The sequence below is a fragment of the Aeromonas sp. sif2433 genome (genome assembly GCF_019218705.1).
Classification (GTDB): Bacteria; Pseudomonadota; Gammaproteobacteria; order Enterobacterales; family Aeromonadaceae; genus Aeromonas; species Aeromonas encheleia.
The window spans coordinates 115,343-346,028 of sequence record NZ_JAHUXD010000001.1; the positions used below are offsets into that span (position 1 = coordinate 115,343).

At 61.9% G+C, this 230,686-nt stretch carries 184 protein-coding genes, 4 tRNA genes and 3 pseudogenes (2 of these 191 cut by a window edge); 81 read left to right on the forward strand and 110 right to left on the reverse strand.

Translation table 11 applies throughout. The features are described from left to right. A protein-coding gene (locus tag KW825_RS00500; RefSeq protein WP_218327872.1) for a 6-phospho-beta-glucosidase crosses the window boundary here: on the forward strand, window positions 1-273 show its end. Its footprint begins 1,158 nt before the window's first position; the window shows 273 of its 1,431 coding nt (coding positions 1,159-1,431); the start codon falls outside the window, past its left edge; the stop codon is at window positions 271-273. Between the two features lie 80 nt (window positions 274-353). Here KW825_RS00500 and purF read toward each other — a convergent pair whose 3' ends face one another. The 7 genes from purF to lrp form a co-directional block, all read right to left on the reverse strand. After that, window positions 354-1,874 carry an amidophosphoribosyltransferase gene (gene purF, locus KW825_RS00505; protein ID WP_042653629.1) on the reverse strand — a complete coding sequence of 507 codons (1,521 nt, stop codon included), beginning with the start codon at window positions 1,872-1,874 and terminating at the stop codon, window positions 354-356. A gap of 18 nt (window positions 1,875-1,892) precedes the next feature. After that, window positions 1,893-2,384 (reverse strand): CvpA family protein, encoded by a 492-nt coding sequence (locus KW825_RS00510; RefSeq protein ID WP_042653628.1) that lies wholly within the window; start codon window positions 2,382-2,384, stop codon window positions 1,893-1,895. A gap of 188 nt (window positions 2,385-2,572) precedes the next feature. Then, the gene (gene serS, locus KW825_RS00515; RefSeq protein WP_218327873.1) at window positions 2,573-3,868 is read right to left on the reverse strand and encodes a serine--tRNA ligase; all 1,296 of its coding nucleotides are present in this window, start codon (window positions 3,866-3,868) and stop codon (window positions 2,573-2,575) included. A gap of 290 nt (window positions 3,869-4,158) precedes the next feature. Beyond that, the gene (locus KW825_RS00520) at window positions 4,159-5,496 is read right to left on the reverse strand and encodes a replication-associated recombination protein A (protein WP_218327874.1); all 1,338 of its coding nucleotides are present in this window, start codon (window positions 5,494-5,496) and stop codon (window positions 4,159-4,161) included. Window positions 5,497-5,649: 153 nt separating this feature from the next. Continuing rightward, window positions 5,650-6,258: an outer membrane lipoprotein chaperone LolA gene (gene lolA, locus KW825_RS00525; protein WP_042653625.1), complete on the reverse strand. Its 609-nt coding sequence runs from the start codon at window positions 6,256-6,258 to the stop codon at window positions 5,650-5,652. A gap of 72 nt (window positions 6,259-6,330) precedes the next feature. Next, the gene (locus tag KW825_RS00530; RefSeq protein ID WP_218292241.1) at window positions 6,331-8,832 is read right to left on the reverse strand and encodes a DNA translocase FtsK; all 2,502 of its coding nucleotides are present in this window, start codon (window positions 8,830-8,832) and stop codon (window positions 6,331-6,333) included. Window positions 8,833-9,030: 198 nt separating this feature from the next. Continuing rightward, window positions 9,031-9,522, reverse strand: coding sequence for a leucine-responsive transcriptional regulator Lrp (lrp, locus tag KW825_RS00535; RefSeq protein ID WP_005300047.1), 492 nt, complete (start codon window positions 9,520-9,522; stop codon window positions 9,031-9,033). 150 nt (window positions 9,523-9,672) lie between these two features. On the opposite strand from lrp, the gene ald reads away from it, so the two are divergent. From ald to KW825_RS00550, 3 genes are all read left to right on the forward strand, one after another. Further along, window positions 9,673-10,788: an alanine dehydrogenase gene (gene ald / locus KW825_RS00540; protein WP_042653623.1), complete on the forward strand. Its 1,116-nt coding sequence runs from the start codon at window positions 9,673-9,675 to the stop codon at window positions 10,786-10,788. Window positions 10,789-10,972: 184 nt separating this feature from the next. Beyond that, window positions 10,973-11,923, forward strand: coding sequence for a thioredoxin-disulfide reductase (gene trxB, locus KW825_RS00545; protein ID WP_218292240.1), 951 nt, complete (start codon window positions 10,973-10,975; stop codon window positions 11,921-11,923). Window positions 11,924-11,979: 56 nt separating this feature from the next. Then, window positions 11,980-13,221: a diguanylate cyclase gene (locus tag KW825_RS00550; RefSeq protein WP_042653621.1), complete on the forward strand. Its 1,242-nt coding sequence runs from the start codon at window positions 11,980-11,982 to the stop codon at window positions 13,219-13,221. A 99-nt stretch (window positions 13,222-13,320) separates the two neighbouring features. Here KW825_RS00550 and KW825_RS00555 read toward each other — a convergent pair whose 3' ends face one another. Continuing rightward, complete coding sequence (locus tag KW825_RS00555) at window positions 13,321-13,791, reverse strand: glycine zipper 2TM domain-containing protein (protein ID WP_218327875.1); 471 nt, start codon at window positions 13,789-13,791, stop codon at window positions 13,321-13,323. 17 nt (window positions 13,792-13,808) lie between these two features. Between KW825_RS00555 and aat the strand changes: the two genes are divergently transcribed. The 3 genes from aat (at window position 13,809) to infA (ending at window position 15,516) form a co-directional block, all read left to right on the forward strand. Beyond that, complete coding sequence (gene aat, locus KW825_RS00560; RefSeq protein WP_218327876.1) at window positions 13,809-14,516, forward strand: leucyl/phenylalanyl-tRNA--protein transferase; 708 nt, start codon at window positions 13,809-13,811, stop codon at window positions 14,514-14,516. Continuing rightward, entirely contained in the window at window positions 14,513-15,229 is a 717-nt protein-coding gene (locus tag KW825_RS00565) for an arginyltransferase (protein WP_042653618.1), read from the forward strand. Before aat ends, KW825_RS00565 begins: the two co-directional genes overlap by 4 nt. Before the next feature lie 68 nt (window positions 15,230-15,297). After that, the gene (gene infA / locus KW825_RS00570) at window positions 15,298-15,516 is read left to right on the forward strand and encodes a translation initiation factor IF-1 (RefSeq protein ID WP_005300033.1); all 219 of its coding nucleotides are present in this window, start codon (window positions 15,298-15,300) and stop codon (window positions 15,514-15,516) included. Between the two features lie 69 nt (window positions 15,517-15,585). On the opposite strand, the gene clpA is transcribed toward infA, so the two are convergent. Further along, window positions 15,586-17,838 carry an ATP-dependent Clp protease ATP-binding subunit ClpA gene (clpA, locus tag KW825_RS00575; RefSeq protein WP_218292236.1) on the reverse strand — a complete coding sequence of 751 codons (2,253 nt, stop codon included), beginning with the start codon at window positions 17,836-17,838 and terminating at the stop codon, window positions 15,586-15,588. A 60-nt stretch (window positions 17,839-17,898) separates the two neighbouring features. Further along, entirely contained in the window at window positions 17,899-18,216 is a 318-nt protein-coding gene (clpS, locus tag KW825_RS00580; protein ID WP_005310725.1) for an ATP-dependent Clp protease adapter ClpS, read from the reverse strand. Window positions 18,217-18,445: 229 nt separating this feature from the next. Between clpS and cspD the strand changes: the two genes are divergently transcribed. Next, window positions 18,446-18,664 (forward strand): cold shock-like protein CspD, encoded by a 219-nt coding sequence (gene cspD, locus KW825_RS00585; protein ID WP_042653616.1) that lies wholly within the window; start codon window positions 18,446-18,448, stop codon window positions 18,662-18,664. A gap of 116 nt (window positions 18,665-18,780) precedes the next feature. Here cspD and asd read toward each other — a convergent pair whose 3' ends face one another. Then, window positions 18,781-19,893 (reverse strand): aspartate-semialdehyde dehydrogenase, encoded by a 1,113-nt coding sequence (gene asd / locus KW825_RS00590; protein ID WP_042653615.1) that lies wholly within the window; start codon window positions 19,891-19,893, stop codon window positions 18,781-18,783. A 328-nt stretch (window positions 19,894-20,221) separates the two neighbouring features. Here asd and sugE point away from each other — a divergent pair, with 328 nt between their 5' ends. Then, a complete protein-coding gene (sugE, locus tag KW825_RS00595; RefSeq protein WP_025326753.1) occupies window positions 20,222-20,536 on the forward strand; it encodes a quaternary ammonium compound efflux SMR transporter SugE in 315 nt (104 codons plus the stop codon). Window positions 20,537-20,785: 249 nt separating this feature from the next. Here sugE and KW825_RS00600 read toward each other — a convergent pair whose 3' ends face one another. Then, window positions 20,786-21,484, reverse strand: a complete 699-nt coding sequence (locus KW825_RS00600) for a B3/4 domain-containing protein (protein WP_042653614.1) — start codon at window positions 21,482-21,484, stop codon at window positions 20,786-20,788. A 355-nt stretch (window positions 21,485-21,839) separates the two neighbouring features. Here KW825_RS00600 and ycaO point away from each other — a divergent pair, with 355 nt between their 5' ends. From ycaO to pflB, 3 genes are all read left to right on the forward strand, one after another. Further along, window positions 21,840-23,600: a 30S ribosomal protein S12 methylthiotransferase accessory factor YcaO gene (gene ycaO, locus KW825_RS00605; RefSeq protein ID WP_218327877.1), complete on the forward strand. Its 1,761-nt coding sequence runs from the start codon at window positions 21,840-21,842 to the stop codon at window positions 23,598-23,600. A gap of 382 nt (window positions 23,601-23,982) precedes the next feature. After that, a complete protein-coding gene (gene focA / locus KW825_RS00610) occupies window positions 23,983-24,831 on the forward strand; it encodes a formate transporter FocA (protein WP_042653611.1) in 849 nt (282 codons plus the stop codon). A 41-nt stretch (window positions 24,832-24,872) separates the two neighbouring features. Then, complete coding sequence (gene pflB, locus KW825_RS00615; RefSeq protein WP_305730727.1) at window positions 24,873-27,155, forward strand: formate C-acetyltransferase; 2,283 nt, start codon at window positions 24,873-24,875, stop codon at window positions 27,153-27,155. A gap of 508 nt (window positions 27,156-27,663) precedes the next feature. On the opposite strand, the gene KW825_RS00620 is transcribed toward pflB, so the two are convergent. The 10 genes from KW825_RS00620 to sdhC all read right to left on the reverse strand — a co-directional run bounded on the left by KW825_RS00620 (window position 27,664) and on the right by sdhC (window position 38,628). Then, window positions 27,664-28,101 (reverse strand): YcgN family cysteine cluster protein, encoded by a 438-nt coding sequence (locus KW825_RS00620; protein ID WP_218327879.1) that lies wholly within the window; start codon window positions 28,099-28,101, stop codon window positions 27,664-27,666. A 124-nt stretch (window positions 28,102-28,225) separates the two neighbouring features. Continuing rightward, the gene (locus KW825_RS00625; RefSeq protein WP_218327880.1) at window positions 28,226-28,705 is read right to left on the reverse strand and encodes a GNAT family N-acetyltransferase; all 480 of its coding nucleotides are present in this window, start codon (window positions 28,703-28,705) and stop codon (window positions 28,226-28,228) included. Window positions 28,706-28,931: 226 nt separating this feature from the next. Beyond that, entirely contained in the window at window positions 28,932-29,804 is an 873-nt protein-coding gene (gene sucD, locus KW825_RS00630; RefSeq protein ID WP_042653610.1) for a succinate--CoA ligase subunit alpha, read from the reverse strand. Then, a complete protein-coding gene (gene sucC, locus KW825_RS00635) occupies window positions 29,804-30,970 on the reverse strand; it encodes an ADP-forming succinate--CoA ligase subunit beta (RefSeq protein ID WP_042653609.1) in 1,167 nt (388 codons plus the stop codon). The genes sucD and sucC overlap by 1 nt, the downstream gene beginning before the upstream one ends. 156 nt (window positions 30,971-31,126) lie before the next feature. Then, entirely contained in the window at window positions 31,127-32,317 is a 1,191-nt protein-coding gene (odhB, locus tag KW825_RS00640; protein WP_218327881.1) for a 2-oxoglutarate dehydrogenase complex dihydrolipoyllysine-residue succinyltransferase, read from the reverse strand. 38 nt (window positions 32,318-32,355) lie between these two features. Next, window positions 32,356-35,163 carry a 2-oxoglutarate dehydrogenase E1 component gene (sucA, locus tag KW825_RS00645; RefSeq protein WP_042653607.1) on the reverse strand — a complete coding sequence of 936 codons (2,808 nt, stop codon included), beginning with the start codon at window positions 35,161-35,163 and terminating at the stop codon, window positions 32,356-32,358. A gap of 122 nt (window positions 35,164-35,285) precedes the next feature. Further along, entirely contained in the window at window positions 35,286-36,002 is a 717-nt protein-coding gene (locus KW825_RS00650; RefSeq protein ID WP_042653606.1) for a succinate dehydrogenase iron-sulfur subunit, read from the reverse strand. Window positions 36,003-36,132: 130 nt separating this feature from the next. Then, on the reverse strand, window positions 36,133-37,899 hold the full coding sequence (gene sdhA, locus KW825_RS00655; protein ID WP_042653605.1) for a succinate dehydrogenase flavoprotein subunit: 1,767 nt from the start codon (window positions 37,897-37,899) through the stop codon (window positions 36,133-36,135). Window position 37,900: 1 nt separating this feature from the next. Then, window positions 37,901-38,245, reverse strand: coding sequence for a succinate dehydrogenase, hydrophobic membrane anchor protein (gene sdhD, locus KW825_RS00660; RefSeq protein WP_042653604.1), 345 nt, complete (start codon window positions 38,243-38,245; stop codon window positions 37,901-37,903). Next, window positions 38,239-38,628 (reverse strand): succinate dehydrogenase cytochrome b556 subunit, encoded by a 390-nt coding sequence (gene sdhC / locus KW825_RS00665; protein WP_042653603.1) that lies wholly within the window; start codon window positions 38,626-38,628, stop codon window positions 38,239-38,241. The genes sdhD and sdhC overlap by 7 nt, the downstream gene beginning before the upstream one ends. A gap of 423 nt (window positions 38,629-39,051) precedes the next feature. Between sdhC and KW825_RS00670 the strand changes: the two genes are divergently transcribed. The 3 genes from KW825_RS00670 (at window position 39,052) to KW825_RS00680 (ending at window position 41,362) form a co-directional block, all read left to right on the forward strand. Then, window positions 39,052-40,338, forward strand: coding sequence for a citrate synthase (locus tag KW825_RS00670; protein WP_042653602.1), 1,287 nt, complete (start codon window positions 39,052-39,054; stop codon window positions 40,336-40,338). A gap of 96 nt (window positions 40,339-40,434) precedes the next feature. Next, entirely contained in the window at window positions 40,435-40,749 is a 315-nt protein-coding gene (locus tag KW825_RS00675) for a DUF4377 domain-containing protein (protein WP_218292232.1), read from the forward strand. Window positions 40,750-40,867: 118 nt separating this feature from the next. Continuing rightward, window positions 40,868-41,362, forward strand: coding sequence for a GNAT family N-acetyltransferase (locus KW825_RS00680; protein ID WP_218327882.1), 495 nt, complete (start codon window positions 40,868-40,870; stop codon window positions 41,360-41,362). 66 nt (window positions 41,363-41,428) lie between these two features. Here the strand turns inward: KW825_RS00680 and fabB are convergent, their stop codons facing one another. Next, window positions 41,429-42,640, reverse strand: a complete 1,212-nt coding sequence (gene fabB, locus KW825_RS00685) for a beta-ketoacyl-ACP synthase I (protein WP_042653599.1) — start codon at window positions 42,638-42,640, stop codon at window positions 41,429-41,431. Between the two features lie 90 nt (window positions 42,641-42,730). On the opposite strand from fabB, the gene mnmC reads away from it, so the two are divergent. Beyond that, window positions 42,731-44,749 (forward strand): bifunctional tRNA (5-methylaminomethyl-2-thiouridine)(34)-methyltransferase MnmD/FAD-dependent 5-carboxymethylaminomethyl-2-thiouridine(34) oxidoreductase MnmC, encoded by a 2,019-nt coding sequence (gene mnmC, locus KW825_RS00690; protein ID WP_218327883.1) that lies wholly within the window; start codon window positions 42,731-42,733, stop codon window positions 44,747-44,749. 107 nt (window positions 44,750-44,856) lie between these two features. On the opposite strand, the gene KW825_RS00695 is transcribed toward mnmC, so the two are convergent. Beyond that, the gene (locus KW825_RS00695; RefSeq protein ID WP_042653597.1) at window positions 44,857-45,462 is read right to left on the reverse strand and encodes a DUF922 domain-containing protein; all 606 of its coding nucleotides are present in this window, start codon (window positions 45,460-45,462) and stop codon (window positions 44,857-44,859) included. A gap of 327 nt (window positions 45,463-45,789) precedes the next feature. Between KW825_RS00695 and dcuC the strand changes: the two genes are divergently transcribed. The 5 genes from dcuC to KW825_RS00720 all read left to right on the forward strand — a co-directional run bounded on the left by dcuC (window position 45,790) and on the right by KW825_RS00720 (window position 52,203). Continuing rightward, a complete protein-coding gene (gene dcuC / locus KW825_RS00700) occupies window positions 45,790-47,142 on the forward strand; it encodes an anaerobic C4-dicarboxylate transporter DcuC (protein WP_218292230.1) in 1,353 nt (450 codons plus the stop codon). Window positions 47,143-47,229: 87 nt separating this feature from the next. Beyond that, a complete protein-coding gene (locus KW825_RS00705; protein WP_218327884.1) occupies window positions 47,230-48,891 on the forward strand; it encodes a bifunctional UDP-sugar hydrolase/5'-nucleotidase in 1,662 nt (553 codons plus the stop codon). A 162-nt stretch (window positions 48,892-49,053) separates the two neighbouring features. Continuing rightward, window positions 49,054-50,697, forward strand: coding sequence for a hypothetical protein (locus tag KW825_RS00710; protein ID WP_218327885.1), 1,644 nt, complete (start codon window positions 49,054-49,056; stop codon window positions 50,695-50,697). Window positions 50,698-50,852: 155 nt separating this feature from the next. Further along, on the forward strand, window positions 50,853-51,356 hold the full coding sequence (locus KW825_RS00715; RefSeq protein WP_042653593.1) for a M48 family metallopeptidase: 504 nt from the start codon (window positions 50,853-50,855) through the stop codon (window positions 51,354-51,356). 82 nt (window positions 51,357-51,438) lie between these two features. Further along, complete coding sequence (locus KW825_RS00720) at window positions 51,439-52,203, forward strand: DUF2927 domain-containing protein (protein ID WP_218328151.1); 765 nt, start codon at window positions 51,439-51,441, stop codon at window positions 52,201-52,203. Between the two features lie 184 nt (window positions 52,204-52,387). Here KW825_RS00720 and KW825_RS00725 read toward each other — a convergent pair whose 3' ends face one another. Next, window positions 52,388-52,642 (reverse strand): DinI family protein, encoded by a 255-nt coding sequence (locus tag KW825_RS00725; RefSeq protein ID WP_042653591.1) that lies wholly within the window; start codon window positions 52,640-52,642, stop codon window positions 52,388-52,390. A 255-nt stretch (window positions 52,643-52,897) separates the two neighbouring features. Here KW825_RS00725 and KW825_RS00730 point away from each other — a divergent pair, with 255 nt between their 5' ends. The 7 genes from KW825_RS00730 (at window position 52,898) to KW825_RS00760 (ending at window position 61,247) form a co-directional block, all read left to right on the forward strand. Continuing rightward, entirely contained in the window at window positions 52,898-53,167 is a 270-nt protein-coding gene (locus tag KW825_RS00730; RefSeq protein ID WP_042653590.1) for a type B 50S ribosomal protein L31, read from the forward strand. Further along, window positions 53,164-53,289 (forward strand): type B 50S ribosomal protein L36, encoded by a 126-nt coding sequence (ykgO, locus tag KW825_RS00735; RefSeq protein ID WP_042653589.1) that lies wholly within the window; start codon window positions 53,164-53,166, stop codon window positions 53,287-53,289. Before KW825_RS00730 ends, ykgO begins: the two co-directional genes overlap by 4 nt. A 459-nt stretch (window positions 53,290-53,748) precedes the next feature. After that, window positions 53,749-54,456, forward strand: a complete 708-nt coding sequence (locus tag KW825_RS00740; protein ID WP_042653588.1) for an oligogalacturonate-specific porin KdgM family protein — start codon at window positions 53,749-53,751, stop codon at window positions 54,454-54,456. 549 nt (window positions 54,457-55,005) lie between these two features. Beyond that, entirely contained in the window at window positions 55,006-57,468 is a 2,463-nt protein-coding gene (locus KW825_RS00745) for a hypothetical protein (RefSeq protein WP_218327886.1), read from the forward strand. Next, a complete protein-coding gene (locus KW825_RS00750) occupies window positions 57,465-58,538 on the forward strand; it encodes a glycoside hydrolase family 105 protein (RefSeq protein WP_218327887.1) in 1,074 nt (357 codons plus the stop codon). The genes KW825_RS00745 and KW825_RS00750 overlap by 4 nt, the downstream gene beginning before the upstream one ends. Before the next feature lie 35 nt (window positions 58,539-58,573). Beyond that, window positions 58,574-60,217 (forward strand): alpha-glucoside-specific PTS transporter subunit IIBC, encoded by a 1,644-nt coding sequence (locus KW825_RS00755; protein ID WP_252994447.1) that lies wholly within the window; start codon window positions 58,574-58,576, stop codon window positions 60,215-60,217. Window positions 60,218-60,413: 196 nt separating this feature from the next. After that, a complete protein-coding gene (locus KW825_RS00760; protein ID WP_218327888.1) occupies window positions 60,414-61,247 on the forward strand; it encodes a sugar phosphate isomerase/epimerase in 834 nt (277 codons plus the stop codon). Between the two features lie 154 nt (window positions 61,248-61,401). Here KW825_RS00760 and KW825_RS00765 read toward each other — a convergent pair whose 3' ends face one another. After that, a complete protein-coding gene (locus tag KW825_RS00765; protein ID WP_218292223.1) occupies window positions 61,402-61,701 on the reverse strand; it encodes a SemiSWEET family sugar transporter in 300 nt (99 codons plus the stop codon). A gap of 318 nt (window positions 61,702-62,019) precedes the next feature. On the opposite strand from KW825_RS00765, the gene kduI reads away from it, so the two are divergent. Together kduI and kduD are read left to right on the forward strand one after the other, a co-directional pair. Then, a complete protein-coding gene (gene kduI, locus KW825_RS00770) occupies window positions 62,020-62,856 on the forward strand; it encodes a 5-dehydro-4-deoxy-D-glucuronate isomerase (RefSeq protein WP_218327889.1) in 837 nt (278 codons plus the stop codon). An 84-nt stretch (window positions 62,857-62,940) separates the two neighbouring features. Then, window positions 62,941-63,702, forward strand: coding sequence for a 2-dehydro-3-deoxy-D-gluconate 5-dehydrogenase KduD (gene kduD / locus KW825_RS00775; RefSeq protein ID WP_042653582.1), 762 nt, complete (start codon window positions 62,941-62,943; stop codon window positions 63,700-63,702). Between the two features lie 134 nt (window positions 63,703-63,836). Here the strand turns inward: kduD and kdgR are convergent, their stop codons facing one another. Then, window positions 63,837-64,631: a DNA-binding transcriptional regulator KdgR gene (gene kdgR / locus KW825_RS00780; RefSeq protein WP_256353707.1), complete on the reverse strand. Its 795-nt coding sequence runs from the start codon at window positions 64,629-64,631 to the stop codon at window positions 63,837-63,839. A gap of 295 nt (window positions 64,632-64,926) precedes the next feature. On the opposite strand from kdgR, the gene KW825_RS00785 reads away from it, so the two are divergent. After that, a complete protein-coding gene (locus tag KW825_RS00785) occupies window positions 64,927-65,889 on the forward strand; it encodes a sugar kinase (protein WP_218327890.1) in 963 nt (320 codons plus the stop codon). After that, the gene (locus KW825_RS00790; RefSeq protein ID WP_218292219.1) at window positions 65,873-66,493 is read left to right on the forward strand and encodes a bifunctional 4-hydroxy-2-oxoglutarate aldolase/2-dehydro-3-deoxy-phosphogluconate aldolase; all 621 of its coding nucleotides are present in this window, start codon (window positions 65,873-65,875) and stop codon (window positions 66,491-66,493) included. The genes KW825_RS00785 and KW825_RS00790 overlap by 17 nt, the downstream gene beginning before the upstream one ends. A gap of 137 nt (window positions 66,494-66,630) precedes the next feature. Here the strand turns inward: KW825_RS00790 and KW825_RS00795 are convergent, their stop codons facing one another. The 3 genes from KW825_RS00795 to KW825_RS00805 all read right to left on the reverse strand — a co-directional run bounded on the left by KW825_RS00795 (window position 66,631) and on the right by KW825_RS00805 (window position 71,082). Next, the gene (locus KW825_RS00795) at window positions 66,631-67,335 is read right to left on the reverse strand and encodes a virulence factor (RefSeq protein WP_218327891.1); all 705 of its coding nucleotides are present in this window, start codon (window positions 67,333-67,335) and stop codon (window positions 66,631-66,633) included. Between the two features lie 104 nt (window positions 67,336-67,439). After that, window positions 67,440-69,989, reverse strand: coding sequence for a bifunctional lysylphosphatidylglycerol flippase/synthetase MprF (gene mprF, locus KW825_RS00800; protein WP_218327892.1), 2,550 nt, complete (start codon window positions 69,987-69,989; stop codon window positions 67,440-67,442). Between the two features lie 367 nt (window positions 69,990-70,356). Then, window positions 70,357-71,082 carry a ferredoxin--NADP reductase gene (locus tag KW825_RS00805; RefSeq protein ID WP_218292216.1) on the reverse strand — a complete coding sequence of 242 codons (726 nt, stop codon included), beginning with the start codon at window positions 71,080-71,082 and terminating at the stop codon, window positions 70,357-70,359. A gap of 259 nt (window positions 71,083-71,341) precedes the next feature. On the opposite strand from KW825_RS00805, the gene KW825_RS00810 reads away from it, so the two are divergent. The 4 genes from KW825_RS00810 (at window position 71,342) to KW825_RS00825 (ending at window position 74,570) form a co-directional block, all read left to right on the forward strand. After that, window positions 71,342-72,061, forward strand: coding sequence for a metallophosphoesterase (locus tag KW825_RS00810; protein WP_218327893.1), 720 nt, complete (start codon window positions 71,342-71,344; stop codon window positions 72,059-72,061). Between the two features lie 146 nt (window positions 72,062-72,207). Continuing rightward, on the forward strand, window positions 72,208-72,342 hold the full coding sequence (locus KW825_RS00815; protein ID WP_256353529.1) for a hypothetical protein: 135 nt from the start codon (window positions 72,208-72,210) through the stop codon (window positions 72,340-72,342). A 150-nt stretch (window positions 72,343-72,492) separates the two neighbouring features. Next, window positions 72,493-73,920, forward strand: coding sequence for an exodeoxyribonuclease I (sbcB, locus tag KW825_RS00820; RefSeq protein ID WP_218327894.1), 1,428 nt, complete (start codon window positions 72,493-72,495; stop codon window positions 73,918-73,920). Between the two features lie 143 nt (window positions 73,921-74,063). Continuing rightward, window positions 74,064-74,570 (forward strand): hypothetical protein, encoded by a 507-nt coding sequence (locus tag KW825_RS00825; protein WP_218292349.1) that lies wholly within the window; start codon window positions 74,064-74,066, stop codon window positions 74,568-74,570. A gap of 66 nt (window positions 74,571-74,636) precedes the next feature. Here the strand turns inward: KW825_RS00825 and KW825_RS00830 are convergent, their stop codons facing one another. Further along, a complete protein-coding gene (locus tag KW825_RS00830) occupies window positions 74,637-76,352 on the reverse strand; it encodes a glycoside hydrolase family 36 protein (RefSeq protein WP_218327895.1) in 1,716 nt (571 codons plus the stop codon). A gap of 141 nt (window positions 76,353-76,493) precedes the next feature. On the opposite strand from KW825_RS00830, the gene KW825_RS00835 reads away from it, so the two are divergent. The 3 genes from KW825_RS00835 (at window position 76,494) to cdd (ending at window position 78,725) form a co-directional block, all read left to right on the forward strand. After that, window positions 76,494-76,853, forward strand: a complete 360-nt coding sequence (locus KW825_RS00835; RefSeq protein ID WP_218327896.1) for a CidA/LrgA family protein — start codon at window positions 76,494-76,496, stop codon at window positions 76,851-76,853. A 58-nt stretch (window positions 76,854-76,911) separates the two neighbouring features. Further along, a complete protein-coding gene (locus tag KW825_RS00840; RefSeq protein WP_218327897.1) occupies window positions 76,912-77,598 on the forward strand; it encodes an LrgB family protein in 687 nt (228 codons plus the stop codon). 245 nt (window positions 77,599-77,843) lie between these two features. Then, window positions 77,844-78,725 (forward strand): cytidine deaminase, encoded by an 882-nt coding sequence (gene cdd / locus KW825_RS00845; RefSeq protein ID WP_218327898.1) that lies wholly within the window; start codon window positions 77,844-77,846, stop codon window positions 78,723-78,725. Window positions 78,726-78,805: 80 nt separating this feature from the next. Here cdd and KW825_RS00850 read toward each other — a convergent pair whose 3' ends face one another. The 3 genes from KW825_RS00850 to KW825_RS00860 all read right to left on the reverse strand — a co-directional run bounded on the left by KW825_RS00850 (window position 78,806) and on the right by KW825_RS00860 (window position 82,073). Continuing rightward, a complete protein-coding gene (locus tag KW825_RS00850) occupies window positions 78,806-80,470 on the reverse strand; it encodes an AMP-binding protein (RefSeq protein WP_218327899.1) in 1,665 nt (554 codons plus the stop codon). A 99-nt stretch (window positions 80,471-80,569) separates the two neighbouring features. Beyond that, window positions 80,570-80,848, reverse strand: coding sequence for a YfcL family protein (locus tag KW825_RS00855; protein WP_042653566.1), 279 nt, complete (start codon window positions 80,846-80,848; stop codon window positions 80,570-80,572). Between the two features lie 109 nt (window positions 80,849-80,957). Continuing rightward, window positions 80,958-82,073: an ATP-NAD kinase family protein gene (locus tag KW825_RS00860; RefSeq protein ID WP_218327900.1), complete on the reverse strand. Its 1,116-nt coding sequence runs from the start codon at window positions 82,071-82,073 to the stop codon at window positions 80,958-80,960. A gap of 106 nt (window positions 82,074-82,179) precedes the next feature. Between KW825_RS00860 and KW825_RS00865 the strand changes: the two genes are divergently transcribed. Further along, on the forward strand, window positions 82,180-82,902 hold the full coding sequence (locus tag KW825_RS00865; protein ID WP_042653564.1) for a TerC family protein: 723 nt from the start codon (window positions 82,180-82,182) through the stop codon (window positions 82,900-82,902). Between the two features lie 97 nt (window positions 82,903-82,999). Here KW825_RS00865 and aroG read toward each other — a convergent pair whose 3' ends face one another. From aroG to KW825_RS00890, 5 genes are all read right to left on the reverse strand, one after another. Continuing rightward, window positions 83,000-84,055 carry a 3-deoxy-7-phosphoheptulonate synthase AroG gene (gene aroG / locus KW825_RS00870; RefSeq protein WP_042653563.1) on the reverse strand — a complete coding sequence of 352 codons (1,056 nt, stop codon included), beginning with the start codon at window positions 84,053-84,055 and terminating at the stop codon, window positions 83,000-83,002. Window positions 84,056-84,237: 182 nt separating this feature from the next. After that, window positions 84,238-85,521 (reverse strand): 3-phosphoshikimate 1-carboxyvinyltransferase, encoded by a 1,284-nt coding sequence (gene aroA, locus KW825_RS00875; protein WP_042653562.1) that lies wholly within the window; start codon window positions 85,519-85,521, stop codon window positions 84,238-84,240. Window positions 85,522-85,838: 317 nt separating this feature from the next. Further along, a complete protein-coding gene (gene serC / locus KW825_RS00880; protein WP_218327901.1) occupies window positions 85,839-86,927 on the reverse strand; it encodes a 3-phosphoserine/phosphohydroxythreonine transaminase in 1,089 nt (362 codons plus the stop codon). 214 nt (window positions 86,928-87,141) lie between these two features. Continuing rightward, window positions 87,142-88,071, reverse strand: coding sequence for an electron transfer flavoprotein subunit alpha/FixB family protein (locus KW825_RS00885; protein ID WP_218327902.1), 930 nt, complete (start codon window positions 88,069-88,071; stop codon window positions 87,142-87,144). 94 nt (window positions 88,072-88,165) lie between these two features. After that, window positions 88,166-88,933: an electron transfer flavoprotein subunit beta/FixA family protein gene (locus KW825_RS00890; protein ID WP_218327903.1), complete on the reverse strand. Its 768-nt coding sequence runs from the start codon at window positions 88,931-88,933 to the stop codon at window positions 88,166-88,168. Window positions 88,934-89,203: 270 nt separating this feature from the next. Here KW825_RS00890 and KW825_RS00895 point away from each other — a divergent pair, with 270 nt between their 5' ends. From KW825_RS00895 to KW825_RS00905, 3 genes are all read left to right on the forward strand, one after another. Then, window positions 89,204-90,856 (forward strand): electron transfer flavoprotein-ubiquinone oxidoreductase, encoded by a 1,653-nt coding sequence (locus KW825_RS00895; protein WP_218327904.1) that lies wholly within the window; start codon window positions 89,204-89,206, stop codon window positions 90,854-90,856. Between the two features lie 388 nt (window positions 90,857-91,244). Further along, window positions 91,245-92,192: a magnesium/cobalt transporter CorA gene (corA, locus tag KW825_RS00900; protein WP_042653558.1), complete on the forward strand. Its 948-nt coding sequence runs from the start codon at window positions 91,245-91,247 to the stop codon at window positions 92,190-92,192. 149 nt (window positions 92,193-92,341) lie between these two features. Then, entirely contained in the window at window positions 92,342-92,812 is a 471-nt protein-coding gene (locus tag KW825_RS00905; RefSeq protein WP_218292340.1) for a DUF2919 domain-containing protein, read from the forward strand. 41 nt (window positions 92,813-92,853) lie between these two features. Here KW825_RS00905 and KW825_RS00910 read toward each other — a convergent pair whose 3' ends face one another. Continuing rightward, window positions 92,854-93,609, reverse strand: a complete 756-nt coding sequence (locus KW825_RS00910; protein WP_371315751.1) for a hypothetical protein — start codon at window positions 93,607-93,609, stop codon at window positions 92,854-92,856. Between the two features lie 261 nt (window positions 93,610-93,870). On the opposite strand from KW825_RS00910, the gene KW825_RS00915 reads away from it, so the two are divergent. The 5 genes from KW825_RS00915 to KW825_RS00935 all read left to right on the forward strand — a co-directional run bounded on the left by KW825_RS00915 (window position 93,871) and on the right by KW825_RS00935 (window position 100,183). Continuing rightward, window positions 93,871-95,109: an MFS transporter gene (locus KW825_RS00915; protein ID WP_218327906.1), complete on the forward strand. Its 1,239-nt coding sequence runs from the start codon at window positions 93,871-93,873 to the stop codon at window positions 95,107-95,109. A 59-nt stretch (window positions 95,110-95,168) separates the two neighbouring features. Further along, entirely contained in the window at window positions 95,169-97,142 is a 1,974-nt protein-coding gene (locus KW825_RS00920; protein ID WP_218327907.1) for a siderophore amonabactin TonB-dependent receptor, read from the forward strand. A 72-nt stretch (window positions 97,143-97,214) separates the two neighbouring features. Next, window positions 97,215-98,231, forward strand: a complete 1,017-nt coding sequence (locus tag KW825_RS00925; RefSeq protein WP_042653554.1) for an amonabactin ABC transporter permease subunit 2 — start codon at window positions 97,215-97,217, stop codon at window positions 98,229-98,231. Window positions 98,232-98,242: 11 nt separating this feature from the next. Beyond that, complete coding sequence (locus tag KW825_RS00930; RefSeq protein ID WP_218327908.1) at window positions 98,243-99,325, forward strand: amonabactin ABC transporter permease subunit 1; 1,083 nt, start codon at window positions 98,243-98,245, stop codon at window positions 99,323-99,325. A gap of 57 nt (window positions 99,326-99,382) precedes the next feature. Then, entirely contained in the window at window positions 99,383-100,183 is an 801-nt protein-coding gene (locus KW825_RS00935) for an ABC transporter ATP-binding protein (RefSeq protein WP_218292335.1), read from the forward strand. 51 nt (window positions 100,184-100,234) lie between these two features. Here the strand turns inward: KW825_RS00935 and KW825_RS00940 are convergent, their stop codons facing one another. Beyond that, window positions 100,235-100,978 (reverse strand): 4'-phosphopantetheinyl transferase, encoded by a 744-nt coding sequence (locus tag KW825_RS00940; RefSeq protein ID WP_218327909.1) that lies wholly within the window; start codon window positions 100,976-100,978, stop codon window positions 100,235-100,237. A gap of 252 nt (window positions 100,979-101,230) precedes the next feature. On the opposite strand from KW825_RS00940, the gene KW825_RS00945 reads away from it, so the two are divergent. Then, window positions 101,231-102,169 (forward strand): iron-siderophore ABC transporter substrate-binding protein, encoded by a 939-nt coding sequence (locus tag KW825_RS00945; protein WP_218327910.1) that lies wholly within the window; start codon window positions 101,231-101,233, stop codon window positions 102,167-102,169. A gap of 84 nt (window positions 102,170-102,253) precedes the next feature. Here KW825_RS00945 and KW825_RS00950 read toward each other — a convergent pair whose 3' ends face one another. From KW825_RS00950 to KW825_RS00980, 7 genes and pseudogenes are all read right to left on the reverse strand, one after another. Beyond that, entirely contained in the window at window positions 102,254-103,789 is a 1,536-nt protein-coding gene (locus KW825_RS00950) for an amino acid adenylation domain-containing protein (RefSeq protein WP_218327911.1), read from the reverse strand. Between the two features lie 314 nt (window positions 103,790-104,103). Next, a pseudogene (locus KW825_RS00955) lies at window positions 104,104-110,082 on the reverse strand (amino acid adenylation domain-containing protein); the annotation flags it as partial. A gap of 33 nt (window positions 110,083-110,115) precedes the next feature. After that, window positions 110,116-110,865 (reverse strand): 2,3-dihydro-2,3-dihydroxybenzoate dehydrogenase, encoded by a 750-nt coding sequence (gene dhbA / locus KW825_RS00960; RefSeq protein WP_371315767.1) that lies wholly within the window; start codon window positions 110,863-110,865, stop codon window positions 110,116-110,118. A 32-nt stretch (window positions 110,866-110,897) separates the two neighbouring features. Then, window positions 110,898-113,987: an amonabactin biosynthesis non-ribosomal peptide synthetase AmoF gene (gene amoF / locus KW825_RS00965; RefSeq protein ID WP_218327914.1), complete on the reverse strand. Its 3,090-nt coding sequence runs from the start codon at window positions 113,985-113,987 to the stop codon at window positions 110,898-110,900. After that, window positions 113,984-114,892 (reverse strand): isochorismatase family protein, encoded by a 909-nt coding sequence (locus KW825_RS00970; RefSeq protein WP_218327915.1) that lies wholly within the window; start codon window positions 114,890-114,892, stop codon window positions 113,984-113,986. Before KW825_RS00970 ends, amoF begins: the two co-directional genes overlap by 4 nt. Window positions 114,893-114,938: 46 nt before the next feature. Next, window positions 114,939-116,597, reverse strand: coding sequence for a (2,3-dihydroxybenzoyl)adenylate synthase (locus KW825_RS00975; protein ID WP_218327916.1), 1,659 nt, complete (start codon window positions 116,595-116,597; stop codon window positions 114,939-114,941). A gap of 76 nt (window positions 116,598-116,673) precedes the next feature. After that, window positions 116,674-117,822, reverse strand: coding sequence for an isochorismate synthase MenF (locus KW825_RS00980; RefSeq protein ID WP_256353739.1), 1,149 nt, complete (start codon window positions 117,820-117,822; stop codon window positions 116,674-116,676). A 337-nt stretch (window positions 117,823-118,159) separates the two neighbouring features. Here KW825_RS00980 and KW825_RS00985 point away from each other — a divergent pair, with 337 nt between their 5' ends. Continuing rightward, on the forward strand, window positions 118,160-118,711 hold the full coding sequence (locus tag KW825_RS00985; protein WP_042653543.1) for a lipoprotein: 552 nt from the start codon (window positions 118,160-118,162) through the stop codon (window positions 118,709-118,711). A gap of 133 nt (window positions 118,712-118,844) precedes the next feature. Next, window positions 118,845-120,842, forward strand: a complete 1,998-nt coding sequence (locus tag KW825_RS00990) for a hypothetical protein (RefSeq protein ID WP_218327918.1) — start codon at window positions 118,845-118,847, stop codon at window positions 120,840-120,842. 63 nt (window positions 120,843-120,905) lie between these two features. On the opposite strand, the gene glgC is transcribed toward KW825_RS00990, so the two are convergent. After that, entirely contained in the window at window positions 120,906-122,180 is a 1,275-nt protein-coding gene (gene glgC / locus KW825_RS00995; protein ID WP_218292324.1) for a glucose-1-phosphate adenylyltransferase, read from the reverse strand. Window positions 122,181-122,367: 187 nt separating this feature from the next. Here glgC and KW825_RS01000 point away from each other — a divergent pair, with 187 nt between their 5' ends. Next, window positions 122,368-124,005, forward strand: a complete 1,638-nt coding sequence (locus KW825_RS01000; RefSeq protein WP_218327919.1) for an EAL domain-containing protein — start codon at window positions 122,368-122,370, stop codon at window positions 124,003-124,005. On the opposite strand, the gene KW825_RS01005 is transcribed toward KW825_RS01000, so the two are convergent. The 14 genes from KW825_RS01005 to KW825_RS01070 all read right to left on the reverse strand — a co-directional run bounded on the left by KW825_RS01005 (window position 123,968) and on the right by KW825_RS01070 (window position 139,665). Beyond that, window positions 123,968-124,462 (reverse strand): hypothetical protein, encoded by a 495-nt coding sequence (locus KW825_RS01005; RefSeq protein ID WP_042653539.1) that lies wholly within the window; start codon window positions 124,460-124,462, stop codon window positions 123,968-123,970. The two genes, KW825_RS01000 and KW825_RS01005, sit on opposite strands and share 38 nt — an antisense overlap. Before the next feature lie 177 nt (window positions 124,463-124,639). Continuing rightward, window positions 124,640-125,002, reverse strand: a complete 363-nt coding sequence (locus KW825_RS01010) for a DUF2750 domain-containing protein (protein WP_042653538.1) — start codon at window positions 125,000-125,002, stop codon at window positions 124,640-124,642. A gap of 294 nt (window positions 125,003-125,296) precedes the next feature. Continuing rightward, window positions 125,297-126,601 (reverse strand): inosine/guanosine kinase, encoded by a 1,305-nt coding sequence (locus tag KW825_RS01015; protein ID WP_042653537.1) that lies wholly within the window; start codon window positions 126,599-126,601, stop codon window positions 125,297-125,299. A 186-nt stretch (window positions 126,602-126,787) separates the two neighbouring features. Continuing rightward, window positions 126,788-127,180 carry an MAPEG family protein gene (locus KW825_RS01020; RefSeq protein ID WP_033130257.1) on the reverse strand — a complete coding sequence of 131 codons (393 nt, stop codon included), beginning with the start codon at window positions 127,178-127,180 and terminating at the stop codon, window positions 126,788-126,790. Between the two features lie 103 nt (window positions 127,181-127,283). Continuing rightward, window positions 127,284-128,258, reverse strand: coding sequence for a ferrochelatase (gene hemH, locus KW825_RS01025; RefSeq protein WP_218327920.1), 975 nt, complete (start codon window positions 128,256-128,258; stop codon window positions 127,284-127,286). Window positions 128,259-128,363: 105 nt separating this feature from the next. After that, window positions 128,364-129,008, reverse strand: a complete 645-nt coding sequence (gene adk, locus KW825_RS01030; protein ID WP_042653535.1) for an adenylate kinase — start codon at window positions 129,006-129,008, stop codon at window positions 128,364-128,366. A gap of 257 nt (window positions 129,009-129,265) precedes the next feature. Continuing rightward, window positions 129,266-131,179 (reverse strand): molecular chaperone HtpG, encoded by a 1,914-nt coding sequence (gene htpG / locus KW825_RS01035; RefSeq protein WP_042653534.1) that lies wholly within the window; start codon window positions 131,177-131,179, stop codon window positions 129,266-129,268. A 146-nt stretch (window positions 131,180-131,325) separates the two neighbouring features. Continuing rightward, complete coding sequence (gene recR, locus KW825_RS01040) at window positions 131,326-131,928, reverse strand: recombination mediator RecR (RefSeq protein WP_042653533.1); 603 nt, start codon at window positions 131,926-131,928, stop codon at window positions 131,326-131,328. Window positions 131,929-132,101: 173 nt separating this feature from the next. Then, window positions 132,102-132,923, reverse strand: a complete 822-nt coding sequence (gene fdhD, locus KW825_RS01045; RefSeq protein ID WP_218327921.1) for a formate dehydrogenase accessory sulfurtransferase FdhD — start codon at window positions 132,921-132,923, stop codon at window positions 132,102-132,104. An 11-nt stretch (window positions 132,924-132,934) separates the two neighbouring features. Next, complete coding sequence (locus tag KW825_RS01050) at window positions 132,935-135,046, reverse strand: sigma 54-interacting transcriptional regulator (RefSeq protein ID WP_218327922.1); 2,112 nt, start codon at window positions 135,044-135,046, stop codon at window positions 132,935-132,937. Window positions 135,047-135,385: 339 nt separating this feature from the next. Further along, window positions 135,386-135,784, reverse strand: coding sequence for a hypothetical protein (locus KW825_RS01055; RefSeq protein WP_218327923.1), 399 nt, complete (start codon window positions 135,782-135,784; stop codon window positions 135,386-135,388). Between the two features lie 82 nt (window positions 135,785-135,866). Then, window positions 135,867-138,011, reverse strand: coding sequence for a formate dehydrogenase subunit alpha (gene fdhF / locus KW825_RS01060; protein ID WP_218327924.1), 2,145 nt, complete (start codon window positions 138,009-138,011; stop codon window positions 135,867-135,869). Window positions 138,012-138,084: 73 nt separating this feature from the next. Next, window positions 138,085-138,681 carry a 4Fe-4S dicluster domain-containing protein gene (locus KW825_RS01065; protein WP_218327925.1) on the reverse strand — a complete coding sequence of 199 codons (597 nt, stop codon included), beginning with the start codon at window positions 138,679-138,681 and terminating at the stop codon, window positions 138,085-138,087. 369 nt (window positions 138,682-139,050) lie between these two features. Further along, the gene (locus KW825_RS01070; protein WP_218327926.1) at window positions 139,051-139,665 is read right to left on the reverse strand and encodes a hypothetical protein; all 615 of its coding nucleotides are present in this window, start codon (window positions 139,663-139,665) and stop codon (window positions 139,051-139,053) included. Between the two features lie 231 nt (window positions 139,666-139,896). Between KW825_RS01070 and KW825_RS01075 the strand changes: the two genes are divergently transcribed. From KW825_RS01075 to hypA, 19 genes are all read left to right on the forward strand, one after another. Further along, the gene (locus KW825_RS01075) at window positions 139,897-140,310 is read left to right on the forward strand and encodes an ASCH domain-containing protein (protein WP_256353710.1); all 414 of its coding nucleotides are present in this window, start codon (window positions 139,897-139,899) and stop codon (window positions 140,308-140,310) included. 115 nt (window positions 140,311-140,425) lie between these two features. Further along, a complete protein-coding gene (locus tag KW825_RS01080) occupies window positions 140,426-140,947 on the forward strand; it encodes a hypothetical protein (protein ID WP_256353711.1) in 522 nt (173 codons plus the stop codon). Between the two features lie 874 nt (window positions 140,948-141,821). Then, the gene (kup, locus tag KW825_RS01085; protein ID WP_218327928.1) at window positions 141,822-143,690 is read left to right on the forward strand and encodes a low affinity potassium transporter Kup; all 1,869 of its coding nucleotides are present in this window, start codon (window positions 141,822-141,824) and stop codon (window positions 143,688-143,690) included. 525 nt (window positions 143,691-144,215) lie between these two features. Continuing rightward, complete coding sequence (locus KW825_RS01090; RefSeq protein WP_218327929.1) at window positions 144,216-144,878, forward strand: 4Fe-4S dicluster domain-containing protein; 663 nt, start codon at window positions 144,216-144,218, stop codon at window positions 144,876-144,878. Beyond that, window positions 144,878-146,767, forward strand: a complete 1,890-nt coding sequence (gene hyfB, locus KW825_RS01095) for a hydrogenase 4 subunit B (protein WP_218327930.1) — start codon at window positions 144,878-144,880, stop codon at window positions 146,765-146,767. Before KW825_RS01090 ends, hyfB begins: the two co-directional genes overlap by 1 nt. Next, entirely contained in the window at window positions 146,767-147,720 is a 954-nt protein-coding gene (locus tag KW825_RS01100) for a respiratory chain complex I subunit 1 family protein (RefSeq protein WP_033130243.1), read from the forward strand. Before hyfB ends, KW825_RS01100 begins: the two co-directional genes overlap by 1 nt. A 62-nt stretch (window positions 147,721-147,782) precedes the next feature. Next, a complete protein-coding gene (locus KW825_RS01105; protein ID WP_033130242.1) occupies window positions 147,783-149,501 on the forward strand; it encodes an NADH-quinone oxidoreductase subunit C in 1,719 nt (572 codons plus the stop codon). 9 nt (window positions 149,502-149,510) lie between these two features. Beyond that, window positions 149,511-150,050, forward strand: coding sequence for a formate hydrogenlyase complex iron-sulfur subunit (locus tag KW825_RS01110; protein WP_218327931.1), 540 nt, complete (start codon window positions 149,511-149,513; stop codon window positions 150,048-150,050). Then, window positions 150,050-150,865: an NADH-quinone oxidoreductase subunit B family protein gene (locus KW825_RS01115; RefSeq protein WP_033130241.1), complete on the forward strand. Its 816-nt coding sequence runs from the start codon at window positions 150,050-150,052 to the stop codon at window positions 150,863-150,865. Before KW825_RS01110 ends, KW825_RS01115 begins: the two co-directional genes overlap by 1 nt. Continuing rightward, window positions 150,858-151,271: a formate hydrogenlyase maturation HycH family protein gene (locus KW825_RS01120; RefSeq protein ID WP_218327932.1), complete on the forward strand. Its 414-nt coding sequence runs from the start codon at window positions 150,858-150,860 to the stop codon at window positions 151,269-151,271. Before KW825_RS01115 ends, KW825_RS01120 begins: the two co-directional genes overlap by 8 nt. Further along, window positions 151,271-151,765, forward strand: coding sequence for a hydrogenase maturation peptidase HycI (gene hycI / locus KW825_RS01125; protein WP_218327933.1), 495 nt, complete (start codon window positions 151,271-151,273; stop codon window positions 151,763-151,765). The genes KW825_RS01120 and hycI overlap by 1 nt, the downstream gene beginning before the upstream one ends. Before the next feature lie 188 nt (window positions 151,766-151,953). After that, window positions 151,954-152,045, forward strand: a tRNA-Sec gene (locus tag KW825_RS01130). Window positions 152,046-152,248: 203 nt separating this feature from the next. Then, window positions 152,249-153,643: an L-seryl-tRNA(Sec) selenium transferase gene (gene selA, locus KW825_RS01135; protein ID WP_218327934.1), complete on the forward strand. Its 1,395-nt coding sequence runs from the start codon at window positions 152,249-152,251 to the stop codon at window positions 153,641-153,643. A gap of 4 nt (window positions 153,644-153,647) precedes the next feature. Then, on the forward strand, window positions 153,648-155,588 hold the full coding sequence (locus KW825_RS01140) for a SelB C-terminal domain-containing protein (protein ID WP_218327935.1): 1,941 nt from the start codon (window positions 153,648-153,650) through the stop codon (window positions 155,586-155,588). Further along, window positions 155,585-157,984, forward strand: coding sequence for a carbamoyltransferase HypF (hypF, locus tag KW825_RS01145; RefSeq protein WP_218327936.1), 2,400 nt, complete (start codon window positions 155,585-155,587; stop codon window positions 157,982-157,984). Before KW825_RS01140 ends, hypF begins: the two co-directional genes overlap by 4 nt. A gap of 9 nt (window positions 157,985-157,993) precedes the next feature. Continuing rightward, window positions 157,994-158,245 carry a HypC/HybG/HupF family hydrogenase formation chaperone gene (locus tag KW825_RS01150; protein WP_033130236.1) on the forward strand — a complete coding sequence of 84 codons (252 nt, stop codon included), beginning with the start codon at window positions 157,994-157,996 and terminating at the stop codon, window positions 158,243-158,245. After that, the gene (hypD, locus tag KW825_RS01155) at window positions 158,239-159,351 is read left to right on the forward strand and encodes a hydrogenase formation protein HypD (RefSeq protein ID WP_218327937.1); all 1,113 of its coding nucleotides are present in this window, start codon (window positions 158,239-158,241) and stop codon (window positions 159,349-159,351) included. Before KW825_RS01150 ends, hypD begins: the two co-directional genes overlap by 7 nt. Before the next feature lie 91 nt (window positions 159,352-159,442). Continuing rightward, entirely contained in the window at window positions 159,443-160,447 is a 1,005-nt protein-coding gene (gene hypE / locus KW825_RS01160; RefSeq protein WP_218327938.1) for a hydrogenase expression/formation protein HypE, read from the forward strand. Window positions 160,448-160,472: 25 nt separating this feature from the next. Beyond that, entirely contained in the window at window positions 160,473-160,814 is a 342-nt protein-coding gene (hypA, locus tag KW825_RS01165; RefSeq protein WP_033130233.1) for a hydrogenase maturation nickel metallochaperone HypA, read from the forward strand. On the opposite strand, the gene KW825_RS20460 is transcribed toward hypA, so the two are convergent. Then, window positions 160,792-161,298, reverse strand: a complete 507-nt coding sequence (locus KW825_RS20460; protein ID WP_371315768.1) for a hypothetical protein — start codon at window positions 161,296-161,298, stop codon at window positions 160,792-160,794. The genes hypA and KW825_RS20460 overlap by 23 nt on opposite strands. On the opposite strand from KW825_RS20460, the pseudogene hypB reads away from it, so the two are divergent. Beyond that, window positions 161,230-161,997: pseudogene (hypB, locus tag KW825_RS20465) on the forward strand (hydrogenase nickel incorporation protein HypB); the annotation flags it as partial. The gene KW825_RS20460 and the pseudogene hypB sit on opposite strands and share 69 nt — an antisense overlap. A gap of 337 nt (window positions 161,998-162,334) precedes the next feature. Here hypB and KW825_RS01175 read toward each other — a convergent pair. The 37 genes from KW825_RS01175 to hcp1 all read right to left on the reverse strand — a co-directional run bounded on the left by KW825_RS01175 (window position 162,335) and on the right by hcp1 (window position 210,142). Continuing rightward, window positions 162,335-162,970, reverse strand: coding sequence for an ATP-binding cassette domain-containing protein (locus KW825_RS01175; protein WP_218327940.1), 636 nt, complete (start codon window positions 162,968-162,970; stop codon window positions 162,335-162,337). Between the two features lie 198 nt (window positions 162,971-163,168). Further along, window positions 163,169-163,960, reverse strand: coding sequence for an ATP-binding cassette domain-containing protein (locus tag KW825_RS01180; protein ID WP_139744833.1), 792 nt, complete (start codon window positions 163,958-163,960; stop codon window positions 163,169-163,171). Continuing rightward, complete coding sequence (locus KW825_RS01185) at window positions 163,954-164,769, reverse strand: ABC transporter permease (protein ID WP_218327941.1); 816 nt, start codon at window positions 164,767-164,769, stop codon at window positions 163,954-163,956. The genes KW825_RS01180 and KW825_RS01185 overlap by 7 nt, the downstream gene beginning before the upstream one ends. Further along, entirely contained in the window at window positions 164,759-165,769 is a 1,011-nt protein-coding gene (locus tag KW825_RS01190; RefSeq protein ID WP_218327942.1) for an ABC transporter permease, read from the reverse strand. Before KW825_RS01190 ends, KW825_RS01185 begins: the two co-directional genes overlap by 11 nt. Continuing rightward, a complete protein-coding gene (locus tag KW825_RS01195; RefSeq protein ID WP_218327943.1) occupies window positions 165,754-167,334 on the reverse strand; it encodes an ABC transporter substrate-binding protein in 1,581 nt (526 codons plus the stop codon). The genes KW825_RS01190 and KW825_RS01195 overlap by 16 nt, the downstream gene beginning before the upstream one ends. A 105-nt stretch (window positions 167,335-167,439) precedes the next feature. Continuing rightward, window positions 167,440-167,949, reverse strand: a complete 510-nt coding sequence (gene hybE, locus KW825_RS01200) for a hydrogenase-2 assembly chaperone (protein ID WP_218327944.1) — start codon at window positions 167,947-167,949, stop codon at window positions 167,440-167,442. After that, the gene (locus KW825_RS01205) at window positions 167,931-168,461 is read right to left on the reverse strand and encodes a HyaD/HybD family hydrogenase maturation endopeptidase (protein WP_218327945.1); all 531 of its coding nucleotides are present in this window, start codon (window positions 168,459-168,461) and stop codon (window positions 167,931-167,933) included. The genes hybE and KW825_RS01205 overlap by 19 nt, the downstream gene beginning before the upstream one ends. After that, window positions 168,461-170,164 carry a hydrogenase 2 large subunit gene (hybC, locus tag KW825_RS01210; protein WP_218327946.1) on the reverse strand — a complete coding sequence of 568 codons (1,704 nt, stop codon included), beginning with the start codon at window positions 170,162-170,164 and terminating at the stop codon, window positions 168,461-168,463. Before hybC ends, KW825_RS01205 begins: the two co-directional genes overlap by 1 nt. Next, complete coding sequence (gene hybB, locus KW825_RS01215) at window positions 170,161-171,348, reverse strand: Ni/Fe-hydrogenase cytochrome b subunit (protein ID WP_042653504.1); 1,188 nt, start codon at window positions 171,346-171,348, stop codon at window positions 170,161-170,163. The genes hybC and hybB overlap by 4 nt, the downstream gene beginning before the upstream one ends. Next, window positions 171,341-172,360 (reverse strand): hydrogenase 2 operon protein HybA, encoded by a 1,020-nt coding sequence (gene hybA / locus KW825_RS01220; protein ID WP_218327947.1) that lies wholly within the window; start codon window positions 172,358-172,360, stop codon window positions 171,341-171,343. The genes hybB and hybA overlap by 8 nt, the downstream gene beginning before the upstream one ends. Window positions 172,361-172,362: 2 nt before the next feature. Then, window positions 172,363-173,496 carry a hydrogenase 2 small subunit gene (hybO, locus tag KW825_RS01225; protein ID WP_218327948.1) on the reverse strand — a complete coding sequence of 378 codons (1,134 nt, stop codon included), beginning with the start codon at window positions 173,494-173,496 and terminating at the stop codon, window positions 172,363-172,365. Window positions 173,497-175,141: 1,645 nt separating this feature from the next. Further along, window positions 175,142-175,591: a hypothetical protein gene (locus KW825_RS01230; protein WP_218327949.1), complete on the reverse strand. Its 450-nt coding sequence runs from the start codon at window positions 175,589-175,591 to the stop codon at window positions 175,142-175,144. Between the two features lie 297 nt (window positions 175,592-175,888). Beyond that, on the reverse strand, window positions 175,889-176,383 hold the full coding sequence (locus KW825_RS01235) for a hypothetical protein (protein WP_218327950.1): 495 nt from the start codon (window positions 176,381-176,383) through the stop codon (window positions 175,889-175,891). After that, on the reverse strand, window positions 176,380-178,920 hold the full coding sequence (locus tag KW825_RS01240) for a hypothetical protein (protein ID WP_218327951.1): 2,541 nt from the start codon (window positions 178,918-178,920) through the stop codon (window positions 176,380-176,382). Before KW825_RS01240 ends, KW825_RS01235 begins: the two co-directional genes overlap by 4 nt. A gap of 9 nt (window positions 178,921-178,929) precedes the next feature. Continuing rightward, window positions 178,930-180,975, reverse strand: a complete 2,046-nt coding sequence (gene tssI, locus KW825_RS01245) for a type VI secretion system tip protein TssI/VgrG (RefSeq protein WP_218327952.1) — start codon at window positions 180,973-180,975, stop codon at window positions 178,930-178,932. A 10-nt stretch (window positions 180,976-180,985) separates the two neighbouring features. Continuing rightward, a complete protein-coding gene (locus KW825_RS01250) occupies window positions 180,986-181,273 on the reverse strand; it encodes a type VI secretion system PAAR protein (protein ID WP_218327953.1) in 288 nt (95 codons plus the stop codon). 297 nt (window positions 181,274-181,570) lie between these two features. Next, window positions 181,571-182,998: a VasL domain-containing protein gene (locus KW825_RS01255; RefSeq protein ID WP_218327954.1), complete on the reverse strand. Its 1,428-nt coding sequence runs from the start codon at window positions 182,996-182,998 to the stop codon at window positions 181,571-181,573. A 44-nt stretch (window positions 182,999-183,042) separates the two neighbouring features. Then, window positions 183,043-186,540 carry a type VI secretion system membrane subunit TssM gene (gene tssM, locus KW825_RS01260; protein WP_218328154.1) on the reverse strand — a complete coding sequence of 1,166 codons (3,498 nt, stop codon included), beginning with the start codon at window positions 186,538-186,540 and terminating at the stop codon, window positions 183,043-183,045. 30 nt (window positions 186,541-186,570) lie between these two features. Next, window positions 186,571-187,992, reverse strand: coding sequence for a type VI secretion system protein TssA (tssA, locus tag KW825_RS01265; protein WP_218327955.1), 1,422 nt, complete (start codon window positions 187,990-187,992; stop codon window positions 186,571-186,573). A gap of 8 nt (window positions 187,993-188,000) precedes the next feature. Continuing rightward, complete coding sequence (gene vasI, locus KW825_RS01270) at window positions 188,001-188,606, reverse strand: type VI secretion system-associated protein VasI (RefSeq protein WP_218327956.1); 606 nt, start codon at window positions 188,604-188,606, stop codon at window positions 188,001-188,003. Then, window positions 188,606-190,144 carry a sigma-54-dependent Fis family transcriptional regulator gene (locus tag KW825_RS01275; RefSeq protein WP_218327957.1) on the reverse strand — a complete coding sequence of 513 codons (1,539 nt, stop codon included), beginning with the start codon at window positions 190,142-190,144 and terminating at the stop codon, window positions 188,606-188,608. The genes vasI and KW825_RS01275 overlap by 1 nt, the downstream gene beginning before the upstream one ends. 2 nt (window positions 190,145-190,146) lie before the next feature. Further along, window positions 190,147-192,774, reverse strand: a complete 2,628-nt coding sequence (tssH, locus tag KW825_RS01280) for a type VI secretion system ATPase TssH (protein ID WP_218327958.1) — start codon at window positions 192,772-192,774, stop codon at window positions 190,147-190,149. Window positions 192,775-192,794: 20 nt separating this feature from the next. After that, window positions 192,795-193,574, reverse strand: coding sequence for a type IVB secretion system protein IcmH/DotU (gene icmH / locus KW825_RS01285; RefSeq protein WP_218327959.1), 780 nt, complete (start codon window positions 193,572-193,574; stop codon window positions 192,795-192,797). Window positions 193,575-193,597: 23 nt separating this feature from the next. Beyond that, complete coding sequence (gene tssK / locus KW825_RS01290) at window positions 193,598-194,932, reverse strand: type VI secretion system baseplate subunit TssK (protein ID WP_218327960.1); 1,335 nt, start codon at window positions 194,930-194,932, stop codon at window positions 193,598-193,600. A 2-nt stretch (window positions 194,933-194,934) separates the two neighbouring features. Then, the gene (gene tssJ, locus KW825_RS01295) at window positions 194,935-195,450 is read right to left on the reverse strand and encodes a type VI secretion system lipoprotein TssJ (RefSeq protein ID WP_163156594.1); all 516 of its coding nucleotides are present in this window, start codon (window positions 195,448-195,450) and stop codon (window positions 194,935-194,937) included. Beyond that, the gene (gene tagH, locus KW825_RS01300; RefSeq protein ID WP_042653490.1) at window positions 195,450-196,685 is read right to left on the reverse strand and encodes a type VI secretion system-associated FHA domain protein TagH; all 1,236 of its coding nucleotides are present in this window, start codon (window positions 196,683-196,685) and stop codon (window positions 195,450-195,452) included. Before tagH ends, tssJ begins: the two co-directional genes overlap by 1 nt. Window positions 196,686-196,687: 2 nt before the next feature. Continuing rightward, window positions 196,688-197,686 carry a type VI secretion system baseplate subunit TssG gene (tssG, locus tag KW825_RS01305; protein WP_218327961.1) on the reverse strand — a complete coding sequence of 333 codons (999 nt, stop codon included), beginning with the start codon at window positions 197,684-197,686 and terminating at the stop codon, window positions 196,688-196,690. After that, complete coding sequence (gene tssF / locus KW825_RS01310; protein WP_042653489.1) at window positions 197,650-199,416, reverse strand: type VI secretion system baseplate subunit TssF; 1,767 nt, start codon at window positions 199,414-199,416, stop codon at window positions 197,650-197,652. Before tssF ends, tssG begins: the two co-directional genes overlap by 37 nt. A gap of 3 nt (window positions 199,417-199,419) precedes the next feature. Next, window positions 199,420-199,851, reverse strand: a complete 432-nt coding sequence (tssE, locus tag KW825_RS01315; RefSeq protein WP_042653488.1) for a type VI secretion system baseplate subunit TssE — start codon at window positions 199,849-199,851, stop codon at window positions 199,420-199,422. Between the two features lie 6 nt (window positions 199,852-199,857). Beyond that, window positions 199,858-201,336, reverse strand: a complete 1,479-nt coding sequence (gene tssC / locus KW825_RS01320) for a type VI secretion system contractile sheath large subunit (protein ID WP_218327962.1) — start codon at window positions 201,334-201,336, stop codon at window positions 199,858-199,860. A gap of 36 nt (window positions 201,337-201,372) precedes the next feature. Next, entirely contained in the window at window positions 201,373-201,876 is a 504-nt protein-coding gene (gene tssB, locus KW825_RS01325) for a type VI secretion system contractile sheath small subunit (protein WP_025326628.1), read from the reverse strand. Between the two features lie 658 nt (window positions 201,877-202,534). After that, window positions 202,535-203,920, reverse strand: a complete 1,386-nt coding sequence (locus KW825_RS01330) for a tetratricopeptide repeat protein (protein ID WP_218327963.1) — start codon at window positions 203,918-203,920, stop codon at window positions 202,535-202,537. Window positions 203,921-204,058: 138 nt separating this feature from the next. Further along, the gene (locus KW825_RS01335) at window positions 204,059-204,664 is read right to left on the reverse strand and encodes a hypothetical protein (RefSeq protein WP_256353718.1); all 606 of its coding nucleotides are present in this window, start codon (window positions 204,662-204,664) and stop codon (window positions 204,059-204,061) included. An 87-nt stretch (window positions 204,665-204,751) separates the two neighbouring features. Further along, window positions 204,752-205,741 carry a type VI secretion system immunity protein gene (locus tag KW825_RS01340; protein WP_218327964.1) on the reverse strand — a complete coding sequence of 330 codons (990 nt, stop codon included), beginning with the start codon at window positions 205,739-205,741 and terminating at the stop codon, window positions 204,752-204,754. A gap of 9 nt (window positions 205,742-205,750) precedes the next feature. Further along, a complete protein-coding gene (locus KW825_RS01345; protein ID WP_218327965.1) occupies window positions 205,751-207,070 on the reverse strand; it encodes a type VI secretion system polymorphic nuclease effector in 1,320 nt (439 codons plus the stop codon). A gap of 1 nt (window position 207,071) precedes the next feature. Beyond that, entirely contained in the window at window positions 207,072-209,303 is a 2,232-nt protein-coding gene (gene tssI / locus KW825_RS01350; RefSeq protein ID WP_218327966.1) for a type VI secretion system tip protein TssI/VgrG, read from the reverse strand. Window positions 209,304-209,623: 320 nt separating this feature from the next. Next, a complete protein-coding gene (gene hcp1, locus KW825_RS01355) occupies window positions 209,624-210,142 on the reverse strand; it encodes a type VI secretion system effector Hcp1 (protein WP_010634822.1) in 519 nt (172 codons plus the stop codon). Between the two features lie 656 nt (window positions 210,143-210,798). Between hcp1 and KW825_RS01360 the strand changes: the two genes are divergently transcribed. Further along, window positions 210,799-212,013: a hypothetical protein gene (locus KW825_RS01360; protein WP_042653481.1), complete on the forward strand. Its 1,215-nt coding sequence runs from the start codon at window positions 210,799-210,801 to the stop codon at window positions 212,011-212,013. A 515-nt stretch (window positions 212,014-212,528) separates the two neighbouring features. On the opposite strand, the gene KW825_RS01365 is transcribed toward KW825_RS01360, so the two are convergent. After that, window positions 212,529-212,616 (reverse strand) — tRNA-Ser (locus KW825_RS01365). 182 nt (window positions 212,617-212,798) lie between these two features. Continuing rightward, window positions 212,799-214,535: a C4-dicarboxylic acid transporter DauA gene (gene dauA / locus KW825_RS01370; RefSeq protein WP_218327967.1), complete on the reverse strand. Its 1,737-nt coding sequence runs from the start codon at window positions 214,533-214,535 to the stop codon at window positions 212,799-212,801. A gap of 592 nt (window positions 214,536-215,127) precedes the next feature. Between dauA and KW825_RS01375 the strand changes: the two genes are divergently transcribed. Beyond that, window positions 215,128-215,203, forward strand: a tRNA-Asn gene (locus KW825_RS01375). A 4-nt stretch (window positions 215,204-215,207) separates the two neighbouring features. After that, window positions 215,208-215,283 (forward strand) — tRNA-Asn (locus tag KW825_RS01380). 344 nt (window positions 215,284-215,627) lie between these two features. Here KW825_RS01380 and KW825_RS01385 read toward each other — a convergent pair. Further along, window positions 215,628-217,226 (reverse strand): diguanylate cyclase domain-containing protein, encoded by a 1,599-nt coding sequence (locus KW825_RS01385; protein WP_218327968.1) that lies wholly within the window; start codon window positions 217,224-217,226, stop codon window positions 215,628-215,630. A gap of 330 nt (window positions 217,227-217,556) precedes the next feature. After that, window positions 217,557-219,098: a cyclic diguanylate phosphodiesterase gene (locus KW825_RS01390; RefSeq protein WP_218327969.1), complete on the reverse strand. Its 1,542-nt coding sequence runs from the start codon at window positions 219,096-219,098 to the stop codon at window positions 217,557-217,559. Between the two features lie 420 nt (window positions 219,099-219,518). Between KW825_RS01390 and KW825_RS20470 the strand changes: the two are divergent. Next, window positions 219,519-219,982, forward strand: a pseudogene (locus KW825_RS20470) (DDE-type integrase/transposase/recombinase); the annotation flags it as partial. Window positions 219,983-220,042: 60 nt separating this feature from the next. On the opposite strand, the gene KW825_RS01400 reads toward KW825_RS20470, so the two are convergent. From KW825_RS01400 to KW825_RS01420, 5 genes are all read right to left on the reverse strand, one after another. Beyond that, window positions 220,043-220,750 carry an ABC transporter ATP-binding protein gene (locus KW825_RS01400; protein ID WP_218290444.1) on the reverse strand — a complete coding sequence of 236 codons (708 nt, stop codon included), beginning with the start codon at window positions 220,748-220,750 and terminating at the stop codon, window positions 220,043-220,045. Between the two features lie 8 nt (window positions 220,751-220,758). Beyond that, window positions 220,759-221,649 (reverse strand): ABC transporter ATP-binding protein, encoded by an 891-nt coding sequence (locus KW825_RS01405; RefSeq protein ID WP_218327971.1) that lies wholly within the window; start codon window positions 221,647-221,649, stop codon window positions 220,759-220,761. Next, window positions 221,646-222,938 carry a high-affinity branched-chain amino acid ABC transporter permease LivM gene (gene livM / locus KW825_RS01410; RefSeq protein WP_218290408.1) on the reverse strand — a complete coding sequence of 431 codons (1,293 nt, stop codon included), beginning with the start codon at window positions 222,936-222,938 and terminating at the stop codon, window positions 221,646-221,648. Before livM ends, KW825_RS01405 begins: the two co-directional genes overlap by 4 nt. Before the next feature lie 11 nt (window positions 222,939-222,949). Further along, window positions 222,950-223,864, reverse strand: a complete 915-nt coding sequence (locus KW825_RS01415; RefSeq protein ID WP_305730730.1) for a branched-chain amino acid ABC transporter permease LivH — start codon at window positions 223,862-223,864, stop codon at window positions 222,950-222,952. 87 nt (window positions 223,865-223,951) lie between these two features. Continuing rightward, window positions 223,952-224,989, reverse strand: coding sequence for a branched-chain amino acid ABC transporter substrate-binding protein (locus tag KW825_RS01420; RefSeq protein ID WP_218290406.1), 1,038 nt, complete (start codon window positions 224,987-224,989; stop codon window positions 223,952-223,954). A gap of 552 nt (window positions 224,990-225,541) precedes the next feature. Between KW825_RS01420 and KW825_RS01425 the strand changes: the two genes are divergently transcribed. From KW825_RS01425 to KW825_RS01445, 5 genes are all read left to right on the forward strand, one after another. Next, complete coding sequence (locus KW825_RS01425) at window positions 225,542-226,027, forward strand: YqhA family protein (RefSeq protein WP_042653475.1); 486 nt, start codon at window positions 225,542-225,544, stop codon at window positions 226,025-226,027. Between the two features lie 121 nt (window positions 226,028-226,148). Then, on the forward strand, window positions 226,149-226,598 hold the full coding sequence (locus KW825_RS01430) for a hypothetical protein (protein ID WP_218327973.1): 450 nt from the start codon (window positions 226,149-226,151) through the stop codon (window positions 226,596-226,598). Window positions 226,599-226,601: 3 nt separating this feature from the next. Continuing rightward, complete coding sequence (locus tag KW825_RS01435; RefSeq protein WP_218327974.1) at window positions 226,602-229,595, forward strand: hypothetical protein; 2,994 nt, start codon at window positions 226,602-226,604, stop codon at window positions 229,593-229,595. After that, on the forward strand, window positions 229,595-230,428 hold the full coding sequence (locus tag KW825_RS01440) for an FTR1 family protein (RefSeq protein ID WP_218327975.1): 834 nt from the start codon (window positions 229,595-229,597) through the stop codon (window positions 230,426-230,428). The genes KW825_RS01435 and KW825_RS01440 overlap by 1 nt, the downstream gene beginning before the upstream one ends. 60 nt (window positions 230,429-230,488) lie before the next feature. Next, on the forward strand, window positions 230,489-230,686 hold the beginning of the coding sequence (locus KW825_RS01445) for an FAD-dependent oxidoreductase (protein ID WP_218327976.1). Its footprint extends 1,224 nt past the window's final position; only the first 198 of its 1,422 coding nucleotides appear in the window; its start codon is at window positions 230,489-230,491; its stop codon lies off the right edge, out of view.

The window sequence follows — 230,686 nt, forward strand, 5'->3', positions numbered from 1 at the left end:
GGCGAGATAGAGGACGACTACCGCATCGGCTATCTGCGCGAGCACATCAGCGCCATGGGGGACGCCATCGCCGACGGCGTGCCGCTCTTGGGCTACACCAGCTGGGGCTGCATCGATCTGGTGGCAGCCTCCACCGGGGAGATGAGCAAGCGCTACGGCTTCGTCTATGTGGACAGGGACGACGCCGGCAAGGGCACCCTGGCGCGCAGGCGCAAGAAGTCGTTCTGGTGGTACAAGAAGGTGATCGCCAGCCATGGGGAAGATCTGGCGTGAGATGAAGCACAGAGTACCGAGACAAAGATGGGGGCCAAGGCCCCCATCTTCATTTCCGGTCCAGACCAGCTGGAAAACGTTTAACTGCCTTCGTTAAAAATTTCCAGGTTGCTGGTGCCTTCCTGCCATTCGCGCACGGCCTTGTTGTCGTCGCAGCGCTGGGCATTGAGGTGGTCCAGATAGCCCTGATCCACGTCGGCGGTGACGTAGTGGCCGTTGAACACCGAGGTCTCGAAGTGGCGCAGCTCGGGGTTGATCTCCCGCACCGCCTCTTCCAGATCTTCCAGATCCTGGAAGATGAGGCCATCGGCACCGATCAGCTTGCACACCTCTTCCACTTCCCGGCCATGGGCGATCAGCTCGTTGGCGGTGGGCATGTCGATGCCGTAGACGTTGGGGAAACGGATCTCGGGGGCGGCGGAGGCAAAGTAGACCTTGGCCGCACCGGCTTCCCGCGCCATCTGGATGATCTGCTCGGAGGTGGTGCCACGGACGATGGAGTCATCCACCAGCAGCACCTTCTTGCCCTTGAACTCGGAGCCGATGGCATTGAGCTTGCGACGCACCGACTTCTTGCGCTGGGTCTGGCCCGGCATGATGAAGGTACGGCCGATGTAGCGGTTCTTCACGAAGCCCTGACGGTACGGCAGATCGAGGGTATGGGCTATCTCCAGCGCGACGTCACAGGAGGTCTCGGGGATGGGGATGACCACGTCCACGTCGAGATCTTCCCACTCGCGGGCGATCTTCTGGCCCAGCTTGCGACCCATGTTGAGGCGGGCGGCATAGACGGAGACCTTGTCGATGCAGGAGTCGGGACGGGCGAAGTAGACGTACTCGAAGATGCAGGAACTCATCTGCGGGTTCTCCGCACACTGCTCGGAGAACAGCTGGCCCTGCTCGGTGATGTAGATGGCCTCGCCCGGGGCGACGTCACGCACCGTCTCGAAGCCGATGGCGTCGAGCGCCACGCTCTCGGAGGCGAGCATGTACTCCACCTGGCCCTGCTCGTCGATCCGGCGACCCAGGATCAGCGGCCGAATGCCGTTGGGATCGCGGAAGCCGATGAGGCCGTGACCTATCACCAGGGAGACCACGGCATAGGCGCCGCGGATCTGCTGATGGGTCTTGCGCACCGCGGAGAAGATGTCCTCGGGACGCAGCTCCATCTTGTCGCAGAGATCCAGCTCATGCGCCAGCACGTTCAGCAGCACTTCCGAGTCGGAGGTGGTGTTGATGTGGCGGCGGGCGACCTTGAACTGCTGCTCCTTGAGCGCCTTGGCGTTGGTGAGGTTGCCGTTGTGGGCCAGCACCATGCCGTAGGGGGAGTTCACGTAAAAAGGTTGGGCTTCAGCGGCACTTGAGCTGCCTGCGGTGGGATATCTGACATGTCCTATGCCGATATGCCCCTTCAGTCGCTGCATGTGGCGCACTTCAAACACATCCTTCACCAGGCCGTTGGCCTTGCGTTGCCGGAAGTTTCCACTGTCTATGGTCACGATCCCGGCGGCATCCTGTCCCCTGTGCTGCAACACCGTCAAGGCGTCGTAGAGGGCCTGATTGACGGGGGTGGTGCCAACTATACCGACAATACCACACATGTCTTTGCTACCTCGAAGTCACTGTACCTGATTGAGAAAACTGGATGAGTTCAGCATGAACCCGAAGAACCACTGGATCACCGGTTTAAACTCGGGGACCAGCTTGGACGCCACCCACCAGTCGCTCTGGGAGAGACTGGTGAAGGTATCCATAAAAAACAGCAGGGCACTGACGATCAGTACCCCGCGAATGGCGCCAAAACAGACTCCCAGCACCCGATCGGTGCCGGACAGGCCGGTCTTTTCCACCAGCAGGCCCACCACATAGTTGACCACGCTCCCCAGGATCAGGGTCGCCACGAACAGGGCGGCGATGGCCAGGCCGTTGCGCACCATGGCATCGGTAAACGAGGTGAAGTAGACGGCGAGATCGGGATAGAAATGGCTGGCAATGAAAAAGGCGACGAACCAGGTGACGAGGGACATGGCTTCCTTGAGAAAGCCGCGCACCAGGCTGATGAGAGCGGAGAAACCGACGATGCCGATGATGGCGTAATCAATCCAGACCATAGAAAAAGATGTCCTGCGAAATTGCGGCGCAGTCTAACAAAAACGATTGCGCAATGCTTGATAAAATTGTGTTAAATATCCAATACGGCGCCGATAGAAGCCATGTTAGCCCCTGCCGAAACCATTGGCCGACGCCGGAATGCACAACGCCATGGCACTGCCATGGCGTTGTCGTCAGCACGAGCGGCTTACCCTATGTGGGTCAGGCCACCCATGTAGGACTGCAGCGCCGCCGGGATGGCGATGCGGCCGTCTTCCTGCTGGTAGTTCTCGATCACCGCCACCAGGGTGCGACCCACTGCCAGGCCGGAGCCGTTCAGGGTGTGCAGCAGCTGGGGCTTGCCATCGATGCGGACCCGGGCCTGCATGCGACGGGCCTGGAAGTCGGTGCAGTTGGAGACGGAGGAGATCTCGCGGTAGGTGTTCTGAGCCGGCAGCCAGACTTCCAGATCGTAGGTCTTGGCGGCGCAGAAGCCCATGTCGCCGGTGGCCAGCGCCATCACGCGATACGGCAGCTCCAGCAGTTGCAGCACCTTCTCGGCGTGACCGGCCATCTCTTCCAGCGCTTCCCAGGATTTCTCCGGGTGCACCAGCTGCACCATCTCGACCTTGTCGAACTGGTGCATGCGGATCAGACCGCGGGTATCACGGCCATAAGAACCGGCTTCGGAACGGAAGCAGGGACTGTGGGCGGTCATCTTGATGGGCAGTTCCTGCTCGTCGAAGATCTCGTCGCGGGCCATGTTGGTGAGCGGCACTTCGGAGGTCGGGATCAGGGAGAACTTGCGCAGCTTGCCCTCGTCATCCCCTTCCCCATTGATGCCGGTGTTGAACAGGTCTTCGGAGAACTTCGGCAGCTGACCGGTGCCGTACAGGCTGTCCGGGTTCACCAGATAGGGCACGTAGCACTCGGTGTAGCCGTGCTGCAGGGTGTGCAGGTCCAGCATGAACTGCGCCAGGGCGCGATGCAGGCGGGCAATCTGGCCCTTCATCACCACGAAGCGGGCACCGGCGAGCTTGACGCCGTTCTTGAAATCCACGCCCTTGGCCGCTTCACCGAGATCGATGTGATCGCGTACCGGGAAGTCGAACACGCGCGGGGTGCCCCAGCGGCGCACTTCCACGTTGTCGTTCTCGTCGCGGCCCACCGGGGTAGTCTCGCTCGGCAGGTTGGGGATGGCGTCGGAGATGGCCTTGATCTCGGTCAGCAGGGACTCGAGTTCGACCTTGCTGGTCTCCAGCTCGTCGTTGATCTTGGTCACCTCGGCCTTGAGCGGGGCCACATCTTCACCACGACGGGCAGCCTCACCGATGGACTTGGAGCGGGCGTTACGCTCGGCCTGCAGCTCCTGGGTACGGGACTGCAGATCCTTGCGTTTCTCTTCCAGAGCATTGACAGCCGCTACGTCCAGAACGTAGCCACGTGTCGCCAGACGAGCGGCAGCCTCTTCGATATCGCTGCGCAGATATTTGGGATCCAGCATGGTTTACCTACTTTTTTTAATGGGATCTGGGCCTGGGTCGTCGTGACCGGGCGAGAGAACAGATCCGGAAGTTAACATCGGTTGGCGCACCCCTATGTCTTCGGAATCGGGCCTTCGAAATCAAGAAGATGGTGCAAGGCCAAGACAAGCGGGGTCAGAGGGGCAGTGTAGCAGACCGCCCCCCCGCCCGAACAGGGACTATTGCTGTCGTTTTTGCCAAGTTTTCGGGCATCGGCAGCCTCTTCTTCGCCGATCCGGTCTTACGGCGTCCCGCATCCGGCACCGAGCCGCTACTTGTCTCTTTTGTGCGGGCTCTGCCGGTCCAGCTCACGCAGATAGTCGAGCTTCTGGGCAATCTGCTTCTCGAGGCCGCGATCGGTCGGCTGGTAGTAGTGTTTGCCGGCGAGCTCGGGCGGGAAGTAGCTCTCCCCCGCCGCATAGGCGCCGGGCTCGTCGTGGGCGTAGCGGTACTCGGCGCCATAGCCCAGATCGCTCATCAGCTTGGTCGGTGCGTTGCGCAGGTGCGGTGGCACCTCGAAGTCGGGCAGGTTCCTGGCATCGTTGAGCGCCGCCTTCCAGGCGGTGTAGACCGCATTGCTCTTGGGGGCGCAGGCGAGGTAGACGATGGCCTGGGCGATGGCCCGCTCCCCCTCCGCCGGGCCGATGCGATGGAAGCAGTCCCAGGCCGACAGCGCCACCTGCATGGCGCGCGGATCGGCGTTGCCGACATCTTCCGAGGCGATGGCCAGCAGCCGGCGGGCGATGTAGAGCGGATCGCAACCGGCGCTCACCATGCGGGCATACCAGTAGAGCGCCGCATCGGGGGCCGAGCCACGAATGGACTTGTGCACCGCCGAGATGAGGTCGTAGAAGTGATCGCCCCCCTTGTCGAAGCGCGCCACGTGCTCCCCCACCACGGCGGCCAGCAGGGCGCTGTCGATGATGCGCGGCCCTGCCCCGTTGGCCTCGGCCATGTCGGCCAACAGCTCCAGGTAGTTGAGGGACTTGCGCCCGTCGCCGTCCACCGCCTTGGCCAGCGCCTCCTTCACCCCGGGGGCGAAGGCCAGCGTCGGATCATTGAGGCCGCGCGGGTCGGTCAGGGCCTGATCGATCATGGCGAGGATGTCGTCCTCCTCCAGCCTCTTCAGCAGATAGACCCGGGCGCGGGAGAGCAGTGCGTTGTTGAGTTCGAAAGAGGGGTTTTCGGTGGTGGCGCCGATGAAGGTGATGGTGCCGTCTTCGATGTGGGGCAGGAACACATCCTGCTGGCTCTTGTTGAAGCGGTGCACCTCATCCACGAACAGGATAGTGCGCACCCCGCGCCAGCTGTTCTCCTTCGCCTTGTCGATGGCGGCGCGGATCTCCTTGATGCCGGAGGTCACGGCCGAGAGTCGCTCCACCTCGGCCTGACAATAGTGCGCCATCAGCTCGGCCAGGGTGGTTTTGCCGGTACCCGGGGGGCCCCACAGGATCATGGAGTGGCAGTGGCCGGCCAGTATGGCTTTGCGCAGGGGCTTGTCAGCCCCCAGGATATGCTGCTGACCTATGTACTGATCGAGATTCTGCGGCCGCATCCTGGCCGCCAGCGGGCGAAAGTCGGACGAGAAGTCCAGCGACAGGTTGCTCATCTGCGTTGACCGTCCTGCGCCACGTCGACCGCCAGTGGCAGACGGTCCGACGATAAATCCAAAGAGAGGTTGCTCATCGGCGTTGACCATCCTGCGTCACCCGGGCCGCCAGCAGGAGACGGCCCGAGCAGAGATCCAAAGAGAGACCGCGCATCAGCGCTGGTCGTCCAGTGCGACCCCCTTCGGGATCTTGAACTGGAACTCGCTGCCCTTGAGCACCGGTTTGCGGTTGAAGCCGCTGAGGGTGAACTCGCTCCACTGCCCCTGCGCCTCTTTCACGTCGAAGCGGCTGATGTTGTTCTGCCGATCGAAGGTGATGCGGAAGGAGGCGATCAGCTCGTCCTGATTGCGGCTGGTGACGGTGTAGACGTCCCCCTGCTGGGTCACGTCGTAGTTCTTCCAGAGCGCGTTGTCATTGCCGGCGATCAGCACGAAGGGGGTGTTGAGCACCGCATCCTTCAGCTTGAGGGCGGTGACCTGCTCGACGAAGGGATCATAGACCCAGACGTCCTTGCCATCCGCCACTATCAGGCTCTCATCCGGCGCTGTGGTGTGCCAGTTGAACCGGTTGGGGCGTTGCACCAGCAGATCGCCGCTCGCCTTTTGCAGCTCCTTGCCCTTGCTGTCATAGACGGTCTGGGCAAACTTGGCCGAGAACAGGCTCACATCGGACAGCTTCTGCTTGAGGTCGCTGGCGGCATCGGCCCACACCTGGCTGCTGGCCAGCAGCAGCACCGTACCCATCAAAAATTGTTTCTTCATCATGCTTCCCATTCGAAAGGGCTCGATAAGAGGCCATGTCTAGCGAGACATGGCCTGGATGATAGGGGGAACTCAGTCACGCACCGGCGGCGGTGCCAGCACGTCGCGCTGACCGTTGCCACCCGGGCTGCTGACGATGCCCTGGTTTTCCATCTGCTCGATGAGACGAGCCGCCCGGTTGTAACCGATCTTGAACTTGCGCTGCACGCTGGAGGTGGAGCCACGACGGGATTCCACCACGAAGGCCACCGCCTCGTCGAACAGGGGATCCAGCTCCTCGTCGCCGCTGCTGCCGTAGTCACCGCTGCCGCCTTCACTATCCGACTCGCCGGAGAGGATCTCCTCGATGTAGTTCGGCTCGCCGCGCAGCTTCCAGTCCGCCACCACCTTGTGTACCTCGTGGTCATCGACGAAGGCGCCGTGGACCCGGGTCGGATTGGAGGTACCGGCCGGCATGTAGAGCATGTCACCCATGCCGAGCAGGGATTCGGCACCGCCCTGATCCAGGATGGTACGGGAGTCGATCTTGCTCGAGACCTGGAACGAGATCCGGGTCGGGATGTTGGCCTTGATGAGACCCGTTATCACATCCACCGACGGACGCTGGGTCGCGAGGATGAGATGAATACCGGCGGCCCGCGCCTTCTGGGCGATACGGGCGATGAGCTCTTCCACCTTCTTGCCGACGATCATCATCATGTCGGCAAACTCGTCCACCACCACCACTATGTGGGGCAGCTTCTCGAGTTCCGGCGGCATCTGATCCATGGAGTCGCCGGGGCGCCACAGCGGATCCCGCAGCGGTTGTCCCTCGGCGGCCGCGGCCAGCACCTTGTCGTTGTAGCCCTTGAGGTTGCGCACCCCGACCGCCGACATCAGCTTGTAGCGGCGCTCCATCTCGCCCACGCACCAGCGCAGGGCGTTGGCGGCGTCCTTCATGTCGGTGACCACCTCGGTCAGCAGATGCGGGATCCCCTCGTAGACCGAGAGCTCCAGCATCTTGGGATCGATCATGATGAAGCGCAGATCCTCCGGCGACGACTTGTAGAGCATGGAGATGATCATGGTGTTGACCCCCACCGACTTACCGGAGCCGGTGGTACCGGCCACCAGCAGGTGTGGCATCTTGGCCAGGTTCACCACCACGGGCTCCCCTGCGATGTCCTGACCCAGACCCATGGTCAAGGGGTTGCGGCTGTCGCGGAAGTCGTCGCAGTCGAGGGTCTCGCGCAGGTAGACGGTCTGGCGTACCCGGTTCGGCAGCTCGATGCCGACGAAGGTCTTGCCCGGAATCACCTCCACCACCCGCACGCTGCTGGCGGAGAGGGAGCGCGCGAGATCGCGGGACAGGTTGGTGATCTTGCTCGCCTTCATGCCCGGCGCCAGATCCAGCTCGAAACGGGTGATGACCGGGCCAGGATAGACGCCGACCACCTTGGCCTGCACGTTGTAATCGGCCAGCTTGGCCTCCACCAGACGGCCCATGCGGTCCAGTTCGTCCTTGCTCATCATCTGAGTCTTGGCGGGCGGTCTGTCCAGCAGATCCAGTCCCGGCAAGGGGGCCATGCCCGGCTGCGGGCGGCGCTTGGCTTTGGGAGCGACCGCCACCGGCGCGGCCGGGGCCTCGTCGCCCTCCGCCCAGGGCAGATCGAGCTCGTCATCATCCGCAGCTGCCAGCACGGGTTGCGGGCGGGCATTGGCCGCGCGCTTCGGCTTGGCGACGGGCGTCGGCGCCTCGTCATCTTCGTCGTCAAACTGCGGCTCGAACTGGAAGGTATCGTCATCGAGTTCCGGCAGCCATTCGTCAGATTTTGTCTTCTGGGCCGCGCCCTTGGCCTTGGGATTGCGCGTCCAGCTGCCGTGAGGCTCGTCCTCCTCATCCAGATCGATGGCACCCACGCCCCCCTCCAGCAAGGGATCCGGTCCCTCGAAGCGGGGCTGGCGCCAGCCCCCGGTCAACCAGCGACCTAGCGTGGTGGGGAAGTGATAGATGGCGCTGACGGTGCCGGTGCAGCTGGCCCCGATCCGCTCGACTATGGTGAGCCAGGACCAGCCGGTGAACAGGGTGATGCCGGTGGCCACGAAGCAGAGCAGCATCAGGTTGGCGCCGACACCGCCGAACAGCGGCACCACGGCGGAGGCGATCACGTCCCCCACCAGGCCGCCGGCGGAAAAGTTCTGCATGTCGTTGAAGTTCATGCTGGCAATGGCCGACATGCCGAGCACGGTCAGCAGGAAGCCGACGATGCGCACCGACAGGGTCAGATAATCCACCTCCAGCAGCCGGCTCGGGCGCCAGAACAGGCTCCAGCCGAGCAGAACTGTCAGCGGCGGCACCAGATAGGAGAAGGCGCCGAAGGTGAACATGGTGATGTCGGCGAGCCAGGCACCGGCGCTGCCCGCCAGGTTCTTCACCTCCCCCTGCCAGGAGGTCTGGGACCAACCGGGATCGGCGGGATGGTAGGTCAAGAGGGCAAGCAAGAGATAGGCAGCCATCAGGGTGATGGCGATCAAGACGGCCTCGAAGATCCGTTGGGTACCTGACAAAGGAGTAAACAGCTTTTTATCGGCCAAACTCCGGCTCCTTTCTGAAAACATGTAATGCGGGGATAGGGGGCCTAGTATCCCTGAAAAGCCCACCGATTGTCAGCCTGTGCCTGAGGGCGGGGCCATCTTTACAACCAAGTTCATAAGAAGAAACGAGCGGACCGGCCGCTCGTTTCTGACTATCGTGACTCGTCATGGAACTTGCAAGTCACAGCATAACCCGGCTTAGCGGGTGCTGATCACCAGACGACTGCTCTGCTTGACCTCTTCCATCACCACGTAGGTGCGGGTGTCATTGACCCCGGGCAGACGCAAAAGGGTCTCCCCCAGCAGGCGGCGGTAAGCCGACATGTCGCTGACGCGGGTCTTGAGCAGATAGTCGAAATCACCGGAGACCAGATGGCACTCCTGGATCTCCTCGAGCACCTGAACAGCCTTGTTGAACTGTTCAAAAACGTCGGGTGCGCCGCGATTGAGGGTAATTTCCACGAACACCAGCAGAGACGCGTCCAGATAATGAGGGTTCAGAATAGCGGCATATCCTTCGATATAGCCTTGTCGCTCCAGGCGACGAACCCGTTCCAGACACGGTGTAGGACTCAGGCCAACTCGTTTGGACAACTCAACGTTCGAAATCCTGCCATCCTTTTGCAGTTCATTCAGAATGTTGCGGTCAATCCTGTCCAAATCCTTTAGCCGACTCTTAGCTTCCATCATTTAATTCCATCCTTTGGCTATTTTTTGGTAAGAATCACCAGTCATTTTATAATTATGGTCACAAATCCTGTCAATACCTGAATATACTAGGCGCAAATGTTGCTTAACATTGTGGCAACATAAACCACCAATCGATAGACGAGGGATAGCATGATTATCGGTGTACCTAAGGAAATAAAAAACCATGAATATCGCGTAGGCATGGTTCCGGCCAGTGTACGTGAACTAACAGCACGAAACCATACCGTTTTCGTCCAAAGCGGCGCAGGAACTGGCATTGGCTTCAGTGACGCAGATTATCTGGCTGCGGGGGCCGAAATTCTGGCCTCTGCTGACGATGTTTTCGCCAAGGCCGAGATGATCGTCAAGGTCAAGGAGCCCCAGGCAGTCGAGCGCGCCATGCTGCGTCCGGGCCAGACCCTGTTCACTTACCTGCATCTGGCGCCAGACCTGGCCCAGACCCGGGAATTGATCGACAGCGGCGCCGTCTGCATCGCCTACGAAACCGTCACCGATGCCCGTGGTGGACTGCCGCTGCTGGCCCCCATGTCGGAGGTGGCCGGACGCATGTCTATTCAGGCTGGCGCCCAGGCACTGGAGAAGTCCCGCGGCGGTAGCGGCGTGTTGCTCGGCGGCGTGCCCGGGGTCGAACCGGCCAAGGTGGTGATCATCGGTGGCGGCGTAGTAGGTTCCAATGCAGCCCGCATGGCCATAGGCCTGCGCGCCGATGTCACCATACTCGACAACAACATCGATACCCTGCGTCGCCTCGACAGCGAATTCCAAGGGGCGGCCAAGGTGGTCTACTCCAACCGCGAGACCCTGGAGCGCCACATCCTGGCGGCGGATCTGGTCATCGGCGGCGTGCTGGTGCCCGGCGCCACTGCGCCAAAACTTGTCAGCCGTGACCACATTGCGCGCATGAAGCCGGGCTCGGCCGTGGTCGACGTGGCCATCGATCAGGGCGGCTGTGTGGAAACCTCCCACGCCACCACCCACCAGGACCCGACCTTCATCGTCGATGAGGTGGTGCACTACTGCGTGGCCAACATGCCGGGCGCCGTGGCGCGAACCTCCACCGTCGCCCTCAACAACGCCACCCTGCCCTTCATCATCCGGCTGGCCGAGCAGGGCTATCGCAACGCGCTGCTGGGCGATCCCCACCTGTTGCACGGGCTGAACGTGATGGCAGGCAAGATCACCTGCCGGGAAGTGGCCGAGGCGCATCATCTGGCCTACACGGATCCCCTGACCCTGTTGAACTGATCCCGTCCCCGCAAGGGAGCGCCGATGAGTGAAAATCCGCCCGCGATGGGCGGTTTTTTTATGGCGCCACGATCGCCGCCAACCCCCTCCACAGGCGATTGCCACAATCGACGCGCTGGCCTTTGACCCTGGATCACGAATTACCTACAATCGCGCAAACTCATCACGTCTCGGAAATCACATCATGAGCCAAGTTACTCATAGCAAACTGCTGATCCTGGGTTCCGGCCCGGCGGGCTACACCGCGGCCGTCTATGCCGCCCGCGCCAACCTGAGCCCCCTGCTCATCACCGGCATGCAGCAAGGTGGTCAGCTGACCACCACCACCGAGGTGGAGAACTGGCCGGGTGATGCGGAAGGGCTGACCGGTCCGGCCCTGATGGAGCGCATGCAGGCCCATGCGGAAAAGTTCGATACCCGCATCCTGTTCGATCACATCAATGAAGTGGCGCTGACCGAGCGTCCGTTCCGCCTCAAGGGCGACAACGGCGAATACAGCTGCGATGCGCTGATCATCGCCACCGGTGCCTCCGCCAAGTATCTGGGGCTGCCCTCCGAAGAGGCGTTCAAGGGCCGCGGCGTCTCCGCCTGCGCCACCTGTGACGGCTTCTTCTACCGCAACCAGGAAGTGGCCGTGGTCGGCGGCGGCAACACCGCAGTGGAAGAGGCACTGTATCTGGCCAACATCGCCAAGAAGGTGCATCTGATCCACCGCCGCGACGAGTTCCGCGCCGAGAAGATCCTGATCAAGCGCCTCAATGACAAGGTCGAGAGTGGCAACATAGTGCTGCACACTCACCAGACTCTGGACGAGGTGCTGGGTGACAATATGGGCGTGACCGGCGTGCGCCTGCGCAGCACCCGTGACGAGTCCAGCTCCGAGCTGGCGCTGATGGGCGTGTTCATCGCCATCGGCCACCAGCCCAACACCCAGATCTTCGAGGGCCAGCTGGCGATGGAGAACGGCTACCTCAAGGTTCGTGGTGGCCTGGAAGGCTTCGCGACCCAGACCAGCATCCCAGGCGTGTTCGCCGCCGGCGACGTGGCCGACCATGTCTACCGCCAGGCGATCACCTCCGCCGGCACCGGCTGCATGGCGGCCCTCGATGCAGAGCGATATCTGGACGCACAATAAGCACAAGGTTATAAAGGGCATGCCGAAAGGCATGCCTTTTTCTTTTAAGGATCCGGATGAAACGGAAAATATTGATTGTCGAAGACAGCATGACGATCCGCCGCATGTTGATCCAGGCCATTGCGCAGCAAACCGGGCTGGAGATCGATGCGTTCGATACCCTAGAGGGAGCCCGTCATTGTCGGGGGGAGGAGTACGTGGTCGCCCTGGTGGATCTCACCCTGCCGGATGCCCCCAGCGGAGAAGCGGTCAAGGTGTTGCTGGAGCGGGGTTTGTCGGTGGTGATCCTCACCGCCGACATCAGCGAGGAGAAGCGGGAAGCCTGGCTGGAGGCCGGGGTGCTGGATTACGTGATGAAGGATTCACGCCACTCCCTGCAATACGCCGTCAGCCTGGTGCACCGCCTCTACCTCAACCAGACCATAGAGGTGCTGGTGGTCGACGACTCGCGCACCTCCCGCCACCGCACCGCGGCCCAGCTGCGCAAACAGTTGCTGCAGGTGCATGAGGCAAACTGCGCCCGCGACGCCCTGAGTGCCCTAGAGCAGAATCCCGCCATTCGGCTGATGCTGGTGGACTACTACATGCCGGAGATCGACGGCATCAGCCTGGTGCGGATGCTGCGGGAGCGCTACAGCAAGCAGCAGCTCGCCATCATCGGCATCTCGGTGTCGGACAAGCACGGCCTCTCCGCCCGCTACCTTAAGCAGGGGGCGAACGATTTTCTCAACCAGCCGTTCGAGCCGGAGGAGCTGCAATGTCGGGTCAGCCACAATCTGGAGGCGCTGGAGCAGTTCAACAGCATCCAGGAGTCGGCCAATCGCGACTACCTGACCGGGCTCTACAACAGGCGCTACTGGTTCAACGAGGGGCAGAGGTGGTTCGAGGAGCATCAGCGTCAGCAGGCGCCGCTCGCCCTGTGTGTGCTCGACGTGGATCATTTCAAGCAGGTCAACGATCACTGGGGCCATGCCATCGGCGATCAGCTGCTCTGTCACCTGACCCGTTTGCTCACCCAGTTCTTCCCGGATGCCATGATCGCCCGTTTCGGGGGGGAGGAGTTTGCCCTCATGGTGCCCCATAGCACTGTGCCCGTGCTGCTCAAGCGACTGGAGGGGCTGCGCCAGCAGATGCGCCAGCAGCCGCTGTCCCGGGAGATACCGCTGTTCGTGCGCGCCAGTTTTGGCGTCATCAACGTCGGGCGGCTCTCCATGGACGAGGCACTGAGCGAAGCGGATCGCCAGCTGTATCAGGCGAAGAACACCGGCCGCGACAAGATAGTGTCTCAGGACGCCTGAGCGAGTCTCAACACAGGTATCCCGTGTAGTACCGCCCGGCTAGCCGCCGGGTAATTCCCCTCCCCCTGCTTGCCCTCTCTTGCCGCTCATTGAGCGCGCTCAATAGGTCTTGTCGACCCGCACCCCATCGCTGAAATAGAGGATGCGCACCTTGTCGCCACTGGCGAACTGCATGGCCGGATCATAATCCTGAATCACGTTGATGAGCCCGCTCTGCTCGTTGCGGATCAGCAGTTCCACCAGCTTGTTCTCCACCACGCTGTCACCCGACTGGTAATATTGCACCGCAGCCGCCCCCGCCAAGGCGCCCACCGCGGTGGCGATCTCCCGGCCATGGCCACCGCCGAACTGATTGCCGAGCAAGCCTCCCAGCACGGCGCCCCCCAGCGTCTTCCAGCCGGTATGCTCGGACTCCACTATCTGGCGCTGGGTGATGTTGCGCACCGTGTCCACCTGGCCAAACACCACCTGATCCACGGGGCGCGCCGTGTTGCGATCGTAGGCCGCAGCCCAGGCGGGTGCAGTGACAAAGCCAAGCAAGCTGGATACTATCAGGATAATGGCCTTCATCTATGAACCTCTGTCTTATGTCTCGCTATCTTACCCAACTGGATGATGAGCTGTGCTGGTTTCCCGACCCCAGGCATGCGCTGGAAGAGCCCAACGGGCTGCTGGCGATCGGGGGGGATCTCTCCCCTGCCCGTCTGCTGGCAGCTTATCACAAGGGGATCTTCCCGTGGAACGAGCCCTACCAGCCGCCGCTGTGGTGGTCGCCGGACCCCAGAGGTGTGGTCGAACCCGAGCGACTGCACATAGGTCGCAGCCTGCAGAAGTTTATCCGCCGCACCTCATTCGATATTTCCATCGATCGCGCCTTTAATGAGGTGATAGTGGCCTGCGCCGCCCCCCGTCGCAGCGCCAGTGGAACCTGGATAAGCACGCCCATGATCGACGCCTATCAACAACTTCATCGCCTCGGCCACGCCCATTCCGTCGAGATCTGGCAGGAGGGTCAGCTACAAGCCGGCCTCTACGGCCTCTCCTTCGGGCGGGTCTTCTGTGGCGAGTCCATGTTCAGCCGTATCGATAACGGTGCCAAACTGGCCATGGTAGCCCTCTGCCGCCACTTCACCCGCCACGGCGGCGCCCTCATCGACTGCCAGATGCAAAATGACTTCCTTGCTACCCTGGGGATAGAGCAGTGGCCCAGGAGGCGCTTTCTGACGGAACTGGCCACCCTCACCCGGCAGCCGCTGACCGAGGGGTGCTGGCAGCCGGGGGACATCAGCCTATGACCGAAGAAGTGATCCTCAAGGTAGGGCTGACCCCCAGGCACCCGTGCAGCTATCTCGGCCATGAGCAGGAGCAGTTGCTGGTGCTGATGGATCACGAGCTGCTCAATGCCGCAGGCTATGAGCGGCTGTTGACGGCGGGATTTCGGCGCAGTGGCAACGACATCTATCGTCCCCACTGCCCGGCCTGCAGCGCCTGCCAGTCCCTGCGCATTCACAGCGAGCACTTCGTGCCGAGCCGTGGTCAGAAACGGATCCGTCAGCTGAACCGGGATCTGGAACTGGTGCTGAGCTATGACGACAAGCCGGAGTACTACCAGCTCTACGAGCGTTACATCCGCGAGCGCCACCACGATGGCAGCATGTATCCACCGAGCCGCACCCAGTACAAGGGCTTCCTGCATTGTGACTGGATGCCTCCTCTCTATCTTGAGATGCGCAAGGCGGGCCGGCTCATCGGGGTGGCCACCACGGATCTGCTGCCCCACGCCCTGAGCGCCATGTATACCTTCTTCGATCCGGACTATGCCGACCGCTCCCTCGGCACCTTTGCCATTCTGAGTCAGTTGGAACTGGCCAAGCGAACCGGCCGCAGCTGGCTGTATCTCGGCTATCTGGTGGAGGCCTGTCGCAAGATGAATTACAAGCGCCAGTACCTGCCCCACGAGCTGCTGGTGCAGGGAGAATGGAAAAAGATCGACACCAAGCCCGAGTAAACTTTACACATAGCCTTAAATCCGGCATGATCCAGCGGATTTTTGTTGTGGCTTATCAAGAGGATTCAATGGCTAAAGAAGACAGTATTGAGATGCAGGGCACTATTCTCGAGACCCTGCCCAATACCATGTTCCGTGTGGAACTGGAAAATGGTCACGTGGTTATCGCTCATATTTCCGGCAAGATGCGCAAAAACTACATCCGTATCCTGACTGGGGACAAAGTAACGGTGGCTCTGACTCCGTACGATCTCTCCAAGGGACGTATTGTTTTCCGCTCTCGCTAAGCCAGGAATTCAGCAAAAAACCCCAGCCTCTCGGTTGGGGTTTTTTGTCGTTTCTGGTCTCAATCACGCTTAGTGGGAAACAGCTTCGACATTGACCTGAAAATCAAAGCTGAGGCTGTTATTCACCAACTCCACTCTCACCACCCCACCATCGACCAGTGAACCAAACAGGATCTCATTGGCCAGGGGTTTTTTGAGATGCTCCTGGATGACCCGTCCCATGGGTCTGGCGCCCATGGCTCTGTCATAACCCTTCTCTGCCAACCAGTGGCGCACCTCTTCCGATACCTCGAGTGACACGCCTTTGGCATCCAGCTGCACCTGCAGTTCGACGATGAACTTGTCGACGACCTGGTGGATCACCGTCATGTCCAAGTGGTTGAACCAGATGGTGTGATCGAGCCGGTTTCTGAACTCCGGGCTGAAGGTCTTGTTGATCACCGCCATGGCATCGTGACTCATGTCCTGCTGCTGGAAGCCGATCGACTTGCGCTGGGTCTCCTGCACGCCGGCGTTGGTAGTCATCACCAGGATCACGTTGCGAAAATCGGCCTTGCGCCCGTTGTTATCCGTCAAAGTACCGTTGTCCATGACCTGCAGCAGCAGGTTGAACACATCCGGGTGCGCCTTCTCGATCTCATCCAGCAACACCACCGAATGAGGGTGTTTGAGCACAGAGTCGGTCAGCAACCCACCCTGCTCGAAGCCGACATAGCCGGGGGGCGCCCCGATCAGACGGGAGACGGTGTGGCGCTCCATGTACTCGGACATGTCAAAGCGCAGTACCTCGACCCCCAGCGCCTTGCCGAGCTGCTGGGTGACTTCGGTCTTGCCCACCCCGGTCGGGCCGGCAAACAGGAAGCAGCCAACCGGACGACGCTCATTGCCAAGGCCGGAACGTGACAGGCGGATAGCATCAGTCAACACCGCAATGGCCTTGTCCTGACCGAACACCACCATCTTGAGATTACGCTCCAGATTCTTCAACACTTCCTTGTCGGAAGAGGAGACCGACTTCTCCGGAATGCGGGCAATCTTGGCGACGATGGCCTCGATTTCCGGCACATTGATCACTTTCTTGCGCTTGCTGACAGGCAGCAGACGCTGACCCGCCCCCGCTTCATCGATCACATCGATCGCCTTGTCCGGCAGGTGGCGATCGTTGATGTACTTGGCCGAGAGCTCGACCGCGGCCCGGATCGCCTTGACGGTGTAACGCACGCCATGGTGCGCCTCATAGCGGCTCTTGAGCCCCATCAGGATACGGGTGGTGTCATCCACGCTCGGTTCGACGATGTCGATCTTCTGGAAGCGGCGCGCCAGTGCCCGATCCTTCTCGAAGATCTGGGAGTATTCCTGATAGGTTGTCGAGCCGACACAGCGCAGCAAGCCGTTGGAGAGCAGCGGTTTGATGAGGTTGGCCGCATCCAGCTGACCGCCGGAGGCCGCTCCCGCCCCTATGATGGTGTGGATCTCGTCGATGAACAGGATGGCCCCTTCCTGGCGCTCGATCTGCTTGAGCAGCACCTTGAGGCGCTTCTCGAAGTCGCCACGGTACTTGGTGCCCGCCAGCAGGGACCCCATATCCAGCGAATAGATGGTGCTGTTCGCGATGACCTCGGGCACATCCCCCTTGACGATGCGATAGGCCAGCCCTTCGGCGATGGCGGTCTTGCCTACCCCGGCCTCCCCCACCAGCAACGGGTTGTTCTTGCGGCGACGACACAGTACCTGGATGGTGCGGCTCAGCTCCTGATCGCGGCCGATGAGGGGATCGATGCGCCCCTCCAGCACCATCTGATTCAGGTTGGTGGCAAAACTCTCAATCTGGGCGGAGGAGACATCATCGTCAGACTCGGCGTTATTGCCGCCGCTCTCCGGCTTGCTGTCCTTGCGTACCCCGTGGGAGAGGAAGTTCACCACATCCAGTCGGCTGACCTCGGCTTTTTTCAGGAAGTAGGCGGCCTGGGATTCCTGCTCGCTGAAGATGGCGACCAGGACATTGGCACCGCTGACTTCGGTATTGCCCGAGGACTGCACATGGAACACGGCCCGTTGCAGCACCCGTTGGAAGCCAAGGGTGGGTTGGGTTTCCCTGTCTTCATCGTCGTGAGGAATAAGCGGGGTTGTTTGACTGATGAATGCGCGGATCTCTTTGCGCATCAACTCCACGTCTGCACCACAAGAACTCAGCGCCTCATGGGCTGAGCTGTTATCCAGCAGGGCTAACAACAGGTGCTCGACGGTCATGAATTCGTGGCGCTCGTCACGGGCCAGTTTGAAAGCCTCGTTCAGCGTCTTTTCTAGATCTTTATTCAACATAGGCACCTCCCCTCAGTACAGCAACAATGTGGTGTCGTCATCGCTATCAAGTCATCAGATTCAAGCCTTTTCCATGGTACATAGCAGTGGATGTTCGTTGTTACGTGAATAAGTGTTGACCTGGACCACCTTGGTTTCGGCAATCTCGGCGGTGAAAGTGCCGCAGACTCCCTTACCACTATAATGCACACTCAACATGACCTGAGTCGCCTTGTCCAGATCCATACCAAAGAACTTTTGCAGCACCTCCACCACGAACTCCATCGGCGTATAGTCATCGTTGTTCAACACGACCTTGTACATGGGTGGCGGTTGCAGCTTCGTTTTCTCTGCTTGTGCAATCTCTTCATTAGCAAAGAGTTCTTTCTGCTTGCTCATAATCGCGCTTCGGTACCTCTAGATTTCTACCGTCTTGCTCAAGATTGTCAATAGAGTTGTTAACCCGATCACATCGGTTGTTAACAACTTCTTGACTCGCTCAAAAGTTAGACTAGATTGGTTACTTGCTAATCGGCGCCCGTCTGCTATGGGCATATGCTACTAGTTATAAAGGGCTGGCGCAGGTTACTCAACGACTTCAGGGTAATCAATAAAAGGATGTAGATGTATGGCAACCGGAACAGTCAAGTGGTTTAACAACGCAAAAGGATTTGGGTTTATCTGTCCGGAAGACGGTGGTGAAGACATCTTCGCTCACTACTCCACGATACAAATGGAAGGTTACAAGACCTTGAAAGCCGGTCAGGCAGTCAACTTTGAACTGCAGCAGGGGCCGAAAGGAAATCACGCCTCTGTTATCGTGCCAAACGAAGCACAGAACATGTAGAGTCGAACTGGATCAATGGAAAACGGCAGTCCGCAAGGGCTGCCGTTTTTTTATTGCGAGCACAAAAAAAGGAAGGCTGAACCTTCCTCTTTTCTTGTCGTGTTTACCCTGACCGATCAGCGCGCCAGCAGGATGTTGAGCATGCGACGCAGCGGCTCGGCCGCCCCCCACAGCAGCTGATCACCGACGGTGAAGGCCGCCAGGTATTCAGGCCCCATGTTCAGCTTGCGCAGACGGCCAACCGGAATGTTGAGAGTCCCGGTCACGGCAGCCGGGGTCAGCTCGCGGGCGGTGATGTCGCGATCGTTCGGGATCACCTTGACCCAGTCGTTGTGAGCCGCCAGCAGCGCTTCGATCTCGGCAAGCGGCAGATCTTTCTTGAGCTTGATGGTGAAGGCCTGGCTGTGGCAGCGCAGGGCGCCGATCCGCACGCAGAGGCCATCCACCGGGATGGCGGCGTCTTCAATCCCGAGGATCTTGTTGGTCTCGGCCTGGCCCTTCCACTCCTCGCGGCTCTGGCCGTTGTCGAGCTTGGTGTCGATCCAGGGGATCAGGCCACCGGCCAGCGGCACGCCGAAGTTGTCCACCGGCAGAGTACCGGAGCGGGTCTTCTCGGTGATCTTGCGCTCGATGTCGAGGATGGCGGAGGCGGGATCCGCCAGCTCCACCGCGACCTCGTCACGCAGCAGCCCCATCTGGGTGACCAGCTCACGCATGTGGCGGGCACCGCCACCGGAGGCGGCCTGATAGGTGGCCACGCTGACCCACTCCACCAGATCGGCTTTGAACAGGCCACCCAGTGCCAACAGCATCAGGCTGACGGTGCAGTTGCCGCCGACGAAGGTCTTGACGCCCTTGGCCAGCGCCTCGTCGATCACGTCGCCGTTGACCGGATCCAGGATGATGACGGCGTCCTTCTCCATGCGCAGGGAGGAGGCGGCATCGATCCAGTAGCCCTGCCAACCGGCGGCCAACAGCCGGGGGTAGACATCCTTGGTGTAGTCGCCCCCCTGGGCCGTGATGATGATCTCTTGCGCGGCCAGCGCCTCGATGTCGAAGGCATCCTGCAGGGTGCCGGCATCGACGCCGAAGTTGGGGGCGGCCTCACCGGCCTGGGAGGTGGTGAAGAAGGTGGGCTGAATGCGGGCGAAATCGTTCTCTTCCTGCATCCGGCTCATCAATACCGAACCCACCATGCCGCGCCAACCGACCAAACCTACTTTTTTCATAATGTCCTACCCTGGATAGCTGCTATAGAAACTGTGCTTAACACGCCGTGACCCCTTGTCGGACGCGGGTCCGTTCACAAGTTTGTCACAAGAATGATTTGCAAAAAATGCGTCTGTCCACATTACGGATTGTGGCGACAGGCGCAAGTCGAATTGCGCAATATTCTGTGTCGTTTGCCGCAATAACCATAGGTTCGAGGCTCCTCCTCTTGGCTGACCCCCATCAGTCGGGCATCATGATGCCCGACTGGCAACCACTGCCCCTCGGGGACGACCCCAAGGCCTCCTTTACTCGCAGGGACGACCCTGCCCCGCGTGGAATATTCTTATGCCCTGGTTACTCCTGCTACTGGCCGGCCTGTTCGAGGTCGCCTGGGCCATAGGCCTCAAGTACACCGACGGTTTCAGCCGCCCCCTCCCTACCCTGCTGACGCTCTCTGCCATGGGGGTGAGCGTGTTGCTGCTCGCCATGGCGGTCAAACAGCTGCCACTCGGCACGGCCTATGCGGTCTGGACTGGCATAGGCGCGGTCGGCACCGTGCTGATGGGGATCTGGCTGTTCAACGAACCCGCCACCCTGGCACGGGTGCTCTGCCTGCTGCTGATCATCGGCGGGATCCTTGGCCTGAAATTTATCGGCTGAATGGAGACAGGGCTGACTCCAGATGAACCTACCCGCCAGCGATATCGGCGTGACAGGTGCCCACCAATGCGAGTTCATAGATATCACTACCAGTGATCGTTTTACGCATCTTTTTAACTGTGAAATCGATGGCGGATAATGTTTTTATCCGCCATGGTTCAGCATTCGGTCATAGGTCGGCGCCCGGTGCGGCGCCCATCACCACCTATAAAAATGGCCACCCCCGGTGGCCATCATCCCTTCCCTTCCCTATGCCCCGGACTGGCACCCGATCAGCTCTTGCTCTATCCGGGCTCCGGGCATCATCGCCAGCAAGCCGGCAATCAATCGATCGCCAGCCTCCTGCAAGGCAGCCAGAGGCATCTCAGGCAGGCTCTCCAGGATGAACCACATCTGCTCGGATTCCACGCTGAGCCGGGTTCTGACACCCTGTCGCCAATTCCACCTGCGGCAGGTCACCCCCTTGTCATCACGCCAGACAACCTCCCCCGGCTCGGGCGTTTCGTGAGCGGGCAAGCCCTCTTTCATGGTGTCAAACAGTTCGCTGCCATCCGCCACCACCAAGCGCGGTACCCCCTCATAGGCAACCAGATTTTCCCCACCGACGGGAATGGCATACTCGATGCTAATGGCGTTGTAGAGATCGACGATGGGATCGATGCTCGGCAGCTCGCCATCCCGCAATACTCTCTTGCGCAGGGCTTCTGCCGAACAAGGGGTTCGCTGTGGTTTGGCGCCGAACTGCTTGAACACCTCAGCCCACGCCGCCAGGTGCGCCTCCGCCCAGGGCGCGCCTCCCGCCGCGACTGACTGGCAAGCCCGCTGCAGCGCATGAGAACCAACGCTCATGTTGGTGATGGTAGCCGCATCGACCAGGATGCTTAGGGCTCTGAAGCCGGGGGCCAGCTTGGTAATGTCAGACCCCACTCGCGGTGTCATGGATGGCATAGATACTCCCAATTCGTGATCAACGGCCGAGCCGATAATAAAGGCGCAAGGTGCCGCTGCGGTAATAGGTGTTGCCGCGCCATGTTGCGCGCAGCTCACTCTGGAATAAGTGGAAACATCATGCAGAACAGCCAGATAGAATAAAACCTACTTTTTCTTAATCCCATTAAGCAATCCTAATGAGGGCCAGCCGGCCTCGCGTTTTTCCCCTGTACCAACAGGCACGGCTGGCTTGTCCTCCCCCCTTTCAGGCACTGAAAAGAGCGCGATCTGCGCCATTGTCTAGGCCGCATCTCTTTCGACTCATGCTATTATCTGCGACCAAACATGAGCCAATAAAAATCAGGATATTGTGATGACCGACCACACTTTTATTCCCGGCAAGGACGCGGCACTGGAAGACTCCATCGAACGCTTCCAGACCAAGTTGCAGGCCCTGGGGTTTGATATCGAAGAGGCTTCCTGGCTCAACCCCGTGCCCAATGTCTGGTCCGTGCACATCCGGGACAAGGAGTGCGCCCTCTGCTTCACCAACGGTAAAGGCGCCAGCAAGAAGGCGGCCCTGGCCTCGGCCCTTGGCGAGTACTTCGAGCGGCTCTCCACCAACTACTTCTTCGCCGACTTCTATCTGGGCGAGCAGGTAGCCAACGGCGACTTCGTCCACTACCCGAACGAGAAGTGGTTCCCCATCGAGGGCGATCAGCTGCCGGCCGGCCTGCTCGACAGCTTCACCCGCAAGTTCTACAACCCGGATGGCGAGGTGACCGCCGACATGCTGGTGGATCTGCAGTCGGGCAATGAGGACCGCGGCATAGTCGCGCTGCCGTTCGAGCGTCAGTCCGATCACCACACCGTCTACATCCCGATGAACATCATCGGCAACCTCTATGTCTCCAACGGCATGAGCGCCGGCAACACCAAGACCGAGGCCCGCACCCAGGGGCTGTCCGAGGTGTTCGAGCGCCACGTGAAGAACAAGATCATCGCCGAGGCCATCAGCCTGCCCGAGATCCCGAGCGAGGTCATCGATCGCTACCCCGGGATCAAGGCCTCCATCGCCGCGCTGGAAGCCGAAGGCTATCCCATCTACAGCTTCGACGCCTCCCTCGGCGGTCGCTACCCGGTAATCTGCGTGGTGCTGCTCAACCCGCGCAACGGCACCTGTTTCGCCTCCTTCGGTGCCCACCCGCGCTTCGAAGTGGCGTTCGAGCGGACCGTCACCGAGCTGCTGCAGGGCCGTGGCCTGAAGGATCTGGATGTGTTCGTGCCGCCCTCGTTCGATAACGAGCAGGTCGCGGATCACCACAACCTGGAGACCCACTTCATCGACTCCTCCGGCCTCATCAGCTGGGATCTGTTCAAGCAGGAAGCGGACTTCGAGTTCGCCGACTGGGACTTCCGCGGTACCTCCCAAGAGGAGTTCGATCACCTGATCGGCATCTTCCACGAGCTGGAGCAGCCGGTCTACATCGCCGACTACGAGCACCTTGGCGTCTACGCCTGTCGCATCCTGGTGCCCGGCATGTCCGACATCTATCCGGTCGAGGATCTGCTGCTGGCCAACAACACCATGGGGGCTCACCTGCGCGAGGTGATCCTGGCGCTGCCGTCGCTGGAGTGGGACGCCGAGCAATATATGGCGCTGTTCGATCAGCTGGATGAGGAAGGCCACGACGAGCGTACCCGGGTGCGCGAGCTGCTCGGCATCGCCGCCGCCAAAGGCACCGCCCTGCACACCCTGCGGGTGGGTGAGCTCAAGGCCATGCTGGCGCTGGCCGCCGGTGAGCTTGAGAGCGCGCTGGACCTCATCGACTGGACCATGGAGTTCAACCAGTCGGTGTTCCCGGCGGATCGCGCCAACTACTACCGTGCCCTGCGCGCCTGCGTCGAGCTGTTCCTGGACGAGGAGCGTGACCCTGAGCAGTACCGTCCGGTGTTCAGCCGCATGTTCGGCGAGCAGACCCTGGCCGAGGCCTGGGCGCACGCCAGCGGTGAGGCTCGCTTCCACGGGCTGGAGAGCGCCGATCTGTCGCTGTCCCAGTTCCCGTTGCACCAGAAGCTGCTGGCCGCCTACGAAAAACTGCAAAAAGCCAAACGAGCCCATCAGTGGACCTGATATGCTAGCGTGACGAAGGGGCCCAGTGGCCCCTTCTGTTTTATGGTCTACGCTTTGGCTGCTTGTTATTCGAAGATGAAATAAAAAACAAAAAATACCTCTTAGGGGGTTGTTAAAGTGCAGACCATAGGGCAGGGTTGCCGCAAAGATGTCTTGCCGGTGCCTTTTTAAAGGATAAAATTATAAATTCTTTAAAATCATGTTTTTATAAACACACCCATTTCTGTTTCAGCTGAAACCTGGTGTAAAGTCAAGCTTCCAGACGACTCAAAAATCTGTAGTAAAATTACATTCACAATCTGTAATTGTTGATCGATGTCAATTTTGGCGATCTGGCCCTTTGCTATGATTTCCACAGGCAAAATATTCAGGTACATGAGAATTGAAAGCAGAATCCCCCTTTGATTGTCTCAAGCCAGAAGCCATCGCTGCACTGGCAGAAGATATAACCTATGCCAAGGCCACCAAGCCCGCCCACAAGGTCATTCCCCTGGCCATCACCGCCGGTGCTTTCATCGCCATCGCATTCGTGTTCTACATCACCGTCACCACGGGCAGTAGTGGCATGTCCTGGGGCATGTCCAAGCTGGTCGGCGGCCTCTGCTTCTCCCTTGGCCTGATCCTGTGTGTGCTGCTGGGGGCCGAGCTGTTCACCTCCACCACCCTGACCCTGGTCGCCAAGGCAGCCAACCGCATCAGCTGGAGCCAGTTGTTCAAGAACTGGGGCCTGGTCTACTTCGGTAACCTCATCGGTGGCCTGCTCGTCGTCGGCCTCATCATCATGTCGGCCGAGTACATGGCGGCAGATGGTCAGTGGGGCCTGAATGCCTTGAAAGTGGCTCAGCACAAGATCCACCACAGCTTCTTCGAAGCCCTCGCCCTCGGTATTCTCTGCAACCTCATGGTGTGTCTCGCCGTGTGGATGGCCTTCGGCGCCCGCACTGCCACCGACAAGGTGATGGTGATGCTGCTCCCCGTCGCCATGTTCGTGGCCTCAGGTTTCGAGCACAGCATCGCAAACATGTTTATGATCCCGGTCGGTATCGCTATCCACAGCGTCGCAGGCCCGGAGTTTTGGCAGGCCATCGGCCAGGATCCGGCCACCTTCGCCGATCTGACCGTATCCAACTTCGTCCTAAACAACCTGATCCCCGTCACCCTGGGTAATATCATTGGTGGTGGTGTCATGGTTGGTTTGACTTACTGGTTTATCTTCCGTCGTCATCATTAAGGATGACGGCTGACACATAAATACCTTGTGAGGTAATGAAAATGGCAGAACTTAACGAACAGTTCCAAAAAGCATGGGAAGGCTTCGCGGCCGGTGAATGGCAGACCTCTGTCAACACCCGTGACTTCATCCAGAAGAACTACACCCCGTATGAAGGTGACGAGTCCTTCCTGGCTGGCGCGACCGAAGCAACCACCAAGCTGTGGGACAAGGTCATGGAAGGCATCAAGATCGAGAACCGCACTCATGCGCCGGTCGATTTTGATACTGACCTGCCCTCCACCATTACCGCTCACGATGCCGGCTATATCGACCAGAGCCTGGAGCAAATCGTCGGTCTGCAGACTGACAAGCCGCTCAAGCGCGCCATCATCGCCAACGGCGGTATCAAGATGGTCAAGACTTCTTGCGAAGTGTACGGTCGTCAACTGGACCCGATGGTCGAGAAGATCTTCACCGAGTACCGCAAGACCCACAACCAGGGCGTGTTTGACGTTTACACCAAGGACATCCTGAACTGCCGTAAATCCGGCGTCATCACCGGTCTGCCGGATGCCTACGGCCGTGGCCGTATCATCGGTGACTACCGTCGTGTCGCCCTGTACGGCATCGACTTCCTGATGGCCGACAAGCTGGCTCAGTTCAAGTCCCTGCAAGCCGACCTGGAGAATGGCGTCAACCTGGAAGCCACCATCCGTCTGCGCGAAGAGATCTCCGAGCAGCACCGTGCCCTGGCCCAGATGAAGGTGATGGCCGCCAAATATGGCTGCGACATCTCCGTACCGGCCAAGAACGCCAAAGAAGCCGTGCAGTGGACCTACTTCGCCTACCTGGCGGCAGTCAAGTCCCAGAATGGCGCAGCCATGTCCTTCGGTCGTACCTCCAGCTTCCTGGACGTGTACATCGAACGTGACCTGAAGAAAGGCCTGCTGACCGAGCAAGAAGCTCAGGAGCTGATGGACCACATGGTCATGAAGCTGCGTATGGTTCGCTTCCTGCGTACTCCTGAATACGATTCACTGTTCTCCGGCGACCCGATGTGGGCGACCGAGACCCTGGCCGGTATGGGCGTTGATGGCCGTACCCTGGTCACCAAGAACAGCTTCCGTATGCTGAACACCCTGTACACCATGGGCCCGTCCCCTGAGCCGAACCTGACCATCCTGTGGTCCGAGAAGCTGCCGGTCGGTTTCAAGAAGTACTGTGCCAAGGTATCCATCGAGACCTCTTCCGTTCAGTACGAGAACGACGACCTGATGCGTCCGGACTTCAACAACGATGACTATGCCATCGCTTGCTGTGTGTCCCCGATGATCGTCGGCAAACAGATGCAGTTCTTCGGTGCTCGTGCCAACCTGGCCAAGACCATGCTGTATGCAATCAACGGCGGCATCGACGAGAAGCTCAAGATCCAGATCGGTCCCAAGACCGAGATGGTCAAGGGCGAGTACCTCGAGTACAACGACGTGATGGATCGTCTGGATCACTTCATGGACTGGCTGGCCAAGCAATACGTCGCCGCCCTGAACATCATCCACTACATGCACGACAAGTACAGCTACGAAGCCTCCCTGATGGCGCTGCACGACCGTGACGTCTATCGCACCATGGCTTGCGGCATCGCCGGTCTGTCCGTGGCAGCTGACTCCCTGTCTGCCATCAAGTACGCCAAGGTCAAGCCGGTTCGTGACGAAGATGGCGTGGCCATCGACTTCGAGATCGCCGGTGAGTACCCGCAGTTCGGTAACAACGACGCTCGCGTCGATGACATCGCCTGTGACCTGGTCGAGCGCTTCATGAAGAAGATTCAGAAGCTCAACACCTACCGTGGCGCCGTGGCTACCCAGTCCGTGCTGACCATCACCTCCAACGTGGTGTACGGCAAGAAGACCGGTAACACCCCGGATGGCCGTCGCTCCGGTGCGCCGTTTGGCCCAGGTGCCAACCCGATGCACGGTCGTGACCAGAAGGGTGCCGTTGCCTCACTGACTTCCGTGGCCAAGCTGCCGTTCGCCTACGCCAAAGATGGTATCTCCTATACCTTCTCCATCGTGCCGAACGCGCTGGGTAAAGACATGGAATCCCAGAAAGCCAACCTGGCAGGCCTGATGGATGGTTACTTCCACCATGAAGCCAACCTGGAAGGCGGTCAGCACCTGAACGTCAACGTGATGAACCGTGAAATGCTGCTGGAAGCCATGGAAAACCCGGAGAAATATCCGCAGTTGACCATCCGTGTATCCGGTTATGCCGTTCGCTTCAACTCTTTGACCAAAGAGCAACAGCAAGACGTCATCACCCGTACCTTCACCGCCTCTCTGTAATAGAGCATCGCAGTGACCAAAAACCGGCGCCAAGGCGCCGGTTTTTTTATGCCTGTTTGCCCAAGCCCGGATCAATCCCTCCCTTTGACTCGCTGATGCGAGATGTGCGTTAGCCCCCCAACCTCCCCTCGCCTTCACGCTTTCAGAAGAGAACAAATCCATACTCGGCCAACTGACTCCGGGAGATGCATACATCCCTCGAACTATTCCCTCTCCCCCGGGAATGGCGCCTGTACATCACTGTGCGGCACCAGAAAGCATCAAGGTCAGAGAAGTGTGACCTCTCATGCCCTGCGCCATAGCCGCGATTTGAAGTGCACCAGCGGCGCCCGGGTGATGATAGCTAGCGGCTTCATGGTCCTTCGCCTCAGCCCGCCTTGTTAAACCACCATTAACCCTCAAGACGCATCATTGACTTGCCAATAGCAACAGGGGCAGAAGAGTCTGACTCCCCTGCCCCTGCGGCACATGAATTGGATAAAGGTTGCCTGAGTCGGCTCAGCTGGCCTTAACTGGCCCAGGTGATGATGTGATCGATCCAGTCGCCGGCATGGGCCTCGTGCACCACCTTGCCGCGCACCGACTGGCCGGCCTGGTGCATGGCACTGCGGCTGCCGGTGATCAGCGGATGCCAGGCAGGCAGGCTCTGCCCCTCGGCCAGCAGCCGATAGGCGCAGCTGGAGGGCAGCCAGTCGTACTCGGCTATCTTGTCGACGGTGATCTGCAGGCAGTCCGGCTCCTTCTTGAAGCGGTTGCCGTAATCGGAGCACTGGCAGGTCTTGGTGTTGAGCAGATCGCAGGCGACGTTGGTGAACACCAGCTCCTCGGTATCCTCGTCGATCAGCTTGTTCAGGCAGCACTTGCCGCAGCCATCGCACAGGGACTCCCACTCGGCATCGGTCATCTGTTGCAGGGTCTTTTCCTGCCAAAAAGGAGTTGGCTGCATTTTCTCGACTTGCTGCATGGAGGGGGCTCGCTAAATAGACCAGTAAAGCGCGTGGTTATACGCCTTATGGCCCGATTTTTCAAGGTTGGCGGCATGATTGGCGACAAGAGAAGGTGACCTGCATTTATCCATTTTCGTCTGTGGCGGCATGCCATACCATGATGGTAGTTTCCCAGTGACCATGGGGTGATTGATGTATCGCGTTGAAGCCTTGGTCACGATAAAAGTCAACGTTATGTGTTTCGCACTGCAAGTACAATGTCGAAACACCACGTAAAACCGCCATTTCCCTAGCCGCGATCATCAATTTTTTGGCGATGCCTTTTCTGCGGTGCGCCGATGGAACATAGACACCTCCGATCCAGAACTCATATTCAGGATGGTTTTTATTTTCCTGAATTTTCAGCTCCAATGTTCCAACCAGTTCTTCCTCGTCATGTGCGACCAGACTAAATGGGATATCTCGATTTGAGGCTTTGAGTTCAACTTTTTTACGTACCATCTCTTTCGTAACGTCGGGTACATGAGAGGCCCATTCATCGAAATACCAGTCGACTATTTTCGATACTTCATATGGATGGTCCGCAAGCAATGAAATTTCCATACATCCTCTTTACCAAGTAAGCATCATGTCATTCGTTGCGATGAACATTCTGACTCGAGGATGAGCTCGAATCGTCATCGCTATTGGCTTATTTCTCGAATTCTGCGAGACCTAGCGCAGCACAAATCATTTTTAAATTCGCGAAAATGAATAACCATGTCAAACCATTTGGCATAAAAAATGCCGCCATAGGGCGGCATTTTGCTATCTGAGCTAACAGGCTGACTTACCAGCCGGTCACTTCACGCAGGGCCTTGCCGATGTCGGCGAGGGAGCGCACGGTTTTCACGCCAGCATCTTCCAGGGCGGCAAACTTCTCTGCCGCAGTGCCCTTGCCACCGGCGATGATGGCGCCCGCATGACCCATGCGCTTGCCAGCCGGGGCGGTGACGCCCGCGATGTAGGAGACCACCGGCTTGGTGACGTGGGCCTTGATGTAGGCCGCCGCCTCTTCCTCGGCACTGCCGCCGATCTCGCCGATCATGACGATGGCTTCGGTCTGCGGATCCTTCTGGAACATCTCCAGAATGTCGATGAAGTTGGAGCCCGGGATGGGGTCACCACCGATGCCGACGCAGGTGGACTGGCCGAAGCCCTCGTCCGTGGTCTGCTTGACCGCTTCGTAGGTCAGGGTGCCGGAGCGGGAGACGATACCCACCTTGCCCGGCTTGTGGATGTGGCCCGGCATGATGCCGATCTTGCACTCACCCGGGGTGATCACACCCGGGCAGTTCGGACCTATCATGCGCACGCCGGTTTCCTGCAGCTTCACCTTGACCTGCAGCATGTCCAGGGTCGGGATGCCTTCGGTGATGGTGACGATGAGCTTGATGCCGGCATCGATCGCTTCCAGGATGGCGTCCTTGCAGAACGGGGCCGGCACATAGATGACGGAGGCGGTGGCGCCAGTCACTTCGACGGCATCACGCACAGTGTTGAACACCGGCAGGCCCAGGTGGGTGGTGCCACCCTTGCCCGGGGACACGCCACCGACCATCTGGGTACCGTAGGCAATCGCCTGTTCGGAGTGAAAGGTACCCTGACCGCCGGTGAAGCCCTGGCAGATCACCTTGGTGTCTTTGTTGATCAGAACGCTCATTATTTGGCCTCCGCTGCTTTAACCACTTGCTGAGCTGCGTCAGTCAGACTCGTTGCGGCGATGATATTGAGGCCGCTGTCGGCCAGTTTACGGGCACCCAGTTCGGCATTGTTGCCTTCCAGACGCACTACCACGGGCACCTTGACCCCCACTTCCTTGACCGCACCTATGATGCCTTCCGCGATCATGTCGCAGCGCACTATGCCGCCGAAGATGTTGACCAGCACGGCTTGAACCTTGCTGTCAGACAGGATGATCTTGAAGGCCTCTGTCACGCGCTCCTTGGTGGCGCCGCCGCCGACGTCCAGGAAGTTGGCCGGTGAGCCGCCGTGCAGGTTGACGATGTCCATGGTGCCCATGGCCAGGCCGGCGCCGTTGACCATGCAGCCGATGTTGCCATCGAGCGCCACATAGTTCAGCTCCCACTGGGCGGCGTGCGCCTCGCGCGGGTCATCCTGGGACGGATCGTGCATCTGGCGCAGCTTGGGCTGGCGATACAGGGCGTTGGCATCGATGTTGATCTTGCCGTCCAGGCAATGCAGGTTGCCCTTGTCGGTGATCACCAGCGGGTTGATTTCCAGCAGCGCGAAGTCGCAATCCAGGAACATCTGGCCCAGACCCATGAAGATCTTGGTGAACTGCTTGATCTGATCGCCGACCAGACCCAGCTTGAAGGCCAGCTCGCGCGCCTGATAGGCCTGCGGGCCTACCAGCGGATCGATGGCCGCCTTGTGAATGAGTTCCGGGGTTTCGTGGGCGATCTTCTCGATATCCACGCCACCCTCGGTGGAGGCCATGAACACCACGCGGCGGCTGCCACGATCGACCACGGCGCCCAGATAGAGCTCCTTGGCGATGTCGGTGCAGGATTCCACCAGGATCTTGGTGACCGGCTGACCGTTGGCGTCAGTCTGATAGGTCACCAGGTTCTTGCCGAGCCAGTGTTGGGCGAAGGCACGGATCTCGTCCTTGCTCTTGGCCAGCTTGACGCCGCCCGCTTTACCGCGGCCACCGGCGTGGACCTGGCATTTGACGACCCAGGTGTTGCCGCCAATCTTGTCGGCCGCTTCGGCCGCTTCCTGCGGGGTGGCGCAGGCATAACCTTCGGAGACCGGCAGGCCATACTCGGCAAACAGCTGTTTTGCCTGATATTCATGCAGATTCATAGATGCTCTATCCGTGTTGTAGGTATTTCCGTCCGGGGCTCGTTGTTTCTCAATCCCCTGTGAACGGGGCCTCGAGGGCCCCTCATTATCTTTCTAATTTTGCTCAGACGTTCGATGCGGGGCCGCGAAGGCCCCCTGTCATGTCCCGAATGCCGCTTAGACGTCCAGCAGCAGGCGGGTTGGATCTTCCAGCAGCTCCTTGATGGAGACCAGGAAGCCCACCGACTCACGACCGTCGACGATGCGGTGATCGTAGGAGAGGGCCAGGTACATCATCGGCAGGATCTCGACCTGGCCGTTCACCGCCATGGGTCTGTCCTGGATCTTGTGCATCCCCAGGATGGCGCTCTGGGGCGGGTTGATGATCGGGGTGGACATCAGGGAGCCGAACACACCACCGTTGGTGATGGTGAAGTTGCCACCGGTCAGCTCATCCACGGTCAGCTTGCCGTCACGGCCCTTGCCCGCCAGATCCTTGATGGCCTTCTCGATGTCCGCCAGGCTCATGTTGTCGCAGTCACGCAGCACCGGGGTCACCAGACCACGGGGGGTGGAGACGGCGATGCTGACGTCGAAGTAGCTGTGATAGACGATGTCGTCACCGTCCAGCGCCGCGTTCACTTCCGGGTAACGCTTGAGGGACTCCACCACGGCCTTGACGTAGAAGGACATGAAGCCGAGCTTGATGCCGTGCTTCTTCTCGAAGATCTCGCCGTACTGCTTGCGCAGCTTCATGATAGGCGCCATGTTGATCTCGTTGAAGGTGGTCAGCATGGCGGTGGTGTTCTTCGCCTCCAGCAGACGCTCGGCGATCCGCTTGCGCAGACGGGTCATGGGCACGCGCTTCTCGGTGCGGCCGACCAGCGGCGCGATGGGCGCCACCGGAGCCACAGCCGCGACAGGTGCCGCCACGGCCGCCTTGCTCAGCCCCTTGATGAAGGCTTCCACGTCTTCCTTGGTGACACGACCACCCTTGCCGGTGCCGGTCAGCTTGGCCACGTCGATGGAGTGTTCGGCCACCAGGCGGCGCACGGACGGGCTTAAGGCCTCGGCGCCGTCATCGGCGGCCGCTTCGACCGGCTTCTCCTTGGTCTCTTCACCGGCCACCGGGGCCGGCTTGAGCATGGCGATCAGCTGGCGGGACAGCACGGTCGCGCCTTCCAGTTGCAGGATGTCACCCAGTACACCGGCTTCCGGCGCGGGGACTTCCAGCACGACTTTATCGGTTTCGATGTCAACCAGCACTTCGTCACGGGCAACCAGATCACCCGGTTTCTTGTGCCAGGTGGCGATGGTGGCATCTGCCACTGATTCGGGCAGGTCCGGTACCTTGATCTCGATAGTCATGTAATCAGTTCCTTGTTTACTACTGTGCCAGAGGCGTATTACAGGGTAAGGGCATCTTCCACCAAGGCTTTCTGCTGCTTGGTGTGGACAGACATGTAACCGACGGCGGGTGAGGCCGAGGCTGGGCGACCGGCATAGCGCAGGCGGGCTCCGCTTGGCAGCACGCCATCGTAGTGATGACGGGTGCTGTACCAGGCGCCCTGGTTCTGCGGCTCTTCCTGACACCAGACGAAATCGGTGGCCTGGGTGTAATCGGCGAGGATGGCGCGTACTTCCGCTTCAGGGAAGGGATAGAGCTGCTCGATCCGCACCAGCGCCACGTCTTGCTGCTCGGCCTTGCGACGGGCATCGAGCAGGTCGTAGTAGACCTTGCCGGAGCAGAACACAATCCGTTTGACCCCTTTCGGATCCAGCGCATCGATCTCGCCGATGGCGTTCTGGAAGGTGCCTTCGGCCAGCTCTTCCAGCTTGCTCACCGCCAGCGGGTGGCGCAGCAGGGACTTGGGCGACATCACGATCAGCGGACGACGCATCGGGCGTACCACCTGGCGGCGCAGCATGTGGAACACCTGCGCCGGGTTGGATGGCACGCACACCTGCATGTTGTGCTCGGCGCACATCTGCAGATAGCGCTCGAGGCGGGCGGAGGAGTGCTCCGGGCCCTGCCCCTCGTAGCCGTGCGGCAGCAGCATGGTCAGGCCGCACATCCGGCCCCACTTCTGCTCACCGGAGGAGAGGAACTGGTCGATCACCACCTGGGCGCCGTTGGCGAAGTCGCCAAACTGGGCTTCCCAGATGGTCAGGCCGGCCGGCTCGGCGCTGGCATAACCGTATTCGAACGCCAGCACCGCCTCTTCGGACAGCACGGAGTCATAGACTTCGAACGGCCCCTGCTCGTCGTGAATGTTGCACAGCGGGGTATAGGTGCTGGCATCGTTCTGGTTGTGCAGCACGGCGTGGCGGTGGAAGAAGGTGCCACGGCCGGAATCCTGCCCGGTGATGCGGATGCGGGAGCCCTTGTCCACCAGGGTGGCGTAGGCCAGGGTCTCGGCGAAGCCCCAATCCACCAGCTTGTCGCCGGCGGCCATGGTGCGGCGGTCTTCGTAAATCTTCTCGACCTGACGCTGCAAGGTATGGGAGGCCGGGTACTGGCTGATGCGCTCGCCCAGGGACTTCAGGTGATCCATCGCCACAGTGCTGTCGTAGTTCATGGCCCAGTCGTGGCCGAGGTACGGGGTCCAGTCGACGGAGTGCAGCTCCATCGGACGCCACTCCTTGACCACCCGCTCCCCCTTGTCCAGGGCGTCGCGGTAGTCGTTGACCTGAGCGGTGACCAGCTCCGGGCTGACGCAGCCTTCGGCGATCAGCTGATCGGCGTAGATCTTGCGCGGGGTCGGATGCTGTTTGATCTTCTGGTACATCAAGGGCTGGGTCGCGCTCGGCTCGTCGGCCTCGTTGTGACCGTGACGACGGTAGCAGACCAGCTCGATCACCACGTCGCGCTTGAAGGTGTTGCGGTAATCCAGGGCAATCTGGGTCACCAGCACCACGGCTTCCGGGTCGTCGCCGTTGACGTGCAGCACGGGGGCCTGCACCGCCTTGGCGATGTCGGTGCAATATTCGGTGGAGCGCACGTCACGCATGTTGGAGGTGGTGAAGCCCACCTGGTTGTTGATGACGATGCGCACAGTGCCGCCGACGCCGTAGGCACGGGTCTGGGACATGTTGAAGGTTTCCGCCACCACACCCTGACCGGCGATGGCCGAGTCACCATGAATGGTGATGGGCAGCACGCTGGAGCCATCCTTGTCGCCACGTCTGTCCATGCGCGCACGCACCGAGCCGATGACTACGGGGTTGACTATCTCGAGGTGGGACGGGTTGAACGCCAGCGCCAGGTGGACGCTGCCGCCCGGGGTCGCGAAGTCGGAGGAGAAGCCCATGTGGTACTTCACATCCCCGGTGCCCCAGGACTCACCATGCTTGCCGGCGAATTCGTCGAACAGCTCCTGTGCCCGTTTGCCGAGCACGTTGATCAGCACGTTCAGGCGGCCGCGGTGGGCCATGCCGATGACGGCTTCCTTGCAGCCCTGCTCACCGGCGCGACGGATCAGCTCTTTGAGCATGGGTACCATGGCATCGCCCCCTTCCAGGGAGAAACGCTTGGCCCCCGGGAACTTGGCGCCCAGGTATTTTTCCAGCCCTTCGGCGGCGGTCAGGCTCTCGAGGAAGCGGGTCTTCTCCTCGGCGCTGTAGCTGCCCTTGGCTTCGATGGATTCGAGTCTGTCCTGCAGCCAGCGCTTCTCCTCGGTGGAAGTGAGGTGCATGTAGTCGGCACCTATGCTGCTGCAATAGGTCTTCTTGAGCGAGGCGTAGAGATCGGAGAGCACCATGGTCTCGCGACCTATGGCATAGGAGCCCACGTTGAAGGTGGTCTCCATGTCTGCGCCCTGCAGGTTGTGGAATGCCGGGTCGAGCTCGGCAACGGTTTCACGTGCCCAGAGGCCGAGCGGATCCAGATTGGCATTTTGATGACCACGGAAACGGAAGGCGTTGATCATTTGCAGTACGCGAACCTGTTTGGCATCCACTTGCGGATCGGTGACAGGCGCGCTGTAACGGGAGGGGTCCTTGGCCAGGCGGCGGAAATAGTCGCGAACCTGGGAATGAGGTTGTTCCACCGCATGACCATTGACCTGGGGCAGCTGTTCGAACAGGCTGCGCCACTCATCGGCCACGGATTCGGGGTTTTCAAGGAAGGATTCGTACAAATCCTCAATGTAGCTTGCATTCGCACCAGCCAGGTGAGATGACTCCAACCAGGCCTTCATCACGCCGTTATGCATTTCTATCCCTTGTACATCTTGTTCACTGCAGCGCAGCTTGTAGGGTTTAAATAGCCATCCCACCAGGGGGTTGGATGGCTATCCAGAGGTCGGGCCCGGCGCGTGACGCCCTGGCCCTGATACTAAACAGCCCGGTTGAGTAACATCGACTTGATCTGACCTATGGCCTTGGTCGGGTTCAAGCCCTTGGGGCAGACGCTCACGCAGTTCATGATGCCGTGGCAGCGGAACACGCTAAAGGCGTCGTCCAGGTTACCCAGTCGCTCACTGGCCGCGGTGTCGCGGCTGTCGGCCAGCCAGCGATAGGCGGCGAGCAGACCGGCGGGGCCGATGAACTTGTCCGGGTTCCACCAGAAGGAGGGGCAAGAGGTGGAGCAGCAGGCACAGAGAATACACTCGTACAGACCGTCCAGCTTGGCGCGCTCTTCGGGGGATTGCAGGTGCTCACGCACGGGCGGCAGCTTGTCCTCGTTGATGAGGAAGGGTTTGACCTTCTCCCACTGGGTGTAGAACTGGGTCATGTCGATCACCAGGTCACGGATCACCGGCAGGCCGGGCAAGGGACGGAGGACGACCTTGTTGCCCTTCTTCAGCAGATCGGAGAGCGGAGTGATACAGGCAAGACCGTTCTTGCCATTCATGTTGAGACCGTCGGATCCACAGACCCCTTCGCGGCAGGAGCGGCGGAAGGAGAGCGTGGGATCCAGCTCCTTGAGCTGGATCAGTGCGTCGAGCACCATCATGTCGGAACCTTCAGGAATATCAAGACGATAATCCTTCATGTGGGGGACGTTATCAACATCCGGATTGTATCTGTAGACTGAGAATGTGACGTTCATTGTACTTGGCTCCGCAATCAGTTAGTCCGCACCTTGGATAAGCGAGATGGGAGTGCCTCCCACCTCTTCGCAGACCGGCGAATGTAGCGATAGATCGATGAGGTTACCTGCATCGCACCTGGCTCCATCATCAATAGGTCCGCACCTTGGGTGGGAATGCCTCGCGCGTTTTCGGAGACATATTGACAGCGCGACGAGTCATGGACTCGGTGTCCGGATGATAGAGGCTGTGGCACAGCCAGCCCTCGTCGTCGCGATCCGGGAAGTCGAAGCGGCTGTGGGCACCACGACTCTCGGTACGGAAGTTGGCCGCCACCGCGGTGGCAAACGCCGTCTCCATCAGGTTGTCCAGCTCCAGGCACTCGATGCGCTGGGTGTTGAACTCCTTGGAGGTGTCGTCCAGACGGGCATTCTTCAGCCGCTCGCGGATGAGTTTCAGCTCGGCCAGCCCTTCTGCCATGGCATCCCCTTCCCGGAATACCGAGAAGTTGTTCTGCATGCAGCGCTGCAGATCCTTGCGGATCTGGGCCGGGTCTTCCCCGTCACGGTTGGCTTCCCAACGGTTGAAACGGGCAAGGGCGGCGTCCAGATCGGCCTCGGAGGCCTCGCGACCGTGCTCCATCTGACCCAGGCTCTCCACCAGGTGCATGCCGGCGGCGCGGCCAAACACGATGAGATCCAGCAGCGAATTACCGCCCAGACGGTTGGCGCCGTGTACCGACACGCAGGCGATTTCACCCACCGCGAACAGGCCGACCACAGGCACGTCGTTGCCATCTTTATCCTGACTCAGGCACTGACCGTTCACGCTGGTCGGCACGCCGCCCATCATGTAGTGGCAGGTCGGGATGATGGGGATGGGTTCCTTGACCGGATCCACGTGGGCGAAGGTACGCGACAGCTCGCAGATCCCCGGCAGACGGGATTCCAGTACCTCTTTACCGAGGTGATCCAGCTTGAGCTTGATGTGCGGACCCCAGGGGCCGTCACAGCCACGGCCTTCACGGATCTCGATCATGATGGAGCGAGCCACTACGTCGCGACCGGCCAGGTCCTTGGCGTTGGGAGCATAACGCTCCATGAAGCGCTCGCCGTCTTTGTTGAGCAGATAGCCGCCTTCACCACGGCAGCCTTCGGTGACCAGCACCCCTGCCCCGGCGATGCCGGTCGGGTGGAACTGCCAGAACTCCATGTCCTGCACGCCGACCCCGGCCCGCAGTGCCATGCCGACGCCGTCACCGGTGTTGATGTGGGCGTTGGTGGTGGACTGGTAGATGCGACCGGCGCCGCCAGTGGCGAGCACGGTGGCCTTGGCCTTGAAGTAGACGACCTCGCCGCTCTCCATGTCGATGGCGGTGCAACCGACGATGTGACCGTCCTGGTTCTTCACCAGATCCAGCGCATACCACTCGGAGAAGACGGTGGTCTTGTTCTTGACGTTCTGCTGATACAGGGTATGCAGCAGGGCGTGACCGGTCCGGTCGGCCGCGGCCGCGGTCCGGGCCGCCTGCTCACCACCGAAGTTCTTGGACTGGCCGCCGAACGGGCGTTGATACACGGAGCCGTTGTCGAAACGGGAGAAGGGCAAGCCCATGTTCTCCAGTTCATAGACGGCTTCCGGGCCCGTCTTGCACATGTATTCGATCGCTTCCTGGTCACCGATGTAATCGGAGCCCTTGACGGTGTCATACATGTGCCACTGCCAGTTGTCGTCATGGGCATTGCCCAGCGCAACCGTGATCCCGCCCTGGGCGGAAACGGTGTGGGAACGAGTCGGGAAAACCTTGGATAACAGGGCGCAGCTCTTGCCGGACTGGGCAATCTGCAGGGCGGCGCGCATACCGGCACCGCCGGCACCGATCACCACCGCATCAAATTCACGAGTTGGAATAGTCACCTTACACCCCCCACAGCACGACGAAACCAGTCATCAGATAGACAAACAGCACCACAACCAGTGCGAATTGCAGCGCACCGCGCAGTCCTACCGGTTTGATATAGTCGGTCAGCACCTGCCACAGACCAATCCAGGCGTGGATCAGGACGCACAGCAGCGTCAGCAGGGTGAAGACCTTGGTGAAGGTTTTAGCGAAGAAGCCGGTCCACACCTCGTAGCTGATGTCGTTGATGGCGACAAAGCCAACCAGGTAGAGGACGTAGCACGTCATGATCAGAGCGGTGGCGCGGATCAGGATGTAATCATGAACGCCGCTGCGCCCGAAAGTTGCAGAATTGGTTACCATACCAGCACCCCCGCCAATACCGCCAGAACCGCGGTGATCACGAAGCCCACGCGGGCACTCTGATTACCGGATTCCAACTCTTCCCAATGCCCCATGTCCATGACCAGGTGACGCAGACCACCCACAATGTGGTAAGCCAGCGCGGTCAGGATCCCCCACAACACGAACTTGACCAGGAAGTTGTCCATGATGGCAACGACCGACTCAAATCCTTCGGGAGAGGAGAGTGAAGTACCAAGCATCCACAGCAAGATTGCGAGCGCCACAAAGGTGATGACCCCTGAGACACGGTGCAAGATGGAAGCGATGGCGGTGACAGGAAAGCTGATCGTTTGCAGGTCGAGGTTTACAGGTCTCTGTTTATTTTTCACGGCTTTGCCCACTCAGCTCCATTGAGCACGTTAGTTATTGTTTTCACACGCTTTGAGGGCTAGGAGTGGCATTTGTTAGGTTTTTGTTACCAAAACAACTCGAAAAAGCCAAAAACAACATTTTAGATATCACATCTGGCTTTGCGAAAGCGTTTCAAACACCGACGACCATCACCCACGAGGCGCAGTATATCGGCGGCCTTAACCAATGACAATCAATTGGCTACATAGAAAACCCAAAACCGTAAACCAGATCTCACAATGGCTTTAACAAGTCATTAATGATCATTCAGTAAAATTGACAAGAAGGTGGATCTCTGGTTCAAATAAGGCGCTCCAGCCGCCGCGGTACGGGTAAGAACCTTTGCCAGCGTCATGAAAGTCGTAATAAAGTAGGACTGGAACCAAATTATAAAAGAGCAAAGGAGACGTGCTATGGCTGATAAGATAGCCACCCTACATCTGCCCGGAAAAGAGCCGGTAGAACTACCGATCCTGTCTGGAACTGTCGGACCCGATGTAATCGATGTCAGAAAACTGGGTGCTCAAGGGTACTTCACCTTCGATCCCGGCTTTATGGCCACCGGTGCTTGTAAATCATCCATTACCTATATCGACGGAGATCAGGGTGTCTTGCTGCACCGTGGTTATCCCATCGCCCAGTTGGCCACCCAGGCCAGCTACCTCGAAGTGTGCTACATCCTGCTGTACGGCGAGGCGCCCACCAAGACGCAATACGCGGAATTTGAACGCCTGGTCACCCGCCATACCATGGTGCACGAGCAGATCGCCTTCTTCTTCCGCGGCTTCCGTCGTGACTCCCACCCCATGGCGATCATGTGCGGTGTAGTCAGCGCCCTGTCCGCCTTCTATCACGATGCCCTCGATATCAACAACGAAGAGCATCGCGAGATCTGCGCCTTCCGTCTGCTCTCCAAGATGCCGACCCTGGCCGCCATGTGCTACAAGTACTCCATCGGTCAACCGTTCATGCAGCCGCGTAACGCCCTCTCCTATGCCGGCAACTTCCTGCACATGATGTTTGGCGTGCCGACCGAAGAGTACAAGGTCAACCCCATCGTCGAACGGGCCATGGATCGCATCTTCACCCTGCACGCGGATCACGAGCAGAACGCCTCCACCTCCACAGTGCGTCTGGCCGGCTCCTCCGGCGCCAACCCGTTTGCCTGTATCGCCGCGGGGATCGCCTCCCTGTGGGGACCGGCTCACGGCGGCGCCAACGAAGCCTGCCTCAAGATGCTCGAGGAGATCGGATCGGTGGAACGCATCCCCGAGTTCATCGCCAAGGCCAAGGACAAGAACGATCCCTTCCGTCTGATGGGCTTCGGCCACCGGGTCTACAAGAACCATGATCCCCGTGCCCAGGTCATGCGTCAGACCTGCCACGAGGTGCTGCAAGAGCTGCAGATCAAGGATCCGCTGCTGGATGTGGCCATGGAGCTGGAGCGCATCGCGCTGTCCGATCCCTACTTCATCGAGAAGAAACTCTACCCGAACGTGGACTTCTACTCCGGCATCATCATGAAGGCCATCGGCATTCCCATGTCCATGTTCACCGTGATCTTCGCCATCTCTCGCACCATCGGCTGGATCGCCCACTGGAACGAGATGCACTCGGACCCGGATCAGAAGATCGGTCGTCCGCGTCAGCTCTATACCGGCCTGGCCCAACGGGAATTCACCCCGCTCGATCAGCGCTGATCCCGGCATCTGACATGGTTTGTTACAAAGGCGGTCATTGACCGCCTTTTTATTTGAGGGTCTAATCGCGCCCTTTTACGTCAAGGACACACCATCATGAAAGCCCCCCTGCTGCTCTGCTCTGCCCTGTTGCTCGGCGCCTGCCAGAGCACCCCGACCACCGAGACCCTCTACATCCAGGATCAGCTGGCCGACTGCGTCGGTGTCGCCCCCATGAAGTGCATGCAGGTGCGCAGCCAGCCGGGCGCAAGCTGGAGCCTCTTCTACCAGCAGATCGAGGGCTTCACCTTCGAGCCGGGCTTCCGCTATCAGCTGGAAGTGCGCACCGAGCAGCTGACCGATGTCCCCGCCGATGCCTCCTCGGTGCGCTATCAGCTGATCAGGGTGGTGAGCAAGCAACCGGTCCGCTAACGCGCCTGCCTTAAAAAGGCATCGTTTGGATATGGTTGTTCAGTTCGTCGCCGCGCTCTGCTATGCTGGCTGACGCAATTTTCCCGTCACCCACCGGCAGAACGAACGTCACAGCACCATGATCAAGATCCGCACGACCCTGGCCGACGACTGGCCCGCCATCATGCGCATTCAGAGCGACTGCTATCACCAACTGGAGCCCGAGCCCCTCGAGGTGATGAGCAACAAGGCCGAGCTGGCCCCGGCCTGTTGCTGGGTCGCCGAACATGGCGGTGAGGTGCTGGGCTACCTGCTCTGCCATCCCTGGCGCGCCCACCAGCCCCCACCTCTCTCCGTATCCCTGTCGAGCCTGGCGGGGGATGAGGAGTTCTATCTGCACGATCTGGCGGTCTCGCCCAGGGCACGGGGTCGGGGCATAGGCCAGCGCCTGCTCGAGACCGCTCTCGAGTTTGCCTGCGATCAAGGGTATGAGCATGCGGGGCTGGTGGCGGTGCAGGACGCACCGGCCTTCTGGCGCAAGCAGGGCTTCCTGCCGGCCGCCACCCGAAAGTCGCTGGCCGAGTATGGAGAAGGGGCCGTCTACATGCGGCTGCCGCTGGCAGAGACGGCCTGAGGCTCATTTATTGCCCCATAAAAAAAGGCGCCTCGCGGCGCCTTTTTCAATCTACTTTCCGGATCATCAAGCCTTGAATCGGCTGAACACCAGGGAAGCGTTGGTACCGCCGAAGCCGAAGCTGTTGGACATGACGGTATTGAGCTCGGCGGCCTCGCACTCGCGCACGATGGGCAGGCCGATGGCCTTCTCGTCCAGGGTCTCGATGTTGATGCTGGGGGCGATGAAGCCGTGCTGCATCATCAGCAGGGAGTAGACGGCCTCGTGCACACCGGCGGCGCCGAGGGCATGACCCGTCATGGCCTTGGTGGCGGATAGCTTGGGCGAATTGCTGCCAAACAGAGTCTGGATGGCCTCCAGCTCCTTGGTATCGCCGACCGGGGTGGAGGTACCGTGGGTGTTGATGTAGTCCACGGTGCCGACGCCCTGCATCGCCATCTTCATGCAACGCACCGCGCCTTCGCCGCTCGGAGCCACCATGTCGTAGCCGTCGGAGGTCGCACCGTAACCGGTGATCTCGGCGTAGATGTGGGCGCCGCGAGCCAGGGCATGTTCCAGCTCCTCGACCACCAGGATGCCGCCACCACCGGAGATGACGAAACCGTCGCGGTCCGCGTCATAAGTACGGGAGGCCTTTTCCGGGTTGTCATTGTACTTGGTAGAGAGGGCACCCATGGCGTCGAACTGGATGGTTGAGGACCAGTCCAGCTCCTCGCCGCCGCCGGCGAAGACGATGTCCTGCTTGCCGAGCTGGATCAGCTCCAGCGCGTGACCGATGCAGTGAGCAGAGGTGGCGCAGGCGGAGCTGATGGTGTAGTTAACCCCCTTGATCTTGAACGGGGTGGCCAGGCAGGCGGAGGTGGTGGAGGACATGGTACGCGGCACCATGTAGGGACCCACACGCTTGACGCCTTTCTCACGGGCAATGTCCGCAGACTCCGACGTGTTCTTGCCGGACGCACCGCCAGAGCCGACCACGATGCCAGTGCGCTCGTTGGAGACCTGATCCTCCGGCAGCCCGGCATCTTCGATGGCCTGCTGCATGGAGAGATAGGCATACGCGGCGGCGTCGCCCATGAAACGCATGACTTTACGGTCGATCAGTTCAGACGGATCGAGTTTGATGTTACCCCAGACACGGCTGCGCAGGTTGTATTGTTCAAACTGCTCGGAATAGGTGATGCCGGATTTACCTGCTTTCAGGGAGGCCAGCACTTCTTCCTTGTTGTTGCCGATACTGGAGATGACGCCGATACCGGTGATCACTGCTCTTCTCATTAATTCATCTCGTCTGGAAAAACTGGCACCGAGTCTACCCGCTTTCGGCTGCCAAACTGGTCTGCTTTCACGTAGAATGCCCGCGAATTTGTGACGCGAGCAGAGGAAAACGTGAGTCAAACATCCTTACATCATGCCCGATTGGACTGGAATGAAGCGGGAACTCCAGTCTCCAGTGAGTTCGGGGATGTGTACTTTTCCAATGATAACGGTCTAAGTGAAACCCGCTACGTCTTTTTACAGCAAAACCGGTTACCGGCGCGATTTTCACACCACGATAGTGACAATTTCGTGATTGGCGAAACAGGTTTCGGCACAGGCCTTAACTTTCTGGCGACAATGGCCGCCTTTCTGGAACAGGGAAGCGACCCCGATCGCTGTGCTCGCCTGCACTTTATCAGCTTCGAAAAGTACCCTCTCACCCAGGCCGACCTTGGCAAGGCGCTGGCGGCCTGGCCCGAGCTCGCTCATTTGAGTCAGGCGCTCATCGCGCAGTGGCCGCTGCCGGTATCCGGCTGCCACCGCCTGCAGTTCGCCGAGGGGCGAGTTCGGCTCGATCTCTGGTTTGGCGACATCAAGGACATGCTGCCCCAGGTGCCCCATGGTCCACAGGGGCTGGTGGATGCCTGGTATCTGGATGGCTTCTCCCCGGCCAAGAACCCCGAGATGTGGACGCAAGAGTTGTTCGACGGCCTCGCCCGCCTCGCCCGCCCCGGGGCCAGCATCGCCACCTTCACCTGCGCCGGCTTCGTGCGCCGCGGCCTCATCGTCGCGGGCTTCGCCATGAAGAAGGTCAAGGGCCACGGCAGCAAGCGGGAGATGCTGGTGGGGGACAGGGCCGACAAGCAACCGCAGCAGACCATAGCCCCCTGGTATGACCGTCCGGCAGGGCGAGATGGCGAGGTGCTGATCATCGGCGGCGGCATCGCCTCGGCCATGACAGCCCTCTCCCTGGTGGAGCGGGGCCGGCACGTCACCTTGTTGTGTGAAGATGGCGAGCCCGCCACCGGTGCCTCCGGCAACCGGCAGGGGGCGCTCTATCCCCTGCTCAATGGCGAGCACGATGCCCTCTCCCGCTTCTATTCCCTGGCATTCGGCTATGCCCGCAACCGCCTGCTGGCACTCGCCGAGCATCATCCCATCGCCTTTGACCTGTGCGGCGTGGTGCAGCTCGGCTATGACGACAAGTCCGTCGCCAAGCTCGGCAAGATGGGTCAGGGCCCCTTCCCGCCCGCGCTGATGCGCCCGCTGCCCCCCGCCGAGGTCGAGTCCGAATGCGGCTTGCCCTGCAGCCATGGCGGCGTCGGCTACCCGCTGGGAGGCTGGCTCTGCCCGGCGGATCTGACCCGCGCCGCCATCAAAGAGGCGCAGGCGAGCGGCCTGCTGCGAGTGGAATACGGTATCCCCATCACCGCTGTCGACGAGCAGGCCGACGGTTGGCGGGTCGAGACGCAGGATGGCCGCCACTGGCAGGCCCCCAATCTGGTGGTCGCCGCCGGTCACCGGCTGCCGGCCTTGCTGCCCTTTGCCGAGCTGCCGCTCTATCCGGTGCGCGGCCAGGTGAGCCACGTACCGACCACGGCCACCCTGAGCCGGCTCAAGACGGTGCTCTGCTACGACGGCTATCTCACCCCAGCCCATGATGCAGAACACTGCATCGGCGCCAGCTATGGCCGCAACCAGAGCACGACCGACTACAGCGCCGAGGAGCAGGGGCAGAACCAGGCACGGCTGCAAGCCTGCCTGCCGGATCAAGCCTGGCCTGCGGAGGTGGATGTGAGCGCGGCCGAGGCCCGGGTCGGGGTGCGCTGCGCCAGCCGGGATCACCTGCCGGTGGCGGGGCCCGTCGTCCGACTGGCGAGCCTCGCGGCGCACTATGCCGGGCTGCAGTCCGATCGGCAGCACGCGGCGCCCCTGCCGCTCCATCCCGGCCTGTTCGTGGTGGGGGCCCTGGGGTCACGGGGCCTCTGCTCGGCCCCGCTCTGCGGCGAGCTGGTCGCCAGCGAGATCTGCGGTGAGCCACTGCCGCTGGCCGCCGAGCTGCTGGAAGCGCTGCATCCCGCCCGCTACTGGGTGCGCAAGCTGCTCAAGGGCAAGCCCCTTCACTGAGGCGAGCCATTCCCTCATCACCATCTCGGCCAATAAGAAACGGGCTCCCTTGCGGGTAGCCCGTTTCTTTTAGCACGGCGGCTTGGCGTTAACGCGCAATGAGGGGATCAGCTCCCCTGCGGCCAGATCACCCCCAGCTTGCGGCCCTGCTCGGTCTGCTGCGCCAGTGCGGCGAAGCGCTCGCGGGTGCTGGCGAGCACCGCCTGCCCCTGCTGCCAGCCCTCGGACTGCAAGGCGGCGCAATCTCGCGCCACCGGCAGCTGGGCCAGCCGGATGCCGAGCTGGCTGACGCTCTCCAGCAGTATGTCCTTGTGACGACTCTCGTAGTCAAACATGGCCGCCACCAGCCGATCCCATTTCTGCTGCTCGCCGGCGGACGCCTTGGCCTTGTCCATCCAGTTCGGCACCCGAACCCCGATGCGGGCCGTCACCCTGGCCTGCTCCAGCTCGCAGCGCGACGCCGTCGGCCGGGTCTGCAACTGCCAGGAGAGCTGATAGCTGGCCTTGCCGATGTGGCCGCCGGCCTGGGCCGGTGCCTGCCTGGCTATCTGGCGCATCACGGTCGCGACATCGGCCCCCGACACCCGATAAAACTGGAAATCGACCTTGATGTCAGGAGCGACCCGGATGCCGGCATAATGGGAGGGTTCTGCCCCGCTCGAGGCGGCATACATCAGGGCCGCCACCATACCTATTCTGCTGAAAAGTCCCATCTGCTCGCGGCCTTGCCCCTTGTGAGTCCCAGCGTTATTTCGATTAAGAATCAATGAATTAATATTCAGGATGGGAGATTAACCGCGATCCCGACGACTGTCACCTGCTGTCGTCATCCGCGGCGGCAACCGGGCAAGATCTCGCCCCCCGGCCGGGCTCCGAGATTTGCAGGCGGGATCACAAGTGATGACCGACATCATGGTCGATTACCTCTTATTGGATAATAATCGCCGCGTTTTTACCGGTACATTTCGCCACAGGCCAGATTAACCGCCAAGTTAACGCCGGAAATGTCCCACCTTCATGTCGTACTCAGGAACTTGTCTATGATGGAACTGCTTATTGGCACCCTGGTCACTCTGGCCGTGGGACGCTACATCTTCAAAGGCTACTCGGCGACCGGGGTGCTGCTCAGCGGCGGCCTGCTGCTGCTGGCCATTACCGCCCTGATGGGCAAGGCCGTGCTGCCCGCCAGCGTCGCCTCGACCGGTCACGTGGCCACCGACGTGTTCGAGTATGTGCGCTACCTGCTGGTAGACAGAGGCGGTGGCCTGGGCATGCTGATCATGGTGCTGTGCGGCTTCGCCGGCTACATGAGCCATATCGGCGCCAACACCATTCTGGTGAAACTCGCCAGCAAGCCGCTCGGGATCATCAAGTCCCCCTACATACTGCTGGTGGCCGCCTACCTGGTGGCCTGTGCCATGTCGCTGGCGGTGAGCTCCGCCACCGGCCTCGGCGTGCTGTTGATGGCCACCCTGTTCCCGCTGATGGTCAACATGGGGATCTCCCGTGGCGCCGCGGCGGCGGTGTGCGCCTCCCCGGCCGCCATCATCCTGGCCCCCACCTCGGGGGACGTGGTGATGGCCGCCCAGGCCGCCAACATGGAGCTGCTCGACTTCGCCTTCAAGCTGACCCTGCCCATCTCGCTGGTGGCCATCGCCGCCATGGCGGTGGCTCACTTCTTCTGGCAGCGCTATCTGGATCAGAGGTCGGGTGAGCACAACGAGGCGGTCGCCCCGAGCGATCTCATCACCGACGCCCCCAGCTTCTACGCCATACTGCCGTTCACCCCCATCATCGGCGTGCTGCTGTTTGACGGCAAGGTGGGCCCCAAGCTCGACATAGTGACCATCATCGTCATCTGTCTGGTGCTGGCCGCCCTGCTGGAGCTGGTGCGCAAGCGCAACGGCAAGGAGCTGCTCGACGGCCTGCAGGTGTGCTGGCGCAGCATGGCGGACGCCTTCGCCGGCGTGGTCATGCTGCTGGTCGGTGCCGGCGTCTTCGCCCAGGGGCTGATGGGGCTCGGCTTCATCGCCCACCTGCTGGATCTGGCCCAGAGCTTCGGCACCGGTGGCATCGTCATCATGCTGGTGCTGGTGGTCATCACCACCCTGGCCGCCTTCACCACGGGCTCGGGCAATGCCCCCTTCTACGCCTTCGTGGAGCTGATCCCGCACCTGGCCACCAGCCTCGGCGTCAACCCCGCCTACCTGGTCATCCCCATGCTGCAGGCCTCCAACCTGGGCCGCACCATCTCCCCGGTCTCCGGCGTGGTGGTCGCCTGTGCGGGCATGGGCAACCTGTCGCCGTTCGAGGTGGTCAAGCGCACCTCGGTGCCGGTCGCGGTCGGCCTGCTGGTGGTGATCCTCGCCACCCAGATAATGGTACCCGCCTGACACTTTCCCAGCCCGGCGTCCGCCGGGCTGGCTTCCCCCCCTTCCCTGCAGTAGACTCGGTGCTCTTTTTCTCTAAGGAGGACCGAGATGAGTATTACGGTTCAACTTGCCCACTTCAGTGACTGCCACTCCCATTTCGATGGCGCCCCCATGCGCTTCCTGCCCGCAGGCGACACCGAGTGGCGCACCCAGTGTGGCGGTTATGCCCGCATCCTGACCCGACTCGACGCCCTGCGCCGGCAGTCTGCCGCCGCCGGCCAGACCTGCCTGTTGCTGCACGGCGGCGACACCTTCCAGGGCTCGCTCTATTTCAACCGTTTCAAGGGGCGAGCCAACGCCGACCTGCTGCGCCTGCTGCGACCGGATGCCATGGTGATCGGCAATCACGAGTTCGATCTCGGCAACGGCCCGCTGGTGGAGTTTCTGCGCCAGCTCGACTTCCCGGTGCTGGCCGCCAACCTCGACAGCAGCCAGGAGCCGGCCGATGCCCCGCTGCGGCTGCGGGACCTGCCCATGCTGTTCGATGCCAGCCGCCCCTGGCACAAGCGGGTCATCGATGGCGTGCCTTTCGCCCTGCTCGGTATCACGCTGCCGCAGATGGCCGCCATCGCGAGCCCGGATCCCCACACCCGGTTCCACGGCATAGAGCAGACCCTCACCGCCGCCCTGAGCGAGATAGCGGCGCAGGGGATCCAGCACATCATCCTGCTGAGCCACCTCGGGCTCGAGCAGGACAAGCGACTGGCTGCTCGTTTCCCCGAGCTCAGCCTGATCGTCGGCGGCCACACCCACAGCCAGCTGGGGGACTTGGCTCCGCTGGGGCTGGCGAGCGAGGGAGACTACCCGCTGATGGTCGAGGGGGTCGCCATCCTGCATGCGGCCCACAGCGCGCTCTGCCTCGGGGTCTGCGAGCTGGAGTTCGACGACAGGGGACGCGTGCGGCGCAGCAAGGGCCAACTGGAGTGGCTGCCCTGGCAGCCCTGGCCCTTCGCCGCCCCGCCCCCGGCCGGGCTGCACTTCTGCGAGCCCGCCCCCGAGCTCGAGCAACGCCTGGCCAAGCGCTACCGGCCCGAGCTCGAGACCATGACCAGGCGCATCGTCACCCGCCTCGCCGGGCCGCTGCACCATCAGCGCCTGCCCGACACCCAGCTGCCCGTCGGCAGCCAGGTGGCGCCCCTGGTCGCCCATGCCATGCTGGCCGCCGCCCGCGAACAGGTGGGTCAGGTGGATTTTGCGCTGCACAACGCCGGCGGCGTGCGCTGCTCCCTCGAACCCGGCCCCCTGAGCGAGGCAGACATTGCCGGCCGCCTGCTGCCATTCGCCATCCCGCTCACCCTCTACCGGGTCCACGGTCATGAACTGGCCGAGGCGCTGGAGGGGGCCATCGACAACGCCACCAACAACGGCGTGATCGGCAATGGCAGCGGCAGCTTCCCCTACACCGCCGGGGTGCGTTTCAGCTACCGGGCCGACCGCCCCAAGGGGGGCCGGATCACCCGCCTCGAATGGGAGTCGAGCCCGGGCCAGTGGCAAGCGGTCGAGGCCGACGCCGTCTATCGGGGGGTCTCCAGCGCCTACACCGCCTCCGGCAAGGAGGGCTACACCGCTCTGGCCCGCACCCTGACCCAGCACAATCAGGAGCTTGGCATCACCCTGGCCGATGCCTTCATCCGCTGGGCCCGCCATCTGCCCGAGCTCGCCCCCCTGCCCGCCCTGGTGGAATATCATGGCGACCGCGCCATGGAGTGAGGCCCTCATCCGGCCAAATTCCAGCAAAAGTGCCGCTTTGCTTCGTGAAAGCGGCACTTTTGCAAATTATTTCAAGCACATTCCCCTGCCCCATTGCATCGGACTGCCGGCCTCGGCAAGATAGGCCCGCTTTTACGTCTTTCCCGCAGGAACAGGTCACCCATGAATCACGCCATCCGTTTTACCCCTCAGCGCTACAACCCCGGGCTCAAGCCGCTGGTGATCCTGCTCACCGCCCTGATGGCGCTGCTGTTTTGCCTGCGCAACCCGCTGTTTCACGGCATGGCCCCCGGCTTTGACGCTTCCCTGTTTGCGGTGATGGGCAAGATGTGGAGCGAGGGGGGCGTGCTCTATCGGGACATGATCGACATCAAGGGCCCCATGATCTTCGCCCTCGATGCGCTCGGCTATCACCTGGGTGGCTTCTTCGGGATCTGGCTGCTGGAGTGGGTGCTCTGCTGGCTGGGTCTGCTGGCCAGCTGGCAGGCCTTCTCCCAGCTCGGCCTCTCCCTGCAGGCCCGGCTCGGCAGCATGCTGGCGGTGCTGGCGCTCTACGGCACCCGTTACTACTACGGCAACATGACCGAGGACTGGACCTTCTATCTGGCCCTCATCGCCCAGTGGGCCTTCATCACCATGCTGCTGGACAAGCAGTTTCGCTGGGGACCGGCGCTGGTGGCGGCCATCACCTTCGCCATTGTGGCCTGGATGCGCACCAACAACGGCGCCTTCTGGGGGGCCTGGTATCTGGTGCTGTTCTGCCACTGGTGTCTGCGTGAGCAGTGGCGTTGCGCCTTCGGCCTGCTCTGCAGCAGCCTGCTGGGACTGGCGCTGATCGGCGGCCCGCTGTTCGTCTACTTCCAGCACCATGGGCTGCTGGCAGAATTCCAGTATTACGCCTTCGGCATCTTCTTCGAGGGGAGCTACGGCAACGGCTTCTCGCCGGAAGTGGGCGCCGTCGGCCTGCTACGCACCGGCCTCATCATGCTGCTGCCGGCCTTCATGGTGCTGATGCTGGGGCGCCGCCAGGAGTGGTATCTGCCCGCCCTGTTCGCCACCCTGTTCGGGGTGCTGTTTACCCTGGTCGCCAACTCGGTCTCCGGCCATGTGTTCGATCACTACGACGTGCTCTACCTGCCGCTGGCCCTGCTGCCGCTCGCCTGCCTGCTGGATCGCAGCGAGCAGCAGGCCGATGCGCTGGGCCTGCTCTGCATCTCGCTGGTGGTGCTGACCGCCAGCTGGCTGCTGGCCCAGCAGCTCGGTTATGGCTGGAGCACCAAGGAGTGGTCGCTGGAGCGGGTACGGGAGGTGCTCGGCAACAGCCTGCTGTGGGCCCTGCCGGTGCTGATCCTGGTGCCCCTGTGGCGCGCCTGGGATGTGCGCAGCGCCACCCCCTGGCTGGCCTCGTTGGCCATGCTGGCCCTGCTGGTTAACAACGCCTGGGAGGGCACACTGAAGGGCCAGCCGTTCAACCCGCCGGCCCAGGTGCGGGTCGATCGGATCAAGGCCGAAACCGGGCCGACCGACAAGATCTGGGTCGATGGCATCCAGCCGCAATACTATCTGTGGACCGATCGCCAGCCCGCCTCCGCCTATCTGTTCTTCGCCAACGTCAACCCGCCCTATGACGTGCGCGAGCGGGTGCTGGCCGACATCAAGCGCCAGGATCCCAAGTTCATCATCGCCAAGCCGGAGCGGGTGGCCGCCGAGCTGAAGCAGCCGAGCTCCCCCTCCAGCCTCGCCTTCTATCAATATCTGACGGATCGCTACCAGGAAGTGGATCCGGGCCTCTACCGCCGGCGCTGAGCCAGGCTGTGAATACAGACCCCCGAGAGGGCCGTCGTTGGCAACAATGGCGGCCCTTTTCGCTGGCGCGCGCGACGCCAGGGCGGCCTGTCTGTTTCCAAGCCGGCGCTTGATGACTACAATGGCGCTCTTTTTTGTGTGAAAAGTGACGAATCATGGCGGAACTGACCTATCTGGGCGGCTATCCAGAGCCGCTCAAGGCCCAGGTGCAACAGCTGATCGCGGCGGACAAGCTCGGCGAGATGCTGGCCAAACGCTACCCGGACACCCACCTCGTCCAGAGCGACAAGGCGCTGCTGGCCTATACCATGGAGCTGAAGAACCGCTACCTGAAGAGCTCGGCGCCGCTGTCCAAGGTGATCTTCGATGGCAAGATCAACGTGATCAAGGATGCCCTCGGCCTGCACACCTATGTCAGCCGGGTACAGGGCAACAAGCTCAAGGCCAAGAACGAGATCCGCATCGCCGCCCTGTTCAAGGAGGCCCATCCCGCTTTTTTGAAGATGATAGTGGTGCACGAGCTCGCCCACCTGAGGGAGAAGGATCACAACAAGGCCTTCTACCAGCTCTGTCAGCACATGGAACCGGACTATCATCAACTGGAGTTCGACCTCAGGCTCTGGCTCACCTGGCGTGATATCGAGCGAGCCCAGCGCTGACCCATACAGCTTGCAAGGAGGCCCCATGATCCCATGGCGACAGCGTGCACGACGATCCGGCCGTCATTTCGCACCAGGCCGGATGCTGGGCCTGTTGCTCGCCTTGCTGCTGCCCTGCGCCTTGCCGGCGGCCGAACGCTGGCAGAGCGATGCCTACCTGACCCAGAGCTTCTTCGAGGTCGCCATGAAGCGGGAATACGGCCACGAGCAGCATGTGCGCTTCTCCCGCTGGCAGGGGCCGATCCGCCTCAAGCTCATCAACGAGTTCGGTGACAAGCCGCTACAGGCCGAGGTGGTCAGGGTGCAGAGCCAGCACCTGGCCAGGATCACCGGCCAGCCCATACTGCTGGTCGGCGACAAGCCCAACCTCACCCTCATCATGACCCGGCGCCAGCAGATGGCGAGCTGGGCCAGCCGCACCATCGGCAAGGATGACTCGGTCAAAATCGCCCTCAAGGAGGGGGTCTGTCTGGCCAACTTCGCGACCAATGCCCGCTACGAGATCACCCGCGCCACCATCATCATCCCGGTGGACTACAGCCGGACCAAGGGCCGCTTTCTGGACTGCGTGGTGGAGGAGCTCACCCAGGTGATGGGACTGCCCAATGACTCGGACAAGGTCTTCCCCTCCATCTTCAACGATCACAGCATCGACAGCTTCCCGACCGGGCTCGATTACGTGCTGCTCAAGCTCGCCTATCACCCGGCACTGCATGCCGGCATGACCGCCGACGAGGTGCGCAGCGCCCTGCCCATCGCCCTCAAGGCCCTGCGCGCCAATGGCGACATCGCCCAGGCCGACCACCGCGTCCAGGTAGAGAGTCTCAAGCGCTGGAGCGGACTCTGAGCACGCCTGCGGGTTGAGAGTTGAAAGTCGAGGGTCGAGGGTCGAGGGTCGAGGGTCGAGGGTCGAGGGTCGGCCAAGTTTGACAGCAGCTCATCCATAAACGCAAAACGCAGCCCAGGGCTGCGTTTTGCTTGATCCGGATTGAGCCGGCCATTTGCCGGGCACTAGCATCCGCGATGACGGCTCAGGCGTCGGCGTTTTCCGCCTCGGGCATCCAGCTGTCGGCGTTCTCCCACACCTCCTGCACCATGGCCTCCGCCAGCTCCCTGTCCTCCTTGCTGGCGCGACTGACCGTCAGCGCCATGGCGCTGCCCGGCGCGACCCGCACGTGCAGATCGGGAAACTTCTCACCCAACTGCTTGAGCAGCGCCTGGCGCAGCGCCTCCATGGTCGTGGTGGGGATCTGATGTTTTCTGTCGATGATGATTTCCAGACGCATAGGATACTTCTCCATGATATATGACTGTATTTTTATACAGTAATCTATAAAAGTAAAGCGCCCATCCTAGTTTCACCTCGTGCCGTCCAATAAATCTCCCCGCAACAGCCCGGATGAGGGCATTTCCTTAACTTTGTATTGCTCCCGTCAGGTGCCGTTATCCGGCAGGATAAGATCTCGGCATAAAATGGATTGATATTGATTCTCACCTGTCGCACAATTGGCTTGTTATAACATAACAAAAGGAAGAGAATCATGCGCCCCAATATTCACCCGGAGTACCGTCAGGTACTGTTCCACGATCTGACCACCAACACTCACTTCCTGATAGGGTCGACCCTCAAGACCGATCGCACCAAGGAGTGGCAAGATGGCAACACCTATCCCTACGTGACGCTGGATGTCTCCAGTGCCTCTCACCCCTTCTATACCGGCAAGCAGAAACAAGTCGGCAAGGAGGGACAAGTAGCCCGCTTCGGCCAACGCTTCGGGCAATTCTTCAACAAAGGAAAAGAGCCGGCATGAAAGTACTCTCCTCCCTGAAATCGGCCAAGTCACGTCACCCGGATTGCCAGGTCGTGCGTCGACGCGGCAAGCTGTTCGTGATCTGCAAGAGCAACCCCAGATTCAAGGCACGTCAAGGCTGAACGCGCTGACTCAGTGCTAATACCCTCCCCTGGCCCTCTTCCCGAGGGCCAGGTTGTTTCTGACTCCTCGCGCACATCTCGCTCTAGCCCCCTCCCCCTGAACAAGCTCGCCGCCCCACCAAGCTCCAGTCAGCCCCCTCCACAACACACAATAGAAACGACGTTTCATTTTATGTAGATACAGATCCCATTTTCTGATGTCGTCATGCCACCACCATTGCAAATGAAACACCAGATGAATTATATTTGAACCGTCGTTTTGAAAAGCAAAAAATCCCCGGTAAAAAATGAAGTTCGTCGACGCGTCGTACAGATGCTCGCGCTGGCCTTCAGGACCCACCGCCGTGGCCTGCCACCAAAATTGACCTTAACGAGTCCGATCCAGATTGAAAGCCACATGCGCTATCTGGCAATGGGACCACCGTCAGTAGCTTTTTTTCATAGGATTGATCGAAAGGTATGAAGTTGAAATTCACATGTGCAGCCATTGCCGTCTGTTCGGCGCTCACCAGCATGAATGCAAATGCATTGAGCCTCAATTACCGACACGAGTTCCTGGAGAAACAGGATCAGCAAAGCGATCGTCTGGTGGTTTCTCATCGCTTCGATAATGGCTGGGGTGTTGGTGTCGAATCCAAGTTTACCAGTGGAGGTGAAGGGGAAGGGGCCTTCGATGAACTTCACACCACGGGCACCGAATATGACTTGACCTATCTTGCCAAGCCCAATGACAAATGGTGGTGGGAAGCCGGTTTCAATACCGAGATCACCAATGACGTGCAAGATTTGCGCATTCACTTCAAACCCACCTATTGGTTCAATCCCAACTTTTATACCGCCGCACGTTTCCGGGTGGGACAGCGTAACTACGACGATTCGCTCAACAAGGAAAACGGCCATTATTTCCAGCTGAATTATTATCTCGGCTATAATGCGGAAAATTGGTCTGTTGCCTATGACTTCGAATATAAAAAGCTCGATTACCCGGACTTCAATGGTGAAGAATATTCTTATCTGAATAACGTCACCATTCGCGTCCCAATCAATAAAAATTGGCGGCCATTCACCGAGATCGGTTATGTGTCATACAACGATCCGGCAGATGACAACCCCTACCCCAATGATTGGCAGTGGCGCTGGCGCGTAGGGATAGAGTACATCTTCTAACTCTGACCCACCCCGCCGGTAAGATGTACCAATGTCACCATCAGCCATGCATCAAGCGTCATTGGAGTCAGTGAATAACGACAGCACTCTTGCAAGCCGGTGCCAATTCAATCCGCTTGCACGACGAATTTAAGAATCGTGAAAGATGCGCGAACAAGGGAATCTAATGGCCCCTGTTATTCATTAGGATTGGCTATGCATCGCTGAATATGGGTCTTGCGTCACAGAATGTCGACTTATCTTAAATTGACATTATTTCGCGAACGGATGAACGGACGATATTGTTATGCTCCAGTTCAGGAAATATGAGTCGGCTGACCTGACCATATTGCCGCTAGCGTCATAATTTGCATTATTGCTTTGAATGAAGGCTTAAAACAGATGTCAAATGCCACAATGACTCTCATCGACTGCCGCTGAGAAACACTGTCATCTGGTTTTTAGACTTATTAAGGTGACCGACCCCTTTTTATTACATAAAAAGGGGTTCGTCTGGTTACTCAATATAGATAGCCCCCTCTGGGTGTTAATAGCTTCAAGGAGAGTTGTATGAAGCTTGGTAATTGGGTGCTCGAGCCGGATTCGGCACTCACCCGTTTTTGCGTATCTGCCCCCCGCGAGGAGCGATTCGCCGAATTTTTTGCCGGTGAAGCCATGGACATGACCATGGATTACCGCTTCCAGAATGGCATGGGGCCGCAAGAGGACGCATTCTGCCGACGAGTCTTCCGCCAGCAGATGGCCGAGCGCACCGTCGAGCCGGCTGAAGCCCTGCCGCGCACCCAGGTGAGCTTCACCGGCGAGAGCGATACCGTCTCTTTTTCCTCCTTCCAGCGTGTGCCATTCCATGTGCAGCGCTGGCTGGAGGTGGAGCTGCATGCCGACGAGGCGGGCAACTATCCCTTCCAGCTGTCGACCTGCGGTGGTGTCCGGCTCTGGTGTGATGGATTGGCCATCACCCAGTTCACCCCCTTCACCCGCAACAAGCTGCAGAGTTGTGAGCTCATGCTGCCCTTGCAGGCTGGCAAGAACACCCTGCTTGTCCATCTGGAGGAGCTGTTTGAGCGGGATACGGTGTTTGCGCTGCGACTCATCTACCGTGGCCACGTGCCCCTCGGGGTCTCGCTGCCCCATGTCGATGCCGCCGTGCTCGATGAGCTGTGCCAGTTTGCCGGCACCATGCGCCCCGAACTCACCGCCTGGCACAACCAGGCCAGGATCCGGCTCGGCGTGGCCGCACCGACGCACCCCGTTCGCCTGCAAGGCGAGATCCACGGCATGGGCAATGACAATTTCAGACCGCGCCGGGTGGATTTCGGCACCGTCTCGCCGGGCAGCCAGCTGCTGACTCTGGATCTCCCCGCCGACATCGGTCCGGCGCACTACCAGATTGTGCTGAACATGAGCTGTGCTGGTGTTGCCATCAGCCGCAGCTTCGGTGTCAACGTCATGCAGCCCCTCGGCAATGCCGAGTCATCCAGCAACCTGGCCGAGCGCAAGCAGCAGGCGCTGCGGCACACCGCCCGTCATGGCATGGATCGCACCGCCCGCCTGCTGGCCATGCTGCAGTGCGGCGAGCTCACGGCCGAGGCCGATCAGCTGCTGCTCGATACCCTGGCACGGATCAGCGCCCGCGAGGATTGCTCCGACTTTTCCCTGGTCCCGCTGCTCTGGATCTGGCAACGCCATCAGGGCGAGCACTTCCAGCCCGCCATGTGGCGACGGGTGCGCAGCTCCATCCTCGGTTACCGCTACTGGCTGGATGAGCCGGGTAACGACGTGATGTGGTTCTGGAGCGAGAACCATACCCTCTGCTTCCACACCGCCCAATACCTGGCCGGCCAGATGTTTCCCCATGAGCGCTTCCTGGCCTCGGGGCGCAGCGGCGAACAACAGCGTGCCATCGCGGCGCAGCGCCTGGCGCAGTGGTTCGATGCCATCGATCGGCACGGCTTCGTCGAATGGAACTCGGCGCCCTACTATCCGGTCGACTACATCGGCCTGTTTGCGCTCTATCAACTGGCGGAAGATGCCTGGGTGCGCGAGCGCGCCAAGGGGCTCATCGATCGACTGATGCTGCTGAGCGCCCTGCATTATCAGGACGGGATTGCCGCCGGCACCATGGGGCGGGTCTACGAGAAGGAGCTGCTGGCTGGCGTGCTCACCGAGCTGTCGGCCTACGGCAACGTCGCCTGGGGCGGCGGCTGGTATAACCGCAAGTGCGCCTCCCTGCCGCTGTTCTGTGCCAGCGACTATCAGCCGCCGGTTGAGGCTGACCGCTACGCGACCCTGCAACAGGGCACCCTGGTGGCCTGCTATCAGGCGGGTGGCGGCAAGATCGTCGTCTGGAAGGAGCCGGGGGTCAGCCTCTCCAGTTGCGTCGACCACCATACCGGTCAACGCGGCCATCAGCAGCATCTGGTGGATGTGCAGTTCGCCTCCCGTCACGACGCCAAGTTCTGGGTCAACCACCCGGGCGAAGCCGAACCCGGCGGTGAACAGCGCCCCTCCTACTGGTCCGGCAACGGCGTGCTGCCGCGGGTGATGCAGGTGGAAAACCGCACCCTGCAGCTCTATCGGCTGGCCGAGGATGATCCCTTCCCCTGGACTCACCTCTACCTGCCGGCGGAGGCCTTCGATCAGGTGATCGCGACGACCCACAGCTGCCTGATCCGGGCCGGGAATGCCTTCGCCGCCATCGGCTGCTCGGCGCCCCTGTGCGCGGTGACGACCGGGATGACCGCCGGCAATGAATATCGCGCCAAGGCGCATCGGGTGGCCTGGTATATCGAGGTCGGTCATGGCGACGATGCGGCCTTCGCGGCCTTCTGCCAACGCATGGCCGCACTCGAGGTACGCCTCGACGGCGAAACGGCCATCGTCAACACGGCAGACACCGAGCTCATGCGCCTGGATTGGCAGGGTGCATGCCAGGTCGAGGGTGTCTCGCACCACTTCCCCGCCGAGGCGGGATGCGATCCCATCGTCACCTATCGTGGAGAGGCACAATGAAACAGCAAGCACTCATCCCCACCCTGGAGCGGGTGGTCCGTGGCTTCTGCCAGCTCAAAGGCATGGGCGAACTGACCACCAGCCAGGGCCTGGCCATCCAGTTCGAGCAGTGGGAGTGGGAAGTCGGCGTCGGGCTCTACGGCTTCTGGCGCTATGCCCGGCACAAGGACGATGCCGAACTGCAAGCCTCGTTGCTGGCCTGGTACGAAGACCAGATCCGCAAGGGGCTGCCCGCCATGCAGATCAATACCACGGCCCCCATGATCACCCTGGCGCTGCTGGCGGGCCACAGCGGCCGTGCCGATCTGCGCGAGGCGGTGAATGCCTGGGCCGACGATCTGCTGGCCAACCTGCCCAGAACCGAAGAGGGCGGTTTCCAGCACGTGGTGAAGGAGCAACCCAACACCGGCCAGCTCTGGGATGACACCCTCTTCATGACCTGCCTGTTCCTCGGCACGGCCGGGATAGTGCTGGCGCGGCAGGATCTGATCGACGAGGCCGTCTACCAGTTCCTGCTGCACACCCGCTACCTGAGCGAGCCCAAGAGCGGCCTCTGGTATCACGGCTGGACCTTCCTCGACCGGCACCATTATGCCGAGGCCTTCTGGGCCAGGGGCAACGCCTGGATCACGGTGGCCATCCCCGAGTTCATCGATCTGATGGGGGATCACCTGGATGCCGGCGTGCGGCGCTACTTCACCCAGGTGGTGGCGCGCCAGGTGCGCTCCCTGTGCGAGCTGCAGGCCGACAACGGCATGTGGCACACGGTGCTGGATGATCCCTTCTCCCCCCAGGAGTCCTCGGCCACGGCGGGGATCGCCTATGGCATGTTGCGCGGTGTCCGCCTGGGCCTGCTGGATGAGACCGTGGTTGAGCCTGCCCTGCGGGCGGCCCGTGCCGTCTGGCAGCGTATCGACGGGGACGGCATCGTCCTCGAGGCCTCCAAGGGGACCATGGTGGGCCATGACCACCAGTACTACTGCGACATTGCCATGGCGCCCGTGCCCTATGCCCAGGCGTTGACGATGTTGCTGCTGCTCGAGCTGGAGCAGGGCCAGTGGCTGGCCTGAACACTTTATTGTTGTAATCATTCGGAGAAAAATTGATGTCCAAACGGAACTTTATGGGGGCCTTCCAGACTTTTGGCGGTGCCATGGCTGTCCCCATTGCCTTTTTACCCTTTACCGGTTTGCTGCTCGCCATCACCGGGTTGCTCACCATGCCCGATATCATGGGCGATCTGGCCCATCCCGACTCCAACTTCTTCAAGGTGATGACCATCATCAAGTCGGGTGGTTGGACCATCTTCCGCAACTTCCCGCTGCTGTTCTGTATGGCACTCCCGGTGGGTCTTGCCAGGTCGGGTCAGGCCCGGGCGGCGCTGGTCGCCTTCTTTGCCTACATGGCCTACAACTACTTCACCAACAGCATGCTCACCTTCTGGGGGCCTGAGTTTGGGGTCAACTTCAATCAGGAAGTCGGCGGCGCCAGCGGCCTGGCGCTGGTGGGGGGCATCAAGACACTGGATACCAGCATCGTCTTCTCGCTCATCATCGGTGGCGTGGTGACCTGGATCCACAACCGTTTCTTCGAGAAGAAGCTGCCGGATTACCTCACCATCTTCCAGGGCATGAGCCTGGTCTTCATCATCTCCTTCTTCGTCATGTTGCCCATGGCCTGGTTGACCTGCGAGTTCTGGCCCAAGGTTCAGGTCGGGATCAACGCCATGCAGGGCTTCTATGTTGAAGCCGATGCCTTCGGCATGTGGTTGCTCGCCTTCGTGGAGCGCCTGCTGGTGCCGACCGGTCTGCACCGCTTCGTCTACTTCCCCTTCTTCTTCGGCCCGGCCGTGGTCGATGGTGGTCTCTACACCCACTGGATCGAGAACGTCTCCACCTATGCGGCTTCCACCGTGCCTTTGGTTGAGCAGTTCCCGGCCGCCGGTTACTCCCTGTACGGCAACATCAGCGTGTTCTGCTCCCTGGGGGCTGGCCTCGCCATCTATGCCACCGCCAAGCAGAAGATGAAGCGCAAGATCGCCGCCCTGGTGATCCCGGCCATCATCACCGCCATGGCCGTCGGCATCACCGAACCCATCGAGTTCACCTACCTGTTCGTGGCACCTGTGCTGTATCTGGTCAATGCCATCATAGGTGCGACCCTGTGCGTGGCGCTCTATCTGTCCGGCGTGGTCGGCTTCATGGGCGGTGGTCTGAACGACATCATCCTGTTCAACTGGGTCTTCTACGCCAAGAACCACGCTCACCTGATCTGGATCCACCTGGCCTTGGGCCTGAGCTTCGCCGCCATCAACTTCTTCGTGTTCCGCTACATGATCCTGAAGTTCAACTTCCTGACCCCGGGTCGTGGCGATGAGGAAGAGGAGGACGACGTGCGTCTCTACTCCAAGCAAGACTACCGTGACAAACAGTCTGGCAAGGCCGTGGCCGGCCAGGAGCCGGATCGCCTCCGGGCTGCCGCCATCCTGCGCTGTGTCGGGGGTTGTGACAACGTCGAGACCATAGGCAACTGCCAGACCCGTCTGCGCCTGGTGGTGAAGGATTCCACCCTGGTCCAGGATGACAAGGCCCTCAAACAGGCCGGTGCCCTGGGGGTCATGCGTTCTGGCAAGAACCTGCAGGTGGTGGTCGGTCTGTCGGCTCCCATGGTGCGCGAGTACTTCGAGCAGGAGTACAACAAGGGCCCGCAGGCAGCACCCGATGCCGCCGTCCCGGCACCTGCCGCCTGATGAGACTTTGATTGTGCCGATGGCAAGCGCACGCATCGGGTATATGGCCCCCTCACCGGGGCCCATTCGAGCGCCGCGACTTGCCTCTTGAACTTGCGAGCCCAGATGGGCTCGCAAGCCGTTTCTGATGCCGACCCTAGCCCCCGGGCCAAGTCGCCGTCAGAGACACCATCGTCATGACCCACAGGAGCATGTCATGAACAGATTGAAGATTGGGGCCCGCGCCCATGATCTCGCGGATCAGACGCCGGCGGCGCTGATTGCCCAGGCACATGAGCTCGGCCTCGACGGGCTGCAACTGGCCGTGCACAAGAGCTGGCCCGAGGCCTATCAGGCCCGTGATACCCACATCCTGGCCACCCATATCCAGCACCTCCAGCAAGCCGATCTCTCCATCTTCCTGCTGGCCAGCTACTTCAACCCCGCCCACTCCGACGCCGACTTCCTGGCGCGCGAGCTGGCGCGGGTGCGACTCAACATCGAGCTCGCCCAGCGCTGCCACATCGACGCCGTGGGCAGCGAGACCGGCTCCCTGAACGATGATGACTGGACCCGGCATCCGGACAACCACGGGGCCGCCGCCTTTCACAAGGTGGAGCAGAGCCTGGCGCAGTTAAGGCCCGAGCTGGCGCAGGCCGGTTGCGATTTTCTGGTCGAAGCGGTGTGTAATCACATCATTCACGACGCAGATAGTCTGGCGCGGCTGAACGCGCGCTTGGGGGAACGCTTCCTGGTGACCCTGGATCTGGCCAATCTGCTGGATGCCGACAATGCCGCCGCCTGGCGCGAGATCCTGGCTGACTTTCTCGGCCGGCATGGAGAGTGCATCCGGCTGTTTCATTTCAAGAACTTCATCTTGGAGGGGCGTGACAAGGTGTCGGTGGGACTGGCGCAGGGGCTGATCGATTATGCCGAGGTGCTGGCCATGCTGGCGCAGTGTCAGCTGACCCATATTCCCATCATCGTCGAGGAGCTGACAGGGGAAGCCTTGCGGGAGAGCGTGGCCTATCTACGCCACTTGAGCCGATAACACGGGATGCTGGAGAGGATCAGCCCCCTACGACAAACGGCGCCCGGGGCGCCGCTTCGTTCATCCACCAGAGGGAGGGAGCCGAGCCCCGATAAAGGATGGCGCGTCCGATGGCCATCCCCAGCGGAGGATGGCCTCTCTCGCGACCCTTGGGTCAGGCCCGTTCATTGCTCCACTTCAGCACCATGACGGCGCTGGCCAGCAGCAGGGTGATGCCATTGGCCATGATCAGCGGCGTATCGCCCGATTTCAGGCCATAGGTCAGCCACAACAACAGACCACTGATGAATACCAGATACATCTTGGTGGAAATCGCCTTGGTTTCCCGCGTCTTGAGGATGTCGAACACCTGCAGCGAGAAGGATCCCGTGGTCAGGAAGGCCGCACAGAGCCCGAGGGAGGCGGTATCGAAGGCGAACAGAATGGTGCTCAGCGCAGCCACCCCGGCCAACATGATGATTCGATTGGATGAAACACACTTATTCATTGGTAGACCTGTTATTGAATGAGATTGGCAACGAATGTCCTGTCGCCACCACCCGGCAGGGCGGCAGCCTGTCTGCCTTCGCCGCGAGCCTGTCCTCATGCCGCAAAGACATCTGTGGCCCGGTTCGACGGGCCCGGCACGGCCATGAGCCACACTGGGCACGGAGTTTAATCTCAATAAATAAAAAATACAAAACACCGTTTTGATTTTTATTTGTTGCTTGTTATTATTATGGTCATTACAGACAACGCGACTGCCAACCTGCGGCGCTCATCGAGGTTAACCATGCAAATTCGTCAAAGCATTCACAGCGATCATGCCAAACAGCTGGACACTCAGGGCCTGCGCCGTGAATTCCTGGTAGAAGAGATCTTCACGCCGGACCAGCTGACCATGACCTACAGCCACATCGACCGCATCGTGTTCGGCGGCATGATGCCGGTACAGACCGCTCTCAGCTTCTCGGATGAGCTGGGCAAGACCTTCGGTGTCAGCTACTTCCTGGAGCGCCGCGAGCTGGGCCTCATCAACATCGGCGGTCCCGGTGTGGTAGTGGTCGATGGCACCACCTTCGAGATCGGCAACGCCGAGGCGCTCTATGTGGGTCAGGGTGCCCGCGAGTTGAGCTTTGCCAGCGTCAGCGCCGAGCAGCCGGCCAAGTTTTACTACAACAGCGCCCCGGCCCATGTGAGCTTCCCGACCCGCAAGGTCACCCAGGCGCAGGCCTCCCCGAGCACCCTGGGCGACGCTGCCACCAGCAACCGCCGCACCATCTACAAATACCTGGTGCCGGATGTGCTACCGACCTGCCAACTGGTGATGGGCATGACCCAGCTGGAAGAGGGCAGCCTGTGGAACACCATGCCCTGCCACACCCACGAGCGCCGCATGGAAGTCTATTTCTACTTCAACATGAAGGACGATGCCGCCGTGTTCCACATGATGGGCAAGCCGGACGAGACCCGTCATCTGCTGGTTCACAACGAGCAGGCGGTGATCTCCCCGAGCTGGTCCATCCACTCCGGCGTCGGCACCCAGGCCTACACCTTCATCTGGGGCATGGTCGGCGAGAACCAGGTGTTCGGCGACATGGATCATGTGGCCGTAAAGGATCTGCGCTAATTCCCATTCTGTGCCGGGCAGTCTGCACTGCCCGTATTCCCCCCCATCATGCCTGTCACCCAGGGTGGCAGCAGAGGAAACAAGATGATTCTCAACGCATTCGATTTGAAGGGTAAGGTCGCCATCGTGACCGGCTGTGACACCGGTCTGGGTCAGGGCATGGCGCTCGGTCTGGCCGAAGCCGGCTGTGACATCGTCGGCATCAACATCGTCGAACCCACCGACACCATCGCCAAGGTGGAGGCGCTCGGTCGCACCTTCCTGAGCCTCAAGGCCGATGTCAGCAAGGTGGATGCCCTGCCCGCACTGGTGGATCAGGCGGTCTCCCGCTTCGGTCGCGTCGATATCCTGGTCAACAACGCTGGCATCATCCGCCGCGAAGATGCCATCAGCTTCAGCGAGAAAGACTGGGACGATGTGATGAACATCAACATCAAGAGCGTCTTCTTCATGTCCCAGGCCGTGGGGAAACAGTTCATGGCCCAGGGCCAGGGTGGCAAGATCGTCAACATCGCCTCCATGCTCTCCTATCAGGGTGGCATTCGCGTGCCCTCTTACACCGCGTCCAAAAGTGCCGTCATGGGGATCACCCGCCTGCTGGCCAACGAATGGGCCAGCAAGGGCATCAACGTCAACGCCATCGCCCCCGGCTACATGGCCACCAATAACACCACAGCCCTGCGCGCCGATGATGACCGCAACGCCGCCATCCTTGAGCGGATCCCGGCCGGTCGCTGGGGGGTGCCGGATGACATGATGGGCCCCGTGGTCTTCCTGGCCTCCGCCGCCTCCGATTACATCAATGGCTACACCATCGCCGTCGATGGTGGCTGGCTGGCCCGTTAATTCCTCTGCATGCCAAAAGGCGCCCGAGGGCGCCTTTTTCGTCTGTTGGCAAGCGGACAAATAAAGAGGGCGTGCCTTGCACGCCCTCTGTCTATTCCTCACTGCACCAGCAACAGGTGCCGGCCACCCCCGCCCTAGCGCGGGAAGAACGGGTAGTCGTGGAACCCCATGTCGGCGGAGATGTGGCTTGCCGCCTCGTGCAGCAGACGCACCAGCTCGGCGCCTTTCGCCTCCTCGAAGCGCACCACCGGCAGCGACAGGGAAAGCCCCGCGATGATGCGGCCCATGCGGCTGTAGATGGGCACGGCGAAGCAACGCAGGCCCGGCTCCATCTCTTCGTTGTCTTCCGCGTATCCCTGCTCGCGCACCAGCGCCAGCTCCGCCAGCAAGGCATCGACGTCTGTCAAGGTACGATCGGTGAAACGCTCGAAGGTCACGTTGGCCAGCATGCTGCGCACCTCTTCCTCGGGCAGCCAGGCCATCATCACCTTGCCAAGGCCGGTGCTGTAGAGCGGGCGACGGCGACCGATGCGGGAATACATGCGCAGATTGTACTCGGAGTCGATCTTGTGCAGGTAGACGATGCTGTCCTCATCGAGCGCCCCCAGGTGCAGGGTCTCCTTGGTCAGCTTGCCGAGGCGGTGCATCTGGTTATCCGCGATCGGGATCAGCTCCTGATGCTCCAGCGCCTTGCCACCGAGTTCGAACAGCTTCAGGCTCAGGGTGTACTTGTCGGACTCCCCCTCCTGGTTGACGTAGCCCAGGGTCTTCATCGTCTGCAGGAAGCGATACACGGTGCTCTTGGACATCATGATCCGCTGGGACAGCTCGGTGACGCCAATCTCTTTCTGTTCGCCCAGCGCCTGCAAGATGCCGAACACTTTCAGGACTGACGAGACCGAATCCGGCGAGTTATCTACCACTGACATAGGGATCTCCTTATAAATTCCGTCGTTTCATTATATTTAAAACGACTGCGCAATCATAGTCATGGTCGCGGATATTGGCGCTGGACGACGCCATCTCGACTGACCCGCCCCATGCCCTGTTCGATCCGCGCCGCCATAGCCGGAGCTGTGACCAACCGGCCAGCAAAAGACTGGTCCTCATCCCTTCCAGATCAAATTCACATTTATAAATAATTTAATGAAACATTGTTTTAATTTACTTGATGGCGATGAGGCATGACATATAATGTGCCCCATCATCAACGCGGGAGGACATATGCCTACCAAGATTGCCGTCATCGGCGAGTGCATGATCGAACTATCCGAGAGCAAGGCGGGCATAGTGCGCCACTTCGGCGGAGACACCCTCAACACGGCGGTCTACCTGACTCGTGCCAACCCCGAGCTGGCCGTGCACTATGTGACGGCCCTCGGCACCGACGCCATGAGCGACGCCATGCTGGCCCAGTGGCAACAGGAAGGGATTCACACCGAGCTGGTGCAGCGCCTCGAGCACAAGCTGCCCGGCCTCTATCTCATCGAGACCGATGTACAGGGCGAGCGGACCTTTCACTACTGGCGCAACGACGCGGCGGCTCGCTACTGGCTGCAGGGCCCGGCGGCCGAGACCATCTGCCAGCAGTTGCGCGGCTTTGACTACCTCTATCTGAGTGGCATCAGCCTCGCCATCCTCCCCCTCGCCGATCGTGCCAGCCTGCTGCAGCAACTGGCCTTGTGTCGGGCCAAGGGGGTGAAGATCGCCTTTGACAACAACTTCCGGCCACGGCTGTGGGAAAGCAAGGAGGCGGCGCAACAGGCCTACCGTGCCATGCTGGCCCTCACCGACATCGCCTTCCTGACGCTGGATGACGAGATAGCACTCTGGGGCGACAGTCATGAGACCCAGACCCTGGCGCGCACCCAGGCGCTCGGCGTGCCGGAAATCATCATCAAACGCGGTGCCGAGCCCTGCCTCATAGTGCAAGGTGAGCGGCACGACAAGGTCTCTGCCATGTCTCTGGCCAAGGAGCTGGTGATCGATACCACGGCAGCGGGTGACTCGTTCAGCGCCGGCTACCTCGCCAAGCGGCTGGCCGGGCAGGCGGCGAGCGAGGCGGCGCACTATGCCCATCTGCTGGCCAGCACCGTCATCCAGCATCGCGGGGCCATCATTCCCCGCCCGGCGATGCCGACCACTCCCCTTCCTACCACAGAGGCATCCCATGACTGCATTGCTTGAAAAATTGTCGACCCTGAAGATCATTCCCGTCATCGCCATCAAGGATGCCGATGACGCCGTGGCTCTGGGTCGGGCCCTGATGGACAACGGCATGCCGAGCGCCGAGATCACCTTCCGCACCCCCGCCGCCGCCGAGGCCATCCGCCAGCTGCGGGCCGCCTTCCCCGACATGATCATCGGGGCCGGCACCGTGCTCACCACAGCCCAGGTGGATCAGGCCATCGACGCCGGGGTGGATTTCATCGTGAGCCCCGGCCTCAACCCGCGCATCGTCCAGTATTGTCAGGCACGCGGCGTGCTGATGATCCCCGGGGTCAACAACCCCAGCCTGGTCGAGCAGGCGATGGAGCTGGGCTTGCGCACCCTCAAGTTCTTCCCGGCGGAGCCCTCCGGTGGCCTGCCCATGCTCAAGGCCATGAGTGCCGTCTACCCGATCAGCTTCATGCCCACCGGCGGTGTCAGCCCGAGCAATGTGAAGGATTACCTGGCTCTTAAATCGGTGTTTGCCTGCGGTGGCACCTGGATGGTCCCGGCCGATCTCATCGATCGGCGGGAGTGGGACAAGATAGGCGCCCTGGTCAGAGAGGCCATGGCCGCGCTTTAACGACCCAGAAGTACCCATGAGGCGGGCCAATTCATCGGGCTCGCCTCTAGGCCCTGCCCCATTGATTGCCTTGCTCCCTCCAACCCGTCACGCCTGCCTCATCCCAACACCATCCGACCTGGCCTTGCCACCCGAGATCACGGCGCAGCCGACCCCTGCACCAGAGGCAGATGAGCGACGATGCTCTGAAACAGCGCACCATAGTCGTCATCAAAGTGGTGCGCCCCCGGCAGCGTGACCGTCCTGACGTTGGTCTGTTGCAGCCGAGGGCATAGCCGCACCGGGGAGTCATCCTCGGCCCCCTGCACGCAGAGCAGCGGCAGGCTGTGGATGGCCTTGACCTCGGGCTGGGTGGGATAGCTGCCCGCCTCGCCATGCACCACCATGTCGCTGACGTGGATCTCGAAATCCGACGCGGTCGAGGGGGAGAGCATCACGGCCCCCACCAGGCTGTTGCGATAGGCCTCCGGCAGGCGGTTGATGACGAAGGGCACTATCTCGGCGCCGAAGGAGAAGCCCACCAGCAGCCAGCGCTGGCGTCCCCAGCGCGCCCGATAGTCGTCCAGGATCCGCACCAGATCCTGGGTCGCCTGCGCCGGCGTCTTCTTCTGCCAGTAGTAGCTAAGCGAACTCCAGCCCACCACCGGCATGCCATGGCGCTGCAGCTCGGCGCTCAGCCCCTTGTCCAGCGCGGCCCAGCCCCCGTCCCCGCTCAGGAACACCACCATGGGCGCCGACGAGGCCTGCGCCACCGGCAGTTCCACCAGGCCGAGATCCGCCTTCACCGAGGCGGCGAAGAGCGGAAAAGAACAACACAGCAGCAATAGCAATAGTGCTCTCATGAGCCACTCCCGTTTCGCTTGACGGGCCAAAGCAGGCTCCGGCTCGGGGGGGGTGGAAAAGCACAACACAGGGGCAGTAACAACAGGGCTCTCATGGCCGACTCCTATTTCTTCATCAGCCCGAGCGGGCCGCGGCTTATCAGGGAGATCAGGTGGGTCAGGGTACCGGGCAGCGCCAATCGGCTGGTGCAGAGCAGATAGCGGGGCTCCCAGCGCGGGGAGAACTTCTCCTTGTAACGCCGCAGCCCCTGGAAGTTGTAGAAACGGCTGCCCCGGGTGAAGAGGGTGTTGCCAAGCCGGGCCCAGTAACCACCGAGCGGGTGGTCGTTGAAGCCGGACATGGGCGCCATGCCGAGATTGAAGCTGGCATAACCCTGGTCCTTGCCCCACAGCAGCAGCTCGACGAACAGGAAGTCCATGATAGGCGCCGTGCCCGCACCCGTGTCGTAGCGCATCAGATCGATGGAGAGGCTCTCCTTGTCGTCGCTGACCCAGAGGTTGGCAAACCCGACGAGATCCCCACCCTGTCGCACCAGCGCCGCCGGGCTCAAGGCGAGGTAGCCGGGCTCGAAACTGCCCACCGAGAAGCCCTTCTCCTTGCCCTGCTTGCCCTGCAACCAGGCGTCGGAGATGGCGCTCAGGTTGGGCAACAAGGCGACGACCCGATCTGCATCCACCACCTCGAAGCTGAGCCCCTCCCGCTTGCCCTTGGCATGGCTCTGGCGCAGGTTGTGCAGCCGACTGCCGGCGAGATCGAACTCGCGCAGCTCGACGATGGCCTCCTCCCCCAGCTTGAACGGGATCAGGCCGAGATCCAGATAGAGCGGCAGATAGCGGGCCGACACCTGATAGAACACCGGGTTGACGTCGTGCTCATCGCACAGCTCGCGAAACTGCCAGAGCAGCTCCTCGATGAGCGAGGCATGGCCGATGGGATCCCCCATCACTATCCAGCCATTGCCCTCGACCCCATACATCAGAAACGCCTCGCCACCGGGGTGAAACAGCAACGACTTGTCGCCGAGCTGCGCCAGATAACCGTGGCCGCCACCCTCGCGCCGCACCAGTGCCTGCGCCCTGGCCAGCGCCTCCTGGTCCGGCTTGTGGCCGGAGATCCGCAGGGGGGCCAGCAGCTGCGCCACCCCGACCGCGGCCAGCACGGCGATCACGCTGCCCATGGCGCGCAGGCCACGGGAGGCGGCGCCATGGGGCGAGAAGTGGAGCCAGAGGCTGTGGTCATACGCCACCTGGCGATAGGAGAACAGCAGCAGCCACAGCGCCCACAGCAGCACGGCGCCCACCGACAGGAGCCAACCCGGGGTGAACTGGGCATGAAGCAGGGAGCCCTTGCGGTAGAACAGGCTGCGGCAGGGGCTGATGATCAGCAGGAAGGTGCCGAGCAGCAGGGCCGACTCCCAGTCAAATCCCTTGAGCAGGGAGAAGAACATCCCGAGCGCCAGCAGCCACTGGGTGATCCGGAAGGCGGCATCGTGGCGCCGATAGAGACTGTGTGCCAGCAGGATCAGCAGCACGCCGCTGACGCTGCCGAGCACATGGGACAGCTCCAGCAGGTGCAGCGGCAACAGCTGCAGCAAGGCTTCGATCCGCCCTCGCATGGTCGGCAGCATGCCGGAGCAGAGCAACAGGGTGCCGGCCGCGAAGGTGCCCAGGCTTACCAGGGCCGGCAGGAATTCGCGCATGGCGGCCATGATCCCCTGTAGCCGGTGCCAGCGGGCTCGCTGCTGCAAGGCCTCTTGGCTGGCAAACAGCAGCAGGGCGCAGAAGAAGGGCAGCAGGTAATAGGCGCAGCGATAGAGCAGCAAGGAGGCCAGCAATTTGTCTACCGGCAGATACTGGGCGAGCAGCAGGCTCATGCTCGCTTCGAACACCCCTATCCCGCCGGGCACATGGGCCAGCACCCCGAGGAAGCTGGCGAGCACGAAGGCGCTGAGCAGCACCGGATAGGAGACGCTGCCCGCCGGCAACAGCACATAGAGCACGGCGGCGGCGGCCATCCAGTCCAGCAGGGCGATCAGCAGTTGCAGCAGGCGAGTCTTGAAGGTTGGCAACACCAGCTCGTGCCCGCGCCAGGAGAGGGCCGGCCTGGGCCACAGCAGATAGCCCAGCACCGCCAGCAGCGCCAAGGCGCCGACCAGCTGCAGCAGCCAGCCGGTCCATGCCGGCCAGCCAGGCAACAGGGTGGCGGCCTGCCCCAGCAACAAGGCGCCGCCGCCCCAGGCCAGCAGACCGAGAAAGAAGGTGATGGAGCAGAACAGTATGACTCTGGCCACCTCCCCCGTGCCGAGTCCGAGCGAGGAGTAGATCCGGTAGCGCACCGAGGAGCCGGTCAGCAGCGCGAACCCCAGGGTATTGGAGAAGGTGTAGGCGATGAAGGAGGTCATGCCGATCTGTTGCCAGGGCAGCCGCCTGCCGAGTGCGCGCACCGCCAGCAGGTCATAGCAGCAGAGGCAGCCATAGCTGAGCAGGGTCAGCAGCAGCGCCCCGCCCAGCTGCGGCAAGGGCTGGGACCAGATGGCCAGCCGGATGTCGTGCCAGTGCCAGAGGTGGGTCAAACGATACAGTACGGTCAATGCCGCCCCCAGCAGCAACAGGCTGCACAGGGGGCCCAACCAGATCAACAGCGAACGCCGCATTCAAGATTCCTGTCAGGAGAGAAATAACAAACACACCCCATTGAGACTAAGGAGAAAATCCACGTCGGGTGGAGAAAATACAGTCCAAATGAGAACGAACCTCGGCCGGGGTGCCATCGCCGCCCACCTCTCGCGGCCAAGCCAGAACGGCGAATGCGAGCTGTTGGTCACCCCTCCCTGCCAGTCGCCATCAGGTTTACACCAGTGCCCTCGGGGCGGCTATCAATCTTCTGTAACCTTATGTACGAGCAGGGAAAAAGCGCGTCCCGCCGCGAGGGCGGGACGGCTGGTAGGCAGGCCTGCCGCGCACGACATGACAGGCCGCTATTTCAATCTGCAGTCGACGGGAGTGGCGCCGGCACCCTGTTCAATAGCCATAGAAGGATTCGCTGCGCACGTTCTCCTCATCCACGCCGGCCGCCGTCAGCGCCTGGCAGATGGCCTCGACCATGAGCGGCGGGCCTGAGACGTAGCAGACCGGGTTGGCCAGACCGGTGATGGCCTGTTTCAGCCAGGGGCTGTCGATGACATGGGTCTCGCCCTGCCAGGGCTGCGCCGAGTGCGCCATGTCCGTCATGGTCGCCAGCAGGCGAAATCTCGGGTTGAGTCGCTCGAGCCGCTGCAGTTCGGCCAGGAAGGCCGCATCCTCCGGCCGCCGGTTGCTGTAGAGCAGCAGCAAGTCCTGCGGAGTCTGCTGCTTGGCCGCGTGCCGCAGCATGCTCATGAAGGGGGTGATCCCGATGCCGCCGGCGATGAGCACGCCGGCGCGCTCCGGCTGTTTGTGCAGGGTGAGAGAGCCGAAGGGGCCGTTGATCTGGAGCTTGCTGTCGATGGGCAGGGCGCCCAGCGCACGCTTGAAGGTGCTGTCCCGCATGCGGGTGGCCACCAGCAACTCGTCCTCATGGGGCGCACTGACGATGGAGAAGGTGTGGCGGACATCGGGGGATCTGGGGTTGTCCTGATGTCCCGGCAGGCTGAGATCCAGGGCTTGGCCGGGCTTGTGGTCAAACCCTTCCGGTTTTTCAAAATGAAAGGCCATGGTGCCTTCGGCGAGCGGGTGGCGGGCGACCAGACGAACCCTGTATTCGGCCATGATGAGACTCCCTGTGTGAAACGGATGGCGGTCTTCATTAGGATGGGATCCTTCGGCTGTGTGTGCCCAGAAAAATGCCTAGGTAAATCGGCGACGGTACATGCACCAGCCCTGCCGCCGGGCGACGGGGCGCCCTGATCCCGCCCGCCCCTACACCGCCGAGGCAGAGCGTGCCATGCTGCTCTTATCCGCGACGCAATCATCCGCAGCGGCCATTCGGCACCGCCCTGGGCCGACGACCCCAACCAAGGAGGCAGGCATGGACAAGGCGCCACTGATCCGACGCTTCCCCCTCAACCGCCGGGGGCGCGATCTGGCCGTCGGTGACATCCACGGCTATTTTGCGCTATTGCAACAGGCGCTGAACCGGGTGGGCTTCGATCCTGTGTGTGATCGCCTGTTCTCCGTCGGCGATCTGACCGATCGCGGGCCTGAGTGCACTCAGGCCCGCGACTGGCTGGCACGCCCCTGGTTCCACTCAGTGTGTGGCAATCACGACGACTACGTCTGCCGCCACGAGAGCTGCGATAAAGACAACTGGATCCAGAATGGGGGCGCCTGGTTTCAGCGCCTGGCCAGCGCCGAGCGAGACGAATTTGCCGCCCGCTACCGCGCACTGCCGATTGCCATCGAGGTGGCCACCCCGAGCGGCCCGGTCGGCCTGCTGCATGCCGACTGCCCCTTCCCCTCCTGGCAAACGCTGCTGGACAAGCTGGACGGTGGGGTGGCCGGCGGCCAGCTGCGGGCCATCAAGAACGTCTGCCTGTGGTCACGCCGCCGCATAGAGCTGCGGGATGAGAGTGGAGTCGCGGATCTGGTCGCGCTGGTTGTGGGTCACACCCCGCTGAGCGCCCCAGCCCGCCTCGGCAACGTGTACTACATCGACACCGGTGGCTGGTACCCTCATGAGGGGGGTTTCTTCACCCTGCTCGATCTGCACAGCCTGATGCCGCTAACCTCATCCAGTGGCCCCCCCTGAGCAGAGCCTCTTCACATCTGTATCGGGCCCCAACCTATGTCCCATCTGCGACAGGATTTACCTGCCCGCCTTCACGGCCACTATCCTTTCTCTGCAACCTTATGTTCGTGCGGCAAAAAGAGTACGCCGTCCATGGATGGGCATAATTGAACCCGCTGTTTATCCCGCTTCAAGGAGATGAACAGGTGCTGCCACAGTTGCGCGTCGGCACGCTGGAACTGGCACATATTCGGGCCATCGCCCATCAGGTGGAGCAGAAAGTGAGGGATATAGCCAAATAGAACCGTTTCATTCTGCCCATTAAAACAGCAGGCAACCGCCCCAGGCTTCGCTCTGCCTGCGCTATGGTTTACCATGCTGGCAACTGCGGTGCATGGCACCGCCCACCCAGGCGCCATGGCGCCGCCATCGGACAGCCCATCTCGAACAACATGAGCAAAACAGCACAGCCAGGCAGCGAGCCCACCTTCTACTTCCACGACTACGAGACCTTCGGCATCAGCCCGGCGCGGGACAGACCGGCCCAGTTCGCCGGCATTCGCACCGATGCGGATTTCAACGTCATCGGTGAGCCGCTGGTGATCTACTGCAAGCCGCCGGCGGATTACCTGCCGGAGCCCGAGGCCTGCCTCATCACCGGCATCACGCCGCAGAAGGCGATGAAGGACGGGCTGTGCGAGGCAGATTTCATCCGTCAGATCCACGATCAATTCGCCACTCCGAACACCTGCGTGCTGGGTTACAACAGCATCCGCTTCGATGACGAGGTGACCCGCTACACCCTGTATCGCAACTTCTACGACCCCTATGCCTACGCCTGGCAGAACGGCAACTCCCGCTGGGACATCCTCGACATGCTGCGGGCCTGCTACGCCCTGCGCCCGGAGGGGATCACCTGGGCCTTCGATGAGGAGGGCAAGCCGAGCTTCCGGCTGGAGAAGTTGACGGTGGCCAACGGCGTCGCCCATGCCAATGCCCACGATGCGCTGTCAGACGTCTTGGCCACCATAGAGCTGGCCAAGCTGGTGAAGCAAGCCCAGCCCAAGCTGTTCGACTACCTGTTTGGCCTGCGCAACAAAAACAAGGTGAAGGCGCTCATCGATGTGGTGACCATGAAGCCGCTGGTGCATGTCTCCGGCATGTTCTCCCCCTGGCAGGGCTGCGTGAGCTGGGTGTCACCGCTGGCCTGGCATCCCACCAATCAGAATGCGGTGATCATGGTGGATCTCACCCGTGACCCCAGCCCGCTCATCGAGCTCTCCAGCGACGAGATCCGCGAGCGGCTCTACACCAAAAAAGAGGAGCTGGGGGAGCTGGCGGGCATTCCGGTCAAGCTGGTGCACATCAACAAGTGCCCTGTGTTGGCCCCCGCCGCGACCCTGACCCCGGCCCGGGCCGACGAGCTCGGGGTCAACCGCGAGCAGTGCCGCAAGAGCCTGGATCTGCTGCGGGCCCACCCCGAAGTGCGGGAAAAACTGGTGGAGGTGTTCAATCAGGAGTTTGCCGGCAGCAATGACAGCGATCCCGATACCCAGCTCTACGCCGGTTTCTTCGGTCACGGCGACAAGTCCACCATGGATCTGGTGCGCGCCACCCCGGCGGATCTGCTGGGGGAGCGGGAGTTTGCCTTCAGCGACTCACGGCTGCCGGAGATGCTGTTCCGCTACCGCGCCCGCAACTGGCCGCACACCCTGAGCGAGGCGGAGCAGAAGCGCTGGCGCCTGCACTGCAGCGACTACTTCAGCAGCCGTCTGCCGGACTATGTGCCACGCCTCGAGGCGCTGGCGGAGCAGAACCAGGGTAACGAACGGAACTTTGCCATCCTCAAGAGCCTCTATCACTACCTCGAAGATCTATGAGATGTGAGCCGTTTCACAGTAAAAAACCTGTACGCTCCCTGCGCTCACGACATAATGAGCAAGGGAGCCAAGACTCCTGACAATTTAATTACTTGTATGCACGGCTGGCATGGATGCCTTGCTTTCAACCCTTGGGGATCTTGATGCGCTCCGGACTCACTGCTCTAACGCTTATCAGCTGCACTCTGCTGCCATCGGCTGCCATGGCGGGGATCCGTTTCGAGGTACCGGACTATCTGCTGCGTCTGCCGGAGCAGACCTATCAGCTGATCGAACGCAACTTCAGCAACCTCTATCAGCAGACCGACTTCACGCCCCAGATCGTCAACAGCTATTTCAACCACTCAGATCTCTATCGCTTCGCCGGGATCCCGCTCGCGATCACGCCGCAGAACGGCTTCCAGATGGAGATCTTCGGCCAACTCTACAACAAATCCTCCCAGATCTATGCCCAGATGAGCCAGGATCTCTCCCTCTACCGCACCCTGCGCGTCGACATGATGGGGGATCAGAGTGACGAGGTCGCCATCGGCATGGGGCTCGGCATTCCCCTGAGCTCCCGCCTGACCCTCAAGGCGCTGGCCTCCAGCAACGAGATCCCGGGCTATGGCTCCGCCAACTACGCCATCGGGATGGAGTGGCACTTCTAAGCCGTCTGCCAGACCCCTTACCAACAAAAAGGCTCCCGTCGGGAGCCTTTTTGTTGGGCGCTAGCCTCAGGCGTAGCGGATCACCCGCCCCTGGCCACCCTGCAGCACAAGGGCGTCGCCCAGCGGGCTGTCGTCCCAGAAGTCCGTGCCACCCGCCGGCAGCGCGAGCCTCTTCGCCTGCTCGTCCCAGTTGAACAGGCAGAGCAGCTGGCCCCCGCTGGGGAGCGTCACCCGGCCACGGGAGAAGCCCATGTCATCGAAACGGGCAGCCGGCGCTCGCGCCTCGCACAGCGCCAACAGCCTGAGCAGCTGCGCCCCCTGCAGCTCATCGAGATCCTGCAGCCGGTCGCCGGCCAGCACCATGCCACCGCTCGCCACCAGGGCGGCCAGGTGGAACTGGTAGTCGAACGCGCCGGCCTGCTGATTGGGCAAGTCGCGCAGGCAGACGCAGTCGGGATCCAGCGCCCAGAGCCGGTCGTTCTGCCAGGCGCGGCAGAAGGCTTCCCGGGCTATCTGGCGAAAACGCGGGCCCTGGCGCTCCACGTCGTCGCTCACCCGCATGCCGTGCACCAGCCCCAGGCTGGGCCAGAGGGGGGCGTTGCAGCCGAGCAGGAAGGCGCCCTCGCCCGCCCCGCGCAGCACGGCCGCCATGCCGCGTCTATAGGCCTCTACCCGGGTGGCAGACGGATCGCAGAAGTGGCCGCCGTGGATGGCGCCCCAGAAGTTGGCGTCCAGCTTGAAATAGTGGATGCCCCACTGCTCGCGCAGGGTCCGGAACACCCGCTCGAGGTGGGCCTGCACCTCGGGGTGGGTGCCATCGAGCACATACCAGGGGGTGCAGCGCCAGCCGCCATAGGTCACCCGCTCGGAGGGCAGCGGCAGGCCGTCATCCCCCTTCACGAACCAGTCGGGGTGATCCTGAAATACCCGGGAGCCCGGCTCGGCGATAAAGGGGGCGACCCAGAGCGCGGGCTCGCAACCCGCCGCCCGGATCTCGGCCGCGAGCGGCGCGACCCCCTGCTCGAACTTGGGCGAAGGGGTCAGCCAGTCCCCCATCCTGGCCTGGTAGCCATCGTCTATCTGCACGTAGCGCAGCCCCGGGAAACGCTCGGCCCGCACCGCGAGGTTCTCGCGAATGTCCGCCGCGCTCACCTGTGCGTAGTAGTGATACCAGGAGCACCAGCCGCTCGGCCGCGCGGGTACCTGGGCCACCAGGCTGCCGTGCTCGGCCTCGACTCGGCTCGCCAGCTCCCCGAGCAGGGCCTCCCTGTCCGGTCCTTCCAGACAGAGCAGCGCCTCGCTCTGCCAGTGCTGGCCCGGCGCGAGCACGCGCCCCTCGCCATTCATCAGGATCTGCAGGCGACCCTCGGGGTAGAGCCGAAACTCGCCGCCAAAGCGCTGGCAGCTGGCGAAGGCGAGCAACAGCCAGCCCTGCGCCCGCTCGACCAGCAGCAGGCTGTGGACTGTGTGATAGCCCTGGTCCGCCGTGATGCGATAGACGCCCGCATCCGGGCAGCGCCCGACCGGCTCGGGGTGCTGCCAAGTGCCCATGGTCTGGGCCAGCATCTGGAAGCCCTCACCGTAGATGGCCGCCTCGGGGGGGATACCCAGCTCGCCGTCAAACAGCAGCCAGTCCTGCACGGGCTCAGGGGTGGCGCCGGTGTTATCCAGCCTCACCCGGCACAGGGGGCCGTCCCACTGGCGGGTCTGCAGCAGATGGGACGGCAGGGCGGGATCGGCGGGCCACTGGCGCAGCACGGACAAGAGAGCGGGATACGACATGGGATCTCCTCATGATAAGACGCGGAAAAACGGCGGCGATGGGCCGCCATTGTATCGTCTGTGGGTCAGTTGACCCTGTTCTGTGACCCCTGCGCTCTGCTAAACTGCGACCTCGCTCACAGTTGCCAAGATGAGGCCCCCGTGCTGCTTCAACGCACCCTGCTGTACCTTCGTGACTTCATGGTCATCCTCGCCTGCCTGCTGACAGGCAAAACCCTGGCGGCCCTGCTGCCCTTCGCCTTCCCCGGCAGCATCATCGGCATGCTGCTGCTGTTCATGCTGCTCTCCCTGCAACTCATCAAGCTGCACTGGGTCGAACAGGGTGCCGGCCTGCTGCTGCGCCACATGGGGGTCCTGTTCGTGCCGGTGGCGGTCGGGCTGGTGGCCTGGCTCGAGCCCCTGCGTCAATCCTTCGGGCTCATCATGCTCTGCGTCGTGCTGGGGATAGTGCTGATCCTCGCCACCGTCGGCCACCTCTACCAGAGGATGAACAAGCAATGATCCCCTCGTTCGCCCTGCCACTCATGCCGTTCCTCTCTGCCATGACCAGGAGGCTGCCATGATGTTCTGGCTCGCCATTCCGCTGACCCTGGCGCTCTATTTCATGACCCGGGCGCTCTATCGCCGCCTGCCCTGGCCCATCGTCAACCCGGTGCTGATCCCCACGGCCGTCATCATAGGCCTGCTGCTCTGGCTGGATCTGCCGCTGGATCAGTACCAGCACGGCACCTTCCCCATCACGGCGCTGCTGGAGCCGGCGGTGGTCGCGCTGGCGCTGCCGCTCTATCAGCAGGCCCGCCAGATCCGCTCAAGGCTCAAGCCCATCCTGATCTGCACCCTGGCCTCTGTGCTGATCTCGGTCTGCACTACCCTGCTGATCGGCCATCTGATGGGGGCGGATCCGGCGCTGCTGGCCTCGCTCGCCACCAAGTCCATCACCACCCCGCTGGCCATGAGCGTCAGCCAGTCGCTGGGTGGCATTCCCGCCATCGCGGCAGCCATGGTGGTCATAGTGGGGATTATCGGTGCCCTGATCGGCTATCCGCTGCTCAAACTACTGAAAGTGACCGACCCGGAAGCCCAGGGCCTCGCCATGGGGGCCTGCGCCCACGCCATCGGCACCGCCACCTCCGCCGAGAAGGGGGTCACCCAAGGCGCCTTCTCGTCGCTCGCCATGGTGGTGTGCGGCATCCTCACCGCCGCCGTGGCCCCGCTGCTGTTTGCCATCTACCACTGGCTGACCTGAGACCACCGCACGCTACCCCTGCAATGGCCGCCCTGGCGGCCATTGCTCGCTTTCTAGCCAAACGCCCACTCGTATTCAGGTGACACTTAAACTCCCCCGTGCTGGGAGCTGACGCACAGATTGCGCAAGACAAACGTTTCCTTTAACATCGCCAGCCCTTTGCCCACCAAGGCGTGAGCGCGCTCACACATTTCGCCGCGCTTGCTCCCTACAATGGCCCCCCAATTGGCCTTTGAGGACACAGTATGCATCCCCGTTTTGCCAAGCCACTCGAGACCCTGTCTGCCCCGCTGCAGGCAGCACTGCTGCCCATGCTGGGCGACGATTTCCAGGCCCGCTTCAGCCCCGAGCAGATCGCCACCCTGAGCGCCGCCACCGGGCTGGAGGATCGCGCCCTGCGCCTCGCCCTGCTGCCGCTGGCCGCCGCCTGCTCGGTCGCCCCCATCTCCAAGTTCTTCGTCGGCGCCATCGCCTGCGGCCTGAGCGGTACCTGGTATCTGGGCGCCAACATGGAGTTCGCCGGTCAGGGGCTGTTCCACTCGGTGCATGCCGAGCAGTCTGCCATCTCCAACGCCTGGCTGGGTGGCGAGACCGGGATCTCCGAGATCACCGTCAACTACACCCCCTGCGGCCACTGCCGCCAGTTCATGAACGAGCTGAGCACCGCCAAGACCCTGAAGGTCTCCCTGCCGGACGACCTGAGCGAGCTGCAATCCTTCCTGCCCCACTCCTTCGGCCCGGCGGATCTCGACATCACCGATGCCCTGATGAGCCCGCAAGCCCACCATGAGCTGGTGCTGGAGAGCGACGATCCCCTGTGGCAGGCCGCGCTGGCCGCCGCCCGCCAGAGCTACGCCCCCTACAGCCAGGGTTACGCCGCGGTGGCGCTGCAGTTCGCCGACGGTCGCATCTTCTGCGGTCGCTACGCCGAGAACGCCGCCTTCAACCCCAGCCTGCCCCCGATGCAGATGGCCTGCGCCCACGCCGTGCTGAACGGCGAGGATCTCACCAGGGTGCGCCGCGCCGTGCTGCTGGAGAACAAGCAGGGCCAGATCAGCCAGCGGGATGCGGCCCAGTCCACCCTCAAGGCGCTGGGTTCGGTCGAGCTGGAATACCGGGCGGTCTGACGCCAGCGTCGCCCATGAGCCCATCAAAAAGGGGAGCCACTGGCTCCCCTTTCTATTTCTGCTCCCGTGTCCCGGATTGATCAGGACTCCCAGATAATGCTCTCGCCGCCGGACCAGCGCTCGCCGATGTCCGCGTATTTCTGCTCCAGCAGGTGGCGACGGATCTTCATGGTCGGGGTCAGCACCCCGTTCTCGATGTTCCAGGGGGCCTTGACCACCAGGATGCCGCGGATCCTGGCATGGGACTCCAGCTGATCGTTGACCCGCTTGCGGGCAGCCTCCAGCTGGGCATTCACCGTGGCCCTGTCCCCTCTCATGGCGCTCTCGGCCAGTTGCACCAGGGCGACCGGCTGCGGCATGCCATAACCGATGACGCACAGCTGCTCTATGATGGGCTCCTGCCCCAGCAACCCCTCGATGGGCACAGGCGCCACGTACTTGCCCTTGGCGGTCTTGAACACGTCCTTCATGCGGCCGGTGATGGTGAGGTAACCCTCCCTGTCCAGCTTGCCCATGTCGCCGGTGTGAAGCCAGCCATCGGCGTCGATGGCCTCGGCGCTGTGCTCGGGATCCTTGTAGTAACCCAGCATCATGCCTTCACAGCGACAGAGGATCTCCCCCTCGTCCGAGATGCGGATCTCGACCCCGGGCCCCGCCTTGCCGACCGTGCCTATCTTGTCGGCCCTGAATGGATAGTTGAGGGTGGAGAAGGCGTGGTTTTCGGTCATGCCCCAGGCCTCGGTGATGTTGATGCCGATGCTGTAATACCACTGCAGCAGGGCCGGCGCCACCGGGGCCGAGCCACAGCCGAGTACCCGCGCCTGATCCAGCCCCAGCCCCTTGCTCAGCTTGCGCTTGATCAGGGTCGAGACCAGCGGGATCTTGAGCAGCAGGGCGAGCTTCTTCTGGGGCAGCTTCTCGTGGATCTTGATGCGGAACATGGCCCACAGCCGCGGCACCGAGATGAACACCGTGGGACGACAGCGCTTGACGTCGTCGATGAAGGTATCGAGGGATTCGGGGAAGGCGATGGTGGCACCGCTGAACAGGCTGCCGCCATAGATGTAGACCCGCTCGGTGATGTGAGCCAGCGGCAGGTAGGAGAAACCGCGATCGGCGTCGGTCAGTGCCACCGCCTCCACCAGCTTCTCGCACGACCAGGCGTAGCGCTCGACGCTCAGCATAGCGCCCTTGGGCTTGCCGGTGCTGCCGGAGGTGTAGACCAGGCTCAGCAGGGAGTCCGGCGCCTGCACCGGGCTATCGGGAATAGGGGCGTGCGCCGCCAGCAACTTGTCCCATTGCAAGGCGGCCGGCATGGTGTCATAGGGGAAGGCGATGCGCAGCAGATCGGCGGGAACGCCGGCCTCCTGGCTCTTCCAGTCGTCCAGCTTGCCGACGAAGATCGCCTTGGCCTCGCTGTGACGCAGCACGTATTCGATGGTGTCGACGTTGGCGGTCGGGTAGATGGGCACGCTCACATACTGCCCCATCTGCATCGCCAGATCGGCGATGAACCACTCGGCACAGTTCTTGGAAAGCAGCGCCACCTTGTCGCCGGATACCAGCCCCAGCTCGCGCAGGGCCGTCACCATGCGCCGCGCCTGATCCGCCACTTCCGACCAGCTGAAGTCGCGGTATTCACGGTGAATGGTCTGTCTGAGATAGATCCGGTCAGGACACTGCCGCTCCCAGTGATAGAGCATCTCGAGCGGCAGTTTGGTGGCAATGCGTGAGGAGGAGGCCATAGTTTAATCCCTGAAACAAAAGGCAAGACTCATTATTAACCTTTTGATAACACTCAGGGAAGCAGATTACTCAAACTTCTGTTTGAATTGTGTGGGGGATCAAGCTTCCGCCTGCTGCTGCAGCCGTCTCCACATGTCCTGCACCAGCACCTCGTCCTGCTCGGACAGCTCGCCCTGCAAGATGGCCTCGTTCAGGCTGCGCAATACATAGCTCTTTACATCCCGCACCAGGGTCTTGCCTTCCAGCTCGGCTCGCGCCACCGCCAGCGAGATGTGGCCGCGCAGATAACCGCCCGCAAACAGATCGTCTTCGCTGGCCGTGGCGACCATGGTGTCGATCAGTCCCAACAACTTGTGCTCAAAATCGTGAATCGTCATTTAACGCAGCCTCATTTTCCGGGATTGCCGGCAAAATAATTCGGGGAGTGGAACCGCGATCCGGTTGATCGCGGCTCTCTGGCGCCAGGCCAGCCGCATCCTTGATGTCCTATTCCGGGTTGGCCACCGGGTAGATGACCTGATCCTTGTATCCGGTGGTTATCCGCAGATAACCACTTAACGACCGGTTCAGTGCCGGGTCATCGGTATCCACCAGCAGCGGACGGCCATCGAGTGCCGCCAGCTTGGCTTTGGTGGCGAGAACCTGGATATGGTCCCGCCCGACGGCCCGGATCACCTCTGGACTCAGTTGCTGATTTCCGCGCCCGAACAGATGTCCCTGGCCACCGATCAGGGTAATGATCAGGCGGCAGCGACGACCGCGGATCCGGGTCAGGATGTCCGCGGCGGACAGATCCTGCCCGATAAGCCGGCCATTTTCCACCAGATCCACACCGAGCAAGGTATTTTCCAGCCCCAGCTCCCCCATGCAGGCGGCGACCGTGCTGCCCGACCCCATCAGATAGAGGGTATCGGCCTCCATCTGCTCCACCACCCCGGCGGCGAGATCGGCCAGCACCAGCTCCTCGGACTCCCGCCCGCCCTGCTTGACCGCCTGCACGTAGCGCAGATCGCCCGGCACCAGCAGCTGGCCGTAGTGACGGGCGCGCACCTTGCCCGCCCGAAATGCCGCCTCGTCGATGTCCACCACCTCGGCATCCACCAGGCTCAGCAGCTCACCGCCTATCATCCGTGCCACCACCCGACCGCTGGCGGCCGGGGTCACCCCGTAGACCCCGGAGTGGATCTTGCACCCGGCGGGAATGCCGAGCACATGGCACGACTCCCCCACCGCGGCGCAGATATCCCTGGCGGTGCCATCGCCGCCGGCGAACAGCAGCAAATCCACCCCAGCCGCCCGCATCAGCTCGGCGGCGGTGCGGGTGTCGGCGGCGCTGGTGGAGCCGGCGGCGGGTCGATGGACGATGCGATGGGGCAACCCGAGCGACTCGGCAAGCGTCCCCCCCATGTCGCCCGCCACCGTCAGCAGCTCGAAGGATTGTGTCAGCTGACAGAGCGGCAGCAGGGCCTGACGGGCCCGCTCCTGCGCCTTTGGCACCGCGCCCCGCGCCAGCGCCTCGGCCACGACACCGTCGCTGCCCTTGAGGCCGACCGCCCCGCCGATGCCGGCGACCGGGTTGATAATGAGCCCTAAACGAAACATGATTCTCTCCCTCTGATCGCCGCTATTTTATCTGTTCGCCGCTATGGGACAAGCCAAGTCGGCCTGCTAGAATGCGCTGCTTCAATTTTTTAACCAAGGTTCAATCATGCTGGAATGGATTGCTGATCCCTCTGCCTGGGTCGCGCTCGCTACCCTCACCCTGCTCGAGATCGTATTGGGCATCGACAACATCATCTTTATCTCCATCCTGGTCGGCCGGCTACCGGAGGCCCAGCGTCAGCGCGCCCGGATCCTGGGGCTGGGGCTGGCCATGGGTACCCGTATCCTGCTGCTGCTGTCACTGGCCTGGGTGATGCGACTCACCCATCCGCTGTTCAGCCTGTTCGACGAGGCCATCTCGGGCCGGGATATGATCCTGCTGGTGGGGGGCCTGTTCCTCATCGCCAAGAGCACCCACGAGATCCACCAGAGCCTGGAAGGGGCCGCTGACGAGCAGGGGATGGTGAGCAAGACCGCCGGCTTCATGTCGACACTGGTGCAGATCGCCATCCTCGACATCATCTTCAGCCTGGACTCCGTCATCACCGCCGTCGGCATGGCGGACCACGTGCCCGTCATGGTGCTGGCCATCATGATCGCCGTCGGGGTCATGATGTTTGCCGCCAAGGCCATCGGTGACTTCGTCGACGAGCACCCCACCATCAAGATGCTGGCGCTCTCCTTCCTGATCCTGGTCGGGGTCGCGCTGGTGGGCGAAGGGCTGGACATGCACATTCCGAAGGGTTACATCTACTTCGCCATGGCCTTCTCGCTGGTGGTGGAGATGATCAACATCCGCCTGCGCGGTCATCAGACCCGCGCCAAGTAAGCGCCCTGTATTCAGAATTCAGAGCAACAAAAAGCGCGACCAGGGGTCGCGCTTTTTTTTATGGCTGCCATGCGGGCATTGCCCGCTGGCGCTGTGCTCAGAGCGCGTTGCGGGTCGCCACCGCATCGGCCAGGTTGCGCAGCAGCACCTCGGTATCGGCCCAGTTGATGCACGCGTCCGTGATGCTCTGACCGAAGGTGAGTTCGCAGCCTTCCACCAGATCCTGGCGCCCTTCCACCAGGTGGCTCTCCACCATGACGCCGAACACCGCCTTGCTGCCGGCGCGCAGCTGATCGGCCACGTCCTCGGCCACTATCATCTGATTCTTGAACTGCTTGCTGCTGTTGGCGTGGCTGAAGTCGATCATCACCTTCTGCGGCAGACCGGCCTTGTCCAGCCCCTTCACCACCTCATCCACGTGGGCGGCGCTGTAGTTCGGCTCGCGGCCACCGCGCAGTATGATGTGGCAATCCGGGTTGCCCCGGGTGGAGACGATGGCGGAGTGGCCGTACTTGGTCACCGACAGGAAGTGGTGCGGCGCACTGGCGGCGCCGATGGCGTCGATGGCGACCTTGATGGTGCCGTCGGTGCCATTCTTGAAGCCGACCGGGCAGGAGAGACCGGAGGCCAGCTCGCGGTGCACCTGGGATTCGGTGGTGCGGGCACCGATGGCGCCCCAGCTCATCAGATCCGCCATGTATTGCGGCGTGATCATGTCGAGGAATTCGGAGGCGGTCGGCAGCCCCATGTCGTTGAGATCCAGCAGCAGCTTGCGACCGATGCGCAGGCCGTCGTTGATCTGGCAGCTGTTGTCGAGGTAAGGGTCGTTGATCAGTCCCTTCCAGCCCACGGTGGTGCGCGGCTTCTCGAAGTAGACCCGCATCACTATCTCGAGCGACCCCTTGAGCTCATCACGCAAGGCCTTGAGGCGCTTGCCATATTCCAGCGCGGCCAGGGGATCGTGGATGGAGCAGGGGCCGATCACCACCAGCAGGCGCTGATCTTCGCCGGCCAGGATCTGATGAATGGCCTGACGGGATTCAAAGACGGTCGATGAGGCGGTCTCGGTCGCCGGAAACTTCTCGAGCACCGCAACCGGGGGCAATAACTCTTTGATTTCACTGATTCGAACGTCGTCGGTTTGATGCTGCATGACAAGATTTCCTGCTAGATGACTGCGATAGAGAGATCTCAATCTAGCCCTACGGCGGGACGGTGTAAATAGAAAATTACATTGCCAATGGAGGAATTTTTAGAGGTGATCTTGCAAGTTACAGAAATGATGCTAGGGAGGCAGGAAGTGAAAAGGCCCGCACTGAGGCGGGCCCGACGGGGTTAGACGGCCTGGCTGATGCCGGCCAACTTGTCGAAATAGTCCGGGAAGGTCTTGGAGGTACAACCCGGATCGTTGATGGTCACCGCCGTATCCGACAACGCCACCAGCGAGAAGCACATGGCGATGCGGTGATCGTTGTAGGTATCGATCGCCGCGTGTTGCAGCTGCGTTGGCGGGGTGACGGTGATGAAGTCATGCCCCTCCTCCACTTCCACACCCAGCTTGCGCAGCTCGGTCGCCATGGCGTGCAGCCGATCGGTCTCCTTCACCCGCCAGTTGTAGATGTTGCGAATGGAGGTCGGTCCCTCGGCGAACAGCGCCGTGGTGGCGATGGTCATGGCCGCATCCGGGATCTGGTTCATGTCCATGTCGATGCCGTGCAGCGGGGCCTGCTGTGCCTCGATGAAGTCGTCACCCCAGGTGATCTTTGCCCCCATCTTCTCCAGCACGTCGGCGAAGTGAATGTCGCCCTGGATGCTGTGCTTGCCGATGCCGGTCACCCGCACCTTGCCCTTGATGGCGCCCGCCGCGAGGAAGTAGGAGGCGCTGGAGGCATCCCCCTCCACCAGGAAGTCACCGGGGCTGACATAGGTCTGGTTGCCCTTGATGTAGAACAGCTTGTAGTCGTCGTGCTCGATGACCACCCCGAACTGCTTCATGATGTGCAGGGTGATGTCGATGTAGGGCTTGGAGACCAGCTCCCCCTTGATGTGGATGCGGGTGTCGCCGGCCGCCATGGGGGCCGCCATCAGGAAGGCGGTCAGGAACTGGCTGGAGACGGAGCCGTCCACGTGCACATCGCCGCCCCAGAGTCCCTTGGCATCCACCACCAGCGGCGGGTAGCCATCTTTCTTCAGGTACTGGATGTGAGCGCCGGCTTCACGCAGGGCATCCACCAGATGGCCGATGGGACGCTCTTCCATGCGCGGCTCACCGCCCAGCATGTATTCACCGGATCCCAGACACAGCGCCGCGCAGAGCGGACGCATGGCGGTGCCGGCGTTGCCGAGGAAGAGGTTGACCGGCTCCTTCACCGCGAAGCTGCGACCCAGGCCGTGCACGGTGCACTCGGTCTTGTCGGCGGAGAGCTTGTACTTGACGCCGAGCTGGGTCAGCGCCGCCAGCATGTGACGGATGTCATCGCTGTCGAGCAGGTTGGTCAGCCGGGTGGTGCCCCGCGCCAGGGCTGCCAGCAGCAGGGCACGGTTAGAGACACTTTTGGAGCCAGGTAGATTGACCACGCCAGCCACACGAGAAATGGGTTCCAAACGCAACGAATTCATAGACTTCCTGTACTATCTCAATTAAATCACCTGACCGGACGTTAACAGCCTGCGTTCTGCGCGGCAAGACTACTCTTGGCACAAAAACCGGGCAGCTGATGCGGGCGGTCAGGATCCACCGGAAAAACAGACGCCGGGGAGTCCCCGGCGCCTTGCATCAGAGGGAAGATGCTTTAGAACCTGTTCACGGGTTGTCGCGAGAGGCCGTCAGCAAGGTGAAGCGCAGCACAGGAACCGGAGTTTATCCCCATAAATGAGGCTTCCGAGCAGCACATGAGCCTTGATCACGGCGTCGCAGCAGGCACGTGAACGGCTTCTCAGCCGTGGCGCTTGGCAAAGCCATCCATAAAGCTCACCAGGGCCTTGACCCCCTCCAGCGGCATGGCGTTGTAGAGGCTGGCACGCATGCCGCCGACGATGCGGTGCCCCTTCAGCGCCAGCAGACCGGACGCCTCCGACTCGGCCAGGAACAGCTTGTCCAACGCCTCGTTTTTGAGCTGGAATGGCACGTTCATGCGGGAGCGACAGGCGACGTCCACCTTGTTGCCGTAGAAGCTGGAGTCGTCGAGATAGCCATAGAGGAAGTCGGCCTTCTCCTTGTTGCGCGCTTCCATGGCGGCGAGGCCGCCCTGCTCTTTCAGCCACTCGAACACCAGCCCTGCCAGATACCAGGCGTAGGTGGGCGGAGTGTTGAACATGGAGTCGTTCTTGGCGGTGAGCTGGTAGTCAAAGATCGAGGGCACGTCGGCTCTAGCCTGGCTCAGCAAGTCGTCGCGCACTATGGCGATGGCGAGGCCAGAGGGGCCGATGTTCTTCTGGGCGCCGGCATAGATGATGCCGAAGCGGCTCACGTCGATGGGACGGGAGAGGATGGTGGAGGAGAGATCCGCCACCAGGGGCACGTCGCCGGTGGCCGGGATGTCGAACATCTCTATGCCATCAATAGTTTCGTTCGGGCAGTAGTGCACATAGGCCGCGTCGGCACGGAACGCCGGGGTCGGCAGCAGATGGCTCACCCCTTGCGCATTCTTGGCGACACCATCAAAGGTCTGGATGTCGCCGAACTTGCGCGCCTCATCCACGGCGCTCGCGGCCCAGACGCCGGTCAGCAGGTAATCGGCTTTCTTGTTGGCGCCGCCGAGCAGGTTCATGGGCACCGCGGAGAACTGGCCACGGCCACCGCCGTGCATGAACAGCACCTTGTAGTTGGCCGGCACCGCCAGCAGCTCGCGCAGGTCAGCCTCGGCCTTCTCGGCGACCGCCATGTAGGGCTTGCCGCGATGGGATAGCTCCATGACCGAGGCTCCCAGCCCCTGGAAATTACAAAATTCGCGCTGGGCGCGCTCCATGACTTCAACCGGCAACATGGCGGGGCCGGCGCAGAAGTTGTAAATCTGTTTGCTCATGACGCTTTCCGTGAGTGGATGAGAGTGATCGATGACTTGAACGTTTTTACACGAGAGGCCCCCACCGGATCAAAGGCTTTTTGGGATCTGGCGCAAGCTTTTGCCCCGCGGGGCTGGTCCGGGCGCCATAGAAAAAGCCCTGAACGGGTCAGGGCTTGCGCGACATCCATGCCGATATGGTGAGGATGCCTAGGGGCCGCTCACCGCGACGAGGCTAGAGCTTGGCGGTGAGCTCCGGCAGCAGGCTGAACAGGTCCCCCACCAGGCCATAGTCCGCCACCTGGAAGATGGGGGCCTCGGGATCCTTGTTGATGGCGACTATTACCCTGGACTCCTTCATCCCCGCCAGATGCTGGATGGCCCCCGAGATGCCGACCGCGATATAGAGCTCGGGCGCCACTACCTTGCCGGTCTGACCCACCTGCAGATCGTTGGCCACGAAGCCGGCATCCACCGCCGCCCGGGAGGCACCGACCGCGGCCCCCAGCTTGTCGGCCAGGGCCTCGATCAGCGCGAACTGCTCCTTCGATCCCAGCGCTCGCCCCCCCGAGACCACCACCCGCGCCGCACCGAGTTCGGGCCGGGCGGATCGCACGGCGCGCCGCTCGATGAGGCGGGTGTGGCAGCCCAGCTCGGGCACCGGCACCCGCGAGCTGGGGGCCAGCTCAGTACCGCTGCCCGCCTTGGCAAAGGCCGTCGGTCTGATGGTGAGCACCTTGACGGGCGCCGAGCTTGCTACCCTGGCGATGGCATTGCCCGCGTAGATGGGGCGCAGGAAGGTATCGGGCCCTTCAATGCCAGTCACCTCGGAGATCATCTCCACCCCGAGCCGGGCCGCCAGCCGCGGCAGCAGATCCTTGCCATGACAGCTCGCCGCCATCAGGCAATGTTGATAATCCCGCGCCAGCCCGACCAGCCAGGCATCGACGCCGTCGTTGAGCCCCTCCGCCAGCATGGGGTGCTCGGCCAGCAAGACCCGGCTCACCCCTCGCAGCGCCGCCGCCTGCTCGGCCGCCTCGGTCAGCCCCTGCCCCAGCAGCAACAGGTGCAGCTCACCGCCGAGCTGCGTCGCCGCCGTGACCAGCTGGGCCGCGTTGTCGGCGAGCCGGCCCTGATGATGTTCGACTATGACCAGTACGCTCATGGCAGCACCTTAATTTGGTTGTTGAGTTTGCCCACCACACCAGCTATTCCGGCAACAGGCTGGCACCCGATGGGTTCCACCATCACCAGGGCGCTCATGGCAGCACCTTGGCTTCGTTTCTGAGTTTGTCCACCAGCTCATCCACGGAGCCGACCCGCACGCCGGCGCTGCGCACCGCGGGTGCCATCACCCCGAGCAGCCGGGTCTGGGCGGCGGGCTCGACACCGAGCGCCGCAAACGGCTGGCTCTCCAGCGGCTTGCGCTTGGCCTTCATGATGTTGGGGAGCGACGCGAAGCGAGGCTCGTTCAGCCGCAGATCCACGGTGACCACGGCAGGCAGCGACATGCCGAGGGTCTCCAGGCCGCCATCGATCTCGCGGGTCACCTGCAGCTCTCCCTCGACCAGCCTGACGACGGAGGCGAAGGTGGCGAGCGGCCAATCCTGGAGGGCCGCGAGCATCTGGCCGACCTGATTGTTGTCGGAATCGATGGACTGCTTGCCGAGCAGCACCAGGTCCGGCTGCTCCTGCTCACAGACCCGTTGCAGGGCGCGCGCCACCGTCAGCGGGGTCAGCGCCTCGGCGGTGCCACCCTCGTCCGTGAGATAGTGCAGCGCCCTGTCCGCCCCCAGCGCCAGGGCATGGCGCAGCTGCTCGGCTGCCGCGGCTGGCCCGAAGGTGACTACCACCAGCTCGCTCGCGACCCCGGCTTCGCGCAGCCGCACCCCCTCCTCCACCGCGATTTCGCAAAACGGGTTGATGCCCATCTTCACGTTGGCGAGCTCCACATCGGAGCCATCGCCCTTGACCCGGATCTTGACGTTGTAATCAACGACCCGTTTGACAGCGACCAGCAGCTTCATGGCGGTCATACCTCGTATCGGTTGAGTGAATCCATTTTGCACTCTCAGAACCTGTCCACGATCTTACTGCGAGGCCGTGATCAAGGCTCATGTGCTGCTCGGCATCCTCACGTATGTCTATACGCTCCGGTTCCTGCGCTGCTCTTTACCTTGCTGACGACTTCTCGTCACAGGCCGTGAACAGGTCCTCACACTTTTGTGCTTACAAAATGCTTTACGTTTACGTAAACTACCAGCACTACCCTAGGCCAAGTCGAGCGCAGAGGCAAGATGGAACGCGAAGCAATGGAATTTGATGTCGTCATCGTCGGTGGCGGCCCGGCTGGCCTCAGTGCCGCCATCGCACTGAAGCAGCACAGCCCGGATCTCGCGGTCTGCCTGCTGGAGAAAGGGGCGGAAATCGGCGCCCATCTGCTCTCCGGCGCCCTGCTCGATCCCGTCGCTCTCAAGGAGCTGCTGCCGGACCGCTGGCAGCAGGCCCCCCTCGGCGTGCCGGTCACAGATGACCAGGTACATCTGCTGCGAAACGAGAGCCGTGCCCTGCAGCTGCCCCACTGGGCGGTGCCGCCCCGCATGCACAACGACGGCTGCCACATCGTCAGCCTCGGCAACCTCTGTCGCTGGCTCGGCCGGGAGGCCGAGTCGCTCGGGGTCGAGATCTACCCCGGCTTCGTGGCCAACGAGCTCATCATGGAGGAGGGGCGGATAAGAGGGGTGATCACCGGTGATCTCGGGCTGGATCGGGACGGCGTGCCCAAGGCGGATCACGTGCCCGGCATGGCACTCTATGGCCGCTACACCCTGTTCGCCGAGGGGGCCCGCGGCCACCTCGGCAAGCAGCTGATCAACGACTTCCAGCTGGAAAGCGGTGCCCAGCCGCAGCACTATGCCATCGGTTTCAAGGAGCTGTGGCAGGTGCCCGCCGGCCAGTCCCACCCCGGCCGCGTGCTGCACGGCAGCGGCTGGCCGCTCGGCGAGGACGGAGGCAACAAGAGCCAGGGCGGTTTCTACCTCTATCATCTGGCGGATAATCAGGTGGCGGTCGGCCTCATCGTCGATCTCAACTACCAGAATCCCTGGCTCAGTCCGTTCGACGAGTTCCAGCGCCTCAAGCACCACCCGCTCATTGCCCAGACCCTGAGCGGGGGCGAGCGCATCAGCTACGGCGCCCGGGCCATCACCAAGGGGGGCTGGCACTCGCTGCCGCGCATGCACTTCCCCGGCGGGCTGCTCATCGGCTGCGACGCGGGCACCCTGGACTTTTCCCGTATCAAGGGCATTCACACCGCCATGAAGTCGGCCATGCTGGCGGCGAAGACGGTGGCCATGAGCCTGCGCGGGGGGGATGAGGGGGGCCGGGATCTGGCCCAGTATGGGGATGAACTGCAGCAGAGCTGGCTGGCGCAGGAGCTGAAAACCGCCCGCAACTTCGGCGCGGCGCTGCACCGCTGGGGCCCCTGGCTCGGCGGCGCCTTCAACTGGCTGGAGCAGCGGCTGTTTGCCAGATCGGGCAAGGGCTCTCCCTTCACCCTGCTGGATCGGGAGCCGGACTACCGCCAGCTGCGCCTGGCCAGCCGTTGCCGGCCCATCAACTATCCCAAGCCGGACGGGCGGCTCAGCTTCGACAAGCTCTCCTCGGTGTATCTTGCCAACACCAGCCACGACGAGGATCAACCCTGTCACCTGCGGTTGCAGGATGCGCGCATCCCGGTGGCGGTGAACCTGCCGACCTGGGCGGAGCCGGCCCAGCGCTACTGCCCGGCCGGCGTCTTCGAGATCCTGGAGACACAAGGCCAGCCACGGCTGCAGATCAACGCGGCCAACTGCATCCACTGCAAGACCTGCGACATCAAGGATCCGAGTCAGAACATCCTCTGGACGCCGCCTCAGGGAGGATCTGGGCCCAACTACCCCAATATGTAGCAGCTGTGGCCTGGGCCCTGACATCGAGGATGCCCAGCCCCAGCATATCCTCTGGACGCCGCCCCAGGGGGCTCGGGGCCCAACTACCCCAATATGTGATCCCTGCAACAGCAGGGATCCTGGTCAATTAATCCCCCGACTTCCCCCCGCCCGGGCCTGGTTATGCCGGCCACGGCAGCTGATCCGACCTCGCCGTTTTTTTGTGCAAACAGGCTGCAAGCCAGATGAATAGGCCCTGACAAGCGCGGCGAGCCCCTGTATAGTTCGCCGCATTCAGGTTGTCCATCGGCCTCGTTATGCTTTCCATGGGATCGCTTTCTATGCGCTCTAAGGCCCATGAACCTGTGCAACCATCCCTGATTACCCATGACTTACTAAGGGGGAACAGATGATCACCGCCTACATTCTCAATAACAAGGTGCTGGACATAGTCACGCTCGGGCCTGACGACATAGTGCCTGACAACACCGTCTGGCTGGATGCCTACAAGCCGGACACGGCGGAGCGAGAATGGTTGACGGGCCTGTTCCTGGAGGAGGTTCCCGACAAGGAGGAGCTGGACGACATAGAGGCGTCCGCCCGTTTCTACTGGGACACCGATGGTCTGCACATTCACTCCCTGTTCCCCCAGCGGATCGGCCGTGACACCAAGGGTGTCCACGTCTCCTTCACCCTGCGCAACAACCTGCTGATCAGCATCCGCGAGGATGACATCGGCCTGGTGCGCCTGCTGCGTCACTACATGCGTCAGGACAGGCTGGAGGTGGAGAATGCCCTCGACATCCTGCTGGAGGTGCAGAACCTCAAGGTGGAATACCTCTCCGATCTCATCGAGGACGGCTACAAGACCCTGGAGAACACCGCCGATCAGATCTTCGAGCCGGATCAGATCAATGCCATGCTCAAGGAGCTGATGGCCCAGGAAGAGGCCAACGGCCAGATCCGTCTCTCCCTGCACGATACCCGGCGCGCCCTGCGCTTCCTCAAGCGCAGCCTGCGCCAGCGCATGACCGGCGAGCAGAACAAGTGGATCGACGAGATGCTGCACGACGTGGAGTCCCTGCTGCCCCACACCCAGTTCCTGTTCGACAAGATCAATTTCCAGCTGGAGGCCTCCATGGGGGTGACCAATCTGGAGCAGAACAAGGTGATCAAGATCTTCTCGGTGGCCGCGGTGATCTTCCTGCCACCGACCCTGATCGCCAGCATCTACGGCATGAACTTCGGCCGCATGCCGGAGCTCGCCTGGGAGTACGGCTATCAGATGTCGCTGGTGCTGATGGTGATGTCGTCGCTCGGCACCGGCCTGTTCTTCAAGCGCAAGGGCTGGCTGTAACGCGCACATCGACATGCCAGGCCCGCGAATGCAAATCAGGGAGCCGTGGCTCCCCGATTAATTTCTGCCCCGCGCCTCGCTTGTAAAGGGCGCGCTATCGCCCCATATCCCCCCTATCACCAGCATCATCCGGCAACTCAAGGGCCCTTATGACCCTCTATCCCGAACACCGTTACGACGATCACGGCCAGCTGCGGCCGCCGATCTGGTTCTGGCCCATCGCCCTGCTGCTGACCCGTTCGGTCTGGTTGTTTCTGATGGCGGGGGTGACCCGCGAGAGCGGCAGCGCCATCCTGAGCCTCTTCTACCCGGACAGGATGAGCCTCTACATCGGCCTGCTGACCGACGTGCCCGCCATGCTGGCACTGCTCGCCTGCGGCGGCACCCATCAGCAGACCCACAGTGTTCGCGCCTGGCTCAGACGCCACAGCCGCGGCCTGCTGCTTAGCTCCACCCTGAGCGGTCTGGTGATGCAGTTGCACAGCCTGAATCTGCAGAAGTGGTCGTTCAGCTGGCCCACCGCCCTGGTGCTGATCGGCAGCCTCTGGGCGCTCTGGTATCTGCTGCGCAGCCGCCAGATCCGGGAATACGCCGTCGATCAGCCCCACGGGCAGGGCTGATCAGGGCGGCAGCTGGCAAACCGATCAGACGCACGGCGCCGTTATTGGCGAGTTACCCGGATCTGCAGGGTCTGGCGCTCGCTGCCGCTGGCCATGCCAACTCGTGACTGGTTCGAGAGTTCGGCCCCACTGCCCTCTTGGCTGGTGGACAGCTCCCCCACCGTCAGCCACTGACCGGGGGCACCGCTCACCTCGGTGGCACTCTGACCGCCGCGGATGGTGCCTTGCTCCAGCCTGGCCTGCTCGCTGCTGAGCACGATCTGCACCCGCTCCCCCATCAGGGTGGCGGTGGCGTAGAGGCCGTTGATCAGCGGCACCATGCCCACCACCCGGCCCCCCTGCCAGCGATAGAAGGTCACCGGTTGGTAGGATCCCATCTGCAACAAGACGGGCCGCCCCGACAGGCCGCGCACCTGCCAGCTGTCGTCCTGGCTGCGCTGGTAGCTTTGCCCCTTGCCCTCCGCCAGCCACTGTCGCCTGGCATTATCATTGCTGATGCCAACCCCCAGCTGCTGACCGCTTGAGGCCCCCTCCACCCGCCACTCGATGAGCAGACTCTGGGGCGGCTGGTTGAGCTGGTTCAGGGTTCCCTCGGCCTCCTGCAGCTGCGCCGCACTGCCGCTCAGCACCAGCTGGTTGCCCATGGCACTCACCCCAAGCTCGGGGTAGATCTCCTTCAGGGTCCGCACCATCCCCTCTGCCTCAAACACCGGGATCACCTTCACCTCGGCCCGCAAGGGCAACACCCAGAGCCCGCAACACCACAGTACCCAGATCCAACGCCACTGTTTCATCATCGCCTCTCTTCGCCGCAACCCCTGCCTCATGACAGTTTGCCATCATCCATCGCTGACGCGTTACTGCCATGACGGCAGCGCGCGGGACAGTCTCTCTCTTGTTCAGTTTCGCCCCCTTGAAACGCCCGGCGAGGCCATTTCGGCCCTGAAAACAAGACTCACAAGGAGATCCAAAAAACCTGAATAGAAATGGTTATCATTTGTTGTCACAACAAGATCGCTCGGATACAATTCGGACTCATTTTTTCGAGCCAGCCTCTGATGAAGCCAGTTATTGCCGTTTCCAGCACCCCCGCTGCCATTCATCTGGCGATGCTGATCAACATGCTCTCCATGGGAAGCATGATGATGGTCATGCCGCTCGGGCCCGATCTGGTCATCAGCCTCGGCATGGCGCCGGAGCAGACCGGCTACTTCAGCGGCGGGGCCACCCTGGGGGCCGCCCTCATGGGTATTATCGCCGCTCCCTGGCTCGACCGCTTCGATCGCAAACCCGCCCTGCTGCTGCTGCTGAGCCTGCGCTTCCTGCTGCTGATGGCCTGCGCCCTGGTGCAAGACAGCCAGCAACTGCTGTTGCTGTTCATTCTGTCGGGCTGCGTGGCCGGTCCGCTCTCCGCCATCCTGATGGCCGCAGTGCTGGATCTGGTGCCAACCGCCGAGCGGGGGCGCCGCCTCGCCTACGTCGGCATGGCGTTTTCACTGGCCGCCATCCTGATCGTGCCCGCCGCCCTGATCCTGGCCCAGTGGCTCGGCTGGCAGAGCCCCTTCCTGCTGTTTGGCGCGAGCGGCCTGCTGCTGGCACTGATCTGCGCCCGCCTGCTGCCGTCCCTGCCGGTGACCCGCTCCCCCCAGGGCAGCGGTCTGCGCCAGTTGCTCGCCTCGCCCCTGTGCCAGGGGGCCCTGTGCATCCTCTGTCTGCAGATGTTCGGCCACTTCCTGCTGATCCCGCACTTTGCCAACTATTTCCAGTTCAACCTCGGCTTCCCGCGCGAGCAGATCGCCGCCCTCTATCTGTGCGGCGGGCTCGCCAGCATGGCCACCATGCGCCTGTGCGGCGGCTGGATCGATAGAGGCAAGGCCCAGGGCGCCATCCTGCTCACCAGCCTGCTGCTGGCACTGGTCACCCTGCTCGGTTTCGCGCTGCCGGTCGGCCTGCCCGTCTACCTGCTGTTTACCCTGTTCATGGCGCTGAGCTCGGCTCGCGCCAGCACCACGCTCGCCATCACGGCCGCCATTCCGGCGCCCCATCAGCGCGCCGCCTTCATGTCATTCCAGGGCACGGTCACCAATGTGGCGGCCGGGCTCGGCAGCCTGCTCTCGGCCAGATACCTGGTCTCCGACGACGGCGGCTCCCTGCAGGGATTCGCCGCGCTGGCCTGGCTCAACATCGCCTGCGGCCTGCTGGCCTGCGGTGGCGTCTGGTTCCTCATCCGAGGGCTGGCGCGGATAAAAAATAACAATAATCCTGCCTCTGGTACTGCCAGACAAGGAAGTCAGTGAGCATCCGGGCCAGAAGAGCCCGGAACCCATAACCTCTGTTTATTCATGGAGTTTTGACAATGCAGTTGCAGCCTGGCGTATTTCGCTTGAACCCTATTTTGCTCTCCCTCGGTCTGCTGGCCCTGCCGGGCCTGGCCCAGGCCGAGTCGGTCAAGGCCAACGAGACCATAGTCGTCACCGCGACCCAGACCAAGCACACCGAGTTCACGGCCCCGGCCAGCGTCTCAGTGGTGAGCCGCGCCGATCTGGACAAGATGAACGTCAACAACATCGGCGATGCGCTCAAGCACGTGCCCGGTGTCAACATCATCGCCACCAACCCCACCGGCCGCAACGAGATCAAGATCCGTGGCATGGGGGGCGACTACACCCTGCTGCTGATCAACGGCAAGCGCGTCAACGCCCGCGAGACCCTGGGCAGCGCCTATGGCAACGACTTCGACCTGAGCTCCATCCCCATGGCGGCCATCGAGCGCATCGAGGTGATCCGTGGCCCCGTCTCCTCCCTGTACGGTGCCGATGCCTTGGGCGGTGTGGTCAACGTGATCCTGCGCCAGGCCACGGAGAAGACCGAGGCCGCCGTGGGTTACACCCACAGCATGCCGACCGAGGGGGATGGCGGCGACGCCAACCAGGGCAGCGCCTTTGTCTCCGGCGCCCTCATCGACAACAAGCTGCTCGGCAGCATAGTGGTCGAGGGTTATCAGCGGGATCGCTGGAAGAGCGATCAGAGCAACAACCCGGACGCCGACGCCCTGGAAAAACGGGAAGTGGTCAACGTGCTCTCCAGCCTGAAGTGGCTGGTCGCCGACAATCAGGACATCGATTTCGATCTGGGCTACAACCAGAACGACATGGACAGCTACTTCAACAACGTGCCGCGCGCCCCGACCGCACCGGCCACCCCCCACAATGTGCAGAACCTCGATCGCCTGAGCCTGGGGCTGACCCACAACGGCCGCTGGGAGCACTTCGACAGCCGGGTCCGCTACTACTTCGAGCAGATCGATCTGATGGATGACTCCCAGCTCAATGGCGGCGCCGCCGATGTCACCCAGACCAACAACACCGTCGATGGTCAGGTCAGTGGCTACCTCGGCGAGCACCTGCTCACCTCGGGCGCCGAGCTGCGCAAGACCGAGCTGGAGCACAGCCGCAACATCGCCAACGGCAGCGTGGATGCGACCCAGAGCGCCGTCTACCTGCAGGACGAGTTCGGCTTCGGCGATCTGGCGCTGACCCTGAGCGGCCGCCTGGATCACCACGAGACCTATGGTACCGAATTCAGCCCCCGCGCCTACGCGCTCTACACCCTGACCGACGAGTGGGTGATCAAGGGCGGCGCCGGCAAGGCGTTCAAGGCTCCGACCCTGGCCCAGTCCAGCGAAGGCTTCTCCACCACCGCCTGCCGCGGCGCCTGCCAGGTGGTCGGCAACCCGGATCTGAAGCCGGAGACCGCGGTCAGCTATGAGCTGGGCACCGCCTACGAGGCCGCTCACTTCGGCGCCGGGGTGACCGGCTTCCACAACGACATCGAGGATCTGATCCAGAGCGATCAGTGGGGCCCGGGCTACCGTCCGACCGTGATGACCTACCTCAACGTCAAGAAGGCCAGGATCAAGGGTCTCGAGCTGACCGGCTGGGTCGACGTGCTGGACAACGTGCAGCTGACCGGTAACTGGACCCTGCTGGACTCCGAGGACAAGAGCACCGGCGAGGATCTGGCCAAGACCCCGGATCACACCGGCAACCTCGGCCTGGACTGGCAGGCGAGCGACATGGTCAGTGCCAACCTGGCCTGGCAGTATGTCGGCAGCCAGATCATCAAGGTCCCGGCCCGCAACGCCCAGGCGTTCAAGTCCGACAGCTACCAGACCCTGGACGTCAACACCAACTGGACCGTCACGCCGGCCCTGGACTTCAAGCTCGGCATCACCAACCTCACCAACACCAAGCGTGATCAGGTGGCCACCGACGCCGACTTCATCCTGGAAGGTCGCACCGTCTACGCCGGGGTTGACTACAAGCTGTAATGACCCCCTGATGCGGGAGCCCAAGCGGGCTCCCTTTTTGCGTTTCTGTCCCCTGGTATAAGGAGTTCTCCGGTGTCAAGACACCAAACACAGCTGCTCTGGCTCGGATTGGTTCTCCTGTTCCTGCTGATTTCACTGTCACTGGCCACGGGTGCCGGTGTCTATGGTGGCCGCGAGGTCGCCGGTTTCCTGCTGGGCGATCCCGCCCTCGTGGCCGATGAAAAACTCGCCATGATAGTCAATACCCTGCGATTGCCCCGTACCCTGGCGGCCCTGGTGGTGGGGGTCTGTCTCGCGCTGGCGGCCTCCATGCTGCAGAGCGCCACCCGCAATCCCCTGGCCGAACCCGGCCTGCTCGGCGTCAACGCCGGCGCCGTCTTCGCCCTGGTGATAGGCCTCACCTATTTCGGCGTCGAATCCTCCTACGGTTACCTGCTCTGGTCCGGCATGGGGGCCCTGCTTGGCAACCTCGTCGTGCTCGGCCTCGGCCTGATGGTGGGTCGTTCCAACCCGCTCAAGCTCATCCTGGTGGGGGTCGCCCTCTCCGCCACCTTCGGCGGCCTCTCCAACTTCCTGCTGCTCTCCAACAAGGTGGTGCTGGAGCAGTTCCGCTTCTGGAACCTGGGGTCGCTGGCCGCCTCCAGCCTGGATGCCGTGCTGACGGTGCTGCCCTTCGCCCTGGCGGGCCTGCTGCTGACCCTGGCCCTGTGCCGCCAGCTCACCCTGATGCAGATGGGGGACAACCAGGCCCAGGCGCTCGGCATCCGGCCGACCCGGGTGCGCATCGGCGTGCTGCTGGCCGCCACCCTGTTCACCGCCTGCGCCATCGCCATCGCCGGTCCCATCGGCTTCGTCGGCTTCCTCGCCGCCTACTGCGCCCGCCTGGTGGAACCGGTGCGCCTGGCCATCCAGGTGCGCTTCTCCGCCCTGTTCGGGGTGCTGTTCCTGCTCGGTGCCGACATACTGGCGCGCTGGCTGCTGCAGCCGTTCGAGCTGCCCAACGGCGTCATTCTGGCGCTGATCGGTGCCCCCGTGCTCATCCTGGTGGTGCGCAGCGGCGGCTTCCGCTCCCTGCTGGCCGTCAAATAAGGTGCCCTCCCATGAATAACGCCATGAATGACGCCATTACGGGCGCCGCGCCCAAGCCCCCCCTCCCCACCGGCACCCTCTGCCTGCGCCTCGGCCGCCGTACCCTGCTGCTGGAGCGCCGCGCCTGGCTGATCACCATGGGGCTCATCTTGGCCCTGATCTTGTTGTCCCTGCTGGCACTGACCCTGGGCTCCGGCAAGATCAGCATGATGGGGGTCATCCAGACGCTGCTGGGCGAAGGGAGCCGGCTCAGCGAGGTGACGGTGTTCAAGATCCGGCTGCCGCGCATCGTCGCCGTGCTGGTGGCGGGCGCCACCATGGGCCTCTCCGGCTGCCTGGTGCAGACCCTGATCCGCAACCGCCTCGCCACCCCGGACATGATAGGGGTCAACGAGGGGGCCTCCTTGGCCATCATCATCTTCTCCCTCTACCTCACCCTCGGCAGCTGGCCCTGGTGGGCCGCGCCGCTCGGCGCCCTGTTCGCCGCCGCCGTGCTCTATGCCCTGTGCAACAAGCCGGGGGAGCAGGGCTACCTGTTCGTGGTGATCGGCATCGGCGTCTCCGAGCTGATGAACGCCATCGGCCAGTTCGCCATGTCCACCCAGTCCCTGGTACACCTCAGCAGCCTCTACCTGTGGAACATGGGCAACTTCGTCGGCCAGGGCTATGGCACTGTGGCGCCGGTGGGGATACTGATCCTGCTGATCTGCCCCTGGATCATTTATCTCTCCCGCGCCCTCGGCGTGCTGCGCCTCGGCCCCATCACCGCCCAGACGCTGGGGGTAAACGTCAACCGGGTGCAGCTCGGGGTGCTGGCCCAGGCCATCATGGTGGCGGCGCTCGGCACCGCCATCGGCGGCCCCGTGGTGTTCATCGCCATGGCGGCCCCCATCCTCGCCTCCTGGCTGAGTCGGGATCGCATAGTGCCACTCTGGATAGCGGCCCTGTGCGGCGCCCTGCTGCTGCTGGCGAGCGACACCCTGGTGCGGGTGCTGGCCAGCCCCCACGAGGTCGCCACCGGCATCATGACCCGTATCCTCGGCGGCCTGCTGCTGCTGTTCATCCTGATCAAAGACCGACAGAAGGCCGACTGACGATGAATTCCACCCTCTTCCCAACCCGACCATCTTTATCAGACAAGGGGCCGAACCATGACCCTCAGCGTTAACCGCCTCCATTTCGGCTATCAACAGAAGCGCGTGTTCGACGACATCTCCTTCAGCATTCCCAGCGGCAAGCTGGTGGGCATCGTCGGCCCCAACGGCGGCGGCAAGTCCACCCTGCTCAAGCTGCTGGCGGGCCAGGAGCAGCCCCAGTCCGGGGAGATACTGCTCAAGGGCAAGCCGTTGGCGGGCTATGGCATGAAGGCGCTGGCCCGGGAGCTGGCCTACCTGCCCCAGCGGCCGCTGGTGCCGGCGGGCATCCGGGTCGAGCAGCTGGTGCAATACGGCCGCCATCCCCATCAGGGCTGGTTCAATCAGTGGAGCGAGGAGGATGCGCGCATGGTGCGCTGGGCCCGGGAGCGGATGCAGCTCGATGCCATCTGGCAGCAGAGCGCCAATTCGCTGTCCGGCGGTCAGGCGCAGCGGGTCTGGCTCGCCATGGTGCTGGCCCAGGATGCGGATATCATACTGCTGGACGAACCCACCAGCGCGCTGGACATCGGCCACCAGACCGAGGTGATGGAGGCCATCCACCAGATCACCGCCGAGGGCAAGACGGTGCTCATCGTCATTCACGATCTCGCCACCGCCGCCCGTTACTGCGACGAGCTGATCGCCTTGGGGGACGGCGGCGTTCAGGCCATGGGGCCGGCCCGGGAGGTGGTGACCAAGTCCCTGATCGACCGCCTCTACCAGACCGACGTCGACATACTGCACGCCCCCGGCGACGGTGCCCCCGTCATAGTGCCGCGCCGGCGCGGCGATGCCGTGACCAAGCAACAGGCCTGAATAAAAAACCGCCCATCCGGCGGTTTTTTATTGGCTGATGTCCTGGCTGATTCAAAGCGCCAGCAGGGTGAGCAATCCCCCCGGCAGCCGCTGCCAGCGCAGGGTGCAGTGCCAGCCGGCGGGCAGGTCAGGCGCAAGTGCCGTCTTGAGGCACAGGCTGATGCTCTGCTCCGTCATCCCCAGCCAGCGGGCATCCAGAAAGTCGAAGTAGCGCCCCACCCTGGGATGGAGCGCCTTGAACAGGCTCTCCTTGGCCGAGAACACCAGGGTCAGCCCCTGCGCCCTGTCCAGCCCGGCGGCACGGGCCCCCGCTCCCAACCGCCCCCACTCCTGCTCATCGACGATGCCGGACCAGAGCGGGTCCGCCTGCCCGCCGTCCAGCCAGGCCTCCAGATCCAGCCCGAGCCCGGCTCGACCGGGGCGCGCCGCGCACAGCGCCACCCCCTCCCCCAACAGCCGGCTGTGGCTGATGCTGCCCTCCATCCCCGCGGGCCAGCAGGGCGCTCGATCCTGGCCTATGGCCACCGTCTCGCCACCCAGGCCGTAGGGGCGCAGCGCCTGACGGGCCGCCAGACGACCCGCCAGAAACTCCCCCTGACGCTTGCTCACCGCCCCCTGCAGGGTCGCGGGCAACAGGATGCCGTGCGCCGTGAAGCAGGCCGGGGTGAAGGCGGCGGCATCGAAGCGGACCCGCTGGATGGGCAGCGGCTCCAGCCCCGGCAGTGACAGGGCATCGGTCTGCCGGAGGAAGGGCGCGACCGTGGATGAAGGGGTGACTGTAGATGAAGGGAGCATCGGGGATCCTCACAATGGGCTCCCATGGTACCAAAGCCGCCCTGGTCTATACACAAATACAAATGACAACCCTTCTCAATTTAACTTGTGATAGCATATTCCCGCCCATTTGGGGCCCTGCTTTGAGGCCCAGCTTCTGCCTGCCGGCGGCAGGCAACAGGGCAGCGCATAAGGGCAGGCCATACGAGCAGGTCATACGAACAGGTCATACGAACAAAGAGTGCCGCCGATTTCACCCATAAGGATGTAACCATGAAGATCTTCTCCCCCCTGGCAGCCGCGCTGATGCTGGCCAGCCTGGTCGGCGTTCAGGCCCAGGCCGACAGCCGTCAGGTGATCGATGCCAACGGCAAGACCCAGACAGTGCCCGCCCAGCCCAAGCGCATAGTGGTGCTGAGCGAGCTCGATCTGGACACGGCCCTGACCCTGGGCGTGCAACCGGTCGGCACCGTCAACGGCCGTGGCCAGGCTACCCTGCCGCGCTATCTGCTGGACAAGGCGGGCCCGGATATCGCCGTGGTCGGCGATCTGGACAACCCCAACCTGGAGCGGCTGATAGACCTCGAGCCGGATCTCATCCTGACCAACCAGACCAAGCCCGAGCTGCTGAGCCTGCTGCAGGAGATAGCCCCCACCGTGGTCACCGGCAACTGGGGCCAGCCCTGGAAAGAGGTGTTCAGCCGCAGCGCCCAGGTGATGAACAAGGAGGCCGAGGGCAAGGCCTTCCTCGCCCAGTACGATGCCCGCCTGCAGCAGGCCCGCACCCAGCTTGCCGCCCATCAGGGCGAGCGCCTCAGCATAGTGCGCTGGAACCCGAAGGGACCGAGCTACATGCACGGCGGCACCTTCGCCAGCAGCGTGGTGATGGAGATGGGCCTGGCCCGACCGCCCCACCAGATGGGTGACAAGAGCCCCCACTCCCCGGCCCTGAGCCTGGAATCCCTCAACCTGCTGGACGGCGACTGGCTGGTGATCGGCACCCTGAGCGCCAGCGGCGATGCGGTGGATGCCATGCAGCAGGCCGAGCAGACCCCGGCCTTCCAGCAGCTCGGTGCCATCAAGGCCAGGCGCTTCGGCGCCGTGGACGGGTCGCTCTGGACCTCCACCGGCGGCCCCCAGGCGGCCTTGCGGGTGATCGAGGACGTCGAGCAGTTGATGAGCAAGCCGGACGCGGCCCCCGTCACCCGCTGATCCTGCCCGTCCCCCCGTCAAAAAGAGAAGCCCGCATCGTTGCGGGCTTCTTGTTTATCGGCTTCTTGAGTTTTCCCCGTCGCCTCACTCCGGCAAGGGCAGCGCCTTTCGGTCCAGCTTGCCGCTGCCGGTCTTGGGCAGGGCATCCAGCAGCAGGATCCGCGCCGGCACCATGTAGTGTGGCAGGCTGGCTTGCAGCCCCTTGCGCAGCGCCAGCCGATTGAGCGTCACCCCGACCCTGGCCTCCACATAGCCCACCAGCATGGCCTCGTCCCCTTCACCGATGAGCCGCACCGCCGCCTCCTGCACCCCGGGCTGGCGCCGCAGCGCCGTCTCGACCTCCCCCAGCTCGATGCGAAACCCGCGCAGCTTGACTTGATCGTCACGCCGCCCAAGATAGAGGAAACGGTCCACCCCCAGCCGGCGCACTCGATCCCCGCTGCGGTAGAGGCGGTGGTTATCCAGCCGCAGGAAGGCCGCCGCGGTGAGGGCGGGCTTGCGCCAGTAGCCCTCGCACAGGGCCGGACTCTCGATGCAGAGCTCCCCGGCTTCCCCGTCGGCCACCGGCAGCCCCGCCTCGTCCAGCACCCAGTGCCGGTAGCCCGGCAGGCTGTGGCCTATGGTGATCTGCCCGTCCGCCGGGGGCCAGCGCACCTCGCTCACCAGGGACCAGACGGTGGCCTCGGTCGGGCCGTAACAGTTCCACAGTCGCCGGGTGCGGGCACAGAGCTGCTCGGCCAGGCCCGGATCCAGCGCCTCGCCACCGCACAGGGCGGTGAGGCCGTCATGGCCCTGCCAGCCCGCCTTGAGCAGCATGCGCCAGCAGGCCGGGGTCGCCTGCATCCAGTCGATGGAGGTGTCCGCCGCCAGCAGCGCCAGCATCCCCAGCGGATCCTTGTTGTGCTGGTTGCTCGCCACCGTCAGCCGGCCCCCGCTCCAGAGCGGCCCCAGCATCTCCAGCAGAGAGATGTCGAAGGCCGGGGTGGTGATGAAGAGCCAGTGGCAGCTGGGCGTCAGCCCGAGCCGCTCGCGGATCCCGTCGAGGAAGCAGAGCAGGGCCCGCCGGCTGATGACCACCCCCTTGGGCTCACCGGTGGAGCCCGAGGTGAACATCATGTAGGCCGCCAGGGCATCGTCCACCTGGGGGTAGGCGGGCCGCGGGCGACGCTCGCCCTGCCCCGGGGCAGGCAGGGTTCGCAGCGGACAGCCAAACTCGGGCATCCCCCACACGGCGTCGCAGATCACCGCCGAGAGCCTCGCCTGACGGGCGATACCCTGCAGCCGCTCCACCGGGAAGTCCGGCTCGAGCGGCACGAAGCAGAGGCCGAGCCGCAGACAGGCGAGCAGGCTGGCCACCAGATCCGGGCTGCGCGTCAGGTAGAGGCCGACCCGCTCCCCCACCGCCAGCCCCTGCAGGCTGGCGGCTATCTGATCGACCCGCAGGTTCAGCCCGGCGTAGGTCAGCCAGTGGCCGTCCATGCCGATGGCGGGCGCCAGCGGCGTGGCGCCCAGCAGGTCCGCCAGGCGGGCGCCCAGCCCCCTTGGCGCCCCGGCATTGAGCGGGGTAACCCCCGCCGCCTTTAATGCGACCTGTGTAGCGACAGGGGTTGAAACCGTCATAACACCTCCTCGGGCAGGCGCGCCAGCCAGTGGTTGAACAGGGTGCAAGGCGCCCCCTGCGCCTTGAGCTCCCGCAGCGTCAGCGGAACATGCGCCCCGGCGAACGCCTGATTCAGGGCCGCCAGCAGGGCGAGCTGCTGCACCGAGTCCACCCCGAGCTCAGGCAGACTCTGCTGCCAGGACGCCGCCTCGCCGCAGTGCTGCCGCCACAGGGCCAGCAACTGGTTCGCCTGAGGGCTCATCGCCTGCGTCGAGTCATCTTCCTTTGCCAGGGGCAACGGTTCGCCCGCACGAGGGGCGCAGCCGGCAGCCAGACGGGCGGGTTGGGCCAGATCAGCCTGCGCCAGCCAGCCAAGCTCGGCGAGCCACTGGGCCAGCACCGCCTCGGCGCTGGCGGGCGCGATCAACTCGCCATCGTATTCGAGGCGCAGGTTGAGCCGACCGCCACGGGCATTCACCACCAGCGAGAGCGGCAGCTCCACCTTCTCCACGACGCTACCAAAGTGCGGCACCAGCTGATGAGGCTCAGGCGTCTGGGGCTGCGCCGGCATGGGGTAGTTCTCGAACACGAACAAGCTCTGGAACAGCCGGCCCCGGCCCTTGGTCAGGGCGGCGAGGGACTGGGTGCCATGTTGGTTCAGGGCCAGGGAGTCCGACTGCAGCTGCGCTATGTGCTGCTCGAGCGTCCCCTCGGTGCGCCAGTCCAGGGCCAGCGGCAGGCTGTTGATATAGAGCCCCACGCTCTGGGTGATCCCCTCTATGGGGAAGTCCCGGCCCGGGGTCACGTTGCCCACCAGGGTTACGGCGTCGCCGCAGCGGCGGGCGAGCAGGCGATGCCAGGCGTATTGTGCCAGCAGGCCCGTGGTCACGCCGAGCTCGCGGGCGCGGGCCTCCAGTCGAACCGAGATCTCCGGCGCCAGGGTCTGGCCGCAGACCGCCGGCCTGTGTTGGGTGAGGTGCGGCTCCAGCGCCACCCCGAACAGGGCGGCCAGATCGTTGGGCCGAGCCAGCAAGTCGCTGCGCCCCTGCCAGTAAGCCTCGTTGGCGGCGGTTTGGCTCGCGATATGGCGACCAAATTCGAGCCAGGCCTGATCCGGGCGGGTCTGCGGCGACAGGCCGTTCATCAACAGCTGATAGTGACTATGCAGGCTGCCCAGCAGCACGGGGCCGCTCCAGCCGTCCAGCACGGCGTGGTGGGCGCTCAGGATCACCCTGTGGTGATCGGGTGCCAATGTGAAGCAGGCGATGCGCAGCAGCGGGGCCGCATCCAGCGGGATGGGATGGGCCAGATCCCGCTGGCGATAGGCCGCTATGTGCGCCTCGGCCCCCGCCATGCCGGACAAGTCCTCGTGGTGGAACGGCAGCTCGGCGTGGCGCAGTATGCGCTGCAGGGCAACTCCCTCCTCCACCAGCAAGGCGGCGCGCAGCACGGGCCAGCGGGCGAGCTGCGCCTGCCAGGCGGCCTGGTAGACAGCCACATCCAGCCCCTGGCGGTAGTCGATCTCGGTCTGCAGGTGGTAAGCCGTGTCACGGGGCGCCAGCGCCCTGTGGTAGAGCATGCTCTGCTGCAGGGAGCTCATGGGCAGCAGTGTCTCCACCTCACCCCCCGCCGGATCCAGCACGAGATCCAACGCTTGCTGGGAGAGCGGCAGGCCCGGGAAGTCGCTCGGGGTGTGGCGCGGCCGCTCGACTGCGCAACAGGCCGCCACCAGCGCCTCTATATTGGCCCCCAGGGACGCCATCAGGGCATCGCTGGCCTGCTGGTTCAGGGCGCCGACCTGGCGCAGGGTGAGGCAACCATCATAGACGCCGCCATGCAGGCTGATGAGTTCGCGCGGCAGGTTGTCCGGTGCCGAGGGCTGGCCAGGTGCCACCGGCAGCGGCTGCCAGGACGCGGCGGCCGTCCCCCGATGGGAGACCCCCAGGTAGTTGAAGACGATGGCCGACTGTGGCAACTCACGCCCGCGGGGATGGTGCATGCGCAGGGCGTTGAAGCCGACCCCCTTGTCCGGCACCGCACGCAGCCGCTCCTTGGTATCGCACACCAGCCCCCCCCAATCGCCCCTGTTGGCCAGGGCCAGGGGATAGGTGCTGGTGAACCAGCCCAGGGTGCGGCTCACATCGAGTTGGGGGGCTCTGGCTTCAGAGTCAATGGCCTCAGCGTCAATGGCCTCACGGCCGTGCCCTTCCAGCATCAGGCAGTGGTTTTCCCCGTAACCGAGATCGCTCAGGGTGCGGGTCAGGGCCGCCAGCAGCAGATCCGGCACCCGGGTAAAATGGGCCTGGTTCGCCTCATTGATGAGGCGAGCCGTGGTGTCGGCATCCAGCCGCAGCAGGCTGGCGGCGGCGCGGCCATCCGGGGCGCGCTGCGCCTTCAGCAAGCCTTGCTGGCTGCCCTCCCCCTGAGCCTGCCAGAAGGAAAGCTGTGCGGCTTCGCGGCCGGCATAGGCCTCGAGCCCCTCCCCCCACTGGCGGTAGCTGCTGCCCTTGGCGGGCAGGGGCTCGCCGCGGGCCAGCCGGGCGAGATCCTCGGCCAGGATGCGCCAGGAGACGGCATCGATGACCAGATGATGGAACGCCAGGAAGAGCCCCTCCACGGGCTCCGCCTCCCCCTCGACGGGCAGGTTGTGCAGCCGGGCCCAGGCCAGGGTGTGGCCGCTGGCGGGATCGAGATCCCCCTGCAGCTCGGTCAGGCGGGCCTGCAGTTCCGCCCCGCCGAGTGTTCCTGCATCCAGGGTCGGCAAGGGCGGCAGCGCCAGCTCGGCCAGATAGCGCTGGCCGGCCGGGGTCACCGCGAGGCGCAGGGCGTCATGATGCTGGCGCAAGGTGGTCAGCCAGCCGGCCAGGGTGTCATCATCGATCCCGGCGGGCAGACGCAATATCACCCCCTGATTCCAGTGGCCGGGCTTGGCGAAGCCCTGCTCGAAGAACCAGTGCTGGATGGGGTGCAGCGGGAATTCCCCTTCCAGGATCCCCTGCTCAGTCTGGTGGCTTGTGGCCTGTTGCTGGTCAAGCTGGCGGCAGAGGCGGCGCACCGTCTTGGCCTCGAACACGTCCTTGACGCTGCAGTGCAGCCCCGCATCCCGCAGCCGGGTGCAGAGCTGGATGCTGAGGATGGAATCCCCCCCGAGGCGGAAGAAGTCATCCTCCACCCCGAGCGGCTGCTTGAGCACCCCCTGCCAGATGGCGAGCACCGTTTGCTCCAGCTCGCCCTGTGGCTCGCCCTTGCTCTCCTGCCATTGGAGGGCGGGCAGGCGGCGCAGATCCAGCTTGCCGTTGGGGGTGAGCGGCATCTCGGCCAGCCAGCAGAGCCTCACCGGCACCATGTATTCCGGCAACAATTCACCGGCCCGTTGCAGCAGCGCCTCACCATCGGGCTCGCTCGCACCAGCTTGCAGGCTGGCCTTGTCTAAACAGGCATAGGCGAGCAGGCGGCCCTCTTGCACCACCACCTTGATCTGGCGGATGGCCGGCTCGATCGCCGCGAGCTGGGTCTCTATCTCGCCGGGCTCGATGCGATAGCCCCGCAGCTTGATCTGCTCATCCAGCCGACCCAGGTAGTTGAGGTTGCCATCACGGCGCAATAGCGCCCGATCCCCGGTGCGATAGAGACGATGTGTACGACCGGCGTGAGTCAGCTCGACGAAGGCCTCGGCGGTACGCTCCGGCAGGTTGAGGTAGCCGCGGGCCAGCCCGAGGCCGGCCAGACAAAGCTCGCCGGGCACCCCGACCGGGCAGGGGTTGCCCCCCTCGTCCAGGATCAGCGCCTTCAGGTTGTTGATAGGCCGGCCTATGGTGATGGGCTGGCCTGGGCTGAGCCGCGCGCAGAGCGCCGTCACCGTGCACTCGGTCGGGCCGTACATGTTGTAAAGGGCCACCCGCGCGCCCCAGCGATCGACCAAGGTGCTCGGGCAGGCTTCGCCGCCAAAACCGATGGCGCGCAGGGAGCCGAGATCCAAAGGTGGCAGCAGGTTCGCCAGCAGGGCGGTGGGCAGGATCATGTGGCTGGCGCCGCACGCCATGGCGGCGGCGATCACCCCCTCCCCCGGCTCGCCGAAGTGCAGGGCCGCGCCGCAAGAGAGCGGCAGCAGGGTTGTCATGTTGCCTGCATCGAACGACAGGGACATGCAGTTGAACATGGCCCCACTCCGATCGAGCTCGATACGCTCCGCATGATCCGCCATCAGGTTGACCAGGCTACCCTGCTCCACCATGACCCCCTTGGGCAGGCCGGTACTGCCCGAGGTGTAGATGATCTGGGCCAGCATGGCGGCATCCCGCGAGACGGCGGGGACGCTGCATGGCAGCGACTCCAGCACCAGCCGATGCAGATTGTGGTAGCCGGCATCGGCGCCGGTCAGCGCCTCGGCTAGCCGGGCATCCTGCTCCCCCCCCAGCACCAACTTGATACTGGCGTCACTCAGGATATGAGCCAGCCGCTCGGTGGGATAGGCGGGGTCGAGCGGCACATAGGCCGCCCCCGCCTTCCAGCAGGCCAAGAGGCCGATGACGAAGGCAAGGTCCCGCTTGGCCTGGATGCCGATGGCGGCGCCCGGGGTCACCCCCTGCACCAGCAGCCAGTGGGCCAGGCGGTTGGCCCTGGTCTCCAGTTCGCCATAACTCAGGGCGCCCTCGCCGTCACTCACCGCCAGGGCCGCGGGGTTAGCCGCTGCCTGGCGCTCGAACTGACAGAGCAGGGTGTCGCGGCTTTGGTAATCCGCCGGCAGGCTGGCGAGCTCGGCGGCCAGTGCGGCCCTGTCCATCCCCGCCTCCAGCGGCAGTTGCCAGATGTCGGTGTCGGGGGCGGCCACCACGGCGCGCATCAGGTGAAGCAGCCTGTCCGCATAGCCTTCGATGGTGGCACGCTCGAACAGGGCGGTGGCGAACAGCCAGTCCACCCGCACCGAGTCCATCAGTTCTGTCACCTTGACCGAGATGTCGGTCTTGGCGGGCAGCACGGGGGAGGTCTCCTCCACCAGCTGGCAGCCGGGGATGAGATCGTTGAAGTCCACCTTGGCCTGATAGACCAGCATGATCTGGAAGATGGGGTTGATGGCGGTGGTGCGATCCGCCCCTATGGCCTCGGCCAGCGCCTCGAAGCGGTAGAGCTGGTGATCGAAGGCCGCGAGATCCTCCTCACGACACTGTTGCAGGTAGTCGACGAAGCTGGGGTTGCCCTCGAGCCGGGTGCGCAGCACCAGGGTGTTGACGAAGAAGCCCACCAGGGACTCAATCTCGTGGCGCTCGCGATAGGCGAGCGGCGTGCCGATGACCACCTCCTTCTCCCCGCTCTGGCGCACCATCAGCAGGGCAAACAGGGCGTGCAGACCGATGAAGTTGGAGGTGTTGTGGCGCTGACACAGCCGCTTGAAGCTGTCCCACAGCGCGTTGTCTATGGTGGAAAACACCAGCTCGCCGCCACTGGCCTGATGGGCCGGGCGCGGCTTGTCGAGCGGCAGGCCATGCACCTCGGGGCTGCCGCCGAGGCGGTCCACCCAGAACGGCTTGAATTCGGCGTGGTAATCCAGAAAGCGCGGCGAGTTGAACCAGCGGGCATAGTCGAGATAGGTGAGCGGCAGCTCGGCCAGATCCAGTGGCTCGCGGTTCTGATGGGCGAGGAAGGCGCGTTTCAGATCGGCGAACATGTTCTTGACCGACCAGCCGTCGGAGATGATGTGGTGCTGGGTGATCAGCAGCACGTGCTCCCGTGCCCCCAGCCGGATAAGGTGCACCCGGCTGAGATCCCCCTGCACCAGGGAGAAGGGGCGCCCTATCTCCTCGCGCACCCGCTCGGCCACATAGGCCTCGCGCTCGGCTTGCGGCTGCTGGCTCACATCTTCAATCCGCAGCTTGAAGGGCTGGTGGGGTAGTATCTCCTGGGCCCCCCGGCCCGCCTCGTCCTTGACGAAGCGGGTACGCATGCTGGGGTGGCGGGCGAACAGCCGATCGAAGGCAAACTCCAGCGCGGCCGTGTCCAGCTCACCGCTGACCCGAAAATAGACCGGCATGTTGTAGAGGTGGGAGGCCTCCTCATACTGCTCGATAAACCAGAGCCCGCTCTGGGAGGAGGAGAGCGGCCCCCGCAGGGCGCCCTGCCCCTCTATCGGCGCCTCGAAGGCCGCGCGGGCGGCCAGGCAGCGCACCAGCGCCTCCTTGTGCCGCTTGATGAGGGCGCCGATGGCGGGTGTCACCGCCTCCTTGCTCGATTGGGAGACCAGCTGCCCCTTGTCGTTCAGCGCCAGCTTGACGCCCTGGCGCTCCAGCTGCCGAAGCAGCGCAATCATATTGTTCATAAATTACCTCTGGCTCTTCTAGGCGGTGTGCAATCAGGCACTTAGTGTGGCGCCGCCGTCGACGACCAGATCCTGCAGCGTGATGTGACTGGCCAGATCCGAGGCCAGGAAGAGGACTGTGTGGGCGATCTCGCTCGGGGTGGCGATCTTGCGCAGCGGAATGCCGAGCTTGAACTGGGCCGGCAGTCCGGCAATGGTGCGGACCAGCGCGGCCTCATCCGGCAGCATGCCGCGCAGCATTTCGGTATCCGTCGAGCCCGGCGACACCAGGTTGGCCCGCACGCCGAAGGGCGCCAGCTCCAGCCCCACCGTCTGGGTCAGGCTGGTCACCGCCGCCTTGGAGGCGCAGTAGGCCGCCATCTGCATCCGTGGCACATGGGCCGCGTTGGAGCCTATGGTGACGATGGTGCCACGCCGCTGTGCCTTGAAGTGGGGCACCAGGGCCCGCAGCAGATAGAAGACGCCGCTGGCGTTGACCGCCATGCAGTCATCCCAGTCCGCGTCGCTCAAGGCTTCGGTGGGGCCGAGGCGCAACACCCCGGCCCCGTTGACCAGCACATCCAGGCCGCCATCGGCCAGCAGCCGCTCGCAGCAGGCGTTGACCGCCTGCGGGTCGCGGATGTCGAGCGTGCGGATGGTGTAGGGGTAAGCGGCATGGGGAAAGTCGCGATCCAGCCCCACCACAGAGGCGCCGGCGGCGACAAATTGCGCCGCCACCTCGCGCCCTATGCCACGGCCGGCGCCGGTCACCCAGACCCGCTTGCCACTGAAATCAAAGGCCACTTTGGGCTGCTCCTGTTTCATCTTTGTCTCCATCACCACACCATCTCCACGCTCTCTTCGTCTTCGGTCAGCTTGCCGTCGAGGAAGCGGCAGAAGTCGTCGAGGCGCGGGTGATCGAACACATCGGAGACCTTGACCTGCACCCCGAACTCGGCGCCGAGCCGGTTCACTATCTGTATGGTCTGCAGGGACTGGCCCCCCAGCTCGAAGAAGTTGTCCCCTGGCGCCATGGTGGCCAGCCCCAGGATCTGCTGCCAGATGGCGCCGACCCTGTTCTCGGTCTCGCTGCCAAGTACCAGCGCCTCGTCGGTGGCCTGGTACTGGGCCAGCAGCGCCTTGCGATCCAACTTGTTGGAGCCGGTGCGGGGTAGCTGCTCGTAGTGGCGATAGTCGGTGGGGATCATGGCGGCGGGCAGCACTTTGGCGAGCTGCCCCTTGATGACCCTGCTGTCGCGCTCGGCCCCGGCCACGAAGGCCACCAGCCGGCGCACGCTGCCGATGCTCACCCCCTGCACGCAGGCCTCATCCACCCCGGGCAGGGCCAGCAACTGGGCCTCGACCTCACCGGGCTGGATGCGGTAGCCGCTGATCTTGAACTCGTTGTCACGGCGACCCAGGTAGACCAGACGGCCGGCCACCCAGCGCACCCGATCGCCTGTGCGATAGACGGGCCTCTCCTGCGCGCCGACCCGCAGGGTGCCAAAACTCCCCTGCACCCCGCCGACATAGCCGTTGGCGAGCTGGGGGCCGAGCAGCACCAGCTCCCCTTCGCTGGCGGGTTGCTCCCCCGCCCCCAGGATCAACGCCTGCATGCCGGGCAACGGTAGGCCTATGGGCAGCTGGGCCTGGGTCGGGTCTTCCCCCTGCAGCTCATGAGTAGTGACCACGACCGTGGTCTCGGTGGGGCCATAGGTGTTGAACAGACGCACATCAGTGCGGCCCTGCCGTTGCCACTGAGCGAGCTGCTCCGGATAGACCGCCTCACCGCCGATGATGACGGTGGCAAGAGAGTCAGGAATCTGGGCCTGGCCCGCCCCCAGCGACACCACCCACTCGTTCCAGAACGCGGTAGGCAGGTCGAGGTGGGTGATCCCCGCCTCCTCCACCCCGGCCACGAAGGCGGGGATGGATTCGAGCAGGGCGTCGGTGCGCAGCACCAGGGTCGCGCCGGCACTCAGGGTGGCGAACACCTCCTCGATGCTGGCGTCGAAGTTGAAGGGGGCGAATTGCAGCATCCGCGCCCCCGCATCCAGGTGATAGCGGCAGCGGGCGGCGGCGGCGAAGTGATCCAGCGCGCCGTGGCTGATCGCCACCCCCTTGGGCAGACCGGTGCTGCCCGAGGTGAACATCAGGTAGGCGACGGCGCCGCCGGCGGCCGGCTGGCAGAGGCGGTTTTCGCTCACCAGATCCCCCACCAGCAGGGTGCGGCCCTCGAACAGGCTGGCCAGCTTGTGGCGATACTCCGCCTGGGTGATCAGGCTCTTCACCTCCCCCAGCCGCAATATGTGGCCCTGACGCTCCAGGGGCTGCTCGGGGTCGAGCGGCACATAGACGGCGCCGGCCAGCAGCACCGCCAGCTGGGCGAAGATAGCCTGGGGGCTGCGCGCCAGCATGACGCCGACCCTGTCCCCTGGCTGCACACCCGCGGCCTGCAGGGCCGAGGCCATCTGCTCGCTGCGTGCCAGCAGCGCCTCGTAGCTGAAGCTGGCTTCCCCTTGCTCCAGGGCCAGCTTGTGGGGGGTCTGGGCGGCGAAGTGGCAGAGCGCGTCCAGCACCGGGCGCACATTGATCACCTCATGGGCCGGGCCCGTGATCAGCGCATCCAGCCGCTGCTCCGCCAGCCAGTCGGCCTTGAGGGTCCCCAGGGTCAGGGAAGGCTGCGCCAGCCAGCGGCCCAGCAGGGTGAACAGGGTATCGGCGATCTGCGCCAGCTCGGCCTGCCGGTAGCAGCCGGGGTTGGCATCCAGATCCAGCCTGGGCTGACCGTCAGCCCCGACCTGGATCTCGATGGTGAGATCCTCCACCGGCCCGGCGCTGATGTTGAGGATCTGGGCACTGAGCGGCCCGAAGCGGCGGGCGTGGTCGAACGGCATTATGTTGACCAGGGGGCCAAACAACCGCTTGTCACCGCCCACCAGGCCAAGGTCGCGGCGCAGCAGCTCGTAACGGTAGTGCTGATGTTTGCGCATCCCGCGCTTGGCCTTGGCCACTGCGCCGGCGGCCCCCGCCAGACTCAGCCCCTCATCGAGTGCCAGCGCCAGCGGGGTGATGTTCATCTGCATGCAGGGCACGGTCAGGGACGCCGAGCCGATGCGGTTCATCATCATCAGGCCCAGCAGGGTCTGGCTCTGACCGCTGGCAAGCGACAACTGGGCCGAGAGCCCGGCCAGCAGCAAATCCGGCCAGCCGAGCCTGTTGTCATCGGCGAAGCGCACCAGGGTCTGCCACAGCGCCGCCGGCAGGGGGCGGCTCTCGCGGATAAACTCGGCGGCGATGGGGGCGCGGGACTCGCTGAAGGAGCGCACCTCGGGCCAGTCCTGCAACTGCTCCTGCCAGAAGGCGTGGGCGGCGGCGTTCTTGCCGCTCGAATCCCGGGTCAGCTCCTCGGCCAGCACCTCATCAAGCAGGCCGAACGGGGACGGTGAATTCACCACCCCGGCCAGCCCCTCACCGTACAGCTCGGCGATGCGCTGGAACAGCAGGGTGGTGCCGAAGCCGTCCAGGGCGATGTGGTGCACGCAGCTGTAGAGATAATCCCGCTCGAGCCCACGCAGCAGGGCGAAGCGGCAGGGGGACTCTCTGGTCAGCTCGAACGGGCGGCGCAGATCGGCCCAGGCCCAGGCGCGGGCGGCGGCCTCGTCGCCCCCCTCCAGCACCAGCTCGCGATAGGCAAGGGGCACCGGCTGGGAGACGAAACAGACCGGCTCGCTGGCCGCGTCGAAGTGGCCCTGCAGCGCCTCGCACTCGCTCACCGCCTGAGTGAGGGCGGCCACCAGCACGGCACCGTCGACCTTGCCATCGAAGGCGATGCACTCGGCGGTGTTGAACATCGCCTTGTCGTCGCCCAGCAGATGGCCAGACCAGAGCCCCTGCTGGGGGATGGTGAGGGGGAAGCGACTCATGGGGTCACCTCCCGGGTCTTCTGCTCGGCCAGCTTGGCTTCGATCAGTCGCCACCAGCCGTTGAGGCTCGGCGTCTTGGCCAGGTCCACGAAGCCGAGCTCCACCCCGGCGGCGCGCCATTCGGTGAGCAGGGACATGATGCGCACCGAGTCGAGGCCGTAGTCGATGAGGTTCTCGTCCGGGTCGAACTCGGCCTCGTCCTCGTCGATATGGCTCAGCAGCCGGGCCTTGAGGCCGTCGTAGGTCAGCAGCGGGTTCTGCTGTTCAGGCTTGGGTGCTGCCGCGATGGCCAGCACCTCGGCACAGGGGATCACCTTGCCGCAGCGGGTCGCCACATAGTCCAGCGCCATCTGGTGATCGGCCAGGGAAAAGTCCGCCACCCCGTCCGCCAGGAAGAAGGGCTGGATGTCGCGCATGAAGGCGTCGCAGGCGGTGATCATGCAACCGATGTGACCGTAGATGCCGCCGATGATCAGCTGATCCCGCCCCTGGGCTTTGAGCATCTGCTCGAGCTCGGAGCGCTGGAAGGCGCTGTAACGCCACTTGACCAGCACCACATCGTCCCGCTCGGGGCGCAGCGGGGCCACCACCTGCTGCAGCTCCGGGCGCTTGTTCAGCCCCGGGCCCCACATGTCGTTGAGCAGGGCGCGATCCTCCGGCGCCTGATCCTTGGGCTGGGCCGTGTAGTAAACCGGGATGCCGAGTGCCTTGCAGTGCCGGCGCACCGCGGCAAGCCGGGCAGTGAGATCACGGATGAGAGGGCTGTGCTCGCCATAGAAGGCGGTGAAGTATTCCTGCATGTCGTGGATCAGCAGGGCGGCGCGGCGCGGCTCCAGGGTCCAGCTGACCTTGTTGGCCTTCCATTGGCTGGGCATGGCGTAGGCGCTGAGGGTTGGGATAGCCATAACGATATGATTCCTTTTTAGTTTTAAGCGGTAATAGCCTGAGCTGTCAGTCTGTTGTCGCGAGCGACCGGGCGATCCGCGCCCGCAGTCCCTGCTTGTCAATCTTGCCCACCGCCGTCATGGGCAGCGCGGTGAGGATTTCGAATCTGTCCGGCAACTTGAATTCGGCGACGCCGCGCCCGCGCAGGAACTTGCGCAGGGCCAGCGCCTTGAGGCCGGGCTCGGTGGTGACGATGAAGGCGCAGCTCTTCTCCCCCATGGCGCTGTCCGGCATGGAGACCAGGGCGGCCTGGGTGATGGCCGGGTGGTGCAGCAGCTGGTTCTCCACCTCCTCGGCCGCGATCTTCTCGCCGCCCCGGTTGATCTGATCCTTCTGCCGGCCCACCACGGTGAGGTAGCCATCCTGGTCTTGCACCACCAGATCGCCGGAGCAGTAGAAGCCCTCGGCATCGAACACCCTGGCGTTGTGGGCCGGGCTCTGGTAGTAGCCACGGAAGGTGTAAGGGCCGCGGGTGTGCAGGGCGCCGGGCTGCCCCGGGGCGACCGGGTTGCCCTCCTCGTCCAGGATGCGCACCTCGTCATCCGGGCACATGGGGCGGCCCTGGCTGTGGATGATCTTGTCGTCCGGGTCATCCAGCCGGGTGTAGTTGACCAGCCCCTCCGCCATGCCAAACACCTGTTGCAGCTGGCAACCGAGCAGCGGGGTGATCCGGCTCGCCACCGCCTCGGCCAGCTTGGCGCCGCCCACCTGCAACAGCGTCAGGCTGCCCAGCTGGGCGCGCACCGAGGCATCGGCCTCCGCCGCCTGCAACCAGAGGGAGACCGCCGGCGGCACCAGCGAGCAGAGGTTGACCCCGTGGCGCGCTATCAGCGGGAAGCAGCTCATGGGGCCGGGATCCGGCGCCAGCACCACGGCGCCGCCGGCATCGAACACGCCGAGGGCGCCGGGGGAGCTCAGGGGGAAGTTGTGGGGGGCCGGCAGGGCGCAGAGGTAACGGGTATGGGGGCCAAGGGCGCAGATCTCGTTGCTGCGGCGCACGCTGTAGTAGTAGTCGTCATGGGTACGGGGGATGAGCTTGGGGGTACCTGTGCTGCCGCCGGAGAGCTGGAAGAAGGCCACCTCATCCGCCGGGCTAGGGCCATAGGCCGAGTCGGGAGCCTCTGCGGGACCCAGCTCTTGCGGGCCTAGCCAGTGGGCCAGCCCCTGAGTCCCGCCGTCGCCATCGAGCAGCACCAGCTCGGCACCCATGGTTTGCAGCAGTTCACCGCTGCGATCCCCGCTTGCAAACAGCGGATGGGTGACTGAACCGATAAAGAGCCTGGGGCTGATCTGCTCGGCATAGGAGGCCAGCTCCAGCCGGTTGTGGCTGAACAGCGCATTGACCGGCGCTATCCCGACCTTGAGCAGGGCGAAGAACACCAGATAGAACTCGGCCACGTTGGGCAGCTGCACCAGGGCGGTGTCGCCGACCCTGAAGCCATGATGGGCGAGTCTGGCGGCCAGCCGGGTCGAGCCCGCATCGAGCTCGCAATAGCTGAGGCGGCGCTCGCCGCAGAGAATGGCCGGGGCATCCGGCGCCGACCCGCACTGGCGGGCCAGCATGGCGGTCAGGGGCTCACCGCGCCAGTAACCCTTGGCGCGATATTGCTGGGCCAGATCCTGGGGCCAGCGGCTGTAAGGGAGGAAGGTGTCGGGCTGGGTCATAGCGCCACCTCCGGCTCTAAGCCGAGCGCCTTGGGATTGGGCTGCCAGCTCGGCAAACCTAGGCGGTAGTGCTGTTTCATAGCGCCACCTCAGTTCCTAGGCCGAGCGCCTTGAGCATGGTGCCCAGCTTGGTGCCGGTCTCGGCCCACTCCATGGCGGGATCCGAGCCCGCGACTATGCCGGCGCCGGCGAACAGCTCCACATGGTGGCCATCGAGCACGCCGCAGCGGATCACCACGGCCCACTCGCCGTTACCCTGGCTGTCACACCAGCCGACGATGCCGCTGAACAGGGCGCGCTGAAACGGCTCCTGCTCACGAATGAACTGGCGCGCCAGCTCGGTGGGATAGCCGCACAGGGCCGGGGTGGGGTGCAGCTGGCAGGCCAGGGAGAGCACCGAGGCCTGCCCCGCATGCAACTGACCGGCGATGGGGGTGCCCAGATGCCAGAGGGTGTCCGTGCTCATCAGGGAGGGCTCGGCCGGAATGGCCAGCTCGCGGCAGTGGGGTGCCAACACCCGGCGGATCTCGTCGATCACCAGGCGATGTTCATGCCGATCCTTGCTGGACGCCAGCAGCTTGCGCGCCACCGCCTCATCCTGCTTCGGCTCGCCGCCGCGCTTGGCCGAGCCGGCCAGCGGGTGGGTGAAGACGGCGCCCCCGCTGACCCGCAGCAGCAGTTCCGGGCTGGCACCGAGCAGGCAACGCCCCTGCCCCAGCGGCAGCGAGAAGTGGAAGGCGTTGGGGTTCTGGGTCATCAAGCGCGCCAGCACCTGCTCGGGATCGGCGGCCTGGCTCAGCTGCAGCTTGAGCTTGCGCGACAGCACCACCTTGGCGAGCGTCCCCTGGGCGAAGGCATCCAGCGCCGCGCTGACCGAAGACTTGAACTCGGCGGCGGCAGGCGTGCTGTTGACCGAGATCACCTGGTTGGCCATGGCGGGCATCGTCTCGGGCGCGCTGCGCTCCCCTCGCTCGTAGCGGCCGGGGACATAGAGGCAGGAGGCTTCGGCCGGATCGAAGGCGAAGGCACCGATCAGCAGCGGGTTGACCTGGCCTGCGTCCACTGCGACGGCCAGGGCCTGGACTATCTGCCGCTCGAGCAGGGACCATTCACAGGCGGGGGTGCTGATGGGCTGACCCAGGTCATAGGCGCGAAGGGAGCCCTGACCCGAGGTAAACAAGAAATCGGGCGGCGATCCCGTCTGGACGGGCGCGGCATTGGTCATCACAAGAGTATTCACTTTACACCCTCAAAAAAGATTCAAAATGATAATGATTATCAATTTGCTTTTGTGCGGCGGTAAAATACTCGCTTTGAAATCGCCCGGTCAATGGGATTTTTTGTCGATAAAACTGGAGTTTATCTGTGGGTATTGGGCCGATGACGCCAGCGCTGGCCCGCCGGCGCCTGGGTTGGCGACGCTACTCGAATGAAAACAAATTGCCATGCCCATATGGGGGATGCGACAGAAACGGGATGGCGTCGGCCAGGCTGGCGGCCGCCCCGCTTTGCCCCTAAGATGGCGCCATGTCCTGTTGTCACCCGTCGAGATGAAACCATCCATGTTAAAGCACCTGCTTCTGCTCCCCCTCAGCCTGCTGCTGGCGGCCTGCTCGCTCACCCAGTACAACGTCAGCGAGGGCGAGATCAACCAATACCTGAAAGACAGGGTCGCCTTCGAGAAAGAGATAGGGATCCCGGGCATCATGTCGAGCAAGATCCGCCTCGACGATCTGCAGAGTCGCATCGGCCGCAGCCGCGCCGACCGGGTCGAGCTGGATGCCGCCGGCGATCTGCAGGTGGCGAGCCCGCTCGGTAGCCAGCAGATGCGTATTCGCCTCTCCCTCAGCGCCCGCCCCGATTACGTGGCCGAGCAGGGCGCCATCTACCTGCGCGATCTCGAGCTCATCTCGGTCAAGACCGAGCCGGCCGATGTGGGGGCCGCCCTCACCCCGCTGCTGCCGACCTTCAACCAGTCGCTCTCCCTGTTCCTCTCCCAGACCCCCATCTACCGGCTCGACAGCAGCCGCCAGAACGAGGCCAGGATCAAGGACAAGGTCGAGGCGCTCAAGGTGGAACCCGGCCGATTGGTGATCCCCTTCAAACTGATGTAAAGCCAGCGCCGCCCCCTCCCCTCGGGGGCGGTTTTTTTCTTCTCAAGCCCCTCGCCTTGCCCCATAATGCACACCATTCTCATTTCGATTCTGAGAAGCGTCATAATAAAATCAAACATATGGTGAAAAGGACATGAGAAAAACCGTACTGGTGCAGGCGATCGCCTGTGCACTGCTCAGCGGCGCCGCACACGCCGCCGTCAAGGTAGAAGACAAGACATTCAACACCGCCGCCAGCATGCTGGCCTACACCGAATTCGAGCTCTCCGGTGAGCCGCTGGCCGAGGCGCTGGGGCTGGATCTGGACGTGCTGGATGCCAACCGCGCCGACGAGCCGACCCCGTTCGACTTCGCCGCCGGCATCGAATCCTATGAATACTCCGAAGAAGCCATGTATGCCCTGAACTATCAGTCCGGCATGGGCCCTCATCTGGTGAACGGGCCGCAGAACCTGGCCCGCGGCGGCACCCTGGCCGATCTGGGCAAGCGGGTGCTGACCATGGCCGAGGCGGTCGGTTTCCCGGCCGACGAAGTGCCGCAAGGCATGTATCCCCTCTCCCTGCCCTACGCCTCCGCCAATCCGGAGTTTGCGCAAGGGGTGAACACCACCCCGGTCAATGGCGATCAGCTCACCATCAAGACCGCCAAGGGCACCGAGAAAGCGGTCAAGACCCAGGTGCCCGCCTACTTCCGTGACTACGCCACCCTGCGCTGGAGCGGCTCCGACAGCCTGCTGAACCCGGCGGCCGTGGGCGGCATCCTGCTCAAGGAAGTGATGTGGTCCCAGGACTTCCTCGGCGGCATGCACGTGGCCGAGAGCGATGAAGAAGTGGAGGCGGCCTCCGCCACCATGGATCAGGACGGCAAGCACAAGCTCGGCGTCTCCGCCGCCGACGGCTTCAACGGCATGATGCTGACCGAGCAGTCCATCGACAAGCTGGCCATCTTGCAGGGCCAGCTCGGCTTCGACGGCAAGCAGCTGGGTGCCAGGATCACACCGCAATACGACCCCGCCAAGGGCATCGTCTACTTCCCCCATCAGGTGAAAGTGACCGAAACCACCAAGAATGAGGTCGGCGCCATCGGCAAGCTGGAGGTCGTGGATGGCTCTGCCCAGCTGCGCGATGCCTGGATGCTGCTGTGGCCCCTGTCCGAGTTCTACGCCTTCACCGATCAGCGCAGCGCCAACACCAACCAGAACCCGGCCTTCCACGCCGTGTTTGACGGTGCCCCCTTCGCCGCCGCACCGGCCGCCAACAAGGGCAACGAGGCCGCCAAGCAGGTCGCGGGCGAGGATGCCTTCTCCCTGGCCCTCAACCTCTCCAACCTGACCTTCAAGAACCTCAGTGCCCTGCATTTCGAGCCCAAGGCCGGTACCCTGGTCGACAGCTGGCAGGCCGGCAAACAGGGCAAGCACGTCACCACCTTTGACGCCGCTTACACCCTGGTCGCCCTGCAGATCTTCCAGCGTGCCCAGGATGCCCTGCCGGTCGGCTACGCCGCCGGTGACAACGGCGAGCTGAACCTGAAAACCGCGCAAGGTCAGCAGGCGCTCGCGCTCATCCGCAAGCAGGCCGACTTCATCCTGGCGCAGCTCAAGGGCAAGAACGGTCTGGTCCATGACGGCCTGACCCTGGGTGGCCAGCCGGATGCAGGTCAATCCATCGAGGCGCAGTTTGCCGCCATCCGTGGCCTGACGGCGGCCTTCCTGGCCACCTCGGACGCCAAGTACCGCAGCGCCGCGCGCGCGCTGTTCATCGCGACCGACAAGGCGTTCTTCAACGCCAAGGCCGGCACCTGGCTGGCAGGCAAACAGGGCACCTACACCCCCTGGACCCAGGCCGCCATCTCCGGTGCCCTGCGCTCCGCCATGCTGAACCTGCGTAACGAAGGCGCTGAGAAGGCTCCCGAGCTGGAGCTGGCGCAGCTGACCCAGCGTTACGTGAGCTGGTTCCGTGGCACCGTCAACGACGGCATGCAGATGGCCGAGTGGATCGGTGACTCCGGTGAGAATGTCATCGACGGCGCCGGCAAGGACACCGACGAAGACGGCGTGCCTCAGGTCACCGCCGCCGGTGGCAAGCACGGCACCGCCATGGTGATGGCAGGCAAGGCCATCGTCAGCGAATGAGTCAGCCCTGACCCATGAAAAAGGGAGCCTTCAAGGCTCCCTTTTTATTTGTCTGCGAACTAATCAGTCGAGCTTGGCCAGCATCTCCTTGGTCACCAGCACTATGCCCTGCTCCGAGCGGTAGAAGCGGCGGATATCCTCATCGGCATTCTCCCCCACCACCAGCCCGTCGGGCAGCACACAGCCCTTGTCCACCACCACCCGACGCAGCCGGCAACCGGCCCCGATCTCGACCCCGGGGAAGATGATCGCCTGATCCAGGGTGCAGAAGGAGTGCACCCGCACGTGAGTGAACAGCACGGAGTTCAGCACGAAGGAGCCGCTGACGATGGATCCCCCCGCGAACATGGAGTTGATGGTCATGCCGTGCTGACCGTTCCTGTCCTGCACGAACTTGGCGGGCGGGGTCATGGTCTGGCTGGTCCAGATGGGCCAGTTCTCGTCATAGATGTCCAGCTCGGGCACCACTGAGGCGAGATCCATGTTCGCCTCCCAGAACGAATCCAGGGTCCCCACGTCGCGCCAGTAGGGTTTCTGCCCCTCCTTGGCCCCGACACAAGACATGGTGAAGGGGTGGGCGAAGGCCTTGCCCTCCCCCACGATGCGCGGGATCACGTCCATGCCGAAGTCGTGCTTGGACTCCTGATTGTGGATGTCCTCCTCCAGCAGCTGATACAGGTACTCCGCCTCGAAGATGTAGATCCCCATGGAGGCCAGGGAGACCTGATCGTTGCCTGGCATGGCGGGCGGATTGGCCGGCTTCTCCACGAAGGCGCGGATCTTGCGCTGCTCGTCGATGTCCATGACCCCGAAGGCCGACGCCTCGGCCCGCGGCACCTCGATGCAGGCCACCGTCACCTTGGCGCCGAGGCGCACGTGATCGAGCAGCATGGCGGCATAGTCCATCTTGTAGATGTGATCCCCCGCCAGCACCACTATGTACTTGGGGCCGTAGTCGCGGATGATGTCGACGTTCTGGTAGATGGCGTCGGCGGTGCCGCGATACCAGTGCACCTCGTCCACCCGCTGCTGGGCGGGCAGCAGATCGATGAACTCGTTCATCTGGTAACGCAGGAAGGACCAACCGGATTGCAGGTGACGCAGCAGGCTGTGGGACTTGTACTGGGTCACCACACCGACCCGGCGGATGCCGGAGTTGATGCAGTTGGAGAGTACGAAGTCGATGATGCGGAACTTGCCGCCGAAATGAACCGCCGGCTTGGCGCGGTTGTCGGTCAGCTGCTTCAAGCGGCTGCCGCGTCCCCCTGCGAGCACCAAGGCCATACTCTGGTTCAACAATTGCCGTGCTTTGGCAGTATTTTCGGGTTCTAGCAACATAATTACCTCGGCCTTGTTGGAGCTGTTTTCAACCCATCTTCGCCTTTTTTACGGGTTGTGAAAGTGTTTTCACTCACATTTAGTCGCTTTCCACCGGCGCTTTTCCAGGAGTTGCGTGAGTACTCATGCTTTGTCCCGCCAGCTTGGTTAGAATTTAGCCATCACAGACATCATCAAGGATGACACGATGTTGAATAAGTTCGAGGGGAACCTGCTGCTGGTCAGCGCCATGGTCTGCATGCCCCTGCTGCTGCTGCAAGGAATCTGGCTCGCCCCCCCGGTCCCGCCACTCACCCTGCTGCTGGTCATGGCCACCACTGTCATCGCCCTTGCCTTGCTGTTCCTGCTCATCCGCGCCGCGCACAAGGCGGAGCGAACGAGGCAGGAGCAACGCTGGCTGCTGGCGCTGCAACAGCAGGATCCCGAGCTGCTGGAGAGTCCCCAGGCACAAGCGGCACTGCGCCAGCTGCTGGTCTCTTTCAGTGAAGCCGAACTCGATGCCCACCGCCAGATCAGCGAGCTGCACAACCAGGCCACCCAGGACGAGATGACTCGCTTGCGCAATCGCCACGCGTTCCGGCGCGATCTGACCGAGCTGCTGCAACAGGAGGATACCCAGACCGCGATCCTGGTGCTGATCCGCGCCACCGAGCTTGGCAAGCTCAACGCCCAGCGTGGCTTCCAGTCCGGCGATGCCTACATCAAGGACATCGCCAACCTCATCACCCACACGGTGAGCCGCTTCCCCGGCCATCAGGTCTACCGCATCTCGGGGGCCGACTTCGCCGTGCTGGTGCCGCCGGTCGCCAACATACCGCCGCACCTGCTGGGGCGGGATCTCAAGCTCGCCTTCGATCACTATCAGCGGCAACACGGGTTGGAGAGCGCGGCCTATTCGGGGATGACCCGGCTGAGCAGCGAGCAGAAGATAGAGGCGATCCTGGCCCGGGCCGATCTGGCGCTGGCACGCGCCCAGACGGAGGCGGTCAACGGCTGGGCCATCCAGCAGAATGACGACGTGGTCGAGTTGCAGGGTCAGCGCCACTGGACCCAGGTGCTGACCGATCTGATGGAGCAGGAGCACGTCAGCTTCACCTGTCAGCCCATCATGCCCCTGCACCGCGGCATGCTCGCCTACCACGACATCTACGCCCGCTTCAGCAGCGTCGATGGCACTGTGCTGCCCAGCGATACCCTGCTCGCCATGGCCCATCGCCTGGACATGGTGATGCGGCTTGAGCAGATGGTGATCCTGAATATCATGCGCCAGTACCGGGCCTTCGGCAGCAACAACGGCCGCTGGGGCTTCAGTCTCTCGGGCAACCTGCTGCAGAACAGCACCTTCCTCATCTGGCTCGATCACCAGCTGCAAAAAGATCCCAACACCAGCGCCAACCTGGTGTTCGAGCTGGACGAGGAGCAACTCGAGCGCAACTTGACGGGGGCCAGACGGCTGTTCGAGCTGCTCAGGCGGCACGGCAGCCGCTCCGCCATCTGCAACTTCGGCAAAGGGATAGGCTCGTTCAGCCTGTTTCGCGAACTCAAACCCGATTACATCAAGCTGGATCCCGCTCTCATCACCGAGCTGGAGCAGGATCTCACCAACCAGCAGTTCGTGCGGATGATCGTCGATGTGTCCCATCGCATGGGTTGTCTGGTGATCGCGGAGGGGGTGGAGCAGCTAGCTCAGAAGCAGCTGCTGCAAGGCATGTATGTGGACGGGCTGCAGGGCTATCTGATCGCCAAGCCCCAGGAGCTGAGGCCGGACATCGGCCAGCTCGGATTGTTTACTGAGGACGCTTCAACTTCAGCAAGGTCAGAATGATGTCGTTGAGCTGGCGATAGCGCTCCAGCTCCTTCTGATCGTAGCGGGTCGCCAGCATGGTCGGGTTGTGGCGATTCTTGAGGTAGCGGTTGATCTGCAGGCGATTGAAACCGGCCACCCGATACACCTGTCCCAACAGGGCGTTGAGCTCATCGTCCGCCAAGCCGGCCCGGGTCAGGTAATCCTCCTGGGCCGGACTCTCCAACTGGCAACTCTGCTTGTCGATGTGGCCAGTCTCCTGCAGGTAGGCGAGCCACTGCTCGACATAGAGCGGCTTGCAACCGGCCAGCAGATTGAAGAAGCCCACCGCATCACAGCGGCAGCCGGTGAGCAGCACCAGCGCCAGCTCATCGCTGTCGCAGCTGAAGGTGACGGGCCCGCTCTGGCCCCAGTCCAGCGCCTGCACGCGGATCTCGGCCCGTGCTCCCGCTCGTCCGCTCACGTCGAATACAAACATGGCACCTCCCGTCTGGCAAAGGATTGATGATGGCTCATAGCGCCGTCAGCGCCAAGCCAAATCGCCTTTTCATTCAATATTCTGCAATGCGGGCCATAAAAAAAACCGACAGCCTCGCGGCTATCGGTTCTGGTGGCATTCCATGGTCCCGGGTGCGGGCCATCAATGCAGAACTGTTCAGGCATCCAGCTCGATCAGGGCCTTGGCCAGCTCGATGGGTTCGAGCTCCTGGCCTTCCAGATCGGCGTTCCAGTTCGGGCCGACCAGCACGTCGTCCTCGTCCAGATCGTTGATCCAGATGTCGAGGAACTCTTCCAGCTCGATCACCTCAGGCTCGTAGTCAGCCCACTCGTCCACGCAGTGGCGACGGGCATCGGCCTCGGCGGACCAGAGCGGCATCACGTCGGCGTCTTCGAACTCGGCAGAGCGGCAGACCACCCAGTCTTCACCGTAGCGCAGACCCCACACCTGACCCGACTCGCGGACTTCTTCGATAAACAGCTGGAAATTGGCGTCAAGATTGTCAGTTAGTTTGCTCATGGGGGTCTCTCTCCTGCAGGCGGTGTCGGCCAATGCTGGCCAATAATGGGGCTGATGGTGTCCCAAAAGCCCCGCAGACTCAAGCCTTATCCCCAAAAAGGAGGGGATCAGGCCCATAGGGTACGATATTGGGCGATCCGGGCCCTCAACATGTGACCGGCGTGGGCGAGATGGCCCGCCGCCTGCCCGATCAGCCGGTGCCGGGCCGGGGTATTCGCCGCCAGAAAATGCTGCCGCCACGACATGCATCAAGGCGCCCGCAGGCGCCTTGGTCTTCTTCAGCAAAAGCCGCGATCAACGCTCCCAGTACACCTCTTCCAGGCTGTCTTCCTTCTCGGGCAGACCGCGGGATAGGCGCGGGCTGCTCTGGGCCAGCACCTCGTAGCTGACCCGGTTGGCGTACTTGCACACCTGGGCCAGGGAGGAGTAAGTGAGGAACTCGGACATGTGCTTGGCGGAGTTCGGCACATTCATGCGGTGATAGGCGTTGGCCACCATGTCGTGCAGCACGGCAGACAGCGCGCCATCCCCCGCGCCATTGGTGTTCTTGATCTTCTCAGGCCCACCCATGTAAGGGGAGATGTGGGAGTAGATGCGCGCCGGTTTGCGGCACTTGGCACGGGCCATGGGGCGGCTGAACTCATACATGTTGAACTCGGGGATGACCCCGGGCAGCAGGGTATGGGTGGTCTCGCGCTTGTAGTCTTCCTCGGTGTAGCTCGCCATGTAGAGGCCGATGGGGCCGGCGGTGCAGAGCACCATGTCGGCCCAGTCGAGGGCCTTGTCGGCGGCGCCGAGGGGATCCTTGATCCCGGTCAGGGCCTCGCCCTCGTCCTCGTTCATCGCCAGCACCGTCACGTTCTCGGCGATGAAATCGCGCCACCACTGGGGATTGTCGGCGATGACGAAACGGGTGCCGAGGGTCAGCACCACAGGCACTCCGGCCTCGCGGGCGTAGCGCACCGCGCTCATGGCCGCCTCTTTCATGGGATCGCCATCGTCACCGCGCACCAGGTAGGCGGTGATCACCAGGGCGGAGGCCCCCTTGATCACCTCTTCCGGCACATGGTGCACATCCAGCTGGTTCATCTTGCCGGCGTTGATGCCGAAGCTGCGCTCGCCACACTCGGTGATGAAGGTGAAGCAGCGACCGACCGGGCCGTCGACTGGTTGCAGGTAGTCCAGGTTGACGCGGGAGGAGGTGTTGCACAGATAGCGGTAGGCGTAGCTGCCGATGCGGATGTCCTGGCTCATCACCCCGAGCAGGATGGAGTGGGAATCGGCCAGCACTGAGTAGTTGTGCATGGTGTTGCCAATGGTGCCACCGGCGAACTCACTCACCACCATGTTGTTGGTCTTGAGCTCTTCGTAGACCCGCTCGGCCACGTCATCGCTGATCACCACCGAGTGGCCCTTGCTCAGGCCATAACGGTTCAGGAAGTCCTCGTCCACATGCGCTTCGATGTCCACCAGGGTCTGATCGATGCCCACTACATAGGCCTTGCCCAGTTCGGTGAGCAGGGGATTCTGCGGGATCAGGGGATCACGCCTGTCGACCGGGAAGTAGTGTTTGGACTTGCGCTGACCGGGAAATTTCATGGCAATGTTCTGTGCTCTGGGGGGAAGAGGGGCGGGATTTTAACACAATCCGCCTCGCCGAAAAGTCGCCCGATTAAAATATGGGGTCAGTATAGACAAGGGCTGGCGAGGCAAACGTTTGATCTTGGAGCCAAAAAAAACCACCTCGCGGGGAGGTGGTGTTTCGCTGTCTGCCGGGGCCAGGCCTCAACCAAATGACAACCCCTGCACCAGGGCCAGCACCGAGAAGATCCCAAGCGACAACCAGAAGCACAGGGTGCCGAACAGCCGGGGCTTGTTCGGTGCCTCGGGCAGCTGGATGCCGATGGCGTGCAGTATCCGCCCCACCAGCAGCAGCGAGCCGCCGAGGTGCAGCCAGAAGGCACCGACCCCGGCCAGCTCGCACAGGGCCATCAGCAGCAGGGTGAGCGGCACGTATTCGGCGAAGTTACCGTGGGCCCGGATCGCCGCCAGCATCTCGGGTGCGTCCCCTGCCCCTATCTTGACCCTGAACTGGCGCCGACGCTTGACCACCCAGCAGGAGAGCAGCAGGAACAAGAGCCCCAAGAGGCCAGCGTAGATCAGCGTGATATGCATCATCATGACACTCCTTATCGTTGGATCCTGAAAGCAATGTGGCTCATGCCAGCTCGCGGCAAATAATGGGCGACACCATCAGCCGTGCGCGACATGGAGCGCATCATCATGCCAGCTCGCGGCAGATGAGCGACACCATCATGCGGATATGGGCCTGATCGCTGTTGAGCGCAGGAATGTAGTGGAACTGCTCTCCCCCCCCCTCGATGAAGAGGGCGCGGTTCTCGACCTGGATCTCCTCCAGGGTCTCGAGGCAATCGGCCGAGAACGCCGGGCAGATCACATCGAGCCGCTTGATCCCCTGGCCGGCCAGCGCCGTGATGGTGGCGTCGGTGTAAGGCTTGAGCCACTCCTGCTTGCCGAAGCGGGACTGGAAGCTGGCGCTCCACTGCTCGGGGGCCAGGTTGAGTGCCTCGGCCAGCAGGGTCGCGGTGCGGCGGCACTGGTGACCATAGGGATCCCCCTCGTCCTCGCAGCGCTGGGGGATGCCGTGGAACGACATCAGCAGGTGCTCACCCTGGCCCTGCTGCTCCCACTGGCGGCGCACGCTCATGGCCAGCGCCTGAATGTATTCGGGGTGATTATGGTAGTCACGGATGAGGCGCATCACCGGTAGGTGGCGCTCGCTTTTCATCACCCGCGCCCAGCCGTCGAACACCGCGGCCGTGGTGCTGGCGGCATATTGGGGATAGAGCGGCAGCAGTATCACCCGGTTGACGCCCTGCGCCTTGAGCGCCTGCCAACCATCGCTGAGCGAGGGGCTGCCATAGGTCATGGCGAGCACCACGGGCACCTCCACCCCTTCGCGCTTGAGCTCCTGCTCCAGGGCATCGCGCTGACGCTGGCTGATGGCCATCAGCGGTGAGCCCTGCTCGGTCCAGATCTGCTGGTAGAGCTTGGCAACCCTGGGGGCACGGAACGGCAGTATGGCGAAGGTGAGCAGCGGCGACCACAGCAGGCGGGGTATCTCGACCACCCGCGGGTCCTGGAGGAACTGGCTGAGGAAGGCCTTGACGGCCGCCGTGGTCGGTGCGGCTGGCGTCCCCAGATTGACTAGCAAGATCCCGGTTTTCGTGGTCACGTTAGCTTCCTGTCGTTCTATTTTTGTCGTTCTTGTTATGATGCAATAAAGGGCCCTGGATGGACCCTTTCTTCAGGCTGTCTTGTCAACCGACAATGGGCAGACTTAGCCCAGGATGGCCGCCAGCTGCTGGCTGACGACGTCCACCGGCTGGGTGCCGTCGATCTTGACGTAACGGGTGTTGCCCGCTTCCGCTTCCTTGCCGTAGAAACCGATCAGCGGCGCAGTCTGCTGATGGTAGACATCCAGGCGCTTGCGCACCGTGGTCTCTTCGTCGTCGGCACGGATCACCAGATCCTCGCCGGTCACGTCATCCTTGCCTTCCACTTTCGGCGGGTTGAACACCAGGTGGTAGGTACGACCGGAGCCGGAGTGAACACGGCGGCCGCTCATGCGCTTGACGATCTCTTCGTCCGGCACCGCGAATTCCAGTACGAAGTCCACCACCACACCGGCTTCCTTCATGGCTTGCGCCTGGGGAATGGTGCGGGGGAAGCCGTCCAGCAAGAAGCCGTTGGCGCAATCCGGTTGGGCGATACGCTCTTTGACCAGGCCGATGATGATGTCGTCGGAGACGAGCTGACCTGCGTCCATCACGGCCTTGGCCTTGAGGCCCAGCTCGGTGCCCGCCTTGATCGCCGCACGCAGCATGTCGCCGGTGGAGATCTGCGGAATACCGTGTTTTTCCATGATGAACTGAGCCTGGGTACCTTTACCGGCACCCGGTGCTCCCAACAGAACAATGCGCATACACGCTCCTAATTGATTGGTTATTCAATTCTTGAGAAGGCAAAAAACTACACGGTTTCGCCCGTTTTAACAAGCTTGCCCCGTGTGAGTGCCCACATTATCACCATGTGTACGCGCTGGCGATGCGACTTAAGGCGCAGGGCCCGTACACAAAAAGTGATTGAAAATTCAGCAATCCATCAACTGACGAGGCGCCCGCCCCATCGGCAGCGAGCGCCCAATAAAAAGGCCCACTGCATCACAGTGGGCCTGCGCCATCACGCCTGGAGTAGCAGACGGTTGACTCGAGACACGAAGCTGGCCGGGTCATTGAGACCGCCCTGCTCCGCCAGCTGGGCCTGCTCGTGCAAGAGGCTGACCCACTCACCGAACAGGTTGTCGTCGGTGATGGTGTCGAGCTTCTTCACCAGCGCATGGTCCGGGTTGAGCTCCAGGATGTACTTCTGCTCCGGTACCGGCTGGCCGGCTGCGCGCATCAGCTTGATCATCTGGGTGCTCATGCCGTGGTCGTCGGTGACGATGCAGGACGGTGAGTCGGTCAGACGGTGGGTGACACGCACCTCTTTCACCGCCTCGCCGAGGCTGCTCTTGACCCGCTCAACCAGACCGGCATTGGCCTTCTCGGCCTCCTCCTGCGCCTGCTTGGCCGCTTCGTCTTCCAGCTCGCCCAGGTCCAGCTCGCCACGAGTGACGGAGACCAGCTGCTTGCCGTCGAACTCGGTGAGGTGGCTCATCAGCCACTCGTCCACCCGCTCCCACATCAGCAGCACTTCGACGCCCTTCTTGCGGAAGATCTCGAGGTGCGGGCTGTTCTTGGCCGCGGCGAAGCTGTCGGCGGTGATGTAGTAAATCTTCTGCTGGCCTTCCTTCATGCGGCCAACGTAATCCTCAAGGGAGACCGTCTGAGCTTCGCCCTCGCCGGCGGTGCTGGCGAAGCGCAAGAGCTTCGCGATCTCCTCGCGGTTCGCGTAATCCTCGGCCGGGCCCTCTTTGAGCACGTTGCCGAACTCGCTCCAGAACTTGGCGTACTTCTCGCCGTCATCCTTGGCCAGCTTGTTGAGCATGGTCAGGACGCGCTTGGAGCAAGCCTTGCGCAGGGAGGCGGTGACCTTGTTGTCCTGCAGGATCTCGCGGCTGACGTTGAGCGGCAGATCGTTGGAATCCAGCACCCCTTTCACGAAGCGCAGGTAGGTCGGCATAAACTGCTCGGCGTCATCCATGATGAAGACGCGTTGTACGTAGAGCTTCAGGCCGTGCTTCTGCTCGCGGTTGTAGAGATCGAACGGTGCGCGGGCCGGCACGTAGAGCAGGCTGGTGTACTCCTGCGCCCCTTCCACCCGGTTGTGACCCCACAGCAGCGGATCCTCGAAGTCGTGGGCGACGTGCTTGTAGAACTCCTGGTACTCCTCATCCTTGATGTCCTTCGGATTGCGGGTCCAGAGTGCGGTGGCGCGGTTGACCTGCTCCCACTCGCCCGGGGTGCCGACGATGGTTTCACCGTCTTCTTCCCGATCCGGGGTGCCCTCCTTGTACATCTCCACCGGCACCGAGATGTGGTCGGAATACTTGGCGACCACGGCGCGCAGGCGCCAGTCGTCCAGGAACTCTTCTTCCTCGGCACGCAGGTGCAGGATGACGTCGGTACCGCGACCCTCTTTGGTCACGTCGGCGACGGTGAAGGAGCCTTCACCTTCCGATTCCCACTGCACGCCCTGGCTCGGCTCGGTGCCGGCGGCGCGGGAGATCACGGTCACCTTGTCGGCGACGATGAAGGCGGAGTAGAAGCCGACCCCGAACTGACCGATCAGCTGGGAGTCCTTGCCCTGATCGCCGGACAGGTGCTTGAAGAAGTCGGCGGTGCCGGACTTGGCGATGGTGCCAAGGTGCTCGATCACCTGATCCCGGGTCATGCCGATGCCGTTATCCGAGATGGTCAGGGTCTTGTTCTCTTTGTCCACCACCAGGCGCACGCGCAGCTGGCCGTCGTTTTCGAACAAAGAGGCATCGGAAAGCGCCTTGAAGCGCAGCTTGTCCGCCGCATCTGAGGCGTTGGAGATCAGCTCGCGCAGGAATACTTCTTTGTTGGAGTAGAGGCTGTGAGCCATCAGGCTCAGCAGTTGTTTGACTTCGGTTTGAAAGCCGTGGGTTTCGGCGTGAACACTTTGGGTCATCGACCAATCCTCAAAACGTCGGTTGAACAGATTCCCAACCTAGATGGGGCTGGCCCACCAAATATCAAGGGGCGAGTGTGCAATCTTGCTCACTCGCCCCTCATTACGGCATCAAACGCCGGTTTTTTGGCCGACTCCCAGACCGGTTATTTCAGCCGCTGCCGCCCCATCAGGGAGTGAGACAGGGTAGTGCCATCCACCAGCTCCAGCTCGCCCCCCACCGGCACGCCGTGGGCGATTCGGCTCACCTCGACGCCGGCGGCGCGGGCCATGTCGGCGATGTACCAGGCGGTGGCGTCCCCCTCTATGGTGGGGTTGGTGGCCAGGATCAGCTCGCTGATGGACTCATCCTTCAGACGGCGCTCCAGGATCTCGAGCCCCAGCTCCTCCGGCCCTATGCCATCGAGCGGTGACAGGTGCCCCATCAGCACGAAATAGCGGCCGGAGAACTGGCCGGTGTGTTCGATGGCGGCCACGTCCGCCGGGCTCTCCACCACGCACAGCAGGCCGCTCTCCTCGCGCTTGGGATTGGCGCAGATCTCGCAGAGATCGTTCTCGGTGAAGGTGCGGCAGTGGCTGCAGTGACCTATCTCGGTCAGCGCCCGATTGAGCAGCTGGGCCAGGCGCAGGCCGCCGCTGCGCTCGCGCTCGAGCAGGGTGAACGCCATGCGCTGGGCCGACTTGGGGCCGACGCCCGGCAGCACCTGCAGCGCCTTCATCATCTCATCGAGCAGGGGACTGAATTTCATGGGATATCCTTTGAAGCCGCGTCGAATGGGCAGAGGCCGTGACTGCTGGCGGGCAGCCACAGGCTCGGCCATCCGAACCTATCTTGTTGGCGCAGGACTATACCCGAGCCGGCCCCGAGCGCCAATCACCTGACGAGACGGGGCCGACGAAACGGGGGAGCTGTTTGTGCGGCTTAGCCCAGGCTGATGCGCTGGCGACCGCTGTAGATCTCGGCCCGGCCGGGGCGACAGAAGCCCACCAGGGTGAGGCCGGTCTGCTCCGCCCGCTCCACCGCGAGCTCGGTGGCCGCCGAGATGGCGAGCAGGATCTCGATGCCGGCGCTGGCGCATTTTTGCACCATCTCGAAGCTGGCGCGGCTGGTCACCAGGATGGCGCCATCGCGCCGACCGCTGCGGCACAGGTGGCCCACCAGCTTGTCGAGCGCGATGTGGCGGCCCACGTCCTCGCGAATGGCCAGGATGTTGCCCGCCCCGTCCAGGTGCACGGCGGCATGGGTGGCGCCTGTGCTCTGCCCCAGCAGCTGCAGGGGGCGCAGGGTCTCCAGCACCTTGTCGATCAGGGTCACCTCGAGGCGCTGGCTGTCGGGCAGCCGCGGCAGGGTGCGCACCACCTGATCCAGGCTCTCGCTGCCACAGATGCCGCAGCCGGTGCGGCCGGTCAGGGTGCGGCGCTTCTCCTTGAGGCGATGGACGCAGCGATTGGCCAGGGTGACATGCACCTCGATGCCCTGACAGCTGGCGACCTGCTCGATGTCGTGGATGTCCTGCAGGCTGTCGATGATCCCCTCGGACAGCGAGAAGCCGATGGCGAAGTCCTCCAGCTCGGTGGGACTGCACATCATCACGGTGTGGGCGATGCCGTTGTAGACCAGCGCCACCGGGGTTTCGCAGGGCAGCAGCATGGCGCCGTCCGTGGTGACGCCACGCCGCTGATAGTGAACCACCTCGCGCCGTGCGCACAGCTCGTGCAGCGGGGTTTCGGTATCTGACAACATCTGGGTGCCCCTTAGTCGAGGATCTGGGGGGCTTTCGCCGAGATACCGAGCCGCTTCATCTTCGACAGCAGGGTGGTGCGCTTCATGCCGAGCCGCTGGGCGGCGCCCCGATCCCCGGCGACGATGCCGTTGCACTCGCGCAGGGTGTCGATGATGCGCTGGCGCTCATCCCCCTCGTCAGGCTGGCCCTGGCTCTCCCGGAACAGGGTCGGCGCCGGCTCGTCATAGACCAGGGTCTCGATCTTGTGGTAGCCCTTGAGCGGCATCAGCTCGTCGGGGGAGAGGTTGAGCACATGGCCGCGGGTCATCACCACGGCCCGCTCTATGATGTTTTCCAGCTCGCGGATGTTGCCGTACCAGGGCAAGGAGACCAGCATCTTCATGGCATCGGCCGGGATCGAGGTGATGTTGCGCCGCATCCGCCTGGCGATCTTCTTGATGAAGAAGTTGACCAAGAGCGGTATGTCTTCGCGCCGCTCGCGCAGGGGCGGCAGCTCGATGGGGAAGACGTTGAGCCGGTAGTAGAGATCGCTGCGAAAGCGCTTGTTCTTGACCATGGAGAGCAGGTCGCAGTTGGTGGCCGCCACCAGCCGCACATCGATGGCGATGGGGTTGCTGTTGCCGACCCGCTCCAGCTCGTGCTCCTGCAGCACCCGCAGCAGCTTGGGTTGCAGGTCGAGCGGCATGTCCCCCACCTCGTCGAGGAAGAGGGTGCCCTTGTGGGCCCGCTCGAAGCGACCGATGCGCTGGGTCAGGGCGCCGGTGAAGGCCCCCTTCTCGTGGCCGAACAGGTCGCTCTCGATGAGGCCGGTGGGGATGGCGGCGCAGTTCACCTTCACCATCTCCTGCTCGCGGCGGGCGCTCAGCCGATGGATGGCCTGGGCGATCAGCTCCTTGCCGGTGCCTGTCTCCCCCAGGATCAACACCGAGCAGTCGCTCTGGGCCACCAGCCTCACCTTCTCCAGCACCGCCTCCATGGCGGCGCTCTGGTAGATGATGTTGGCAAAGTCGGCGCTGGACGGCAGCTCGGCGACCCTGATGGTCTTCTCCTTAGCGCCGTTGGTGTTGGAGATCTCCTGCTGCGCCTGCACGTTGTTCATGGCAATCGCGGTGCGCGCCGCCACCTGCTCCAGCAGGGAGATGTCGATGTCGGCGAAGAAGTCAGCCTGGGGATGGGAGAGGATCAGCACCCCCAGCAGGTTGCCGCGATAACGCAGCGGCAGGATGCAGGAGCTGTCCGCATCGGCCGGCAGGATCTGGGAGGTGAAGCGGCAGCTCGCGTTGCAGCCGTGGCCCTGCTCCCGGTAGATGAAGAAGGGCTCGCTGTGGCCGAGGGCCCCCTGCAGGCAGTTCTTCTCGAAGCAGGAGTGGTTGATGATGCCGGGCGCATCGCAGGCCTGCTGATTGACCAGATAGCTCTTGAAGCTGTCGGAGGTGGCGTTGTACTCCGCGAGGCAGAGGCTGCTGATGGAGAAGTGGTGCTGCAGTATGGTGAACAGGCTCTTCGGCAGCTCGGCGATGCGCACCAACTTGATCACCGCGTTGGTGACGTCCACCAGGATCTTGCAGCTGTCGCGCTCGAGGCGCAGGGAGTTGGCCTGCTCCAGGGTGCGCTCCTTGTCCAGCACGTTCTCCAGCGCGATGGCGACGATGGCCGCGAGCTGGGTCAGCTTGGCCAGGGTTTCCATCGGGAAGGCGTTCGCCTCGGTGCTGATGAACTCGATGCCGCCCAGGTGGCTGCGGGCCGTGGTAATGGGCAACTGGCAGTAGGATTGCAAGCCGTCGTAGACAGGGGTGCTGGCGAGCTTGGCGCAGCGATTCATGAAGCGGGCCGCTGGCAGTATGATGGCCTGCTCCTTGGAGAAATGCAGATCGGCCTTGTGGCAGATCAGGTGCTGTGGCCCCTGCCCCCCCATGAAGTAGCAGACCGCCTCCTCCCCGGTGCCCAGGTTGAGGATCAGGTTGACCCGGGTCACGCCGCCGAAGCAGGCATCGATCCGGTTCAACTTCTTGATGAAATCATCCAGGGTGACGGCGGAGAGCAGGTTCTTGGAGAGAGAGAGAAAACCGTCATCCCAGATGGGTGAGATGTCGGTCAACGGAATGGCACTCACATTCAGCATTCTGGCCTCGCATTACATCTGTATAAGCAACAAGTTGCAGGCAAATTGCGGTCAGCGACGACGGTAAACAATAAGTCAGCCAACTCCGTCAGATGTTATAATTAATTTTTAAAAAATTAACGCTTAATTATAAAAACTAACATATCTAGAAATAGCATCGCGCTGGTGTTCGCATAATAAAGTAGCCCCGCCGTCATTACAACCAAGCGGCCCTGGGCAATATTCATCAGCCGTCGCAGCTATTTATTGGCAATCATCAATATATCGCCATCATGAATGTGGTAAGCGGCCGGCCCTGGCCGGATGATTCCCGTTCCCAACCCCTGCCCGTGGTCGCCCTCAGGAGGAACTCAGCTGGTAGTTGTGCAGCTTGAGGCCGCCGAAGATGAAGCCGGCCGACAGCAGCTGAAAGGCAACCAATAACCCACTGATATTATCGGATATTTCTTCAGATACCGCCTGATGACTCAGGTAGATCATCAACGCAACCAGGCCCATCAGCAGGCTGTTGATCAGGGTGGTGGAGAGGAAGGCGATGAGCCAGGCCACCTGCACGCTCAGCGACGCCAGCACGGCCCCCATGGCGATCCGCGCGGCGATGAAACAGCCGAAGAATCCAAAGCCCAGCAAGAATATCAATTCGTCGTACCACAGATAGCAGCCGACCCCCAATAACATCACCAATAAATAGGCGGAAACGTAAAAGATCCCGAACGAGACATTTAATTCATTTTTCATGATGGACACCTGCCCGCTGAAAAAAGGATGAGGGGATCCGGGCCCTGTGAACAGAGCCTGGATCCACTTTATTTAACGCTGATTAGCCTTTGGCGGCGCTGCGCAATTTCGCCTTGAGTGCACTGTATTCAGTCTGGACATAATTCTCCGCCTCAGGCTGATTCTCAATACGCTCAATTTTCACCGCGCAGTACTTGTACTCTGGGGTGTAAGAGACCGGGTCCACGTGCTCTATGGTGAGCTCGTTGCAGGCCCCGATCCACCACTGGTAGGTCATGTAGACCACACCGGCGTTGACCCTGTCGTTGTAGTTCGCCCTGGTAATCACCTTGCCGCGCCGGGACGAGATCCAGACCAGCGCCTGATCCTTCACCCCGAGCTTCTGTGCATCGCTCGGGTGGATCTGCACATAGCCAGGCTCATCGGCCAGGGTCTGCAGCGCCGAGCAGTTGCCGGTCATGGAGCGGCAGGAGTAGTGACCCACCTCCCGCACCGTGGAGAGCACCAGCGGGTAATCCGCACAGGGCTGCTCCAGCGGCGGCCGCCACTCGGAGGCGATCAGCTGCCCCTTGCCGCTCGGGGTGGTGAACACATTGCCCTCGAACAGGGTGCTGGTGCCCGGGTGATCCTCGGTCGGACAGGGCCACTGCACACTCTTGAGATCCGCCATCTTGTCGTAGCTGACCCCGGTATAGAGCGGGCAGAGCGCGCGCATCTCGTCCCAGATCTGCTGGGTGTCGCGATACTCCATGGGATACCCCATGGCGCTGGCCATCAGCGAGAAGATCGCCCAGTCCGGCTTCACGTTGTCGGGCGGGGTGACCGCCTTGTAGAAGCGCTGGAAGCCGCGATCCGCCGAGCTGTAGACCCCCTCGTGCTCGCCCCAACTGGTGGCGGGCAGGATGACGTCGGCCATCTCGGCGGTCTGGGTCATGAAGATGTCCTGCACTATCACCAGCTCCATGCCACCCAGGGTACGCCTGAACTGGGCCAGGTCGGCTTCAGTCTGGGCCGGGTCTTCGCCGAAGATGTAGAAGGCCTTGCACTTGCCCTCCTCCACCTTGTGGCTGAGCTCGGTCAAGCGATAACCCGGTTTCTGGGACAGCGATTCCACGCCCCACGCCTTGGCAAAGTTGGCGCTGATGGCGGGATCGGCCACGGACTGATAGCCCGGGAACTGGTGCGGCAGCATCCCCATGTCGCAGGTGCCCTGCACGTTGTTCTGACCGCGCACCGGGCCGCAGCCGGTGCCGCGACGACCGAAGTTGCCGGTCAGCAGGGCCAGCCCCGCCAAGCCTTTCACCACGTCCACCGCCTGACCGTACTGGGTCACGCCCATGCCCCACAGGATCATGGAGGCGGGTGACTCGGCATAGGTGCGAATGGCCGCGCGGATATCCGCCGCCTTGAGGCCGGTGATCTCCTCCACGTATTCCGGGGTGTACTTGGCCACGGTGGCCTTGAAGGTATCGAAACCTTCGGTGTAGTTGGCGACGAACGCCTTGTCATAGAGGTTCTCGGCGATCAGCACGTTGCCGAAGGCATTGACCAGCGCCATGTTGGAGCCGTTTTTCAGCGGCAACCACTGATCGGCGATGCGGGCGGTTTCCACCATGCGCGGATCACAGACGATCACCTTGGCACCCTTGGCTTTCGCCTTGAGGATGTGGCGCGCCACTATGGGATGGGAGTCGGCAGCATTGTAACCAAACACCAGCAGGCACTTGGTCTCTTGAATTTCGGGAATGGCGTTGCTCATGGCGCCGTTACCTACAGTTGTCTCCAGACCGGAGACTGAGGGTGCGTGTCACACCCTCGCGCAGTGATCGACGTTGTTCGTCCCAATCACGGCGCGGGCAAATTTTTGCATCACATAGTTGGCTTCGTTGCCGGGACCGCGGGCGGAGCCTGTGGTCATGATGGCGTCGGCACCGTACTTCGCCTTGATGGCGGAGAGACGACTGCTGGCAAAGCCAATGGCCTCATCCCAGGAGACGGCTTCGAGCTTGCCACCGCGCTCGCGGCGGATCATCGGGTTCTTGAGACGGGGGGTCAGCAGGTTGGTGTCGTTGAGGAAGTCCCAACCGTAGTAACCCTTGAGGCAGAGTTGCCCCTCGTTGGTCCGGCCGTTGGCGCCTTCGGCCCCCACCACCTTGTCGTTTTCAACCAGCAGGTTGATCTTGCAACCGGTGCCGCAATAGGGGCAGACGGTAATGACTTTTTTCATGAGTCGCACTCTTGTTTGTTAACGATAAACGGCGGGATGGCGGCCCAGCGAGCACCATCCTCCGGCTCTGGGCCTATGCCCGCTGACTGGACGGCATGGCCTCGGCGCTGGCCAGCTGTTTTTGCCGGCTCAGGGTCGCCAGACTCTGTGGGGTCACCAGCCGCAGCGCCTGGGTGGGGCACACCTCGACGCAGGCCGGGCCCCCCTCGCGATGGCTGCAGAGATCGCACTTCAAGGCCAGCGCCTTGGTTTGCACTCCCTTGAACAGCGCACCGGCCGCGGGGGACACCTCTTTCACCACCACGTTCATGGCGCCGTAGGGGCAGGCCACCACACAGGATTTGCAGCCGATGCAGCGCGCCTGATAGACCTTGACGTGGCCATCCTCGGTGACGATGGCGTTGTTGGGGCAAGCCTTGGCACAGGGCTTGTCTTCACACTGGCGGCAGAGCACCGGCGTGGTCACCTTGCTGCCCACCACCACCTTCAGGCGGGGCTGAAAATAGCTGTCCTTTGAGACCAGATGTCCATCTTCGATGGCAAGACGCAGACCGCCCTCCCGCTCAACGGTGCCCGCGCAGGACGCTGACTGGTGTGACACGGCGCAGGCCACCTCACAGGTACGACACCCAATACAGAGACTGGGATCGGCAATCACGAAGCTGTTCATAGAGAGGGATCCTAAATGTTTCGTTACACCCTGCCGGCCAGGCTCACAGGGGAGACAGGCCAGCCATCCCACTAGGCATTAATCAGACCAACTCAGGCCAGACGTGGGATAAAGTTCACAAGCATCTGAAAATAAAGGAGTAATCAGGATGGCAGCCCTGCTTTATTAGGAGGGTGACGATGACGACAGGGACCAGACACGGCGATCGACACGACAAAAGTGACGAGCTCGACACAGAGTGACAGCCCCACCAACTCGAGCTTTGACAACCGTTCACAAACACGCGGTTACGATGTGGGGCAGAAAAGGACAAGGCCAGCATTGCGGGAATGCTGACTTTAGTAAAACAGGGTAGAGAGAGGAGAAATGCTAACCCGCGACCACGGGATCATCCGATATATGATGGCTTTCCATAAATTCACGCCACTCCGGCTCTAGCGCAAAATCAGCCTGTTCTTTCAGGCTTAGCGAAACCCAGAAGGGCAGCCAAAGATGATTCCACCAATATTCCACATCCCCCTGTAGTGACCCCAAACTTTGAGGGTCGAGCCAAGGGAATGACTCCGCCGGCTGCGGGGGGATCCAGATGCTGCACTGCATAGCCTCGAGAACATCGAGATCATTGCTCGCAAACGAGACGAGGACTCCAGCAAATGCCGGGTTCAAAAAGAGCATGGCTTTCCTAGCCGCCGTCTCCTGCGAGCTTTTCATCATGACCTGAGTATTCAATTCAGGATCAACCACATAGCCTGCCTGCATGAACACTTGGAACAAGCGCTCCAGATACTCCACCGATACCAGAAAACGTACCTGATAGGCTTCAAATTTTTTATCTGGTGGCAGTGGCGCAGGATATCGATTGAAGATATGAGGCGGTACATCAGAAAAACCAGAGCCCTTGAAAACATCGTCCATACCCAAAGACTTAATAGTTTCTTTCCTTCTGAAGAATCTTTTCAAAACTATCATCAAACCAATGCTCATTTATGTTCCTACTGTCAGGTCATCTCTGGCACGAAAAAAGATGCATTTAATCTATCGACTCGTGATGCCAATGGATACCTTATAAAAAAGAAGCAGACAGACAATCACCAACAGATAAGTAATTTCTTGATCTGGGTCATATTTTAACCTTAACTCACTTTCGATTTTTTAACCCGCATGACTATGATGAACTACTTAACAACCTAAAACTAATGGTTGTAAGACAAAGGGATGTTTATGCTCGCACTCTCTATCGTCAGTCCACATGGTTTAAATGTGGCATCAGGTAATAAGGGCCTTGAAATCCGCTCTTGGCGTCCGGCATCTCTTCCCATTCGAAATCTCTTGATTGTCGAAAACTCAACATTCCTATCTATTGACAATCCCATTGATCTGGATGGCCGGGCGGTTGCAATAGTGGATGTTGAAGAGGTCCATGAATGGCAACCATCTGAAGTGGCAGCAGCCTGTGCAAGTGGCTGGGAACCTGGCTATTGGGCCTGGTGCCTGTCAAATATTCGTCCTCTTTCAGGTGAGCAGGTTATACCCGCCAAGAGAAAGCTATATGACGTAGATTTTGTTCTCTCTGAGCATCAGCAAAAGAATCAGAAAGAACCCCCTTCTAAATCTGAAGTTCATAAGTAGGCCACAGTTGATAAACTATCTTCTATCTCGCTCTGCGGAACTTGAAAGTCAGCTTTTGGAGTTTCTTGCACTCGAACCATTCGATAGGTCTGGCAGAATAATGGCGAGCAGGATCATGTGTAGCATTGCGTTTGAACATGCTGAAAGCGCAAAAATACTCATATCGGCAGGTAACCTGACCTCCGCTACCGGACTTGTTCGCCTGCAATATGAAGCGTTAGTTAGGGCAATCTGGCTTCTTTACGCCGCGTCTGACACTGAGGTTGCAAAGTTAACCCGCGAGTTGACTCACGAAACAGCCAATAGCGCTAATTCGCTCCCTATGCTCAGCAAAATGCTCGAGCAGTTACAAGGAAAAGCCCCACAGGAGCCATTAGATATGCTGCTGGAGTTCAAAGAATATTCCTGGAGGCCCCTAAGTTCATTTATCCATAGTGGGATTCATGCCATTCACCGGCACAGCAAAGGTTATCCACTACCTCTCTTGGAACAGATGATTAGAATATCTAATGGTGTATCGGTCATGGTGGGCATGTTATTAGTCATATTGCATGGTGGTGGTGCCCAACAAGGGAAAATTCCAAGTATTCAACAAGCATTCGCAGACTGTCTGCCGGATACCAAACCGCAGGCATGATGATGTAGGGGGTAATGCTCTTATTGCCCCTATGTTTATTGTTCCAGGTTCTACTAACGCCCTCCGATCATAGTGGCCGTTCCCCTGCATGACGGCCACTTCGTCATAAGTGACTAATGCCACGGTTAGACACCTGTCAGCCCGTTACCACGCTCCATATTTAAATACAGTGAATCACTTTTATTTATACAGCTTAGTTATTTTTGACTCGCACATATCCATCCTACCCCTATTTTCTCCATTCGCGACACGAAAAGGCCACCATGTAGATTCAGTAGCGTAGGATGTAATAACCGCAGCACATTGCGCTGCTCTAAGATATTTGATGAGTGGTGCAATTCACTTCGTTTATTACATCCTTATTTTATACCCCCCCATTTTTCTCTCCGTTTTATAGTGACTGCCGTCGTGGCGGCCCCTTCCCTGCTATTTCTCCACCAAAAGACTAAATAAAGACCCCATTGCCTCCCCACGTCCCACTCTTTGCGACGCGAGCCGGTAATTTATTGGTCAGCATTTTATCGTCTATTTTTCAGCCAGATTGATAGGAAAAACTAGCCAAAATGGATACTCAGAGAAAACAAACGCTTGCTCGCGGCTCAGGGGTTTATGTCAATCACAGAGTAATTAATAATCTCGTTCAAAAGCCCCTTTTGATTATTTATATCAGGGCCTATTCCCACAGACTCTGTGTCATCATGAGCTGAATCGCAGATGAACAGACTGTGCCCCATGATGAACCTATTCCTATCCAGTTGATTCCCTTTCCCATCACCATTCATTGATCCCCTCCCGATCGACTCTCTGTGTTAGCTGATAGCTCGGGGCCCCTGTGCTGGCAAATATGTCCGCATCAAACTGACAAGACAACTTCATGAACTGCAATAACAAACCCGCCCTGTCCGGCGTCACCCTGGCGGCGATCGGCGTGGTCTATGGCGATATCGGCACCAGCCCGCTCTATACCCTGCGCGAGTGCCTGTCGGGCCAATTCGGGTTCGGGGTCGAACCCGCCTCCATCCTGGGCTTTCTCTCGCTGATCTTCTGGCTGCTGATCCTGGTGGTCTCGGTCAAGTACCTCTCCTTCGTGATGCGGGCCGACAATGCCGGTGAAGGGGGCATCCTGACCCTGATGTCGCTGGCGACCCGCAACAGCCCCGAGAGGCTGGCCCCTGTATTGATCATTCTGGGGCTGATCGGTGGCAGCTTCTTCTATGGCGAGGTGGTGATCACCCCGGCCATGTCGGTGATGTCGGCCATCGAGGGGTTGAAGATAGTGGCCCCCTCGCTGGATCCCTACATAGTGCCGCTCTCGGTACTGGTGCTGACCCTGCTGTTTGCCATTCAGAAACATGGCACCGCCACCGTGGGCAAGTTGTTCGCCCCCATCATGCTGACCTGGTTTCTGACCCTGGCGGTGCTGGGCCTGCGCGGCATCAGCCAGAATCCCGAGGTGCTGGGCGCGCTCAACCCCGTCTGGGCCCTGCGCTTCTTTATGACTTACCAGACCACCTCCTTCTTTGCCCTCGGCGCCGTGGTGCTGGCCATCACCGGCGTTGAAGCGCTCTATGCCGACATGGGTCACTTCGGCAAGAACCCGATCCGGCTCGCCTGGTTTGTGGTGGTGCTGCCGTCGCTGGTGCTCAACTACTTCGGCCAGGGCGCGCTGTTGCTCGGCAACCCCGAGGCCATCGCCAACCCCTTCTTCCTGCTCGCCCCCACCTGGGCGCTGCTGCCCCTGCTGTTGCTGGCGACCATGGCGACGGTGATCGCCTCGCAGGCGGTGATCTCCGGGGTCTTCTCCCTCACTCGGCAGGCGGTGCGGCTCGGTTATCTCTCACCCATCCGCATCGTGCACACCTCCGAGCAGGAGTCGGGCCAGATCTATATCCCGGTCATCAACTGGATGCTCTATGTCTCAGTGGTGATCGTCATCATGAGCTTCGAGCACTCCAGCAATCTGGCGGCCGCCTATGGCATCGCCGTGACCGGCACCATGGTGCTCACCTCTATCCTCTTCTGTTCGGTGGCGAAGAACAGCTGGCACTGGAACCCCTATCTGGTGGCCGCCCTGTTCGCCCTGCTGCTGGCCATCGATGTGCCGCTCTTTGTCGCCAACCTCGCCAAGATCTTCTCCGGCGGCTGGCTGCCCCTCACCCTGGGCGCGGTCATGTTCACCCTGATGACCAGCTGGAAGAGCGAGCGCTTTCAGCTTATTCGCCGCCTGAACGAGCACGGCAACTCGCTGGAGCCGATGATCGCCTCGCTGGAAAAATCCCCGCCGACCCGGGTGGCGGGCACCGCCGTCTATATGTCGCGGGTGGTCAATGTGATACCCCATGCGCTGCTCCACAACCTCAAGCACAACAAGGTGCTGCACGAGCGGATCATTCTGCTCACCCTGCGGGTGGAGGACGTGCCCTACGTCCACAACGTACGCCGGGTCTGTATCGAGCAGCTCTCCCCCACCTTCTGGCGGGTGGTGGCCAGCTACGGCTGGCGCGAGACCCCGAACATGGAGGAGATCTTCCATCGCTGCAATGCGGAGGGCCTGAGCTGCCGCATGATGGAGACCTCCTTCTTCATGGCCCACGAGTCGCTGATCATGAAGGAGCGCCCCTGGTACCTCTATCTGCGTGGCCAGCTGTTCATGCTGCTGCAACGCAATGCCCTGCGGGCGCCGGATCAGTTCGAGATCCCGCCCAACCGGGTGATCGAGCTGGGCTCGCAGGTGGATATTTGATGGCATTCTGATGGCATAAAGAACGCCAGCAAGAGAGAGGGAGGCTTTGGCCTCCCTCTTTTTTTGCCGTTAACCGAGATTGCCCACCCCCTCATCCCCAGCCCTTCTCCCGCGAGGGGAGAAGGGAGCGTACCGCTGATATCGCAAGGTTGCTTTCCCTCTGACGGGATGTTCGCGTTCCCGTGCGTCCGATGACGCTGCGCTAATCGAACCTGCTTGCGGTCCCTGGCAAGTACACCTGAGACACAAGAGGGAGGCATAGACCTTCCCTCTCTTTTCCCCGCTAGCCGAGATTGCCCTCCTCATGCTCCTGCACCCTGGTGTGACGAACCCTGTCCGCCCCTTCGTCACAAGTGACGAACGTCACGGTTCGACAGTTGCCCGCCTCTGTGACACACCCCTAGACAAAATTAAAATACACATGAAAACAGCCAGTTAAACTCATTCCCAGCGCCACACACAATCTGGCCCGCATCTTGCCATTCTGCCCCTACTTTCTCCGTTCGCGACACGACAAGGTAGGCTATGAACCGCTTCGTTATCGCTGATCCCAAACTTTGTATCGGTTGTGGCACCTGTATGGCGGCCTGCAGCACGGTTCACAAGGCCAAGGGTTTGCAACAGGCCCCCCGATTAACCGTCATGCGACACGAGCAGGCGACCATGCCGGTTCAGTGCCGTCACTGTGACGACGCCCCCTGCATCAAGGTGTGCCCGGTCGAGGCCATCTGCCAGACCGCGGATGCGGTGCAACTGAACGAGTCGCTCTGCATCGGCTGCAACCTGTGCGCCGTGGCCTGCCCCTTCGGCGCCATCAGCAGCGGCGGCAGCCGTCCGGTGGCCATGGCCACCAGCTATGACAGCTACATCCCCTGCTCGGTGCGCTCCAGCAACCCCTCCACCTCCGCCGGCCTGCGCTGCTTCGGGGAAGACTTGCTGAGCTGGGAGCCCGGCGTGCGCGCCATCGCGGTCAAATGCGATCTCTGCGCGTTTCGCGAAGAGGGCCCGGCCTGCATCGATGCCTGCCCCTCTCAGGCGCTGACCCTGGTGAGCGAGGACGACAGCGCCCACACCGCCCGCGAGCGTCGCCTGCAGGCCGCCCAATCCCATCCGGAAGGCGCCCCCGCATTCAGTGCCACGGCCTCGCCCTCTTCACCGCACTCATTGACAGCCAAGGGAGATCGCTGATGCTGCCCCCTCTTCTACTGGGCACCCTGTTGCTCCTTCTGGCAGGCGCGCTGCTGGGCGCCGCCGCAGGCTGGCTGCTGAACAGCGCCGCCCTCGCCAACCGCCTCAACAGCGGCTTCGCCCTGCTGGGCTCCCTCTGCGGTGTCATGGTCGCCGGACAGACCCTGGCGCGGGGCACCCCCATTGACGGCGCCCTCTGGCTGCTGGGCTCGGTGCACCTCGACATGCTGGCGGCGCTGATGCTCTTGGTGATCACGCTGGTCGGTGTGGCGGTGGCGCTCTACTCCTTTGCCTACATCAAGGAGTACCAGGGCAAGGGGGACGTCAGCATAGGCGTGCTGATGAACCTCTTCCTGTTCGCCATGGTCGCCATGGTGCTGTGCGACAACGCGCTGGGCTTCCTGCTCAGCTACGAGCTGGTGACGCTCACCAGCTACTGGCTGGTCAAGACCAACCCGGACGCCGCCAAGCAGAGCCGCCTCTATCTGGTGATGAACCACATCGGCATGGCGCTGGTGCTGGTCGCCTTCTGGTTGCTCTGCCAGGGCAGCGGCAGTCTGGAATTCAGCGTGCTGCGCGAGCATCACCTCGGCGGCGCCCTGGCCTCGCTGGTGTTCCTGCTCAGCTTCTGCGGCTTCGGCCTGCGCGCCGGCTTCGTGCCGCTGCACGGCTGGTTGCCGGTGGCCGAGCCCGTCGCCCCCTCCCATATCTCGGCGCTGATGTCCGGGGTCATGGTCAAACTGGGTCTGTTTGGCATCTTGCGGGTAGCCATCGATTTTCTCGGCGCCAGCCAGCTCTGGTGGGGCTACATGGTGCTGATCTTCGGTGCCTGCTCGGCGGTGCTCGGGGTGCTGTTTGCGCTCGCCGAGCACGATCTCAAGCGGCTGCTCGCCTACCACACGGTGGAGAACATCGGCATCATCCTGATGGGAATGGGGATCGGCATGATTGGCCTGGCCAATCAGCAACCGACTCTGGTGGTGCTGGGGCTGCTCGGCGCCCTCTATCACCTGCTCAACCACGCCATCTTCAAGAGCCTGCTCTTTATGGGCACAGGATCTGTGATGTTCCGCCTCCACACCCGTGACATGGACAAGATGGGCGGCCTCGCCAAGCTGATGCCCTGGACCGCGCTGGCGTTCCTCATCGGCGCCATGGCCATCTCGGCGCTGCCGCCGCTCAACGGCTTCGTCAGCGAGTGGTTCATCTATCAGGCCCTGCTCTCCATGACAAAACTCGGCACCTCGGTGGTGGCTCCGCTGGCGGTGGTGATGCTGGCGGTGACCGGCGCCATGGCGGTGATGTGCTTCGTCAAGGTCTATGGCATCTGCTTCTGCGGCGCCCCGCGCAGCGAGAAGGCGAGTCAGGCCCGCGAAGTGCCCAGCACCATGGTGGCGGGCACCCTGCTGCTGGCGGCGGTCTGTCTGGTGCTGGGGCTGGGCGCCCCCTGGATTGCCCCCCTGGTCAACGGCTACGGCCAGGCGCTGCTCGCCGAGCAAGTGGCGAGCCAGGTAGCGACCGGTGCCACCCTGCTGCCGCTCGATAGCGCTCAGGCGATCCTCTCCCCGCCGGTGATTGCCCTCACCCTGCTCGGCCTGCTGCTGGTGCCGCTGCTGATCCTGGCGCTGTTCAAAGGGCCCAAGCTGGCTCGTCGTCACGCCGGCACTCCCTGGGCCTGCGGTTACGCCTATGAGGAGCGCATGAGCCTCACCTCCGGCGGTGTCACCCATACCCTGCGCCAGATCTGCGCCCCCCTCTATCGGCAGCGTCCGCGCCTCGATCTCGCCAGCTCGCTGCAAGGGGTGAGCGCGGCGCCGTCCCCCGCTGGCTGGCTGCTCCATGGCCTGGTGCTGGTGCTCTTTATCCTGATGGCTGTTGGAGTTCAATGATGCCCGCTCTCGAAATGCCAAGCTGGGGCATGCTTGCCCTGGCCCTCACCCAGGCCATCGCCATGCTGGCGCTGGCTCCGCTCGCCACCGGCTTCAACCGGGTGCTGCGTGCCAAGATGCACTCGCGCCAGGGGCCCGGCCTGCTGCAGGATTACCGCGATATCGGGAAACTGCTGCGCCGCCAGGAGGTCACCCCCGAGCCTGCCGGCATCATCTTCAACCTGATGCCGGCGGTGCTCATCGCCGCCTTGCTGCTGGTGGCCATGGCGCTGCCGACCCTGACCCATGAATCCCCCTTCCCCATCGCCGGTGATCTCATCACCGACATCTACCTGTTCGCCATCTTCCGCTTCTTCTTCTCCCTGGCGGGGCTCGACAGCGGCAGCATGTTTGCCGGCATAGGTGCCCGCCGCGAGCTGACCCTGGGGATCCTGGTCGAGCCCATCCTGGTGCTGGCCTGCTTCATCATGGCGATGATGGTGGGCAGCTCGGATCTCGGCAACATCAGCACCTATGTGGCCACCCAGCCGCTGGCCGCCCCGGTCGCCACCCTGCTGGCGGGCGCCGCCTGTGCCTTCGCGGTCTTCGTCGAGATGGGCAAGCTGCCCTTTGACTGCGCGGAAGCCGAGCAGGAGCTGCAAGAGGGGCCGCTCACCGAGTATTCCGGCGCCGGCCTGGCCCTGCTCAAGCTCGGCCTTGGCCTCAAGCAGCTGGTGGTGGTGCAACTCTTCCTGGTGATTTTCCTCCCCTTCGGCAAGGCGGCGGACTGGAGCCTGCCCGCGCTGGCGGTGGCGGCGCTGATCCTCGCCTGCAAGCTGCTGGTGGCCTTCGCACTGGCGGGCCTCATCGAAAACGCCATGGCCCGCACCCAGTTCGTGCGCACCCACAAGCTGACACGCTATGGCCTGGGGCTGGCCCTGCTGGCCCTGCTCGCCTATCTGGTCGGGATCTGAGCCATGCCCGCCACAGCCGCTTTTTCCGATTTCATATTTTCCGATTTTAAAGTGAGAACTGCATGACCATCGCCATCATGGATCGCATCGGTTGCGACTACATCCAGCAGCTGCGACAGCAACTGCCCCACGCCATCATCGACGAGCAGTGGCAGACCGTCGACCAGGCCACCCTGACCGTCAAGCCCACGGATCTGGTGGCCCTCACCAGCCTGCTGTTCCACAAGCTGGGCGGCTGGCTGTCGGTCTCCTTCGCCAACGACGAGCGCAGCCTGAACGGCCACTTCGCCGTCTACCACGTCTTCTCCATGGAGGGGGAGACCAAGAGCTGGATCACCGTCAAGGTACTGGTCAACGCCATAGAGCAGGAGTACCCCTCCATCACCCCCACCATCCCGGCGGCGGTGTGGGGCGAGCGGGAGATCCGCGACATGTACGGCCTGCGCGCCGTGGGCCTGCCGGACGAGCGCCGGCTGGTGCTGCCCGATGACTGGCCCGAAGACATCCATCCGCTGCGAAAAGACGCCATGGATTACCGCCAGCGCCCCATGCCCACCACCGACACCGAGACCTACCCCTTCGTAAACGAGCTGGGCAACGAGGCCAACCGCATAGTGCCGGTGGGCCCGCTGCACATCACCTCGGACGAGCCGGGTCACTTCCGGCTGTTCGTGGACGGCGAGGACATCATCGACGCCGACTACCGGCTGTTCTATGTCCATCGTGGCATGGAGAAGCTGGCGGAAACCCGCATGGGCTACAACGAGGTGGCCTTCCTCACCGATCGGGTGTGCGGCATCTGCGGCTTCACCCACAGCGTCGCCTACACCACCTCGGTGGAGAACGCCATGGGCATCCAGGTGCCGGAGCGGGCCAAGATGATCCGCGCCGTGCTGCTGGAGGTGGAGCGGCTGCACAGCCACATCCTCAACATCGGCCTGTCGAGCCACTTCACCGGCTTCGACACCGGCTTCATGCAGTTCTTCCGGGTGCGGGAGAAATCCATGACCCTGGCCGAGCTGCTGACCGGGGCGCGCAAGACCTATGGCCTCAACCTCATCGGCGGGGTGCGCCGCGACATCTTCAAGGAGGATCGCATCAAGGGCACCCAGCTGGTGCGCGAACTGCGCGACGAGCTCAAGCCCCTGGTGGCCATGCTGCTCGACACCGCCAACATCTCCTCCCGTCTGGTGGGGATCGGCCGCCTCGATCCACAAGTGGCCCGCGACTTCAGCTGCGTCGGCCCCATGGTGCGGGCCAGCGGCTTCAAGCGCGACGTGCGCCGGGTGCACGACTTCGCCGCCTACCGCGAGCTGCCGATGGAGATCCAGACGCTGGCGGGCTGCGACGTACAGTCCCGGGTGCTGGTGCGGATCCACGAGCTCTACGACTCCCTCGACATGATCGAATTCGGCCTGCAGCACCTGCCGGAAGGGCCGCTGCTCACCGAGGGCTTCACCTACCAGCCGGGCAAGTTTGCGCTGGGCTTCACCGAGGCGCCCCGTGGCGAGAACGTGCACTGGAGCATGACCGGGGACAACCAGAAGCTGTTCCGCTGGCGCTGCCGCGCCGCCACCTACGCCAACTGGCCCGCCCTGCGCTACATGCTGCGGGGCAACACGGTGGCGGATGCCCCCCTCATCATCGGCAGCCTGGATCCCTGCTACTCCTGCACCGATCGGGTCACCCTGGTCGATCCCAAGAAGGGCAAATCCACCGTGGTCTCCTACAAGGAGATCGAGCGCTACGGTATCGATCGCAAAAACTCTCCGCTCAAGTAAGGGGTCATCATGATCAAGCTGTTCAAGACCATACTCCGGGCCGGCACGCCGACCGCCAAGTACCCCTTCGCCCCCTATGAGGTGAACCGGGATTTTCGCGGCAAGCCCGAATACCAGGCCGACAAGTGCATCGCCTGCGCCGCCTGCACCAAAGCCTGCCCGGCCAATGCGCTGATCATGGAGACCGATCTGGAGACCGGCGAGCGGCGCTGGGAGCTCTCCATCGCTCGCTGCATCTTCTGCGGCCGCTGTGAGGAGGTGTGCCCGACCCGCGCCATCGCCCTCTCCCCCAACTTCGAGCTGGCGGTGACCAACAAGGCCGATCTCTATGAGGAGGCCCGCTTCCCGCTGGCCCCCTGCTCCCTGTGCGGCACCTACTTTGCCCCGGCCCGGCTGGTGGCACTGGTGGAAGACACCCTGGCGCAGGCGGCCCAGCCGCTGGCCCACCCACAGCGGTTGCACCACTGCCCCGACTGCAAACGCAAACAGAGCATGCTGAGCCAGCCCGCATCAGGCGCCGCCACGCTCACCCAACAGGAGTCGATGTGATGAGCAAGATCAAAGGCATAGAAGCAGTTGTCGGCGATGCCCATACTCGCGCCGTGCCGCTGGCACAGGATCCGGAAATCACCCGTCTCAAGCAGACCCTGCTCAAGGACATTCGCCGCTCGGCCTATGTCTATCGGGTGGACTGCGGCGGCTGCAACGCCTGCGAGATCGAGATCTTCGCCACCATCACCCCGCTGTTCGATGCCGAGCGGTTCGGCATCAAGGTGGTTGCCTCCCCCCGTCACGCCGACATCCTGCTGTTCACCGGCGCCGTGACCAGGGCCATGCGGGTGCCGGCCCTGCGCGCCTACGAGGCGGCCCCGGATCCCAAGATCTGCATCGCCTACGGCGCCTGCGGCTGTGACGGCGGCATCTTCCACGATCTCTACTGCGTCTGGGGCGGCACCGACAAGATAGTGCCGGTGGATGTTTACATCCCCGGTTGCCCGCCCACCCCGGCCGCCACCATCTACGGCTTCGCAGTGGCGCTCGGCCTGCTGGAGCAGAAACTCAAGGCCACCAGCCACGAGGTGCAGGCGGGCGAGAGGGTGGAGCTGCGCCACACCGGCATCCCGAGCGAGATCCGGGTGATGATAGAGCGCGAGGCGCGCCGCATGGCGGGCTACCGCCAGGGCCGCATCATCGCCGACGAGTTCATGGCGCTGCTGGAGGGGGCCACCCAGCAGGACGTGGATCTGCGCATCCAGGGCTACCTTGCCCAGCATGACGACCCGCGCCTCTCCGAGATCGTCAACAACCTGGCCAACGCCTGCCTCAACCGGGTGGCGGGGAAAGCAGAGGTCGCCCATGGCTGACCAGGTGTTCTTCTATCGCCTCTCCCGCAAGTTTGTGGACGAGCAGTTCGACGTGCCCGAGGAGGCGAAGGAGGTGATGTACTACAGCCTCGCCATCGGCCACCACCTCGGCATCGTCGATTGCCTCTGCGCCGATCTGGTCTGCCCCTTTGCCGGCTACCGGGACTGGGTGGCCAAGCTGCCCGCCGGCAGCGAGGCGCGCCGCAAGATGGAGGGCTTCCTCACCTTCGGCGAGATCACCGTCTATCGGGAGCATTGCCACATGCTGGCCTGCGCCTTCGACCGGCTGCGCCAGGCCGAAGGCGCCTTGAACAAGCAGGAGCGGGAGTGGACCGACACTTTCATGAACCAGCTCACCGCCCTGCATAACGATCCTCATATGTACCTGATGGTAAGGAGCCGCTGATGGGCTGCAATCTCGTGTTGACCGTGGGCAATGCCATGATGGGCGACGATGGCGCCGGCCCCTATCTGGCCGAAAAGCTGCAGGCCGCCCCCCTGCCCGGCTGGGTCCATATCGACGGCGGCATAGCGCCGGAGAACAGGGTGCACCAGGTACGGGAGCTGAAACCGGATCGGGTGCTGCTGGTGGATGCCGCCGAGCTCGGCGAGAAGGCGGGCACCCTCAAGGTGATCCCCCCCGACACCATAGCCGACATGTTCATCTTCTCGACCCACAACATGCCGCTGAACTTTCTCATCGACGAGCTCAAGCGCTTCGTGCCCGAGGTGATCTTCGTCGGGGTGCAACCCGCCATCGTCGCCTTCTCCTTCCCCATGACCGGGATGGTGAGCGGCGCCATGGATTACCTCCATCAACATCTGGATACCGCCAAGGATACCAAGTTGTTAATCCGCCAGCTCGCCCAGTGGAATAAGGTCAACGACGCGGCACTATAATTTACCGAGTTGTTAAAAACGGCCAGTCAAGAATTTAATCGGCGCCCGATGTTAAAATAAAAACATCGGGCTAATCGCCCTGTTTTTGATATAAAACAACTCTCCTTCAAATAATATAAATGCCGTTTTTATATGGCAAAAAAAGCGTTGTCAGCCAGGAGGCCTTGCCCCAAAATGGCGGCCACTGCGGAAGTTGATGGGGTCTGGTGGCCTCCTCGGTCTTCAAAACCGATGTGAGCCGAGAAGGCTCGGGCAGGTTCGATTCCTGCCTCTTCCGCCACTTTCCTATATTGGATGCATCGACTAGATACCGCTTGCCAATATTATTCCGGGATGGCTTCCTCGGTCGTAAATTAATTTGTCAGAACCGTTTCAGCATTAACACTCTGTGCAAGTTGTCCGCCCGCAAATAACCGCCAACCCCGTCAATCTATCGGCAAACCGGTGTGCATCCGTCACCCACGCACTGCCCTGGTAACCCCCATGCCGAACCAGTCACAGCCTCAAGCGTCAACCATCGACCAGCCAAGCCATCGCCTGCCACAGGTCGAACAGCTGCTGCAGCAAGCCTTCCTCGCCCCCCATATCGCCCGGCTGAGCCGGCCGCTGGTGACCCAGCTGGTGCGCGACACCTTGAGCGAGCTGCGCCAGAGCGAAGGCTTTCGCCAGCATGGGGTGGCGCTCGCCCGGCTTGAAGGGCTGATCGACAACCGCTGCCGGCAGTGGGTGCGCCAGCGCCAGACCCGGCTGATCAACGCCACCGGCACGCTCGTTCATACCAATTTGGGGCGCTCGCCGCTCTGCGCCGAATTGTGGGACGAGGTGCGCGAGCTCAACACCGGTTACAACAACCTGGAGCTGGATCTCGCCACCGGCAAGCGCGGCGGGCGCAAGGGGCTGATCGCCCCCCTGCTCGCCTGCCTGACCCAGGCCGAAGACTCCCTGGTGGTGAACAACAACGCGGCCTCGCTGTTTCTGTTGCTGCAGGAGATAGCCAAGGGGCGCGAGGTGATCGTCTCCCGGGGCGAGCAGATCCAGATAGGCGGCGGCTTTCGCATCCCGGACATTCTGGCGCTGTCCGGCGCCAAACTGGTGGAGGTGGGCACCACCAACATCACCACGGCCCGGGACTACCTCGATGCCATCACCGATCAGACCGCGCTGGTGCTGATGGTGCACAGATCCAACTTCGCCATTCGCGGCTTCACCGAGTCCCCCGACATCGGCGAAGTGGCCCGCGCCCTGCCGGATCACATAGTGCTGGCGGTGGATCAGGGCTCAGGCCTCACCACCGAGGAGTTCGCGCCGGACGAGACCTCGGTGCGCCAGTACCTCAAGGCGGGGGCGGATCTGGTCTGCTACTCCGGCGACAAGCTGCTGGGGGGGCCCCAGTGCGGCATCATCGGCGGCCGTGCGGATCTCATCAAGCGGCTGGAGAAGCACCCCATGATGCGCACCTTCCGCCCGAGCCGCATCGTCTACTCCCTGCTCGAGCGCCTGCTGATCCACAAGCTCAACAAGTCCCCCACTGGGGCCGGCATCGCCCAGCGCACCCTGAGCTCCCCCGCCGCCATGCAGGCCAGGGCCGACCAGTTGCTGGCCGCCCTGCCCGGTTGCTTTATACAGGTTCCCGCCCAGCTGGTGGTCGGCGGCGGCACCCTGCCGGACGAGTTCTACCCCGCCCCGGCGCTCGAGTGCCGCGACCCGCGCCCGGCCCAGCAGTTGCTCGATGCGCTGCGGGAGCTGCCGGTGCCGGTGATCGCCACGGTGCGCCAGCAGAGGGTGCTGCTCAACATGGCCAGCCTGCTGGCGGACGACATGCCGCTGCTGATCGCCCAGCTGAGCGAGCTACTCATGCCAGCCGCACAGGAGCCCTGATCCCATGACCTCCTACCGCGCCGTCATCGGTCTCGCCGGCCACGTGGATCACGGCAAGACCCTGCTGATCAAGGCCCTCACCGGCATCACCACGGCCCGCGCCCACGAGCAGGCCATCGGCATGACCCAGGATCTCGGCTTCGCCCACTTCGACGACGGCCAGGGCAACACCATAGGGGTGATCGACGTGCCCGGTCACGAGCGCTATGTCCGCAACATGGTGGCGGGGCTCTGGAGCCTGGATCTGGTGCTCTTGGTCATCGCCGCCGACGAGGGCTGGATGCCGATGACCGGCGATCACCTGCGCCTGCTCAAGGCCATGGGGGTGCCGCGCCTGCTGGTCTGCATCAACAAGTGCGATCTGGTGAGCCCCGACGAGCTTGAACTGCTGGAGGAGACGCTGCTGGAGCGGGTGATGGACGAGAGCGCCATGGTGCCCGACATCGTCTGCGTCAGCGCCAAGAGCGGCGACAACATCGACGGCCTGCACGCCGCCATCGTGGGCCAGCTTGCCGATGTACAAGAATCGCAAACTGCCCGCGAACAGGGCGCGCCGCGCCGCTCTCGTGAAGAGGCGTCACCGCGCCTCTATGTGGACAGGGTCTTCACCGCCAGCGGCACCGGCACTGTGCTCACCGGCACCCTGCAGCAGGGCAGCCTCAAGGTGGGGGACAAGCTGCGCCTCTACCCCGCCGATCGGGAGGTGCAGGTGCGCTCCCTGCAGGCCTATCACCAGAGCGTCGACGAGATAGGCGCCGTCTGCCGGGTGGCGGTGGGGCTGAAAAAGGTGCCCCACAAGGAGGTGGCCCGCGGCCACTGCCTCGGCAGCGCGGCCGGGGACTGTCAGGCGGCGACCCACCTGATAGTGCGCCTGGAGGCCGATGGCCAATCCAGCAAAGAACTGCGCACCTCTCTGCGCAACAAGGAGGTCGAGGTGGCGCTGGGGAGCTGGCATGGCCGGGCCCAGCTGATCTATATCCGCGACGCTGACACAGAGGATGCCGATCACCCTGGGCTCGCCCGCCTCGTCTTCACCAGTCCCCTGCCCTGCTTCTTCGGCCAGCCGCTCGCCATCATCCGCCACGGCAGCAGCGAGCTGCTGCACGGCGCCCGCATCCTCTGGTGCGGCGACATCTCCCCCGCCAGGCGCAAGGCGCTGCACGCCCTGCTGCGGGCGTTGCCGGAGGATCTCGCGGGCCACAACCCCGCCACCCTGCAGCTGGGGCTCAATGGCTATGCCCCCGCCGACCGCTTTGACGTGCCTCCCGCCGGGGCTGTGCAGCAGGGCGACTGGATGATGAGCCAGTCCTGGCTGGCGCAGACTCGCGAGGCCATGCTGGCCGCCCTGCAGGCCGAGCCATTGAGCGGCGTCGAGCTCGCCGGCAGGCTGCGCATCAACCCCGAGGCTACCCAACAACTGTTGCTGGCGCTCAAGGCCGAGCAACGGATCCGGCTGCACCACGACAAGTGGCAACCCGGCGGTGGCGAGTCGGAAGACGATCTCGGGGAAGAGGCACTGTTGGTGCTCAAACTGGTGCGAGATCAAGGCAAGGAGGGCTACCAGCCCGGTAAACTGGGCCCCGGCGGTGTGGAGATAGACCCGGTGCGTCATCTCACCCTGCCGGCCGGTTTACGGCAAAAGGGGGCGCTGCAAAAGCAGTTGCGCAATCTGGCAAGGCTCACCTACCTGATACAGCTGGAAGGTCCCATCTACTACGATGCCGAACTCTATCACCACATGGTACGGGCCGTGCTGGCAGGCCAGCGGGTCGGGGATCTGATCGACATGGGCTCGCTCAAGGAGATCACCGGCCTGTCGCGCAAATACGCCATCCCCTTCTGCCTGCGCATGGAGATGGACGGCTGGGTGCGACGGGAAGACAACGATCGCCGGGTGCTGCGCCTGCCCGATGGCAATCCCCTGGCTGACGAGACGCCGGCATGACGGCGCCCACTACCCCGATGACCCTGCCGCCAGAGGCGAGCGCCCCGCTGCGCCTCGAGTTTCAGATCAACGGCATAGTGCAGGGGGTCGGCTTTCGCCCCTTCGTCTATGGCCTGGCCCTGCGCCATCGCCTCACCGGCTATGTGCTCAACGACGCCAGCGGCGTCACCATAGGGGCGCAAGGCTCTTCCGAACAGCTCGCCGCCTTTGGCCGCGACCTGCGGGCGCTGGCACCGCCGCTCAGCCGCATCGACAGCTTCGACCAGCGGGCGCTGCCGCCGACGAGCGACCCCGATTTCGATGGCCAGTTTCATATCAGGGCCAGCCAGCAGCAGAGCGCGGCCACGGTCGCCATCTCGCCGGATCAGGGGATGTGCGAGGCCTGCGCCCGGGACATTGCCAATCCGGCGGATCGCCACCATTGCTACCCCTTCACCAACTGCACCCACTGCGGCCCGCGCTACAGCATCATTCGCCGCCTCCCCTACGACAGACCCCACACCGCCATGGCCAGCTTCGCCATGTGCCCGCGCTGCGCCAGTGCCTATGAGGATCCCCTGGACAGGCGCTACCACGCCCAGCCGGTGAGCTGCCCCCAGTGCGGGCCGCATCTGACCTGGCGCACTGGCAAGGGTGATGCCCTGGTCGAGCGCGAGGATGCCCTGAAAATGGCCGCCCAGGCCCTGCAAGCGGGAGCCCTGGTCGCGGTCAAGGGGATGGGGGGCTACCACCTGATGTGTGATGCCCGCAATGAACTGACCGTGGCCCGGCTGCGCCAGCTCAAGCGCCGCGCGCGCAAGCCGCTGGCGGTGATGATGGGATCCCTCGAAGAGGCGCGCTTGCACGTGACCGGCAGCGAGGCCGAGTGGGCGCTGCTCTGCTCCCAGCCAAGACCCATCACCCTGCTGCGCAAGCGGGAGCCTGACCAGCAGTCATCCGACACAATACCGCTGGCCGACGCCATCGCCCCCGGCATCCCCTACCTGGGGGTCATGCTGCCCTACACCCCGCTGCACCAGCTGCTGCTGGAGACCTGCGCCATGCCGCTGGTGGCCACCAGCGCCAATGGCCGCGGCAGCCCGATCCTCATCGAGTGCGAGGCGGTGATAGCTGAGCTCGGGAGCCAGATCGACGGCATCCTGGATCACGATCGCCCCATACTGCACCCCTGCGACGACAGCCTGGTGCAGTGGGCCGGCGGCAGGCGCCAGACTCTGCGCCTCGCCCGGGGTTATGCCCCCTGCACCCCCAGCCTGAAAGCGCCGGTCAGCACCCCAGTGCTGGCGGTCGGGGCGCAGCAGAAGAACCAGCTGGCGCTCGCCTTCGGCCGCCAGCGCATCTACAGCCCCCATATCGGCGATCTGCACAGCCTGCCGATGCAGGCCCACTTCGAGCAGACCCTGGCCACCTTCCGCGAGCTCTACGATCTCAACCCAACCCTGCTGGTGTCGGACCGCCACCCGGGTTATCTGAGCCACCAGTGGGCCAAGGACTATTGCGCGGAGCAGGGTGCGACCCATCTCGAGGTGCAGCACCACCACGCCCACCTGCTAGGGGTGATGGCCGAGCATGACCACAGCGGGCCCGTGCTCGGCTTCGCCTTCGATGGCACTGGCCTCGGCGACGACGGCACCCTCTGGGGGGGCGAGCTGCTGATCGCCGACGTGCAGGGGTTTGAGCGAGTGGCGCACCTGCGGCCATTTCGGCTGATCGGTGGCGAAGCCGCCATCCGCGAGCCGGTACGCCAGCTGCTGGGGCTGCTGTTTGAATCCGCGACCCCGGGCGAGATCGGCGAGCTGAATATTGCGGTGATCGACCAGCTGCCCGCCGATCGGATCAATAACCTGCACCAGCTGTGGCGCCTCGGCCGCAACGCCCCCCATACCAGCTCCATGGGCCGGCTGTTCGATGGGGTCGCCGCCCTGCTCGGCCTGATCGATACCCCCGACTACGAGGGCGAGGCGGGGCTGCTGCTGGAGGCGGCGGCGCTGCGACTCGCGCCCGGTGCCGCGCCCTGGCCGCTGCAATTCGGGATCACCGACCAAGAAGACGGCCCCCTGCTGATCGAGTGGGCGCCGCTGCTGGCCGAGCTGCTGCAACGGCGCGCCAGCGTCGAGGCCGCCAGGCTGGCCGCCGGCTTTATCCGCGCCATCGGCGAGCTCATCCTCACCCTGAGCCAGCGCTTCCCCGCCCACCCTGTGGCGCTGGGGGGCGGCGTCTTCCAGAATCGCGTGCTGATGGACCAGCTCCTCCCCCGCCTCGCCGAGGCCGGGCGCGAGGTCTTGATAAGCCAGACCCTGCCCCTCAACGACGGCGGCATCGCCGCGGGCCAGCTCTGGTTTGCCATCCACCATGTTGCGAAGGAGAGGGCCAAGCCCCTCTCCCCCGCCATTTAGGAGTCTCCCATGTGCCTTTCCATTCCCTCTCAGGTGGTGCAGCTGCACCCCGAAGATAACTGCGTCACCGTCGACACCCTGGGGGTGCAGCGCCGGGTCAGCTGTATGCTGCTCGAGGATCCCCTGGCCCTGGGGGACTATGTGCTGCTCCACATCGGTTTCGTGATGAGCAAGATTGACGAGGAGGAGGCCCAGGCCAGCCTGGAGAGCTTCCGCCAGATGGTGGCGCTGATGCCCAAGCAGGACATACTGCCATGCTGACGCTCAATGACCTGTTTCAGGGCTTTCGCCAGCCCGAGGTGATCCGCGCCCTCGCCGCCCAGATCCACGCTCTGGCCAAGGATATGCCCGAACCCCTGCGGGTGATGGAGGTGTGCGGCGGCCATACCCACACCATCATGAAATACGGCCTGCCCCAGCTGCTGCCGGACAGCATCGAATTCGTCCACGGCCCCGGCTGCCCGGTCTGCGTGATGCCCAAGGAGCGCATCGATCAGGCCATCGAGCTGGCCGGTCAGCCCGATGTCATCCTGGTCACCCTGGGGGACATGATCCGGGTGCCGAGCTCCAAGGGATCCTTGGCCCAGCAGCGGGCCAGGGGCAGCGACATCCGCCCGGTCTACGACCCGCTCGATGCCCTGCGCATCGCCACCGAGAACCCGGACAAGACGGTGGTTTTCTTCGCCATCGGCTTCGAGACCTCCACCCCCATGACGGCCGCGCTGCTGGCGGCGGCTGACGCAGCGGGGGTGAATAACCTGCTGTTTCATATCAACCATGTGCTGGTGCCCCCCGCCATTCACGCCGTGATGGCCGATGGGGTCGCCAAGGTGAACGCCTTCATCGGCCCCTCCCACGTCAGCGTCATCACCGGCGCCGACATCTATCTGCCGATCGTCGAGCGCTATCGGGTGCCGGTGGTGGTGAGCGGCTTCGAGCCGGTGGACGTGATGGAGGCGCTGCTGATGATGGTGCGCCAGAAGGTGGAGGGACGCTGCGCGCTGGAGGTGCAGTACAGCCGCGCCGTCACCGCCAGCGGCAACCAGGCCGCCCAGCGGCTGGTGGCCCATTATTTCGAGACCCGCGAGCACTTTCGCTGGCGCGGCCTCGGCGACATCAACGCCTCCGCCCTGCGCCTGCGGGACGCCTTCGCCGCCCGCGATGCGGAGCGCCACTTCCAGCTCAGCCAGACCCCCATCGACGATCACAAGGCGTGTCAGTGCGCCGACATATTGCGCGGGCTGGCCAAGCCGAACCAGTGCAAGGTCTTCGGCCGGGGCTGCACCCCGACCCAGCCCATGGGCAGCTGCATGGTCAGCTCAGAGGGGGCCTGCAACGCCTACTACCGCTATATGGGGATCCAATGAGCATGAGAGAAATTCAACTTAGCCACTGTGGTCGGGTGATGGGTCGAGATGAACCCGTCTGCTTCTATCACGGTCTGGAGACCCCATCCCGATGAGAGAGATTCAACTTAGCCACGGTGGCGGCGGTGTCGAGATGAACCAGCTGATCAACCAGCTCTTCTTCCGCCACTTCGGCAACGAGATCCTGCTGCGCGGTGAAGACGCGGCCCTGCTGCCGGTGCAAGGCCCCGTCGCCTTCACCACCGACAGCTTCACCGTCTCCCCGCTCTTCTTCGAGGGGGGCGACATCGGCAAGCTGGCCATCGCCGGCACCGTCAACGATCTCGCCATGATGGGGGCCAGGCCCGAGTACCTGAGCTGCAGCTTCATCATCGAGGAGGGCTTCCCCTACGCCGATCTCGCCCGCATCGTCGAGTCCATGGCCTCCGAACTGACCAAGAGCGGCGCCCGCATCGTCTGCGGCGACACCAAGGTGGTGCCGAGGGGGACGGCGGACAAGCTGTTCATCAACACCAGCGGGGTCGGCACCTTCCCCCTGCCCGAACAGAGCCGGGGGATCTCGGTGCGCAACCTCAAGCCCGATGACGCCATCCTGGTGTCGCGGGATATCGGCAGCCACGGCGCCTGCATCCTGATGGCCCGCGACGCCCTGCAGCTGGGCTCCGCGCTCAAGAGCGACTGCACCACCCTCTGGCCCCAGGTCGAGGCACTGCTGCAAGCGGGGCTCACCCCCCACGCCCTGCGCGATGCCACCCGGGGCGGGCTCGCCGCCGTGCTCAACGAATGGAGCACCGCCTCCGGGGTCGCCATCGAGCTGGAAGAGTCCGCCATTCCGGTGTGCGATCCGGTGCGCGGCCTGTGCGAGCTGTACGGCTTCGAGCCTCATGATCTCGCCAACGAAGGCACCATGGTGCTGGCCCTGCCAGCCGAGCAGGCGGACGCCGCGCTGGCGCTGCTGCGCGCCTTCAACCCCTCCGCCAGCCGGATCGGGGTGGTGAAAGAGAGCACCCAGCACAAGGTGATCCTCAACAACCCCTGGGGCAGCCGCCGTTATCTCGAACTGCCACAGGGCGAGCTGCTCCCCCGCATCTGCTAAGCACCCGGCCAAAGGAGCCCTGATCATGCACGAGATGTCCCTTGCCATGGCGGCCATCGATCTGGCGGCCGAGCAGGCCAGCCAGCGCGGCTTTACCAGGGTCACCGCACTCTGGCTGGAGGTCGGCAGTTTCTCCTGCGTCGACCCCGATACCATCGCCTTCTGTTTCGAGGCCGCCGCCAAAGGCACGGCTGTCGAGGGCGCCAGCCTGCATTTTCAGCACCAGGCCGCCGAGGGCTGGTGCTACGACTGCAGCAAGACGGTGACCCTCACCGAGCGCGGCCAGGCCTGCCCCCTGTGTGGCGGATACAAATTACGAGTCGCGCAGGGCGATAGCCTGCGCATCACCGACATCGAGGTAAGTTGATATGTGTAGCGTATGCGGATGCGGCCAGGCACGAATCGCCGGGCACGATCAGGATCATGAACATGAACATGAACACCAGCACGAACACCAGCATCATGCCGAGCACAGCCATGAGCATGCTCATCGGCAGCCAGCGCCGCGCACCCTGATCATTCACCACCACTACCACCATCAGGGGGATGTCCATCACCACTACCACGGGGTGGGCACTGTGCAGGCCGGCCAGCCCCAGGCTCACGGGCATCATCACGCTCACCCCCATGACCACGCCGACGACCATGGGCATCATCAGGCTCACTCCCACGATCACGCCGCCGACCATGAACATCATCATGAACATGAGCATGAGCATGAGCATGAGCATGAGCATGAGCATGAGCATGAGCATGAGCATGAGCATGAGCACCATCATGCCCACTCCCATGATCACGGCCACGAGCACCATCATAAACAGGCTCACCAGCATGGCCATGCCCATCAGCATGCGGATCTGCACTATGGCAAGGGCGCGGCGGGACTGTCGGTGCCGGGCATGGGCCAACGTCAGCTGATCGCCATCGAGATGGATGTGCTGGCCAAGAACAACAAGCTGGCGGTCCACAACCGGGAGCACTTCGACCAGGCCGGTCAGCTGGTGCTGAACCTGGTGTCGAGCCCGGGCTCGGGCAAGACCACCTTGCTGTGCGAGACCCTGCGCCGACTGGAGGGCCAGCGTTCCTGCGCCGTGATCGAGGGGGATCAGCAGACCAGTGCCGATGCGGATCGCATCCGGGCCACCGGGGTGCCCGCCATCCAGATCAACACCGGCAAGGGTTGCCACCTGGATGCCAAGATGGTGCACGACGCCTGCCACCAGCTGCCCGCCAATGAAGGGGGCATCCTCTTCATCGAAAACGTGGGCAACCTGGTCTGCCCCGCCGGCTTCGATCTCGGCGAGAAGTACAAGGTCGCCATCCTCTCGGTCACCGAGGGGGAGGAGAAGCCGCTGAAATACCCGGACATGTTCGCCGCCGCCCAGCTGATGATCATCAACAAGACGGATCTGCTGCCCCATGTCAGCTTCGACGTGGCGCGCTGCATCGAGAACGCCAAGCGGGTCAACCCCTACATCCAGGTGATCCAGCTCAGCGCCACCACCGGCGAAGGGATGGACGCCTGGCTCAACTGGCTCGCCAGCGCCTGAGGTTACGAGCGTCCGATTACGCTGCGCTAATCGAACCTACCGCCACCAAGGTGCCGGGAATGTTGATAACAAGAGAGGGAGGCATAGGCCTCCCTCTCTTGTTATGTTCGAACCTTGCATGGCTATCTGCGCCAAACTGCCCGCTTCTCATGTGCGTCGTCCCCTCACCCTGGCCCTCTCCCCAGGGAGAGGGGACTGCATCTTTGCTCATACCTGACCACCTCTCACCACCGCGACTGGCACAACTCATTCAAGCGAAGAGATCATCCTAGGTCGCCATCTGCACTCCCTTCTCCCCTCGCGGGAGAAGGGTTGGGGATGAGGGGGACGCCGGCACTCAGGCCGCGCTGCTTACGACGGGCGCCTGCTCGGATGGCCCCTCACCGACGCGGATCAGCCGGTGGCACACCTGGCGCAGCAGCGCCTGCTGGTGGCTGAACACCAGCATGCCGAGCCCCCGGCTCTCGCACTCCCTCATCAACTCCTGCCAGATGTGGCGCTGGATCTGCGGATCCAGCTGGGCGGTCACCTCGTCGGCGATCAGCAGCCGGGTGCGGGGATCGAGCGCCCGCAGCAGCGCGATGCGCGCCAGCTCGCCGCCGGAGAGCTGACCCGGCTTGCGGCCGAGCCACTCGGGCTTGACCAGAAAGCGTGCCAGCATGACCTCATTCGGGCGCCACACGTCCCACAACGCCTGGCCGGTGCTGCGATAGGGGTTGAAGCAGAGCTCGGGGTGCTGGGGCACCAGCTGCACCGGGTGATAGCCCTTGACTGGCAGAGGCCTGCCGTCCAGCAAGATGTGCCCCCCCTCACCCGCCGGCTGCCAGCCCGCCAGCACCCGCCCCAGGGTGGTCTTGCCATGACCGCTGGGGGCCGCGAGACCGAGCCGCTCACCGGCCTTGATCGCCAGCGTCAGCCCCTGCCAGAGGGGGCGTTCCCCTTGATGGAGGCTGAGATCCCGTACCTCGAACATCAGCAGACCTCCGGTGCAGATAAGAGTGAATGGAACCCCGGCAGCAACTGCCACCGGCCACCCGCAGCCAGAGAGAAGGCCAAAGATTGCGACTCAATCATCAAGAAACCTCCGGCGTGCAAAAGAGTGAATTGAACTCCGGCAAGGCCTGCCACTGAATGCCCGCAGCCTGACAAGCGATCCGTTCCAGCGACGCCATCATCGGGAAGCCTCCGGCGTGCAAAAGAGTGAATTGAACTCCGGCAGCGCCTGCCAGTGGGCGCGCAACATGGGGCTGCCCTGCCCCTGGCGCAGCTGCTGGCTGCTCAGGCTGTCGCTCACCCGCCCCTGATGGAGCGCCACTATGCGATCCGCGAAGCGGGCCGCCAGCGCCAGATCGTGGGTGACCCAGAGGATGCCACTGCCCTGGCGGGCGAGCTCGCGCAGCTGGCCCAGCAGCAGGCAGGCCAGCCCCTCGTCGAGCCAGGCGGTGATCTCGTCCGCCAGGATGAAGCGCGCCCCGCCGAGCGCCGCAGCGCAGGCCAGGATGCGCTTGGCCATGCCGCCGGAGAGCTGACGCGGATAATGCACCAGGGTCGCCGGCGGCAGCTGGTAGCGCTGCAACTGCTGGCAGAGCCGCTCGTGGGAGCCGCTCTGGCCGCTGAGCCGGGCGGCGCGGCCAAGCTGGCGCTCCACCGTCAGCAGGGGGTTGAGGGCACTCACCCCCTGCGGCACATGGCAGAGGGTGTGGCCGCGCAGGCGGGCCCGCCCCTCGTCGCACAGCGGGGCGCCGTCGAGGGCTATGGTGCCGCTCATGCGCAGGTTGTCCGGCAGCAGGCTGAGGGCGCTCTGCAGCAACAGGCTCTTGCCCTCGCCGCTGCCCCCCACCAGCGCCACTATCTCGCCGGGGGCCAGTTGCAAGTTGATGTCGCAGAGCAAGGGCTGCCAGCGGCGGCGCCCCAGCCAGTTGTAGCGGGCCGCCTCTATGGTGACGTTGTCGAAGCTCAGCATCGCTCATTGCTCCCAAACCAGAGCTGCTGCAGGGCGCGGGTAGCCTGATCGAACAGCAGCACCAGCAGCAACAGCATCAGGCCGGGGAAGAGCGCCAGCCACCAGCCACCCCCCGCCAGATAACGCAGGGCATCGGCCAGCAGCAGCCCCAGCGACGCCTCGTGGGCCGCCAGCCCAAACCCGAGAAAACTCAGGGCGGCGCTGTGCAGCACCGCATGGGGGAACATCAGCAGGGTGCCGATGAACCACTGGGGCAGCAGGCCGGGCAGCAGGTGAGTACACCAGCGCCGCAGCGGCCCCATCCCCTGGCAGCGCGCCAGCACCACGTAGTCGCTGCAGGCGATCCGCCTCGCCTCGGCCCGCAGGATCAGCGCGAGCTTGGGCCAGTGGGTGAGCGCCACCGCCAGGATCACCCCGTGCAGGCCGCCCCCCAGGGTGAAGCAGATGAGGATCAGCAGCAGCATGTGGGGCAGCGCCAGCATGGCATCGATGAGCAGCCGCACCAGATAGTCGCACCTGGGGTGCAGCAGCGAGAGGCTGGCCGCCAGCATGGCCAGCAGGCCGCTGCACAGGGCGGTGCTGACGCCGAGCTCCAGGCTGGTGAGGGTGCCGAGGAAGGCGCGCTGCCAGAGATCCCGTCCCATCTGATCGGTGCCGAACCAGTGCAGCGCCGAGGGGGCCTGCTGGCGGGCCAGCAGATCCATGGGCACGTCCTGCACCGACAGGCTCCAGCCATAGCATGCCAGCAGCCCCAGGCAGCTCAGGGCCAGCGCGAGGCGCAGCAGGGAGGGCAGCGGATTAAACAGCATGGCTGCCCTCCCAACCCCGGTTCATGCGGGCCACCAGCAGGCGGGCGACACCGTTGCCGAGGAACACCAGCAGGGTGCAGAACAACACTATGCCCATCAGCAGAGGGATGTCCCCTCGCAGCCCGGCGTCCACCGTCGCCTGCCCGAGCCCAGGGTAGGCGAACACCTTCTCCGCCAGCAGCGAGCCGCCGATAAGTTCACCCAAGGAGGCAAACTGCAGGCAGAGCGCCGGGGTCAGGGCGTGGCGCAGTACGTGAAAGCGCAGCATGGGCCAGCCGCCGTCCCCCTGGGCGCGAGCGTAGCGGATGAAGTCGCTCGCCAGCACCTCGGCCACCCGCCCCCGGGTGTGCAGGGCTATGTTGCCCATCCCGAGCAAGGCCAGGGTGGTGATCGGCAAGATGAGGTGGCGCAGCCGCTCGGCCCAGTCCACCTGATCCGCACCTAGGCCCGGCGTCCAGGCGCAGCAGACCGGCAGCAGCGGCCAGTGCACCGCGAACAGCGCCAGCAGCAGCAGGCCGACCCAGAAGGTGGGCAGAGAGGCGAGCAGGTAACTGAGGCGGCAGATGAGCCTGTCCGGCCAGCGGTTGAGATAACGGCCGGCGCACAGGCCGAGCAAAATGCCGGCGCCACCCGACAGCAGCCAGGCCCCCGCCAGCAGCGCGAAAGAAGCGGCGAAGCGGCTGCCGATCACCTCGGTGACAGGCGCGTTGTAGAGCATGGAGTAGCCGAGATCCCCCCGCAACACCTGGCCGAACCAGTGCCAGTAGCGTAGCCACAGCGGCTGATCCAGCCCCCAGCGGGCGGCAATGCTGGCGTACTGCGCAGGGGGCACGTGCAGCAGATCGTTGCCGATATAGGCCTTGATAGGATCGATGGGGGAGTAGCTGAGCAGCACGAAGGTCGCGGCCGACACCAGGCAGAGCAGCCCCGCCAGCCGCAGCAGGGCTTTGCCCAAGGCTTTACCCGATGTGCTCAGGGGTGAGGCTACCGGCACGTCCACCGCCAATCCTGCAGGTTGTTCAGCAGGGACCAGCTGCCGTGGATCTCCGGCGCCCCCTTGCCGAGATCGACGCAGGCGTTGGTCAGGTAGGTGTGCTGCACATTAAGCAGCCAGGCCCAGGCCGCGTCCCCCTGCACCCCGGCGCCTGTCTTGCCATCCCACTCCACCTGTTGCCAGAACGGCAGCGCCGCCCGCCAGTCGGAGGCATCCAGCGCCTGCTTGAGATGGCCATCCACCGCAGCATTGCGGTAGTAACCCGGGTTGTAGAACTCGACCCCGCCGGCGTCGCTCTGGTAGTGGTGATAGAGCTCCATGGGATCCAGGCTGCCCCAGCCCATCATCACCGGATTGGCGTGCATCTCCCGCTCCACCTGCTCCCAGCTGCCGGATTTGAGTCCTACATCGAGGCCGATGGGCCTGAGCATGGCGCGCACCGCCTCGGCCAGATCCCGCCGGGTGCTGTCGCCGCTGGTGTACCAGAGGGTGAAGGCGGCGCGCCGGGAGCCCTTGTGGCGGATGCCGTCACTGCCCCGCTGCCAGCCCGCGGCCTCGAGCAGGGCGTTGGCATGGGCGGCATCCCCGTCCTTGAAGGCGCTGGCCGGGTTGTACCAGGGCAGCCCCTGCACCGCGCTGTAGGCGGGGATGGCGTGCCCCTCCAGCAGCTGATCGGCCAGCAGCTGGCGATCGATGGCGTAGTTGATGGCGCGGCGCACCGCCACGTCCGAGGTTATGTCGTTGCCGACGGGGTTGCCCTTGGCATCCTTGCCGCCGGCGGGCGGGATGGGGAAGACGATGCCGCGGTTCTCCACGCTCGGGCGCACCCAGAGCCTCAGCGACGCCGGCACCGTCGGCGCCAGGGAGGGGGCGATGCGTACCACGTCGAGCTGGCCGCTCTGGGCGGCGGCATAGGCGCTCTCCTCGTCGATGAAGACGAACACCAGCCGCTTGAAGTCGTTGTGCTCCCCGGCGTAATAGGGGTTTTCCTCCACCACCAGCTGCTGGCCGGGCAGGAAGCTCCGCAGCCGGTAGGGGCCGGCACCGACCGGCTGGCGGGCGTAGCGCTTGGGATCGTAATCCCGCTTCGACACTATGCCGAGCGACCCCAGCACGTTGACGAAGGTGCTCTGGGGGGCGCTCAAGCGGATGGCCACCTCCCGCGGCGACACCACCCGGGCGGCGACGAAGTTGCCCATGTCGATCTTGCCACCGCCCTTGGCGGCGCTGTTGTAGGTGAAGGCCACATCCTCGGCATCGAGCGGCGCGCCGTTGGAGAACTTAAGGCTGGGCTTGAGGCGGATGAGCCAGCCCTTGCCATCCTCGCTCGGGCTGACCGACTCGGTCAGCAGGTTCTGCCAGCTCAAGTCGGCCCCCTGCTTGAGCAGTGGGCTGTGCAGCAGCAGGTAGCTGCCGTGGCTCCAGCCGAGCAGCGGATCGAAGCCTTCGGTGGGCTCGCTGCCGATGGCGAGCTTGAGCTCGGCGGGCATGGGCTGGGGGGCGGCGTTCTGCGCGCCGGCGCCCATCGAGAGGGCCAGCAGCACGGCGGCGCCAAGGGGTCGGATCGTCATCAATGTTCTCGTCTCTTGCTGCCACCCGGGAAGAAAAGTGGCCACCACTAAAAGCGAATGAGGGGCCTGATGGGCCCCATGTCTATCTTTGCCGGTGCTGGCAGACTAGCGATCTCTCGCGCCAAACAGCCGCCTGCGCCCCAGATCCACCGCCCCTGTACCCTGTTGCAGCGGCAGGGAGTGCAGCATCCTGAGGGTGCCGGCCACCAGCGCCCTGCCCGTCTCGGCCTCCAGGTGCGGGTCGAGCGGCGACATCAGCGAGCAGGCGAGCAGCTGGCCTATTTCGGGCAGCTCCCCCACCATGAAGGTCATGTCACCACAGGGCAGTTGCAGGGCGAGCCGCTCGCCGCTGCCGCGCCTTGGCCAGCGCTGATCCGGTCCGGGCAACACCACCACGCTCAGCATCCAGGGGGTGAGCACGCAGCCGAGCCACTGCTCTTCGAACAACACGCACTCGGCCACTATGGGCATGGCGGAGTGGTAGAAGGGCAGATCGGCCATCTGCTCGCGGGCGATGCGCTCGTACTGGGCCACCAGCAGGGGGGCGGGATCGGCGGCAAAACCCGCAAGCTCCTCCACCGCGTCCGCTGCCTCGGTCAGATGGGATTGCGCCATACGCCCTCCTGCTCTCGTGCGGCCCTTTCCTGTTCGGAAAGGGGAATGGCCGGGCAACCGGCCTCGGCCAGCAGGTTCAGGATCCGCGCCCTCGCCTCCCCCATCGACGCCGCCACCACAGAGGTGAGGCCGATGCGGGGTTCGAGGGATTCGGGCTCGACCCCGATCAGGCTGAGCCGCCTGGGCGACTCCCCGGTCATGTGCAGCGCCGACAGCACGTCCGCCAGCCCGAGCTGATGGGGGGAGATCTTGCGGCCAAACAGGGTCGGGATCTCCTCGCCACTCAGGGTGACGACGGTGCCGGGCGGGTTGCCGCTGCGCACCGCGTCCACCAGGATGAGGTGGTCGCGGTTCGCCATCTCCTCGAGCAGCTCCATGCCGGCGGTGCCGCCATCGAGCAGGCCGATGCCGGGGGCGAAACGGTATTCGCGCTCCAGCGCCTCGACGATGCGCACCCCGACTGCCTCGTCGCTCAGCAGCAGGTTGCCGACCCCCAGGATCAAGGTGTTCATCACAGCACCTTCACCTGGGTCACTTCCCCGTTCTGGGTGTCCACCACGTGCACCGCGCAGGACATGCAGGGATCGAACGAGTGGATGGTGCGCACCACCTCGAGCGGCTTGGCGGGATCCGCCACCGGGGTGCCGACCAGCGCCTGCTCGTAGGGGCCGGGCTCGTCGTTGAAGTTGCGCGGGCCCGAGTTCCAGGTGGAGGGCACCACCGCCTGATAATTCTCGATCTTGCCGCCCTTGATGACGATCCAGTGGGAGAGCATGCCGCGCGGCGCCTCCTCGAAGCCCACCCCGCGAAACTCCTTGTCCGCCGGGATCTCGGCCTTGATGTAGGCGCTGAAGTCCCCCTTGCCGATGTTGTCGATGAGCGCCTGCCACTGGTGAGACAAGGTGTCTTTCAGCACGCAGCAACGCACCGCCCGGCCTATGATGCGGCCCATGGTGGAGTGCAGCTGCGCAGGCTTGATGGCCGAGCCGGACAGCGCCTGGTAGATGCCGTTGAGCTGATCGAAATGGGTCACAGTGCCCGGGTGCTTGGCCGCCAGCTTCACCAGCAAGTCGGCGAGCGGGCCCACTTCGACCACCTTGCCGTAGAAGGTGGGGGATTTGACCCAGGAGTACTTGCCGTCATCCTGCCAGCCGGTGTAGTTCGGCTCCGTCTTGCCCTCCCAGGGCTTGAGCGGGGCATCGTCCTTGTACCAGGCGTGCTTGTTGCTCTCGGCGATGCCCTCCATCAGCCAGGCATCCTGGTGACTCTCGATGGGGCGGTAATTCGCCAGATCGCCGTTCTCGATGTAGCCACCCGGCATCAGGAAGCTGCCGCCGTCGGCATCGGTGGGGAGCTCGGGCACGCTCAGATAGTGCTTGGCACCCTGCCCCAGCGCCAGCCACTCGGGGTAGTGGGCGGCGATGATGGCGGCATCCACCTTGTAGACCTGCTCGATGAACTCGCCGAGCCGATCGATGAAGGTTTTCACATAGAGCAGCCGCTCGAGGTTGAGCACGCTGGGCGCATCCAGGTTGATGGGGTTGGCCACCCCGCCCACCGCCAGGTTCTGGATGTGGGGGGTCTTGCCCCCCAGGATGGCGACGATGCGGTTGGCATCGCGCTGGCACTCCAGCGCTTGCAGGTAGTGAGCCACGGCGATGAGGTTCACCTCAGGGCTCAGCTTCATCGCCTTGTGGCCCCAATAGCCGTTGGCGAAGATGCCGAGCTGGCCGCTCGCCACCAGGGCGCGGATCTTCTCCTGCACCTTGGTCAGCTCTTCGGCGCTGTTGAGGGACCAGGTAGAGACCCCCTTGAGGATATCCGCCGCTTTTTGCGGATTGGCCTGCAGCGCTGCCGTGATGTCCACCCAGTCCAGCGCGGAGAGCTGGTAGAAGTGGACTATGTGATCGTGGATGTTGTGGGCCGCGATGATGAGGTTGCGGATGAATTGCGCGTTGACCGGCACCTTGGCGCCGATGGCATTCTCCACCGCCCGCACCGAGGCGATGGCGTGGATCGAGGTGCAGACCCCGCAGATACGCTGCACTATCATCCAGGCGTCGCGCGGATCGTTGCCCTTGAGGATCTCCTCCATGCCGCGCCACATGGTGCCGGATGACCAGGCCTTGGTGACGACGCCGCCGTCGATCTCGCAGTCGATGCGCAGGTGACCCTCGATACGGGTGATGGGGTCTATGGTGATACGTTGGCTCATACGTTGGCTTTCCCTCGGGCCTGATAATCTTGGTGAACACGTTCCAGCGATGGCAGCACCGGCAACAGCCGGATCAGCAGCAGATAGGCACAGACCTCGATGGCGACGAAGCCAAGGGAGATCAGCACCTCTTCGGCACTGGGGAAGTAGTGATAGCCATTGCCTGGATTGAAGGCGAGCAGGGAGTAATCCAGTCGCCAGAGGGCGGCGCCCAGCAGCATGCTGAGGGCACCCAGGAACAACATGCGGGAGTCCCGGCGGCTCTTGTCCCAGTGGAACACCAGCAGCGGGAAGATCATCAGCGCGATCTCGCTCCAGAACATGATGGCGTAGCGGTTGAACTCGGAGAGGTACTCCGACTTGTCGTTGATGACGATCTCGGCGAAGCGCAGCGCCACAAACAGGATCAGGAAGATGTCGATCACCTGGGTCAGCTTGTAGAACAGCGGCTTCTCGTTCGGTCCGCGTCCCGCCAGGCCCGCCTGCACCAGGGAGCCCTCGAACACCACTATGGAGAAGCCCATGATGAAGGCGGTCAGCAGGGAGAAGACCGGCAGCAGCTCATAGCTTTGCCAGAGCGGATGGATCTTCTCCCCCGCCACTATCATCAGGGATCCCATGGAGGACTGGTGCATGGTGGGCAGCAGGGCCCCCAGCGCCAGTACGAAGAACATGATCTTGTTGAGCCGGATCAGCGACGCCTTCCAGCCGAGTTTCTCCAGCAGCACGGGGGCGAACTCCAGCGCCATGACCCCGATGTAGATGGTCATGCAGACCGCCGTCTCGAACAGCACCGAGGAGGTGTTGAAGAAACCCGGAATGTAGAAGTAAGGCAGGTTCCAGTAACGGCCCACGTCTATGGTGATGGAGAGACCGCCGAGCGAATAGCCAAACAGGCTGGCCAAGAGCGCCGGTCGCACCAAGGGGTGATATTCACCCTTGTTGAACACGTAGACGGCCCAGGCCAGGGCCCAGCCACCGCAGGCAAAGCCGGTGCCGATCAGCAGATCGAACGAGATCCACAACCCCCAGGGGTAGCCGCCGTTCAGATCCGTCACCGAGCCCAACCCGAAGATGAGGCGCTTCAAGATCAGGATGCCGCACAGCACGGCAAAGGGCGCCAGCACCAGCACGGGCCAGCTGACCAGCTTGCCGCCGAGCGGATGCGCTTTATGTTCACTCATGGTCGTCGCCTCCCTTCTCTTTGCCCTGACCCGGCTCGGGATCATGGCCCTTTTCCTGCTTCTTGGCATTGCGCCGGATCAACACGGAGAGACCGGTCAGCACCACCATGGGCAGCACCATCCCCTTGTAGAGGGTGTGCTGGATATGCTCGGAGCGCGCCCCGGAGGAGAGCTCGGGCAGGTCAGGCATGTCGAGCTTGGTGTAAGGCACCCCGGCCAGCACCAGCACCTGGGTGCCGCCCCCCTCCTTCTCGCCATAGACGTAAGGCTGGTAGTTGGGCACTTCATGCCGATAAGGATCGTTGGCCACCAGGGTCTGGCGGGGATAGGCGTATTCACTGCCGGGGGTGGCCAGCAGCCGGCGCTTGGCCTCGGCCATCAGATCCTCGCGGGTACCGAAGATGACGGCGCCGGTGGGGCAGACCTCGACGCAGCCGGGCAGCTTGCCCTGATCGATGCGTTCGAGCCCTTGCTGGTTGCACAGCTCACACTTGTGAATGGCGCCGAGCGGGTTGTCGTAGTCGTATTTGGGCACATCGAACGGGCAGCCCACCATGCAGTAACGGCAGCCGGTGCAGACGCTCGGATCGTAGTGAACTATGCCGGTCTTGGGATCCTTCTTGAGGGCCTGCACCGGGCAGACCGAGACACAGTTGGGATCGACGCAGTGCATGCACTGCTTCTTGATGTAGGCATAGCCATCCACCAGCCGATCCTTGTGCTCGCCGCTGCCGCTCTTCCAGATCTGGATGATGTTGTTGGTGAAGGGCGTCAGCTTGTCGTTGGTGGACCAGGTCTGAGCTCCCTCCGGATTGGCCGGGTTGCCGTTGAGACGCTGGCACTCCGCCACGCAGGCCTGGCAGCCGACGCAGAGGGTGGAGTCGTAGAGCATGCCGAGCGACCCGGGAATGGGCGGCTTGTTCTTGGCCGCCGCCAGCGCCGTACCCGGCACCGTGGTGCCCGCCGCCAGCGCACCGACGGAGGCAAACTTGAGGAAGTTGCGTCTGTTCACGGTCACTCCTCCCGTGATGGGTGCTGCCCGGCTTCGTGGCGCTTCTGCTGACGACCGAGTTCACGCACCGTCATCAGGCTCACCCCCACCAGCACCCCGAGGGCGCCGCCGATGAGGCCGGTGGCGGTGGGTGAGGTATAGCCCCCCTCCTGGATGGCCACGTCGGGTTTCTCCACCCGCGGGGTCGGATTCTCGACCTTGGCGAGCTGGAAGATCCCCTTGCTAAAACCCACCCCCTGCTCGTTGCAGCCATAGCAGGGGTGGCCTATGCCCACCGGCCAGATGCCGCCGCCCACGTCGCAGAACTCCAGGGTCGAGCAGTTGCCGTAGGTTTCCGGCCCCTTGCAGCCCAGATGATAGAGACACCAGCCCTGCCGGTGGCCCTCGTCGCCAAACTCCTTGGCGAAGCGGCCGGCATCGAAGTGCGGGCGACGCTCGCAGTTCTCGTGGATCAATCGCTCATAGGCAAACAGCGGCCGCTTCTTGGCATCGAGCGCCGGCAGCTTGCCGTAGGTGATGTAGTAGGCCACGGTGGTGAGGAAGTTGTGGGGGTTGGGCGGGCAGCCCGGGATATTGATGATGGGGGCGCTTATGTTGCCGAGGGCCTCCTCCAGGCTGACGGCACCCGTGGGGTTGCTGCCGCTGGCGGGCACCCCGCCCCAGGCGGAGCAGGAGCCGATGGCGATGACGGCGGCCGCGTCGGCGGCGGCGCGCCGAATATGGTCGACGATGGGCTCACCGGCCACCATGCAGTAGACGCCACCATCCTTGAGGGGAATGGAGCCATCCACCACCAGCACATACTTGCCCTTGTAGCGTTCGATGGCGTTGTGCTTGTTCTCTTCCGCCTGATGACCAAAGGCCGCCGAGAGTACCTCGTGATACTCCAGCGAAATGGTGTTGAGGATCAGGTTTTCGATGGTGGGGTGAGTTGCCCGCAGCAGCGACTCGGTACAACCGGTACACTCCTGCGCCCCTATCCAGATCACCGGAGGCCGCTCGGGGCTGGTGAGTGCGGTGGCCATCTTCGCCACCGCCTGATTACTTAATCCCAGGGTTGCGGCCATCCCGGCACACAATTTCATAAAATCACGGCGATTAATTCCATGAGCCGATAAAAAATTATCCGCGACCATTCGTCTTATTCCCGTCAGTGAGCATTGTTTGGCAAATGCTTAATTGCGGGAATGCTATGCCTCCCCCCCGGCCCTCATGTTGATCTCCATCAAGTCGCGGGGCATTAGTCGTGGAGAAAACTCATCAACGAAAATAAAAAAACCATATGTAGCAAAGGCTTATCGAAAATCATTCTCAAGCAACAAATACCCATTAGGGGATAGATTTCGATAGTCGTGAATTAACCACATTTAAACTTCGGTCTATTCCCGGTATTCAGTGGCTCAAAATGAAAGCGTTGTCACAGCATTTATCATTCGCAACTGTTATTAGCTTCTTTCCGATCCACAACCATAGAACCGCCCACAGCACGATCGCAGCCAGGGGCCACAAAGCCGTAATTTAATTAATCATGAATCGATATTGGCTGAACGAGGCTGAGGGTTGAAAGACGCTCTGGCCCGATATCGAGTGCCAAGGAGCCTCATACAGACCTTTACAATGACCTATTGTAGCCCCAATTGAGTGCGACTAGTCGGGGACCCTACAGGGCTATGGAAAGAGAAAGGAAGGAAGCTGCTCAAGACAGATATGATATAGAGCTCGAAGAAGGCATGTACTCAAGCGACATAAAAAACACCAGCTTGAAGCCGGTGTCGGGGATAACATAATCTGTACAAACAAGGCATACTTCATGTGCATGAAATGACAAGTAATTGTTTGCCATTCTGAATGAATAATATCTCACCTTTATCAGGTGACACATTGTAGATCGTATTTTTATTCTTGAATATAAATGTTTCGCCCATCAATTAAAAGTCATTAAGGGATAATTCTTTCCCCTGCTTACCATAATTATATGGTATATCTCCTGAAAAAGGAGAGTAACATAAATTCATATTTTTCCCTGATTTTGTCTTGCAGTAATAGAACACGCTTTCACCATTGTCACAATTTTTTTCCAGTACTCTCTGACAATGCATCTATCTCGATGTATCGCATATCACTGTATAAATCTGACACTTGATTATTACTCGCAAGACCATAATGGATATTAATAATTTTGCTTATGATTGCGGCGTCTTCACTTGCTACCCCGCCAAAATTAACGGTAGCAATTTCATTACCTTTATTTATTTCTCCAACACCACTTACTCGCTCCTCACCAGAACTTGTTGTGATAGACGCATTATCAATATAATAAAGTTTGTCACCTATATTAAAATAATATACAGTATTTAGTCTTGGTCTAAATGCAGGGACAGTTAGCCTTATAAACCCATCATTATTTACTATTTACTATTTACTATTTACTATTTACTATTTACTATTTACTATTTACATGAATTATTTCCTGCTGTAAATGGTATTGTAAACACCTGCATCTCTCCGTTATATTTGAACGATAAGGTGCTAATTGACTCATCATCTGAAGTCTTAGTGGCAACATAATAAGACACATCATAGCAGGTGCTATAGGCATATGTGTACATAGGTATGATGCAATAAAGATGATGCATAATTTTCTTAAAAAAAGACTCATTAACTTTCACCAAAAACAACATTAAAATAATGTGTGGCTCACATTGATTTTATATTTTTCAATAAAGCGACACTAGAATAAGTTAACACTATATATATTAAAGTCATATGTGACTTAATATATTATTGGCTAGGATAACATCCTAATGCATCTTCTTTATCACATTGTAGCAAGGGGATAAGATCCACAAGTTTGTTTGTAATTACTTTTCCGCAAGGGATGTTATATTCTTTTCCAGATATAGTTACTATTACACCCGACCTTTCTTCACTTCCTTCGTAGTTGCTAAAAATCGAATACTTGTATTTCCCTTTACTGAAAGAAACCTTTCCATATTCAGTCTGATATCTATAGTAATAATTATGACTAAACCCATTAAACCCATTCCCCAATGAGTGATAAGAAAGCTCAGTTTTATCACCTTTCAATAATTCATAACTCAATCTATTCCCATCAATAAATAATTTAACATCACCTTTATCAGTCTTACAAGAAAAATACATTCCTTCGCTTCCATATGATGAAGTGAAAATGAAGAAAAAAAATGTAAACATATAAAAATAAGAATGCATTATAACCCCTCACTCGATCACCACATTCTTTAGGTTTAGAAATATTAAGAGTCTAGTACAAACACCCTTAGAATTAATAGTAATAATAAAATTACGTGAAACAGACCTTTGCCATTCCCATGATGGTGAGAAATAATTTTAAAGTTGTTTTGCCATGATAAATATATAAAATAGATTACGCCATAAATTTAATAAAAAGAGGTGTATTAATTAATAAGAAATCTACTTTTCATAAAAAAACAACTTTCTTTAATCACATGGCTCCAAATTTAAATTAGAGCCATATGGAAGTTTTATTTACTTAGGGAAATCGAAACCACCATCCCTAATGATCTCATCATCAATATCAACTATAGCATTACTAGATATATTTTTATCCCCGAAAGAATTACTTACGCATAATTTGTCATGCCCAAGACGTTCGCCCTTACGCTTAACAGACAAGAATGCTTTAGCATTTATTGTTTCTTGTGGAATACCAAACAAATATGAATACTCGCCACGTTTAAATCCAAGATAGACAGTATAGGTTCCTGCATCAGTCCATCTCTGAAGTTGATTTTTATTAGTTAATTCAACTGCCAATTCCGTAGCATTTTTTTTACCAAATCGGTAATTGATCGTATCTTTCTTTTTGTCTAAGCAGAATGAGATCAATCTCTGCTTTGGTTCATCTATCTGACATGCAGCAATCTCTATCTCGTCAGAAGTGCATAAGTTAATTTCGCTACCATTTGCACTGATGACATATGGAGCTGCAATTGTAACAATTAATATCGACAGATAGTTCATTTTAAAATAGTCTCTATAATTTTATACGCTTCTTTTCGCTCATCGAGGCCCACACTGCCTCCATTTACCCTTTTTGTAACACTTGGCACATCACTGAAACCATTGTTTTTATCACATAAATAAACTTTGTATTTAAACCAAAACCACAGCGCACTTCTAATTGCTGTTGGCATCATATTTATAACACTAGGCTGTTCTACTGCATCAGGGACGTCTCCTGGCCAATAAGATGAATACTCAGATTTAAAGCCATTGTATTTTTCGTAACCAGTAATCTGTATTAACCCTCTGCCTCTAAAATTGAATCCATCACTTGGATTAGATGAGCGATTCCCATTCAGCTTTTGAAAATGCTTTCTTCCTATGGCCTGCTGGTCAGCCCGACGAATAATATTACCTTTTGAGTCTTTTTTGTATCCGTCAATTTCTGACTCTTGTGGATTAGATCTATAGTAACTACTAAATGACCTCAAAACGGCAGGAGAGTATTCCCAGCTTTCAGTTCTCCCTTCCATTGTCACACCGACTTCACCTCTGATCTGAGAAAAGAAATGTCGTTGTCTAGTTCTGGTATTTAATTTGAACCGTTCTAGGTTACTATTTACTTCATACAAAACAATATCTAAATCCGTCTTGCTAGCTCTAGGAAATATAGAATGCAGCTGTTCATAAGTTAACGATAAAGAGTGAACATTGCTTTGTAATATTGACAGTGGATAAATATGCCAAACCTCCTTATCAAGTCTTAACTTGGTAGCACTCTGCATCCACTCCAGCTTATCGATGCGCTGTTTTTCGTGATCCACCAGTTTGTCAAAATCGGGTAGGCCCAGTTTAGCCATCAGTTCATTCAGCCATTGATAGCTGCTGGCGGAAGATTTCTCGTACCACTCACTGGGGTGCTTGACGATAAGTTTGTTTAGCTGCTCTCTGTTGCCGCTGTTTTGTAAAGCTGCCTGGATCTCTTCGCTGTTAAGATCGCCGCTTTCGTCTATATCGAAACTGTTAACCAGCTCGGTGAAAAATGTCGGCGGCACATCGGGATCCAGATAGCCGTCGGAGCCTGAACCATCGATCTTTTTAAAACCGAGCTTCAGCCAGTCATGTTGACTCAGCAGCTCGACTTGCGATTTCTCGACATATTTTCCTGACGAGACGCTGACCCACTCCTGATTTGCCGCATCTTTCTCCAGCTTGGGTGATTCAACCAGTTCTTCCAGACTCTTGCTATCGGTCGCCACCCAAAGATCTTTACCGTCCTGCTTTTTCTTCTCATGCAAGACGAGATCCGCCGGCACCTTGGCATAAGTAGCGCCGCCTTTAGTACCCGCCTTGTTGGCCAATACATCGTCCATTCTGGGATCCTGGGTGAACACCTCAAGATGCACCTGATGCTTGCTCTTCTTGCCTCCGATGAGGGAGCCCGGTGTTTCCATCAGACCGAGATAACCGATGGTCTCCCCCGCCGCGATGGCGACCGGCGAAGACAATACATATAACTCGCCAAGATGAGACGGTGCGCGCGCATTCACCTTGATATATTCATCTTCCACGCATACCCAGGCCAAGCCACAACTTCCAGGCACCCCGTCCACACTCGGCATCACATATTTGCATCTGGCCATCTTGCGCGCCTTGTCACCCACCCAATGAAATTCGAGTTGGTGCGCATCATACTGCACTTTAGTGCCCGCTGGCAGGGAGACGCTGCCACTGCCGGCCATCAGGCGACCTGTCTCATTATCAGGAGTGGGATCTGCCCGACCCGCCATATTGGTCAGCAATTCGGCGTCTATCTGATCGAATAGCCAACTTGGCAGATTGGGTTTGATAAATGCCAGCGCATCCGGGCTATTGGCAATCCAGACCGAACTCCCTTCGCTGACCAATACCCCCGCTTTCTCACCCTCTGTTGTTTGGGTACTGGAAAGCGGGCTCTTGATGGTCACCTTGATGAAGTCATACTCCTTGCCGCCTACCATGCCTTTTTGCGGCGGGGTACCGCTGTCTATTTCCAGCTCGGTATCCTTGGGTAGCGCGAAGCGGGGCAAGGCCGCATCGGCACGCTTCTGATCCTCATCAGGGTTGGCATGGGGAGCCGAATTGCGTGCATTCCAGCTCTTCTTCAGCACCAGCTTCTCGGCGGTCTGATATTGGCTCCATGGCAGCAGATGCATATAGAGCGAATAGAAGGTGAATTCGTTTTTCGCCTTGGTCTCTGGATTCATTTCACAATATTCGTGCTGCACTAGGCAGAAGCAGTTGGAATAGCGCAGGGATTCCCCCTGAAACTCGGAGGTCAGATAATCCTCTATCATCCGAAATGCCACCACCTTGCCATCGGCGATGGCCCGAACAGGGTATGTATCCTTGCACCAGGGGGCACTCTTGTCGCTGATATGGATACCGCCATGCCACTTGTTGTGGTTGCCAAGAAGATAGTGACCGGATTGTTCACCATTGATCAACGCAGTCAGCGCCTTGGCGTCCTTGAACTCTTCCCCTTTGGCCGTGAGGATGGGAAATGCAAACTTCATGCTTTCTCCTTATTCAGAAAAGAGGTAGAAGGCCGCGGGCTTCTGCTCCTTGAGCAGCGCCTCCATCGCCTTCTCGGTCGGGATGGCATTGAGCAATTCGACCGCATCGGGTGCCTTGACTACTTCCACCGCCTTGGGAACGATCGGAGCCTTGCCCGCCCAACCTGAGCCAGACCCGGCGCTGCCGCCGGCATTGAGCTTGATGGCGGGGCCGACCAGCTTGATGCCGCTCGGATCGACCTTGACGAAGCTGCCGCCACCCTTGAGGGTAATTTCGGCCCCCGCCTCCAGCACCAGCTTGTCACCCACCTTGATGTGCACCTCCTGCCCCGCCTCCACCAGCAGGGATTGCCCCAGCTTCTGATGCATAGACGCATCCACGGTCAGCGAATAGTCGGCCTTGACCTGGTCCCGCTTCTCGCCATTCACGGTGAGATGGTCATTGGCCTTGATGCGGGTCACCCGCTCATTGTCAATGTCGGTGTGCTGGTCGTGCTTGATGTGCCAGGCCGCATCGTTCTCTATGAGCAGGTTCAGGTCTTTCTGACCGTGAAGGTAAATCTCTTCCTGTCCCGCCTGGTCTTCGAAGCGCAGCTCGTTGAACCCCTCCCCCTGGTGGGTCTCGGTGCGCAGCACGGTGCGGGTCTTGTGCGCCGGCAGCTCATAGGGGGGTCTGTTAGTGGCGTGGAAGGTCCGGCCTGTGACTATGGGCTGGTCCGGGTCCCCTTCCAAAAAGCTCACTATGACCTCATGACCGATGCGTGGGATGGCCAGCATGCCGTACTGGCCACCGGCCCAGCCTTGGCTCACCCGCACCCAGCAGGAGCTCTGGTCGTTGGAGCTTCCGTAGCGGTCCCAGGGGAATTGCAGCTTCACCCGGCCATGCTCGTCGCAGTAAATCTCCTCCCCCTCCGGGCCCACCACGGTGGCGATTTGCGGGCCGTCCACCATCGGCTTGCGGGGCGCCTGTGGACTGCCGATGCAGGCACGCCAGCTGGTGCTCGCCTTCACCACTGCAAATTCGTTGTGGTAGACGGTGGGTCCGCTGCCCCCCTCCTCTTCCAGCGCCTGCGGCTGTAATCCGGTGTGGCTGATGCGCACCACTTGCCAGTCGGTGTTCAAGCCGCCGTTCGGGTGCTCGGTGAGGGCGAAGGTCTGGCCCGGCAGCAGGGCCGCGCAGTTGGACTTGCCGCTGCCGGTCACCGCATCGTTGCGCAGCGCATCCAGCCGGTGCTGGGCAAAGGCCTTGCCGCTCGGGTCCAGCTTGTAGCGGCCCGGGTAGTCGAAGTGCTGATAGGTATCGCGCTGGTGCTCAAGCTCGGCCCCCAGCTTCTTGTGGGACAGGCCATAGGCCGGGGTCTTGAAGCTGTAGTCTTTCAGCTCTACGTCGCTCGGGCGCACCGCCTCCCGGTAGTCGAACTGGCGCACGTAGGGGCCCTGCTCCAGCGAGCGGTTGCCGAGGTTGAAGAACAGCTCGGGACCGGCAGTCAGGGCCACCGAGTCATCGGCAAAGACGATGCGGTGCTTGCCCTGCTCGAACTCGTGGAAGTAGAAGAGTCCCTCTTCGGCGGCGAGGCGATTGACGAAGTCGAGGTCGGTCTCCCGGTACTGCACGCAGTACTCCCGCTGGGCGTGTTCGTTTTTCAGCGCGAAGGCGTAGTCGGTGATGCCGTGCTCTTGCAGCAAGATGCTGAGGATTTCATCGGGCTTCTGGGCCTGGAACATGCGGGAGTTCTGGCGCAAGGAGAGCCGCCACAGCGCCGGCTGCACCATGAGCTGATAGCGGGTACGGCGAAAGCCGCTGTCCCCTTGCGCCATGTCGCTCACCACCCCGCACACCCGCCGTTGCAGCTCGCCGTTGTACCACACCAGCAGCTCGCAGGGCTGGTCCAGCACGGCGCCAAAGTCGATGTCCGGCTGGGGGCTGGCCAGCTCCAGTCGCAGCTGGAAGGGACCGTTCAACGCCTCTTCCAGCATGAACTCGGCCACCACGAAGGTGGTCTCGGGCAGCGCCCCCACCTTGACGGTAAATTGTAATCCTGTGCTGTCTGCCATGAAGGGTTCCTTATCCTGCCTGTCCGCTGCCCGAGCCAATCACCACGCCGCCGCAACCGATGGCTGTACCGGTCACCGCGATGGGCTTGCCGTTCACCAGCACTGAGCCAACGCCACCCGAGATGCTGCGCGGATGGAGAGGATTGTTGGGTTTGTCGTGGGGCGCCAGCGGGTCGCCCTGACGGGCCACCGGCTTGCCGTCGAGGAAGACGTTCGGGCTCGCAGCAATCACCGGAGAGGGGTGGAACCCCTCGTGGTCGGTGCCGATGTCACCGAGCAATGCAATAGTGGGACACATCTGAATTCTCCGTGTGGGCAAGGGGTCGGCGTCTCGAGAGACAGTCCCGCCATGCCTGCCGCTCACCGTCGCGAGCATGGGCCTGAATACACTTTGGGGTAGCAGCCCAGCAGCCTCTGTGCCAATGCAAATTAACCAGCAATATTGTTTTAGATCAGTATGTTATGAGATGGCACCATGCCAGCGGCGAAGACTGCTGCAACAGGTTGCACGAGACAACGCGAGGATGTGGCAAAACCTTGCCCTCATAGTCAATCCCGCTACATCTTGCGCAACCCATTGCTCAAGACAGCATGATCAGCTGCCGCCATCGCCTTGCTGCAGCTGGTAGAGGCGGATGTTGAGCGCCTTCAGATCGCTCTCCAGCCCCTTAAGATCCGCCGCAGTGATGGGCTCCTGCGCCGCCTTTCTCGCCTCCAGCTCGCTCAAACGCAGGCTGAACGGGATGCCCTGCATCAGGTTCTTCTGCACCTCATAGAGCTGGGATTTCAGGTAGGAGATGGTGACCGTCTTGCGCTGACGCTCCAGCTCCAGCAGCTGTTCGAGCAGAGCATCCACCCCGGCGCGGGCATCCAGATAGGTCGGCACGCCGATGGCATCCCCCTGCTGACTGGCCAACGCCGTCTGCCACTGCTTGTCCAGCGCCTTGACCGCCAGTGAATCGGGATAGAGCATCTGCAGCGAGCTGCGCAACCCCTCCCCATAGCGATACCAGTAGAGCGGCGAGGTCTGTTCCAGCCGGGCAAGCTGGCTCTGATAGCGCGCCACCAGCTCGCTCTCCATCCCCTGCAGGGTCTGCTCCCCCAGCACGATGCGGGCCTGGCGGATATCGTCATAGCTGAGCGCCCGTGGCAGCTCGGCGGCCGGTTGCTGCAGACGCTGGGCGGCCACCGTTTTCTCCTGCTGCTGATGTTGCCAGCCGAGCCAGGCCATCGCCGGCAGGGCGCAGCTGAGCAGGCCGCAGCCAAACCAGAACCAGGCGGGACGCTGCCTACGGTGTTGCTCAATCTTGAGCACCGTCGGTTTGACCTGCCCCTTCTCGCGACCGATCAGTATGCTGCCCTGGGGCAGATGCGGCGTGGCCGAAGCAGAGGTGGCGCCGTCCTGATCCATGTCGGACTTGAAGAACACCATGGGCGGGATCTGCAGCTCCTCCTTGAGGCCCGGCTCATCGGAGACGATGACGATCTCGGCCTCATCGAACAGGTGGGTGTAACCCTCGATGAAGTGCACCAGATTCTCGACCCGGGGGATGCGGCTCAAGCCCGCGTTGTGCAGTTTCTCGCTGATGAGCTGCAGCGCCCGCTCACAGCGGTAGACCAGGCGCTTGTCCTCATGGCTTATCTGGTACTGGCGGATCACGTCGCTGATGCGGGCGATGAACCAGTCCAGCATCTCGATGCGGGCCCGCTCCTGGTGCACCGGCGGCCAGAAGCTCTCCCACTGGGTCACGATCAGGTTGGCCAGAAACTCGCAGCCTTCGGTGAAGCCGCTCAACCCCTGCAGACGGGATCGCGCCAGGGTGAAGTAGATGGCGGTCTGCAGATCCACCCCGTGTTTCTCGAAGATAAGGCTCGCGAGCTGATGGATCTTGGACCAGTCCACCTCGGGACGGGAGGCGTGGCTGAGCTTGTTGATCTCGCTGCGCAGCGCCTCGTACTCCGGCAACATCCTGGGGTCGCGCCCCACTTTCAGCGCCTGCTGGCCTTGCTGGTTATTTGACATATGGGCTTCCAACACTGCGGGGGCACAAGGTGCCCCCGACATCATCAATAAAGGGATTCAGGCAATCTGAACTGGCTGAACAGGCCGCCGGTGAAGGGGTTCTGCGCGCTGTCGGTATAGACGCGATAGGTCATGGCCCCCTGATCCACCGGGAAGCGCACATCGAAGGTGGCCTCGTTGACCTGGGTCAGCTCGCCCTTGTCCATCAGCCGGAACATGGCCCAGGGTCCGACGAAGCCTTCGCTGCGCGGCGAGCGCTCCCGGGCCGCCGGCACCAGGGTGATCTTGCTCTCGGCACCGTCACGCATGGTGTTGGGCCACACCAGCGGGATCTTGGTGCGCCGGCCGTGGGCGTATTCCAGCAGCTGGCCGTCCAGGTTCAGCACGCTGCGCCGCTTGTTGGCGGTGAGCTCGATGGGCTCGAGGGCGAACTGCACCTCCAGGTTGCCCTGCTGGCTGAAGAAGATCTGGCGGATGCGCGCCGCGCGGTCGAGCTGCTTCACCAGCTCTGCCTGCATCGGCGAGCTGAACTCCCCTTCCATCAGGCCGCTCTCCACCATGGGCTTGAGATTGAGCTGATAGAAGCTGTCCAGGGTGCCGTTCGGTGCGAAGAAGCGCTCCATCTCGGACAGGGGCACATCCTTGGCGGAGCCGGGTTCGAACGGATAGCGGCCGGCTAGCTGGCTGTTGAACGGCGCCAGCACCTTGTCCTGCCACTCCTGATTGAGGGACGACATGGCGAGATCGATCACCAGCCGCGAACTCTGATCGGAGAGCTGTCCCACCCAGCGATCCAGCGGGGCCGGCAGGCCACGGGCGTACTGCTGCAGGGCGAACACAGGATCGGCATACTTGTTGGTCAGCCGCAGCTGGACCGCCTTGAGCGCCGACTGACCCGGCTCGGTGGCGTTGACGATGAGCTCCAGATAGTGCTGCAACTCCACCAGCTTCTGGTTGACCTCCTGGATGAGCGGGCCCTGCTCGCCACGCCCGCCGAGGGCGGCATTGGTGGCCAGGAAGGGACGCCCGATGCGGGCTGTGATGGCCTGGGCCGGATCCCCTTCCACGTCGGAGAGCTTGCGGATCCGGGTGTTGTCATCGAGCGCCGCCAGCACCCGCTGGAACGGCTGATCGTTGCCGGTGATGGCGGTCAGCACGTCCAGCGCCTGCTCCGGGCTCTCGAGGGGTTGCACGTCCAGGTTGGTGAGCAGTTTTTGCCACTGGTTGACGTAATCGGTGACATAACGCTCGTTGACCTGACGGGTGATCTCCTTGCGGTCGGCCTCGCTCAGCTGACTCAGCTTGCGCTGGCCCAGCACCCAGGCATCCATGGCGGTCAAGTCGATCAGCGCCTTGTCCTGCTTGAGGAAGAAGTCGCTGAACCCGGGATAAGTGAGCAGACGCGGCACCTGGCCGGCATTCTCACTGCGCAGGGTGAAGACGGTGTCGAAGGTCGGCCCCACCTCGTCGCGCACGTTGAGATCCGGCGGCAACACGTCACCCGCCTTCACCACCAGGTTCTGGTAGACCCGCTGATACATGGGCAACTTGCCAAGCTCGCGCTGGGCGCCATAGACCGACTCCTTGAACGGCACGAAGGCGGTGATGGCGGCCTGATCCCGCGCCCCCCGGGCGCCGTACCAGTCGGTGTGATCGAGGGCATAGTCGAGGTGACCCATCAACTGCTCCTGCACCGCCCCCTGGCCCGGGAAGGCCTGCTGCCAGCGGCTCGCCATGTACTGCTCCACCAGATCCTTGTTGCGACCCGAGGCATCGTCCAGCATCCGCATCACCCGCAGGATGGAGAGCTTCTCCTCGCTGCCGGCCGGTGCTTGTTCGAGATCCTCCAGCAGCCCCTGCATCTGGGCGGGCAGGAAGCGCAGGCTCAGCAGTTGCAGATAGGAGCCTTCCACATAGGGGCCGATCTCGTCCCCCTGATAGAGGCCGAGATCCGCCACCAGCGGGGTACGCTCGCGGTAGTTGCCGAAGGAGAGGGTCGCCTCGCGAATCAGGTTCAGCCGTGGCAGCTGGCTCACCCCGAAGGCGTGCTCGTCGGCCAGCTCGTTGGTCTGGGTGAAGGCCTGCGCCTTGGTCAACACGTTGCGACCGGCCTCTTCGTTGACCCGATAGAAGTGGTGCCAACCGCCGATGAGGAGCGCCGAGAACAGCGACAGGCACCCAAGGCCGATGGCCATGCGACGACGGCGATAGAGGGTATGCAGCCGGTTCTCCCCAGCCAGATGAGCCTCGGGGAAGATGATGGAGGAGAACAGCTTGCGCACGAAATAGGTGTTGGACTCCCCGCGCAGGGCCGAGTAAATGGGCTCAGGCAGGTTGTAGCGGCGGGAGGCCGCCTGGGCGAACGCATCAAACGGCACCCCCTGCTGGTAGACGGAGCTGATGTAGACGCCACGCACCAGCAGCGGCTTGCTCTCCTCGATGGCCAGGGTTTCGTCGAGCAGGCTGGTCACATAGTCCTTCAGCCCCGCCAGCTGGCGCACGAAGGAGAACAGGGCGTTGCGCTGGGCGGCATCCAGCCTGGCCAACATCAGCTCGGGCAGGTTCTGGTTGAGGTTGTCGACCCACTGATCCCAGAACAGAGCCAGCTCCTGCTGCCAGCTGTCGCCCTGGCCGTCGGTCGGGTTGAAGGTCACCCCCAGCACGGCCTCGCGGGCCTCCTTGTCGAGCTGCTCATACACCACATCGAAACCACGCAGCAGATCCAGCTTGGTGAAGGTGACATAGAGCGGCAAGCGGGTGTTCATGGTGGCCGACACCTCCTGCAGGCGGGAGCGCATCAGCTGGGCATAGGCCTTGCGCTCGGCCACGCTGGCGTGGGAGAGCCAGGCCAGATCCACGGTCAGCACCAGGCCGTTGAGGGGCTGGCGGCGACGGTGTTCACTGAGCCAGTTCAGCAGGTGCAGCCAGAGCCGCTCGTGCTTGCGCGCCAGCGGGTCCAGCTCGGGTTCGGATTGAGACAGCAGCTCACCGGCGGGATCCAGCATCACCGCCTGTTCCCCCAGCCAGCAGTCGATCAGCTGATCCTGCGCCACGTCCCGCAGCTCGGTGTCGAGCCTGGGGTTGAGCTTGTTGGCCGGGTTGGCGCGGTGGATCAGGCTGCTCTTGCCGCTGCCGGGCAAGCCCAGCACCAGGTACCAGGGCATGGCGTAGAGCGCCCCCTTGCCCAGGTGCTCGTTGAGTGCCTGCAACCAGCGGCCGAGGAACAGCGCCTGCCGATCGAGCAGCCCCTTCACCGGATCCTGCTCCAGCACGACCTCGTGCTGGCGCTCGGCCTTGAGCTGCTGCATCTTGCGCCACATGCGCCAGGAGAGGATGCCCAGCAGCAGCCAGAGCCACAGCAGGGTGAATACCACCCGGCCCCACAGCGGCTCGAGCGGCTTGGCCTCCCGGATCTCGAGGCGGGGGCCGAGCCACCACACCAGGATCAGGGCGACGACCCAGAGCACCGCGCCGAGCAGGGGCCAGGAGGGTTTCAATTTCGGCAGCTGTTGCCGCAGAAAGGTAAAGATGGTCTTGAACATAAGATTGTGATTCAACTCCGACTCAATGACTCATTTCGACAGCGGGGCCGCCTGGTGTTCCAGACGGCTGACCAATCCAGGTTCCCATTGCGCCAATCCAAGGCGACTGGCCTCTTGCCACAAGTGTTGATAGTGCTGGCGAGCCAGCGAATTCATGCCTTCCTGCGCCAACAGCTCCGCCTGCACCAACTGGGCATGGAAGCGGGCTCTTGGCTCTTTCAACTGCGCCATCCGTTCATCGAGCAGGGCCAGGGCCGCGGCCACCCCCTGCTCCCCGTGCCGCTGGGCTATCTCTTCTGCCAGGCTGGACGCCCCCTCGCCCGCCGCCCCGCCCCTGGCGGGTTGCAGCCAGCGGCCGCACTCCGGGGTGAGAAAGGGGCTGCCATCGCTGAAGCCGAGATCCCGCAGGGCAGGCAGCCGCTGCAAGAAGCTCTCGAGCTCCTGGGCGATGGCCTGGGCCGGCGCGCCAAACCCGAGCTTGTCCGCCACCTGGGCCGAGAGGCGATGCCCCTCGAACCAGTAGGGCGCCAGGGTCAGGCTCTGCTCGATCCGCTGCCAGAGCGCCAGATCCGGGGCGGTCATGGCGGCGCGGTATTCGTCCACCATGTCCACCGACATGGGCGCCAGCTGGGTTTTATTGCCCGGGCCGCTCATGGGGGGTGTGGTGATCCCGGCCCAGATGGCGTGGCGACGCAGGCGATAGCCCACCGCCGCCTCCGGCTGCCGCTCGATCAGCAACTCGGCAACCTTGAGCTGGGTCTGCCGCCAGGCCCTGTCGTTGGAGCTGTCGAGCTCGATGCCAGCGCTCTTGGCGCCGCCGCTGAGCACCATGGTGCCACTCGCGGCAATCTGGTTGGCATGAGCGATCGCCGCGCCAGAGGGCTCGCCCCGATCGGCCTGTGCCTGGGCCACCTGCTGGCGCTGGGCCCGCTTCAGCCCCATCAGCAGGGGATCGAGCAGCTCGCCCTTGTCCGGGCACTGGGCCAGCCAGCAGGCTTCCAGCTGCTCGGCCTGGGCCAGCAACTGGGCCAGCTCGGCCGCCGAGGCGCCCTCGCTCACCCGTGGCAGGGCGCCCTCGAAACGCTTGACGATCTGCACCATCAGCCGCTGTTTCTGGCTCCCGTTACCGGGCCAGGCCAAGAGCCAATAGGCGCTGACCCAGGCCTCTAGCAGGCTGAGCGCGGCCCCCATGGGGGTCGCCTTGGCCGGGTGTTGCAGGCAGCGCAGCAGCTGGGCCAGCACCCGCATGTCCTTGGTGCGGCTCTCCAGCAGGCCGAGGCAGGCCTCCGCCACCGCGTTGAGATCCACCTGGCTGTGGGCCAAGGATCCCAGCTTGACCAGCTCGGTCTCCACATAGTCCCAGCGCGGCTCATCGGCCAGCACGGCGCCTCTTATCTGTTCATCCGGCAGGCTGCTCAGCAGGCGGGCACACCAGGGGTGTCGATAGCTCATGGCGCCCCCTACCAGCGACACTGCTGACGCAGCGGGGCCAGCGCCTCTTTCAGGCCGCTCAAGTCGACCCGCAGCAGGGCGCCGTTGTCGGCCCGCACCTGCAGCTCGCGATGGCCCAACCAGCGCTTGAGCTCCTCGATGGCCGGCAGGCCGCGGCCGTATTCCAGCAGCAGTCCCCGATCCCGGATGAACCAGCTCTGGGCGCTGTTGCTGGGCGAGCCGTCGAGCTCAAGCTGCACTCCCTCGCCGACCCAGGGCGCATCCAGCCGCAGCCGGATGTGGGTGATGCTGTCGACACAACCTATGGCCAGCGTCGCCCCGCGCAGGGCCGGGCGGGTCAGGGTCTCGCTGCCACGAGCGGGATCGCTTTGCAGCAGGAAGGGCGGGCTTTCGGGAGTGCGGGCCAGCTCCTGATCCCAGATCCCCTGCCAGGCGGCAGACTTGGCCACCCCGCCGTCCGGCACCGAGTCGGCAGCGCCGCCGAGGGCGTCGTAGCAGGCCAGTCGGATCAGCGGGGATGGCTCGCGCCGGCACTGCTGCCAGCCGCTCATGTCCGGCTGCGGCGCCGCACTGCCGGCGGCCAGCAGCAGCGGCAAGAGGCCAAGGACGCTCATCAGTTCACCTCCAGTTTCTGGCACTTGTGATCCAGGGTGCGCTTGGGAATGTTCAGACTCTCGGCCACCAGCATCCGGTTACCCTGGAAATGGCGCAGCCTGGCCTCGATGACCGAGGCCTCGTACTGCTGCATGGCGCGGCGCAGATCCCGGATATGGTTGTAGTCGTCGAGATAGCCCGGCAGCTCGACGCAGACCCGCTCCCTAAGCTCGGGGGGCAACGCCTCCAGCAGCACCTCCTCGCCGTGGCGGGTGTGGGCGCAGGCCACCTCCAAGAGGTTGCGCAGCTCGCGCACGTTGCCGGGGAAGTCATAGCTCTGCAGCTGCTTCAGGAACTTGCGATGCAAGCCGCCGAGCGCCTTGCTATCCTGCTCGGCAAACTGGGCCATGAAGTGCTGGCACAGCATGGGCACGTCATCCATGTGCTCGCGCAGGGGGGCGATCAGCAGCAGGCACTGGCAGAGGCGGTGATAGAGATCGGCCCGGAACTGGCCCTCCTCCACGTGACGACTGAGGGGCTGATGGGTCGCGGCGATGAGGCGAAAATCGGAGTGGCTCTCCTGCTCGGCGCCGAGCGGCCGGTAGCTGCGGGTCTCGAGCACCCGCAGCAGCTTGGCCTGCATGGCGGCGGGCATGTCGCCCACCTCATCCAGGAACAGGGTGCCGCCGTTGGCCTGGGCCACCAGCCCGGCCTTGTTGGACAGGGCGCCGGAGAAGGCCCCCTTCTGATAACCGAACAGCTCGCTCTCGATCAGGTTCTCCGGGATGGCGGCGCAGTTGATGGCGACGAAGGGTTTGCCGGCACGATCTGAGCATTGATGCACCAGCCGGGCGACCACCTCCTTGCCACTGCCGGTCTCCCCCTGGATAAGCACGGTCAGCTTGTGCTGACCCGCCAGGCTTATCTGTTCGCGCAACCCGCGGATCACCGCCGACTGACCGATCAGCTGATCGGCCAGCAGCTTCTCGTATTGGCGCTTGATCTGCCCCTCCCCCTTCATCTGACGCAGGGAGTCGCGCAGCACGCTCTGATCCCGACGACTGCGGCCCAGATCGCGGATGAGGGTGAGCTGGTTGCAAAACACCTGGGACAACTGGGCCAGCTCGGGACGGGTCACCCACTCCTGCAGCCGCTCGGCATCGTCCATCATGGCCAGCACGGCGAACGGCTTGCCATTGCCATCGTTGAGGGGGAAGGCGTGCAGGCCGCACTGCTGGCCGAGGTTGGCCAACAGTGCGCGAAAGGCGGCGTGCTCGATGCGCGCCCCGCCATGGAGGGAGTCCCAGGTGCGGGACTGGGCCTTGTGCAGCACATAGGCCAGCGGGTGGGAGAAATCATCCACCGCCAGCGCCAGCGACACGGCCTGCCCCTTGACCCAGCCCTGACACTCCAGCTGGCGACCGCTCACATCCAGCAGGCCGAGCAGGAGCCCCTTGGGCTGGAAGCTGGCATGCAGGGTCGAGGCCCACCAGTGGCACAAGTGCGGCTCGTCACGCTGCTGCGTCAAGGCGAGGGCGAAGGCGAGGGCTTGTTCCATGTTCAGCCCTCCACCTCGGCCACGAACTGCTGTTCGGCCACGCTGAATCGCACCCGGCTGATGGGTTCACCGGCGGCCAGCCGTTGCAGCAACTGCAGCGACACCGGTGGCAGCAGGGCCCCGTCGATGACGGATTCCAGCATGCGGGCCCCGTTCTCGCTGCGATTGGCGCGGCGCAGTATCTCTTCGGCCACCTCGTCCTCCAGCACCACCTCGGCACCAAAACGCTCCTTGAGCAGCTTGACCAGCCGGTCGAGCTTGCCTCCCACGATCTCGATCAGGCTGTCGTGACCGAGCGGCAGGTAGGGGATCACCTCCATCCGCGCCAGCAGCGCCGGCTTGAAGAAGGCAGCCAGCTCGGGGTAGAGCGCATCGAGCAGCGCCTCTGGCTGCTGCGCATGATCGACTATGGTCTGGAAGCCGAGGTTGGAGGTGAGGAAGAACACCACGTTCTTGCAGTCGATGAGACGCCCTTCCCCGTCCGCCAGCTCGCCCTTGTCGAACGCCTGGTAGAAGAGGTTCAGCACGTCCGGGTGGGCCTTCTCCACCTCGTCCAGCAGCACCACTGAGTAAGGCTTCTGACGAATGGCCTCGGTCAGCACGCCACCTTCACCGAAGCCGACATAGCCGGGAGGAGACCCGATCAGGCGGGAGACGGTGTGCTTCTCCTGATACTCGGACATGTTGATGGTGGTGAGGTACTGGCGCCCGCCGAACATCAGCTCCGCAATCTGCAACACGGTCTCGGTCTTGCCGACCCCGCTCGGCCCCACCAGCAGGAAGGCGCCAAGAGGGCGACCCGGACGGCGCAAGTCGGCGCGGGCGGTCAGCAGGTGCTTGTGCAGATGAGCCACCGCCACATCCTGCCCCTTGATGAGGGAGCCGAGGTACTCCGGCAGCCGGGTCACCACGTCCAGCTCCCCCTGGGAGATGCGATTTAGGGGCACCCCGGTCCACTCGGCGATCACCGCCGCGACCTGGGTCTTGTCGACGTGGGCCGAGACCAGCACGGCCCCCTGCTGCAGGGCGGCCAGCTCGCGCTCGAGCCCGGCCAGCGCCTCGGCGGCGGCCAGGGGATCCAGCGGCGCATCGGCAAGGTCCAGCGCCTCGCCCTGTTCTTCGGCCAGCAGGGCGGCGCGCAGCTCGACGATCTGCTGTACCAGCCCCTGCTGTTGCTGCCACTGGGATTCCTGCTCGCGCAGGGTCTCGCGGCAGCGCTGCTGGGCGGCCTGCAGCTCGGCCAGCCGCTCGACGTTGTCACCCAGGCCGATCAGGCTCTGGCGCTCCAGCTGGCGGATCTCCAGCTCACGCTGGCGCAGCTCGTTTTGCAAATGGCTGACGGCGCGCGGCGGCGTGGTCAGGTTGATGGCGACCCGGGCACAGGCGGTATCGAGCACGTCGATCGCCTTGTCCGGCAGCTGCCGGCCGGAGATGTAGCGGGCGGAGAGCTGGGCGGCGGCCTGCAGCGCCCCCTCGTCGATCAGCACCCCGTGGGCCTTCTCGTAGATGCTGCGCAGGCCACGCAGGATCACGGTCGCCTCAGAGGCCGAGGGCTCACCCACCTTCACCAGCTGGAAGCGGCGCGACAGGGCGGCATCTTTCTCCACGTATTTCTTGTACTCGCCCCAGGTGGTGGCGGCTATGGTGCGCAGCTCACCCCGGGCCAGGGCGGGTTTGATCAGGTTGGAGACATCCAGCCCGCCGGCCTGATTGCCGGCCCCGATCAGGGTGTGGGCCTCGTCGATGAACAGGATGACCGGACGCACCGCGTCTTTCACCTCCTGCATCACCCCCTTGAAGCGTTTCTCGAACTCCCCCTTGACCGAGGCGCCGGCCTGCATGGCGCCAAGGTCGAGCGTCATCAGCTCGACGCTTCGCAGCTTCTCGGGCACCTGATCCGCCACTATGCGCAGCGCCAGCCCCTCGATGAGGGCGCTCTTGCCGACCCCGGCCTCCCCCACGACGATGGGGTTGTTCTTGCGACGGCGGGAGAGGATGTCGATCATCAGATCGATCTCGTGATCCCGGCACAGCACCGGATCCAGGCTGCCCTGACGGGCCTGCTCGGTCACGTTGACGGTGAAACGGGCCAGCAGGCTGGCATCGGCCGGCAGGGCGCCCTGGCTGGCGGTGCCACCGGCGGAGACGGTCACCTGGGTCTCGGCAGACTCTTTCACCCACTCATCGAACTGCTGGCGCAGCAGCTCGCGGTTGACGTTGGCCAGCAGCCGGGTCACCGAACCTGGCAGGTAACGCTGGGGGGTCATCAGCAGCACCAGCAGCATGACGCCGCTGCGCAGCTGGGCATGTTGCAGCTCGGCGGAGGCCAGCAGCCAGCTGTCTTGCAGCCACTCCACCAACAGCGGCGAGAAGGAGGGATAACCCTGGTCATAGCCGCTGTCGGCATGGGAGGGTTGCAGCAAGGTCTTGAGCTCCTCGACCTCCACCTCGGCCCGCTTGAGGATCTGGCGCACATCGGACAAGGGAGTATCCAGCATCTTCAGCAGCAGGTGCTCGATGCGGATCTCGGCCCCCTGATGGTTGACGCAGAGGGCCGCAGCCTCCTCCAGCATGTGACGACAGATGGGGTTCAGTCTTTCCACCAGTATCGGTAGCTCTATACGAATCAAGGCGTGCTCTCCTCAGACAGTTATTTTAATAATTCGCCCAGTTGACGCAGCACGTCCTGGGTCTGGTTATTGAGTTGGTGGTGATAGAGGCCAAAGATGATGGCCAGGATCAGGGCGCCGCCCATGAACAGGCTGCGCAGGGATATCTGCTTGCGCAGTTGGTAGCGGGAGGCCTGACGGCCAAGGTCCAGGTGAAACACGCTGGGTGCCTCCCCGCTCACCTCGGGGGAGAGCTGCTTGTGCAACTGCTTGACGATGCGCTCGAATTCACCCTGGCCCTGGCTCATCACCTTGTAGCGCCCCTCGAAGCCGAGGCAGAGGCACAGATAGATGAACTCCAGGATGTCGCGATAGCGCACCGGGTCTTCCTGCAGGCGGGCCAGCAGCACGAACACCTTCTCCCCGCCCCAGGTCTCGTTGTGGAAACGGGTCAGCAATGAGTGCTCCGACCATTCGCTCTGGCTGCCCCAATCGCGGCCCATCACGGCCTCGTCGATGAAGGTGCACAGTATGTAGCGAAACGAGAGCACCACTCCGTTCTCGTAACCCTGGGCCATCAGCTCCTGCTCTATGGCCTGGATCTCGGTCACCACCCGCTGGTAGAGCTCGGGCACCCGATCGTGGCGGGAGAGCAGGCGTACCCGCTGCACCAGCCCCAGCAAGGGGGTCACCGCATCGATCATGGGGTTGATGCTCTGGCCGCGCAGGCGGAACCAATAGTCCGAATCCATGTCCAGCTGCTCGGCATGATCGAACAGCAGATCGCTGAGTTGCTCGTTCTTGATAATGTCCGTGGTCATCTCTGCTTGTTTCCTTGGTGCGATCACTGGCTACGGATGGCCCAGAGCTGCATATCCAGCTCGGGGAAATCGCCGGCAATGTGGAAGGCGAGCGTGTTGCCCACCGCCAGCATCTGCCAGGCCGGGCTCTGCCTGTCGAGCTGGAAGTAGCTGTAACCGGCGTGATAGGGCAGCTGGCGCGGCGCCACCGGCAGCGGCAGCAGCGGAATGCCAGGCAGTTGCAGGCTGATGAGCTCGCGGATCTTGTCGCTGGAGGCCACCTTGGTCTGCTGCAGCAACTGCTTGCGCAACTGCTCCTGGGGCATGCGGGCTCGCACCGCCAGCACGAAGTCGGCGCTTTGCATCAGCTCGCTCTCCCCCACCACGGCCACCATGACGCCGTACTGGTGCTTGCGCAGCTGGATGGAGACGGCGCGCGGCGACAACACAGTGCTGAGGGCCTGGCGCAGGGCCAGTATCACCGGCTCGAAACTCACCTGCTGATCGTCGTGACGATAGGCGACAAACTCCGGCGGCAGGCGGGACTCATCGGTGAAGGTCATCAGCTCGCCGCACAGCTGCACCAGCGCCTCGTGCAACCGCTCCGGGTGCAGGGTGCCGAGACGCGAGAGGTGGGACAGCTGGGGCTGGGCCCGGTTGAGCAGTTGCAGCATCATGAACTCGGCCACATCGGCGACCCCCTGCTGACCGGGGGCGGCGATGCGTTGGGAGAGGCTGCGCGCCCGCTCGGCCACCAGACCCGCCGACTCGCCGAGGAAGCGCTTGAGGGTCGGGATGGCCGACACGCTGATGCTGCAGGGCATGAAGTTGGGGTCCAGCACCAGGCCGCCGTCCGGACGCTTGTCCAGGATGCGGGCGATGGCCAGCGACGCGTAGGCGCTGCGATCCTCACGCTCCAGCATCAACCTCAAGCTGACCCGTCCCACCTCGAGGGAGACCACGTCCCCCCCTTCGCTGTGCAGATCCCGCACATCGTGGCGATGGGCCTGCAGCCGGGTGGCGACCTGGCCACCCTGGTTGACCTCGTTGACCCCGCTCACCGAGAGCGGCAGCGCCAGATAGACCTTCTGGTTCGCCACCGAGGCGTCGGTGATCTCGAGGGGAGTCGGCAGCACATCGTCGTTCGGAATATTGAAGACGGTGCCATCGGGCAGGATGCCGGTGGCCCCCACCAGGGCGATGCGGCCGAACCCCAGGTAATCCTCGTTGATGACGAGCGTCTGCAGCCCGTAGAAATAGTCGCTGAGCGCACTCAGGCGAGCGTGCAGCGCGTACTCCGAATGTCTTTGTTGTTGCTGGAAGTGCTGGGGCTTGATAAACAGCCCCTCACGCCAGATAACCCGATTTCGACTCGACATGGTTATTCTTCTTCTTGTTGCAGCTCTACTTCATCCAGACGCAGATGAACCAGAATTTGATAGGCTCGGCCCAGGCTCTTGACCTTGATGACCTTGCGCCACTCGGCGCTGTCGGGATCGGCATAGCGGGCGATCACCCCGATGTAGCGGGTCTTCTCGTCGAGCTTGATGGGGGGCAGGTACTTGAACTGGCCCGGCAGCAGGGTGTAGTCCTGATGATCCAGGTAGTTCTTGCCAAGGGCCTTCTCCACGTCCTCGGTCACCTGGTCGTAATCGGTGGCGAGCAGCTTGGAGTCTTCGGCCAGCAGCAGCACCTGGAACTCGATCGGTGCCGCCTCCCCGCTGCCGTTGGGATTGACGTCCGGCTCGGCCAGCAGGCTCAGCCCCAGAGTCGAGGGTTGATCGTCATTACTGCCCACCTGGATATCCGGATCCATGGCCACATCGGCCATCTTGCCCATGGTGGTACAAGCTGCCAGGGCCAACAGACAGGCCCCCAGCATCAGCGCACGTATCATCAAATCAGTCCCTGTTGCTGACGCACGGCCTGGTCGTATGCCTGGGCATAGACCTGATGGAACAGCTTGTCGAACCCTTGCTGGCGGGCAGAGGTGAGCTCGCGGTAGTAGTGCTGGTACATGTTCCAGGCCCAGCCCTCGTCGGCCATGCCCGGGGTACCGGTGCGGCGGTAGTGCTCGAAGCGGCCGAGCAGCGCATCCGGCGAGAAGGCCTGCAGTATGCTGTCGAGCGCCGCGCCTATGGCCTGCTGATTCGCGACGTGATGGATACGCACGTTGCGCAGGCTCTCGGCCACCGCCGCCGGGGCGGTCAGGTGCACCGGGCTCTTCTGCTCGGCAAACATCACCGCCAGGGTCTCGTCATAGTCGAGCCCGAGCCGCAGCGGGTTGTCCTCGATGGGACGCAGGTGCCGGTCCGCCAGCGCAGCCTGATCGCTTTGCAGTTTCAGTAAGCCTTCCACCATGGCGCGTACCGTCTTGCCCATCTCTTCGAGCATGTCGTGGGCCTGCTGGGTATCTTGCAACTGCAACGGCTGACCCAGCCCGCGCATCAAGGGCGTCAGTGCGACGTGATCGACCCCCTCCAGCGGATGGGCGTAATCGGGATGGTTCTCGATGGTGGGCATATCCAGAAATTCTTGGTTCATGGTGTCCTCGACGGCAGAAAAGGGGGACAGGGACGGATGTTCCATATCCGGTTGCGGGTGGAAGTCGCTCTGGCGACGGGGATCGACCAGCGGGGTCAGGGGGTTGCGCTCATGCTGCAGCGCCAGCAAGGGATCGACGGCCAGGGCGCGCGGATCGTCCTGGCTCGGCCGATGCGCCTCCCCGCTCAGCCACTCGTCCAGCTGCTCGGAGGGACGGTTGCCCAGCACCTGCTGCAGGCTCTGCTCGGCCGAGATGGCCCCCAGGTAGGCGCGCAGCCGGAACGGACCGACGATCAGCTCGTCCCCCTGCTCCAGATGCACCTTGCGGGCCCGCCCTATGGGCGAGGTCGCACCGTTGATATAGGTCTGACCGCTCAGATCGCACAGACAGAAGCGACCGTCATGGAGCTCGACTCGGGCGTGGGCCGGCATAACCGCCCCCAATCGGTCGCGCAGCTGCCAGTCATCCTGTTCGGAGGCCCCGAGGGAGCCGCCCATCTCATCGAAGCGGTATTGCACCTGCTGGTTGCCATCGAGCTGCTCGCTGTTGAGCACCACCAGGGAAAGTTGCTGGTTAAAGTCGTCCACATTCACTCCTGCACACAAATGGTCACGAACGGCTCACTCGGCGGCTGACCGAGAAAGGTACTCCAGCCCAGGCGCGCACTCTGCACCTCCCCCAACCTCAGCCCTTTGGCCTGCTCCTGGCCGAAGCCAAGCCGCAGATCCCAGGCCAATTGGTCGCGCAGGATGAAGGAGACAAAGGTCACCAGGGCGTGGAAATGCTCTCCGTTCGGGAGAAACCCGAGAAACTGCCCAAAACTCAGGTTGTTGATCTTCAATAAAAATTTGCCCGCACAATCGTTCACCTTGTCGCCGATGACGAAGTCATCCCCCAAAGTGGCGCAGGCGCTGCCCAGCCGGTTCTGCTGATCCTGATGGATGGACACCCGGCGCCACTGCCAGGCGCTGACCGTCACATCCGCCAGATCGAAACAGTGCGCCACCAGGCCGGCCACCACCTCGGGGGAGCGGCTGGGGCTGGCCAGCATGCCGGCGTAGGAGAGCATCTTGGCGCGGTTGACCGGCAGACTGCGGCAGACCGCCTCGTTACCCAGCCCCACCAGGGCGAACATCAGGCGGGAGAATCCATCCTCACCGTTGTCCTGAAAGCGCACGTGGTAGCGGTACTTGCGCCAGATCCGGTGCAGCAGGGTCAGCAGACGGTGGTGGAAGAAGTCCAGAAACAGGCCAAGCTTCTGCTCGCCCTGGGCGTACTCCCAGGCCAGCGAGTCCAGGTAGTAGCCGGGCATGGGAGACTGACTGCCGTGCAGGCCGAGGAAGGCCACCTCCAGCTCATGACGCCCCTTGCCATCCTTGCCTATCTGCAGCACGTCGCTGGTGGGGAAGCCGAGGGAGGCGGTCGCCTTGAAGCGGATCCCTTCATCGCCCGGCAGATGATCGAGCCCCCGCTCCTGATCGGTGCCGTCCAGCCGGTTGAGCAACTCGACCAGCTGGAAGAAATTGAAGCGGGGGGCGTCCCTGGCGGACGTCACATCAGGGAGTGCTGACCGATCTGGACTGGCCACTGGTAACGCTCCTTGTTGTCGAGATTGACCACCTCAAGCAGGTGGAAGGCATTGACGCTGGCATACAGCGAGAAGAAGTGAGCCAGCACTGTGCTGAACAGGTAGAGCTCCCCCTCGCTGCCAAAGGCGGACTGGCGGATGGAGAGCACAGACTTGAGTCCGCGCACCGGCATGCCGCGCACCAGCCGGTCGACCGGGGTGGTCTCGATCTCCTCGATCCCCGCCAGCCGCTTGCGCGAGGCCTGCTCGGCCTGCTTGTCGTGCAGCGCCGGGAAGTCATAGGTGCGCAGCACCTGCACCAGGGCATCGCGACGCAGCAGGGAGACATAGTTGAGGGACAGGTTGGAGATGAGGGTCCAGTGCAGGCTGCCATCCAGTGCCGGGCGCAATGGCCGGGTCGGCCGGATCAGATTGCGGAAGGTAGCAAACGAGGGCGAACTGCCGGTCGGCACGCAGATGTTGCCGACCTTGAGGGCGGCGGCGCGGGAACGGTTGGTGCAGGTCAGGGTGACCGAGATGGATTCATCGAGATCGACGGTGGTGGTCTCGTCCCCCCGCACGAAGGAGAGCTGATGCTCGAAGCCGTCGCCACTGACCGCCTCCCTGACCCGCACCCGGTAGTAGAGCGCCAGGCGGTGCTTGGCCCGCTCGATCTGGTGCTGGAAACTCTCGAACGGCTGATAGATGCGTGGCGTGCCGCGGGAGCGGCCCAGGTTGCCCTCCACCCAGCCTTCGACCTCGTCGACCGAGAAGATCTCGAAGCTGTCCGCGTGGCGGTAACTCGCCTTGAGGGGGTACTCGGCCTGGCGGCCGTTGAGGTTGACCGGCTCACTGTCGTGCTGGAACAGGTTGATGGCCGGCACGCAGTTGAGCATGAAGGAATCGGGCCGGATCTTGAGCTCCGCCGGCAGGGGTCGGTCGAAACAGAAGTGGATCTTGAATTCGCTGACTGGCAGGGGTTGCTTTGGCCAGTCACCGCCGGAGAGCTCGAAGAACAGGAAGCTCTCCGGGAAGCAGAAATACTCCTGCAGGATCCGGTAGCCGGAATAGACGTTGTTCGGATAGGGCAGCAGGGCATCGTCGCGCTCGAAGCCGATGGGCTTGAGTGCCTTGGCCTCCTGGCGAAAGCGCTTGCCGTCGATCTCCAGCTCGATATGAGAGAGCTGGTTGGAGAGCCAGAAATAGAGCTCATAGGCGGTATAGCTGTCGCCACCGAGGAAGAAACGCAGCTTGTCCAGCTGCAGCTCGCTTAGCGGCAAGGGGGCATGCAGGGCGATATCCAGCGAGATGGTGGAGAGATCGTTGCCACTCTGGGAGGCGATATGGCGGATATCGGCCGGGTAGATCCAGGCATCGTGGCTGGTCTGGAAGTGACAGGTCACCTCGTCGATGGGCAGGCTGTCGAGTTGACAACCCTGCTTGACCAGCGCCGGCTGGGTGATGGCACCCGGAATGACCGAGAACTGCATGATGGTCATGCTGGGCACGGGGCGCAAATAGTTGGGCCAGAGCATATTGAGCAGACCGTGGGTCAGCTCGGGGAACTCATCCTCGATCTTAGCGCGCAGATTGCCGGTGAGAAACGCGAAGCCTTCCAGCAGGCGCTCCACGTCCGGATCGGTATTTTGCTCCGACAGGAAACGGGTGAGTTCGGGATAGGCATCGGCAAATTCGCGCCCTTGCAGGCGCAAAAATGCCAGTTCATCCCTGAAGTAATGTTCCAGCGACATTGATCAGACCATGCGGTAGTGACGGTGGCTGTCCATATGGACGTTGAACGAGGTAACCTGTTCGATGTGATCCAGTCTCACGTGTGCCGTCACCTGAAACGACATCTCGAGCGGGCTCGATTGATAGTCGGGTGAACGGACATCCACGTGAATGATCCGCGGCTCATAGCGACGGATGCATTGCCGGATCGCCTCACGGATCCGCCCCTTGATGTCGGCACTGCCCTGAGTGGCGTCATTGAGATCGATGACACCCAGCTCGGGGGCACTGCGACAATTGCCGGGACGGGTGTTGAGGATCTGATCGAGCTGTCGTTTGACCGAATCGATCAGCTCCTCAACGTCCGATTGGGGGGAAGAGGCCAGCCCCTCCCCCCGGATCCTGTCAAACAGACTGGCCGCATTTCCTCTATCCCAGGAAGAGAGATACGGCATCGGGCATTATTCCTTGTCCAGACGACCCACCAGAGACAGCTCGAAGCTGGCGCCCATGTACTTGAAGTGCGGGCGCACGGCCATGGCGACCTGATACCAGCCCGGCTCGCCTTCCACGTCCAGCACCTTGATCTGGGCGGCACGCAGCGGGCGGCGGCTACGCACGTCTGCCGGCGGGTTTTCCTGATCGGCCACGTACTGCTTGATCCAGCCGTTCAGCTCACGCTCCAGATCCTGACGCTCCTTCCAGGAGCCGATCTGCTCGCGCTGCAACACCTTGATGTAGTGGGCCAGGCGATTGATGATGAACATGTAGGGCAGCTGGGTACCCAGCTTGTAGTTGGTTTCCGCTTCCTTGCCTTCCTTGGTGTTCGGGAACACCTTGGGCTTTTGCACCGAGTTGGCGGAGAAGAAGGCCGCATTGTCGCTGTCTTTGCGCATGGTCAGGGTGATGAAGCCCTCTTCCGACAGCTCATATTCACGACGATCGGTGATCAGCACCTCGGTCGGGATCTTCGCCTGCAGCTGGCCCATGGCCTCATAGACATGCACCGGCAGATCCTGGATGGCGCCACCGCTCTGGGGACCTATGATGTTCGGGCACCAACGGTACTTGGCGAAGCTGTCGGTCAGGGAAGTCCCCATCAGGTAGGCGGTGTTGCCCCAGAGGTAGTGATCGTGATCCGAGCTGATGTCTTCCTGATAGTTGAAGCCCTTGATGGGGTTCTCGGTCGGATCGTAAGGCAGACGGGCCAGGAAGCGCGGTGCGGTCAGCCCCAGATAACGGGCATCTTCCGATTCACGCAACACGCGCCATTTGGTATAGGCCGGGCCTTCGAAGACCGACTTGAGATCCTTGATGGACGGCAGATCGGTGAAGCTGTCCACGCCAAAGAAGGCCGGGGCGACAGAGGAAATGAAGGGGGAGTGCGCCATGGCACCGACCGCACTGACGTATTGCATCAGCTTGATGTCGGGGGAGCTGTGGGTGAAGGCGTAGTCGCCGATCACGGCACCGATGGGCTGGCCACCAAACTGGCCGTAGCCGCTCGAATAGACATGCTTGTAGAGGCCGGACTGGGTGATCTCGGGGGAGAACTCGAAATCTTCCAGCAGCTCTTCCTTGGTCGCATGCAGCACCTGGATCTTGATGTTTTCACGAAAATCGGTGCGATCCACCAGCAGCTTGAGCGAACGCCAGGAAGATTCCAGCTCCTGCACCTCTTTGGCGTGCAGGATGACGTCCATCTGCTTGCTCAGCTTCTTGTCGAGCTCGACAATCATGCTGTCCACCAGCGCCTTGTTGACCGGATCTGAGGTGGTACCGCTGTCCAGAATGTTGGCGATCAGGGCGGCGACGCCCTGTTTGGCGACACTGTAACCCTCATCGACCGGGGTGATGCGCGCCTGCGCCATGATTTCGTCCAGCAAGGACGAGGGGGCCGCGCTCGCCCCCGCTTTAACCTGTTCTTCGACCAGAGACATATTTTTTCCTTATCAATCAGTCAATTAATCTGCAGATCACTCGGCAGGCTTAATCAGATCCAGCTCCTTGAGCAGTTGCTCGCGAGCCTCGTCACTGGACAGCAGATCCTGCAAACGATTGCGGAAGGACGGGATATTTCCCAGGGGTCCTTTCAGGGCAACCAGGGCCTCACGCAGTTCCAGCAGCTTGCGCAGCTCGGGAACCTGCTGGGCAACGCTGTCGGGAGTGAAGTCTTCCAGAGACTGGATCTTGATCGACACGGGCAGCTCGTCCTGGCTGTTTTCTTCCAGACGATTGGGAACGGAAAACTTCAGCTCCAGTGCAGATTCTTTCATGACAGAAGAAAAATTATTCTTGTCGATGGACACGGTCTGACGCTCCTCAATGGGGGTCTCCTCCGTACGTCCCTTCATGTTGCCAACTACCATCATGGTCAACGGCAGCTCTATTTCCGCCTGCTGACCACCGGTTGCCGGTACATATTTGATATTAATACGCTCTTTGGGCGCAACAGTGGCGCCATCAATTCCTTTTCCCATGCTCTAAATACCAAGTTAAGGATCCATGAAGACCCTAAAGCTTATAGCCAATGTCTTTGCCAGCAACTGTAAGAAATGACAGTTGACGGGATCAATATAGATCCAGGCTAAAAAACATCAGCCGACGATGCATTTTTGACATACACAAAGCCGAAGCGTTGATAATCAAAAACGCAATATGCATCTTGTTACTTATACAACCAGATCATGCCTCTACTCTTTGTTAGAGGTCATTTTGGCTCAGGAGCCATTTGCGGCAGATGGTATATTTATAAATATCACCACGTCAATACTGAAATCATTAAAAATAGAGGTTACAATCAAAAATAAAAACTAAAAACTATTTAAATCAATAGGTTACTATCATTCCCAAGACTAAAAAACATCTGCAGATAGCATTATTAATAAAGATTTTGAATGTTCATTACCAGATGAAATGAGATGGCATTTCGGTCATTGAATTAAGATTTGGTATTAATACATGACACTCATTTTCCACAAATGAAAATCATTTCCTGCTTCATAAAAAAACCTCCATAACAGAGCTGTCATGAAGGCTTCATGAATTGTTCAAAAAAGAAACTCATCATCCAAATAGAGTCAGTATATTGACTTATTAAACAGGATTATTTGCCGTCACTGATTGAGTGCCATGGTCCTATATTCTGCCTTGCGACTGCTCCGGCTGATGCGCGCTCGTCAGTGTCGTAAACCAGTGCTGGGCCAGTTTTTGACCGGCACCTTTTTCCTGTTCCGTCATGCCTTTCTCCAGCTCACGGCTGGCGGCGGTCGCATCGGAATTTCCATCCGTGGCGGCAAGCAAGTACCATGCATAGGCATGCAACCTGTTACGAGGGGCTCCCCAACCCTGCTCACGCATGGTGCCCATGCGATACTGCGCCTGTCGGTGATTGGCATTCGCCGCCAATCGATACTGCTTCAATGCCTCGCCATAATCCGCCTCACCGCCGAGCCCCAGCCGCAATATCTCACCATAGGCATATTGGGCCTCGCAGTTCCCTTGTGCCGCCGCCAGCGAGACAGTCTGACGAGCCGCTTTCAGCTCTCCTCTGCCCTGCTGCAACTTGGCCAACTCGAGCTGTGCCTGGCTCACTCCCCCGGCCGCGGCCAGTGTCAGCCAATGCTCTCGTGCAACCGCGTCCGTCTGCTGCAGGCTCAACTGATATTCGGCCTCATGGGAACCATGACTCGCTGCCAATTCCAGCCAGTAACGACCCAGCGCCAGATCTTGCGACACCCATTCTCCTGCTAAATAGGTCTGACCCAGCCACAATTGGGCTGGTGGCGAGCCCGCATTGGCGGCACGCTGATAAAGGGGAAACGCCTCTGTCGTATTTGCTTGGCGAGCCAGAGTCAACAAGGCATCCGGCTGCTGCTGGGCCGCGGCCTTTTCGTACCAACGCTGGGCAAGATCGGAGCGCTTGCTCACCCCCTTGCCCTGCTCATAACGCAGGCCGAGCCGATATTGGGCGTCACGATTGCCCTGCTCGGCGGCCTTTTCCAGCCACTGAACCGCATCGGCATCGGCGCCGGGCTGTTTGGTATACCACTCTCCCAGCACCAGCTGTGCCGTCGCATGATCCCGCTTGGCTGCCCGCTCGAACCAGTCAAGGCACTCGCTTACCAGTTTTCCTTTATGCTGTTGCTGGCAATCAGCCCCCAGCTGATAACTGGCCTCTGGATTGCCCAGCTTGGCCGAGCGTTTCCACCACTCATGGGCCAACTTGGGATTCTTCGGCTCACCCAGGCCGGCCTGATACCAGCTCCCCACCTGCAGCGCCGCCTTTCCCCGTATGTCGGCATCCGCCTCCAGGGGCCCTGATTGCTCGGCGGCCTGTTTCATCCAGCGCATCGCCTCGGGATAATCTGGCTTGGTCGCCAGGCGATTGGCCAGCTCATACTGCGCCTTGCCCTGACCCTGCTGGGCGGCTTGAGAGAGTTCGGATTCGGTCTGTGACGTCGTTGTGGTACAAGCGGCGAGCCAATAGCTCGCCAGCACCAACCATAATGTGCGGTATGTCATCGTTTGTGTCTGCGAATAATTAGGATGGTAGGGGTGGTTGCGTATATAACACTTTCTTACAACTTGATTGATTTTCTATTTCTCATCAACTGTCTTTAAATAAATCGTATTCCAGAAGATTCATACTGATTCAGAATATTATTGTTCGTTCACATGGTCCAACTTGACCAGTTCCAAACCCAGCTTACCCCCCTCATTTAACAGCTTATCAAGAATATTTGATGGGCAAATGAAACCTGTATATTGATCAGAGCTGATATCCAAAAGCACGACACCATATCCTCGCGCTTGCAACCATAGGTCATAAAGTACCAGCATACTCCAAACCGATGCGTCCTCATCCGGCTCGGAGCACATGAAATGCTCCTTCAAACCATGAATATCCGCCAATGCGTTTCCTTGTAACTCAACTTCCTCAACGTCTCGCCAGTCGATATTGAGACATACCCAACGCTCATCGGAATTCAGCTCAACAAGTGTTGACACGATACGACCCTGTAGCGCATCGGCGTTCGTATTCATCAGAGAGTTCACTCTGCCGACTCTGATGTCTTCAGGCAGAGGGGATAGTAAAGTCGATAGAAACCATTTTTTTCTTCGTCTTTCGACATAAACCATGGGAATTAACAGGGGAGACAAGATGATGACAGAGAGGATCAGGAATAGTTCTTTTATCGCCTTCACTCTTCTTCCTCGATTTTTTTCATACAGAGCCAAGGTTGCCAGGCAATTCGTGCCTAACATGAATGAGCCTGCGCAATAACATCAAACGTCACTCGGGCATCGAGATATATCGACCATGCAGGCTGTGCATGATCGATAAAATGCAGACTACTCCTGTACCCAGAACAACATGTCATCCTTGTTGATATGGGTTTGGGAAGGCAACTTCTGTCCTTTTCGCAGTTGCCACTGTTCATCGGTCAGGTTGCACCGCCAGTTGCCATCCTGCTCCACCACAGAGCCCGGCATGGCAATGGGATGTTGAACCACTCGCAGTGCCTGCCATTTTTCTGCAATACCATTCGCTCTGGCATGATCGACCAGATCCTTGGGGTAATAGCGCATATCCCGATAACCGCTGTCGTCCAACTCATAGAGCAGGGTGACAAGCGCCGCTTCAAAAGCCCAATAGCCAAAGTAGATGGCATGCTTTGCCTTGTGCCTGTCGTACCAATAACACTCTTTACATCCCTTGTACCACCCCTTGAGATATTGCTTGATGCTCGCCTGACGCTCAACCCTGGTGGGATTCACACCATCACCCTTGATGGCATCAAACAGCGGGCGATAAACCTCGGGGATATAGGATTCGGGACCGCGGGGGAGACCGGGATAGCCCAAGCGAGCCAACAACATGCTCCACAGCGGATCATCGTCTCCTTCCGGATTTTTACTGATATAACGCACCAGTTCGGGCAGCATCTCATCCTGCCCATAGAGGATGCTCAATGAGAACATCCAGAGCAGATATTGATAGGCATCTTGCTCCCAGTAATAAAACTGTTCATCTGGAAACTCTTTTTTATGGCGCAACAGTTCTTTTTTTACTATCGAGAGGCATACTTTTATATCTTCGTGGGATGCACCACCAGAATAAAGGAGTATCGCATGTTCCAAATTGTCCATGAACATACTCTCACTGGCCATGGAACGCGTAGGACGTCTATGTGGATCACTCCAGCGCTCGTGTAAAGGATCGTTTATTTTAGCCCACCAACTTGGGTCAAAATATGATGACTCTTTATAATCCTCTATCTGTTCTAAAAAAAATGGCTCAGATAGTAGTGGATCTCGACGCTGTTCAATAAACGAACTCATTCACTGCTCCTACTTGATCGAAATCGTACCTACGGCATTGGCTGACTTATCCAGCTTGGTTATCTGTATCACTTTACCAGACTCATCGACAATCATTAACCAAGCCTCATAACCTTCATTTTTAAGGTCTTTTAATATTTTCTTGTCCGTTATCTCATCGGGCAATCGCTTATCGATCCACTGGCCGCTCATCTGCTTGCCAGACCCCTTGGTCATCGACAACAACTGGGTACTCTTGGTGCCATCCCCGTCGATATACTCGCCCCCTGCCGTCCGAAACTTGGTCTCGGTCACCACGTAGGGAGGCGGAGGATTGGTGTTCTTGTAGATACCATCGATGCCCCGCCCTCTGGGCTTGTCGTTCAGGCTACGTACCCGGCGATGTTCTGGCAACAGATTCTCGAACTTGTGATTTGCCATCCAGTTGTCGCTGATGATCTCGCCATAAATCCCTTTCTTGGAGCGGCTCAGGATCTTGAGATCCACTTTGACGACATCATCCGGCAGCGGGTGGATAACGGTGCCACCGGGCACGGCCTTGTAACCTGGGGCATGCTTGACCGCCTCTTTCTCCAATCCCGCGGCGATCTCATCGAGGGATTTGAGCACGGGTCCCATGGCAGCAGGCAACATCTGACCTGCCTGTGACTGCATCTGCAGCACCAGGCGCTGGGATTGTTCCAGCCAGATCCTGACCGATGCTGGTGCCAATCCTTTTACCTTGCCGATCAAACTGGTCAGCGATCTGACGGCATCGTCCAGATAGCCCAGCAGCACGCTGACGGCGATCTGCCCTCTCAACCCCCTGATCTGACCGGCAAATCCTTTCAGCACCTTGTCGAGGCGCGAGATACCCAGCACTTTCTTGACCTTGGGGTCACTGAGAAACGTCAACACGGGGGCCATGGCGGGTCTGATCGCCTTGGTGGCATCACCGCCCGCCTTACGGACAAACAGGAAGATGATTTTCAACACCCCCTTGAGCGCAGAACCCAGCGACGGGATCAGACCTATCAGGGTAAAGCTGAGGAAAACCCATTTCTCCGGCTGCTTGGGATCACGGGAAATATCCCGGGCATTGGCAATAAGGTCGCGACAATCCAACACCTGATCGACCACGGGAATAAGACCCAACACCGCATTGGCGGCAATTTGTCCCGCACTTTGGTTGGGATTGAAATCCCCCTGGAGGGCCTCCCAAATCCACTGCAGGCTGGAAGCAACCCCCTTCTTTACCGCCTCTGCACTTTGTTTGACATAGGCAGCGCCGCCGGACACAGCCTTATCCAGGTGGTCATAGAGCTGCTCAAACAGATCGTTACCGAACATATCAGCCCTCGTCACTCAGACTGTCGAGATGGCCGGTGAGGGTCGAGATGGGCTCACGGGGCAAATCGACAAAGTTGTCCTGCACGTCATAGCTTACAGAAGCTGTGCCAGCAGGCACCTCCTCAAGCAGCGCCATACCTTCACCGTCCAGAGTGCCCTCCCTCACAGAGCCATCGCTCAACACCGCTTTATAGGGGGTCCCTGCCAAGGGCATCAGTTCGGAGTCGAGGTGATAGAACTTCATCCAGTGTTTATTTGGGGCATCCAACATGTCCTCTAAACTCTTGGGGATCTGGCCCGCCCAGCCGGAGCCGGAGCCCGGACTGCCGCCCGAGTTCATCTTGATGGTGGGGCCGACCAGAGTGACGCCACCGCCATCGACCTTGATGAAACAGCCACCGACCTTGACGGTAATTTCAGAGCCCGCCTCCAGCACCACCTTGGCACCGGCCTTGACGTGCACCTCCTGCCCCGCCTGGGTAAGCCAGCTCTGACCGAGTTTTTGATGCATGGACGCATCCACGGTCAGCGAGTAGTCAGCCTTGATATGATCCCGCTTCTCCCCTTCAACGGTCAGATGGTCGTTGCCTAGACTGGGCGGTGCCCCCTCCTCACCCGGCACCTTTCTGACGCGAGTGACCCGCTCATTGTCGATGTCGGTGTGCTGGTCGTGCTTGATGTGCCAGGCCGCATCGTTCTCAATCAACACGTTCAGGTCTTTCTGGCCGTGAAGGTAAATCTCTTCCTGTCCCGCCTGGTCTTCGAAGCGCAGCTCGTTGAACCCCTCCCCCTGATGGGTCTCGGTACGCAGCACGGTGCGGGTCTTGTGCGCCGGCAACTCGTAGGGTGGCCGGTTGGTGGCGTGGAAGGTCCGGCCTGTGACTATGGGCTGGTCCGGGTCCCCTTCCAAAAAGCTCACTATGACCTCATGACCGATGCGTGGGATGGCCAGCATGCCGTACTGGCCACCGGCCCAGCCTTGGCTCACCCGCACCCAGCAGGAGCTCTGGTCGTTGGAGCTGCCATATCTGTCCCAGGGGAACTGCAGCTTCACCCGGCCATGCTCGTCGCAGTAAATCTCCTCCCCCTCCGGCCCCACCACGGTGGCAATTTGCGGGCCGTCCACCATCGGCTTGTGGGGCACCTGTGGGCTGCCGATGCGGGCACGCCAGCTGGTGCTCGCCTTCACCACCGCAAATTCGTTGTGGTAGACGGTGGGGCCGCTGCCGCCCTCTTCCTCCAGCGCCTGCGGCTGCAATCCGGTGTGGCTGATACGCACCACTTGCCAGTCGGTGTTCAAGCTACCGTTCGGGTGCTCGGTCAGGGCAAAGGTCTGGCCCGGCAGCAGGACCGCGCAGTTGGACTTAGCCAAGCCGGTCACCGCATCGTTGCGCAGCGCATCCAGCCGGTGCTGGGCAAAGGCCTTGCCGCTCGGGTCCAGCTTGTAGCGGCCCGGGTAGTCGAAGTGCTGGTAGGTATCGCGCTGGTGCTCAAGCTCGGCCCCCAGCTTCTTGTGAGACAGGCCATAGGCCGGGGTCTTGAAGCTGTAGTCTTTCAGCTCCACGTCGCTCGGGCGCACCGCCTCCCGGTAGTGGAACTGGCGCACGTAGGGGCCCTGCTCCAGCGAGCGGTTGCCGAGGTTGAAGAACAGCTCGGGGCCGGCGGTCAGGGCCGCCGCGTCATCGGCAAAGACGATGCGGTGCTTGCCCTGCTCGAACTCGTGGAAGTAGAACAACCCCTCCTCGGCGGCGAGGCGGTTTAGGAATTCAAGGTCCGTCTCCCGGTACTGCACGCAGTACTCCCGCTGGGCATGCTCGTTTTTTAGCGCGAAGGCGTAGTCGGTGATGCCGTGCTCTTGCAGCAGGATGGAGAGGATTTCGTCGGGCTTCTGCGCCTGAAACATGCGGGAGTTCTGGCGCAAGGAGAGCCGCCACAGCGCCGGCTGCACCATGAGCTGATAGCGGGTACGGCGAAAGCCGCTGTCCCCCTGCGCCAGGTTGCTCACCACCCCGCACACCCGCCGTTGCAGCTCGCCGTTGTACCACACCAGCAGCTCGCAGGGCTGGTCCAGCACGGCGCCAAAGTCGATGTCCGGCTGGGGGCTGGCCAGCTCCAGTCGCAGCTGGAAGGGCCCGTTCAACGCCTCTTCCAGCATGAACTCGGCCACCACAAAGGTGGTCTCGGGCAGCGCCCCCACCTTGACGGTAAATTGTAATCCTGTGCTGTCTGCCATCGGCACGCCTCTGCTATCGGCCCGGCCCCGCAATCCTGCCGGGTAACCTGAGGTGGATGAGAGATCCGCCATGGCCGTCACTTTTTCACCGCCATGGCTACCGCACGCCCGGAGGCGTGCGATGGGATCCGTCGTCATGTTCTTTCTTGTGCTCGCTCACCGGGCAAACGAACAGAAGAAAGACGCAGCATCGGCATGGCGTCGACGATAAACAGCAAAGGGATTGGTGCGTTGCTATCGAGGCGAAGGAGCTCTTGGTACGCTGCCTTGTGCTCCACACACAGAAAAAGGAGCACCCAAATGGATGCTCCTTTATTGCATCAAGCCTCGATCGGGGCACGCCAGTCATCGGCACCCGAGGTACCGGCAACGGTGTGTTCCCAGTCGATCTTGCGGTAGGCCAGGGAGACCTGGATCAGCTGGGTGAAGTCAGACTTCGCCGGATCCTGGCAGTGGGGCATCTGGCAGTCGATGTCGACGATGGTGGCATCGGTCAGCACGGTAGAGAAGAAGTGCTCCTGCTTGCCTTCGACCGAGGTGCGATACCACTTCAGGGTCACTTTCGGCAGCATCTCGCCGGAGGCCAGGGAGTTGTACATCAGCGGCACGGCCTTGTTCAGCGCGACGGTGAATTTGAACGGCTTGTGGACACGCTGACCAGCCGGCTGACCGGATTGCGGGTCGGTCGGCACGGTAACGACGTGCTGGAACTCTTGCACCAGCATCTCGTCTTCATGGCCTTGCACGAAGATGTTGCCGACGGAGTCGGAGGTGAAGGCACCGGCGGTGATGTTGCCCTGGGTTTTACCTTCGATGCTGATATAACATGGAGTTGGCATGAATATGCTCCTGATTGGTTGAACGGTAATGACACTCGACCGAACCATTAGCAGCGACCATGCCAATCAGTTTTTTACCTTTAAAACAAATAGTTACACAAAATCCTACCTTCCTCCCTTGCCTTTATGCCGCAATACCTTGCTTTCCTGGCATATACCGCCAGCATTTGTTGCAACTGCAGTATCTAAATCCAGTATTAGAGCAACATGTTGCCTTGAACAGAACTTATCACCAACGACAACCCATAGACCGAGCTCCTTCTGCGCGGCTGTCACGCCGATAGCAGGTCGCCCTCCAGACATGGCTCAGGCTCGCCATCGGCACGAGCGACTGTGACCGTAACCAGAAGCAGGATCCCGGCTGGCTATAAATTGTTGATGGCTGTGCGCTCCATCTGACCACCGCAAACGCTATACCTATAACCATGGACTCTTGAGCAGGTGTGTGGCGATGCCGACAGTAGCGGCAGAGATTACCCTCTCCCCATCCCTGCCCATCCAGGTTCTCTCACCCGGACTCTGGCGGTGCCTCGTTCAAAGGTCGCCATTGTTCCACCCTAAAACAGCACTTCCTACCCACCGGAGCCTCATCACCAGCGACACCGGCGATGAGGCGAACAAGTCCCTGATCGATTGCACATCAAGGTGGTTTCATCATGTCGCACCACAGGCCCGTCACCCCGCCCGATCCCCATGGCCAACCCCTGTCCGATCCTTACGACTTTTCCCTGATCCTGGGCGGTCCCCTCTATCAGCTGTGGAACCGGGCTCATCTCGGCGACATCAATGCCCATATCAGGCGACGGATCCTGATCCTGAGCGGGCTCTGCTGGCTGCCCCTGCTGTTGCTGTGCGGCTGGGAAGGCACGCTGTTGCAAGGGGTCGCTGTGCCCTTTCTGCTGGATATAGAGACCCATGTCCGCTTCCTGATCTGCGTCTCGCTGCTGGTCTACGCCGAATTGATTGTCCATCAGCGGATCCGGCTGATCGTCCGCCAGTTCATCGAGCGGGGGCTGATCTCGCCCCTCTCCTTGCCGCGTTTTCACGACGCCATTCAGGGCGCCATGCGCTGGCGCAATTCGATCCCCGTGGAGGTCGGGCTCATCCTGTTTGTCTTCTCGATGGGGTACTTCATCCGGATTCACACCTTCGTCCTGCAATCCTCGACCTGGTACGCCACCATACATGAGGGGAACGTGGCCCTGACCCTGCCCGGCTTCTGGTTCTTCTGGGTGAGCAACCCCCTCATCCAGTTTCTGATCCTGCGCTGGTTCTATCGGATCCTCATCTGGACCCGATTCCTCTGGCAGGTCTCCAGGATCCGGCTCGACCTCATCCCGACTCACCCCGATCGCAACTGCGGTCTCGGTTTTCTGGGGGCCTCGGCCTATGCCTATGCACCACTGTTGACCGCATTTGGCGCCCAACTGGCCGGCTTCATCGCCAACCGGATCTTCTATGACGCCGCCGTGCTGACCGCCTACAAACCAGAAATCATTCTGCTGGCCGGCTTCGGCTTGCTGCTCGTGCTGGCACCGCTGAGCGTCTTCGCTCCCCGTATCATGGCGGCCAAGCGCCAGGGGTTGCGTGAATACGGCGCCCTCGCGGCGGAATACAGCCGCAGTTTCGAGCGGCGCTGGCTGCGCACGGCCGACAGAGACGGTGAATCCCTGCTCGGCGCCGCCGACATCCAGTCCCTCGCCGATCTGGCCAATGCCTATGCCGTCATCAAGGAGGTCAGGCCCATGCCCTTTAGCCGGGACATGTTCCTGCAGCTGATCCTCGCCGCCGTGGTGCCCTTCCTGCCCCTGCTGCTCACCCTGTTCCCCTTCGACGTGCTGCTCGACCGGCTCGTCGGGGTGATCTTCTGATGCGGGGCCCTAGCGGGAATACGGCGCGTATAAGCCGCTGCCAGGCTCGAAGAGTCGGCAGGCAGATAATGAAGTTGGGGGTGATCAGAGCAGGCGAGCAGCGCCCTCTGCGAGACGGCTCGATGAAGTGAAGCGTCATCCGATTGGGCTAAAAAACAAAAACCCCGCTTTCACAGGCGGGGTTTTGCTATTTGGCAGGAAGATGCTTTGCCAGGCGGCCTGAGGCAGATCGTCACAGACAAGCTGCTGCACTCGAGCCAGCAAGGGTCTTTATCCGCCCACTGTTGAGCACAGTGAAACGGAAGCCCTAAAAGCAAAAAAACCGACCATAAGGTCGGGTTTTGCTATTTGGCGGCGGGTCAGGATTGACTCGCACCATTCCTGGCGCTCGCCCTGCGGGCAGCTTGCGGCTGTCCAAGCGGGCTATCCTGCCCGCTTGTCAAACCAGGGGCCGAGCCGCCCGTCACCGGATAAAGTAAAAGGGCCTGTCTTTCGACAGGCCCTTTTACTTTATTTGGCGGTGAGGGAGGGATTCGAACCCTCGATACGTTGCCGTATACACACTTTCCAGGCGTGCTCCTTCAGCCACTCGGACACCTCACCAAATTTTCGACTGCGGTTTAACGTGTCCAATCACCACGATGTTCTCGTCGCTGTTGCGCTGGAACGGGGCGTAAGATAAGGGATAGGCGCAGACCGGTCAATCTCATTTTTTACTTTTTGCAATCAATTGCTCAATTACCGAACCAACTGACCAAAAAGATGCCATTACCTATCCCTTTCAGTCAATTTTCAGCCACTTCGTGCAAGTGTTCTCCTCTGATGGCCTCCTCCAGCGAGCCGTAGAACTCCAGTTCACCCGGGACGGGACGCACCCTGGCCCGGGCCAGGGTCTTGAGGGGCTGGAACTGCAACTCGGCCACCTTCAGCGGCACACCTGCCTTGGCCATCCGCCTTGCAAACTGCTGGAAGGCAGACAAGCCCCCCGCATCGAGGATGGAGACGGCCTCCATCTGCAGGATCAGCGCCTTGTGATCCTTGACCTGGGCCAGCAACTCGTCGAAGACCCGCTCCGCCGCCGCAAAGAACAGGGGGCCGTTGATCTTGTAGATCAGGGTCTGTGCCGGTACCTCGCTGGCATAACGCTTGTGCTCGGCCAGATTGTGCAGTTTGGTCATCTTGGCGATCTCGCGCATAAACAGCAGGGACGCCAGGATCACCCCGAAGGTGATGGCGATGACCATGTCGAAGATGACGGTGAGAGACAGACAGACCAGCAGCACCAGCACGTCCGAGCGCGGCGCCCGGCGGATCAGATCCACCACCTTGTGTGCCTCACTCATGTTCCAGGCTACCAGCAGCAGCAGCGCCGCCATGGCGGAGAGCGGCAACCAGGAGAGCCAGGGGGCCAGCACCAGGATGGCGGCCAGCACCACCAGCGCATGCACTATACCGGAGATGGGCGAGGTGGCCCCGGCCCGCACGTTGGCGGCGGAGCGCGCAATGGCGGCCGTCGCCGTGATGCCACCGAAGAAGGGCGCCAGGATGTTGCCCAACCCCTGCCCCACCAGCTCACCGTTGGAGCTGTGCTTGCGCCCCGTCATGCCATCCAGCACCACGGCGCAGAGCAGTGATTCGATGGCACCCAGCATGGCCATGGAGAAGGCGGCAGGCAGCAGCCGCTGAATGGCTGCCAGATCCCAGACCACGGGTGCACCGTCCGGCCCGGGCAGGGACCAGGGCATCATCAGGGTCGGCGCTATGGGCGGGATCCCCATGCCCTGGGTGCCATCGGCCAGGGTGTAGCTGAACTTGCTGCCGATGGTGGCCACGTCCACACCCACACTGTGCAGGCCCACTCCGAGTCCGACCCCCACCAGCACGGCCGGCAGATGGCCCGGCACCGGCAGCCGCAGTCTGGGCCAGAGCAGCAACACGGCCAGGGTAGCCACCCCCACCAGGGTATCCCCCCACTGCCAGCTTGGCAGGGCCAGCGCCAGCGCCTCGACCTTGCCAACATAGGTTTCCGGCATCTCGGCCACGGTGAGGCCGAAGAAGTCCTTGATCTGCAAGGTGGCTATCACGATGGCGATACCGCCGGTGAAGCCCAGGGTGACTGAGGGCGGGATGTATTCGATCAGGCGGCCGAGCCGCGCCATCCCCATGGCCACCAGGAAGAAGCCCGAGATGAGGGTCGCCATCAGTAGGCCGCTCACCCCGAATTGCTGGGCCACCGGATAGAGGATCACCACGAAGGCGGCGGTCGGCCCCGAGATGGAGAAGCGCGATCCCCCCGTCACGGCAATCACTATGCCGGCGACGATGGCGGTGTAGAGGCCATGCTGGGGTGGGACGCCGCTGGCGATGGCCAGCGCCATGGCCAGCGGAATGGCGATGATGCCGACCGTGATGCCGGCGATGAGGTCGCGGCCGAAACGCGCCACGCTATAGGGTTCGTCGAGACAGGATTGGCGCAATGCGATAGCCAGCTTCACGCCTTGTAAGGAAGCTTGATTGTGCATGTATAGGGTAATACCAGAAGGAGGAGACAAAGGCCGGAGTGAACCGGCACCCGATCATCATCAAGGGCCGGCAGAGCTGTCGACACGGCGATGGTATCGAGAGCAACCTTACCCGAGCCGGCAAGATATTTCGATGGCCGGGATCAATAAATGGGCATTACCAGGCGAGATGACCCTTGATTGACCGCATATCGCCTACTTTTCCCGCCATTAGCCACCCTTTTCCCCTACTTAGCCTGAGCCTTGGCGACGGTTCGGCACCGATCCTGTGAATAATCCCTCTCCCTGAAGAGTCTGCTCAGGGACTGCTTGTTTGCCCGTTCGGCACACCCCATGGGCAGCTGCCGACCAACCGCTGTTACCCTTCGCCATATCCCCAGCGTCGCCGGCCAGGACGACTCAGGCGGGCCATAAGCAACGGCTCCAAGAGCGCCGGGCAGGCCCATCTCAAGCTGCTGATTGTGCTGAAAATAGTCCACAACGTCCAAGTTTTGGGCAAACGGGGCGAAAACCCATTTTTTGCACGGGTTAACGGGTTGACACCCGACCGGCAGGCTATTAATATCCGCACCGTCTCGACGAGACAGGCAATTCCTCCTTAGTTCAGTCGGTAGAACGGCGGACTGTTAATCCGTATGTCACTGGTTCAAGTCCAGTAGGAGGAGCCACTTTTCCCTCGTAGTTCAGTCGGTAGAACGGCGGACTGTTAATCCGTATGTCACAGGTTCAAGTCCTGTCGAGGGAGCCATATTCGGTTCCGAGTTGGAACACAGAAGACCAGAAACCCGTATAGCCTAAGGCTTTACGGGTTTTTTGTTGTCTAAATCAGACTAACTGGCTCTCATGAGCCCCAACCAACTGGTGCCTTTATTCGTGGTACTAGGGAGCCGAGGAAATGGCGAAGGACACGCTGAGCGACGCCAAGATCGGGACTGCCAAGCCTTAGGCCCAGGCCTATACCCCAGGGGTTGGTGTAAGGGTCAATGCAGCAGTGGTCATTAAGAAAAGAGAAGCGGCCTGAGTGCTGGCCGCCCTTTGCCTCGGCATTGATCAACCAGGCACATCTTATTTCATCCTGAGTGCCCACGACCCTTAACCAACGTCAAGAGGTGATACGCCATGAGCATCATGACTATTGCCGCGACAAAGGCGGTTCTTGCCAGTGCGCTTGGCGTGGTAGAGCGCCTCATCGACCACAATCAGCAGATCAGATGCTGGTTTACCAACCGCCCAGCTCGCGATACCACCACTGAAGGTCACTGCTAACCCGGGCTCCCGCCACTTGAGGGCAGCCGTCTCAATCCGCCAGGATTCCATCAAGGCCTCCGCATCTTCCAGCGAGCATTGCTCGAAGATAGCGACCAGCTCTTCACCACCATAGCGACAGAGGGTGGATGTCTCCCCCAACATGACCTGGCCAAGGGTGGCAACACGATTTAATACCGCATCACCAACCCAGTGCCCGTAGCTATCGTTGATCTTCTTGAAGTTATCGAGATCGATCAATGCCATCACAAAGGGGGTGTTATTCGTCTGAAATTTAATTAGCAATTCATTGAAATAATGACGATTATATAATCCCGTAAGCGCATCGCTCACACTCTTTTGATGGGTGTCATTGATGTGGGTTATTGTCTGAGACAATTCGGATTCCAACTCGCCAAATTCCGCCATACCGACACCCATATCATGCATTTGGGCATCCGGATCATCACGCAGTTGACGCACCTGACGAACCAAGTACTCCATGATATAGAGGAGCTTCAATTGAAATAGTTTTGCTATCACATAAAAGAGACTCACGGTCAATAGCGGCACAAGTATGAGTAAGGCAAGATTCAGATCAACGAAACTTTGACGCCAAGGTTGAACAGTGACGGCCACCAGTTCAGGTTTGTCAATAAGCGCCTCATAGGCCACAAACTCTCCGGCCGTGGCATCAAAAAATGTCCCTGACTGCCCAACCAATTTATCTTTCCATTCCCCCGAGAAGACGGTTCCCACCCTGCCAAGGTTGGAATGCATCCAGACCAGGCCTGTCTGTTTATCCAACAGCAGATGGCGTAGCCCATTATCAGCTGTCAGCATATTGGCAATTCGCTGAGACCAAACAGCCAGGTTGGCATCGACCGCGACGACCCGATCCCGATTGCCATCGCTGTCCCGATTTGGCAGAAGATAAGACCCGGTCAGGGATGGTTGATTGGTCGCAATATCAAGGTAGATGGGCGACCAGTAGAATTGACCCGGGCGCTTCAATGCGCCCTGATACCACACCCTGTCTGTCAGAGTTATACCCTCATCTATTTTATTCTTCCATTCCCGGTCCTTGTCGTTGGTAAACCAACTCCCGTGCGAATCAGCATAAAAAACTGTATCAGAGAGTGGATTTAAACGAGCCTGGTCATTCCAAAGACTGCGGTAATGGTTGACGCTATCTTTGGCGGAACTAAGCCTGACCCGGCTATCCCCCAATACGGTGACGTTCACCAAGCGCTCAAGCTGCTGAAAGTAATCGGTATGCATCAATGCCAGGCTATGATTCAAAATTCGTATTTTGTCGAGTGTCATGTTGCGATGGGCTTGATTGGCAACGATCAGCAAGCCTATAAACCCACACACCATTGGCAAGGCCAACAGCACAAGATACATTTTTATGAATTTGAATTTACTTGTTTTCTTTGTTGACAACTGCGTTTTCCTCTAACTACCAGTGCGGAGAAAGTCAATAGCAGACCCGATTACCCATGACCCTCTGCCAACGTTAAAAGGCGGCATGCCATAGTCGAGTTCACATGGTTGTTTACTCCAATCCACTTGGTCTCTTCTTGAACTCATAACGACGATTACATCGGAGACGGAACTCCGCCTGATGACGTTTGACCCACACATCTACTGGCATCACTGTGATGTGAATGCTGATCATGGGTAGAGCGCAAACTGAAGCGCCCCCAGTTCCCTAGACACCTTAAAATGAGGCAACTATTGGAGGTATCATGGGCCCGTCATCTTGCGAAAAGATCACAGGGACATCTGCCTGGTAAATTCTGACATCGGCATGGGTCGGCCATAGAAATAGCCTTGCAGGAAGGTCACTTGGCGCGCCCTCAGATAATCTGATTGAAGCTCGGTCTCTATCCCTTCTGCCACCAGTTTCAGGCCGAGCCGGCTCGCCAGATCGATGACGTTCTCGACGATGTGGCTGGAGAGCGCATCCGAACCGATCATCCCGACGAAGCTCTTGTCGATCTTGAGGAAATCGACATGGAACTTCTGCAGATAGGTCAGGGTAGAGTGGCCGGTACCAAAATCGTCGATGGCAATCAAAACACCCAGCACGCGCAACTCGGCAAACAACCGGTCAGTCACCTCGTTCGCCATGAGCAGTTCCCGCTCGGTCAGCTCTAACACCAGCTGGATGGGATTGTCCCGGAAGGCATCGATGAAATCGCGGCACATCTCCACCAGACTCAAGTCCTTGCACTGGCTGGCACTGATGTTGACACCGAAGTGAAAGCCCTTGGGCAGACGGTGAGCATGAGGAGCAAAGTGATCTCGCACCTGTGTCATCATCTCGCTAGTCATGGGTATGATGAGACCACTGTCTTCCGCCAGAGGGATAAAGCGATCCGGCGGGATCAAGCCCTGCAGGGGGTGTTGCCAGCGCATCAGCACCTCGCAGCCACTCCAGTAGAGATTGCCAGTGTCGTCGCCGGTCACCACGGGCTGTATGTAGGGAATGAACTCACGCTGATCCAGGGCCCGTCGCAGCTCTTGCGTGGGTGAAGCAGATCGCCCCATCAGCCGGAATACCCAAAATCCGAACAGCAGTCCCAGCAAGGGGAAGAGGATGAGGCTGACCTTGGAGTAAGCCCAGAGATGGGCGCCATACACTTCGATGGGAAGCATGGTGACGACCCGGTATGGGTACTTTTCTGATGCCTGCTCCAAATAGCCCTCTGTACCCGGGGAGAAGAGCTGCTCGGTGAGCCGGCCATCCGGCAACAACATCTGCTGGCCAACCACCAGGCCCAAGGGAGTGTTGCGCCTCAACATGTCGAGGATGTTAAGTAGATAGTAACCATCAACCCCCGCCAGCGCGCTGTAGCTTCCCGAGACCTGCCGATAGACGATGAGTGGTCGATCCGGCGTCACCTCGTTCCCCTTCATAAGATCGAGCCGGCCATCCGTATAGTCGTCGAGTTCGGTGTGTGCCTGAATGGGGCCATGGAGGGAGGTACAGTAAATGGTCTCCCCCTTGGCCAGGCTGACACTGCGCACATCCGGCACTGTCGCCACCTGCGCCCTCAACCCTTGCACTGCCTCCAGACAGGGCTTACCCACAGTGCCGATGACAGCAGAGGTCGCCTGCCTGGCATGGTCCAGAGTGCGATCAAACATGTGCTGGGCATGCAGCAAGCGCCCCTCGGCATCCTTTCTCATCTCGGAGGCGGTTTGCCATGAAATGATGGGTAATCCCAACACTATGGGCAACAGGCCCGCCAGCAAGGCTCCCCACTGCCGGGCATAGCGATGGCGTAACGTTGTGCGATAAAGCGGCATAGCCATCCTCACATTAAGATCCGATACGGCATAGATAGGCTCATCGAGGCGAGCTTGCCCTAATTTCCCCAGCAATTTGCTGATCTCAAAAATCGCCGGTTGGTTTGGAGATGGTGCTCCGCAAGATGTCGTGGTTGAACGAACAGTCCAAGCCAGTCACCAACGCACGCAATCATAAGAACAAACCGAACTGGTTATCGTATACAGGACCTGAAGCAGCACGAAATATTTTTAGCGCTATGAAATGAGGAATTGGATGGCAAGGCTGCTCCATTTTTAACCACACCAGAAGCAACTCAAGAGTCTCAGTCTGCATTTTTATGCGAAGATTTTCTTATGCATATGCATAGCCCTTGTTGACCAAACCAGGGACTATCCCTGTAGTGGCACAGTGAATTTGTGCCACCTGATTAGAGGTAGGTGTGGTATGGCGATGTGACCTACATCTGGGGGTGGCCAGCGTTGGGGCTATCAGGCGGTGGTAATGGACCTGTTTGCCAGAAAACCGGTGGACTGGGCTTTTAGTCTGTCGCCGAACAGCGAACTGACGGTGAAGGCACTGACCATGGCTGTTGAGGCGCGTGGGCGAACGACAGGTATGATGATTCACTCGGACCAAGGCAGCCATCAGCACCGCTAGCAGCTGTGCCGATATTGGATAGAGCAGAGCATGAGTCGGTGGGGAAATTTTTTGGGGCAATGCGCCGATGGATAGGCTGTTTCGCAGTCTGAAAAGTGAATGGGTACCGGCGACGGGATACCAGAATACGGGGGATGCCCAACAGTCGATAGCCGAGTATTTGATGGGTATTACAGCGATATAAGACTCCACCAGTACAACGGGGGGATTAACCCCCAACGAATCTGAGCACCTCTACTGGCATTCAGACTCTGTCGAGGGAACCCACTTCGAGAGCCCGCTTAGGAAACCAAGCGGGCTTTTGCTATTCTGCGCCGCCCAGATAGGCTTTGCGCACATCCTGATTGCCCAGCAACTCCTCACCACTGCCGCTTAGCCGGATCTGCCCGTTCACCATCACATAGCCACGGTCGGACAGCTTCAGCGCATGATAGGCGTTCTGCTCGACCAGAAAGATCGTCATGCCGCTTTGCGCCAGCTCGCGCAGCGTCTGGAGGATCTGCTTCACCACTATGGGCGCCAGCCCCAGACTCGGCTCATCCAGCAACAGCAGCTTGGGGCGGCTCATCAGCGCCCTGGCGATGGCCAGCATCTGCTGCTCCCCACCGGACATCGTCATCGCCCGTTGTTTACGGCGCTCTTTCAACCGCGGGAACAGCTCGAACATGGTTTGCAGATCCTGAGCCGCATAGCGATCGCCTATCGGTATGGTGCCCATCAGCAGGTTCTCTTCGACCGTCATGTCGGGGAAGATCCGCCGTCCTTCTGGCGCTTGCGCTATGCCCGCCGAGGCAACGAAGTGTGTCGATTGATGGCTGATGTCCTCGCCGCGAAACAGGATCTGCCCGCTGCGAATACGCGGCTGACCAAAAATCGACATCAAGAGCGTGGACTTGCCGGCACCATTGGCACCGATCAGCGCCACGGTTTCCCCCTGATGCACCTGCAGGTTGACCTGTTTCAGCGCCTGAATGGCGCCATAAAAAACGTCGACATTACGAAACTCCAGCATCGCCTCACTCATGCGCAGGCCTCGTCTTCGTCGGTGCCCAGATAGGCGGCAATCACCTTGTCATCATGCTGTATGTGCTCAGGCTTGCCCTCTGCGATCACGTCACCGTGATCCAGCACTATGATGTGGTCAGAAATCTCCATCACCATGCCCATGTCATGTTCGATCAGCAGCACCGTGATGCCGTGCCGGTCGCGCAGAAACCTTATGATCTTGCTGAGGGTACGCGTCTCCACCGGGTTGAGCCCGGCGGCGGGCTCATCGAGGCAGAGCATTTCCGGGGCCGTGCACATGGCGCGGGCGATTTCCAGCCGGCGTTGCTGACCATAAGACATCTCCCCCGCCAACCGGTTGGCGCAATCCACCAGATCCACCACCTCAAGCCAGTAAAACGCGCGATCCAGGGCGCGGCTCTCTGCACGCCGGTATGCCGGGGTGTTGAGTACACCGGCCAGCAAGTTGCGGTTGACCTGCATGTGCTGGGCGACCAGCAGGTTCTCCACCACCGACATCTCACGGAACAGACGGATATTCTGGAAGGTGCGCGCCAGCCCTGCCCGGTTCACCAGATGGGTACCGCCAAACATCTTGTAGAAGAGGCGCTGGCCGAGTTGGGCCGGGTTGATCCAGTCACCCGGCTGGAGTTTCTGGCCGAGGATCTGGATCACATTGGTCGTCTTATCGCGTGCGTTGAAGAAAATATGCCCGCCGGACGCCCGATAGAAGCCGGTCAGGCAGTTGAACACTGTGGTCTTGCCTGCGCCGTTAGGGCCTATGAGTGCGGTGATGGAGCCCCGCCGCACCTCGAGGCTCACATCGTTGAGCGCCTTGATGCCACCGAAGGAGATCATCAGGTGCTCAACGCTCAGGATCATGTCGTCAAAGGTTCTCTCTGTCATGGCGCCACTCCTTTTCGCACCGCAAAGCCGCTGCGGTTAATGCGAATGAGGCCGCGGGGGCGCCAGATCATCATCACCACCATCAACATGCCAAACAGCAGCACCCGGTATTCGGCGAAGCCGCGCAGCAGTTCAGGCGTGACCGTCAGCACAAAGGCCGCCAACACGACGCCAATCGTCGACCCCATCCCCCCCAGCACCACGATGGCGAGGATCAGGGCCGACTCGAAGAAGGTGAATGAGGTCGGGTTGACGAAGCCCTGATAGGTGGCAAAAAACACCCCGGCAATCCCTGCGGTAGCAGCCCCCAGCGTGAAGGCGGACAGTTTGACCAGCACATGATTCAGCCCCATGGAGCGGCAGGCGACTTCATCCTCACGCAGCGCCTCCCAGGCGCGCCCAATCGGCATTCGGGTCAGGCGATGTTTGACATAGAGCACCCACACCACCACCAGCACCAGAATGGTGTAGATGAAGATGAATTTCAGGTTGGGGTTATAGCTCAGGTTGAAGAACTCGTGGAAGGGCACGCCGCCCTGCTCCTTCGCCCGCCGCCCGAACTCCAGACCAAACAGCGTTGGCGGCGGGGCAGAAATCCCGTTGGGGCCGCCGGTAAATGCCAGCCAGTTGTTCAGGATCAGGCGAATGATCTCCCCGAAGCCGAGCGTCACAATCGCCAGGTAATCCCCATGCATTCGCAACACCGGAAAACCCAGCAAGGCTCCGGCCGCCGCAGAAATCAGCGCCACCAGCGGCAGCATCGACCAGAACCCAAGCCCAAGATATTGATAGCCAAGCGCAAGGCCATAGGCCCCGATGGCATAGAAGGCGACGTATCCCAGATCCAGCAGGCCTGCCAGGCCAACGACAATGTTCAACCCCAACCCCAGCAGCACATAGATCAGGCCGAGGATCGCCACGGTTAGCACATATTTGGTGGCAACAAAGGGGAAGCAGATGGCCAGCGCGAGCACCAGCGGAATGATCCAGCGCAGGGGATTCTTGTAATCCGGATCCCGTACATAGACCCCCGAGTTGTCCGTCTCAAAACAGGCGAGCAGGCGAACGCCTGCGGCCGTGGTCAAGAAGGCGCTCATCAGGAAACGACCGGCCATGACGGCCAGGATGATCCACGCCAGCCGTTGCCCGGCGAAATTAAAGCTGTAGCCATCCAGCACCACACCGACGATGGGGCCGAAGATGATCAGCGCCACCAACCCGGCGAAAATGGCATCCAGCAGGCAGCGTTTGAGGGAGAATCCGTCCTGCAATCTCGTCTGTGATGTCATCTGTTACGCCCTCACACCTTGGCAATGATGGGGCGGCCGAGCAGCCCCTGGGGACGAAAGATGAGGATCATCACCAGCAGCCCGAACGAGAACACATCCTTGTAATCAGAGTTCACCATCCCCGAGAATTGCGCCTCGGCAATGCCGAGGATGAGGCCCCCCAGCATGGCGCCGGGCAAGGAACCAATGCCCCCCAGCACGGCGGCGGTGAAGGCCTTGATGCCGATGATGAAGCCGACATAGAAATCGAAGGTGCCGTAGTTGAAGGTGATCAAGACGCCGGCAAGCCCCGCCATGGCGGCACCGATCACAAACACCAGAGAGATGATGCGATCGGTATTGATGCCAATGATCGAGGCCATTTTTCGATCCTGTTGCACCGCCCGGCACATGCGTCCCAACCTGGTATTACTGATGATCCAGGTGAGCAACAGCATGCCAGCAAAGGAGGCAATCAGAATAAATACCTTGGTGTAGGTTATCTGGATAAAGCCGTCGCCAATATGGAGCCGAAATACCCCGTCCAGCAAGGTAGGTACCCCTTGCTGACGCGGCCCCTGACTGATCTGCGCGTAGTTTTGCAGTATTAACGACATGCCAATGGCGGAAATAAGCGGTGCCAGACGGGTGGAGTTGCGCAGTGGTTTATAAGCGATACGCTCGATTGTCCAGCCATATACCCCCGTCACCACTATGGTGAACACCAGAGTGCCGAGGATAAGTAGCGGAAAAGAGTGCAACCCGAAGAACGACAACAGCGCCAGACCGATGGCGCTGAGATAGGCCGATATCATATAGACTTCGCCGTGGGCGAAATTGATCATGCCGATGATGCCGTAGACCATGGTGTAGCCAATGGCAATCAGACCGTAGACGGAACCCAGCGTTAATCCATTGATCAACTGCTGCAGGAAAAAGACATCCATCATAGTACGCTCTCGTTATAGGCCACTGAGGCCTGGTGGTTATAGAGCGCCGACTCGCGTCGGCGCTGAGCGTTTTCCACTATGCCGTTACTTGACTTCTTTATATGAGCCCTTGTCATCCCATTCGTAGACCACGTAATCGGAGACTTTCAGGTCGCCTTTGCTGTCCCAGGACTTCTTACCCATCACGGTATCTACGCTGTTCGCTTTCAGCCAGGCGCTGGCCTTTGCGGAGTCCGTGCCACCGGCCGCCTTGAATGCCGCGGCAATGGTCTGCACAGACGCATAGGCGTAGAGGGTGTAGCCTTCAGGCTCAAATTTGTTGGCGCGGAATTGCTCGATGACCGCCTTGCCGTCCGGGATCAGACGGGGATCCTGACCGAAGGTCATGTAGATGCCATTGGTGTACTGCGGGCCGCCGGCGGCCGTGACCATCTCGGCGTTGACGATGCAGTCCCCCGAGAAGAACTTGGCCTGCACGCCCTGCTCACGCATCTGGCGTACCAGCGGTCCCCCCTCCGGGTGACAACCGCCGAAGAACACCACGTCCGGCTTCTGCGCACCTATCTTGGTCACCAGCGCATTGAAGTCTTTCTCGCCGCGCGACAAGCCCTCGTACATCACATCCTTCACGCCACGTTTGGCCAGCGCCGCCTTGGTCGCATCGGCAAGCCCCTGCCCATAGGTGTCTTTATCGTGAATGATCACCACTCGCTTGGCCTTGAGCTTGTCGATGATGAAGTCGCTGGCCACCTGCCCTTGCTGGTCATCCCGCCCGCACATGCGGAACATGTCGCTCATGCCACGTTCGGTGACCAGCGGGTTGGTCGAGCCCGGGGTGATGGCGATGATCCCCGCGTCGTTATACACCTCGGAGGCTGGCATGGTGGAAGATGAGCAGAAGTGCCCCACCACCGCATTGACTTTATCCTGGTCAACCAGGCGGTTAGCCACGGAAACTGCCTGTTTGGGTTCACAGGCGTCATCCCCCTGCACCAGCTTGATCTTTTCGCCATTGATCCCGCCGGCGGCGTTGATGTCATTGGCGGCCTGAGTCGCGCCGTGCCAATACTGATCGCCATAGGTGGCGTTCGGCCCGGTGAAGGGGCCTGCAACACCGATCACAATATCCGCCTGGGCGGAAAATGCCGTGACCATACAACCGGCCAACACAAGCGCAATAGGGCTTCTGATGAATTTCAGCGACATTATGATGTTCCTTATCAAAGAAGCTTGGGTAGGTAAGCTCGAACGCCGGACGGCGCGTCCAATCCAACGGCAAAACGAGAGCACGATGCACGAAACAAACTCAATCCAGACAACATCCTGTGAGTGGATATAGGGCTTTTTTGCACGGCTGGCGTGCTGAAAAAAGCTAAGCAAATGATTGCCATAGTTGCAAACCGGACAGCAAATATTTGACCTGCCACAGTATAGGGCGCCATTTTCGGCCACCCGGTGTCGCCAAGTGAAATTACGGCGGGGATCACATCTGCTTAAAAATAACGGAAATGATTTCTACGATGGCCAGGATATTTGCTACCTTGCGCCCAAAAAGCACCGATAAGAAAACAGCGGCAATATATCGCCTCTCAATTCAGGCTTGTTCCATGACGCTGCCTTGGCGCGCCGTTCAGATCCATAATCAGCACTCTCTCACCCAGTTCAGGAGTCTCCATGCGTCGCTTCAACTTCATGCTCAACGGCAGCCGGCTGATGATGTTCCCCTTTTATGTCTGCATCCTGGTCTGCGTCGCCCTGCTGATGGTGAAATTTGCCATGCAGCTCTATGTCTTGTGCCGCGACATCATCGAGATCCACTACATGGATCTCATCACCGGCGTGCTGACTCTGGTGGACTTCGTGCTGGTGGCCCAGATGCTGATCCTGGTGGCCATCTGCGGCTATGTGCAGTTCATCCAGACCCAGGAGCAGCGCGAGGCCCTCGGCAACAACTGGCTCAGCAAGATCAACTTCGCCTCCCTGAAGCTCATCGTCATCAACTCCCTGGTCACCATCGCCGGGATCGAGGTGCTCAAGGCCTTTCTGGAGGATGGGGTGGGCAACGAAGTGGAGATGAAGTGGTCGGTGATAGTGTTCCTCGCCTTCTCCACCGCGGCGCTGATCTATGCGATCACCGAGCGCCTGGCGGATCACAAGTAGCTCGGCCTTTGTTTTCATTCAGGGTTTATTCATCAGGGGCGGAATTGATAACTCTTTTCATTGCGGTTACCCCATTGTAAACTTGCTCCCCCGGACGGAATGTCCGGGCGTTGGAGCATGTATGACAAGCCTTTCTCTCTCACCACGACATTTTTGGCGGTGGCTGGCCTATCACCATCAGGCGGCCGAAGGCTCCCTCTATCTGATGTTCTTCTCCGGCCTGCTGTTGTGGGAGCCGCTGACCCCCGTCTGGTCGCTGGCGCGCTGGAACCTGTTGCTCCACGTCATGCTCTCCCTCTCCCTGTTCCCCCTGCTGTTTGGCGCCTTCTGGCTCTCTCATCGCCGCCTGCTGCACCACAGTCGCAAGTCATTCCTGCGCACCACGGGCCGGATCATCGAGGGCCTGCTGCTGCTGTGCCTCGGCAGCGGCCTGGTGCTGATCCTGCACGGCACCCCGGGAGACGGACTCGGGACACTGGCCAGCTGGGCCCACTGGCTCAGCGCCTTGCTGTTAACTCCCCTGGTCTTGCGTCATGCCTGGCGCTGGACCCTGCTCAAGTGGCGCCCCTGACCCATGTTGAAGTCGCTGTTGTCTTGCCTGCTCGCCGGTCTTGTGTTGCTCGGGATGCCGCTGGCCCACGCCCAGCAGATGGGCAGCGCCCTGATTGCCTACGACGATGCCAGCTCCCCTCGCCTGCTCACCGCCAATCAGGGCGCTGGCTCCGTCACCCTGCTGGCACGGGACAGCGGCGAGCGCATCGAAGAGGCGCATTTTGGGGGGGATCTGCGCCAGCTGGCGCGGGCCCCCGATGGCACCCTACTGGTGACCGACTACAGCGGCGACCGCCTGCTGCTGCTGGGTGCCAACCTCAAGCTGGAAAAGGCCATCCCCACCGGCCATAGACCCTATGGCGTCATCTTCGACCCCAAGCGAGGCTGGTTCTGGGTCAGCCTGTTCGAGGCGGCGCGGCTGCAAGCCTATGATCTGAACGGCACCCTCAGGCTGGATGTGGCGACCGCCGAAACCCCGCGCGGGCTGGCGCTCACCGATGACGATCGCCTGCTGCTGACTCACGCCATGACCGGCCAGCTGGCCATCTACGATCTCGGCAAGCTCAAAGACCCGCTCGATGCCACCGCCCTGGCCAGGCCCCGCCTGATCACCCTGGCCGAGACCCACAGCGCCACCCCCAGTGACTCCCAAGGGCTGCCGCGCCTGCTGGATGGCATCGCCCTCTCCCCCGACGGCAGCGAGGCCTGGTTGCCCCATGTGCTGTGGAGCTTCGACCATCCCTTCCAGTTCCAGAGCACCGTCTTCCCTGCGGTCTCCATCATCGATCTCGATGAGGAGAAAGAGCGGGTGGATGAAAGAAAGCAGCTGTTCTTGCAGATCAACCTGCCCAATGTCGGCAACCGCAGCCAGATCGTCTCCAACCCCTTCGCCGCCCGCTTCGCCGCCGACGGCAAACGGGTCTACCTGACCCTGGCGGGCTCTGAGGATCTGCTGGTGTTCGATCTGTCCCGCAGCGGCAAGCAGAACAGCAACCGCCACCGCCGCAAGAAGTTCCAGGGGGGTGCCAAGGCGACCCAGTTGCTGCGCCACCTGCCGGGCCAGAACCCGCGGGATCTGCTCATCGATGGCGACCATATCCTGGTGCACAACGTCATGGGCCAGGATCTGACCCGCCTCGCCAGCGGCGGCAGCGGCCCCTTCGCCCGGGTCACCGTCGACGTCCCCCACTTCGCCAGGCTGGTGGAGCAAGATCCCCGCCCCGCCGCCCTGGTGCGCGGCGAGCGGCTGTTCCATCTCGGCAATACCCTCGGCAACACCAGCGCCAATGGCCGCTTCCCTATGGCCGGGGACAACTGGATGAGCTGCAACTCCTGCCACCTCGACGGTTTCAACTTCACCAACCGCTTCCTGATGCAGGCACACCGCCAAGCCAGCAAAGATAACGCCATCAACGGCCACGCCAACCTGACCAACATGGTGGCGGGAGACTTTATTGGCGAATACCTGCGCATGGTCCAGCAGACCCAGGGCGGCATGGGGCATGACGGCCGGGATGGCGCCGACACCGTAGATCCCGCCCATCCTCAACCCGAGGTGGAGGCCATGATGGAGGATCTGCACGCCTTCGTGACGGCAGACGGCAACCTGCCCTACCTCGCCAACTGGTTGCGCCTCGATGCCCCACGTCAGGATCCGGCCAAGGCGCCGACCACTCATCCCAAGGAGTGGCTGAACTCCGCCTCCTGCCAGAACTGCCATGCCCAAGCCTTCGCGGACTGGAGCGACAGTAACCACCGCCTGATGGGCAACTCCCACCCCTACTACAAGGCGGTGCAGGCCCTGGCCCGCCAGACCGAGGGCGAGGCCTTCGGCCAGTGGTGCCAGGGCTGCCACATGCCCCAACAGGTGTTGAACGGCCAGACCGACTTGCCCAAGGGCTCCCACATGCTGGAGCAGGGCGGCGCCTCGCTCATCGAGGCCCACCGGGCGGGCGAGCCCGTGGTGGAAGAGGGCACCGGCTGTGTGCTGTGCCACCGCATCACCCGACTGGAAGACGCGGGGGGCAACAGCGCCTTCACCGTCAACCTGAAAGACAGGGAGAGCTATGTGTTCGAGGATGCCCCCGGCGGCAGCGCCCGCCACTGGCTGGCCGAGCGGCAGATCAACGCCCGCCCGGCGATGCACAAGGCCTCCTATCAGAAGGATTTCTATCAGGATGCGGCGCTGTGCAAGTCCTGCCACAACGAGTTTGCTCCGGGCACAGGCGCCAACATAGTCAACACCTGGGACGAGTGGCAGAATTCGAGCTTCGCCAGGGCCGAGGATCCGGCCAGGCGTCGCAGCTGCATCGACTGCCATATGAACCCGACGCCGGGTAAGGGTGGCGATGCGGTCGTCGGTCAGTCCACCGAGAACGGAACCACGAAGAGCCGCCTCTATCGCCACAACTTCACCGGCGCCCAGCACCAGCTGGTGGGGCTGCGCAATCCGGATCTGGAGCAGGAGAGCCTGGCGCTGCTGCGCTCCAGCGCCGCCCTCAGCGCCCGCATAGAGCAGGATGCCGAGAAGCAGGCACTGGTGGTGCGCGTCACCAACGTCGGCGCCGGCCACGCCCTGCCCACCGGGGTGGCGGATTTTCGTGAGCTCTGGCTGGAGCTGACCCTCACCGACGCCGAGGGCAACATAGTGCTGCGCAGCGGCCAGCCGGTAGCCGGAGCCGTGCCGGAGGATGCCCGGCTGTTCAGGAAGGTGTTCGGCGATGCCGACGGCAAGCCGGTGGGGCTCAAGTTCTGGCGCTACGCCAAGCTGCTGGCAGACACCCGGATCCCGGCCGATGGCTGGCGTGACGAGTCCTGGCCGCTGCCCGCGGATGCCAGAGGCCCCTTCAGCGCCGACATCAGACTCAACTTCCGTACTTATCCCAAGTGGGTCAACGACATAGTGCGCGCCACCGAGCCGCAGCTGCCCGAGCCCCCCATAGTGCTACTCAACCGGCTACAGCTGACCCAGCTGCAGCCGACCCCATCCTCCCCCGACATGGAGCCTGAACGCTGATGTTTGCAAGTTTCCTTATTACCCTGCGCGAGGGGCTGGAGGCCTTTCTGCTGGTTGGCATCTGCCTCTCCTACCTCGCCAAGCTGGGGGCGAGTCGCTACAACAAGTTCATCTACCTGGGGGTGGTGCTGGGCCTTGTCGCCTCTCTGGCGGTGGCCTTCCTGTTTCAGGTGGTGGTCAGCCAGTTCGAGAGCGAGCGTTACAACCACCTGCTGATGGCGGGGATCCTGATCTTCGCCACCCTGGTGCTCACCTACATGGCAGTCTGGATGCAGAAGCAGGCCAAATCCCAGGTGGGGGCCATGACGGCCCGCATCGATGCGGCGGTCGATGCGGGCAACCTGTTCGGGCTGGTGCTGCTCGCCTTCCTGGCGGTGATGCGAGAAGGCTTCGAGACGGTGCTCTTCTTCTCGGCCCTGGTCTATTCGGGCCAGGGGGTGGATCTTCACGAAGGGCTGATGGGGGCCCTGGCCGGGTTGCTGGTCTCGGTAGCCCTGGTGTGGGCGCTGCTGCGCTCCACCCGCAAGGTGGCGCTGGCCCCCTTCTTCCGCTGGACCGGCCTGCTGATCATCATCATCGCCGCCGGCCTGTTGTCCTCCGCCGTCAACATGTTGCAGGCGGCCGGGGTCATCACCCTCTGGACCACGCCGGTGTTCAACATCAGCCATATCCTCGACGATCGAGGGGTGTTCGGCACCTTCCTGCGCGCCCTGTTTGGTTACAATGCCTCCCCCGCCGGCCTGCAGCTGGCGACCTGGGTGGCTTATCTGGCGGTCTTCGTCACCATCTGGTATCGCAACTACAAGCCCAAGCCAGCCGCCGGCAAGGCATAAGCCAGCTCGTTCAATCCGGGGCCTGCTGGCCCCCTTTTCTCGCTTTCGGATACCAGTGGCATGACGGATAACAACCAGAAAATTGCAGTGTTGGGGGCCGGCCCCGCCGGTCTGATGGCCGCCTGGCGCCTGCGTCAGGCCGGCTTTGCGGTCACCCTGTTCGAGCAGGAGCCCGTGGTGGGCGGCATGTGCGCCACCCAGCGCTTCACGGGCAAGGATGGCGACTACCGCTTCGACTACGGCGGCCACCGCTTCATC

What these genes read in the sequence shown, in the direction of transcription:
- purF (WP_042653629.1), bottom strand. Translation starts at nt 1,874, where the DNA reads ATGTGTGGTATTGTCGGTATAGTTGGCACCACCCCCGTCAATCAGGCC.
- KW825_RS00510 (WP_042653628.1), bottom strand. Translation starts at nt 2,384, where the DNA reads ATGGTCTGGATTGATTACGCCATCATCGGCATCGTCGGTTTCTCCGCT.
- serS (WP_218327873.1), bottom strand. Translation starts at nt 3,868, where the DNA reads ATGCTGGATCCCAAATATCTGCGCAGCGATATCGAAGAGGCTGCCGCT.
- KW825_RS00520 (WP_218327874.1), bottom strand. Translation starts at nt 5,496, where the DNA reads ATGAGCAACCTGTCGCTGGACTTCTCGTCCGACTTTCGCCCGCTGGCG.
- lolA (WP_042653625.1), bottom strand. Translation starts at nt 6,258, where the DNA reads ATGAAGAAACAATTTTTGATGGGTACGGTGCTGCTGCTGGCCAGCAGC.
- lrp (WP_005300047.1), bottom strand. Translation starts at nt 9,522, where the DNA reads ATGATGGAAGCTAAGAGTCGGCTAAAGGATTTGGACAGGATTGACCGC.
- ald (WP_042653623.1), top strand. Translation starts at nt 9,673, where the DNA reads ATGATTATCGGTGTACCTAAGGAAATAAAAAACCATGAATATCGCGTA.
- trxB (WP_218292240.1), top strand. Translation starts at nt 10,973, where the DNA reads ATGAGCCAAGTTACTCATAGCAAACTGCTGATCCTGGGTTCCGGCCCG.
- KW825_RS00550 (WP_042653621.1), top strand. Translation starts at nt 11,980, where the DNA reads ATGAAACGGAAAATATTGATTGTCGAAGACAGCATGACGATCCGCCGC.
- KW825_RS00555 (WP_218327875.1), bottom strand. Translation starts at nt 13,791, where the DNA reads ATGAAGGCCATTATCCTGATAGTATCCAGCTTGCTTGGCTTTGTCACT.
- aat (WP_218327876.1), top strand. Translation starts at nt 13,809, where the DNA reads ATGTCTCGCTATCTTACCCAACTGGATGATGAGCTGTGCTGGTTTCCC.
- KW825_RS00565 (WP_042653618.1), top strand. Translation starts at nt 14,513, where the DNA reads ATGACCGAAGAAGTGATCCTCAAGGTAGGGCTGACCCCCAGGCACCCG.
- infA (WP_005300033.1), top strand. Translation starts at nt 15,298, where the DNA reads ATGGCTAAAGAAGACAGTATTGAGATGCAGGGCACTATTCTCGAGACC.
- clpA (WP_218292236.1), bottom strand. Translation starts at nt 17,838, where the DNA reads ATGTTGAATAAAGATCTAGAAAAGACGCTGAACGAGGCTTTCAAACTG.
- clpS (WP_005310725.1), bottom strand. Translation starts at nt 18,216, where the DNA reads ATGAGCAAGCAGAAAGAACTCTTTGCTAATGAAGAGATTGCACAAGCA.
- cspD (WP_042653616.1), top strand. Translation starts at nt 18,446, where the DNA reads ATGGCAACCGGAACAGTCAAGTGGTTTAACAACGCAAAAGGATTTGGG.
- asd (WP_042653615.1), bottom strand. Translation starts at nt 19,893, where the DNA reads ATGAAAAAAGTAGGTTTGGTCGGTTGGCGCGGCATGGTGGGTTCGGTA.
- sugE (WP_025326753.1), top strand. Translation starts at nt 20,222, where the DNA reads ATGCCCTGGTTACTCCTGCTACTGGCCGGCCTGTTCGAGGTCGCCTGG.
- KW825_RS00600 (WP_042653614.1), bottom strand. Translation starts at nt 21,484, where the DNA reads ATGCCATCCATGACACCGCGAGTGGGGTCTGACATTACCAAGCTGGCC.
- ycaO (WP_218327877.1), top strand. Translation starts at nt 21,840, where the DNA reads ATGACCGACCACACTTTTATTCCCGGCAAGGACGCGGCACTGGAAGAC.
- pflB (WP_305730727.1), top strand. Translation starts at nt 24,873, where the DNA reads ATGGCAGAACTTAACGAACAGTTCCAAAAAGCATGGGAAGGCTTCGCG.
- KW825_RS00620 (WP_218327879.1), bottom strand. Translation starts at nt 28,101, where the DNA reads ATGCAGCCAACTCCTTTTTGGCAGGAAAAGACCCTGCAACAGATGACC.
- KW825_RS00625 (WP_218327880.1), bottom strand. Translation starts at nt 28,705, where the DNA reads ATGGAAATTTCATTGCTTGCGGACCATCCATATGAAGTATCGAAAATA.
- sucD (WP_042653610.1), bottom strand. Translation starts at nt 29,804, where the DNA reads ATGAGCGTTCTGATCAACAAAGACACCAAGGTGATCTGCCAGGGCTTC.
- sucC (WP_042653609.1), bottom strand. Translation starts at nt 30,970, where the DNA reads ATGAATCTGCATGAATATCAGGCAAAACAGCTGTTTGCCGAGTATGGC.
- odhB (WP_218327881.1), bottom strand. Translation starts at nt 32,317, where the DNA reads ATGACTATCGAGATCAAGGTACCGGACCTGCCCGAATCAGTGGCAGAT.
- sucA (WP_042653607.1), bottom strand. Translation starts at nt 35,163, where the DNA reads ATGCATAACGGCGTGATGAAGGCCTGGTTGGAGTCATCTCACCTGGCT.
- KW825_RS00650 (WP_042653606.1), bottom strand. Translation starts at nt 36,002, where the DNA reads ATGAACGTCACATTCTCAGTCTACAGATACAATCCGGATGTTGATAAC.
- sdhD (WP_042653604.1), bottom strand. Translation starts at nt 38,245, where the DNA reads ATGGTAACCAATTCTGCAACTTTCGGGCGCAGCGGCGTTCATGATTAC.
- KW825_RS00670 (WP_042653602.1), top strand. Translation starts at nt 39,052, where the DNA reads ATGGCTGATAAGATAGCCACCCTACATCTGCCCGGAAAAGAGCCGGTA.
- KW825_RS00675 (WP_218292232.1), top strand. Translation starts at nt 40,435, where the DNA reads ATGAAAGCCCCCCTGCTGCTCTGCTCTGCCCTGTTGCTCGGCGCCTGC.
- KW825_RS00680 (WP_218327882.1), top strand. Translation starts at nt 40,868, where the DNA reads ATGATCAAGATCCGCACGACCCTGGCCGACGACTGGCCCGCCATCATG.
- fabB (WP_042653599.1), bottom strand. Translation starts at nt 42,640, where the DNA reads ATGAGAAGAGCAGTGATCACCGGTATCGGCGTCATCTCCAGTATCGGC.
- KW825_RS00695 (WP_042653597.1), bottom strand. Translation starts at nt 45,462, where the DNA reads ATGGGACTTTTCAGCAGAATAGGTATGGTGGCGGCCCTGATGTATGCC.
- dcuC (WP_218292230.1), top strand. Translation starts at nt 45,790, where the DNA reads ATGATGGAACTGCTTATTGGCACCCTGGTCACTCTGGCCGTGGGACGC.
- KW825_RS00705 (WP_218327884.1), top strand. Translation starts at nt 47,230, where the DNA reads ATGAGTATTACGGTTCAACTTGCCCACTTCAGTGACTGCCACTCCCAT.
- KW825_RS00710 (WP_218327885.1), top strand. Translation starts at nt 49,054, where the DNA reads ATGAATCACGCCATCCGTTTTACCCCTCAGCGCTACAACCCCGGGCTC.
- KW825_RS00715 (WP_042653593.1), top strand. Translation starts at nt 50,853, where the DNA reads ATGGCGGAACTGACCTATCTGGGCGGCTATCCAGAGCCGCTCAAGGCC.
- KW825_RS00720 (WP_218328151.1), top strand. Translation starts at nt 51,439, where the DNA reads ATGCTGGGCCTGTTGCTCGCCTTGCTGCTGCCCTGCGCCTTGCCGGCG.
- KW825_RS00725 (WP_042653591.1), bottom strand. Translation starts at nt 52,642, where the DNA reads ATGCGTCTGGAAATCATCATCGACAGAAAACATCAGATCCCCACCACG.
- KW825_RS00730 (WP_042653590.1), top strand. Translation starts at nt 52,898, where the DNA reads ATGCGCCCCAATATTCACCCGGAGTACCGTCAGGTACTGTTCCACGAT.
- ykgO (WP_042653589.1), top strand. Translation starts at nt 53,164, where the DNA reads ATGAAAGTACTCTCCTCCCTGAAATCGGCCAAGTCACGTCACCCGGAT.
- KW825_RS00740 (WP_042653588.1), top strand. Translation starts at nt 53,749, where the DNA reads ATGAAGTTGAAATTCACATGTGCAGCCATTGCCGTCTGTTCGGCGCTC.
- KW825_RS00745 (WP_218327886.1), top strand. Translation starts at nt 55,006, where the DNA reads ATGAAGCTTGGTAATTGGGTGCTCGAGCCGGATTCGGCACTCACCCGT.
- KW825_RS00750 (WP_218327887.1), top strand. Translation starts at nt 57,465, where the DNA reads ATGAAACAGCAAGCACTCATCCCCACCCTGGAGCGGGTGGTCCGTGGC.
- KW825_RS00755 (WP_252994447.1), top strand. Translation starts at nt 58,574, where the DNA reads ATGTCCAAACGGAACTTTATGGGGGCCTTCCAGACTTTTGGCGGTGCC.
- KW825_RS00760 (WP_218327888.1), top strand. Translation starts at nt 60,414, where the DNA reads ATGAACAGATTGAAGATTGGGGCCCGCGCCCATGATCTCGCGGATCAG.
- KW825_RS00765 (WP_218292223.1), bottom strand. Translation starts at nt 61,701, where the DNA reads ATGTTGGCCGGGGTGGCTGCGCTGAGCACCATTCTGTTCGCCTTCGAT.
- kduI (WP_218327889.1), top strand. Translation starts at nt 62,020, where the DNA reads ATGCAAATTCGTCAAAGCATTCACAGCGATCATGCCAAACAGCTGGAC.
- kduD (WP_042653582.1), top strand. Translation starts at nt 62,941, where the DNA reads ATGATTCTCAACGCATTCGATTTGAAGGGTAAGGTCGCCATCGTGACC.
- kdgR (WP_256353707.1), bottom strand. Translation starts at nt 64,631, where the DNA reads ATGTCAGTGGTAGATAACTCGCCGGATTCGGTCTCGTCAGTCCTGAAA.
- KW825_RS00785 (WP_218327890.1), top strand. Translation starts at nt 64,927, where the DNA reads ATGCCTACCAAGATTGCCGTCATCGGCGAGTGCATGATCGAACTATCC.
- KW825_RS00790 (WP_218292219.1), top strand. Translation starts at nt 65,873, where the DNA reads ATGACTGCATTGCTTGAAAAATTGTCGACCCTGAAGATCATTCCCGTC.
- KW825_RS00795 (WP_218327891.1), bottom strand. Translation starts at nt 67,335, where the DNA reads ATGAGAGCACTATTGCTATTGCTGCTGTGTTGTTCTTTTCCGCTCTTC.
- mprF (WP_218327892.1), bottom strand. Translation starts at nt 69,989, where the DNA reads ATGCGGCGTTCGCTGTTGATCTGGTTGGGCCCCCTGTGCAGCCTGTTG.
- KW825_RS00805 (WP_218292216.1), bottom strand. Translation starts at nt 71,082, where the DNA reads ATGGCCGAATACAGGGTTCGTCTGGTCGCCCGCCACCCGCTCGCCGAA.
- KW825_RS00810 (WP_218327893.1), top strand. Translation starts at nt 71,342, where the DNA reads ATGGACAAGGCGCCACTGATCCGACGCTTCCCCCTCAACCGCCGGGGG.
- sbcB (WP_218327894.1), top strand. Translation starts at nt 72,493, where the DNA reads ATGAGCAAAACAGCACAGCCAGGCAGCGAGCCCACCTTCTACTTCCAC.
- KW825_RS00825 (WP_218292349.1), top strand. Translation starts at nt 74,064, where the DNA reads ATGCGCTCCGGACTCACTGCTCTAACGCTTATCAGCTGCACTCTGCTG.
- KW825_RS00830 (WP_218327895.1), bottom strand. Translation starts at nt 76,352, where the DNA reads ATGTCGTATCCCGCTCTCTTGTCCGTGCTGCGCCAGTGGCCCGCCGAT.
- KW825_RS00840 (WP_218327897.1), top strand. Translation starts at nt 76,912, where the DNA reads ATGATGTTCTGGCTCGCCATTCCGCTGACCCTGGCGCTCTATTTCATG.
- cdd (WP_218327898.1), top strand. Translation starts at nt 77,844, where the DNA reads ATGCATCCCCGTTTTGCCAAGCCACTCGAGACCCTGTCTGCCCCGCTG.
- KW825_RS00850 (WP_218327899.1), bottom strand. Translation starts at nt 80,470, where the DNA reads ATGGCCTCCTCCTCACGCATTGCCACCAAACTGCCGCTCGAGATGCTC.
- KW825_RS00855 (WP_042653566.1), bottom strand. Translation starts at nt 80,848, where the DNA reads ATGACGATTCACGATTTTGAGCACAAGTTGTTGGGACTGATCGACACC.
- KW825_RS00860 (WP_218327900.1), bottom strand. Translation starts at nt 82,073, where the DNA reads ATGTTTCGTTTAGGGCTCATTATCAACCCGGTCGCCGGCATCGGCGGG.
- KW825_RS00865 (WP_042653564.1), top strand. Translation starts at nt 82,180, where the DNA reads ATGCTGGAATGGATTGCTGATCCCTCTGCCTGGGTCGCGCTCGCTACC.
- aroG (WP_042653563.1), bottom strand. Translation starts at nt 84,055, where the DNA reads ATGCAGCATCAAACCGACGACGTTCGAATCAGTGAAATCAAAGAGTTA.
- aroA (WP_042653562.1), bottom strand. Translation starts at nt 85,521, where the DNA reads ATGAATTCGTTGCGTTTGGAACCCATTTCTCGTGTGGCTGGCGTGGTC.
- serC (WP_218327901.1), bottom strand. Translation starts at nt 86,927, where the DNA reads ATGAGCAAACAGATTTACAACTTCTGCGCCGGCCCCGCCATGTTGCCG.
- KW825_RS00885 (WP_218327902.1), bottom strand. Translation starts at nt 88,071, where the DNA reads ATGAGCGTACTGGTCATAGTCGAACATCATCAGGGCCGGCTCGCCGAC.
- KW825_RS00890 (WP_218327903.1), bottom strand. Translation starts at nt 88,933, where the DNA reads ATGAAGCTGCTGGTCGCTGTCAAACGGGTCGTTGATTACAACGTCAAG.
- KW825_RS00895 (WP_218327904.1), top strand. Translation starts at nt 89,204, where the DNA reads ATGGAACGCGAAGCAATGGAATTTGATGTCGTCATCGTCGGTGGCGGC.
- corA (WP_042653558.1), top strand. Translation starts at nt 91,245, where the DNA reads ATGATCACCGCCTACATTCTCAATAACAAGGTGCTGGACATAGTCACG.
- KW825_RS00905 (WP_218292340.1), top strand. Translation starts at nt 92,342, where the DNA reads ATGACCCTCTATCCCGAACACCGTTACGACGATCACGGCCAGCTGCGG.
- KW825_RS00910 (WP_371315751.1), bottom strand. Translation starts at nt 93,609, where the DNA reads ATGATGAAACAGTGGCGTTGGATCTGGGTACTGTGGTGTTGCGGGCTC.
- KW825_RS00915 (WP_218327906.1), top strand. Translation starts at nt 93,871, where the DNA reads ATGAAGCCAGTTATTGCCGTTTCCAGCACCCCCGCTGCCATTCATCTG.
- KW825_RS00920 (WP_218327907.1), top strand. Translation starts at nt 95,169, where the DNA reads ATGCAGTTGCAGCCTGGCGTATTTCGCTTGAACCCTATTTTGCTCTCC.
- KW825_RS00930 (WP_218327908.1), top strand. Translation starts at nt 98,243, where the DNA reads ATGAATAACGCCATGAATGACGCCATTACGGGCGCCGCGCCCAAGCCC.
- KW825_RS00935 (WP_218292335.1), top strand. Translation starts at nt 99,383, where the DNA reads ATGACCCTCAGCGTTAACCGCCTCCATTTCGGCTATCAACAGAAGCGC.
- KW825_RS00940 (WP_218327909.1), bottom strand. Translation starts at nt 100,978, where the DNA reads ATGCTCCCTTCATCTACAGTCACCCCTTCATCCACGGTCGCGCCCTTC.
- KW825_RS00945 (WP_218327910.1), top strand. Translation starts at nt 101,231, where the DNA reads ATGAAGATCTTCTCCCCCCTGGCAGCCGCGCTGATGCTGGCCAGCCTG.
- KW825_RS00950 (WP_218327911.1), bottom strand. Translation starts at nt 103,789, where the DNA reads ATGACGGTTTCAACCCCTGTCGCTACACAGGTCGCATTAAAGGCGGCG.
- amoF (WP_218327914.1), bottom strand. Translation starts at nt 113,987, where the DNA reads ATGAGTCGCTTCCCCCTCACCATCCCCCAGCAGGGGCTCTGGTCTGGC.
- KW825_RS00970 (WP_218327915.1), bottom strand. Translation starts at nt 114,892, where the DNA reads ATGGCTATCCCAACCCTCAGCGCCTACGCCATGCCCAGCCAATGGAAG.
- KW825_RS00975 (WP_218327916.1), bottom strand. Translation starts at nt 116,597, where the DNA reads ATGACCCAGCCCGACACCTTCCTCCCTTACAGCCGCTGGCCCCAGGAT.
- KW825_RS00980 (WP_256353739.1), bottom strand. Translation starts at nt 117,822, where the DNA reads ATGACCAATGCCGCGCCCGTCCAGACGGGATCGCCGCCCGATTTCTTG.
- KW825_RS00985 (WP_042653543.1), top strand. Translation starts at nt 118,160, where the DNA reads ATGTTAAAGCACCTGCTTCTGCTCCCCCTCAGCCTGCTGCTGGCGGCC.
- KW825_RS00990 (WP_218327918.1), top strand. Translation starts at nt 118,845, where the DNA reads ATGAGAAAAACCGTACTGGTGCAGGCGATCGCCTGTGCACTGCTCAGC.
- glgC (WP_218292324.1), bottom strand. Translation starts at nt 122,180, where the DNA reads ATGTTGCTAGAACCCGAAAATACTGCCAAAGCACGGCAATTGTTGAAC.
- KW825_RS01000 (WP_218327919.1), top strand. Translation starts at nt 122,368, where the DNA reads ATGTTGAATAAGTTCGAGGGGAACCTGCTGCTGGTCAGCGCCATGGTC.
- KW825_RS01005 (WP_042653539.1), bottom strand. Translation starts at nt 124,462, where the DNA reads ATGTTTGTATTCGACGTGAGCGGACGAGCGGGAGCACGGGCCGAGATC.
- KW825_RS01010 (WP_042653538.1), bottom strand. Translation starts at nt 125,002, where the DNA reads ATGAGCAAACTAACTGACAATCTTGACGCCAATTTCCAGCTGTTTATC.
- KW825_RS01015 (WP_042653537.1), bottom strand. Translation starts at nt 126,601, where the DNA reads ATGAAATTTCCCGGTCAGCGCAAGTCCAAACACTACTTCCCGGTCGAC.
- KW825_RS01020 (WP_033130257.1), bottom strand. Translation starts at nt 127,180, where the DNA reads ATGATGCATATCACGCTGATCTACGCTGGCCTCTTGGGGCTCTTGTTC.
- adk (WP_042653535.1), bottom strand. Translation starts at nt 129,008, where the DNA reads ATGCGCATTGTTCTGTTGGGAGCACCGGGTGCCGGTAAAGGTACCCAG.
- htpG (WP_042653534.1), bottom strand. Translation starts at nt 131,179, where the DNA reads ATGACCCAAAGTGTTCACGCCGAAACCCACGGCTTTCAAACCGAAGTC.
- recR (WP_042653533.1), bottom strand. Translation starts at nt 131,928, where the DNA reads ATGAAATTCAGTCCCCTGCTCGATGAGATGATGAAGGCGCTGCAGGTG.
- fdhD (WP_218327921.1), bottom strand. Translation starts at nt 132,923, where the DNA reads ATGTTGTCAGATACCGAAACCCCGCTGCACGAGCTGTGCGCACGGCGC.
- KW825_RS01050 (WP_218327922.1), bottom strand. Translation starts at nt 135,046, where the DNA reads ATGCTGAATGTGAGTGCCATTCCGTTGACCGACATCTCACCCATCTGG.
- KW825_RS01055 (WP_218327923.1), bottom strand. Translation starts at nt 135,784, where the DNA reads ATGAAAAATGAATTAAATGTCTCGTTCGGGATCTTTTACGTTTCCGCC.
- KW825_RS01065 (WP_218327925.1), bottom strand. Translation starts at nt 138,681, where the DNA reads ATGAACAGCTTCGTGATTGCCGATCCCAGTCTCTGTATTGGGTGTCGT.
- KW825_RS01070 (WP_218327926.1), bottom strand. Translation starts at nt 139,665, where the DNA reads ATGAGCATTGGTTTGATGATAGTTTTGAAAAGATTCTTCAGAAGGAAA.
- KW825_RS01075 (WP_256353710.1), top strand. Translation starts at nt 139,897, where the DNA reads ATGTTTATGCTCGCACTCTCTATCGTCAGTCCACATGGTTTAAATGTG.
- KW825_RS01080 (WP_256353711.1), top strand. Translation starts at nt 140,426, where the DNA reads ATGTGTAGCATTGCGTTTGAACATGCTGAAAGCGCAAAAATACTCATA.
- kup (WP_218327928.1), top strand. Translation starts at nt 141,822, where the DNA reads ATGAACTGCAATAACAAACCCGCCCTGTCCGGCGTCACCCTGGCGGCG.
- KW825_RS01090 (WP_218327929.1), top strand. Translation starts at nt 144,216, where the DNA reads ATGAACCGCTTCGTTATCGCTGATCCCAAACTTTGTATCGGTTGTGGC.
- hyfB (WP_218327930.1), top strand. Translation starts at nt 144,878, where the DNA reads ATGCTGCCCCCTCTTCTACTGGGCACCCTGTTGCTCCTTCTGGCAGGC.
- KW825_RS01100 (WP_033130243.1), top strand. Translation starts at nt 146,767, where the DNA reads ATGCCCGCTCTCGAAATGCCAAGCTGGGGCATGCTTGCCCTGGCCCTC.
- KW825_RS01105 (WP_033130242.1), top strand. Translation starts at nt 147,783, where the DNA reads ATGACCATCGCCATCATGGATCGCATCGGTTGCGACTACATCCAGCAG.
- KW825_RS01110 (WP_218327931.1), top strand. Translation starts at nt 149,511, where the DNA reads ATGATCAAGCTGTTCAAGACCATACTCCGGGCCGGCACGCCGACCGCC.
- KW825_RS01115 (WP_033130241.1), top strand. Translation starts at nt 150,050, where the DNA reads ATGAGCAAGATCAAAGGCATAGAAGCAGTTGTCGGCGATGCCCATACT.
- KW825_RS01120 (WP_218327932.1), top strand. Translation starts at nt 150,858, where the DNA reads ATGGCTGACCAGGTGTTCTTCTATCGCCTCTCCCGCAAGTTTGTGGAC.
- hycI (WP_218327933.1), top strand. Translation starts at nt 151,271, where the DNA reads ATGGGCTGCAATCTCGTGTTGACCGTGGGCAATGCCATGATGGGCGAC.
- selA (WP_218327934.1), top strand. Translation starts at nt 152,249, where the DNA reads ATGCCGAACCAGTCACAGCCTCAAGCGTCAACCATCGACCAGCCAAGC.
- KW825_RS01140 (WP_218327935.1), top strand. Translation starts at nt 153,648, where the DNA reads ATGACCTCCTACCGCGCCGTCATCGGTCTCGCCGGCCACGTGGATCAC.
- hypF (WP_218327936.1), top strand. Translation starts at nt 155,585, where the DNA reads ATGACGGCGCCCACTACCCCGATGACCCTGCCGCCAGAGGCGAGCGCC.
- KW825_RS01150 (WP_033130236.1), top strand. Translation starts at nt 157,994, where the DNA reads ATGTGCCTTTCCATTCCCTCTCAGGTGGTGCAGCTGCACCCCGAAGAT.
- hypD (WP_218327937.1), top strand. Translation starts at nt 158,239, where the DNA reads ATGCTGACGCTCAATGACCTGTTTCAGGGCTTTCGCCAGCCCGAGGTG.
- hypE (WP_218327938.1), top strand. Translation starts at nt 159,443, where the DNA reads ATGAGAGAGATTCAACTTAGCCACGGTGGCGGCGGTGTCGAGATGAAC.
- hypA (WP_033130233.1), top strand. Translation starts at nt 160,473, where the DNA reads ATGCACGAGATGTCCCTTGCCATGGCGGCCATCGATCTGGCGGCCGAG.
- KW825_RS20460 (WP_371315768.1), bottom strand. Translation starts at nt 161,298, where the DNA reads ATGCTGATGGGCATGGCCATGCTGGTGAGCCTGTTTATGATGGTGCTC.
- KW825_RS01175 (WP_218327940.1), bottom strand. Translation starts at nt 162,970, where the DNA reads ATGTTCGAGGTACGGGATCTCAGCCTCCATCAAGGGGAACGCCCCCTC.
- KW825_RS01180 (WP_139744833.1), bottom strand. Translation starts at nt 163,960, where the DNA reads ATGCTGAGCTTCGACAACGTCACCATAGAGGCGGCCCGCTACAACTGG.
- KW825_RS01185 (WP_218327941.1), bottom strand. Translation starts at nt 164,769, where the DNA reads ATGCTGTTTAATCCGCTGCCCTCCCTGCTGCGCCTCGCGCTGGCCCTG.
- KW825_RS01195 (WP_218327943.1), bottom strand. Translation starts at nt 167,334, where the DNA reads ATGACGATCCGACCCCTTGGCGCCGCCGTGCTGCTGGCCCTCTCGATG.
- hybE (WP_218327944.1), bottom strand. Translation starts at nt 167,949, where the DNA reads ATGGCGCAATCCCATCTGACCGAGGCAGCGGACGCGGTGGAGGAGCTT.
- KW825_RS01205 (WP_218327945.1), bottom strand. Translation starts at nt 168,461, where the DNA reads ATGAACACCTTGATCCTGGGGGTCGGCAACCTGCTGCTGAGCGACGAG.
- hybC (WP_218327946.1), bottom strand. Translation starts at nt 170,164, where the DNA reads ATGAGCCAACGTATCACCATAGACCCCATCACCCGTATCGAGGGTCAC.
- hybB (WP_042653504.1), bottom strand. Translation starts at nt 171,348, where the DNA reads ATGAGTGAACATAAAGCGCATCCGCTCGGCGGCAAGCTGGTCAGCTGG.
- hybO (WP_218327948.1), bottom strand. Translation starts at nt 173,496, where the DNA reads ATGGTCGCGGATAATTTTTTATCGGCTCATGGAATTAATCGCCGTGAT.
- KW825_RS01230 (WP_218327949.1), bottom strand. Translation starts at nt 175,591, where the DNA reads ATGCATTCTTATTTTTATATGTTTACATTTTTTTTCTTCATTTTCACT.
- KW825_RS01235 (WP_218327950.1), bottom strand. Translation starts at nt 176,383, where the DNA reads ATGAACTATCTGTCGATATTAATTGTTACAATTGCAGCTCCATATGTC.
- KW825_RS01240 (WP_218327951.1), bottom strand. Translation starts at nt 178,920, where the DNA reads ATGAAGTTTGCATTTCCCATCCTCACGGCCAAAGGGGAAGAGTTCAAG.
- tssI (WP_218327952.1), bottom strand. Translation starts at nt 180,975, where the DNA reads ATGGCAGACAGCACAGGATTACAATTTACCGTCAAGGTGGGGGCGCTG.
- KW825_RS01250 (WP_218327953.1), bottom strand. Translation starts at nt 181,273, where the DNA reads ATGTGTCCCACTATTGCATTGCTCGGTGACATCGGCACCGACCACGAG.
- KW825_RS01255 (WP_218327954.1), bottom strand. Translation starts at nt 182,998, where the DNA reads ATGTCAAATAACCAGCAAGGCCAGCAGGCGCTGAAAGTGGGGCGCGAC.
- tssM (WP_218328154.1), bottom strand. Translation starts at nt 186,540, where the DNA reads ATGTTCAAGACCATCTTTACCTTTCTGCGGCAACAGCTGCCGAAATTG.
- tssA (WP_218327955.1), bottom strand. Translation starts at nt 187,992, where the DNA reads ATGAGCTATCGACACCCCTGGTGTGCCCGCCTGCTGAGCAGCCTGCCG.
- vasI (WP_218327956.1), bottom strand. Translation starts at nt 188,606, where the DNA reads ATGAGCGTCCTTGGCCTCTTGCCGCTGCTGCTGGCCGCCGGCAGTGCG.
- KW825_RS01275 (WP_218327957.1), bottom strand. Translation starts at nt 190,144, where the DNA reads ATGGAACAAGCCCTCGCCTTCGCCCTCGCCTTGACGCAGCAGCGTGAC.
- icmH (WP_218327959.1), bottom strand. Translation starts at nt 193,574, where the DNA reads ATGACCACGGACATTATCAAGAACGAGCAACTCAGCGATCTGCTGTTC.
- tssK (WP_218327960.1), bottom strand. Translation starts at nt 194,932, where the DNA reads ATGTCGAGTCGAAATCGGGTTATCTGGCGTGAGGGGCTGTTTATCAAG.
- tssJ (WP_163156594.1), bottom strand. Translation starts at nt 195,450, where the DNA reads ATGATACGTGCGCTGATGCTGGGGGCCTGTCTGTTGGCCCTGGCAGCT.
- tssF (WP_042653489.1), bottom strand. Translation starts at nt 199,416, where the DNA reads ATGTCGCTGGAACATTACTTCAGGGATGAACTGGCATTTTTGCGCCTG.
- tssE (WP_042653488.1), bottom strand. Translation starts at nt 199,851, where the DNA reads ATGCCGTATCTCTCTTCCTGGGATAGAGGAAATGCGGCCAGTCTGTTT.
- tssC (WP_218327962.1), bottom strand. Translation starts at nt 201,336, where the DNA reads ATGTCTCTGGTCGAAGAACAGGTTAAAGCGGGGGCGAGCGCGGCCCCC.
- tssB (WP_025326628.1), bottom strand. Translation starts at nt 201,876, where the DNA reads ATGGGAAAAGGAATTGATGGCGCCACTGTTGCGCCCAAAGAGCGTATT.
- KW825_RS01330 (WP_218327963.1), bottom strand. Translation starts at nt 203,920, where the DNA reads ATGACATACCGCACATTATGGTTGGTGCTGGCGAGCTATTGGCTCGCC.
- KW825_RS01335 (WP_256353718.1), bottom strand. Translation starts at nt 204,664, where the DNA reads ATGTTAGGCACGAATTGCCTGGCAACCTTGGCTCTGTATGAAAAAAAT.
- KW825_RS01340 (WP_218327964.1), bottom strand. Translation starts at nt 205,741, where the DNA reads ATGAGTTCGTTTATTGAACAGCGTCGAGATCCACTACTATCTGAGCCA.
- KW825_RS01345 (WP_218327965.1), bottom strand. Translation starts at nt 207,070, where the DNA reads ATGTTCGGTAACGATCTGTTTGAGCAGCTCTATGACCACCTGGATAAG.
- tssI (WP_218327966.1), bottom strand. Translation starts at nt 209,303, where the DNA reads ATGGCAGACAGCACAGGATTACAATTTACCGTCAAGGTGGGGGCGCTG.
- hcp1 (WP_010634822.1), bottom strand. Translation starts at nt 210,142, where the DNA reads ATGCCAACTCCATGTTATATCAGCATCGAAGGTAAAACCCAGGGCAAC.
- KW825_RS01360 (WP_042653481.1), top strand. Translation starts at nt 210,799, where the DNA reads ATGTCGCACCACAGGCCCGTCACCCCGCCCGATCCCCATGGCCAACCC.
- dauA (WP_218327967.1), bottom strand. Translation starts at nt 214,535, where the DNA reads ATGCACAATCAAGCTTCCTTACAAGGCGTGAAGCTGGCTATCGCATTG.
- KW825_RS01390 (WP_218327969.1), bottom strand. Translation starts at nt 219,098, where the DNA reads ATGCCGCTTTATCGCACAACGTTACGCCATCGCTATGCCCGGCAGTGG.
- KW825_RS01400 (WP_218290444.1), bottom strand. Translation starts at nt 220,750, where the DNA reads ATGCTGGAGTTTCGTAATGTCGACGTTTTTTATGGCGCCATTCAGGCG.
- KW825_RS01405 (WP_218327971.1), bottom strand. Translation starts at nt 221,649, where the DNA reads ATGACAGAGAGAACCTTTGACGACATGATCCTGAGCGTTGAGCACCTG.
- livM (WP_218290408.1), bottom strand. Translation starts at nt 222,938, where the DNA reads ATGACATCACAGACGAGATTGCAGGACGGATTCTCCCTCAAACGCTGC.
- KW825_RS01415 (WP_305730730.1), bottom strand. Translation starts at nt 223,864, where the DNA reads ATGGATGTCTTTTTCCTGCAGCAGTTGATCAATGGATTAACGCTGGGT.
- KW825_RS01425 (WP_042653475.1), top strand. Translation starts at nt 225,542, where the DNA reads ATGCGTCGCTTCAACTTCATGCTCAACGGCAGCCGGCTGATGATGTTC.
- KW825_RS01430 (WP_218327973.1), top strand. Translation starts at nt 226,149, where the DNA reads ATGACAAGCCTTTCTCTCTCACCACGACATTTTTGGCGGTGGCTGGCC.
- KW825_RS01435 (WP_218327974.1), top strand. Translation starts at nt 226,602, where the DNA reads ATGTTGAAGTCGCTGTTGTCTTGCCTGCTCGCCGGTCTTGTGTTGCTC.
- KW825_RS01440 (WP_218327975.1), top strand. Translation starts at nt 229,595, where the DNA reads ATGTTTGCAAGTTTCCTTATTACCCTGCGCGAGGGGCTGGAGGCCTTT.